Annotated in this window: 211 protein-coding genes, 14 pseudogenes and 1 riboswitch (1 of these 226 cut by a window edge); of the genes and pseudogenes, 112 read left to right on the top strand and 113 right to left on the bottom strand. The window is 69.5% G+C overall.

All coding sequences use genetic code 11. From position 1 onward, the window contains the following. Positions 1-107, top strand: the end of a protein-coding gene (locus OH735_RS36225; RefSeq protein WP_406385961.1) for a dsRBD fold-containing protein. 175 nt of this gene lie to the left of the window's left edge; only the last 107 of its 282 coding nucleotides appear in the window; its start codon lies beyond the left edge, outside the window; the stop codon is at positions 105-107. 362 nt (positions 108-469) lie between these two features. Here OH735_RS36225 and OH735_RS36220 read toward each other — a convergent pair whose 3' ends face one another. From OH735_RS36220 to OH735_RS36200, 5 genes are read right to left on the bottom strand one after another with little or no spacing between them, the layout of a single operon-like run. Next, a complete protein-coding gene (locus tag OH735_RS36220; protein WP_406385959.1) occupies positions 470-1,837 on the bottom strand; it encodes a Ni/Fe hydrogenase subunit alpha in 1,368 nt (455 codons plus the stop codon). Beyond that, positions 1,834-2,616 carry an oxidoreductase gene (locus OH735_RS36215; RefSeq protein ID WP_406385958.1) on the bottom strand — a complete coding sequence of 261 codons (783 nt, stop codon included), beginning with the start codon at positions 2,614-2,616 and terminating at the stop codon, positions 1,834-1,836. Before OH735_RS36215 ends, OH735_RS36220 begins: the two co-directional genes overlap by 4 nt. A gap of 1 nt (position 2,617) precedes the next feature. After that, on the bottom strand, positions 2,618-3,451 hold the full coding sequence (locus OH735_RS36210; protein WP_406385956.1) for an FAD/NAD(P)-binding protein: 834 nt from the start codon (positions 3,449-3,451) through the stop codon (positions 2,618-2,620). Position 3,452: 1 nt separating this feature from the next. Next, positions 3,453-3,911 carry a Crp/Fnr family transcriptional regulator gene (locus OH735_RS36205; RefSeq protein ID WP_406385954.1) on the bottom strand — a complete coding sequence of 153 codons (459 nt, stop codon included), beginning with the start codon at positions 3,909-3,911 and terminating at the stop codon, positions 3,453-3,455. After that, on the bottom strand, positions 3,908-5,068 hold the full coding sequence (locus OH735_RS36200; protein WP_406385953.1) for a 4Fe-4S dicluster domain-containing protein: 1,161 nt from the start codon (positions 5,066-5,068) through the stop codon (positions 3,908-3,910). Before OH735_RS36200 ends, OH735_RS36205 begins: the two co-directional genes overlap by 4 nt. A gap of 177 nt (positions 5,069-5,245) precedes the next feature. Here OH735_RS36200 and OH735_RS36195 point away from each other — a divergent pair, with 177 nt between their 5' ends. The 4 genes from OH735_RS36195 (at position 5,246) to OH735_RS36180 (ending at position 8,140) form a co-directional block, all read left to right on the top strand. Further along, positions 5,246-5,749 (top strand): hydrogenase maturation protease, encoded by a 504-nt coding sequence (locus OH735_RS36195; RefSeq protein ID WP_406385951.1) that lies wholly within the window; start codon positions 5,246-5,248, stop codon positions 5,747-5,749. 581 nt (positions 5,750-6,330) lie between these two features. Continuing rightward, entirely contained in the window at positions 6,331-6,504 is a 174-nt protein-coding gene (locus OH735_RS36190; RefSeq protein ID WP_406385949.1) for a hypothetical protein, read from the top strand. A gap of 89 nt (positions 6,505-6,593) precedes the next feature. Beyond that, positions 6,594-7,181 carry a cytochrome b N-terminal domain-containing protein gene (locus tag OH735_RS36185; protein ID WP_406385947.1) on the top strand — a complete coding sequence of 196 codons (588 nt, stop codon included), beginning with the start codon at positions 6,594-6,596 and terminating at the stop codon, positions 7,179-7,181. Beyond that, positions 7,178-8,140 (top strand): hypothetical protein, encoded by a 963-nt coding sequence (locus OH735_RS36180; protein ID WP_406385945.1) that lies wholly within the window; start codon positions 7,178-7,180, stop codon positions 8,138-8,140. The genes OH735_RS36185 and OH735_RS36180 overlap by 4 nt, the downstream gene beginning before the upstream one ends. Here the strand turns inward: OH735_RS36180 and OH735_RS36175 are convergent. Then, on the bottom strand, positions 8,114-8,347 hold the full coding sequence (locus OH735_RS36175) for a hypothetical protein (RefSeq protein WP_406385943.1): 234 nt from the start codon (positions 8,345-8,347) through the stop codon (positions 8,114-8,116). The genes OH735_RS36180 and OH735_RS36175 overlap by 27 nt on opposite strands. A gap of 314 nt (positions 8,348-8,661) precedes the next feature. On the opposite strand from OH735_RS36175, the gene OH735_RS36170 reads away from it, so the two are divergent. Together OH735_RS36170 and OH735_RS36165 are read left to right on the top strand one after the other, a co-directional pair. Further along, the gene (locus OH735_RS36170) at positions 8,662-8,934 is read left to right on the top strand and encodes an SHOCT domain-containing protein (RefSeq protein WP_406385941.1); all 273 of its coding nucleotides are present in this window, start codon (positions 8,662-8,664) and stop codon (positions 8,932-8,934) included. Positions 8,935-9,268: 334 nt separating this feature from the next. Then, the gene (locus tag OH735_RS36165) at positions 9,269-9,520 is read left to right on the top strand and encodes a hypothetical protein (protein WP_406385939.1); all 252 of its coding nucleotides are present in this window, start codon (positions 9,269-9,271) and stop codon (positions 9,518-9,520) included. A 212-nt stretch (positions 9,521-9,732) separates the two neighbouring features. Here OH735_RS36165 and OH735_RS36160 read toward each other — a convergent pair whose 3' ends face one another. Continuing rightward, positions 9,733-9,978: an NAD-binding protein gene (locus tag OH735_RS36160; protein WP_406385938.1), complete on the bottom strand. Its 246-nt coding sequence runs from the start codon at positions 9,976-9,978 to the stop codon at positions 9,733-9,735. Between the two features lie 933 nt (positions 9,979-10,911). On the opposite strand from OH735_RS36160, the gene OH735_RS36155 reads away from it, so the two are divergent. From OH735_RS36155 to OH735_RS36115, 9 genes are all read left to right on the top strand, one after another. Continuing rightward, entirely contained in the window at positions 10,912-12,108 is a 1,197-nt protein-coding gene (locus tag OH735_RS36155) for a Dyp-type peroxidase (RefSeq protein WP_406385936.1), read from the top strand. An 85-nt stretch (positions 12,109-12,193) separates the two neighbouring features. Next, positions 12,194-13,240: a beta-propeller fold lactonase family protein gene (locus tag OH735_RS36150; RefSeq protein ID WP_406385934.1), complete on the top strand. Its 1,047-nt coding sequence runs from the start codon at positions 12,194-12,196 to the stop codon at positions 13,238-13,240. Between the two features lie 26 nt (positions 13,241-13,266). Next, complete coding sequence (locus OH735_RS36145; RefSeq protein ID WP_406385932.1) at positions 13,267-13,905, top strand: NAD(P)-binding domain-containing protein; 639 nt, start codon at positions 13,267-13,269, stop codon at positions 13,903-13,905. Between the two features lie 25 nt (positions 13,906-13,930). After that, positions 13,931-14,152 (top strand): hypothetical protein, encoded by a 222-nt coding sequence (locus OH735_RS36140; protein ID WP_406385930.1) that lies wholly within the window; start codon positions 13,931-13,933, stop codon positions 14,150-14,152. A 171-nt stretch (positions 14,153-14,323) separates the two neighbouring features. Then, complete coding sequence (locus OH735_RS36135; RefSeq protein WP_406385928.1) at positions 14,324-15,757, top strand: hypothetical protein; 1,434 nt, start codon at positions 14,324-14,326, stop codon at positions 15,755-15,757. A gap of 48 nt (positions 15,758-15,805) precedes the next feature. Further along, positions 15,806-16,390: an LLM class flavin-dependent oxidoreductase gene (locus OH735_RS36130; protein ID WP_406386890.1), complete on the top strand. Its 585-nt coding sequence runs from the start codon at positions 15,806-15,808 to the stop codon at positions 16,388-16,390. Between the two features lie 757 nt (positions 16,391-17,147). Beyond that, positions 17,148-18,494, top strand: a complete 1,347-nt coding sequence (locus OH735_RS36125; RefSeq protein ID WP_406385927.1) for a nicotinate phosphoribosyltransferase — start codon at positions 17,148-17,150, stop codon at positions 18,492-18,494. Between the two features lie 176 nt (positions 18,495-18,670). Further along, positions 18,671-19,132: a cyclic nucleotide-binding domain-containing protein gene (locus OH735_RS36120; RefSeq protein WP_406385925.1), complete on the top strand. Its 462-nt coding sequence runs from the start codon at positions 18,671-18,673 to the stop codon at positions 19,130-19,132. 44 nt (positions 19,133-19,176) lie between these two features. Further along, entirely contained in the window at positions 19,177-19,800 is a 624-nt protein-coding gene (locus OH735_RS36115) for a CBS domain-containing protein (RefSeq protein WP_406385924.1), read from the top strand. A 65-nt stretch (positions 19,801-19,865) separates the two neighbouring features. Here the strand turns inward: OH735_RS36115 and OH735_RS36110 are convergent, their stop codons facing one another. Next, a complete protein-coding gene (locus OH735_RS36110; protein WP_406385922.1) occupies positions 19,866-21,416 on the bottom strand; it encodes an HAD-IC family P-type ATPase in 1,551 nt (516 codons plus the stop codon). Positions 21,417-21,698: 282 nt separating this feature from the next. On the opposite strand from OH735_RS36110, the gene OH735_RS36105 reads away from it, so the two are divergent. The 12 genes from OH735_RS36105 to OH735_RS36050 all read left to right on the top strand — a co-directional run bounded on the left by OH735_RS36105 (position 21,699) and on the right by OH735_RS36050 (position 33,551). Beyond that, positions 21,699-22,397, top strand: coding sequence for a CBS domain-containing protein (locus tag OH735_RS36105; RefSeq protein ID WP_406385920.1), 699 nt, complete (start codon positions 21,699-21,701; stop codon positions 22,395-22,397). 83 nt (positions 22,398-22,480) lie between these two features. Further along, on the top strand, positions 22,481-24,271 hold the full coding sequence (gene acsA / locus OH735_RS36100) for an acetate--CoA ligase (RefSeq protein ID WP_406385919.1): 1,791 nt from the start codon (positions 22,481-22,483) through the stop codon (positions 24,269-24,271). 25 nt (positions 24,272-24,296) lie between these two features. Continuing rightward, positions 24,297-25,364 (top strand): pyruvate dehydrogenase (acetyl-transferring) E1 component subunit alpha, encoded by a 1,068-nt coding sequence (pdhA, locus tag OH735_RS36095; protein ID WP_406385917.1) that lies wholly within the window; start codon positions 24,297-24,299, stop codon positions 25,362-25,364. Then, positions 25,361-26,362, top strand: a complete 1,002-nt coding sequence (locus tag OH735_RS36090) for an alpha-ketoacid dehydrogenase subunit beta (protein WP_406385915.1) — start codon at positions 25,361-25,363, stop codon at positions 26,360-26,362. The genes pdhA and OH735_RS36090 overlap by 4 nt, the downstream gene beginning before the upstream one ends. A gap of 1 nt (position 26,363) precedes the next feature. Next, positions 26,364-27,719: a dihydrolipoamide acetyltransferase family protein gene (locus OH735_RS36085; protein ID WP_406385914.1), complete on the top strand. Its 1,356-nt coding sequence runs from the start codon at positions 26,364-26,366 to the stop codon at positions 27,717-27,719. Further along, positions 27,716-27,967 carry an acyl carrier protein gene (locus OH735_RS36080; RefSeq protein WP_406385913.1) on the top strand — a complete coding sequence of 84 codons (252 nt, stop codon included), beginning with the start codon at positions 27,716-27,718 and terminating at the stop codon, positions 27,965-27,967. Before OH735_RS36085 ends, OH735_RS36080 begins: the two co-directional genes overlap by 4 nt. A gap of 109 nt (positions 27,968-28,076) precedes the next feature. Then, a complete protein-coding gene (locus OH735_RS36075) occupies positions 28,077-28,946 on the top strand; it encodes a universal stress protein (RefSeq protein WP_406385912.1) in 870 nt (289 codons plus the stop codon). Positions 28,947-28,974: 28 nt separating this feature from the next. Beyond that, on the top strand, positions 28,975-29,667 hold the full coding sequence (locus OH735_RS36070) for a CBS domain-containing protein (RefSeq protein WP_406385911.1): 693 nt from the start codon (positions 28,975-28,977) through the stop codon (positions 29,665-29,667). Positions 29,668-29,816: 149 nt separating this feature from the next. Further along, positions 29,817-30,419, top strand: a complete 603-nt coding sequence (locus OH735_RS36065) for a CBS domain-containing protein (RefSeq protein WP_406385909.1) — start codon at positions 29,817-29,819, stop codon at positions 30,417-30,419. A gap of 12 nt (positions 30,420-30,431) precedes the next feature. Continuing rightward, a complete protein-coding gene (locus OH735_RS36060; RefSeq protein WP_406385907.1) occupies positions 30,432-31,058 on the top strand; it encodes a CBS domain-containing protein in 627 nt (208 codons plus the stop codon). Positions 31,059-31,196: 138 nt separating this feature from the next. Next, entirely contained in the window at positions 31,197-32,072 is an 876-nt protein-coding gene (locus tag OH735_RS36055; RefSeq protein ID WP_406385905.1) for a universal stress protein, read from the top strand. Between the two features lie 189 nt (positions 32,073-32,261). Then, positions 32,262-33,551: a cation:proton antiporter gene (locus OH735_RS36050; RefSeq protein WP_406385904.1), complete on the top strand. Its 1,290-nt coding sequence runs from the start codon at positions 32,262-32,264 to the stop codon at positions 33,549-33,551. Between the two features lie 183 nt (positions 33,552-33,734). On the opposite strand, the gene OH735_RS36045 is transcribed toward OH735_RS36050, so the two are convergent. From OH735_RS36045 to OH735_RS36025, 5 genes are all read right to left on the bottom strand, one after another. After that, positions 33,735-34,193 carry an Hsp20/alpha crystallin family protein gene (locus tag OH735_RS36045; RefSeq protein WP_406385902.1) on the bottom strand — a complete coding sequence of 153 codons (459 nt, stop codon included), beginning with the start codon at positions 34,191-34,193 and terminating at the stop codon, positions 33,735-33,737. Positions 34,194-34,253: 60 nt separating this feature from the next. Beyond that, entirely contained in the window at positions 34,254-36,695 is a 2,442-nt protein-coding gene (ppsA, locus tag OH735_RS36040; protein WP_406385901.1) for a phosphoenolpyruvate synthase, read from the bottom strand. Between the two features lie 323 nt (positions 36,696-37,018). Then, entirely contained in the window at positions 37,019-38,530 is a 1,512-nt protein-coding gene (locus tag OH735_RS36035) for an ATP-binding protein (RefSeq protein WP_406385900.1), read from the bottom strand. A gap of 114 nt (positions 38,531-38,644) precedes the next feature. Then, positions 38,645-41,044 (bottom strand): glycoside hydrolase family 65 protein, encoded by a 2,400-nt coding sequence (locus OH735_RS36030; protein WP_406385898.1) that lies wholly within the window; start codon positions 41,042-41,044, stop codon positions 38,645-38,647. A 416-nt stretch (positions 41,045-41,460) separates the two neighbouring features. Continuing rightward, entirely contained in the window at positions 41,461-42,534 is a 1,074-nt protein-coding gene (locus OH735_RS36025) for a zinc-dependent alcohol dehydrogenase family protein (RefSeq protein ID WP_406385896.1), read from the bottom strand. Positions 42,535-42,713: 179 nt separating this feature from the next. Between OH735_RS36025 and OH735_RS36020 the strand changes: the two genes are divergently transcribed. Further along, positions 42,714-43,220 (top strand): MBL fold metallo-hydrolase RNA specificity domain-containing protein, encoded by a 507-nt coding sequence (locus OH735_RS36020; protein ID WP_406385894.1) that lies wholly within the window; start codon positions 42,714-42,716, stop codon positions 43,218-43,220. 209 nt (positions 43,221-43,429) lie between these two features. Continuing rightward, positions 43,430-44,083 (top strand): CBS domain-containing protein, encoded by a 654-nt coding sequence (locus OH735_RS36015; RefSeq protein ID WP_406386889.1) that lies wholly within the window; start codon positions 43,430-43,432, stop codon positions 44,081-44,083. A 111-nt stretch (positions 44,084-44,194) separates the two neighbouring features. On the opposite strand, the gene OH735_RS36010 is transcribed toward OH735_RS36015, so the two are convergent. The 4 genes from OH735_RS36010 to ftsH all read right to left on the bottom strand — a co-directional run bounded on the left by OH735_RS36010 (position 44,195) and on the right by ftsH (position 49,078). Continuing rightward, positions 44,195-45,067: a CBS domain-containing protein gene (locus OH735_RS36010; protein ID WP_406385892.1), complete on the bottom strand. Its 873-nt coding sequence runs from the start codon at positions 45,065-45,067 to the stop codon at positions 44,195-44,197. A 521-nt stretch (positions 45,068-45,588) separates the two neighbouring features. Then, the gene (locus tag OH735_RS36005) at positions 45,589-46,008 is read right to left on the bottom strand and encodes a CBS domain-containing protein (protein ID WP_406385891.1); all 420 of its coding nucleotides are present in this window, start codon (positions 46,006-46,008) and stop codon (positions 45,589-45,591) included. 543 nt (positions 46,009-46,551) lie between these two features. After that, positions 46,552-47,085 (bottom strand): HPP family protein, encoded by a 534-nt coding sequence (locus OH735_RS36000; RefSeq protein ID WP_406385889.1) that lies wholly within the window; start codon positions 47,083-47,085, stop codon positions 46,552-46,554. Positions 47,086-47,122: 37 nt separating this feature from the next. Then, positions 47,123-49,078 carry an ATP-dependent zinc metalloprotease FtsH gene (ftsH, locus tag OH735_RS35995; protein ID WP_406385887.1) on the bottom strand — a complete coding sequence of 652 codons (1,956 nt, stop codon included), beginning with the start codon at positions 49,076-49,078 and terminating at the stop codon, positions 47,123-47,125. Positions 49,079-49,462: 384 nt separating this feature from the next. Here ftsH and OH735_RS35990 point away from each other — a divergent pair, with 384 nt between their 5' ends. Then, positions 49,463-50,539, top strand: coding sequence for a YbhN family protein (locus OH735_RS35990; protein WP_406385885.1), 1,077 nt, complete (start codon positions 49,463-49,465; stop codon positions 50,537-50,539). Positions 50,540-51,304: 765 nt separating this feature from the next. Here OH735_RS35990 and OH735_RS35985 read toward each other — a convergent pair. From OH735_RS35985 to OH735_RS35975, 3 genes are all read right to left on the bottom strand, one after another. Then, entirely contained in the window at positions 51,305-51,655 is a 351-nt protein-coding gene (locus OH735_RS35985; protein ID WP_406385884.1) for a CBS domain-containing protein, read from the bottom strand. Beyond that, on the bottom strand, positions 51,655-51,852 hold the full coding sequence (locus tag OH735_RS35980) for a hypothetical protein (RefSeq protein WP_406385883.1): 198 nt from the start codon (positions 51,850-51,852) through the stop codon (positions 51,655-51,657). The genes OH735_RS35985 and OH735_RS35980 overlap by 1 nt, the downstream gene beginning before the upstream one ends. 73 nt (positions 51,853-51,925) lie before the next feature. Then, complete coding sequence (locus OH735_RS35975) at positions 51,926-54,625, bottom strand: GNAT family N-acetyltransferase (RefSeq protein ID WP_406385882.1); 2,700 nt, start codon at positions 54,623-54,625, stop codon at positions 51,926-51,928. 221 nt (positions 54,626-54,846) lie between these two features. On the opposite strand from OH735_RS35975, the gene OH735_RS35970 reads away from it, so the two are divergent. Next, positions 54,847-55,308 carry a universal stress protein gene (locus tag OH735_RS35970; RefSeq protein ID WP_406385881.1) on the top strand — a complete coding sequence of 154 codons (462 nt, stop codon included), beginning with the start codon at positions 54,847-54,849 and terminating at the stop codon, positions 55,306-55,308. Between the two features lie 6 nt (positions 55,309-55,314). Here the strand turns inward: OH735_RS35970 and OH735_RS35965 are convergent, their stop codons facing one another. After that, complete coding sequence (locus OH735_RS35965; RefSeq protein ID WP_406385879.1) at positions 55,315-56,052, bottom strand: ABC transporter permease subunit; 738 nt, start codon at positions 56,050-56,052, stop codon at positions 55,315-55,317. Further along, positions 56,049-56,519 carry a hypothetical protein gene (locus OH735_RS35960; RefSeq protein WP_406385877.1) on the bottom strand — a complete coding sequence of 157 codons (471 nt, stop codon included), beginning with the start codon at positions 56,517-56,519 and terminating at the stop codon, positions 56,049-56,051. The genes OH735_RS35965 and OH735_RS35960 overlap by 4 nt, the downstream gene beginning before the upstream one ends. Positions 56,520-56,780: 261 nt before the next feature. On the opposite strand from OH735_RS35960, the gene OH735_RS35955 reads away from it, so the two are divergent. The 7 genes from OH735_RS35955 to OH735_RS35925 all read left to right on the top strand — a co-directional run bounded on the left by OH735_RS35955 (position 56,781) and on the right by OH735_RS35925 (position 63,775). Further along, on the top strand, positions 56,781-57,380 hold the full coding sequence (locus OH735_RS35955; protein ID WP_406385876.1) for a DUF4232 domain-containing protein: 600 nt from the start codon (positions 56,781-56,783) through the stop codon (positions 57,378-57,380). Positions 57,381-58,122: 742 nt separating this feature from the next. Next, positions 58,123-58,863, top strand: a complete 741-nt coding sequence (locus tag OH735_RS35950) for a DUF1684 domain-containing protein (protein WP_406385875.1) — start codon at positions 58,123-58,125, stop codon at positions 58,861-58,863. Between the two features lie 47 nt (positions 58,864-58,910). Continuing rightward, positions 58,911-60,428 carry an ABC transporter substrate-binding protein gene (locus tag OH735_RS35945; protein WP_406385873.1) on the top strand — a complete coding sequence of 506 codons (1,518 nt, stop codon included), beginning with the start codon at positions 58,911-58,913 and terminating at the stop codon, positions 60,426-60,428. Continuing rightward, positions 60,428-61,393 carry an ABC transporter permease gene (locus OH735_RS35940; protein WP_406385871.1) on the top strand — a complete coding sequence of 322 codons (966 nt, stop codon included), beginning with the start codon at positions 60,428-60,430 and terminating at the stop codon, positions 61,391-61,393. Before OH735_RS35945 ends, OH735_RS35940 begins: the two co-directional genes overlap by 1 nt. Continuing rightward, positions 61,390-62,217, top strand: coding sequence for an ABC transporter permease (locus OH735_RS35935; RefSeq protein ID WP_406385869.1), 828 nt, complete (start codon positions 61,390-61,392; stop codon positions 62,215-62,217). The genes OH735_RS35940 and OH735_RS35935 overlap by 4 nt, the downstream gene beginning before the upstream one ends. After that, positions 62,214-63,014, top strand: a complete 801-nt coding sequence (locus tag OH735_RS35930; protein ID WP_406385867.1) for an ATP-binding cassette domain-containing protein — start codon at positions 62,214-62,216, stop codon at positions 63,012-63,014. The genes OH735_RS35935 and OH735_RS35930 overlap by 4 nt, the downstream gene beginning before the upstream one ends. Further along, positions 63,011-63,775, top strand: coding sequence for an ABC transporter ATP-binding protein (locus tag OH735_RS35925; protein WP_406385865.1), 765 nt, complete (start codon positions 63,011-63,013; stop codon positions 63,773-63,775). The genes OH735_RS35930 and OH735_RS35925 overlap by 4 nt, the downstream gene beginning before the upstream one ends. A gap of 24 nt (positions 63,776-63,799) precedes the next feature. Here the strand turns inward: OH735_RS35925 and OH735_RS35920 are convergent, their stop codons facing one another. Next, a complete protein-coding gene (locus OH735_RS35920) occupies positions 63,800-64,153 on the bottom strand; it encodes an MgtC/SapB family protein (RefSeq protein WP_406385863.1) in 354 nt (117 codons plus the stop codon). 511 nt (positions 64,154-64,664) lie between these two features. Between OH735_RS35920 and OH735_RS35915 the strand changes: the two genes are divergently transcribed. From OH735_RS35915 to OH735_RS35900, 4 genes are read left to right on the top strand one after another with little or no spacing between them, the layout of a single operon-like run. After that, on the top strand, positions 64,665-65,003 hold the full coding sequence (locus OH735_RS35915) for an antibiotic biosynthesis monooxygenase family protein (RefSeq protein ID WP_406385861.1): 339 nt from the start codon (positions 64,665-64,667) through the stop codon (positions 65,001-65,003). Continuing rightward, on the top strand, positions 65,000-65,887 hold the full coding sequence (locus OH735_RS35910; RefSeq protein WP_406385859.1) for an NAD(P)-dependent oxidoreductase: 888 nt from the start codon (positions 65,000-65,002) through the stop codon (positions 65,885-65,887). Before OH735_RS35915 ends, OH735_RS35910 begins: the two co-directional genes overlap by 4 nt. Further along, positions 65,884-66,840 (top strand): amidohydrolase family protein, encoded by a 957-nt coding sequence (locus tag OH735_RS35905; RefSeq protein ID WP_406385858.1) that lies wholly within the window; start codon positions 65,884-65,886, stop codon positions 66,838-66,840. Before OH735_RS35910 ends, OH735_RS35905 begins: the two co-directional genes overlap by 4 nt. After that, complete coding sequence (locus OH735_RS35900; RefSeq protein WP_406385856.1) at positions 66,837-68,081, top strand: cytochrome P450; 1,245 nt, start codon at positions 66,837-66,839, stop codon at positions 68,079-68,081. Before OH735_RS35905 ends, OH735_RS35900 begins: the two co-directional genes overlap by 4 nt. Before the next feature lie 472 nt (positions 68,082-68,553). Here the strand turns inward: OH735_RS35900 and OH735_RS35895 are convergent. Together OH735_RS35895 and OH735_RS35890 are read right to left on the bottom strand one after the other, a co-directional pair. Further along, positions 68,554-69,019, bottom strand: a pseudogene (locus OH735_RS35895) (transposase); the annotation flags it as partial. A gap of 118 nt (positions 69,020-69,137) precedes the next feature. Then, positions 69,138-69,905, bottom strand: coding sequence for an SDR family NAD(P)-dependent oxidoreductase (locus OH735_RS35890; protein WP_406385855.1), 768 nt, complete (start codon positions 69,903-69,905; stop codon positions 69,138-69,140). 418 nt (positions 69,906-70,323) lie between these two features. Between OH735_RS35890 and OH735_RS35885 the strand changes: the two genes are divergently transcribed. Further along, positions 70,324-70,950: an isochorismatase family protein gene (locus OH735_RS35885; RefSeq protein WP_406385853.1), complete on the top strand. Its 627-nt coding sequence runs from the start codon at positions 70,324-70,326 to the stop codon at positions 70,948-70,950. Positions 70,951-71,081: 131 nt separating this feature from the next. On the opposite strand, the gene OH735_RS35880 is transcribed toward OH735_RS35885, so the two are convergent. Further along, on the bottom strand, positions 71,082-71,384 hold the full coding sequence (locus tag OH735_RS35880) for a hypothetical protein (protein WP_406385851.1): 303 nt from the start codon (positions 71,382-71,384) through the stop codon (positions 71,082-71,084). A gap of 62 nt (positions 71,385-71,446) precedes the next feature. Here OH735_RS35880 and OH735_RS35875 point away from each other — a divergent pair, with 62 nt between their 5' ends. Continuing rightward, positions 71,447-72,028 carry a TetR/AcrR family transcriptional regulator gene (locus tag OH735_RS35875; protein WP_406385850.1) on the top strand — a complete coding sequence of 194 codons (582 nt, stop codon included), beginning with the start codon at positions 71,447-71,449 and terminating at the stop codon, positions 72,026-72,028. Between the two features lie 92 nt (positions 72,029-72,120). On the opposite strand, the gene OH735_RS35870 is transcribed toward OH735_RS35875, so the two are convergent. The 7 genes from OH735_RS35870 to OH735_RS35840 all read right to left on the bottom strand — a co-directional run bounded on the left by OH735_RS35870 (position 72,121) and on the right by OH735_RS35840 (position 78,212). Continuing rightward, positions 72,121-72,408 carry a GNAT family N-acetyltransferase gene (locus OH735_RS35870; RefSeq protein ID WP_406385849.1) on the bottom strand — a complete coding sequence of 96 codons (288 nt, stop codon included), beginning with the start codon at positions 72,406-72,408 and terminating at the stop codon, positions 72,121-72,123. 516 nt (positions 72,409-72,924) lie between these two features. Further along, positions 72,925-73,827, bottom strand: coding sequence for a MauE/DoxX family redox-associated membrane protein (locus tag OH735_RS35865; protein WP_406385848.1), 903 nt, complete (start codon positions 73,825-73,827; stop codon positions 72,925-72,927). 31 nt (positions 73,828-73,858) lie between these two features. Further along, positions 73,859-74,473, bottom strand: a complete 615-nt coding sequence (locus tag OH735_RS35860) for a cell wall protein (protein WP_406385847.1) — start codon at positions 74,471-74,473, stop codon at positions 73,859-73,861. A gap of 11 nt (positions 74,474-74,484) precedes the next feature. Further along, on the bottom strand, positions 74,485-74,688 hold the full coding sequence (locus tag OH735_RS35855) for an RlpA-like double-psi beta-barrel domain-containing protein (RefSeq protein WP_323184007.1): 204 nt from the start codon (positions 74,686-74,688) through the stop codon (positions 74,485-74,487). A 675-nt stretch (positions 74,689-75,363) separates the two neighbouring features. Continuing rightward, the gene (locus tag OH735_RS35850) at positions 75,364-76,791 is read right to left on the bottom strand and encodes an RtcB family protein (RefSeq protein ID WP_406385845.1); all 1,428 of its coding nucleotides are present in this window, start codon (positions 76,789-76,791) and stop codon (positions 75,364-75,366) included. A gap of 5 nt (positions 76,792-76,796) precedes the next feature. Then, complete coding sequence (locus tag OH735_RS35845; protein ID WP_406385843.1) at positions 76,797-77,780, bottom strand: CapA family protein; 984 nt, start codon at positions 77,778-77,780, stop codon at positions 76,797-76,799. A 24-nt stretch (positions 77,781-77,804) separates the two neighbouring features. Beyond that, a complete protein-coding gene (locus OH735_RS35840) occupies positions 77,805-78,212 on the bottom strand; it encodes an archease (RefSeq protein ID WP_406385842.1) in 408 nt (135 codons plus the stop codon). 538 nt (positions 78,213-78,750) lie between these two features. Between OH735_RS35840 and OH735_RS35835 the strand changes: the two genes are divergently transcribed. Beyond that, positions 78,751-79,836, top strand: coding sequence for a PP2C family protein-serine/threonine phosphatase (locus OH735_RS35835; protein WP_406385840.1), 1,086 nt, complete (start codon positions 78,751-78,753; stop codon positions 79,834-79,836). A gap of 145 nt (positions 79,837-79,981) precedes the next feature. On the opposite strand, the gene OH735_RS35830 is transcribed toward OH735_RS35835, so the two are convergent. Then, positions 79,982-80,332, bottom strand: a complete 351-nt coding sequence (locus OH735_RS35830) for a hypothetical protein (RefSeq protein ID WP_406385838.1) — start codon at positions 80,330-80,332, stop codon at positions 79,982-79,984. Positions 80,333-80,737: 405 nt separating this feature from the next. Between OH735_RS35830 and OH735_RS35825 the strand changes: the two genes are divergently transcribed. Next, positions 80,738-81,931, top strand: a complete 1,194-nt coding sequence (locus OH735_RS35825) for a PP2C family protein-serine/threonine phosphatase (RefSeq protein WP_406385836.1) — start codon at positions 80,738-80,740, stop codon at positions 81,929-81,931. A gap of 570 nt (positions 81,932-82,501) precedes the next feature. Next, positions 82,502-82,833, top strand: a pseudogene (locus OH735_RS35820) (MerR family transcriptional regulator). Between the two features lie 33 nt (positions 82,834-82,866). On the opposite strand, the gene OH735_RS35815 reads toward OH735_RS35820, so the two are convergent. Continuing rightward, entirely contained in the window at positions 82,867-83,256 is a 390-nt protein-coding gene (locus tag OH735_RS35815; protein WP_406385834.1) for a hypothetical protein, read from the bottom strand. A gap of 66 nt (positions 83,257-83,322) precedes the next feature. Here OH735_RS35815 and OH735_RS35810 point away from each other — a divergent pair, with 66 nt between their 5' ends. Then, a complete protein-coding gene (locus OH735_RS35810; RefSeq protein ID WP_406385832.1) occupies positions 83,323-83,526 on the top strand; it encodes a hypothetical protein in 204 nt (67 codons plus the stop codon). A gap of 456 nt (positions 83,527-83,982) precedes the next feature. Here OH735_RS35810 and OH735_RS35805 read toward each other — a convergent pair whose 3' ends face one another. Beyond that, a complete protein-coding gene (locus tag OH735_RS35805; RefSeq protein ID WP_406385831.1) occupies positions 83,983-84,507 on the bottom strand; it encodes a transglycosylase SLT domain-containing protein in 525 nt (174 codons plus the stop codon). Between the two features lie 422 nt (positions 84,508-84,929). Here OH735_RS35805 and OH735_RS35800 point away from each other — a divergent pair, with 422 nt between their 5' ends. Beyond that, complete coding sequence (locus tag OH735_RS35800) at positions 84,930-85,301, top strand: SpoIIE family protein phosphatase (RefSeq protein WP_406385830.1); 372 nt, start codon at positions 84,930-84,932, stop codon at positions 85,299-85,301. On the opposite strand, the gene OH735_RS35795 is transcribed toward OH735_RS35800, so the two are convergent. The 3 genes from OH735_RS35795 to OH735_RS35785 form a co-directional block, all read right to left on the bottom strand. Further along, positions 85,294-88,023, bottom strand: coding sequence for a SpoIIE family protein phosphatase (locus tag OH735_RS35795; RefSeq protein WP_406385828.1), 2,730 nt, complete (start codon positions 88,021-88,023; stop codon positions 85,294-85,296). The two genes, OH735_RS35800 and OH735_RS35795, sit on opposite strands and share 8 nt — an antisense overlap. Positions 88,024-88,116: 93 nt before the next feature. After that, the gene (locus tag OH735_RS35790) at positions 88,117-89,364 is read right to left on the bottom strand and encodes a DUF4032 domain-containing protein (protein ID WP_406385826.1); all 1,248 of its coding nucleotides are present in this window, start codon (positions 89,362-89,364) and stop codon (positions 88,117-88,119) included. 168 nt (positions 89,365-89,532) lie between these two features. Further along, a complete protein-coding gene (locus OH735_RS35785) occupies positions 89,533-90,120 on the bottom strand; it encodes a DinB family protein (RefSeq protein ID WP_406385824.1) in 588 nt (195 codons plus the stop codon). 161 nt (positions 90,121-90,281) lie between these two features. Between OH735_RS35785 and OH735_RS35780 the strand changes: the two genes are divergently transcribed. From OH735_RS35780 to OH735_RS35765, 4 genes are all read left to right on the top strand, one after another. Then, positions 90,282-91,025 (top strand): protein kinase domain-containing protein, encoded by a 744-nt coding sequence (locus OH735_RS35780; RefSeq protein WP_406385823.1) that lies wholly within the window; start codon positions 90,282-90,284, stop codon positions 91,023-91,025. A 200-nt stretch (positions 91,026-91,225) separates the two neighbouring features. After that, a complete protein-coding gene (locus tag OH735_RS35775; protein WP_406385822.1) occupies positions 91,226-91,666 on the top strand; it encodes a hypothetical protein in 441 nt (146 codons plus the stop codon). Further along, complete coding sequence (locus OH735_RS35770; protein WP_406385820.1) at positions 91,666-92,847, top strand: MFS transporter; 1,182 nt, start codon at positions 91,666-91,668, stop codon at positions 92,845-92,847. The genes OH735_RS35775 and OH735_RS35770 overlap by 1 nt, the downstream gene beginning before the upstream one ends. A 1,090-nt stretch (positions 92,848-93,937) precedes the next feature. Further along, positions 93,938-95,227, top strand: coding sequence for a cytochrome P450 (locus OH735_RS35765; protein ID WP_406385818.1), 1,290 nt, complete (start codon positions 93,938-93,940; stop codon positions 95,225-95,227). Positions 95,228-95,429: 202 nt separating this feature from the next. On the opposite strand, the gene bla is transcribed toward OH735_RS35765, so the two are convergent. The 4 genes and pseudogenes from bla to OH735_RS35745 all read right to left on the bottom strand — a co-directional run bounded on the left by bla (position 95,430) and on the right by OH735_RS35745 (position 98,875). Then, positions 95,430-96,305 (bottom strand): class A beta-lactamase, encoded by an 876-nt coding sequence (gene bla / locus OH735_RS35760; protein WP_406386888.1) that lies wholly within the window; start codon positions 96,303-96,305, stop codon positions 95,430-95,432. Positions 96,306-96,549: 244 nt separating this feature from the next. Further along, positions 96,550-96,747: pseudogene (locus OH735_RS35755) on the bottom strand (phenylalanine--tRNA ligase beta subunit-related protein); the annotation flags it as partial. Positions 96,748-96,829: 82 nt separating this feature from the next. Next, complete coding sequence (locus tag OH735_RS35750) at positions 96,830-97,702, bottom strand: EamA family transporter (protein ID WP_406385816.1); 873 nt, start codon at positions 97,700-97,702, stop codon at positions 96,830-96,832. Between the two features lie 93 nt (positions 97,703-97,795). Then, positions 97,796-98,875 carry an NAD(+)/NADH kinase gene (locus OH735_RS35745; RefSeq protein ID WP_406385814.1) on the bottom strand — a complete coding sequence of 360 codons (1,080 nt, stop codon included), beginning with the start codon at positions 98,873-98,875 and terminating at the stop codon, positions 97,796-97,798. Between the two features lie 277 nt (positions 98,876-99,152). On the opposite strand from OH735_RS35745, the gene OH735_RS35740 reads away from it, so the two are divergent. Both OH735_RS35740 and OH735_RS35735 read left to right on the top strand, forming a co-directional pair. Further along, the gene (locus tag OH735_RS35740) at positions 99,153-100,043 is read left to right on the top strand and encodes an alkaline phosphatase family protein (protein ID WP_406385813.1); all 891 of its coding nucleotides are present in this window, start codon (positions 99,153-99,155) and stop codon (positions 100,041-100,043) included. Positions 100,044-100,627: 584 nt separating this feature from the next. Further along, complete coding sequence (locus OH735_RS35735) at positions 100,628-100,921, top strand: hypothetical protein (RefSeq protein WP_406385811.1); 294 nt, start codon at positions 100,628-100,630, stop codon at positions 100,919-100,921. A gap of 128 nt (positions 100,922-101,049) precedes the next feature. On the opposite strand, the gene OH735_RS35730 is transcribed toward OH735_RS35735, so the two are convergent. Beyond that, positions 101,050-101,814 (bottom strand): transglycosylase SLT domain-containing protein, encoded by a 765-nt coding sequence (locus OH735_RS35730; protein WP_406385810.1) that lies wholly within the window; start codon positions 101,812-101,814, stop codon positions 101,050-101,052. 4 nt (positions 101,815-101,818) lie between these two features. Next, positions 101,819-102,009, bottom strand: a riboswitch (cyclic di-AMP (ydaO/yuaA leader). 700 nt (positions 102,010-102,709) lie between these two features. Between OH735_RS35730 and OH735_RS35725 the strand changes: the two genes are divergently transcribed. Next, the gene (locus OH735_RS35725) at positions 102,710-104,383 is read left to right on the top strand and encodes an ATP-binding cassette domain-containing protein (protein ID WP_406386886.1); all 1,674 of its coding nucleotides are present in this window, start codon (positions 102,710-102,712) and stop codon (positions 104,381-104,383) included. 73 nt (positions 104,384-104,456) lie between these two features. Here OH735_RS35725 and OH735_RS35720 read toward each other — a convergent pair whose 3' ends face one another. The 4 genes and pseudogenes from OH735_RS35720 to OH735_RS35705 form a co-directional block, all read right to left on the bottom strand. Next, positions 104,457-105,134 (bottom strand): DUF305 domain-containing protein, encoded by a 678-nt coding sequence (locus OH735_RS35720; protein WP_406385809.1) that lies wholly within the window; start codon positions 105,132-105,134, stop codon positions 104,457-104,459. Positions 105,135-105,236: 102 nt separating this feature from the next. Next, complete coding sequence (locus tag OH735_RS35715) at positions 105,237-105,635, bottom strand: hypothetical protein (RefSeq protein WP_406385807.1); 399 nt, start codon at positions 105,633-105,635, stop codon at positions 105,237-105,239. Between the two features lie 179 nt (positions 105,636-105,814). After that, positions 105,815-106,069 (bottom strand): HAD family hydrolase, encoded by a 255-nt coding sequence (locus OH735_RS35710; protein ID WP_406386885.1) that lies wholly within the window; start codon positions 106,067-106,069, stop codon positions 105,815-105,817. A gap of 52 nt (positions 106,070-106,121) precedes the next feature. Continuing rightward, a pseudogene (locus tag OH735_RS35705) lies at positions 106,122-106,652 on the bottom strand (heavy metal translocating P-type ATPase); the annotation flags it as partial. Between the two features lie 177 nt (positions 106,653-106,829). Here OH735_RS35705 and OH735_RS35700 point away from each other — a divergent pair. The 3 genes from OH735_RS35700 (at position 106,830) to glpK (ending at position 109,779) form a co-directional block, all read left to right on the top strand. Beyond that, positions 106,830-107,234, top strand: a complete 405-nt coding sequence (locus OH735_RS35700; protein WP_406385806.1) for an ArsR/SmtB family transcription factor — start codon at positions 106,830-106,832, stop codon at positions 107,232-107,234. A gap of 135 nt (positions 107,235-107,369) precedes the next feature. Then, on the top strand, positions 107,370-108,215 hold the full coding sequence (locus tag OH735_RS35695; protein ID WP_406386883.1) for an MIP/aquaporin family protein: 846 nt from the start codon (positions 107,370-107,372) through the stop codon (positions 108,213-108,215). Between the two features lie 46 nt (positions 108,216-108,261). After that, positions 108,262-109,779 (top strand): glycerol kinase GlpK, encoded by a 1,518-nt coding sequence (glpK, locus tag OH735_RS35690; protein ID WP_406385805.1) that lies wholly within the window; start codon positions 108,262-108,264, stop codon positions 109,777-109,779. Positions 109,780-109,875: 96 nt separating this feature from the next. Here the strand turns inward: glpK and hypE are convergent, their stop codons facing one another. The 15 genes from hypE to OH735_RS35615 form a co-directional block, all read right to left on the bottom strand. Continuing rightward, positions 109,876-110,931 (bottom strand): hydrogenase expression/formation protein HypE, encoded by a 1,056-nt coding sequence (gene hypE, locus OH735_RS35685; protein ID WP_406386882.1) that lies wholly within the window; start codon positions 110,929-110,931, stop codon positions 109,876-109,878. Between the two features lie 58 nt (positions 110,932-110,989). Next, entirely contained in the window at positions 110,990-112,117 is a 1,128-nt protein-coding gene (gene hypD / locus OH735_RS35680) for a hydrogenase formation protein HypD (RefSeq protein ID WP_406385803.1), read from the bottom strand. Then, on the bottom strand, positions 112,114-112,434 hold the full coding sequence (locus OH735_RS35675) for a HypC/HybG/HupF family hydrogenase formation chaperone (protein WP_406385802.1): 321 nt from the start codon (positions 112,432-112,434) through the stop codon (positions 112,114-112,116). Before OH735_RS35675 ends, hypD begins: the two co-directional genes overlap by 4 nt. Positions 112,435-112,487: 53 nt before the next feature. After that, a complete protein-coding gene (gene hypF / locus OH735_RS35670) occupies positions 112,488-114,929 on the bottom strand; it encodes a carbamoyltransferase HypF (protein ID WP_406385801.1) in 2,442 nt (813 codons plus the stop codon). Continuing rightward, complete coding sequence (gene hypB / locus OH735_RS35665) at positions 114,926-115,747, bottom strand: hydrogenase nickel incorporation protein HypB (RefSeq protein ID WP_406385800.1); 822 nt, start codon at positions 115,745-115,747, stop codon at positions 114,926-114,928. The genes hypF and hypB overlap by 4 nt, the downstream gene beginning before the upstream one ends. A 3-nt stretch (positions 115,748-115,750) precedes the next feature. Then, a complete protein-coding gene (hypA, locus tag OH735_RS35660) occupies positions 115,751-116,143 on the bottom strand; it encodes a hydrogenase maturation nickel metallochaperone HypA (RefSeq protein WP_406385798.1) in 393 nt (130 codons plus the stop codon). A gap of 122 nt (positions 116,144-116,265) precedes the next feature. After that, positions 116,266-116,382, bottom strand: coding sequence for a DUF6893 family small protein (locus OH735_RS35655; RefSeq protein WP_406385797.1), 117 nt, complete (start codon positions 116,380-116,382; stop codon positions 116,266-116,268). A gap of 4 nt (positions 116,383-116,386) precedes the next feature. After that, positions 116,387-116,935: a hydrogenase maturation protease gene (locus tag OH735_RS35650; RefSeq protein ID WP_406385795.1), complete on the bottom strand. Its 549-nt coding sequence runs from the start codon at positions 116,933-116,935 to the stop codon at positions 116,387-116,389. After that, the gene (locus tag OH735_RS35645; protein ID WP_406385793.1) at positions 116,932-118,380 is read right to left on the bottom strand and encodes a hypothetical protein; all 1,449 of its coding nucleotides are present in this window, start codon (positions 118,378-118,380) and stop codon (positions 116,932-116,934) included. The genes OH735_RS35650 and OH735_RS35645 overlap by 4 nt, the downstream gene beginning before the upstream one ends. Beyond that, complete coding sequence (locus tag OH735_RS35640; RefSeq protein WP_406385791.1) at positions 118,377-119,078, bottom strand: DUF6084 family protein; 702 nt, start codon at positions 119,076-119,078, stop codon at positions 118,377-118,379. The genes OH735_RS35645 and OH735_RS35640 overlap by 4 nt, the downstream gene beginning before the upstream one ends. Beyond that, positions 119,075-119,743, bottom strand: coding sequence for a DUF5947 family protein (locus OH735_RS35635; protein ID WP_406385789.1), 669 nt, complete (start codon positions 119,741-119,743; stop codon positions 119,075-119,077). Before OH735_RS35635 ends, OH735_RS35640 begins: the two co-directional genes overlap by 4 nt. After that, positions 119,740-120,330, bottom strand: coding sequence for a hypothetical protein (locus tag OH735_RS35630; RefSeq protein WP_406385787.1), 591 nt, complete (start codon positions 120,328-120,330; stop codon positions 119,740-119,742). The genes OH735_RS35635 and OH735_RS35630 overlap by 4 nt, the downstream gene beginning before the upstream one ends. Beyond that, complete coding sequence (locus tag OH735_RS35625; protein ID WP_406385786.1) at positions 120,327-122,111, bottom strand: nickel-dependent hydrogenase large subunit; 1,785 nt, start codon at positions 122,109-122,111, stop codon at positions 120,327-120,329. The genes OH735_RS35630 and OH735_RS35625 overlap by 4 nt, the downstream gene beginning before the upstream one ends. A gap of 83 nt (positions 122,112-122,194) precedes the next feature. After that, a complete protein-coding gene (locus OH735_RS35620; RefSeq protein ID WP_406385784.1) occupies positions 122,195-123,274 on the bottom strand; it encodes a hydrogenase expression protein HypE in 1,080 nt (359 codons plus the stop codon). 49 nt (positions 123,275-123,323) lie between these two features. After that, entirely contained in the window at positions 123,324-125,132 is a 1,809-nt protein-coding gene (locus OH735_RS35615; RefSeq protein ID WP_406385783.1) for a hydrogenase maturation protein, read from the bottom strand. A gap of 591 nt (positions 125,133-125,723) precedes the next feature. On the opposite strand from OH735_RS35615, the pseudogene OH735_RS35610 reads away from it, so the two are divergent. Beyond that, a pseudogene (locus OH735_RS35610) lies at positions 125,724-126,248 on the top strand (transglycosylase domain-containing protein); the annotation flags it as partial. 108 nt (positions 126,249-126,356) lie between these two features. Here OH735_RS35610 and OH735_RS35605 read toward each other — a convergent pair. The 3 genes from OH735_RS35605 to OH735_RS35595 are packed head-to-tail and all read right to left on the bottom strand — an operon-like array spanning position 126,357 to position 129,118. Then, the gene (locus OH735_RS35605; protein WP_406385782.1) at positions 126,357-127,394 is read right to left on the bottom strand and encodes an ABC transporter substrate-binding protein; all 1,038 of its coding nucleotides are present in this window, start codon (positions 127,392-127,394) and stop codon (positions 126,357-126,359) included. Between the two features lie 55 nt (positions 127,395-127,449). Continuing rightward, a complete protein-coding gene (locus OH735_RS35600) occupies positions 127,450-128,313 on the bottom strand; it encodes an ABC transporter permease (RefSeq protein ID WP_406385781.1) in 864 nt (287 codons plus the stop codon). Continuing rightward, positions 128,303-129,118, bottom strand: a complete 816-nt coding sequence (locus OH735_RS35595; RefSeq protein ID WP_327271232.1) for an ABC transporter ATP-binding protein — start codon at positions 129,116-129,118, stop codon at positions 128,303-128,305. Before OH735_RS35595 ends, OH735_RS35600 begins: the two co-directional genes overlap by 11 nt. A gap of 219 nt (positions 129,119-129,337) precedes the next feature. Here OH735_RS35595 and OH735_RS35590 point away from each other — a divergent pair, with 219 nt between their 5' ends. The 5 genes and pseudogenes from OH735_RS35590 to OH735_RS35570 all read left to right on the top strand — a co-directional run bounded on the left by OH735_RS35590 (position 129,338) and on the right by OH735_RS35570 (position 135,169). After that, entirely contained in the window at positions 129,338-130,936 is a 1,599-nt protein-coding gene (locus tag OH735_RS35590) for an ATP-binding protein (RefSeq protein WP_406385780.1), read from the top strand. Next, a complete protein-coding gene (locus OH735_RS35585; RefSeq protein WP_406385779.1) occupies positions 130,933-131,631 on the top strand; it encodes a response regulator in 699 nt (232 codons plus the stop codon). Before OH735_RS35590 ends, OH735_RS35585 begins: the two co-directional genes overlap by 4 nt. A gap of 150 nt (positions 131,632-131,781) precedes the next feature. Then, a complete protein-coding gene (locus OH735_RS35580) occupies positions 131,782-132,213 on the top strand; it encodes a DUF779 domain-containing protein (RefSeq protein ID WP_406385777.1) in 432 nt (143 codons plus the stop codon). A gap of 65 nt (positions 132,214-132,278) precedes the next feature. Continuing rightward, positions 132,279-133,944, top strand: a pseudogene (locus tag OH735_RS35575) (IS200/IS605 family accessory protein TnpB-related protein). A 214-nt stretch (positions 133,945-134,158) separates the two neighbouring features. Further along, on the top strand, positions 134,159-135,169 hold the full coding sequence (locus tag OH735_RS35570) for an alpha/beta fold hydrolase (protein ID WP_406385776.1): 1,011 nt from the start codon (positions 134,159-134,161) through the stop codon (positions 135,167-135,169). 57 nt (positions 135,170-135,226) lie between these two features. Here OH735_RS35570 and OH735_RS35565 read toward each other — a convergent pair whose 3' ends face one another. The 13 genes from OH735_RS35565 to OH735_RS35505 all read right to left on the bottom strand — a co-directional run bounded on the left by OH735_RS35565 (position 135,227) and on the right by OH735_RS35505 (position 147,610). Continuing rightward, positions 135,227-135,421 carry a hypothetical protein gene (locus tag OH735_RS35565; protein ID WP_327271242.1) on the bottom strand — a complete coding sequence of 65 codons (195 nt, stop codon included), beginning with the start codon at positions 135,419-135,421 and terminating at the stop codon, positions 135,227-135,229. A gap of 109 nt (positions 135,422-135,530) precedes the next feature. Next, positions 135,531-136,472, bottom strand: a complete 942-nt coding sequence (locus OH735_RS35560) for a phosphatidylinositol-specific phospholipase C/glycerophosphodiester phosphodiesterase family protein (protein ID WP_406385775.1) — start codon at positions 136,470-136,472, stop codon at positions 135,531-135,533. A 252-nt stretch (positions 136,473-136,724) separates the two neighbouring features. Then, positions 136,725-137,417, bottom strand: a complete 693-nt coding sequence (locus OH735_RS35555) for an ABC transporter ATP-binding protein (protein WP_406385773.1) — start codon at positions 137,415-137,417, stop codon at positions 136,725-136,727. Further along, entirely contained in the window at positions 137,410-138,327 is a 918-nt protein-coding gene (locus OH735_RS35550) for an ABC transporter ATP-binding protein (protein ID WP_406386881.1), read from the bottom strand. The genes OH735_RS35555 and OH735_RS35550 overlap by 8 nt, the downstream gene beginning before the upstream one ends. A gap of 107 nt (positions 138,328-138,434) precedes the next feature. After that, complete coding sequence (locus tag OH735_RS35545) at positions 138,435-139,292, bottom strand: ABC transporter permease (RefSeq protein ID WP_406385772.1); 858 nt, start codon at positions 139,290-139,292, stop codon at positions 138,435-138,437. Then, positions 139,285-140,250 carry an ABC transporter permease gene (locus tag OH735_RS35540; protein WP_406386879.1) on the bottom strand — a complete coding sequence of 322 codons (966 nt, stop codon included), beginning with the start codon at positions 140,248-140,250 and terminating at the stop codon, positions 139,285-139,287. The genes OH735_RS35545 and OH735_RS35540 overlap by 8 nt, the downstream gene beginning before the upstream one ends. 23 nt (positions 140,251-140,273) lie before the next feature. Next, entirely contained in the window at positions 140,274-141,878 is a 1,605-nt protein-coding gene (locus OH735_RS35535) for an ABC transporter substrate-binding protein (protein ID WP_406385771.1), read from the bottom strand. 164 nt (positions 141,879-142,042) lie between these two features. Next, entirely contained in the window at positions 142,043-143,173 is a 1,131-nt protein-coding gene (locus OH735_RS35530; protein ID WP_406385769.1) for an acyl-CoA dehydrogenase family protein, read from the bottom strand. Continuing rightward, a complete protein-coding gene (locus tag OH735_RS35525; RefSeq protein WP_406385767.1) occupies positions 143,170-144,357 on the bottom strand; it encodes an acyl-CoA dehydrogenase family protein in 1,188 nt (395 codons plus the stop codon). Before OH735_RS35525 ends, OH735_RS35530 begins: the two co-directional genes overlap by 4 nt. Then, positions 144,354-145,322: an NADPH:quinone oxidoreductase family protein gene (locus OH735_RS35520; protein ID WP_406385765.1), complete on the bottom strand. Its 969-nt coding sequence runs from the start codon at positions 145,320-145,322 to the stop codon at positions 144,354-144,356. Before OH735_RS35520 ends, OH735_RS35525 begins: the two co-directional genes overlap by 4 nt. A gap of 424 nt (positions 145,323-145,746) precedes the next feature. Beyond that, a complete protein-coding gene (locus OH735_RS35515) occupies positions 145,747-146,478 on the bottom strand; it encodes a PIG-L deacetylase family protein (RefSeq protein WP_406385764.1) in 732 nt (243 codons plus the stop codon). Positions 146,479-146,644: 166 nt separating this feature from the next. Further along, entirely contained in the window at positions 146,645-146,809 is a 165-nt protein-coding gene (locus OH735_RS35510; protein WP_406385763.1) for a hypothetical protein, read from the bottom strand. A gap of 111 nt (positions 146,810-146,920) precedes the next feature. Continuing rightward, entirely contained in the window at positions 146,921-147,610 is a 690-nt protein-coding gene (locus tag OH735_RS35505; protein ID WP_406385762.1) for a CPBP family intramembrane glutamic endopeptidase, read from the bottom strand. 512 nt (positions 147,611-148,122) lie between these two features. Between OH735_RS35505 and OH735_RS35500 the strand changes: the two genes are divergently transcribed. The 8 genes from OH735_RS35500 (at position 148,123) to OH735_RS35465 (ending at position 154,463) form a co-directional block, all read left to right on the top strand. Beyond that, a complete protein-coding gene (locus OH735_RS35500; RefSeq protein ID WP_109383905.1) occupies positions 148,123-148,464 on the top strand; it encodes a metalloregulator ArsR/SmtB family transcription factor in 342 nt (113 codons plus the stop codon). Between the two features lie 3 nt (positions 148,465-148,467). Next, positions 148,468-148,974, top strand: a complete 507-nt coding sequence (locus tag OH735_RS35495) for an SRPBCC family protein (protein WP_406385760.1) — start codon at positions 148,468-148,470, stop codon at positions 148,972-148,974. After that, the gene (locus OH735_RS35490; protein WP_406385758.1) at positions 148,974-149,594 is read left to right on the top strand and encodes a dihydrofolate reductase family protein; all 621 of its coding nucleotides are present in this window, start codon (positions 148,974-148,976) and stop codon (positions 149,592-149,594) included. Before OH735_RS35495 ends, OH735_RS35490 begins: the two co-directional genes overlap by 1 nt. Before the next feature lie 86 nt (positions 149,595-149,680). Continuing rightward, a complete protein-coding gene (locus OH735_RS35485) occupies positions 149,681-149,917 on the top strand; it encodes a hypothetical protein (RefSeq protein WP_406385756.1) in 237 nt (78 codons plus the stop codon). 97 nt (positions 149,918-150,014) lie between these two features. After that, on the top strand, positions 150,015-150,677 hold the full coding sequence (locus OH735_RS35480) for a DUF4158 domain-containing protein (protein ID WP_406386877.1): 663 nt from the start codon (positions 150,015-150,017) through the stop codon (positions 150,675-150,677). Between the two features lie 13 nt (positions 150,678-150,690). After that, positions 150,691-151,839 carry a hypothetical protein gene (locus OH735_RS35475; RefSeq protein WP_406385755.1) on the top strand — a complete coding sequence of 383 codons (1,149 nt, stop codon included), beginning with the start codon at positions 150,691-150,693 and terminating at the stop codon, positions 151,837-151,839. Beyond that, positions 151,755-152,372 (top strand): tyrosine-type recombinase/integrase, encoded by a 618-nt coding sequence (locus tag OH735_RS35470; protein ID WP_406385754.1) that lies wholly within the window; start codon positions 151,755-151,757, stop codon positions 152,370-152,372. The genes OH735_RS35475 and OH735_RS35470 overlap by 85 nt, the downstream gene beginning before the upstream one ends. A gap of 315 nt (positions 152,373-152,687) precedes the next feature. Further along, positions 152,688-154,463 carry a tyrosine-type recombinase/integrase gene (locus OH735_RS35465; protein WP_406385752.1) on the top strand — a complete coding sequence of 592 codons (1,776 nt, stop codon included), beginning with the start codon at positions 152,688-152,690 and terminating at the stop codon, positions 154,461-154,463. Positions 154,464-154,479: 16 nt separating this feature from the next. Here OH735_RS35465 and OH735_RS35460 read toward each other — a convergent pair whose 3' ends face one another. Beyond that, positions 154,480-154,953: a hypothetical protein gene (locus tag OH735_RS35460; RefSeq protein WP_406385751.1), complete on the bottom strand. Its 474-nt coding sequence runs from the start codon at positions 154,951-154,953 to the stop codon at positions 154,480-154,482. Positions 154,954-155,021: 68 nt separating this feature from the next. Here OH735_RS35460 and OH735_RS35455 point away from each other — a divergent pair. After that, a pseudogene (locus tag OH735_RS35455) lies at positions 155,022-155,731 on the top strand (Tn3 family transposase). Positions 155,732-156,060: 329 nt separating this feature from the next. On the opposite strand, the gene OH735_RS35450 reads toward OH735_RS35455, so the two are convergent. Then, entirely contained in the window at positions 156,061-156,339 is a 279-nt protein-coding gene (locus OH735_RS35450; RefSeq protein ID WP_093896672.1) for a metal-sensitive transcriptional regulator, read from the bottom strand. A 100-nt stretch (positions 156,340-156,439) separates the two neighbouring features. Between OH735_RS35450 and OH735_RS35445 the strand changes: the two genes are divergently transcribed. Further along, positions 156,440-157,012: a rhodanese-like domain-containing protein gene (locus OH735_RS35445; RefSeq protein ID WP_406385750.1), complete on the top strand. Its 573-nt coding sequence runs from the start codon at positions 156,440-156,442 to the stop codon at positions 157,010-157,012. A 68-nt stretch (positions 157,013-157,080) separates the two neighbouring features. On the opposite strand, the gene OH735_RS35440 is transcribed toward OH735_RS35445, so the two are convergent. Together OH735_RS35440 and OH735_RS35435 are read right to left on the bottom strand one after the other, a co-directional pair. Further along, complete coding sequence (locus OH735_RS35440) at positions 157,081-158,376, bottom strand: alpha/beta fold hydrolase (protein WP_406385748.1); 1,296 nt, start codon at positions 158,374-158,376, stop codon at positions 157,081-157,083. A 208-nt stretch (positions 158,377-158,584) separates the two neighbouring features. Beyond that, positions 158,585-159,007: pseudogene (locus OH735_RS35435) on the bottom strand (IS200/IS605 family accessory protein TnpB-related protein); the annotation flags it as partial. Positions 159,008-159,130: 123 nt separating this feature from the next. On the opposite strand from OH735_RS35435, the gene OH735_RS35430 reads away from it, so the two are divergent. Beyond that, positions 159,131-160,570 carry an NF041680 family putative transposase gene (locus OH735_RS35430; RefSeq protein ID WP_406385426.1) on the top strand — a complete coding sequence of 480 codons (1,440 nt, stop codon included), beginning with the start codon at positions 159,131-159,133 and terminating at the stop codon, positions 160,568-160,570. Positions 160,571-160,577: 7 nt separating this feature from the next. On the opposite strand, the pseudogene OH735_RS35425 reads toward OH735_RS35430, so the two are convergent. The 7 genes and pseudogenes from OH735_RS35425 to OH735_RS35395 form a co-directional block, all read right to left on the bottom strand. Continuing rightward, positions 160,578-161,828: pseudogene (locus OH735_RS35425) on the bottom strand (IS200/IS605 family accessory protein TnpB-related protein); the annotation flags it as partial. A 258-nt stretch (positions 161,829-162,086) separates the two neighbouring features. Beyond that, complete coding sequence (locus tag OH735_RS35420) at positions 162,087-162,533, bottom strand: nitroreductase family deazaflavin-dependent oxidoreductase (protein ID WP_406385746.1); 447 nt, start codon at positions 162,531-162,533, stop codon at positions 162,087-162,089. Between the two features lie 146 nt (positions 162,534-162,679). Further along, positions 162,680-162,841 (bottom strand): hypothetical protein, encoded by a 162-nt coding sequence (locus OH735_RS35415; protein WP_406385745.1) that lies wholly within the window; start codon positions 162,839-162,841, stop codon positions 162,680-162,682. Between the two features lie 14 nt (positions 162,842-162,855). After that, positions 162,856-163,365, bottom strand: a complete 510-nt coding sequence (locus OH735_RS35410; RefSeq protein ID WP_406385744.1) for a DUF664 domain-containing protein — start codon at positions 163,363-163,365, stop codon at positions 162,856-162,858. 209 nt (positions 163,366-163,574) lie between these two features. Next, the gene (locus OH735_RS35405; protein WP_406385743.1) at positions 163,575-164,585 is read right to left on the bottom strand and encodes an MsnO8 family LLM class oxidoreductase; all 1,011 of its coding nucleotides are present in this window, start codon (positions 164,583-164,585) and stop codon (positions 163,575-163,577) included. A gap of 198 nt (positions 164,586-164,783) precedes the next feature. Continuing rightward, entirely contained in the window at positions 164,784-164,975 is a 192-nt protein-coding gene (locus OH735_RS35400) for a DUF6381 family protein (RefSeq protein ID WP_406385741.1), read from the bottom strand. Positions 164,976-165,229: 254 nt separating this feature from the next. After that, positions 165,230-165,688, bottom strand: coding sequence for a hypothetical protein (locus tag OH735_RS35395; RefSeq protein WP_406385740.1), 459 nt, complete (start codon positions 165,686-165,688; stop codon positions 165,230-165,232). A 125-nt stretch (positions 165,689-165,813) separates the two neighbouring features. Here OH735_RS35395 and OH735_RS35390 point away from each other — a divergent pair, with 125 nt between their 5' ends. Then, a complete protein-coding gene (locus OH735_RS35390; protein ID WP_406385738.1) occupies positions 165,814-165,999 on the top strand; it encodes a DUF1737 domain-containing protein in 186 nt (61 codons plus the stop codon). A gap of 212 nt (positions 166,000-166,211) precedes the next feature. On the opposite strand, the gene OH735_RS35385 is transcribed toward OH735_RS35390, so the two are convergent. From OH735_RS35385 to OH735_RS35375, 3 genes are all read right to left on the bottom strand, one after another. Continuing rightward, positions 166,212-167,402: an N-acetylglucosamine-6-phosphate deacetylase gene (locus OH735_RS35385; RefSeq protein ID WP_406385736.1), complete on the bottom strand. Its 1,191-nt coding sequence runs from the start codon at positions 167,400-167,402 to the stop codon at positions 166,212-166,214. Further along, positions 167,399-168,208 carry a 6-phosphogluconolactonase gene (locus tag OH735_RS35380; protein ID WP_406385735.1) on the bottom strand — a complete coding sequence of 270 codons (810 nt, stop codon included), beginning with the start codon at positions 168,206-168,208 and terminating at the stop codon, positions 167,399-167,401. Before OH735_RS35380 ends, OH735_RS35385 begins: the two co-directional genes overlap by 4 nt. Positions 168,209-168,322: 114 nt before the next feature. After that, complete coding sequence (locus tag OH735_RS35375) at positions 168,323-169,297, bottom strand: LacI family DNA-binding transcriptional regulator (protein ID WP_406385733.1); 975 nt, start codon at positions 169,295-169,297, stop codon at positions 168,323-168,325. A gap of 110 nt (positions 169,298-169,407) precedes the next feature. Here OH735_RS35375 and OH735_RS35370 point away from each other — a divergent pair, with 110 nt between their 5' ends. Next, the gene (locus OH735_RS35370; protein ID WP_406385731.1) at positions 169,408-170,649 is read left to right on the top strand and encodes an AGE family epimerase/isomerase; all 1,242 of its coding nucleotides are present in this window, start codon (positions 169,408-169,410) and stop codon (positions 170,647-170,649) included. A 210-nt stretch (positions 170,650-170,859) separates the two neighbouring features. Here OH735_RS35370 and OH735_RS35365 read toward each other — a convergent pair whose 3' ends face one another. The 4 genes from OH735_RS35365 to OH735_RS35350 form a co-directional block, all read right to left on the bottom strand. Further along, on the bottom strand, positions 170,860-171,738 hold the full coding sequence (locus OH735_RS35365) for a carbohydrate ABC transporter permease (RefSeq protein ID WP_406385729.1): 879 nt from the start codon (positions 171,736-171,738) through the stop codon (positions 170,860-170,862). After that, positions 171,735-172,658 carry a carbohydrate ABC transporter permease gene (locus tag OH735_RS35360; RefSeq protein WP_406385728.1) on the bottom strand — a complete coding sequence of 308 codons (924 nt, stop codon included), beginning with the start codon at positions 172,656-172,658 and terminating at the stop codon, positions 171,735-171,737. Before OH735_RS35360 ends, OH735_RS35365 begins: the two co-directional genes overlap by 4 nt. Before the next feature lie 71 nt (positions 172,659-172,729). Further along, positions 172,730-173,992, bottom strand: a complete 1,263-nt coding sequence (locus tag OH735_RS35355) for an ABC transporter substrate-binding protein (protein WP_406385726.1) — start codon at positions 173,990-173,992, stop codon at positions 172,730-172,732. Positions 173,993-174,112: 120 nt separating this feature from the next. After that, positions 174,113-175,117 carry a hydroxyacid dehydrogenase gene (locus tag OH735_RS35350; RefSeq protein ID WP_406385725.1) on the bottom strand — a complete coding sequence of 335 codons (1,005 nt, stop codon included), beginning with the start codon at positions 175,115-175,117 and terminating at the stop codon, positions 174,113-174,115. 165 nt (positions 175,118-175,282) lie between these two features. Between OH735_RS35350 and OH735_RS35345 the strand changes: the two genes are divergently transcribed. The 8 genes from OH735_RS35345 (at position 175,283) to OH735_RS35310 (ending at position 184,422) form a co-directional block, all read left to right on the top strand. Then, on the top strand, positions 175,283-175,939 hold the full coding sequence (locus OH735_RS35345) for an SGNH/GDSL hydrolase family protein (protein ID WP_406385723.1): 657 nt from the start codon (positions 175,283-175,285) through the stop codon (positions 175,937-175,939). A 32-nt stretch (positions 175,940-175,971) separates the two neighbouring features. Then, positions 175,972-176,988 (top strand): NAD-dependent epimerase/dehydratase family protein, encoded by a 1,017-nt coding sequence (locus OH735_RS35340; RefSeq protein WP_406385721.1) that lies wholly within the window; start codon positions 175,972-175,974, stop codon positions 176,986-176,988. Then, the gene (locus tag OH735_RS35335) at positions 176,988-178,046 is read left to right on the top strand and encodes a dihydrodipicolinate synthase family protein (RefSeq protein ID WP_406385719.1); all 1,059 of its coding nucleotides are present in this window, start codon (positions 176,988-176,990) and stop codon (positions 178,044-178,046) included. The genes OH735_RS35340 and OH735_RS35335 overlap by 1 nt, the downstream gene beginning before the upstream one ends. 110 nt (positions 178,047-178,156) lie before the next feature. Continuing rightward, on the top strand, positions 178,157-179,038 hold the full coding sequence (locus OH735_RS35330; protein ID WP_406385718.1) for a Gfo/Idh/MocA family protein: 882 nt from the start codon (positions 178,157-178,159) through the stop codon (positions 179,036-179,038). Between the two features lie 2 nt (positions 179,039-179,040). Then, positions 179,041-180,042 (top strand): Gfo/Idh/MocA family protein, encoded by a 1,002-nt coding sequence (locus OH735_RS35325; RefSeq protein ID WP_406385717.1) that lies wholly within the window; start codon positions 179,041-179,043, stop codon positions 180,040-180,042. A 97-nt stretch (positions 180,043-180,139) separates the two neighbouring features. Then, the gene (locus OH735_RS35320) at positions 180,140-182,203 is read left to right on the top strand and encodes a hypothetical protein (RefSeq protein ID WP_406385715.1); all 2,064 of its coding nucleotides are present in this window, start codon (positions 180,140-180,142) and stop codon (positions 182,201-182,203) included. A gap of 62 nt (positions 182,204-182,265) precedes the next feature. Continuing rightward, the gene (locus OH735_RS35315) at positions 182,266-182,934 is read left to right on the top strand and encodes a hypothetical protein (protein WP_406385714.1); all 669 of its coding nucleotides are present in this window, start codon (positions 182,266-182,268) and stop codon (positions 182,932-182,934) included. Between the two features lie 441 nt (positions 182,935-183,375). Further along, entirely contained in the window at positions 183,376-184,422 is a 1,047-nt protein-coding gene (locus tag OH735_RS35310; RefSeq protein ID WP_406385713.1) for an AI-2E family transporter, read from the top strand. 60 nt (positions 184,423-184,482) lie between these two features. On the opposite strand, the gene OH735_RS35305 is transcribed toward OH735_RS35310, so the two are convergent. Next, entirely contained in the window at positions 184,483-184,650 is a 168-nt protein-coding gene (locus OH735_RS35305; RefSeq protein WP_406385711.1) for a hypothetical protein, read from the bottom strand. 137 nt (positions 184,651-184,787) lie between these two features. Here OH735_RS35305 and OH735_RS35300 point away from each other — a divergent pair, with 137 nt between their 5' ends. Then, the gene (locus tag OH735_RS35300) at positions 184,788-185,408 is read left to right on the top strand and encodes an L-threonylcarbamoyladenylate synthase (RefSeq protein WP_406385710.1); all 621 of its coding nucleotides are present in this window, start codon (positions 184,788-184,790) and stop codon (positions 185,406-185,408) included. Between the two features lie 42 nt (positions 185,409-185,450). On the opposite strand, the gene OH735_RS35295 is transcribed toward OH735_RS35300, so the two are convergent. The 3 genes from OH735_RS35295 to OH735_RS35285 form a co-directional block, all read right to left on the bottom strand. Further along, entirely contained in the window at positions 185,451-185,639 is a 189-nt protein-coding gene (locus OH735_RS35295) for a ferredoxin (RefSeq protein ID WP_406385709.1), read from the bottom strand. 32 nt (positions 185,640-185,671) lie between these two features. Next, the gene (locus tag OH735_RS35290; RefSeq protein WP_406385707.1) at positions 185,672-186,877 is read right to left on the bottom strand and encodes a cytochrome P450; all 1,206 of its coding nucleotides are present in this window, start codon (positions 186,875-186,877) and stop codon (positions 185,672-185,674) included. Between the two features lie 331 nt (positions 186,878-187,208). Next, complete coding sequence (locus OH735_RS35285) at positions 187,209-187,676, bottom strand: hypothetical protein (protein WP_406385705.1); 468 nt, start codon at positions 187,674-187,676, stop codon at positions 187,209-187,211. A gap of 310 nt (positions 187,677-187,986) precedes the next feature. On the opposite strand from OH735_RS35285, the gene OH735_RS35280 reads away from it, so the two are divergent. Further along, positions 187,987-189,594, top strand: coding sequence for a translation initiation factor 2 (locus tag OH735_RS35280; protein WP_406386875.1), 1,608 nt, complete (start codon positions 187,987-187,989; stop codon positions 189,592-189,594). Positions 189,595-189,624: 30 nt separating this feature from the next. Here OH735_RS35280 and OH735_RS35275 read toward each other — a convergent pair whose 3' ends face one another. The 4 genes and pseudogenes from OH735_RS35275 to OH735_RS35260 form a co-directional block, all read right to left on the bottom strand. Beyond that, complete coding sequence (locus OH735_RS35275; protein WP_406385704.1) at positions 189,625-191,607, bottom strand: tetratricopeptide repeat protein; 1,983 nt, start codon at positions 191,605-191,607, stop codon at positions 189,625-189,627. A 276-nt stretch (positions 191,608-191,883) separates the two neighbouring features. After that, a complete protein-coding gene (locus OH735_RS35270) occupies positions 191,884-192,849 on the bottom strand; it encodes an ankyrin repeat domain-containing protein (protein ID WP_406385703.1) in 966 nt (321 codons plus the stop codon). A 307-nt stretch (positions 192,850-193,156) separates the two neighbouring features. After that, positions 193,157-193,360: pseudogene (locus OH735_RS35265) on the bottom strand (MFS transporter); the annotation flags it as partial. 23 nt (positions 193,361-193,383) lie between these two features. Continuing rightward, a complete protein-coding gene (locus OH735_RS35260) occupies positions 193,384-195,048 on the bottom strand; it encodes an IclR family transcriptional regulator C-terminal domain-containing protein (protein ID WP_406385701.1) in 1,665 nt (554 codons plus the stop codon). Between the two features lie 268 nt (positions 195,049-195,316). On the opposite strand from OH735_RS35260, the gene OH735_RS35255 reads away from it, so the two are divergent. The 8 genes from OH735_RS35255 to OH735_RS35220 all read left to right on the top strand — a co-directional run bounded on the left by OH735_RS35255 (position 195,317) and on the right by OH735_RS35220 (position 203,301). Continuing rightward, positions 195,317-196,087, top strand: a complete 771-nt coding sequence (locus OH735_RS35255) for a CoA transferase subunit A (protein ID WP_406385699.1) — start codon at positions 195,317-195,319, stop codon at positions 196,085-196,087. Next, positions 196,087-196,767: a CoA transferase subunit B gene (locus OH735_RS35250; protein WP_406385698.1), complete on the top strand. Its 681-nt coding sequence runs from the start codon at positions 196,087-196,089 to the stop codon at positions 196,765-196,767. Before OH735_RS35255 ends, OH735_RS35250 begins: the two co-directional genes overlap by 1 nt. Further along, positions 196,764-197,978: a thiolase family protein gene (locus OH735_RS35245; protein WP_406385697.1), complete on the top strand. Its 1,215-nt coding sequence runs from the start codon at positions 196,764-196,766 to the stop codon at positions 197,976-197,978. The genes OH735_RS35250 and OH735_RS35245 overlap by 4 nt, the downstream gene beginning before the upstream one ends. A 7-nt stretch (positions 197,979-197,985) precedes the next feature. Then, a complete protein-coding gene (gene pcaH / locus OH735_RS35240) occupies positions 197,986-198,756 on the top strand; it encodes a protocatechuate 3,4-dioxygenase subunit beta (RefSeq protein WP_406385695.1) in 771 nt (256 codons plus the stop codon). After that, positions 198,756-199,358, top strand: coding sequence for a protocatechuate 3,4-dioxygenase subunit alpha (gene pcaG, locus OH735_RS35235; protein WP_406385693.1), 603 nt, complete (start codon positions 198,756-198,758; stop codon positions 199,356-199,358). The genes pcaH and pcaG overlap by 1 nt, the downstream gene beginning before the upstream one ends. Positions 199,359-199,554: 196 nt before the next feature. Then, a complete protein-coding gene (gene pcaB, locus OH735_RS35230) occupies positions 199,555-200,886 on the top strand; it encodes a 3-carboxy-cis,cis-muconate cycloisomerase (RefSeq protein WP_406386873.1) in 1,332 nt (443 codons plus the stop codon). A 55-nt stretch (positions 200,887-200,941) separates the two neighbouring features. Continuing rightward, the gene (gene pcaD, locus OH735_RS35225; RefSeq protein ID WP_406385691.1) at positions 200,942-202,126 is read left to right on the top strand and encodes a 3-oxoadipate enol-lactonase; all 1,185 of its coding nucleotides are present in this window, start codon (positions 200,942-200,944) and stop codon (positions 202,124-202,126) included. 2 nt (positions 202,127-202,128) lie between these two features. Continuing rightward, positions 202,129-203,301 (top strand): 4-hydroxybenzoate 3-monooxygenase, encoded by a 1,173-nt coding sequence (locus OH735_RS35220; RefSeq protein ID WP_406385689.1) that lies wholly within the window; start codon positions 202,129-202,131, stop codon positions 203,299-203,301. Positions 203,302-203,337: 36 nt separating this feature from the next. Here the strand turns inward: OH735_RS35220 and OH735_RS35215 are convergent, their stop codons facing one another. Together OH735_RS35215 and OH735_RS35210 are read right to left on the bottom strand one after the other, a co-directional pair. After that, complete coding sequence (locus OH735_RS35215; RefSeq protein WP_406385688.1) at positions 203,338-203,985, bottom strand: SGNH/GDSL hydrolase family protein; 648 nt, start codon at positions 203,983-203,985, stop codon at positions 203,338-203,340. A gap of 103 nt (positions 203,986-204,088) precedes the next feature. Next, complete coding sequence (locus OH735_RS35210; protein ID WP_406385687.1) at positions 204,089-205,441, bottom strand: alpha-L-fucosidase; 1,353 nt, start codon at positions 205,439-205,441, stop codon at positions 204,089-204,091. A 336-nt stretch (positions 205,442-205,777) separates the two neighbouring features. Here OH735_RS35210 and OH735_RS35205 point away from each other — a divergent pair, with 336 nt between their 5' ends. Beyond that, positions 205,778-207,346, top strand: a complete 1,569-nt coding sequence (locus tag OH735_RS35205; protein WP_406385685.1) for a N,N-dimethylformamidase beta subunit family domain-containing protein — start codon at positions 205,778-205,780, stop codon at positions 207,344-207,346. 179 nt (positions 207,347-207,525) lie between these two features. Further along, the gene (locus OH735_RS35200; protein WP_406385684.1) at positions 207,526-208,419 is read left to right on the top strand and encodes a sulfurtransferase; all 894 of its coding nucleotides are present in this window, start codon (positions 207,526-207,528) and stop codon (positions 208,417-208,419) included. A 75-nt stretch (positions 208,420-208,494) separates the two neighbouring features. On the opposite strand, the gene OH735_RS35195 is transcribed toward OH735_RS35200, so the two are convergent. Beyond that, positions 208,495-209,103: a GPP34 family phosphoprotein gene (locus tag OH735_RS35195; protein WP_406385683.1), complete on the bottom strand. Its 609-nt coding sequence runs from the start codon at positions 209,101-209,103 to the stop codon at positions 208,495-208,497. A 344-nt stretch (positions 209,104-209,447) separates the two neighbouring features. Here OH735_RS35195 and OH735_RS35190 point away from each other — a divergent pair, with 344 nt between their 5' ends. The 6 genes from OH735_RS35190 (at position 209,448) to OH735_RS35165 (ending at position 217,236) form a co-directional block, all read left to right on the top strand. Further along, complete coding sequence (locus OH735_RS35190) at positions 209,448-210,470, top strand: polyphosphate kinase 2 family protein (RefSeq protein WP_406385681.1); 1,023 nt, start codon at positions 209,448-209,450, stop codon at positions 210,468-210,470. Then, positions 210,467-210,619, top strand: coding sequence for a hypothetical protein (locus OH735_RS35185; protein WP_406385679.1), 153 nt, complete (start codon positions 210,467-210,469; stop codon positions 210,617-210,619). The genes OH735_RS35190 and OH735_RS35185 overlap by 4 nt, the downstream gene beginning before the upstream one ends. Before the next feature lie 2 nt (positions 210,620-210,621). Beyond that, positions 210,622-210,891: a cation transporting ATPase C-terminal domain-containing protein gene (locus OH735_RS35180; protein WP_406385677.1), complete on the top strand. Its 270-nt coding sequence runs from the start codon at positions 210,622-210,624 to the stop codon at positions 210,889-210,891. Positions 210,892-211,006: 115 nt separating this feature from the next. Beyond that, complete coding sequence (locus OH735_RS35175) at positions 211,007-213,388, top strand: phosphoketolase (RefSeq protein ID WP_406385675.1); 2,382 nt, start codon at positions 211,007-211,009, stop codon at positions 213,386-213,388. 1,286 nt (positions 213,389-214,674) lie between these two features. Further along, entirely contained in the window at positions 214,675-215,013 is a 339-nt protein-coding gene (locus tag OH735_RS35170) for an NUDIX hydrolase (RefSeq protein ID WP_406385673.1), read from the top strand. A gap of 255 nt (positions 215,014-215,268) precedes the next feature. Next, a complete protein-coding gene (locus OH735_RS35165; protein WP_406386871.1) occupies positions 215,269-217,236 on the top strand; it encodes an ABC transporter ATP-binding protein in 1,968 nt (655 codons plus the stop codon). Between the two features lie 329 nt (positions 217,237-217,565). On the opposite strand, the gene OH735_RS35160 is transcribed toward OH735_RS35165, so the two are convergent. Beyond that, entirely contained in the window at positions 217,566-218,531 is a 966-nt protein-coding gene (locus OH735_RS35160; RefSeq protein WP_406385671.1) for an NAD(P)H-dependent flavin oxidoreductase, read from the bottom strand. A 503-nt stretch (positions 218,532-219,034) separates the two neighbouring features. Between OH735_RS35160 and OH735_RS35155 the strand changes: the two are divergent. Further along, a pseudogene (locus OH735_RS35155) lies at positions 219,035-219,277 on the top strand (transposase); the annotation flags it as partial. 475 nt (positions 219,278-219,752) lie between these two features. Further along, on the top strand, positions 219,753-219,971 hold the full coding sequence (locus tag OH735_RS35150) for a hypothetical protein (protein WP_406386985.1): 219 nt from the start codon (positions 219,753-219,755) through the stop codon (positions 219,969-219,971). 63 nt (positions 219,972-220,034) lie between these two features. Here the strand turns inward: OH735_RS35150 and OH735_RS35145 are convergent. Both OH735_RS35145 and OH735_RS35140 read right to left on the bottom strand, forming a co-directional pair. Next, a pseudogene (locus OH735_RS35145) lies at positions 220,035-220,187 on the bottom strand (IS5/IS1182 family transposase); the annotation flags it as partial. Positions 220,188-220,373: 186 nt separating this feature from the next. After that, positions 220,374-221,174 carry an SAM-dependent methyltransferase gene (locus OH735_RS35140; RefSeq protein WP_406385669.1) on the bottom strand — a complete coding sequence of 267 codons (801 nt, stop codon included), beginning with the start codon at positions 221,172-221,174 and terminating at the stop codon, positions 220,374-220,376. Positions 221,175-222,087: 913 nt separating this feature from the next. Here OH735_RS35140 and OH735_RS35135 point away from each other — a divergent pair. The 3 genes and pseudogenes from OH735_RS35135 to OH735_RS35125 all read left to right on the top strand — a co-directional run. After that, the gene (locus tag OH735_RS35135) at positions 222,088-223,350 is read left to right on the top strand and encodes a DUF5933 domain-containing protein (protein WP_406386870.1); all 1,263 of its coding nucleotides are present in this window, start codon (positions 222,088-222,090) and stop codon (positions 223,348-223,350) included. A gap of 126 nt (positions 223,351-223,476) precedes the next feature. Then, a pseudogene (locus OH735_RS35130) lies at positions 223,477-223,656 on the top strand (transposase); the annotation flags it as partial. A gap of 63 nt (positions 223,657-223,719) precedes the next feature. Further along, positions 223,720-224,044: pseudogene (locus OH735_RS35125) on the top strand (transposase family protein); the annotation flags it as partial. A 21-nt stretch (positions 224,045-224,065) separates the two neighbouring features. Here the strand turns inward: OH735_RS35125 and OH735_RS35120 are convergent. Both OH735_RS35120 and OH735_RS35115 read right to left on the bottom strand, forming a co-directional pair. Beyond that, positions 224,066-224,302 carry a response regulator transcription factor gene (locus OH735_RS35120; protein ID WP_406385668.1) on the bottom strand — a complete coding sequence of 79 codons (237 nt, stop codon included), beginning with the start codon at positions 224,300-224,302 and terminating at the stop codon, positions 224,066-224,068. A 72-nt stretch (positions 224,303-224,374) separates the two neighbouring features. Then, the gene (locus OH735_RS35115; protein ID WP_406385667.1) at positions 224,375-224,683 is read right to left on the bottom strand and encodes a hypothetical protein; all 309 of its coding nucleotides are present in this window, start codon (positions 224,681-224,683) and stop codon (positions 224,375-224,377) included. 691 nt (positions 224,684-225,374) lie between these two features. On the opposite strand from OH735_RS35115, the gene OH735_RS35110 reads away from it, so the two are divergent. Together OH735_RS35110 and OH735_RS35105 are read left to right on the top strand one after the other, a co-directional pair. Then, a complete protein-coding gene (locus tag OH735_RS35110) occupies positions 225,375-225,569 on the top strand; it encodes a hypothetical protein (protein WP_406385665.1) in 195 nt (64 codons plus the stop codon). Then, complete coding sequence (locus OH735_RS35105) at positions 225,566-225,919, top strand: ArsR/SmtB family transcription factor (RefSeq protein WP_406385664.1); 354 nt, start codon at positions 225,566-225,568, stop codon at positions 225,917-225,919. Before OH735_RS35110 ends, OH735_RS35105 begins: the two co-directional genes overlap by 4 nt. Positions 225,920-225,956: the final 37 nt, after the last annotated feature.

Genomic DNA, 225,956 nt, shown 5'->3' with positions numbered 1-225,956 from the left:
TCGGCGACGAGTACGCCGCCGGCCGGGCCCTGATCGACCTCGGCAACCAGCTGCTCCGCGCCGGAAGCACCGACTCCGCGTCGGGTGACCTTGCCGCGCGCGGTTGAAGGGGCGTCGAGAGCAGCCGCCCCGGCTGGTGGGCAGGACGAGATCCGCCATAGCCGAGCGGTCCCTTCCCCTGTAAGAGCCGCTTCTGCAGGGTTCAGCCGGAGTTGTGGCACCGCCACTGCACAAAAGTCGGCCGTGGCACTTCCGCCCGACGTCCGACGCACTCGGGATGCACCTGTACGCGGCCCCGATCGCGCCGTGCCGCACTCCCCTGCGGTCTGCGCAGTTCGTGGTCGCGGCTGACCTCCACCGAGTTGCAGGGGCTGCCGCTGCAGTACGGGCGCAACGAGCTACGTCGGCGTGGCGGCCGACGCTGGACCGGTGAGCCGGAGCGCCGATCACACACCCCCTCGTTCGGCTTTCAGGTTCGCTCGACGGTGAGGTCGAGGAAGTGGGCCGAGCATGAGATGCACGGGTCGTGATTGCGGATCGCCCGTTCGCACAGGGTGGTCAGCTCCGCGTCGGTGGGGTCGCCGTCTCCCAGGCGTTCTTGCACGATTCGGCGGAGGTCCTCCTCGACCGCACCCAAGTTCTGTACGGTCGGCGGGACAAGGCCGGCGTCGGTGACGGTCCCTTCGGAGTCGAGGGTGTAGCGGTGGTACAGGAGACCGCGCGGCGCCTCAGTGGCCCCATGCCCGGTACCCGCTCGTGAGGGCACGTCGACGTAGGGGTGCGGCGGGGGTTCGTAGGCGCCGATGATCCGCAGTGCTTCGTCGACCGCATAGAGAACCTCAACCGCTCGGACGATGATGCTGCGGAAGGGGTTTCGACAGACGGTGCCCTGCCGGGGGTCGCCGAGTCCGGCGTCGTGGGCGGCCTGGAGGGCGATCGGGGACAGCCAGCGACCGCTGATGGCGTACCGGGCGAGTGAGCCGGTGAGATGGCGGCGGTCGTCCAGCAGGGAGTGGAGTGCAGTGGAGTGGGGTACCTGGCTCTCGGCGACGTGGGCGTCGAAATCGTGGACCCCGAAGGTACGGGTGGGGAGCGCGCGGTCGGATTCGGGGGGAAGGCCGGCAGTGTGCGGCGCGGTCATGACGGTCGGGGTGCCGGACTCGATGGCATAGGTGCCGGGCTCGGACAGGGCGAACAGGTCGTTGTCGCATCCGGCGTCGGGGAACTCGAAGCCGGCCACCCAACGTACGGTCTCGGCCGCGTCGTCCCGGGCCCGGCGCAACCGCTCGGCCAGCGGGCGCAGTTCGGTCGTGGTCGGGATGCGGTGGAAACCACCGAGGCGGACGTTGATCGGGTGGATCGCCCGGCCGCCCAGCAGTTCGATGATCTGGTTGCCGGCCTGCTTGAGCCGAAGGCCGCGTTCGATGTCGGCGCGCCGGGTACGTGCGAGGTCGATGACGCTGTCGCAGCCGAAGAAGTCGGGCGCGTGGAGAAGGTAGATGTGCAGCGTCTGGCTCTCGATCCATTCACCGCAGTAGAGCAGCCGGCGCAGCGCCGCCAACTGCCCGTCCACGACGACGCCGCAGGCGTCCTCGACCGCTCGGCACGCGCTCATCTGGTACGCGACCGGGCAGATGCCGCACACCCGGGAGGTGATGTCGGGCGGCTCGGTGTAGGAACGTCCGCGCAGGAATGCCTCGAAGAAGCGTGGCGGTTCGTAGATCGCCAGCCGGGCCTCGGTGACCTTGCCGCCGTCCATGCGCAGATGCAGTGCGCCCTCGCCCTCGACGCGGGCGAGCGATCCGACCTTCAACACCCTTGAGCCGCGGTGGGTCACCCTTCCAGTTCCTTCCGGGAGGCCGCGTCGAACTCGGGAGCGGCGGTATTGAAGGTGCGCAGCACCCGCACCACGTCGAGAGTGTCCATGCCATCGCGGCGCAGGAGAGGGATGAACGAGGGGAAGTTGGTCGAGTTGGACGGGCCGAAGCAGCCGTAACAGCCGCGCCCGTACGCGGGGCAGATCGCACCGCATCCGGCGTGGGTGACCGGACCCAGGCAGGGCGTACCGTGGGCCACCGTCACGCAGACCGTGCCGCGTTGCTTGCACTCGAAGCAGACGCTGTGCGCGGGTACGTCGGGTTTGCGTTCGGCCAGGTAGGCGGTGATGACCTCCACCAGTTGGCCTCGGTCGATGGGGCAGCCGCGCAGCTCGAAGTCCACCGGAACATGGGCGCTGATGGGTGTGGAGGTGGCGAGTGTCTCGATGTAGTCCGGTCTGGCGTAGACGGCAGCCTGGAAGTCGGCGACGTCCACGTAGTTGCGCAGCGCCTGGACGCCACCTGCGGTCGCGCACGCCCCGATGGTCACCAACCGCTTGGAGACGGCCCGGATGTGCTGGATCCGGTCGACGTCCTGCGGGGTGGTCACCGATCCCTCGATCAGCGACAGGTCGTACGGGCCTGGCGCGTCGGCGCTGGAAGCCTCCAGGAAGTGTGAGATCTCCACCCTCTCGGCGATGCCGAGGAGTTCGTCCTCGCAGTCCAGCAAAGTGAGCTGGCATCCGTCGCAGGAGGCGAACTTCCAGACGGCGAGTTTCGGGCGATCGCTCGTGGCCATGTCACAACTCCCTGACCATGAGGAGGGGTTGGGCCGTGGTCCAGCTGACGACGGGGCCGTCGCGGCAGAGCAGGAGGGGGCCGAGCTGGCAGTGCCCGCAGTGGCCAGTGGCACAGTGCATATTGCGTTCCAGCGAGACCCGGATCACTTCCGGATCGACGCCGCGGTGTACCAGCTCGCCGGCGGTGGCACGAATCATCGGTTCGGGGCCGCAGATGAACGCCGCCGACGCCCCGGGGCCGAAGGCGGCCCGGTCGAGCAGGGTCGTGACGACGCCGACCTCGCCCTGCCACAGCGAGTCCGCGCGGTCCACGGTGGTCAAGATCCGGGCAGCCGACTGCCAGCCGCGAACGTCCTCGCCGTAGAGCAGCTCGTGGGGCGTGCGCGCTCCGATGAGAACGTTCAGCCGTCCGTAACGCTCGGGGGTGGCGAGCGCGTCGCGTACGAGCGGGCGCAGCGGCGCCAGACCGATACCTCCCGCAACGACGAGCAGGTCGTTCCCAGCTGCGGCGGGGAGTTCCCAGCCGGTGCCGAACGGACCGCGCACTGCGACCGTGTCACCACGCCGCAGCCCGTGCAGCGCGCCGGAGACCGCTCCGACCGTACGGACGGTGTGCGTCAGCCGGTGCCCGTCGATCCCGGAGACCGACAACGGGATGTCGCCGATGCCGAAGGCGTACACCATCGCGAACTGCCCAGGGGCGAAGGGCTGCAGGGCCGAGCGGACCGGTTCCAGGACGATCGTGGCGGTGTCGGGCGTCTCGGCCTCGCGTTCCACCACCCGGTACGGAATAGGGACAGCTGCCGGCCGAGCAGTTGAAGTTACCGAAGCCATATCACGACTCACCGGCGTCGGGGGGCCCGTACAGGTCGAGCAGGCGGATTCGGGTGGCCTTCAGCCGCCGTGCGATCACCTGCGCAACGCAGTTGGTCAACGCCAGGCCGAACGACGGATCCTCCCCGCACGCGGCTCGGACCCGCTCGGCGTCGAACTCTGACGCCGACACGGCGCTGCGGGCCTGCGCGCCGAGGTGCCAGCGGTAGGGCTCGAACAACCAGGACCAGCCCAGTAGATCGCCTTCACCGAGGGTCTCCAGGACTGCCTCGCGCCGGGCCGGGACGTGCACGTCGAGCGCAACGAGCCCGGAATGGATGATCCAGAACCGGTCGGCGACGCCGTCCTCCTCGAAGATGCGGGTGCCACCGGGGAAGGAGACATCGTGGGCGAACGTGACCAGCCGCTCGCGGTGGCCGGGCGACAGGGCCCCGAGAAACCCGTTGCGAACAACGGTCATTGCGGGCCCTCCCCCGGCTCTTGCCGGGCGGCCTCCCGTTCCAGGTTCAGCGCATGGGCCTCCTCGGTGATGTCGATACCGACCGGGCACCACACGATGCATCGCCCGCAGCCGACGCACCCGGAGCTGTCGAACTGGTCGTACCAGGTGCCGAGTTTGTGGGTGGCCCACTGCCGGTAGCGACTGCGCGAGGTGTTGCGGACCGGTCCGCCTTGCAGGTGGGAGAAATCCAGGTCGAAGCAGGACTCCCAGCGCCGCCACCGCTCGGCGTGGTCACCGGTGAGGTCTGTGACGTCCTCGGTGGTGGTGCAGAAGCAGGTCGGGCAGACCATGGTGCAGTTTCCGCAGGTCAGGCAACGGGCCGCGACGTCGTCCCAGCGCTCGGCCGTGAGCGTCTCGCGCATCAGCACCTGCAGGTCCACCAGCGGCATGCTGCGGCCCATGCGATCCGCCGCGTCGGCGACACGCTCACTCGCCGCGGTCCGAGTCGCGGCGTCGGCGGGACGGCGGGGCAGCTCGGCCAAAACCGACTCTCCCTCCTCGCTCCCGCTCCGCACCAGGAAGCGGTGGCCGTCGGAATCGAGCACCTCGGTCAGCGCCAGGTCGTAGCCGGGCCCCACGGCCGGCCCAGTGCCCATGGACACGCAGAAGCAGGTGGCACCCGGCTCGGTACACTCCGCCGCCACCAAGAAGGCCCGCTCACGACGCCCACGGTAAGCCGGGTCGTTGTACGTCCCGCCGGTCAGCACCCGGTCCTGGATCGCGATGGCCCGCAGGTCGCAGGGGCGCACGCCGAGGAACGCGTACGACGGCGGTGATGTCCGGTCCTCGGTCATCACCAGCTCGCCGTCGGCACGGCGATCGGCTGTCCACTGCCGCTCCCGCGGCGGGTGCAGAAACGTCTTCCAGGACTGAGGGCCCGCGCTGTGCGCGAACACGGCGCCGTCCTCGCGGGCACGCAGCCGGTAGACGCCTGCCTCCAACTCGACTCCCCAGCCGTAGGGGAGTTCCGCACCGCCGGAGATCTCGGACAGGACGATCGCCCCGTCACGGACGGTCGGTCCCACGACCGTCCGGCCCCGCCCGGCCAGGACCGTGATCAGCGCGTCCAGGCCGTCCTTGCCGATCACCGCGGCCGTGCCGCCGTCGTCCGCCATCGCCAACCTTCCGAAGCCGCCGATGATGCCTTCCCGGCCAGTATGCGCACGGACCCGCTGCCCGACATGGGCCGACCTGCCCCTGCGTGGTCCAGGTGGCGGTGTCCGTCACCCCGTACGGACCCCGCGCGGACCCGGTACAACTGGCGATCCTGTCCGGCGGGAAGGGGCAGGCGCGTGAGCCTCACTACGCGGATCGCCGTCATCGGCGTCGGGAACGAGTTCCGCCACGACGACGGTGTGGGCTGGGCCGTCGTGGCACACCTGGCAGAACGGGCCGAGGAACGGCCACTGCCGAGCGGGACCGCCCTTCTGGTGTGCGACGGCGACCCCGCTCGACTGATCGCCCTGTGGGAAGACGCCGACCTCGCCATCGTGGTGGACGCCGCACACGCACACCCCGGGCATCCCGGTCGACTACATCGCCTGAAACTGGATGGTGGGCGGCTGTCGCAGACAGGCAGTGCGACGAGTTCCCACGGGCTCGGGCTCGGCGACGCCGTCGAACTCGCCCGCGAACTGGACCGCCTGCCCGGACAACTGGTCGTCTACGCCATCGAGGGAGCCAACAGCAGCCTGGGCACCGGCCTGTCGGCACCCGTCGCAGCCATCGTGGAGCCGCTCACCGAACGGATCGCGGAAGAAATCGCGCTGCACGTGGGTTCTGCCGACAGCCGATAGGCGCGAACTGGCACGACGACGGCCACGGCGAGGCTGACCGGGTCGAGCAGTGGTCCGGTGAGCCCGCCACGGCCTCGCTCCCCGGTGATCAAGGCCTCGGCATTGTGCCCCTCGTGCAGGAGGGCGATCGCCGCGTCCTCGGGCGTCACCTCGAACGAGACGTCGCTGTCTGGATGACGGCGACGAAACTCTCGACGGCGTTGTCGCGCCGATCGGCACCCAGTACGCGGCGCCACTGCGGACGCCGAAGCCCACCTGTGCAGGACCAATGCCGGACTGAAGGACTCCGCCATGTGCCGATGCTCAGTGAGGCGGCCTCATACAGCGTCTGGGAATTGCGACCGGGAAGAGTGGTGGGTTGTCTCGGCGCACGATTCGCCGGGCGGAGAGTCTTTGATCGTACCTTCCCTCCGGCGCCGCCCTGAGTCGGAGGTCGGCCTCACTACCCGACCGAGACCGCGAACGGGCGAAACTCTGCGTCGGATGGCGGACCCCAGCGGGCGTGGAATCGATCCTGCTGGTAGTCCTCAGTAGGTGGACGCCATACCGGGAAAGGGGTGGCCACGATGGCAGATGGACCGATGCACCCAGAACATGTCCTGAGTGCGCCCGTGGATCTGAGCGGCATTGGGTACTACGTCCACTGGGGCGTACTGCAGATCTCGGCGGCAAACCTTGTGGTCATCGCCCTGATGCTGATCGTTTTCGCGCTGGCGCTGCTGCTGCCCTTCCCCCGCGGTCGGCAGCGGCGATGAGCGGCGCCGCAGGGGGGCGGACGCGCGGCCCGGATGACAACTCGGCAGGAGGGTGGACCGGCGCTCTGCAGCGGCGCGCCCTGCGAGCGTTGCCCCCGGACAAGCTGCTGCCCACCACCCAGCCGGAGTACGTGGCCTCCTGGATCTACGTGTTCGGCGTCCTCACCCTGTCCAGTCTGGTGGTCGTCATCACCACCGGATGCGTCCTGGCGCTCTTTGGCCCCGCGTGGTGGCACGTATCAGACGTCGGCAGGTACATCAACAGCCTGCACCTGTGGAGCGTCGAACTGTTCATGTTCGTCATGGTCGTCCACCTGTGGGGAAAGTTCTTCATGGCCGCCTGGCGCGGACGGCGGGCACTGACCTGGATCACCGGGGCCGTCGTCTTCATCGCCTCGATCGGCGCCGCCTTCACCGGCTACCTGGTGCAGCAGAACTTCGACTCCCAGTGGATCGCGGGCCAGGCCAAGGACGGCCTGAACTCGGTGGGCATCGGCGCCTGGTTCAACGTGCTGGACTTCGGTCAGATGTTCATGTGGCACATCGTGCTGCTGCCCGTAGCGGTGGCCGTCCTCGCGGTGTGGCACATGCTGCTGGTGCGGCTGCGTGGCGTGGTGCCGCCCATCGGGACCACCACGCCCGAGCCCGTCCCCGACACATCACGGGAGCCCGCATGAGCGCACGAAAGGCCCGCCGCGAGCCGGTGCCCGACCCCGATGCCTTCCCTCAGCGGCCGTACGACCTGGTCAAGGAGTTCACCATCGCGCTGGTGGCGACCACGCTGCTGACGGTCGGGCTCGCGGCGGTCTTCTCCTCACCCGACGAGAAACCGATCACCCTGGCCCGCTGGGCGAGTGCCGCCCCCAACGACTTCACCACCACCGCCGTCGCCGAACTGGGCGGCACGAGCGGCACCGCGCAGTACGGCCCCCCGTACACCACCATCCCGGGTGCCGGGCAGAAGATCGGGCCGGTGAACCTCCAACGCGCCGCCGGGGTGACCACACCGATCGACACCGCACGCGACTTCGTGCTCCGCCCGCTCACCGCCGCACCGGAACCTGCTGCCGTATCCTCCGGGCTGGCCGCTTGGCGCACCGCCCCCGCCCGCCGTCAACAGCAATGGGCCGCCGCCTACACCAACGCGCTCGGCAAGGCCCCCGGAGGCGACCCGGCCCTGGTCGCGCCCGGCGACTACGGCCCCGTTCCCGTCCTGACCTCCCGCCTGCTGGAGCTCGCAAAGACGGGGGCACTGGACGGCCAACTACTGGCTGTCGGGCACTTCTACGAGACGGACTACACCAAACCGCTGCTCTTCCTGGGCGACGGCTCGTACCTCGAAGACCAGGCCCGCGCCCGACACCTGGCCGGCGACCAGTGGGGGATGATGAACGAGACCGGCAACTATCCCGGTCAGCCCTGGTTGTGGCTGTACACGTTCTGGTACCAGATCGACCCGTTCAGCAGCTCAGGCAACGCCGACGCCCTGGTCTGGGGCCTGATGGCTCTGCTCAGCCTCGCGTTCGTCCTGGTGCCGTTCATTCCAGGCGTCCGGTCGATCCCGCGATGGACTGGAATCTACCGCCTCGTCTGGCGGGACTACTACCGCTCACGCCGGACGACGCGGCAGCACTGACGGTACGGGCACCCGTATCACCTCGGACTCGCCGATCACGATGTAGTCGACGGCGGCCTGCTTGCCCAGGACTTGCGAGGGCCCTGCCGTGCAAGGCGACATCCAGGTTCGCGCGGTCCGGGCCGAGCGGACCTTGGGCAGGTCCGCAGTCACCTGGACGGGACTGATGTCGGGCGGGGCCGGGATGTTGCCCTTCCCGGTGCTCACCGCGTTCAGGGTCTGCCGGAACGCGGCGGCGCAGCTCGCCTCGTCCGGCGGTGGTGCGCCGCTGCTTCAAGCCCTCCCGGGAGGCGATCACGGAGCTCACCAGCCTGCTCGCACCCGGCGACCGCATGCGCTGCGGCGCCGCTCGGGGGATGGGCGGCGGTACCTCGGCCTCACGCTGCGATCGATCTTCAGGCCGCGGGCATGAGCCCCTGGGGCCGTTCGGCCCGGCACCGGAGGCCATGCTCCCGATTTCCCTCGAAGGCGTTCCTCACCCACGCTGGAATTGAGAGAACCAGCCAAAGGAAGTGATCGGCATGATGTGGTACGACGGCGGCTGGGGCGGCTGGTTCGTCATGACCGTGGTCATGGTGCTGTTCTTCGCATTGCTGATCGCTGGCATCGTTGCCCTTGTCCACTACCTGACCAGCGCCCACCGTGGCCACCAGCCCGGCTCGCCTCCTCCCTCCGGCGAGCATGGGTGGGGAGGCAGACGAGCAGAGGACCTGCTCGCCGAGCGATTCGCCCGCGGGGAAATCGACGAGGAGGAATACAAACGTCGCCTCGCGCTGCTGCGGGAACAGCGGTGAACACGGACCGCCAACGCCGGATGTGGCTGGTCCTGGGCGGTGCCGCCGCGGCGCTGCTGCTGGGCATTGCCACGACGGCGCTGTTGGCCACGACCGGCGCCTTCCGCAGTCCACACCCCGCCACCTGGCGGGCGCCGAGCGCCGCGCGGTGCACAGCGCCCCCGCTGCCCGGTCGGGTGGTGCAGGTGACCTTGGCCGATATGGGCCACCCCAGCGGTCCAGGCCCCGGCTGGAGCGGAATGCACATGATGCGCCTGATCGCTCACCCCACCACCGTCACGGCCGGACAGTTTCGCTGCGCGCGGTCAACGCCGGATACCTCACGCACGAGGTGATGGTGCTGCCGCTGTCCGCGGCCCAGGCCCCAGGACAGCGGCCTACCGGTCCGGACAGGCGCATCGATGAGACAGGCAGCCTCGGCGAGGCGTCACGCAGCTGCGGCGCGGGCGCGGGAGACGGCATCGCCCCGGGAACGATCGGATGGATCACGCTGACGCTGCGGCCCGGCCGCTACGAGCTGGTCTGCAACATCCCCGGCCACTACCTGGCCGGTATGTACACCGAACTCAACGTCACCGGCCGCTAGCACCAGCCGGCTCAGGTGCGCCGCTCGTTGAGGACACGCGCCAGAGGGCGGCCGGGGAGGCTACCACGGTCTCACTCGGCGTCGACGGCGTCCTCATCGGGCAATGTGTCACGCGCCCTGCAACTACATCGACGTCCCGGACATCGCCGACGTCGCCGCGGAGACCCTCCTGCGTCCCGACCTTGCCGGGGCCGGTGGTGCCGGTCGGCAGGTCATGCCCGCGGTGACAGACCGTCGTCCACGGGCACGTTCTGGGATTTCAGTGTGATGCCGGAGTTCCTGGCCTGTTCGAGGATCAAGGTGGCGAAGTCCTCCTCGACGTGTCCCGCGCCGATGGCACCCGCGACGAGCTGAGCGGTGGCGGCGGCGAGCGGCATCGGGACCCCCAGCTCGCGGGCCGCGGACAATCCCAGGTCGAGGTCCTTGCGCAGCAGCGGCATGGTGAACGGTCCCGGCAAGGGCTTTGAGCGGGAGGCGTGTACAGGGAACACAGAGGGGCCGGCGTGTGGCAGGGCAGTGATCCGAGTTCCTGGGCCTCTACGCTGGAGTGGTGTCCGAGGGCGTCGAGCGAACTGGGCCGCGTCAACCGCCTGGCGGGTGCTTACCGTGCCGGCTCAGCGGCTCGCACCGGCCCGCGACGCGCCGGCCCGGCAGGTCGTCGTCCACCCACATGGTGACGTGTCGATGGCGGATCGGCGCGGCTCGACGCCGCAACAGGCGTCAAGTCGCGCCGATGCACTCGGCATAGGAATGGGGCGCGTCAGAATGGCGAAGCCACAGGCCAGGACAGATGCACAGGTGGCGCTCATCGACGGCGACGATCCACCCGAACCAGACGGACGTCCGAGCCGTTCGGATTCCACCGATGACAGAACTCATTGAGTGATGCGTACCTGGCGAGCATGGCGACCTTGCGGATCGGCCATGAGGGCACTTCCTCGGCGTACGAGCTGAAGAAGTGACTGAGGGTGTCCACCTGCTCCGGGTGGCATTCGTACGATCCATTCACACCACAGGGTTGTTCTCGCCACCGCGCGCTCGACGGGCCGCGCCCCGGCGCAACGTCGGTGGTCGAAGAGGTTGACCAAGCGCCGTCTCTCCAAGTGGCACGAGCGCGCCCGTCCAATATATTACGTTTTGCGGAACAGTTATGCATCTGGCCGCAATCCCGACGCTGGTTGAGATGCCGCATGCGGTCGCGCGCCTGTCGGCCGGGGCCGGCTCACGGAATCCGATCGCGGCAGCGCCGTACGGCTTGCCACCCGGCTCCTTGCCTGAGGGGAACCATGACTGACGAGACATCCGCGAACCTGGAGGACGGGTGGAGCGGCGAAGGGTGCCCGGCGAGTGCGTTTGCCCGGCGGTCGTTTCTGCACGGCGCCGCCGCGGGCGTGGCCGGAGTGGCGGGCGGGGCAGCCTTTGGCAGCGGTGAGGCGCTCGCCGACACGATGGTCGAGATCAAGGAGCAACCGAAATCCAACACGATTCCCTTTCACGGCTATCACCAGGCAGGCATCGCCACTGCGCCCCAACAGGACGCGATTTTCGTCTCGTTCGACGTGACCGCTTCCGACCGCGCAGAGCTCACTGACCTGTTCCACACGCTGACCTCGCGAGCCCGCTTCCTCACGGCGGGCGGCAAGCCACCGGAGGTTCCCCCGACCGCAACGCCATCGGACAACGGCATCATGGGACCCACATTCGTGGCGGATGGTCTCACTCTGACAGTCGGAGTGGGCGCGTCTCTCTTCGACGACCGCTACGGATTGAGCACGCGCAAGCCGGTCCAGCTCGTCACGATGACGCCCTTCCGCCACGACGACCTGGACCCCGCGCTGAGCCAGGGCGACCTGCTGATCCAGATCTGCGCCGATCACCGCGACACGACGGTGCACGCACTGATCGACATCCTGACCCACACCAAGTCCGCGATGAAGCTGCGCTGGCGCATCGACGGCCAGCGTAATCCGGAGCGTCCCGTCGGTGTCCGGCGTGACTGGTTCGGCTTCAAGGACGGCATCTCCAACCCGACCGTCACCGACGACACCCAGATGAATCAGGTGGTCTGGGTCCAGCCGAAGAGCGCCGAACCGGACTGGGCCGCGGGCGGCACGTACCACGTGGTGCGTATCGTGCACTTCTTCATCGAGGCGTGGCAGAAGGTGCCCGTCGCTCAACAAGAGCAAATCTTCGGCCGCCGCAAGGCGAGTGGCGCCCCCATGTACGCCGTGGATGAGAACGTCACGGATCTCCTCGACCCCATCTACACCAACGACCCGCAGGGCCTGATCACCCCGCTGAATTCTCACATCCGCCTCGCAAATCCCCAGACTCCGCAGACCGCGGCGACCAGCACCATCCTGCGTCGCAGTTACGACTACGACCGGAGCCCCAACCCACCGGAACTCGACATGGGCCATGCATTCGTCTGCTTCCAGCAAGAGCTGAACACCTACGTCGCCATGCAGACCCGGCTGGAAGACGAAACACTGGTGCCATTCATCAGCCCCCGGGGCGGCGGTTACTTCTTCGCGCTCCCCGGAGTTCGGGACGAGAAGGACTACTACGCCCGCGGGCTCCTGACCTGACCCTTCTCTGCCCCCGGCCGGCGTCGGCGAGACGCCGCCCCGCCCGGCCCCGGAACGAACCATCGCAATGCGCACAGGAGGCGAGATGTTCTCTGCCCTGCGGACCCGAGTCGGCAACGGCCGCCGGCGACCCGGCAGAACGCTCCGGCCGGCACTCGCGGCGGGCATCGGGATCCTGTTGATCTCCTGTACGCCCGCCACCTCGGTCCGCAAGGACTCCGCCGTGCCGGCTACGCCCGTCCGTGCCGGTGCCAATAGCCGCGTGTACGTCACGAACCAGCAGGACAACACGCTCTCGGTGATCGACGCCCGTACCTACAAGGTCATCGCAACCGTACCGGCCGGCGTGACGCCCGAAGGCGTCGCGGTCGCCAAGGACGGCAAACACGTGTACATCGCCAACAGCGGCTCGGACCGGGTCTCGGTCCTCGACACCGGGAACAAAAAGATCGTCACAACCGTGCCGGTCGGGAAGAGCCCCACCGGTGTCGGCCTCAGTCCCGATGGCGGCTTCCTCTACGTCACCAACGGCAGTTCGAACACCGTCTCGCTGATCGACACCCGAACCAACCGGGTGACCGCGACCATCCCGGTCGGCAAATCTCCGGTGAACGTGGCGTTCAGCCCTGACGGTGGTTCGGCCTACGTGGCGAACTCCGGGTCCGGCAGCCTGTCGGTCATCAACACCCGCACGCGCCGGGTCGACCGGAACCTCCCCGCAGGGCGCTCCCCGGTGGGCGTCGCCATCACCCCGGACGGCAAGTCGGCCTACGTCGCCGACGAAGTGGCAGCGCACGTCCTTGCCGTCGGAACCCGTACCGGCAAGGTGACCACCGTGTCCGTCGGCGAGGGCCCCTTCGACGTGGCCGTCGGGCCCGACGGCCGCTTCGCATACTCCGCCGACCTCGGCCCGGGCAACGTATCCGTGATCGACACCAGCAGCCACCGTGTCTCGGCGACCATTGCCCTGGGCGCTCCCGGCACCGACCCGTTCAACCTGGAGGTCACCAGCGAGGCGATCTATGTCACGAACCAGGGAGCGGGCACCCTCAAGGTCATCGACCCGAATTCCCACAAGGTCGTCGCGACCGTCACCCTCGGTGCCAGCCCCTACGGCGTGGCGGTGAGCTGAGCCCGCGACGTACCGCCGGATCGTGTGTGTGTCCGCGTCGAAGACGCCGGCGCTCGGGACCTGGATGCCCGGGGACGCGGGTTGCCGGCGGAACATGGACAAGAGGAACAGAGAAGGAGTCTTCCATGTCTCACGCTTCCACCGTCGCTGTTCTGGGAGCAGGCGCACTCGGCGCCGAGATGGCGATGCGCCTCGGAGATACCGGCCACGAGGTACGGCTCTGGAACCGCACGGAGGAGAGGGCCCGTACGGTGGCGGAGCACGCTGCCGGGGTCACGGCAGTGAGAGCGGTGGGCGATGCAGTCTCCGGCGCGTCCGTCGTCATCACTGTCCTCCGTGACGGCGATGCGGTCGCGGAAGTCATGTCAGATGCCATCGGTCGGCTCGACAACGATGCCATCTGGGTGCAGGCGAGCACGGTAGGGCCACGGCACGCCGACGCGCTGGCCGGTCTGGCCCGTGATCACGGTGTTGCGTACCTCGACGCACCGGTCTGGGAAGCACCGCTCCGGCTAGGCAGGGCAAACTTGTCTGGCTGGCAGCCGGCCCCGAGAACGTCCTCACGCGGGCGCGTCCTCTACTCGACTACTCGACGAACTCGGCTCGTCCGTGCTCCACGTCGGAACAGGGGTCGAGGGCAGCGCCGTCAAGCTCGTGGTCAATGACTGGATGGCTGCCTCGACGGTCGCCATGAGCGACGTCCTTGCGCTGTGCGACGCGCTCGGTGTCGACCACGCGACGTTCGTCCGAGTGCTCGAGGCCGGCCCGCTCGCGATGCCGTACGAATTGCAGAAGGTAGGCGTCATGGACGACGCCTCCTCGCCACCGTTGCAAGCGTCCCTGGCGCCTGGGCGATCACTCCAGATCACTCGTATGTCCGTCCGGGCGCGACGGCGGGCACTGATCCGCTGATGCTGGGACCTGACAGAGCCGCGGTGTGCTTCCCGCCGAGGGACCGGACCGCCCAGCCGGGCATCGGGCCCTCCTTTTCGGCGGATTTCGTTTACTGGGACGTTGCGTGGACAGCGGCGCCGCACTCCCGGTCCAGCACTGGGCAACCCCCAGGGTGAGGAGACTGTTCCCTTGGTGACACGACACCTGCGGCCCGGCCGCATACTCCCCAGGCACAAACTGATACCGACGCGGGCGGCATTGCTGGCGGGCGGCGCGGCGCTGATGGCCACCACGATGGTGGCGGCGTTCCCTGCCGCAGCTCCCACACCGCCCGACCCGAACCTCTACCCCTTCGGCCGACCCACCGGCAGCGGAGATTTCCGGGTCCCTCCGCCACCCGAGGCGCCAACCCTGGTGCCCACCATCGGCACCAAGACCACCCAGCGGCTCTACGGTTCCGACCCATTCCAGGAAGCGGTGTCCGTCACCCAGCACATCTGGCCGGCCGCGCTCCCGGAGAACGCCCCGGGGGAGAACGACAACGTCCCCGACCGGCCCTGGGCTGTCACCCTGATCACCACCGACGATCCGCTGACGGGCATCACAGCCGTCCCTCTCATCCACTTCCCAGACGACGCGCCCATCCTCTACGTCACCAAGACGGGCATTCCCCAGGTCACTCTGAACGAGCTCAAGCGCCTGGGCGACACGGGCATCAGCCGCCACCACAACATCGACGCCTTCCTGGTGGGCGCGGCGGCCAACCCGGCTGTCCAGGCGCAGCTCAAGGCCATCGGCATGACCTTCCAGAGCATCACCGCGCCCACCGTCCCAGCGCTCGCCGACGCCGTCGACCGTGTCTACGGCAGCATCCAGAACCCGGACACCGGCGTACCGCAGATGGGTAACAGCGGCAGCCAAGGGGGCGCCGGAATGATGGACGTGATGATCGCGTCCATGGACTCCTGGGAGTACGCCCTGCCCGCCACCCACTGGTCCTCCCACATGCCCACCGCAATCCTGTGGGTCACCCGGGACGGCATCCCGCCGGAGACCGTCACCGCGCTCAAACGCCGCATGGGCCGGGCCACCATCTACCTGTGGGGCGGACCGGACCAGATATCCCCCGCCGTCGCCAAGCAGCTCAATGCCTACGGTGCCGTGCAGCGCATCACCAACGACGACCCCGTCGCCTTCAACGCGACCCCGAAGAACACACCGGAGACCACCGCCATCGCGTTCGCCAAGATGTGGGACCCCGCGGGCATGGTGGGCTGGAACATCACCGGGCCGGGCCACGGTTTCACCCTCGTCAGGCGGGACGACTGGCAAGGCGCGGTCGCCTCGGCGCCCCTGTCCCACCTCGGCTTCCACTCCCCGCTGCTGCTCACCGACAGCGCCGACAAACTCCCCGAGGCCGTCGAGGCCTACTACAAGCAGGTGGCGCCCACATACCTGACCACCCCGGCCGAAGGCCCCTACAACATGACGTACGTCATCGGCGACTGGAAGCGGATCTCCTGGCCGTTGCAGGCTCACGTCGACTTCATCTCCGAGATGAGCAACCGACGCGTCTGGAACCAGTCCACCGGAGGACGCTACAGCGACTCCGGACAACCCTGATCAACGGTCCGCGCCTGGCCGCCACAGCTCAAGCCCACGCTCGACCGCCTGTCCGATGGCCGGCTCGTGCTGGGCCTGGCACCCGGCGCCAGGGAGGACGACTACAGCGCAAGCGGGGTCGATTTCCGGCAGCGCGGCAAGCTGTTCGACGCACTGCTCGAACGGGCCACCCGGCAGTGGCAGGACCACGGCGGTATCGGACCACGTCCGGCCACGGCCGACGGCCCCCCGATGCTGTTCGGTGGGTTCACCAAGCCCGCGCTGCGGCGGATGATCACTTACGGTCGCGGCTGGATCGGTGGCGTCCAAGGCGTGGCGAACTTCCAGACCGTCCTCCCGCGGGTGCAACAAGCGTGGCAGGACGCGGGCAAGGAGGGGACGCCCCGCCTGGTGGCGACCGCGCACTTCTCGCTCGGCCCGAACGCAGAACAACGTCTGCACCACCGCCTTGCGAACTACTACACCTCTGGCACCTACACCCGCGAAAGCGTAGAAGCCGGTCTCACCACACCCGAAGGAGTGGCCCGCGAGGCCGCTGCCTACGCCGAGGCGGGCTGCGACGAACTCATCCTCTTCCCCCACGGCGGCGGACTGGAACAGGTGGACATGCTCGCCGACGCGGTCGGACTGTGACCGCTCGCCGGGACCGAAGTACAGCAACCTCCGCAATCGCGGCCAACCGTCAACGAAGGCGACCCCGGGGCCGATGAACTCCGACTGCGGCTGCGTGCACAACGCGCTGGAGACATTCTCCTCACGCGCCCGGTCTTCGTCGCTCGCGAGTGGGCTGATCGCGTCGGAGATACCTCCGAGAGCCAGATCGAATGGCAGGTGCACGCCTAGCCTCGCCGTATCGGTTGGGTGGTGAGGTGTTACTGATCGTCCGCCGTCGAGGTGGTCGAGGTGATTTCGCTGTTTGGGCATGGCGGAGGCCCGGCGCGGTGGTCGGGTTCTCCGGGGTCCTTCGGGTTGTGGGTGGTCAGGGTGGTTGTCGGTCAGCTGGCTGGTCGGGGCAGAGCGGTGAGGCGGTGGAAGGCTTCGGCCAGTTCGTTTCGCCATGGCCAGGTCGCCGATATCCGTAGGCCGAGGCGTCGGCCACCGCAGGTGAGGCGAGCGGCGACGTGCAGCAGCCGCTAGGGGTTGTCCGATGCTTGATCAAATAAGCGGAGAGTGCGTTCGGCCCCCCTTCGTGGTCCGGCTGGTCCGCATGCACGACGTGCTCTTCGGCAGCGGCAGAAGAGACTCGGCGGTGCTGGTTGCCGCCCCGGCGTCTCGCTGGCCCACGAGACGCAGGAGGCCGATAGTGGAGGGAGGGGTGCAGGGTAGTGCGGCGCGGGGGCCGGGCGGCAGTCCCGGAAGGGATGACGCGACGGGGAGGAAGGTGCCGTCGATGTCGAATGCCACGAGCACCGACCTTTACGAGGTCACGATGGCTCAGTCGTATCTGAGCGAGGGCATGACCGGTTCGGCGACGTTCAGTCTGTTCGTGCGCAATCTGCCGCCGGACCGAGGCTTCCTTGTCTGTGCCGGGCTCGATTCGGTCCTCGATTTCCTCTCCGCCTATCGTGTAGACGCAGATGACGTGGACGTCTTCGCCTCTGTGATGGGACGGCGGCCCGAGGATCTGGCACCGCTGCTCGGCCTGGAATTCAGCGGCGAAGTCCGGGCAGTACCCGAAGGGCACGTCGTGCTGGCCGGAGAACCCCTACTGGAAATCACTGCACCTCTCCCGCAGGCCCAGCTCGTCGAGACCTACGTACTCAACCAGATCAACCACCAGACCTCCGTCGCCTCCAAATGCGCCCGGTGTGTCCTGGCCGCCGACGGACACCCGGTCGTGGACTTCTCCCTGCGCCGCACTCATGGCATCGAAGCCGGATACCAGGCCGCCCGGCTGGGTGCCATGGTCGGCTTCGCCGGAACCAGCAATGTGGCGGCGGCTCACTCGGAGGGCCTGACCGCTGTCGGCACGATGGCCCACTCGTACATCGAGGCGTTCGGTGCCGAGGAGGACGCGTTCCGGGCCTTCGCCCGGTCCCATCCGGGCCAGGTGACATTTCTCGTGGACACCTACGACACCGTGACAGGCGTGGCGACGGCGGCGCGCGTGCTGCGCGACCTGGGGCTCGGCCCGGGCAGCGCCATCCGGCTGGACAGCGGTGACCTCGGAGCCCTGGCCGTCCAGGCGCGGACCATTCTCGATGCTGCCGGCCTCCAGGAGACACGGATTGTGGCGAGCGGTGGTCTCGACGAATTCGCCGTGGACCGTCTGGTCCGCTCCGAAGCGCCCATCGATACGTACGCGGTCGGCACCCGGATCGGCGTCTGTGCGGATGCCCCCTACCTGGATTCCGCGTACAAGCTGGTCGAGTACGCCGGGCGGCCGGTGATGAAACTGTCATCGGCCAAGGTGACGGCGCCCGGACGTAAGCAGGTGTTCCGAAGGCCGGGATACGCGGATCTGATAGCCCTCGTCGATGAGCAGCCGCCGCCGGATGGCGTCCCGCTGCTGGAGTCGGTCATGCGGGAGGGGCGCCGTGTTTCGGAACGTGTAGAGCTGGACACAGCGCGGCAAAGGTTCATGGCCGACCTCGCGGCACTGCCGCCCGGGGCCCGCGCCATACGGGCGCCCATCGCGCCAGAAGCGGAACTCTCAGGACGCCTCAGCTCGCTCACCGCAGATGTCCGCCGGTATATCGAGAAGAATCTGCTGGGTGGCACTCACGGAGCCGTCTGATCCGATCTCGCGATCGGGCGCAAGGAGTGAATCGGCCGACGGAGCCGTCAAGTGCTCTGAGATCACAGAGCCTGCCCACTAGGGCCGGACGGGACCGCGGCGGGGGCCGGTCGACTCATGTCCGTGAACTGGCTGTCCGGCGATGCTGATATCGGAGGCTACAGAGGAGGACACCGATGAGCGCTTCTCCGACTCGCATCACCGCAGCTCTGCCTGCCAAGTACCGTGACCGCCTGATGCAGATCGGACAGGAGGTCAATTTCGCGGAGGGAGTCCGCCTCTTCCAAGAAGGGGACCGCGCAGACCGCTTCTGGATCCTGCGCTCGGGCACCGTCACGCTGGACATCCGCGTACCGGGCAGTTCCCCGGCAGCGATCGAAAGCCTCGGCTCCGGCGAACTGGTCGGCTGGGCCTGGCTGTTCGAGCCCTACGTCTGGCACCTCGGAGCAGAGGCGATGACGCCTGTCCGTACCCATGAGTTCGACGCGGCGACCGTACGCATGATGATGGACGCAGATCCCGCCTTCGGTTCGGCCATCGGCCATTGGGTCGGGCAGATTCTCGCCCACCGGTTGCAGGCCACTCGGATCCGTCTGCTCGATCTCTACGCCCCTCATGGCAGCGGCGGGTTTGTGTGAGCACGCCGCCCGCCCGGGCCACCCAACAACTTACGGAGCACCCCATGGCCGCATCCCGGTACACCGTCAGCGACGTCATGACCCACACGGCCGTGGCCATCGGCCGCGAGGCCTCGTACAAGGAGATCGTCGAGCTGATGCACCAGTGGAAAGTCAGCGCCGTGCCGGTCCTCGAAGGCGAGGGCCGCGTCGTCGGGGTCGTCTCCGAGGCGGACCTGCTACCGAAGGAGGAGTTCCGGCAGGACGACCCGAAGTTGCCCGGCCAACTGGAGGAGGCGTCCAAAGCCGACGCGGTGCTGGCCGAGGGGCTGATGTCGAGTCCGGCCGTCACCGTCCACCCCGATGCCACGCTCGCCGAGGCCGCCCGCATCATGGCGCGCAAGCGAGTGAAACGACTGCCCGTCGTGAACGATCTCGGCATGCTGGAGGGCGTCGTGAGCCGCAGCGACCTGTTGAAGGTGTTTCTGCGCCCGGACGAGGAGATCGACGAGGAGATCCGATCCGCTGTTGTCGCCGATCTCTCTCCCCCGGACCGGGTGGAATTCTCTGTGCTGGATGGTGTCGTCACCCTGCAAGGACCCCTTCAGGACCGTGCCCTGGTGCCACTGCTGGCTCGGGCCATTCGCGCGGTCGAAGGCGTCGTGGACGTGCGCATGGAACTTGGCTGAAGTTTCCTCCAGGCAGGTGCGTCCCACAGCAGCCGGTCCGGCTCCGCCGTGCGGGCACTCGACCTCTACGCTGCGGGGGCAGTGTCGTGACTGCGCTGCTGCTGAAACCCGGCCGGGCCGTACCAATCTCCTTGATCAAGTCGGCTGTCGCCACTGTCGTAAGCCATGGTTCCGGCCGGCAGGCCGCGTGCGAGCCCGAGGACGAAGACCGCCAGGCACAGTCCCAGGGTGACGACGGCCAGGATGCGGCCCAGGGAGGCCAGACGGTGCTGCAGTGGTGTCGGCTCGCGCGTGCCGTCGAGCAGTGCGGCGATACGGCCGAGCGCGCTGGCGGCGCCGGTGGCCGTGACCGTCGCGACGCCTCGTCCGCGCATCGCGACAGTCCCTGCGCTCAGCAGCGAACCGGCGTCCTTGTGCACGGGAACCGATTCCCCGGTGAGCATGGATTCGTCGGTGAGAAGGGAGGATGCTTCGATGAGCTCGGCGTCGGCAGCAACGATGTCGCCCTCGCCGAGAAGCGATACGTCGCCGGGCACCACAACAGCTGCGGCGACCTCCCGTGCGGTGCCATCACGCAGGACGCGAGCGCTCGGGGCCGACATAGTCGACAGGGCCGCCACTGCATGGTCGGCCCGCATCTCCTGCGCGACCCCCACCGTCGTGTTGAAGACGATCACCAGACCGATGACCACCGCATCCGGGTGGTCACCGATCACAATCGTGCGCCGCACCCAGCAGCCCTGCCGCGGAATGAGTTGCACGGGGCAGTGCGCGTGGTGCAGCAGGCTGTGCGTCGCCCGCCCGAGGGTGGGCCCGATGAAACCGGGCGACCGCCGCCCGCCCATCACCAGCAGATCCGCGTGGCGCGATGCCTCCACCAGGACCCCGGCGGCGCTCAGGCTCTTCTCGGCATCCGCCTGCACGTTCAGATCCGGGAATTCCTCGCGGATCCGGTCCGCCACGGCCATCAGGTGATGGACGTGTTCACCGGCGATCGCTTCGACATCGTCGAGCATCGTCACGACGAGTCCGGCGGATTCGAGAATGTTCCACACGTGCAGCAGCCGCAGCGACGCCTTACGGATCTCGGCTTCGCGCGCCGCATACCGGGCGCATTCGGCGTCGTGCTCGTCACGGACCGCGGCGAGCACCACTCCGGTCTCGGTCCCGTTGTCGGTGCCCCTGACCACGATGACGGGCGTCGTGGCTCCGGCGGCGACCTTCAGACCGACGGATCCGAGCATGAGGTTCTTGAACCCGCCGAGACCGCGGTTGCCCACCACGACGGTGCCGCGCAGGCCGGCGGTCCGGTGCAGGCTCGGGACAGGTGCACCGCGGCTGAACTCCGTGGTGACGTGCAGACCGGAATACTGTTCCGCGACGGCAGCGGCGGTTTCCCGAAGCAGTTCGTGGCCCGCGCCGCGAACGCGCTCGACGCTCTCCGCCGAGAGGTAGAGAACCCGGCCGTCCGTGTCAGCCGCGTAGACGATGCGCAGCGGGCTGTCTCGGCGAGTGGCCTCGGCCGCTGCCCACAGCGCCGCCCGGCGGGCCGGCTCGGAGCCGTCGACACCGACGACGACGGAGCCCAGTTCCGGACTGCCGGTGGTGCCTTTCATGGTTCCTCCTCACCGAGGGCCACTGAAGGGTCAACTCTCACGCTGGCACCACGGACCCCTGCGGAGAGAGGGCCGCTCAGGACCGCCCGGGGGGCCGATGGACCCTGTCGAGAGAATCCTGCCGTGCACGGGTGCCCGGACGCCCGATCTGGGTCCGACCGGTCCCGGCCACGACCCATTCGGCCCTCCTCCTCCCAGTACAGCCCGGCGGATCGTGGTCCCTGAACAACCTGCGGGCGCTGCGTCCGTGCGGGTCCCTGCGAGACGGCAGGAGGCGCCTCCATGAAGCGCATCAAAGTGGGAGACCTGATGACCGACGAGGTCGTCTCGGTCGTCCCGGTCACCTCCTTCAAAGAGGTCGCGAAACTGCTCGCCCAGCACAACATCAGCGGACTGCCCGTGCTCGACGACGAAGACCGGGTCGTCGGCGTCGTCTCCGAGAGCGACCTGCTGAACCGACAGGCGGCGAGGCACCTCATGACGGGCGACGTCCCTGACGCCGCCACCGGGACCGCAGTCTCGTCCGGAGCGGAATTCGCCGCTGCCGAGGTCATGTCGACACCGGCGGTGACCGTCCACGCCGACGAGACCGCACCGGACGCCGCCCGGCTGATGATGCGCAGTGGCGTGGAGCGGCTCCCGGTCGTGGACGACGAGGACAGACTCGTCGGCATCGTCACGCGCCGAGACCTGCTGCGCCTCTTTCTGCGCTCCGACGCGGAGATTCGACGGCGCCTCGTCGAGGACGTACTTGTGGGCACCATGGGGCTCAGAGCCGACGTCGTCAGCGTCCATGTGATGGACGGCGTTGTCACCCTGGAAGGCCGGCTGGAGAGCCAGAACCAGATCGCGATCCTGACTTGCCTGGCCGAACAGCTCGACGGGGTGGTCGCGGTCGTGAGCCATGTGTCCGCAACCGTGGACGGCCCCGTACCCACCTCCTCCCAGTGGACCGCGCACGGACCGTCCGCAGAGCCGTGAGGACGCGCTGCTGTCATCGCCGCTCATGGCGATGCGCCGCAGCATCTCCTTCAGGATTCCAGTGCGAGGACAAGGACCCGGCCATGGACCATCGCATCATCCATAAGCAGCCCAGGCCCGGTGCCGCCTTCGAACTCCAGGATTATGAGCGGATCCGCGCCGAATTCACCTGGGACGAGGCTCGGTCGCGGCTGGCCGGATTGCCCGGTGGCGGGCTGAACATGGGATACGAAGCCGTGGACCGCCAGGTGGACGCAGGCCTTGGCGGTCGGGAGGCGTTGCGCTGCATCGCAGCGGACGACACGGTGACCCATATCAGTTATGGCGAGCTCGCCTGCCTCACAGGGCGCTTCGCCAACGCACTCACGGCCATGGGGGTGGCTCGGCAGGAGATGGTGTTCACGCTCCTGGGCCGTTGCCCGGAACTCTACGCGACAGTGCTGGGCACGCTGCGCGGCGCCCGCGTGCTGTGCCCGCTGTTCTCCGCGTTCGGCCCTGAGCCCGTACGCCAGCGGCTGGAACTGGGCGACGCCCGGGTTCTTGTCACCACGCAGGAGCTGTACCGGCGCAAGGTGAAGGAGAACAGGCACCGCCTGCCGCGCTTGAAACATGTGCTGCTCGTCGGCCCCGTCAAAAATCCGCCGCCTGGAACGGTTTCGTTCGCCGAAATGATGAAGCAGGCGTCGCCGGAGTACACCGTTCCTCCCACCGATCCGGAGGATATGGCGCTGCTCCATTTCACCAGCGGCACAACCGGGAGGCCCAAGGGCGCGGTCCACGTGCACGAGGCCGTCGTCGCCCATCATGCGACGGCGGCCTTCGCACTCGACCTCCGCCCGGGCGACGTCTACTGGTGCACGGCGGATCCCGGGTGGGTGACCGGTACCTCGTACGGCATCATCGCTCCGCTCACGCACGGAGTGACCCTCGTGGTGGACGAGGGCGACTTCGATGTACACCGCTGGTACCGCATCCTGGACAGCCAGAAGGTCACGGTCTGGTACACGGCGCCGACCGCGATCCGCATGCTGATGCGCGCCACCCCCCGGAACGGAACCAGGCGGCTCCCCGGACCGTACGACTTGTCGGCCCTCCGCTTCATCGCCAGCGTGGGCGAGCCGCTGAACCCCGAAGCCGTCCTCTGGGGGCAGGACGTCCTCGGCCTGCCGATCCACGACAACTGGTGGCAGACGGAGACGGGCGCCATCATGATCGCCAACTTTGCCTCCAGCGACATCCGCCCGGGCTCCATGGGGCGCCCCCTGCCCGGCGTCGACGCCGGCCTTCTCGAACGTGGCGAGGACGGCCGCGCCGAGGTAACCGACGGACACGTACGCGTGATCGGCGAACCGGGCATCGAGGGAGAACTGGCACTGCGTCCGGGCTGGCCGTCCATGTTCCGGGGCTATCTGCACGAAGAAGCCCGCTACGCGGCATGCTTCGCGGACGGCTGGTACCTCACGGGCGATCTCGCGAAGCGGGACCGGGACGGTTGGTTCTGGTTCGTGGGCCGCGCCGATGACGTCATCAAGTCGGCAGGGCACCTGATCGGTCCGTTCGAGGTGGAGAGTGCGCTCATGGAGCACCCCGCCGTCGCGGAAGCGGGCGTCATCGGCCGTCCGGATCCTGTCGTGGGAGCGGTCGTCAAGGCATACGTGTCGCTGCGGCCGGGCCACTCACCCGACACGCACCTGAAGCGAGAACTTCTGGCGTTCGCACGGCAGCGACTGGGGCCCGCCGTGGCTCCCAGGGAGATCGAGTTCGAGCAGAACCTCCCCAGGACTCGCAGCGGCAAAGTCGTGCGTCGGGTGCTGCGTGCCCGCGAGATGGGGCTGCCCGAAGGAGATCTGTCCACGGTCGAGAGCCCGGGATGAGGCACTTGCGAAAGAAGGCACGACGATGAGCAGCACCACCGCACGGACCGACGGACGAGCCCGTCCGGCAGCGCGCAAGGGCGCGCGCAAGAAGGCGTCCACCGCTACTGCCCACGGCGCGACCGCATCCGATCACCGTCTTTCCCTCCTCCGGGAGATGCTCGTCATCCGCCGATTCGAAGAACGATGCGTCGAGCTCTACAGCAGCGCGAAGATCCGAGGATTCGTCCACCTCTACATCGGTGAGGAGGCCGTCGCCGTTGGCGTGAACGAGGCTTTGCACCAGGAGGACGCTGTGGTGTCCACCTACCGCGAGCACGGGCATGCTCTGGCCCGTGGCGTGCCCGCCGACGCAGTGATGGCCGAGATGTACGGCAAGGTCACCGGTTGCAGCCGTGGACATGGCGGTTCGATGCACCTGTTCGACGCAGGCCGCCGTTTCTACGGTGGCAACGCGATCGTGGCCGGTGGGCTGCCTTTGGCAGCCGGGCTCGCACTTGCCGACCGGATGCGCGGCAGCGCTCGTGTCACCTGCTGCTTCTTCGGTGACGGCGCCTTCGCGGAAGGTGAGTTCCACGAGACGGCCAACCTCGCGGCACTGTGGCGGCTGCCCCTGCTGCTGGTCTGTGAGAACAATCTGTACGCGATGGGAACAAGCCTGGCCCGTGAACACGCGCAGACCAATCTCGCGATGCGCGCTTCTTCCTACGGCATGCCCGCCTGGACCGTCGACGGCATGGACGTGCTCGCCGTCGAAGCCGCCGCTCGTCAGGCCGCGGAGTCCATACGGGCGGACAACGGACCGCACTTCCTCGAAGCACAGACCTACCGGTTCCGCGCTCATTCCATGTACGACCCGGACCGATACCGTGCCAAGTCCGAAATCGAGCAGTGGAAGGGACGCGACCCGCTCCAAGGGCTGGCGGACCGGATGCGTTCCGAAGGACAGCTCGGGGACCGGACGATGGAACAGCTGGAGCAGGACGTGCTCGATGTGATCGAGCAGGCCGTTCAGTCTGCGGAGGACGCGCCGGCGGAGCCCGTCGCGGACCTGCTCCGCTACGTGACGAGTGAACCGGGGAGCACCACATGAACGCGCGCCGGGCATCCACAAAGGCTCCCCCACCGACCACCTACCGGGAAGCGCTCCGCGAGGCACTGCGCGAAGCACTGCACGACGAGCGGGTTTTCCTCATGGGAGAGGACGTCGGCAGATACGGCGGATGCTTCGGCGTCAGCCTGGGACTCCTGGAAGAGTTCGGCCCCGACCGGATCCGGGACACTCCCCTGTCGGAGTCCGCGTTCGTCGGCGCGGGCATCGGTGCCGCGCTCGGCGGGATGCGGCCGGTGGTCGAGATCATGACCGTCAACTTCAGCCTCCTCGCGCTGGATCAGATCCTCAACAACGCGGCCACCCTGCTGCACATGTCCGGCGGGCAGCTGAACGTACCCGTCGTGATCCGCATGACCACAGGAGCAGGACGGCAACTCGGCGCCCAGCACTCCCACAGCCTGGAAGGCTGGTATGCCCACATCCCCGGGATTCGCGTGCTCGCACCGGCGACCCTGGACGACGCGCGGCACATGCTGGCGGCCGCCCTCGCCGACCCGGACCCGGTATTGATCTTCGAGCACGGCAGCCTGTACAACGCCGCGGGCGTCCTGGATCCCACCATCGAGTCCGTCGACCTCGACAGTGCAGCAGTACGCAGGCCCGGCAAGGATGTCTCCGTCATCACGTACGGTGGTTCACTGCCGAAGTCCATGGCCGCCGCGGACATCCTCTCAGGGGACGGCATCAGCGCGGAGGTCCTCGACCTGCGTGCCCTGCGCCCCTTGGACGATGCCACCATCATGGAATCCGTGGGCCGCACGCACCGGGCTGTGGTTGTGGACGAGGCATGGCGCAGCGGCAGTCTCGCCGCAGAGGTTTCAGCCCGCATTACCGAACAGGCATTCTACGAGCTCGACGCTCCGGTGCAGCGCGTATGCAGCGCAGAAGTACCCATTCCCTATGCCCGGCAACTCGAAGAGGCAGCGCTGCCCCAACCCGCGTCGATCGTGGACGCGGTGCGTCTGGCGGTGAGCTGACATGACCGAATTCACCATGCCTTCCCTGGGCGCGGACATGGACGAAGGCACTCTGGTCGAATGGCTGGTCAGCCCCGGCGACACCGTGACGAAGGGGGATGTTGTCGCGGTCGTGGAAACGGCCAAATCAACCATCGAGGTCGAGTGTTTCGACTCAGGCACCGTCGGTGCTCTCCTGGTCGCCCCGGGCACCAAGGTGCCGGTCGGCACCCCCATGGCAGTCATCGGCCCCGCGGCCGAGCCCACAGCCCACACCCCTGCGCAACAACCGCCCGAGCCGTCTCCCGGCTTCCACGCGGTCTCCGTTCGTGCAGTCACCCCGGCCGGCGACGCCGTGTCGACCCCTTTGGTGAGGCACTTGGCGCAGAAGAAGGACATAGACCTGTCCACCGTGCACGGTTCGGGCAAGGGGGGCCAGATCACCCGCGCCGATGTCGAGAAGGCGGCATCCCCGCCACGGCACCGGGTGCCGGCATCGCCACTCGCCCGCCGTCTGGCTCGGTCGTTGGACGTCGATCTGGACAGGGTCCGGGGAACCGGGCGGAACGGCACAGTCAAAGCCGACGACGTGCGTGTTGCGGCGGGGGATCGTTCGCACCGTACACACAAACCCCGCCCACCAGCGCCAGGACTGTCGGCCGCGCCCCCGGTTCGCCCATCAGTGAGGTCCAGGCCCGATTCCCTCACTGCGGGGGTACCGACCGCGCGTTCGGCGATCTCTGCGCTGATGACACGCGCCAACCGCGACATTCCCCACTACTACCTGTCCACGACGGTCGATCTCGCGGCCGCCACGACGTGGATGCTCAATCGGAATGCGAACAGACCCGTGGGGGAACGGCTCGTGCCTGCGGCTTTGCTGCTGAAGTCCGTCGCACTGGCCGCACGGCAGGTGCCGGAGCTGAACGGCTACTGGAAAGATGGTGCCTTCGTCCCGGCCGGTGGTGTTCGGCTCGGCATCGCCGTGTCCCTGCGCGGTGGTGGCCTGGCGGCACCGGCAGTGGCGAACGCAGACACCATGTCCCTGCCGGAGCTTATGAAGGCCCTCAAGGACCTGGTCTCACGGGCTCGCGGCGGGCGTCTGCGTGCCTCGGAGGCCGCCGACCCCACGCTTACGGTGACGAACCTCGGCGACCAGGGCGTGGAGACTGTGTTCGGGGTGATCTACCCACCGCAGGTCGCGCTCGTCGGACTGGGGTGTGTCGTCGAGCGTCCTGTGGCCGTGGACGGGATGCTCACTGTGCACCCGACCGTGACAGCCACGCTCTCCGCCGATCACCGTGCAAGTGACGGTGCGACCGGCGCGCGCTTCCTGACGGCACTCGACCGACTGCTCCAACGACCGGAGGAACTGTGAACCGCGACGAGGCTTTCGAGTTGATCAAGCAAGTCCTGACAGACGTGGTGCCCGGCGCCGATCTCGCCGCGCTCTCACCCGACGAGAACTTCCGGGACGGTCTGGAGATGGATTCGCTGGACTTCCTCAATTTCGTCGAGGCACTGAGCGGGCGCACGACTCTCCCCCTTCCGGAGACGGACTATCCCTTGCTGAACACCTTGAACGGCTGCGCGGACTACGTCGCCTCGCGCACGCCCACGGCGTAGACGGGACTGGTCGGCCCCACAAGGGGCCGCATGGCCCCTCCTCGGTCCCTGCCTGGCAGGCCAGGCTGAGAGCAGAGCGCAGACCTGCGGCGCGCAGGAGGTTCCCGCCATGAAGCACCTTGTGACAGTCGGCGTCGACGGCTCCCCCGAGAGCCGGGCGGCCGCCGTTTGGGGCGCTCGGGAGGCGTCCTTGCGGGAGGTGCCGCTGAGGCTCGTCCACGTCATCAACTGGCCTATCAGCCCCGCCGTTCCGCGGCTTGGCCGCGAGACGGCCGACCGATGGGCCGATGAGGCGCTCGCCGAGGCCCTGGAGGATGTACGCCGTCGGTACCCGCATCTGGAGAAGACCACCCGGCGTCTCTCCGGCAGGCCGGCCGCAGCCCTGGCCGTCGAAGCGGCTGACGCCGGCCTGCTCGTCCTCGGTTCCCGCAGCCTGGGCAGTCTGGTGGGGTTCCTCGTCGGCTCGGTGGGCATGGCGACGCTCGTAGCCACCGAAACGCCGGTGGCTCTCGTACGGGTGGCGGACGAGTTGGGGGACGCCGAGCCAACCCGGTACGGCGAGCTGGCCGTGGGTGTCGACATCCATGAAGCACCTGACAGGGTTCTCGCCTTCGCCTTCGAAGAGGCCACCCGTCGCGATTGCGCCTTGCGGGTAATTCACGGCTGGAAGGTTCCTCCCGCCTACAGGGGGTTCCCCTTCATCGACTCCGACGGCGAACGGGAAGTCGATCGGAGTGTCACACAGATGCTGGACGAACTGCTGCTGCCCTGGCGCCATAAATTCCCGTCGGTGAGCGTCACTCAGAAGGCGTTCAAGGGATCCGCGAGCCGCCAACTCGTCCAGGCCGCGGCGGGTTCGGACCTCGTCGTCGTCGGCCGGCACCTGCGCCGCTCTCCTCTGGGTGCACACCTCGGGCCGGTGACTCATGCCGTCCTGCATCACGCCGCCGCCCCCGTAGCTGTCATCGCCCACGCCTGACGGCCCTGAACGAAAGGGAAATCGGACCATGATGCACCGCACTGTCTCCGAAGTCATGACCCGGGCTGTGGCCACAGCCAGCCCCGAAGCGTCGCTCAAGTCGGTCGCCTGGAGCCTCGACTACAACAATGTCTCGGCCCTGCCCGTCGTGGACACCCGCCACCACCCCATCGGCATCATTTCCGAAGCCGATCTGCTCCGCAGGCAAGCCGGACTGCCGGACACGGAGGGCCGTGACCAGTTGCGCAAGGCGGCATCCGTGGACCGCCACACCATGGACGCCCGCACGGCCGGCGATCTGATGTCCACCCCCGTGCTGACAGCCCGGCCGGAGTGGGGCATCGGCGAGACCGCTCGCTTCCTGCACGAACGGGGCGTCAAACGCCTTCCGGTCATCGATGAAACCGGAACGCTTGTGGGCATCGTCAGCCGCTCCGACTTGCTGCGCCCCATGCTCCGCCACGACGATGCCATACGCGATGAAATCGTTGACGAGGTACTGGGCCGAACTCTCCGGATGACGCCGGGGGGCGTGACAGTAGCCGTGCAGGAAGGATTTGTCACCCTGAGTGGCGGGGTCGAGGAGCACTCATCCATCCCGATTATCGAGCATCTATGCCTATCCGTCGACGGTGTCGTCAGCGTCGACCAGTCCCTCGAATACGCCGTGGACGACCTGGCTCCCGATCTCGATCCAGCGCGTGACACGGGCGACCGCTGAGCACTCACGCCATGGGAAGGGAAGAACCCACCGCTTCGCGTGGATCCCCAGGGCCGACCGTTCCCGGACAGGCCCCCGGGTGGTCCTACCGCCGGTACACAACCATCTCGACGCTCGGGCATACACGGACCCTTGTTCTTGGAGGAATCATGAAACATCTGCGCACCGTCGACGACGTGATGACGCACGCCGTCATTTCGGTCAACCGCAGAGCGCCCTTCAAGGACATCGTCGAGACCATGCGCCGTTGGCGGATCAGCGCTCTGCCCGTCCTGTCGGACGAGGGGCGGGTCGTGGGCGTGGTCTCCGAAGCGGACCTTCTGCTCAAGGCGCAAGGTTCGGATGAGTCCCGCGCCGTCTCCGCCGGTCAGCTGATGACCGTGCCCGCCGTGACGGTGGCCCCGGATGCAAGCATCGCGGGTGCCGCCCGGCTGATGGCTCGCGGCCACCTCAAGCGGCTTCCGGTCGTTGACGACGACGGCCGCCCGGTCGGCTTGGTCAGCCGAGGTGATCTGCTGAAGATCTACCTCCGCCCTGACGAGGACATCGCCGAGGAGTTGCGCGAGCTGATCATGGCTCGGCTCATCCCGGCCGGCTCGGCGACCGTGCACGTCCACGTGTCCGGCGGCATCGCCCACCTGCACGGCTCCATCCCCGACCCATCGCTCGACGACGTGCTGATCCGTATCGCGCGCACGGTGCCGGGAGTCGTGGACGTGACGGCCCGGCTCGACGCCGAAGCCCCCGCCTGAAGGAGACGGACAATGAGGCATCGCAGCGTCGCCGACCTGATGACGCCCACGGCCGTCAGCGTCCAGCGCGGCACCACGTTCAAGGAAATCGCCCGGCTCCTCGACGAGTTCGGCGTCACGGCCGTGCCCGTCGTGGACGAGAAGGGATGTGCCGTGGGCGTCGTCTCCGAAGCCGATCTGCTCCGCAGGCGCAACGCCAGGAGCGGCGCGAACACCGCCGTCGGTCTCATGAGCCACCCGGCCATCACTGCGGCACCCGAATGGAGCGTCGTCCGCGTCGCCCGCGTCATGGAGAAGCACAGGGTCAAGCGACTCCCCGTCGTCGACAACGATGGCCGACTGATCGGGGTCCTGAGCCGCAGCGACCTCCTGCAACTCTTCCTGCGCAGGGACCATGCAAGCCAGGAGGAGATCCTCGAAGAGGTCCTCACCCACACGCTCCGGATCAGTCCGTCGTCTCTGACCGTCGAAGTCGCCGATGGTCTCATGACCCTCAGCGGCACCGTGGAACGGCACAGCCTCGTCCTCATCATCCTGCGTCTCTGCCGGAGTGTCGACGGTGTCGTTGACGTGATCAATCGGCTCAACTACGAGCAGGACGACATGCCGGTCGACGCACGAACGGGCATCCAGCGGTAGAAAATGACTCCGGCACCTCGCGAAGTACCCGAGTTGATGACCCGCTGGCCCGTCACCGTTCCAGGAACGCCACCTTCAGATATTCGAAGGAGGCGAGTCCCTTGACCGCAAGTCAGTCCCTGTCCGAGGAAGGCCATCATGAATCAACGCATCGTCGTCGGCCTCGACGGATCCGCGGAAAGCGTAGCGGCGGCCCACTGGTCCGCGCGAGAGGCACTCCTTCGCAGCGCACCGCTGCACCTTGTACATGCCGAAGAATGGTTTTCGCCCCTCAGCATTCCTGCCGCCAGGTCCGATCTGCGCCGCCAGTGGGCGCAGGCCCTCCTTCGCGAGGCTTCCAAGGAGCTGCTGGAGAACCACCCCCAACTGGAAATCAGCACCGAATCGTTCGACGGGCAACCGGCCGACTCGCTGGCCAGCACCACAGCCACCGCGGGCATGCTCGTCCTCGGCTCACGAGGGCTGGGCACGCTCACGGGCTTCGTCCTCGGTTCCGTTGGTATGGCGGTCATCCATGCCACGGAGCGGCCCATTGTTCTGGTTCGGGCGACAGAGGACGCATTGCCGCACGATCAGGAATGCCACTTGGACCGCGACATGGTCGTGGGCATCGACATCAGCCGACCGTGCGACGCTCTCCTCGCCTTCGCATTCGACGAGGCATCACGGCGGGCCTGCACACTCCGTGTGCTGCACAGCTGGATGCTGCCTCCTCTGGCGGGTTCAGGATATGCGTACAATCCGAAAGTCAATGCACAGATCGCTCAAAACATGGACACCGGCCTGGACGACATGCTGAAGCCCTGGCGGGACATGTATCCGGCGGTCAGCCTCGACGAACAGGTAAAGGTCGGACATGCCTCCGAGCAAATCCTGGAGGCAGGTTCCGGAGCGGGCCTCATCGTCGTCGGACGTCGCATCCGCCAGTCCTCGTTCGGCGCACACATCGGCCCAATCACTCACGCGATACTCCATCACTCCACCGCACCGGTCGCCGTCGTCGCTCACGAATAAGGTCCCGCAGCGCCGCACCCCCGAGTCCGTCTCCTCCCAGCAGCCAATGGTGTACGGCCGTGCATCGTCGGCGTATTCCACCGGTCGGGTGAAAGCTGCAGTCATTCCCCCCGGCTGGATCCTCATCACGCCGCACCCGCCGAGAATCGGGCCTTCGCGGACGATGCGGCCTCGATTACGGAGTCCAGGGTGGATGGAACCTTCTCGCTGATCCTGCTTCTCCTCTTCCTCTGGGGTCTGTACTCGCAGCGACTAGCGCGCGTCGAACTCACCGCCCCCGTAGCGTTCGTGCTGCTGGGCCTGCTGCTGGGCGAAGGAATCGGCGTACTTCACCTGGCCCCCTCGCCCGGGACGGTGCGAACACTCGCCGAGGTCACGCTGGCCTGGGTGCTCTTCACCGACGCCGCACGGCTGTCATTCCGGGCCCTGCGCCCGGAGCTCGGTCTGTATCTGCGACTTCTGCTGCTCGGGCTGCCGATGTGCATCGGCCTCGGCACCCTGCTGGCCATGGGCCTGCTCCCCGCGGTGTCGGGCTGGGCCGCACTGTACGTCGCGGCCGCACTCGCTCCGACAGACGCCGCGCTCGGCGCCACGATGATGGTCAATCCTGTGGTGCCCGCGCGGATCCGTCGGCTCATCAATGTCGAGAGTGGTCTGAACGACGGTATCGCCACCCCGTTCGTCATGCTCGCCCTGGCCGGAGTCGCCACGGCCGCGAGTGCGTCGGACACCCATGCCTCCGGAAGTGCCTTCGTGGAACTCGCCATCGGCCTGGTCTACGGCACGGTGCTCGGGCTGACGGCCGGATGGCTGCTGCGCTCCGCCCTGCGCAGAGGCTGGGCCACCGAGGACGTCGCCGGAGCGGGCGTCCTGGCACTGGCCTTCTTGGGCTATACCTCAGCCATCGCGATCGGCGGCAACGGATTCATCGCCGCCTTTGTCGCTGGCCTGGCCTTCGGATCGACGCACGGCGCTCCACGGCGCGTGCTGTTGTTCGTCGAGCAGTCCGCTTCGCTGTTCTCCATCCTGGTGTGGTTGCTCTTCGGTGCCGTCCTGGTACCGGCCGCCGTCGATCACCTCACCTGGCAGGCAGTGCTCTACGCGGTACTGAGCCTGACGGTGGTACGCATGGTGCCGGTGGCCCTGTCCTTGGCCGGAAGCGGCCTGGACAGAAATACCGTCCTGTTCGTGGGCTGGTTCGGCCCACGCGGGTTGGCGTCCGTCATCTTCGGTCTGCTGGCGGTCGAAGAACTGGAACCGCCGGCATCGCAGACGATCGTCCCGGTGGTCGCCTGCACCGTGCTGCTCAGTGTCCTCGCACACGGCATCACCTCCGCGCCGCTCGCCCAACGCTACGGAAGTGCGACAGCCGTCTCCGGCCCGCCCCCGGTCGGCCCGGCCGTGAACGATCTACCCATCCGGGGGATGGCGGCAGGCACCGCCAAGCGTCACCGGCACGGCAGGCGAGACGAAGTATGACCCAGCCACTCGCCCAATCGCGTCACTCGGCCGACGGGCATACCGGTCAAGCAGCTGCTTCACGCGTGACCTCGGCACGCGTTGCCGGGTTCCCGACAACCGGAATGTCTGGCTCATGGCAGCAGCCCATCTGCTTGGCGACGCCGGGCCCGGCGTCATGTCGTCCTGCCCCGCGCACGTCGTTCACGACTCGCCGTCGTCACCATTGGCTTTGGCCCTCTTTACGGGGATGCTGCGTGCCGTGTCTGCCACCTCGGGTTCCATCGCCACGCGCACGGTGAGGATGCCATCCTCGTACTCTGCTTCGACTCCGTCGGGCGGAATCTGAGCCGGCAGGCGAACGGTGCGGTGGAAGGAGCCGTAGCGGAACTCCGAGTGGTCCTTCTCCTCCTTGCTTTCGGCGTGCTCGGCGCTGACGGTGAGCATGTCGCCCTCGACCGTGATGTCGATGTCCTTCGCGGGATCCATCCCGGGAAGCTCGGCGCGCAGCGTGTACTGCCCTTCCTGGCTGGTCACCTCGATCGGAATCGGGTGGATGTGGGGCATCGGCCGCCACATCGGGAAGCGGGGGAAGTCGGTTCCGAACCAGTCGACGAGGTCGGGGAAGAGGCTGCGCCTGCGCTCCATCTGTGTTCCGGACATGGTGTACTCCGTCGGTCTCCAGCGCCTTGGCGGCGCCATTCTGCAGTGTCCAGTTCATTTTCAGTCGCTGGACGACAGGCCCGCTTGGGGCTGTCGGGTCCCGGATGGGACCGTTCGGCCCTCCCCGTGCAGGTTGAGTTCGGCAGCAGCCACGTGCTGCTTCACCACGGCGAAGCTGTCCGGTGCCACTGAGATCGAGTCGATGCCGGTCTTCACCAGGAATTCCGTGAAAGCGGGGTCGTCGCTGGGGCGCTGGCCGCAGAGGCCGACCGTTCGGCCGACGGACTGGGCGCGCGGGACAAGGCTCTGGATGCTGCGCGTGACTGCGGGGTTGGTCTCGTCGAAGACATGGGCGAGGGCTTCGGAATCCCTGTCCACGCCCAGAGTGAACTGGGTCAGGTCGTTGCTCCCGACGGAGAAACCGTCAAAACGCTCGGCGAAGTCCTCGGCCAGGATGACGTTGGAGGGGATCTCCGCCATGACGTACACCTTGAGGCCGTTCTCGCCCCGGCGCAGCCCCTGCTCCGCCATGACGTCCAGAACCCGGTCGGCCTCTTCGAGGGTGCGGCAGAAGGGGATCATGACGATGACGTTTGTCAGGCCCATCTCGTCGCGAACCCGGCGCAGTGCCCGGCATTCCAGGGCAAATCCTTCGCGGTAACCGTCGCTGTAGTAGCGGCTCGCGCCGCGCCAGCCGAGCATGGGATTCGCTTCGACCGGTTCGAAGGCCCGGCCGCCCAGCAGCCGCGCATATTCGTTGGTCTTGAAGTCGCTGGTCCGTACGACGACCGGGGCGGGCCAGCGGGATGCGGCGATGCGTGCCACGCCGTACGCCAGTCGGTCGACGAAGTACTGACCGCGGTCGAGGTAACCCTCGGTGAGCTGGTCGATGACGCAGAGGTCATGCTGGTTCACTCGCTCGGGGTGCAGCAGCGCCATGGGGTGGGCCTTGACCTGGTGGGCGACGATGAACTCCAGGCGCGCGAGCCCGACGCCGTCGGCGGGCAGGCGCCACCAGCGGAAGGCGGCGGACGGGTCAGCGAGATTGAGCATCACGCGGGTCCGGGTGGCAGGGAGTTCAGCGAGATCGATCTCGCGCTCCTCGTAGGCCAGCAGTCCCGCGTAGACCTGGCCGCGGGCTCCCTCGGCACAGGAGACGGTCGCCTTCTGACCGTTGCGCAACACCTCGGTGGCCCTGCCGGTGCCGACGACGGCGGGGACGCCGAGTTCGCGGCTGACGATGGCAGCGTGCGAGGTCCGGCCGCCATGGTCGGTGACGATCGCGGAGGCCCGCTTCATGATCGGTTCCCAGTCTGGGTCGGTGATGCCGGTGACAAGCACCCCGCCGGTCGGGAAGCGGTCGAGATCCACAGGCGAGTCGAGGACAATGGCCGGGCCGGAACCGATGCCTTCGCCGACCGCTGTGCCCTCGATGAGGCTCTGCCCCGGGGTGACGGTCAGGCGGCAACGACGCAACGTCGTCGTACGGCGGCGGGACTGGACGGTTTCGGGGCGGCCCTGGACAACCGCCAGCTCTCCGGTCAGGCCGTCCTTGGCCCATTCCAGGTCCATTGGGCATCCGTAGTGCTCCTCGACGATCATCGCCCATTCGGCCAGCAGCCGGACTTCCGTGTCTGTCAGGACACGTTGCGAGCGCTCCTCGCCGGTCGTGTCGACGGTCCGGGTGAGTCCGTGCTCTCCATAGACCGCCTTCTTCCGCTTCGCTCCGATCCGTACATCGATCACGGGATCCAGCGCCGGGTCCTTCAGGCTCGGCTTGAAGACCGTGTGCTCGTCGGGGTCGACCTGGCCACTCACGACGGTCTCGCCCAGGCCCCAAGCCGCGCTGACCACGATGACCTCGGGGAAGCCGCTCTCCGGATCGAGAGTGAAGATCACGCCGGCACCCGCAAGGTCCGAGCGGATCATGATCTGGACGCCGACGGAAAGAGCGACCGAGATGTGGTCGAATCCCATCCGCTCGCGGTAGTCGATCGCGCGGTCGGTGAACAGGGAGGCATAGCAGCGGTGGCAGGACTGCAACAGCTGGGCAGGCCCGCGCACATTCAGGTAGGTCTCCTGCTGGCCGGCGAAACTCGCCTGAGGCAGGTCCTCGGCGGTGGCGCTGCTTCGCACGGCGACCTCGGGATCGTCACGGCCCTGGTCGCGCGCGAGCTGCTCGTACGCGGAGACGAGTTCGGTCCGCAGTCCGGCGGACAGCGGCTCGGCCATGATCATCGACCGGATCGCCGCCCCCACCTCGTCCAGCACTGCTCCTTCGTGCAGGCGTCCGATCTGCGCTTCGATCCGCGCACGCAGTCCGTGGCTGTCGAGCAACTCCCTGTACGCGTCCGCCGTCGTCGCGAAACCAGGAGGCACCCGCACGCCTGCAGTTGCCAGATGTGCGGTCATCTCTCCCAGAGAGGCATTCTTGCCACCGACCCGGCCGACATCGTGTCGGCCGATGTCTGCGAACGGCACGACGCGTCGAGTGGTTGCCATGATGTCCTCCGTCTTGTGTGCGGTGGCCGCGGGCTCCAGCAGGACATCGGCCGACCGGAGGGCGTACGCAGATCCAGCTCCGCGGGCTAGTGCGGCCGTATCCGGATCCGAATGCGCTGCATCGTTGTCACCTCTTCGGGGGCGGAGCCGGAAAAGCGTCCGGCTTCCACGATCCTTCCCGGGGGTGCAATCGCCGCAGCACCGAGTGGGCCAGGAGCACGGGGCCGAGTGGGCCGTACCGGGGAGGGACCGATCGGCCCATGGCCAGGGCCAGCCCAAAAGGGTGATGGCCGAAGTGCGAAGTCATCGCGAAGCGGCGTCCGCTAAGCGCCCCGGTACAGGCGTTCAAGATCAACGAGCATGACCTCGCCACGCGCATGCGCCGCATGCAACTCGGGGCTGAACCCCGAAGCACCGTAGAGAGCCAGGTGGACGCGGCTGACATCCTCACGAGAGCCGAGTCCGTCCAGGATTCGCCGCAGGCGTTGCAGATGGTGGATGTCAATGCCGGTATGCCATCGTGCGAGCCCCACCGACAGAAGGGGGCCGCTCATGTGGCCGTCCCGTCGGCGGACCACGACCTCGGCATCGAGCCCGGCCGCCGCCGACGAGTCGCTGAGGGAGCCGTACGACGCCGTGACATGTTCGGCACCGACGGCGGCCGGGTCGGCGAAGCAGGCCGCCCACTCCCTGCAAACCTGGGCAAACCGGGGTCCGGCGACGAGAGAGTTGAAATCCGTTCGCGCGTCTTCCCACACCGTCTCGGCTTCGCTCTGCTCAAGAGCGGCCCTGCGCGGGCGCGCCACGGCGTGCTCGAACGCGAGGAGCGGGTCCGCGATGCTATGACGCGTGATCCCCGGCTGCAGTCCGTCCATCTGCGATTGGAGCAGACCGTGGTCGCGGAGGAGGGCAAGGGCACGCAAGGCATCAGTGAGCTGCTGTCCTAGGAAGGTCGCTATTTCGCCCTGGGTCGTGCAGCCTTTGGCCAGGGCGGCGAGTACGGAGTGACAAGCCCCGTGACTCCAGGGCCCGGTCTCCTCGTCGAGGAGGTGGCGAGCCTCGTGGAACAGCGGCGTGCGCGGATTCAGGATGGTGCGGCAGACCCAGGCATCGAAGTCGTCACGATCGACGGGAACGTCGTCGCCCACGTAGTCGTACCGATAGGCGGGCGTCCCGCCTACGACCGTGTAGACGAGGAAGGCGAGCCTCGGGTCGTCGATGCCCCACAATTGCGCCGCCCTGCGGAAGTTCAGGGGCTGCATGTCGAGCTTCAGAGCGGCGAGGGCGTGCAACGGGGAAGACGGTGCGAACAGCCGGGTCATGACCGGTGCGGTCTCACCACCGAGCAGCAATCGCGCACGGCTTTCCAGGGGCGGTCGGTCGCGGTGCCGGAGGGCGCCGTGGATGACGGACGGCAAGGCTGGGCTCGCCGCAACGAGGTCAGGGAACGAGTCGATGATGACGGGCAGTGGCCTGGCGTCACCCAGCGCCAGCAAGGCATCGATTCCTTCCTTCCAATCACGCCAGTGGCTGGGCTGTGCGACCTGCCGGTATCGCGCATACTCCTCGCCCACCCTGCGCAAGGACTCGGCTTCGGTGGCTTCCTGTCCGCAGAAATAGAACCCTCCCGTGGCTAGTGCCACCGACTCCAGCAGGAGCGTCTTGCCCTGGCGGGGCCGCCCCATGACGACGCCCAAGCCCGTTCCCGGATGCTGATCGGTCGAGAATGACATCAAGGCTGCCCATTCGTCCTCCCTGTCGAAGAGGCGATCGGGCTTGGCTGAGGGTTCAGGGTCCACGATCGAGGTTCGTTGCTGTCCGTGTACGGCATTCACGCCATGCACCTCCGGAACCAGCTGGCGGCTACTCCATTCTCGGGCTCGCGGCCATCGGGCGCGCGCTGTGCCGACCATCGTCGTCACGACGGACCGCACGGAATCCGTAAGTGGTCACCACAGCGGCAGACGGAACCAACGTTGCTCCCCCGCGGCCACGGTCACCAGCCGCTCGCCGGGCAGACACACGGGCAGAGGGGCAATGAGTCGCGAGTGGGGCACGCGAATCCCCACCCGGCCCGGAAGGAGCTGCACGCGGATGTCCCGGTGCCCGCGGTAACAGAACGTGAACGAGCAGCGAGGCACCTCCCGGAGCGCGATGGGGTCGATGCGGAGTCCGTTGGGGCCTGCTTCCAGACCCGCGACGCCCCTTTCGATGAGATCGAGGGTGCCGGCCATGGCACCGAGGTGGATGCCTTCGCCGGTGGTGCCGCCCTGAATGTCCATCACGTCGCTGAGCAGGGCTTCCTCGCAGTACCGCCAGGCGTCCGGACCTTTCTCGCGGGCGAGGACCCAGCCGTGCACCAGGCTGCTGAGGGTCGATCCGTGACTGGTACGAGTCAGGTAGTAGTTGACGGTCGTGCGCCACACTTCGTCATCGAGCCGGTATTCGAGACGGTCGAAGAGTTCCTGCAGCTCGGCTGGGCGGAAGAGATAGCCGAGCATGAGTGCGTCGGCCTGCTTGGATGCCTGATAGCGGTTGACCGTGTCCCCCTCGGACTCCAGGATCCGGTCGAGGCGGCGGATGTCGCAGTAGCGGGAGCGGTAGGCGTCCCAGTCCAGTTCTGCCAGTTCGCCATAGCCCTCGAACTGGCTGATGACACCTCCGTGGAACGGCACGTACACCCGGCGGGAGATGTCCTCCCAGCGATTTAGAGTCTCGTCGTCCAGGCCGAGTTGCTCAACCAGCTCCCGCTGGCGGGCTGCAGGCAGCCCGTCGAACAGCTCAAGTGCGCGTGCGAGCGTCCAGGCGGCAGTCACGTTGGTGTACGCGTTGTCGTCGATCCCGGGAGCAGCGGCCTCGGGGTAGGCGTCGTGGTACTCGTCGGGGCCGACCACACCGCGGATGCGGTAGCGGTCGCGATCGGTGTCGTAGGTGGCCACGGCGTCCCAGTAGCCGGCGATGTCGAGCAACAGCTCTGCCCCTGGGCCTTGGACGAACCCGGTGTCGCCGGTGCTGTGCCCGTACCGCCACACGTTCCAGGCGATGGCCGATCCGACGTGGTGCTGCAAGTGCGAGTGGTCGGGCATCCAGCGGCCCGATCGGGGGTTGAGATGCAGCGTTTGCGTCTCCTCAGCCCCTGAACTACCGCTCTGCCAAGGGAACATCGCTCCTCGAAAGCCCGCTCGCCGGGCTGCGGTACGGGCAGCGGGCAGGCGACGGTGCCGGTACATGAGAAGGCTCCGCGCCACTTCCGGGAAGTGCAGGGTGATGTACGGCAGCACGAACAACTCGTCCCAGAAAACATGCCCTCGGTACGCCTCACCGTGCAGGCCCCTGGCAGGCACTCCGACGTCCAGCTCGGCCGTGTGCGGGGAAAGCGTCTGCAGGACGTGGAAGAGATGGAGCCGAAGGATGCGGCCCGATTCGCCAGGCACCTTCAGTTCACCCTGGCTCCACAGACGTTCCCAAGCGACGCGGTGGGAAGCGAGCTGTGTCGCGAACGCCGTGTGTGATAGACGCTCGACGGCAAGCGAGAGGGGCTCACTCAGCGGGCGGTCCTGGGATGTGTACAACGCGGCGCATTTCACGACGGCGGCAGAATGCCCGCGGGAGACCGGCAGCCTGAATCTCTGGACCGTTTCGGTCTCCGTGCAACTCGCCCCCACTGCGACGAGGGGCCGCGACGACGTTCTGACTGCGATGGCGATCCGGATGCGGGACGAGCGGGTCCGGCAGGACAGCCAGGCCACGCCGTCCGCTTCGACTCCGGCACGATGGCCGGTGAGATGGCGTCCGTTCAGCCCGCGGTATCGCTCGACACCGGCGTTGGTGACGTTACCGTCGATGATGGACTCGACCTCGATGGCCCCGCTCCAGCCGTACCCACGGAACGTGGTCCTCTGGGCGGCAAGATACGGGTCGCCCATGTGGACGAGCCTGGTGTGGGTGACACGGATTCGGCGGCCGAGGCCGTCCTGGAAGAACAAGCGACGAGTGAGAATGCCGCCCCTCAGGTCGAGAGAGACGCTGTAGCGCCGCAGACTCGGGTCATCGGGTGTGAGCCACTCCCCTGCCGGTCCGTCGTCCGGCAGGCAGCGGTAACGCAGGCGCGACCAGTCGGGCAGATTGACCATTTCCTCGTTACCGATCCGCTTTCCTGCCACGTCCGAGCAGAGCCGGTTGGAACACCCGGCTACGTAAGTCCCTGGATAGTGGACCGTGTCGGCGGGCGACTCGGGCGCGGCCCCCCGGGTGGCGAATCTGCCGTTGCCGAGTGTGCACAGGGCCTCGATCGTCCGCTCTTTCTTGGGGTCGTAGCCGCTGAAGTCCCAGGTCCATGCTGTGCTCATGACCACTCTCCGCTGCAGTCTTCGGTCGCAGAGGCGCGGTCCGGCCACCTGGCGTCCCGGCCATGGGCACACCGGTGCGGTTCAGCGTCGGGGCCGGGGCCATCGACGAGCGGGCCCGCAGGGCGGCGAAGCCGTGTTTCCGCACCGGCATGAGTACCGTCGACGACCACCGCGTCGAAGGGGTTGATGCCCGGCGTTTCCAAGAACACACGTTCCTTTCTTCCCCAGCGGTGATCGCCCTTCGTCCTCAGTGAGCCCGTGTTCCGTACGAGTGGGTCGATCATGGACCCTGCGGCGTGCTCTTCAGGCACGGGCACCATGACAAGCATCGGCACCGGATCGACAGGCCCGGCGGACACCTCGATGGCGGTGGGTCCGGGACTGGTCCTGCTCATGGTCTTCACGCACCCTTGGGCTTACGGCTGAGCCGGGGCGATGATCTCGCTGTGCTGCGGTCCTCCCAGTGCCACCTTGAGCGCACCGGTGTCCGCGGCACAGGAGAACACGTCATAGGCCTCCTCCATCTGTCCCAGTTCGAAGCGGTGGGTGATCAGCGGGGACGAAGGCAGCCGCCCGGCGGCCATCATGCGCAGCAGCATGGGCGTGGAGTACGTGTCGACCAGTCCTGTGGTGATGGTGACGTTCTTGGCCCACAGGTCTTCGAGGTGCAGCGTCGCCGGCTTGCCATGGACGCCGATGTTCGCGACGCGGCCTCCGGGCCGAACCATGCGGGTGCACATCTCGAAGGCTTCCGGCACGCCGACGGCCTCGATCACGACGTCGGCGCCCAGACCCTCGGTGAGGTCCTCGACGAGTTGTTCGGGTTCCTCGGCGGCGCTCGCTGTCGCATCCGCGCCCAGGGAGCGCGCGGCGGCCAGCCGGGATTCGGCGAGGTCGACAGCGATGACACGTCCGGGGCTGTAGAGACCCGCGCAGACGACGGCGGCCAGTCCGATAGGGCCGGCGCCGACCACGACGACGGTGTCGCCGGGCCGGACGCCGCCGTTCAGCACACCGACCTCGTAGGAGGTCGGGAAGATGTCGGCGAGCAGTACGCCGTCATAGCTGTCGACGGAGGCCGGCAAGGGATGCACGGACAGGTCAGCGAAGGGCACCCGTACGTATTCGGCCTGGGTTCCGTCGATGGTGTGACCGAGCACCCAGCCACCACCACCACGGCACTGCCCGTAGTGGCCCTCACGGCAGAAGCGGCACCGGCCGCACGCGGATATGCACGAGATCAGGACACGGTCACCGGGACGAACCCTACGGACGTCGGCCCCGGCCTCGACCACGGTGCCGACGGCTTCGTGCCCCAACACCCTGCCGGGAGTCACCTCGTGCACGTCACCCTTGATGATGTGCAGGTCGGTACCGCAGATGGTGACGACATCGACGCGGATGATGGCGTCGGCAGCGTCCTTCACCGCGGGGTCCGGAGCGTCCTGCCATGCGATCTGCCCCGGGCCCTGGAAAACGAGTGCCTTCACGACGTCGCCCCTCTCCCTGTGTCTCCTCCGGTGATGTTCCCTCTCAGGCTGACCCGGCGCGTACCCGCCCCGCATGGGCCGGTCGGTCCCCGCCGGGGTCTGTCGGGCCCATCCCGCCCCAGGGCCAGGGGTGTGATGGTGAAGAGGGCCGGCTGCCACCCACCGAAGAAGGGGCGGCGATGTCCGAGGCAGAATCACACCCGGCCGCACTCGCCCGAGGCGAACAAGCGATCAGCCCTGCCCCGTTCCTGACCGTCCAGGAGTCCATCGACATCAACAGCACGCCCGGTCCCGCCGTCATCGTTTCCTCGGCCGGCATGGCCACCGGCGGCCGGGTCCTGCACCACCTCCACCGGCTCCTGCCCAATCCACGCAATGCCGTCGTCATCGTCGGTTTCGCAGCCACCGGCACCAGGGCCCGCGACCTCGTCGACGGTGCCCACACACTCAAGATGTTCGGCGAATACATACCCGTACGCGCGGAGGTGGCCAACCTCCCGCACTTCTCGGCACACGCCGACGCCGGCCAGATCATGGACTGGCTGCGCGGCGCCCCCGCACCGCGCACGACCTATGTGGTCCACGGCGAGGAGTCGTCGTCCGACGCGCTGCGGGACCGGATCGACCGTGAGCTGGGCTGGACAGCGGTCGTACCCAGACCCGGAGAGGCCGTCCTGGTCCGCTGACCGGGGCCGGACGGATTGCGCGACAGAACATGGCAAGGCTCTACCCCACTTCGTTCCCCCCGGTGCAAAGCAGCAAGTGAGGGATGGGAGGCACATCATGAAAGCGAAGGAGCCTTGCTCGTCACGGATTCGACGCCATGGCCGCATCGGACCTGCTCACCCCCGCGTCAGCAGTCGGCCACTCGCCCGCACTCATCGAGGAACCTGCTATGACCTCCGCCCGGTACACCGTCAACGACGTCATGACGAAGACCGTCGTCACCGTCACCCCCGACACTGAATTCAAAGAGATCGCTGCCGTCATGGAGCGGTGGAAAGTCACCGCCGTGCCTGTAGTCGAAGGCGGGGGCCACGTCGTCGGCGTCGTCTCCGGAGCCGACCTGCTCCCGAAGGAGGAGTTTCACGAGCACGGGCCCGGCATGATCGACCACATGCGCCGCCTGGGCGACACCGCCAAGGCCGGCTCGGTCCGGGCCGAGGAGTTGATGACGAGCCCCGCCGTCACGATCGAGCCCGGCGCGTCCCTCCCGCAGGCCGCCCGGCTCATGGCCGGCCGGCGTATCAAGCGTCTCCCGGTCGTCGACGCCGATGGCCGCCTCAAGGGCGTCGTCAGTCGCGCCGATCTCCTCAAGATCTTCCTGCGTCCCGACGACGACCTGACCGCCGAGATACGCCGCGAGGTCGTCGACCGGCTGTTCCCCACCTCGCGCCAAAACGTGAAGGTCGGCGTCACCTGGGGTGTGGCCACGCTCACCGGTCGCGTCCGCGATGCCACCCTCATTCCCGTCGCCGCCCACCTCGCTCAATCCGTGGAAGGCGTCGTCAGCGTGGACTGCCGGCTCGAAAGCCAGGCATCCGCCTAGACCTCGAAGGCCCGGCATCCGCCTGGACAGGGAACGGATGTGCCCCTGCCGAGAGCCCGGACAACGAGTGCGTGGACCGTGTGCCTGCCGATGGAAGTCGGAACTCCGGCGTTACCCTGTGACAGGCTTCAGGTGATCGATGACTTCGGTCACGTCGTCGATGTCCTTGATCTCCGCGAGGAGCCGCGGGACATCGGCTTCCGCCATCCGCCCACTGACGTCCACCATGCCGTTGCGCACGGTGACCTCGACGGTGTTTCGCGCAGCCGGGAAGTCTTCGGCGAGGATCCTCGACTCAATCTCTTCGCGAATCCCGGCATCATCGCGTATCAACGCGTTGAGCAGTGCGTTCCTGTGCACGACACCGATCAGGCGACCCTCGTGGTCCGTCACCGGCAAGCGCTTGAGACGCGACAGGGACACGAGCCAGGTGGCTTCGGCGACGGTCGAATCAGGGAACACGGTGACGGCGGGAGTGGTCATCAGCGTCTCGGCGGTCTCGGCACGGGCCTTGTCGTGCAGCCGCCGTTCCCTCAGCCGGCCGATCGGGCCGGGTTCGTATCCGGACGCCTCGACCGCGGCCTTGGCCAGCAGGTCGGACTCCGACACCACACCCATCACCCGGTCGTCGGCGTCGACCACCGGCAGGGACCCGACGTGTTCACGGGTCAGGCTCCGGGCGATGTCCAGGAACGCCATGTCGCCGTGCACCGATGCGACCGGTGCGTCCATGACGTCACGGACCAGCAGAGGCGCGCGTTCGGCACCGGACACGGGCTCTGCGGACTCCTTCACCCGCCCCGATGGAGCCGACTCGGGAGCGGTCGGGCGCCGTGCCGCCGCCTGCTTGGCGGACACCCTGGCCACCGTGCCAAGGTAGCGCAACAGCATGTCCTTCCGCAGTGGTTCGTCGAGCCTCCATGCCTTCCCCGGCACCGCGCGGCGGGCTTCGGCCCCTGCCGCGATGTTCTCGCTGTCAGTCATGGTGGGCTCCTCACTCCGGCCGAGCCGACCTACGTTCCCAGTCTTCCGCTGCTGGGGCCGGCGCCAAGGGCCAGTCGGCCCATGCGGGCTGACGGACGGCCCCGACAGGACAGGAAACGACAGACGGCCACCAGGCGGTGAAACCGGAGGAGGGTGCGAAGGACAGGAGGACTGGCCAACCCACCGTCCCCGCATCGGAGATGCGACTCCAGCCCGGCGACGAACTCTGCATCGTCTCCCACGCAGCAACCGAGCAGGAGATCCATGCCGCTTTCAGCAACGGCCGCAGTCCGAGGACGGGGCCCACGGCTCACAGCCGAACAATCACGAGGTGGTGTGCACGGGCGAACGAGCAGCGGTGCAGGGAAGTGCGATACCTCACTGGGGCCGCTACGAGCCATCGCCCCGTACGGGGTGAGGCGCCACAGCGACTGCGGTGCGGGGACCTGACCGAACACTCACCACTGGGACGTACCCGAGGGCCGTCTCTTCGGGCAGGACCGGAGCGTCGCCACCGGTGGTCACTTCGCGGCGCAAATGGCCTCGACGAAGTGGCCCACCTGCTCCTCCGGTAGGCGACGTGCGAGGTCCGCCTCGCTGATCATGCCGACCAGGCGATGGTTCTCGATGACCGGCAGCCGCCGGATCCTGTGCTCCTCCATGGTCCGCAGAACGTCATCCGTGTCGGCCCCGGCGTCAATGCTGATCGGCTTGCCCTGCTCGAGCATGCCCGCGGTCATGGTCTTCGGGTCCTTGCCCTTGGCGAGGCACTTCACCACGATGTCGCGGTCGGTGATGATCCCGTGGAGCCTGTCGTCCGGCCCGCACACCGGGAGGGCTCCGACGTCCAACTCGCTCATCCGGCGCGCCGCGTCCTCCAGCGTCTCGTTCTCCTGGATGCAGTTTGCACCGGCGTGCATGATCTCCCGTGCAATGGTCATGGCCGTCTCCTTCGAGCCTCAGGATCTACGCGGGGAGAACCCATAGGTTCGGGCACGCCCAGAATCGGTCCTCCTTGAAGCCAGTGTGGATTCTTCGTAGCCCGTACGCATGCCGGCGAAGAGGAGCCACCATTTGAGCCCTCGCTGCGCGAAGGCCGATGGCCAGGTCGCGGCTGCCGCTGTATCGCCTCGATCGTGTGAGCCGCCGGCGGTGACGGTTGGAGCGGACGTAACCGGGGGCCGCCGGCCCCCTCGCAGCGGATCTTCCGGCTTCCAAGACCTCAGGCGCCCTGACCGAGGCCACCGTCGCGTCGCGTTCGTCGCACACCCGTTGTACGGCCCGCACGCACACGCGGTCGTCGGTGTGAGGTATCCCTCGCGTCGGCGGCTCAGGTCAGGGGCAGCCACGTGATCGTCGAGCCACCAGCCGCATTCTCCTCCAGCCATGCGGCCCGGACGGACCTGACGCCGACGTCGGGTGACACCAGGACAGCCTTACCAGGTGTCACCTCGGTAAGCGCGCCGCAGCTCAGTGGTGGGCGCTCAGGGCACCGCCGTTCCACGGTAGCCCCGCCGAGGCGGGAGCCCAGGCAACACCGTGGACGGGGCCCGCGGCCGCGTTTCTGCGGGCTCCTTCTGCACCGGACGACCGGCGAGGGCCGCGACGATGTCGACTGCGGTCAGCACCCCGGCGAGACGCCCGTCTTCCTCCAGCACCGGCAGGGCGTCGGCTTTGGTACAGCTCATGAGGTCGGCTGCGTGGCGTACGGTCTGCTCGACATGTACGCGCGCCGACCTGCGGGCGGGCAGGAGGTCGCCCACGCGCAGGCCGGACAGCGAGGCGGCCGGTGCCGCACAGGCGACCGCCACGTCGGCCCTGTCCAGCAGGCCGGCACAGCGACCGTCCGGATGCACGACCGGAAGGTGACGGGAGCCGGATCGCTCCAGCAACTCCCAGGCCACGAGCGCGGTTTCGTCGACATCGATCGTGACCACAGCGGTGCGCATCACGACGGCGACCGTCCGCGCCAAGACCTCCTGCTCACCGTGGACCGTCACCGGCTGCTGCTCCTCCATGGTCGCCTCCTTCTTGTTTGCGAGCGTCGCCGCGGCGTCACGGGGAGGGCGTCGGCGTCCCTTTCGCCGCGGTGTGGTGGCCGTCCGGCGGCTGTTGCTGTTGGAGTACGTCGAGGACCACGGATCCGTCGACGGTCTCGCGGGTGGTGAGCAGTCCGGCAAGGGTGTCCAGCGCCTCCCGGTGGTCGCGCAGCAGAGCCACCGCGCGTTTCTCGGCCTCCCGCAGCAGGCGGGCGGTCTCCTCGTCGACGATGCGTTGGGTCTGTTCGGAGTAGGGCCGGTGCAGTGTCTCTTCGGTGCTCTCGCCGCCGAGGTAGCGGGGGGCTCCGGAGCCGTATCCGATGGGGCCGAGGGCTGGGGACAGGCCGAACTCGCGGACCATGCGGGCGGCGAGCTGGGTGGCGCCGGCCAGGTCGTCGGCGGCACCGGTCGAGCCCTCGCCGAAGACGACCAGCTCGGCCGCGCGGCCGCCGAGCCGGACGGTCAGCAGGTCGGTCAGATAGCCCTCGCTGTACAGGTGCCGTTCGGCCTCCGGGAGCTGCTCAGTGGCGCCCAGCGAAGGCCCGGAGGGCAGGATGGTGACTTTGGCGACCGGGTCGGCGTGCTCGCACAGGGCCGCCATGAGCGCGTGTCCGGATTCGTGGACGGCCACGGAGTGCCGTTCCTCGGGCAGCAGGGCGTTGGTGGACTCCCTCCGCCCCAGCAGCAGCCGGTCGCGGGCGTCGCCGAGACCCTGGGCGTCGATGACGGCACCCCCTGCCCGGACGGCATTGATGGCGGCCTCGTTGACCAGGTTGGCGAGGTCGGCGCCGGAGAAGCCGGGCGTGGCCCGGGCGACGGTGTCCCAGTCGATGTCCGGTGCCAGGGTCTTGCCGCGGGCGTGGACGGCCAGGATGGCCGCCCGTTCGGCCTGGTTGGGAAGCGGCACGGTCACGTGCCGGTCGAAGCGGCCGGGGCGCAGCAGCGCCGGGTCGAGGGCCTCGGGCCGGTTGGTCGCGGCCAGGACGACGATGCCGCTGGCCTGGTCGAAGCCGTCCATCTCGGCGAGGAGCTGGTTGAGGGTCTGCTCGCGTTCGTCGTTGCCGCCCAGCCGGGCAGCCCCGCCGCGACGGCTGCCGACGGCGTCGATCTCGTCGATGAAGATGATCGAGGGGGCCCGTTTGCGCGCCTCGGCGAACAGGTCGCGCACTCGGGAGGCCCCGACACCGACGAACATCTCCACGAACGCCGAGCCGGTCACCGACAGGAACGGGACCTCCGCCTCACCGGCCACCGCGCGGGCGATGAGGGTCTTACCGGTGCCCGGCGGGCCCACCATGATCACACCACGTGGTCCCTTGGCTCCCGCGACCGCGTAGCGCTCGGGGCTGCGCAGGAAGTCGACGATCTCGCTGATCTCCTGCTTGACGCCCCCGTAGCCCGCGACGTCCTCGAAGCGGGTGGTCGGCCGCTCGGTCTCGATGATCTTGGCGCGGGCCCGCCCGATGGCGCTGAGTCCCCCGCCCAGTGTCCTTGCTGCCTGGCGGCCGGTCCACACGAACAGAGCGACGATGAACAGCAGCGGCAGGAACAGCACCAGCAGTGTCCCGAGGGGGCTGCCGCTGCTGCTCCGGGACGCGGTGATCTCCACGTTCTTGGACTGCAACTGCTGCTCCAGGCGGCTGTTGTCCAAAGCGGTGGGTATCCGCGTGGTGAATTTCTTACCGTCCTTGAGGGTTCCCTTGATGGCGCCCTTGTCGTCGATGTCGACCGTCTTGACCTGACCGACGCTCACCTTGCCGACGAACTCGCTGTACGACAGCGACGCGCCCCCCTGGGGGGAAGGAGCTCGCATCAGCACCACGAGCAGCAAGACCAACGCGGCGACGGGCAGCAGCCAACGAGACCAGGAAGGCCCCGGCGAAGACGCCGGCGGCTTGGGCGCCTCGCGCGGGGGCCCCGGTTTGGCCGAGCGTGACAGATGCCGGCCTGGCAGACGAAGTGATGTGATCACCGGACGGCTCCCTTGGCGGAAGGACGAACCTCGGGCGAGACTGCTCCCGCGATTCGAAGAGGCGTGGATCGCAGGTGGGCGTCCCACTTCCAGGATCAACGTCTTCTCCGCCATCGGCAGGAGTGAACGCACCGAGTCGCGGCCTGGTCACGCGCGGTCCCGACGGGGAAACGGGCGGGCTGGGGCCCGTGCCTGCCTGTGCGTGCCCCGGGGCGGGCAGGCAGGCCGCTGCGCGTTCCGACTGCACGTTCGTCAGGTGAGTGGTCCGTCCCGGCGCCTCCCGCGGACAGCTGCGCGGACGGCGGGGCCGCCGGCGGCCCCGGTACAGGACGGTTCGCTTACGGCTCATCTCGTCGGAGGGTGTGGCGCCGTACGGTGTCCGACATGGACGGCGCGGACGAGAACGTCGAGCACGGCGAGGGCTTCGTTGCCGCACCCTTCAGGGCGCCACGTCGGCCGTGGTGGCTCGGCTCCGTAGCCCTGATGGTGATCGCGGCGGTTGTCGCGGTGTACCGTCGCCACGACCTGGCTGCGGCCTCGCACCTGATCACCGCAGTCCGGCTGCCCCGGCTGGTCCTGGTCGCCGGGTTCGAGGCAGCGTCTCTCGGCGCTCTGATCGCACTGCAGCAGTGGCTGCTGCGGATGGGCGGGGCGCGCTTGCGCCTCAGGGTCGTCGGGACCATCGTGCTGGCGGCCAACGCCGTCGCCGGGGCACTGCCGGGCGGGGCGGCGTTCGCGGCTGCATGGATGTTCACGCAATTGCGGCGCAGGGGTGTCGGACAGGTACTCGCGGGAGCCGTGCTTGCCGTCTCGGGTGTGCTGTCGGTGGCCGCGCTCTTTGCGCTGCTGGTGACCGGTGCGCTGGCGAGCGGCTCCGCGGGGCTCGGCGCGCTGCGGCCCGTGGTGCTCGGGCTCGTGGCGGTCCTCAGCGCGATGGTGGGCGCTGTGGCTGGTCTCTCCCGTTTCGGGCCGGTACGCCGCCGGTTCTGGCGGCTCTGGCGGCGGCTCGGGGTACGTTCCCAGCAGCTGCGGACCATCGAGGACGGCCTACTCGCCCTCGTCCGACACGTCCATGCCGTTCGACCGGGGCTGCGCCCATGGTGGCAGCCCTTCACCCTCGCGCTGCTCAACTGGGGGTGCGACGCGGCCTGCCTCCTCGCCTGCGCGTGGGGGCTGGGCATCGGCATTCCCTGGCGCGGGATCCTCGTGGCATACACGCTCACCCAGATGACGGGCAGCCTGCGGCTGACGCCGGGCGGTATCGGTGTGGTGGAGGCCAGCCTGACAACGTTGCTCGTGCTGTACGGGCTGCGCATCGACCAGGCAATCGCGCTCACGCTGCTCTACCGGATCGTGAGCTACTGGGCGCTGCAACCCATCGGCTGGGCGTGCTGGCTCGGTCTGACCTTCAGCTCGCGACGCGCGGACCACCGCGCCGGACCTGACCGGCACACCGGATGAGAGCGTCGCTGGGTCTCCACGGGGCGCCGCGAGAACCTTGTCCGCCCTGGTTACCCAGGCACCCGACCGACCCTCCTGTCGCCTGGCTCCGGTGGCTCACCGGGGCACGGACCGGTGATCCCAGCGGCCGGTCCGGACGCAGTGCCGGTACCTGTGCCAGGGCGTGGTCGGCGGTGCCGGCATCGTCGAGCAGGAACACGCGGACCGGCCTCTGCGGTGAGAATCCATCTGTGTCGCTCATGATGCCCTCCACGCTGTGGTCCGGCGTGGCGTCCGACCCACCCATCGTGGCGCGCAGCCCGCGGGCGCGTCAGGGGGAACGGCCCCGCGCCCGCGCTTCCGGCGTGTACGGCACAAGCTGGCCAGCCGTTCGGCCCCTCTGTGCGGTAGCAGAAACGTGAGACGGTTGGGAGGTAATCGAAAAGGGGCGCGCGATGCCATTCGGTACGGTCTTCTGGCGTTGGCTGCGCGACCCGCTCAGGCGCGGCTCGGACGTCGCGGAATCCTAACTCGTACTGGCCACAGCGGTGTTGATCGCCGTGGCGGCTCCGTGTGCTGGCCTGGCCGCCGCGCGAGCGGGAGACTTCGGGGCTCACGAGCGAAGTCGGGGGTGGCACAGCGTGTCGGTGGTTCTGACCGAGAATCCGCCGACCGTGGTCGGGATCGATTCCCCGGGTGTGGACGGCGGCAATATCCAGGCACCGGTGCGGTGGACGACGCCCGATGGCACTGTCCGGACAGGAGAGACAGCGGTGCCGACGGGCCTCAAAGCCGGCGGCCGGACCACCGCATGGTTCGACGGGCCCGGCACTTTGCTGCAGCACCGATGCCATTCTCCACGTCGCCGCACGACCTCACCACATCGCCGTGCACGGTGACGCTCACCGTATGCGGGCTCAGCCACCGCACGACGGACATCACCTCGTCGGTCACTTCCTTGCGGATGTCAGCGTCCGGACGGACAAATATCTGCAACAGATCGCGCCGGGTGATGATCCCGACCAGGCAGGCCTCCTTGTCCGGCACCGGCAGCCGCTCGAAACACTGCTCGGTCGTGATCCGGGCCGCCCTGGCGAGGGAATCGTCGGCACAGACGGTGAGCGGCGGGACGGACATCAGCTCGCCCGCGGTAGTGACCCGTTCCGGCCCGGCACCTGCCGAGTGCGTTGCAGATCGGTCACGTAGGCCACTGCCCCGATCACCTGCTCGTCGGCATCCACCACGGGCAGCCCGTTGATGTCGTGCTCGGCCAGCCATCGTTGGGTTTCCTCACGCAGGGTCGCGCGCAGTGCCCTGACGACATCGCCGGTCATCACGCTTCCGACCCTCCGGGGCTTAGTCTCGTGCCCTCCTCCGGATCTCGTGCCCTCTTCCGGACCGCGCGGCTCACGGCAGCCTGCGCAAGTAGGGATCCCAGGCCCGGCGCGGCAGCAGACGTATCCGTGCGTCGACGACGGTGATGCCGTCGGGCCGGGCGACGACCGGGTTGCATTCCGCCTCGGCGAGTTCGGGAAGATCGTCCGCCATGAGTGACAGGCGAGCCAACAGGTCTTCAAGACCGCCGAGATCGACCGGCCCGCCACCTCTGTATCCGGACAGGAGCGGAGCACAGCGCGGTGCGGTGATCAGTTCGTGGACATCGGTGTCGGTGAGCGGGGCGAGTCGCGCCGCGTGGTCGGCGAACAGCTCGCTCGTGGTGCCCCCGAGCCCGAAGAGGACGAGCGCGCCGAAGACCTCGTCCTGGAAGACCCCGGCCAGCAGTTCGGTGCCCCGAGGGGCCATCGGCTGGACGAGGACGCCGGTCATGACCTCGCCGAGGCGGGCGCTCAGATCGCGGTGGGCCGCCCGTACCCGCTCCTCACCGTGAAGGTCGAGGAGCACGGCGCCCTGTTCGCTTTTGTGGACGAGTCCGGGCCACTGCGCTTTGAGCGCCACACCGCCGTCGGGGCCTGCGAGGCGTCCGGCGGCGTCGACCGCCTCCTGCTCTGTGGCGGCACAGGCTTGCGGCAGTTGGGGAATTGCGTAGTGCCCGAGCAGTTCCCCGGTCTGGCGCGCGTCCAGCCAGCCACCCTCCGGCGTCCTCGCGAGGCAGGCGTCGACAAGTGCGCGTGCTCCGCAGGTGTCGACACCGGTCGGCCGCGGCACGCTGCCGTGCGGCCTGGCGAGCCAATGCGCACGTTCCACCGCGTAGGACAGAGCGCGGGCAGCCGACTGCGGTTCGCCGTAGGCGGGAACCGCGCGCCCGTCCGTCGTGGGCAGCAACCGGACCCGCTCGGCCTGGTCGAGCAGGACCGCAACCACGGGACAGCCGGGACGGTGGTGCGGCACCGGGTCCGTCAGGGCGCTGCCCAGTTCGTCGCCGACCGCTGTGGCCAATGCGGTCGGCACCAGGACCACCAGGACAACGTCGACCGCATCGGAACGTGCGAGCTGCTCCACGCATTCGCTCAGTACCGGTGCGCTCACAGCGGGCGTGGTGTCCACGGGGTTGGCGGCACCCGCACCGTCCGGGAGCACGGCGAGCAACGCAGCGGCGAGGTCCACGGGGAGTTCGGGCACGGTCAGCCCGGCGTCCACGCAGGCATCCGCGGTCAGCACACCGGCCCCGCCCGCGTTGGAGAGCACCGCGATGCGGCCGTCCGCGGGCAACGGCTGGGTGTGCAGCAGGGCCGCGGTGTCCAGGAGTTCGCCAAGGGTCCGGGTGGCCGTCACACCAGCCTGGGTGAACAGCGCCCGCCGGGTGATGGTCGAGGTCGCCGCCGCCGCGGTGTGCGAGGCGGCCGCCCGGCGGCCGGCTGCGGAGCGCCCGGCGTCGACCGTCAGCAACGGCATCCGGTGGGCAACACGGCGGGCGGTGCGGGAGAACACCCGGGGGTTACCGAACGACTCCAGGTGCAGCAGGGCCAGGTCGGTCCTGCCGTCGCACTCCCACCACCGCAGCAGGTCGTTGCTGCTCACGTCGCGTTTGTCGCCGAGCGAGACGAAGCTGGAGATGCCGATGCCCAGGCGCGACAGCCCGTCGAGGAGCGCGATGCCAACGCCGCCGGATTGCACAGCGATCCCCGCGGTGCCCGGTGGCGGCCTGCGGACGGCGAACGTCGCGTCCAGGCGGACGGACTCTTCCGTATTGGCGATGCCCAGGCAGTTGGGACCGACCAGCCGCATTCCCCAGCGGCGGCAAGCCGTGGTCAGGTCCGCTGTCCGCCTCGCACCGAGGCCCGATGTCACGACCACCAAGGCCCGTACCCCGGCCCTGCCGCACTGAGCGGCGGTCTCCGGTACGGCGGCGGCCGGAACGGCGAGAACCGCGAGGTCGGGTGGATGAGGGAGAGCACCGATAGAGGTGAAGGCAGGAATGCGCAGTACGGCGTGCGCGTGCGGGTTGACCGCGTACAACAGGCCCGGGAAATGGGCGTCGCGCAGGTTGCGCAGGATGGCCCGTCCGACCGATCCCGGCCGTGTTCCGGCGCCGACCACCGCCACGGAGCGGGGGCGCAGCAGCGGTCGCAGGCTTGCGGTGTCGGCGCTGCGGTCGCGGCTGTCGACAGCCGCCAAGTACCGCTCGTCCGGGGCCAGGCCTATGACGCAGCGCACCGTGCCGCCGTCGAAGTGGCGGGTGACGCGCAGGCCGAGATCGGCGAAGACCTTGAGGACGAGGCGGTTGTCGGTGAGAGCGTCGGCGGTGAAGGCGGTGACACCGTCCGCGCGGGCGGCGTGCACGAGATGCTCCAGCAAGAGGGTGCCCACGCCACGGTGGTGGAAGTCGTCGGCGACCGCCATGGCGAACTCCGCCGAGGCGGGGTCGTCGGCGGTCTCGTAATCGGCCACGCCGACCAGCCGGTCGGCGAAGACTGCGACGAGGGTACGGTGCCCCTCTGCGGGCGCTGCGCAGAGCCGGTCGGCGGCCTGCGCACCGGAGAGCCTGCTCGCTCCGAAGAACCGACTGCGCAGGTTGGCGGCGGACATGTTGTCGTAGAGCCGCAGCACCCACGCGTGGTCCTCCGGCTGGGCGGGGCGTAGCCGCACCGTGCTCCCGTCGGCCAGCAACGCGGAGACCTCGGGGGTAACCGGGACGCCGGGTGTCATCGCAGCACCTCTCACGGATCCGGAGGACAGCAATCCCACAATGGGACGCCGAGCGGCCCGGCCACAGGGGCCTTCCGGGGCCACCCGGGGACCGACCGGCCCCCGGGTGCGGTGGGAGAGGGCTGGCGATGATGCGCACGCCCCGTCGGCTGGGGTGGCGGACCGCTGCTCGTCAAGGGAGGGTGGAAAGCGAAACCACTCGGGAGCAGGCAGGTGGGCGAATGAGTAACAACGCGACGTCCGCTCCGCGGATCGTGGTGGGCGTCGACGGCTCCGAGCCGTCGAAGGCTGCACTTCGGTGGGCGGCCGACCAGGCTGAGCTGATGGATGGTGTGGTCGACGCGATCTTCGCCTGGGAGTTCCCGACAAGCTGGTACGGCCTGGCACCACCCGCGGACACGAAGCCGGCCGACTACCAGGAGCAGGCGCGCAAGCTCCTCGACCGGGTGATCAACGAGGTCCTCGGGCCGGAACAACCGGTCGAGATCCGTCCCCGCTCTGCCCAAGGGCACCCAGCCGCCGTCTTGCTGGATGCCGCCGCCGGGGCACGGCTGCTTGTAGTGGGCAACCGAGGGCACGGCGGATTCGCCGAGGCACTACTCGGCTCGGTCAGCCAGCACTGCGTCCAGCACGCCTCGTGTCCCGTCGTCGTCGTACGCGGTCCCCGCCACCACGAGAAATGAACCCGCCTACCGGAAACCGACGTTGGCGCCGTGGCCTGTCCCCCGTGAGACGCTTCGGTTCACCGACACCGCGGGATCGTGCGTCCGGCGACCATGGGCCGGCATCCCACAGCTGCTGGGGCGTCGGCCGGAGCTGACGGCAAGGTGGACAGCCCACTGCCTCTGACCGGAGTTCGTTCCGTCGTCGCCAGTTCGAAGCAGGATGCCGGAGCGGACGATCCAGCTCATGTAGGCGCCCTCGTTGAGGCCGAGGCCGAGGACGGCCGCGAGGAACGGTGTGATCAGGGTGTTGGTACCGGCCGAGGCCAGCCCTGGCCCGAACGGGATCCCGATCGAGATCCTGGGCAGCAGCACCGAGAGGTAGAACCAGAACAGCAGCTGCACCAACAGCGGCGTTCCGTGGAAGAACCACGAGTACAGCCAGGCCACCTTGGAAAGGACCGGGTTGGGAGAGAGCCGCCCGATCGCGACCACGATCCCGATCACGAGGCCCATCACCATGGCGATGCCGGTGAGTTCGAGGGTGCGGACGACACCGGTGAGAATCGGCTTCGAGAACAGGTACTGCCACACCACCGGCCACTGCAGGCGCTCGTTCGTGACGAGCAGGTGCACGGCCATCGTGGCGAGGACGGCGAGGCTCAGCAGAGCGAGCCAGCGCCCGGGGTGGCGGGCAGGGACGACGGGGTCGTCGTCGTCCCGCCGTGCTGTCCTGGCTTCGCCGACGGACGCGGAGGCGCTCATGACTTCACCCCGTTGACGGGAAAGTTGTCCAGTGTGCCGGCGTCCTGGCCGCACGAGACCTCGACGTTGCCGCATCGTCGGCTCTCGCGCACACTCCGTTCTCGCGCTGTGAGAACGGACTCTGTCGTGCCGTGACGCCCGCGCCCACGCTGCGTTGACCGTCCCCACGCCACGACGACGTGCAGTGATGCCCGTTCGGCGCGGGCTCCACAGCACCGACGAAGAAACGCGGCGGCTGCTCGCTCATGGGCACGGGCCGTCGCGCTCAGGGCGCGCGCCGAGGTGTCCAGGCCCAGACCGCAGGCATCGGACAGCTGCTCGAGGTCGCCGGCCAGGTAGTAGCCCGTGCCGCACCCGACGTCCACCACGGTGCTCTGTTCGGGCACGGCGTCGGCCGCCAGGTGAGCCACGATCCGGCGGATCGGCCCGTACCCGCCGGTGTCCAAGATCTGGGGTCGGGGCCCCATTCCCTCATGCACCACGCCCTGACTCACGCGGTCCCCCGGCCGCACCCGGCCGTCCGTCGCCGGTTCCGGCCGCCGCTCGCGCCAGGCACGGTCCGGAACCCGCGCCGGAGTGGATGATTCAGGAGGCACGGAAGCGAGCAGGCGAGAACCATGGACTCCACTGCGCGAACCATCGCCCCACCGTCCGCACGATCCTTCCGTCCCCGCGGGCACGGACCGGCCGGCAGGAGGCGCGGGCTCCGCCGGTACGCCCTCGTCCCGGTGGCGGTCGTGTCCCTCACCATGGGCGCCGCCGGCTGCAACGACGGCGCCTCCCCGTCGGCCGAACCCGCCGGATCCAGCAGGTCGGCCCGCGACAGCACCGCCCCAGACGCGCCCGTAGCCCCGGGCGAGCCCGCTCCCGCCGGGTCCGCCACCCCGAGCGCATCTGCCGCCACATCCGCCCCGGCCGCCGGCAGCGGTCCGGGGCGCTGCACGACCGAGGCGCTGACCATGAGCCTGAGGCAGGGCGACGCAGGCGCGGGCCAGATCCACTACCGGCTCACGCTGGTGAACAAGTCCTCGCATTCCTGCACCCTGGCCGGCTTCCCCGGGGTCTCCCTGATCAGGCGCGACGGCAGCATGATCGGCGAACCCGCCGAACGGGAGGGCGCCGCGGGCCGGGTCACCGTCATCGGGGCCAAAGACTCAGCCGAAGTCACCCTGCACACCCTCAACCGCGGGATCAAAGGCTCGGAGTGCTGGGAACGGCCCGACTATCTCCGGGTCTACCCGCCCGGTTCCCGCCAGGCCCTGACCCTGCGCACCTCCCAGCCCCTCATCTGCGGCGACCTCTTCAGGACGACAGCGGTGAGCGGCTGACGGATGGCGACCGGCCCGGGGTGGCGTCATCAAGACGCCTTCTCGGCCGCCGCCGGGAAGAAAGACCCGATCGAGGTGAAGCGGGCGACGGACCACCCGGGACACTGCCCGACGGGTCGCGGGCACGACGCCACTGGCCTCCCGCTCCGGGCCAGTGCCCCGGGTCCGCTGTCACCCCGCCAGGCTGTGCGCTGCTCGCCGACGAGGTGCCGGCCACGGACGAGGTGCTGAGCCCCGGGCGCGGTAGTGCGGGGCGGGTGGGACCCCTGGCATCAGGAGCCCCACCGCCGTCCACTACCCACGCAATTTCATGACGGCTCGTCAACTCACTTACAAGTCAAAAGAGTCGATCCGGGACGGCGGCGTGGTACCCGAACAGCACACGGTCTACCTGCACTCAGACGGCATGCCGGGCCTCTTCGGTCACGCGGACGCTCGCGCAACCGGAGGAAGTACTGACACTCCCGGCACCGTGCACGGCAGGTCACTCTCAGGTGAGCGCGGGCCGCGACGGCATCGGGACCCGACTGTCCGACCCTCCGCGACGCGAACCTTCCTGCGCCCCCCGGGTCGGGCTGCGCCCCAGTCTCTTCGCGACGAAAACGGGATCGACTCCGTCCCGGTCTCACTCTGCGGTCCGATTTGACATTAGCTCGCCTTATGGAAGATAAAGAGGATCCTTTGGGTTGAAGTTCACGCAGCGTGACATTCGTGGCGTGGCTACCGACGAACCTCTACGTGAATGAGAAATGCCGTGTCCCAAGCCGCCGCAGTCCCTGACCAGCCGACCGACCCCGCCGAGGACTGGGAGGCGTGGCGCGTCGAGCGGCGGCGCTCCATCACCTCGGCCACCGGGAATCTCGCCCTCGTCGAGACCCGCTGGGTCCCGGCCGGTGAGCGCCCCGATCTCGATGCGGCACGTGCCGGACAGCCAAATTCCGTGACCGTCACCACAGTCGAGCGCACCGACTTCGTCACCGGCCGGCCCGAGTACGGTCTCCGCTTCTGGGACGCCCGGTCCCCCGCGATCCAGAACTTCGATCGCACCGATGTCTTCCCGTACGACCCGGCCTGGGTGCTGGAGGCCTCGTACGCCCAGGTGCCAGGTGCCAGGCGGGTCGGATTCGAGCACATCCGGGACAACGGCGGCACCCGGGATCTCGTCGTGCCGGGAGACATCGAGCTCACCCTGGACGGCCGGGACTACACACTGAGCGCCTTCGACGACGACGGCACCCTGCTGCTCGTCTTCGGTGACCCCACCAACGGCGACATCACCTACGGTGCCGGGCGCTTCCTCTTCGTCACTCACACCGGCGAGGGTCGCGTCCTCCTTGACTTCAACCGTGCCTTCGTGCCGCCCTGCGGATTCTCCGACCAGTACAACTGTCCGATGCCGCCGCGGCAAAACCGTTTGCACCTGTCGGTCGAGGCCGGAGAAAAGCGCCCCGTCTTCCGCGACGGGTTCCCCGCGCAGCACTGATCAACCCCGTACTCCCCCGCCTCGCAGCACGAAAGCGCGTACTCCTCATGAGCATCAAGAAGACCTCCCTGTACGGCGGAGCCACCGCCGCCGCCCTCGCCCTGACCCTCACCGCCTGCGGCGCAGGCTCCCACACGGACGGCGCCGGCACAGGAACGCACGACAAGAACGCCACGATCAACATCGGTTCGCTCTACGAGCCGCAGAACCTCGACAACACCGCGGGCGGCGGCCAGGGCGTCACCGAGGCGCTCAACGGGAACGTCTACGAAGGGCTGTTCAAGCTCACCGACGACGGCAAGGTCGCGAATCTGCTCGCCCAGGACTACAAGGTCAGCGGCGACGGGCTCACGTACACCTTCACCCTGCACGACGGTGTGAAGTTCCACAGCGGTAGGAAGCTCACCAGCCAGGACGTCAAGTACAGCCTGGAGAAGGTGATCGGGAAGGACTCGCAGTCCGCGCGCAAGAGCAATCTCGAGGTCATCAAGTCCATCGAGACGCCCGATGCGCGCACGGTGAAGGTCCAGCTGTCGAAGAAGTCGATCTCCTTCGTCTACAACCTCTCCTACGTCTGGATCATCAACTCCGAGGCGAAGGGCCTCAAGACGGCCGAGGACGGCACCGGCCCGTACCAGCTCAACAAGTGGACTCGCGGTTCCGCTCTCAGCCTCGACCGGTTCGCCGGTTACTGGGGTGACGCCGCCGCCAACAAGCAGGTCGTCTTCCACTACTACAGGGACGCGACCGCTCTGAACAACGCGCTCCTGACCAACGCAGTGGATGTCGTCACGAGCGAGCAGTCGCCCGACGCCCTCGACCAGTTCAAGAGCAACCAGAACTACAAGGTCAACGACGGCAACTCGACGACCAAGCTGCTGCTCGCCTTCAACGACAAGGCCAAGCCCTTCACGGACGTCAAGGTCCGCCAGGCCGTCTCCGCGGCCATCGACGACAAGAAGCTGCTGGAGTCCGTCTGGGGCGGCTACGGCAAGCCCATCGGCTCCATGGTGCCGCCCACCGACCCGTGGTACGAGGACCTCACCGAGGTCAACGCCTATGACACCGCGCGCGCCAAGAAGCTGCTCGCCGAGGCGGGATACGCGAAGGGCTTCTCCTTCACGCTCGACACCCCGAACTACGACCCGCACCCCACAGCGGCGACCTTCATCAAGTCGCAGCTCGCCGAGGTCGGCATCACCGTCGAGATCAACACGATCACGCCGGACGAGTGGTACACGAAGGTCTACAAGAACCACGACTTCACGGCCACGCTTCAGGAACACGTCAACGACCGCGACCTGGTCTGGTACGGCAACCCCGACTTCTACTGGGGCTACGACAACAAGCAGGTCACCGGGTGGGTCGAGGAGGCCGAGCAGGCGTCCACGACCGCTGAGCAGACCGAACTCCTGAAGAAGGTCAACCGCAAGACCGCCGAGGACGCGGCCAGCGACTGGCTGTACCTGTACCCGCAGATCGTCGTGGCCAACAGCAAGCTGTCCGGCTACCCGGTCAACGGTCTGAACTCCCAGTTCTTCGCCTACGACATCAAGAAGGGCTGATGGGCCGGTACCTCCTGCGCCGCCTCGCCTTCCTGTTGGTTTCGCTGGCGCTCGCGAGCGTGGTCCTGTTCGTGCTGCTGCGGATACTGCCGGGCGACCCCGCGAACGCGCTCACCTCGGTGGGCGCCGGCCCCGAGCAGATCGCGGCGGCACGGCACTCCATCGGCTCCGACAGGCCGCTGCCCGAGCAGTTCATCCACTGGATCGGGCAGTTGGCGAGCGGTGACCTCGGTACGTCGTTCGTCAGCTCGCTGCCGGTCGGGCCCGAGATCGGCTCCCGGCTGAACGTCACCATCCCGCTCACACTGGCCGCGTTCGCCTTGGCGGTGCTCATCGCCGTTCCGGTGGGCTTCGTAGCCGCACACCGAGGCCGGACCTGGTACGGCGTCCTGCTCAATGGAGTGTCTCAACTGGGCATCGCCGTGCCCGTGTTCTGGCTCGGCATGATCCTCATAGCCGTCTTCGCCCTGAACGCGGGCTGGCTTCCCGCGGGCGGCTTCCCGCAGGACGGCTGGGCACAGCCGGCCGAGGCGATCCGCTCACTCACCCTGCCCGTCGTCACCATCGCCCTCGTGATGAGCGCCTCGCTGATCCGCTACGTCAGGTCGGCCGCACTCGACGTACTGGGCAGCGACTATCTGCGTACCGCACGAGCCATGGGCTCGTCGTTCGGACGGGCCATGTGGCGGCACGGGCTGCGCAACGCCTCCGTACCGGTGATCTCGATCCTCGGCATCGAGCTGGCGTCAACGCTGCTGGGCGCGGTGGTCGTGGAGTCCGTGTATGCGCTCCCTGGTCTCGGCTCGCTGCTCGCGACCGGCATAGCGCAACACGACTATCCGGTGATCCAGGGCGTGCTGTTCGTCTCCACGCTCGCGGTGCTGATCATCGGCTTCGCGGCCGACTTCACACAGCGGATCATCGATCCGCGGTTGCGCGGCAGGCTCTCGGGAGGTGTCCGATGAAGCAGTCGGCGAAGCGCTCGTACACATTGGCCATCGGATGCGTCCTGGCCGGTCTGATCGCCGTCCTCGCACTGGTCTCGCTCTTCTGGCTTCCGTACGCCGCCGACGACACGTCCGGCGGACGGCTCACAGGCCCCGGTGCGGGCCATCTGCTCGGCACCGACAAGCTCGGCCGCGATCTGTTCACCCAGCTGATGACCGGCTCCCGTATCGCCTTCGAAGCGGGCCTGGGATCGGTCCTCATCGCGGCCGCCCTCGGTGGCGCGTTGGGCGTGCTTGCGGCGTTCGCGCAGGGGTGGCTCGACGATACGCTCTCCGCGTTCCTCGACATCCTGATCGCCTTCCCGACGCTGCTGCTGGCGATGCTCATCGTCGCCGCCCGCTCGGCCACGCTGGGGTCCGCCGTGCTGGCGATCGGCCTCGCTCAGAGCGCGGTCGTGGCACGGCTGGTGCGGATCCTGGTCAAGCGGGTCCTTGCTCAGGACTACATCACGGCCGCGCGCACATCGGGCACGTCATGGGCGCGGATCGTAGCCGGGCACGTACTGCCCAACATCTGGCCGACACTCGTGGTGAACCTGGCCCTCCAGTTCGGGCTCGCGGTACTGGCCGAGGCCGGCCTTTCCTACCTGGGTCTGGGAGCACCGCCGCCCAACGCCTCGTGGGGCCGCATGCTCCAGGAGGCGCAGGCCACCTTCACCACGGCCCCGGCAGGCGCGCTGGCCCCCGGCATCCTTCTCGTCCTGCTCGTCATCGGCGTGAACCTCGTCGCCGACGGACTGCGCGACACCCTCGACCCTGCGACCCGGCAAAGGCGCGCATGAACGTCCTCGACGTAACTGACCTCACGATCCGTGCGGCTGACGGGCGCACCCTGGTCGACAGTCTCTCGCTGACCATGGCACCCGGTGAACGCCTGGGCCTCATCGGTGAGTCGGGCTCCGGGAAGTCGCTGACCACGCTCGCCGTGCTCGGCCTGCTGCCCGACGGCATGACGGCCACCGGCAGCGCCGAGCTCGTCGGCACCCAGATCGTGGGCGCGAGCGAGAAACAGCTCACGGGTGTACGGGGCCGGGACGCCGCCATCGTCTTCCAGGAGCCACTCACCGCACTCGATCCGCTGATGCGCGTCGGCAGGCAGATCGCCGAACCGCTGGCCAGAAGGCGGAGGCTGAAGGGGGCCGAACTGAAGCGGGCTGTCGCAAAGGCGCTGGAGCAAGTGCGGCTGCCCGAGCCCGACCGCATCGCCCGCGCCTTCCCGCACGAAATCTCCGGCGGACAGCGACAACGCATCGCACTCGCCATGGCACTGGCCTGCGACCCGAAGCTGCTCATCGCGGACGAGCCGACCACCGCTCTCGACGTCACCGTGCAGTCCGACATGCTCGACCTGCTCGACACCCTCGTCCAGGAACGGGACATGGCCGTCCTATTCGTCAGCCACGACCTCGCGGTCGTCTCGAAGGTCGCCGATCGTGTCCTGGTCATGAAGGACGGTCGCGCCGTCGAGGAGGGTGACGTCCGCGAGGTCGTACGTACCCCGCGCGAGGAGTACACCAAGGCGCTGGTGGAAAGCGCGCGGCAGCTGGAATCGGCTCTGGATCTGAGGAGTGCGCGATGACGCCGGTACTGGAGCTGAACGGAGCCTCCTTCAGCTACCGAGGACACACCGAGCCCGTCGTCGAGGGCATCTCCCTCGCCGTCGAGACCGGGCAGAGCCTCGCTCTGGTCGGCGAATCGGGCGCCGGCAAGACGACTCTGCTGCGGCTGTTGCTCGGGCTCGCCCGGACAACCGCCGGTACCGTCCGGTTCGACGGCGAGGAGCTGAACCCGCGCGACAGCGAGCAGATGCGGCGATTCAGGCGCAGTGTGCAGTGCGTCTTCCAGGACCCGTACTCGTCTCTGGACCCGCGTCAGCGCGTCGGCAGCATCGTGTCCGAACCACTGCGTTCCCTCGGTATCGACAGCCGAGTCACCGCCGGACCCAAGGTGGCCGACGCCCTGGAGCGGGTCGGACTCCCGGCCGACACGGCGGAGCGCTATCCACACGAGTTCTCCGGCGGCCAACGCCAGCGCATCGCGATTGCCCGCGCGACCGTGTGCGACCCGCGAGTGCTGCTCGCCGACGAGCCTGTCAGTGCACTCGACGTCACCACGCGTGTCAAGGTCGTCGACCTGCTCAACGAGTTGAAGCAGGAGCAGGGCCTGACGCTCGTCATGGTCTCCCACGACTTGTCGGTGGTCGCCTCGTTGTGCGAACGCACCGCTGTTCTGGAGAGCGGTCGCATTGTCGAACAGGGCAGGACTACGCAGGTGCTGGGCGCTCCCGCGCACCCGTACACGCGTCGCCTCGTCGAAAGCGTGCCGCGGCTGCCCGCTTGACCAGTGGGTCCGCGCCCCCGCGCTTCACGCAGCCAACTGCCGATCCGCGTCACCCTCGCAAGAAGCCACCCGCAGTCCGCGTGACTTCGTTTTCTCAAGGATGCAGGGCAGCAGCCCGCTGCCGGACCGGTACGCAAGCAGCACGTCTCCGCTGTTCTCGGCAAACGTCATCGACGGCCGATCCGTGATCAGCGGATAGCCTCGGACGACGAGAAAGTGGATGACGGTTGCGCCCAGCGCGAGCAGCAACAGACCGCCTCCACAGGCCATGCCGATGGCGCAGGTGAGCCAGACGGTGGCGGCTGCGGTCAGCCCGCGCACCGAGTTCCGACGGACGAAGATCAGGCCGGGCTCGCGTGCCCCGCGGGAGGTGCTCACGCGGTGTACCCCAATGTACGGGCCCGCTTCAGACCTGGCGCACCACGGGCACGGAGCCGAAGCCGCGGAGACCGGCGTCCTTGCGGGCCTGGCCCGGTGATGTCCCGGAGTCGAACGGCTAGGAACCAGGCGGGGCCCGGACGGCGCGTCCGGGCCCCGCACCGCGTCGGCATTCCGCTGACGAGAGTGGCTCAGCGTCGCTCTATGCGCGCTGGGCGTTCTCCCGGACGTGGCGCCCCGGCCCCGGACTGTCGCTCTCCGGGACGAACCGGCGTCGCTGCAGCGTGGCCGCATCCGATTGCCAAGGGGTAGCGGGTTCCCCGTCGATGTGGTGTGAGGCATCCAGGACCACGCGCGAGCAAGCTCTTCGGTCCTCACCCGACCGGAGCCACGAATCGCGGGGGCTCCCTCGCTCTCCGTTGGGCTGTCCCCCACACGGAGTTGCGGACCCACGGGCGCCATGAGTCTGTGGAAGTCGTGCTCTGCCAGATCTCGAATTTCAGGAGGAGACATGCGCACTGCGCAGAACGGCGACCTGGCCGACAGGCTGTCCGTGGTGTACACGGTCCACGTCGTCGAGGGCGGTGAGCAGGGCTTTCTGGACGCGTACGAGCGAATAAGGAAGTCCGTCGCCAGCGTCCCCGGACACATCATCGATCGGCTCGGAGAACCCATCGACGACTCCCGGCAGTGGGTGATCGCCAGCGAGTGGGAGACGCCCGAGCACTTCTTCGCCTGGCAACAAGGAGAGGACCACCGAGAACTGCTGGCTCCGCTGCGCAACTGGGTCGACCAGACCCAGTCACTGCGTTACCGGGTCATTCGGGAGACCGTGGGGGTGCCGTCATGACGCACTCCACCACAGGGCCTGTCGCCGTCCTCGGTCTCGGCACGATGGGCACCGGCCTGGCCACTCGCCTTCTCGACCAGGGCGTTCAGGTACGCGTCTGGAACCGCACCGCGGAGCGGGCTGAGCCGCTCGCCCGGGCCGGCGCCGTCGCCGCCGCGCATCCGGCCGATGCCGTCGAGGGTACGAGCGCCGCCATCTGTACCGTGACCGACGGCGAAGCCCTTGCCGCCGTGCTGCACGGACCGGACGGGATCCTGACCGGGGGCTCGTACCCCGGCGCCCTGGTCTGCGCCAGCACGGTCTCCCCCGAAGAGGTCGTCCGCCTCACCGGCGACGCGCACTCCGTTCTGGACGTCGGCATGCTGGGCAACCGGGAGCACGCCCGCAGCGGCGACCTGCGGCTGTTCGTCGGCGGCGAGGAGCGCGTCTTCACCGCGGGGCGGCCGCTGCTCGAACTCCTGGGCAAGGAGGTCGTCCACCTCGGCGAACTCGGTTCCGGCATGCGGATGAAGCTGCTCCTCAACCTGCTGATGGGGATCGAGGTGCAGGCGCTGGCCGAGGCCGTCGAGTTGGCGGCCGCCACCGGACTCGACCGGAAGCTCGTCCTCGGCACGATCGCGGGCAGCGGCTTCGCCTCGCCCGTCATGGCGTTCAAGTCCAAGCGGCTGGCAGCCGGGCGCTTCGACAAGCCCGACTTCCGGCTGAGCCTGATGGCCAAGGACCTCCTGCTCGCCGCGGACCAGGCGGCGGCGGCCGGGCTGCGACTTCCTCTCGTCGCCGCAGCCGCGCAGACCCACGTCCGCGCCACCGACCAGGGGCACGGCGACGAGGACTGCGTCGCCGTCGCCCACGCACTCACACCGAACCCGGGAACTCACACGTGATCATCGACATCCACGGACATCTGTCCCCACCGGAGGCCGCCCGACGCTTCCCCATGCCTCCCAGCCTGACCGACGTCGACGGAATGCTCGCCGCCCGCGCTCAGGCCGGGATCGACCTCACCATCATCGGCAGTCCGGTGGGCGCCGGCGCCATGGCGCGAGTCCCGGGCGTCGACAACTACGCGCAACCGCGTGACCGGCTCCGAAGCTTCCATGCCTGGATGTCGGGGCTGATCTCCTCTTTCCCGGACCAGCTGCGCGGGTACGTGTATGCCAACCCGTTCGGCGACGACGACCACCTGGAAGGGGTCCGGGAGACGCTGGCGGACCCCGCCTTCGTCGGCCTGATCACCACCTCCAGCGTCCACGGCGAACTGCTCGGCTCTCCGCGGGCCGACTCCTTCTTCGCGCTGGCGGCCGAGGCGGGAGTGCCGGTTCTGGTGCACGCCCCGGCCGAACCGATCGGCACGGACCGGGTCGACGACCTCGGCTTCGTCGAGCAGATCGGCAGGTTCGGCGACGTCACCATGGGCATGGCCATGATCGCGTTCGCGGGATGGCTGGACAAGTATCCCGGCCTGCGACTGATCGGTGCGACGGGTGGCGGCGCGCTGGCGCTCCTGCCGGAACGCCTGCAGACGGCGGCGCGTCCCCGGCACTGGGGCGGGGACCCGCCGTCGGCACCGTCCTCCGTACCGGCGGTGGCCGACCCGGCCGGGGCGCTGCAGCGCATGTACGTCGACACCAGCACCTTCAGCCCGGCGCATCTGGGCCTCAACGCGGAGGTGCTGGGGCCGGAGCGGATGCTGTTCGGCACTGACTCGCCGCCGATGTCCGTGCCCCTGGAGGAACTCATGCGCATGATCGAGAAGCTGCCGATCGACAAGGCCTCCCAGCAGCTCATCCTCGGCGGCAACGCCGAGACCCTCTTCGACCTCAGGAGCCGTCCGTGACCACAGTGGACGATCCGGTCGCCGCAGCCGAGCGGTGCACCCCCGAGTTCCGACGGAACCCGCACCCGGTCTACGCGAACCTCAGGGACACGGCACCCGTCTGCCCCATGCGGCCGCCACACGGCATCGATACGTACCTGATCACGCGGTACCAGGACGCGAGGGCGGCCCTGACGGATCCGAGGCTGAGCAAGGACATGTACGGGGCCATGGATGCCTACCGAAGGATCTTCGGTGACTCGTCCGTGGCTCTGGACGATCACATGCTCAATTCCGACCCGCCCAAGCACACCCGGCTGCGCAAGTTCGTCGGCTCCACGTTCACCCCGCGTCGCGTGGAGTCGTTGCGGCCGCAGATCCAGGACATCGTCGAGACGCTGCTGGACGGCTGCGCAACCCGGGAACCGGTGGACTTGTTGTCCGCGTTCGCATTCCCGCTGCCGATCATCGTGATCTGTGAACTGCTCGGTGTGCCGCCGGACGAACGGTCGGTGCTGCAAGGCCTGTCCACCACCGTGGCGCACACAGGCTTCAGCAAGGAATCCAAGCAGGCCCAGCAGAAGGCCGAGGAGGACCTGCACACGTACTTCGCGGATCTCCTTGCGCGCAAGCGCAGCCGCCCGGGAGAGGACCTGCTCAGCGCGCTCATCGCAGCCCGGGACGAAAACGGCGGGCTCACCGAGCAGGAGCTGGTCTCGACGGCGTTTCTGCTGATGTTCGCGGGTCACAAGACGACCGCCTACCTCATCGGTAACGCGGTCCACCATCTCCTCACCCACCCTGTGCAGCTTCGTGCCGTGCGGGAGAACCCGGAGCTGATCGGGCAGGCGGTGGAAGAGCTGCTGCGTTACGACGGCTCGGTGGAGAGCGCGACGTTCCGTTTCGCGACCGAGGACGTACAGATCGCCGGGGCGCTGATTCCGAAGGGATCCCTGGTTCAGATCGCGCTCAGTTCGGCCAACCGCGACCCACGGAAATTCGACGCGCCGGACGAGTTCGATGTGACGCGGCCGACGAATGCGCAAAGTGCCCATCTGGGGTTCGGGCACGGCATCCACTACTGCCTGGGAGCACCTCTGGCCAGACTGGAGACACAACTCGCTCTCACCGGTCTGTTCGGCCGTTTCCCGAAGGTGGCTCCGGCCGATCCCGCGCGTGAGGCCCCCTGGATGGAGTTTCCGTTCCCGGCCTTCCGCGGCCTCGCGGAGCTGCCCGTTGTGCTGGAGCCTGCCGTGCCGTGACCGACAGCGGGAGAACGTCGTCCCCGGCGTCCGGGCCACTCCGGACGCCGGGGACGGCCAGGACGTCGCAGGCATCCTTCGGAACACGGGTGGCCCTGACGGCCGATCGGTTACGCCGCCGCAGGTGGCCTGCGCGCAGCGTAGGCTCCTGCGCGCGCTGCCAGCAGCATCACACCGCCCGTGAAGATCAGTCCGGCCTGGCGCAGCCCGAGCCACGTGGCCATGGTGCCGACTCCGACCACCGGAACCGAGATCCCGGCGTAGGCTGCGTTTCTCCAGTGCGGCCCGCAGTTTCGGGTTGCCGCCGTAGACCTCGGCCCCGGCTACCCAGGAGGCGTGGTGCCCGGCGTCCAGGAACCGTTCGACCATCGTGGTGGCCAGTTCCGGCTTGGTCGCGAAGTCCCTGAGACGGCAACCTGGGCGTTCTCGATCCGGCCCCAGGGACGCGGTGAGCGAGCCGTGCGGGCGCCGCAGGGCAGGTTCTTGGCCTGCGAGTCCGCTTCGCGGGATCCCGATTCCGGCCATGACCGCCTTGAAGGCCGGCGCGTCACCGGTCTGGCCCAGGGTCACGTGGATGGACGGAGGCGGTGCCCGGCTGTCACTGGCCAGGTGGACCTTCGTGCTCAAGTCACCGCGGAAGCGACCATGTGCGTGATCCTCGGGCTCGGACCGGCCGGGCGGCCCCATTTCCTGACTCCGGTCGAATGCTGGTGAGCCCGGCAGACGGTGCAGTCCACGTCGTCGTCGGCATCCGCCACTGCAAGGAAAGCCGCGAAGATCCGTTCCCATGTGCCGTCCACGGCCCACCTGATCAGGCGTTTGTGCGCGGCCTGAAAGGGCCCGAGCTCTTCAGGCAGGCCGCGCCAGGGCGAGCAGGTGCGGCACTTCCACGCGAGAGCTTTCAGGGTCCGGCGGTGGTCGGCCCACCGTAGTCCGCGCCCTGTCGGCCAATCTCCAACGAACCCGGGGCTGTTTCACTCGTCGCTGCCGTGCGCGCCAGTCAGATGGACCTGCGGCCCGGCCAGACCGACCACCTGCCACCGCCGGCCTCGCGGTTCAAGAGCTCGGGAACACGGGCCCGCCCGCCATGAGGCCACCGTCGGCCAGGAGGATGTGCCCGGTGACGTAGCTCGCCTTGTCCGAACCCAGGAACTGGACGGCCTCGGCGATCTCCTCCGGGGTACCCGCCCGGTGCATGGGTAGCACCGAATCGACCGCGGCACGAGCCGTGTCGTCGCCGGTGAACCGCTCGTACATAGCGGTCCGGGTATAGCCGGGCGCGACCGCGTTCACCCGGATGCCGTGAGCGGCGCCTTCGAGTGCAGCCGCCTTGGTGATGCCGACGACGGCGTGCTTGCTCCCGACGTACAAGGTCGCCCCGGGATAACCCATCAGGCCGAAGTTGGAGCTGACGTTGACGATACTGCCGCCGCCCTGTTCCCTCATGACCCGGAACTCGTGCTTCAGGCACAGCAGCGTTCCCTTGACGTTGGTATCGAAGGTGGCCTGGTAAGCCTCGTCGGTCACCTCGGTGACAGGACCGGGTGATCCCTCGGTGCCGGCGTTGTTGAAGGCGACATCGATCCGCCCGAACCGTGCCACCGCACGGTCGACGAGGTCCTTCACATCGGCGTCGAAGCGGACGTCGGCACGCACGAACTCGGCCGGGGCGCCGAGGTCGGCCAGCTCCCCGGCAAGCTGTCCACCCACGCCCTCGTGGCGGCCGGAGACCACAAGGTTCGCGCCTTGACGGGCGTAGGCGAAGGCGGTGGCGCGGCCGATACCGGTAAGCGCGCCCGTGATAAGGACTACGGGATCAGACACGTCAAGGGTCCTTCCTTCAACCACCCAGGTGAACGACCGGCAAGCGGTTCAAAACCCGCACGACACCGGGTTCCTCTTCGGGCCGGGACGTACCTGCGGCACGCCTGCAAAGAAGGTGTCCCAGCCGAAAGGCAGCCGATCGGACCCGACCGCCGCATCCATCGAACGGCAGCACTTCATGACCCGTATGGCCCGCGGACGGCAACCGGGACAGACAACCCGCAGGCGGTCACGCGGGCGGGAGGCGAACCATGACTTCGGACGGGAGCCGTCATGGGGCGCAGAGCGGCGAACGGTCCGCACGCTGGAACCCGCTCGCGGGGCAATCGTCCGAGTTATAGCTTCACGTTGTCATCAACATTGACTATCAAGTTTGATGACCAATAGCGCTGTGACTCAACCCCCAAAGGAGCGGAAGATGAGCGAGCGCAGCAAGTTCCTTGAGTCGATCACTCGGGAGAATGCCACCGTGGTGCTGGTCGACCACCAGGTGGGACTTCTGTCAGGCGTGCGGGACATCCCGGTCGGCGAGCTGAAGCACAACGTGGTGGCGCTGGCACGAGCGGCGACCGTGCTGGGCATCCCGCTGGTGGCCACCACCACCGCGGCCGACAGCATGTGGGGGCCGACCATCCCCGAGCTGGTCCAGGCGCTGCCCGGCGGGCAGCAGATCATCGACCGCAGTACGGTCAACGCCTGGCACGACGACCGGGTCCGCGAGGCCATCGAGGCCACCGGGCGGCAGAAGCTGATCTTGGCCGGTGTATCCCTGGAGGTGTGCGCGGCACTGCCCGCGATCTCCGCGACGGCCGCCGGGTACGACGCGTACGTCGCCGTGGACGCTTCAGGCACCTTCAGCCGGGCCAAGCGGGAGGCCGGACTGCTGCGCATGCAGCAGGCGGGCGTCGTCGTCGGCGACTACGCCACCTTCATGGTCGAGGCCCTGGCCGACAACGCGCGCCCCGAGGCCGGTGACCTCTACGCTGCCCTCGACATGCCGTTCGCCGTCCTGGTCGGCCAGATCTCCGCGGCCTACAAGGCATAACGGTGGTGGGGGCCACAATCGGCGGCAGTGCGTGGCGCGGGAGCGGCCGGTCAGCCGGCAGGCGGCGGTGATGCCCAGCTGGTCCTCGACACCGGTGAATGCGGTGTCCACCACCGGGTCGACGGCGTGTTTCAGTCCGCGCTCTCGGAGATCATTTCCAAGAGCAAGATCGCCTTGTTGGTAGCCGCCGAGACGGGATCAACCGCCTCCAGCGGCTCATGCACCAGCAGCTTCGGCGCATGCAGCGACGCGGCGGCCAGGCCGACCTTCTTGCGCATGCCGGTGGAGTACTCCATCACCAGGGTGCACTCGGCCGCGTCCAAACCCAGGGTCTGCAGCAGTTCCCCCGCGCGACGCTCGACCTCGGCGCGGTCCATGCCGCGCAGCAGACCGGTGAAACGCAGCAGCTCCCGCCCCGTCAGCCGTTCGGGCATGGCCAGCCCAAGGAAGGCCGGAGCTGTCAATACGGCACGTACCGTTCCGTTATGGTGGCGGCATGACCGCCAAACGCAGCAGTCGCGCCGCCGACCGGACCGAGGCCATCATGCGGACCACGCTGGAGTTGGGCCAGGAGGTCGGCTACGCCAAGCTCAGCATCGAAGCGGTCGCGGCCCGCGCCGGCGCCGGCAAGCACACGATCTACCGCCGCTGGCCGTCCAAGGGCGCCTTGTTCCTCGACTCGCTCCTGTCGTTGAACGCGCCCGGCCTGGACTACCCCGACACCGGCGATATCGTCGCCGACCTCCGCAAGCAGATCCACGCGGCTGTCGACCTCCTGAGCGGGCCGCCCCTGGGGCCCCTGTACCAGGCCCTGGTGGTTGAGGCCCAGCACGATCCCCAGGTCGCTGCCGCACTCAACGAACGCTTCATCACCCCGCAGGCCGACAAGACCGTCGCCCGGCTGAAGTCGGCCCGCGACCAGGGGCAACTGTCGCCCGACTTCGACCTGGACCTGGCGATGGCGATCCTGTCCGGTCCGCTGTACTTCCAGTTCCTGATCGCCCGGGAACCACTGACCCACGACTACGTCGATCGTGTCATCGAAGCTCTCTTCGCCGGGATGCGACCGAGGCATTGAGGGGAAGTGCCCGTCGAGAATCTCTTCCGGAGCGGGGCGGCGACCCATGCGGATCTTCATCCCCGCGGGTCCCGCCAGGGGTCATGGGAGTCTCATGAGGAGGCATACGAGTTGGCCGGCCCCCTGGCTGAGCGGGTGAACACCACGATGTTCGCCGCGGGTTTGGTCAGACGCTGCCGGCCGAGCCGTTCGTAGAGCCTGATCGCATCTTGCGCCTTCGGCGCCGTCGGCAGCCAGCAATCGGTCGCGCCCTCGCAGAGGAGGTCGAGAATGCGGCCCGCAAGGCCTTGTCCGCGGGCGTGCGGGCTGACCGCGAGCTCGTCCACCTCTACTGCCCCCACCAGGCGGTTTTCCGCTTGGCCGCCGAGCTCGACGCGCACCTGATTCGCCCCGGTCGGCGAGGTCCTGCTGCACGAGGCGGTTCTCGTGGCCAGCTCCGGGCGGACCGCCGGCCTGCGCCGGGACAACGAGCAGGCCGGTCAGAACGGCGGTCGCGAACAGCCCGGTGACTGGACGTTTCATGAAGCGGAACGCCTCCCAGGAGACCGGCACTTGGGCGCTTCGACACACACCCGGACACCAGACCTCAGACGTCAGATGTTGATTGCGCGTCGGAACATATAGTGGTGTAGACCACACGTCAAGGTCCGGCGTCCGCCTGCACGGGACCCTGCGACGACGACCCGTCTGCGTCCCGAGAACCACAGCCCCTCGTCCGCAGCGAACACCACGCGCACCCGGTGCTCCCCTCCGACGTGTGCGCTGATCATCTGTCCCCGCTGCCCGGACTCGCCGCCGAGGGCGATCCTGCGGGGCTCGGCGCGCTCGGCGATCGGGATCCGCGGGCTTGGGTCGCCCGTGCCACCGCGAGGCGGCCGGGCGACCCGTCCGTGGCGTCAGCCCGCCATCGGCAGGCTCTTCCGCAACGGCACCGCGCCCAGTTCGTCCAGGGCCACCGCCTCCCCACTGTCCGCGTCGACATAACTGACACGGACGATCGGGTCGTCACCGGTGTCGCGCCCGGCCGTGGCGTCGAGTGCGAACACCACCGCGACCGGGCGCGCGTCCTCCCCGTACCCGTACACACCCGAGTACTGGAGAATGCGCCAGCCGTCGTCCTCCCAGTGGTCCAGCAAGGCGGACCGAACCACTGGCGCGGCGGCCTGCCAGGCAAGGGAGTTCTCCAGGAGTTCGACGCTCGCCGCGACCGGCACCTGGTCCCTCCCGGCGGTGCCGAGGAGCGGGTGGCCGAAGACACGCAGCCTCGTCCGGCGCAGCGGCAGCAGCCACCACCGGTCGAGGTCGGCCGAGAGGGCGACCAGTACAGCCGTCGCCCCGGCCAGGAAGACAAGGGCACCGGCAGGCCGCTCGGAGACCGCCGACCACCAGGTGCCCTGTGCCACGGCCGCGGCGGCCCCGCCGATGACCACGACCGCCGCCCGTGCGAACGCCCGCCAGGTGATGGGGGTTTCCTCACTGGCCGAGCAGCCGCAGGAGGACTCCGGCGCCACGGTCCGGCCGTAGCCGAGGTAGGCGAGGAAGCCCGCCCCGAGGACCGCGGCGGCGGCCCCCGGCACCGGGTTCGCCGGGGTCAGCAGCAGACCTGCGGCGATCAGGAGTTCACCTGCGCCGGTCGCGCGCAGCACCTTCGTGGCCCACTCACTGCTGCGCAGCATGCGGGCCAGCACCGTCTTCGGCGCCTGTTGTGCGGTGCCTCGGCTGAACGCCTTGACCGCTCCGGTCCACCCGAGCAGGCCCGCGAGGACCAGTGGGGCGAGGCCCGTTGTCAGTGACAGCATCGCTTCCTCTCTCTGTGTCCCTGGGCCTGTATCAGTGCCCGACGGAGATGCGGACCACGTCCACGGAGTTGTCGGACGGCCGCCAGGCACCGAGCACCTGGGCGCTCTGCCCGATGCGCAGCCGGGACAGGTCGGATGTCAGTGCGCGGCCGGCGTAGGAGGCGCTGGCGTCCGGGGCGACGTGACCGACCAGTTCGTGCTGCCCGTGGGCGAGGTGCAGCCGGTTCTTCGCGATGCCGCGGATCCGGGTGTCCAGATTCACGATGTTCACCCACACCGCGTCGGCGGCCACGGTGCCGTCGGGCATCTTGACGCCGCGTGCGTAGAGCCCGTCGCCGACGTCGATCACTTCGGCCGTGGTGGCGCGGACCTTCCACACACTGGTGACGTTGGTCATCTGAACCCGGGAGTGGCCGCCGTTGGATCCGGCCACCTCCAGGACGCTGCCGGTGATGCCCGTGATCCGGCCCTCCACGAAGGTGGACTTGGCGATCGCGGGGTCGAGCGAGGGTTCCGCGGCGAAGGCGGCCTCGGCGTCGAGGCCGCCGAGCGCGGTCGCGCCGATGATGGTCGCGCCACCCAGAGCGGCGTTGGTGAGGAAGCGCCGGCGGCGCATCCCGTCGGCCCGGTCGTGTCGTACGGTCATGTCGGTGCTCCTCACTCGTAGATGTAGACCGGCAGCTTGCCCGAGCTCAGGTTGCCGATCGCCGAGAAGGCGGCCGGGGTCAGGTCGAGGACACGGTTGGTGCGACAGGCGCCGTTGCAGCAAGTCGCCTCGCCGCACCAGTCCTTGGTGCGCGGGCCGCAGTCGGTGATCGTGATGCACACCGTCGCGCCCGAGCACTGGTGCTTGACGTTCATCACCGCACCGCAGCCGCGTCTGGGTATGTTCTCGCCACAGAGGTCGGGCCGGGTGATGTTCCAGCACGCCTGTGAGGCGTTGGGCCATGCGCCGTGGCGTGCGCTGGACTGACAGTTGCCGCAGGCCCCGCCGCCGGCACTGGAGCATGGCCCCCAGGAGTTGCCGCAGCAGAACCAACTGGTTTCACCGGCCCACAGGCTGGTTGATCCGCAAGCCATCGTGTTGCCTTCCTTCGTGCGATTGACGAGTTCATGACAAGGGATATTGATCGCCGACCCGACACATCAAGCGCAGACGCCCGCGTTCCGGCCGAGGATGGTTGTCCGAGCGGAGCAACTCAATGATGCGCGTAGACAAGCCGGTTGTATAGACGGTCTGGTTCCGTTTGACCGAGCGTCTCGCTCCGCGCCGAACGACGGGGGGGCGAGGTCGTCCGCGCGGCACGCCGACGCTCAACTTCCCTGTCCTGCACGACGATCAGCGATAGCGCCTGGGCCCGGCGGCTGCCCGCATCGACCGGACGGTCCGGCGCCGAAGCAGTCGGCTGCGAGGCCCTGGGGCTCGGGCCGGTCGGGCGCACGGGAGCGCGCCGAGCAGCCGCTCGTCGCGAACACCGGCCGACCGCACGAGATCCTCCAGGAGAGCTGTACGGATCCCTACCGCTTCGTTCCGGCTCATCCCTTGACTACTCCCAGCGGCACCAGGCGGGCAACCAGCCGGGCGAGTCCGGCGCCCTCGGTGACGGCGGCGACCGCGTCGACGTCCTTGTACGCCTCCGGCGCCTCCTCGGCGAGACCACGCCATGAGGAGGGCCGCACGGCGATGCCCCGGGCCTCCAGCTCGCCGCGAAGCCGCTCCCCACGGACCATGCGCAGCGCGTGGTGGCGGCTCCAGACCCGGCCGGCGCCGTGGCATGCGGAGTGGAAGGCGTCGTTGCCGGGCAGGCCGACCATCACGTACGAGGCGGTGCCCATCGTCCCGGGGACCAGTACCGGCTGGCCCGCCCGGACCAGGTCCTCGGGCAGGCTCGGATCGCCGGGCGGCAGCGCCCGCGTCGCGCCCTTGCGGTGGACGCACAGTGGACGTGCCACACCGTCCACTTCGTGGGTCTCGAGCTTGGCGGTGTTGTGCGAGATGTCGTAGACCAGCTCCAGACCGACTCCCGCAGCGGTCGCGAAGGCGTGACGGGCGGCTTCCGACAGCAACTGGCGGTTGGCCCGGCCGTAGTTGGCTGCCGCCGCCATCGCCCCGAGGTAGGCGCGGCCCCGCGCCGAGTCGACCGGCGTACAGGCCAGTTGCCGGTCCGGAACCTGGATGCGGTGCCGGTGCAGTTCCTGGTCCATCACGCGGACGTGGTCGGTGCACACCTGGTGCCCCAGGCCGCGCGAGCCGCAGTGGATCATGACGCACACCTGGCCCACCCGCAGCCCGAAGGCCGCCGCGGTGGCCGGGTCGTAGACCTGGTCCACCGCCTGGACCTCCAGGAAGTGGTTGCCCGAGCCGAGGCTTCCCACCTGATGGAGGCCGCGCTCGACGGCGCGCGCGCTCACCTGCCCCGGGGCCGCACCGGCCAGGACGCCGTAGTCCTCGCAGCGCGTGAGGTCGCGCGGCACACCGTGCCCGTGCTCGACCGCGTACCGGGCGCCGCCGACCAGCAGTTCGTCCATCTCCCCGGCCCCCGACAGCTTCCACAGACCGCCGCGCCCCATTCCGCGCGGGATGGTGCGGTCGAGGATGTCCATCAGCCGCCGCGTCCGGTCGTGGTCGAGCGCCTCGCGGTCGATGCCGGCGGCCAGCAGCCGTACGCCGCAGGAGATGTCGAAGCCGACACCACCGGGCGAGATGACCCCGCCGTGGGAGATGTCGGTGGCGGCCACCCCGCCGATCGGGAAGCCGTAACCCCAGTGGACGTCGGGCATGGCGAAGGAGGCGCGGACGATGCCGGGCAGCGTCGCCACGTTCGCCACCTGCTCCAGCGCCTTGTCCCCGGCCGCCTGCGGCAGCAGCGCCCGCGAGGCGAACACGACCCCGGGTACGCGCATCGGCTCCCGCTGCTCGATACAGAAGCGGTACGGGCTGCTCTCCTGCAGTGCGATCTCCATGTCCCTCACCTCCAGTCGACCGTCAGCCGACCGTTCCGATCGGCGACGGCGGTACCGAACTCGGCGCAGGCGGTGGTGAGCCGGTCGCGGATCCACTCCCGCTCCTCGCCGCGCGCCAGTCGGGTGTGGCAGTAGTCCAGGGTCAGCGGCACCGCCTTCACCCGGGCGGGAACCAGGTGCGCGGTATCCGGGCCGTCCAGGGTCACCAGGAAGAGGAGCCCGAGGTCGTTGCGCAGGACCGGATCGACCGCGTAGTCGTCGACGAAGTCGCCCAGGTCGTACAGGATCCGGTCGGCGATCCCGTGGAAGACGTGGGCGGAGTGCCCGGCGACCAGCGTCGCGCCCGCTGCCAGCAGCTCCGGGGCCGCGGCCGAGACGTGACGCGGCGGCCGGGAGGTCATGTTGGGGCCCCAGTGCGGGGTGACCAGCACGACGTCGGCCGCCGCGGCGGCCCGGCCCACCGACTCCGTCAGCCAGCCGGGTACCCCCGCGTGGAGATCGGCCCAGGCCACGCCGGGACTGTTCTCCCCTGCCGCGTACTCCTCCGGGTCGTCCGTGACGCCCACCACCGCCAGCCGCACACCGCCCGCCTCCAGCACCGCGAACTCCCGGGCCTCGTGCACGTTCGCCCCGGCGCCGACCGTGTGGACACCCGCCCCGACCAGCAGGGCGCGGGTGTCGGCCATGGCGTCGAACCCGTAGTCCAGGGCATGGTTGTTGGCGAGCGTCACACAGTTCACCCCCAGTTCGGCCAGCACCTTCGCGGCGGCGGAGGGCGCGCGGAAGAAGAAGGCCTTTCGCGGGTCGGGCCAGCGGCGCCCGCGGTCGGAGACACAGCACTCCAGATTGAGCACGAACAGGTCCGCCTCCGCGAGCGCCTCCCTGACCCCCGTGGAGAGCAGGGTCCCCGGCACCGGCGAGCGGCGCAGTTCCTCGGCGACTTTGCGCCCGAGCATGGTGTCGCCTGCCAGTGCCACCGTGAGCGCCATGATCCTGTCCCTTCCCTGCCCCCCTCAGACGTCGATGGTCACCCGGCAGGTCCAGCCGCCGGGGCCGCACCGCAGCTGCAGGTCGTGCAGCGAAACGGCCTTCGGCACCGCACCGACCGCGACGGCGGTGCCCGCGTCGGCCATTCGGAAGCGGACCGACACGCCCCGGCCGTCCCCCGCCGACCGGATCGCCCCCACTTCCACATCGAGCGGGATCTCCCCGTCGACATCCATCCGGTAGACGACCTCTTCCAGGACGGACACGAGCAGATACTCATCGGATTCCGCCGTGATCGCGTATTCGTGGTCCCCGACCGCCGAGGCCCCGGACGTGTCGGCGAAACCCTCCACCACCGCGCGCACAGCCTCGCCGATGCAGCCCGCGGCCGTCGGCGACCACGCCTCCACCTGCATGTCCGCGGTGTGTGGCACAGCCCGGTGGCCACTCGCGCCAGGCTTTTTCCCCGAAGGTTCCCGACCGTCCACAGTCGGCGCCTCTCCGTAGTCTCCGTACGCACAGCCCGAGCCCGGGTTCCCCGTGCCGCAGGCTGTGCCTCCTCCAGAGTCGTCCCGTACACCGCTCCGGGGCAACCATCACGAGGCGCGGCCACGCGTCGACGCTGTCCCCTCGTGGCACGGGCCGCCAGTGCGAGAACGCTGAGGACGGGACGTCGTCGTTGCTCGCCGGCCGTACCCCGGGCCTGACATGCCATTGGCTGGAGCAATCACCGGCCCGAAGCCTTGCGGCGCAGCAGGATGGACGCCTTGACCACGCCTTGTGTCAGGAGCTCCGTGTGTACAGGCTCTGTGAGTGGACCCGCCAGGAGCGCCGTCCGCGTGCGGGCCGGACGGTGGCTCCGTGCTCTGCAGCGTCCGCGCCCGCCCGGTTCCGGCGAGAGCGGTGAGGTGGCCGGGTCGCCCCCGGGCGGCGAGCGACGGGACGGCGCGGCCCGGCAGCGGGGGCGCGCCGGTGCCTGTCGCGCCCACGTGGATGCGCTGGCTGCCCGCCTTCTACATCGCGGGCGTCCTGGTGCTCGAACCCATCACGCCCGTGCAGTGGCCCGTGAGCTTCCTGCTCGTCGCCCTCCCGGTGATCGCGGCCTTCGCCCACGGCCCCGCTGCCGTCGGTGCCATCACCGCGTTCGCGATCGTCTTCGAAGCGGTCCTGGCCGGCACCCCGTGCTGCGCGGGCCGCCCGGTGAACTACGTGTGGGAGCGCCACTACGTGACCGCCTACCTGTGCACCGCACTGGTCGGCGTTCTCGGGACGATCCTGGCTGCGCACCGCGTGCGCCGGGAACGTACCCTCGCCACCGTGCGTTTCGTGGCCGAGATCGCGCAGCGTATCCTGCTCAGCCCGGTTCCCCGCCGCATCGGCCCGATTCAGGTGGAAGCCCTCTACCTGTCCGCCGACGCGGAAGCACATATCGGCGGCGACCTGTACGAGGCCGTCCCCACCACGTACGGACTCCGCCTTGTCATCGGCGACGTCCGCGGAAAGGGCCTCCTTGCCGTGGAGACGGCCGCGACCCTTCTCAGTGCCTTCCGCGAGGCCGCCCACGACGAACCCGACCTCGCCACCGTTGCCCGCCGGGTGGAGACCAGCATGAACCGCAGGGCCACCAGCCTTGCCGGAAGCGACATGGGCGAACGCTTCGTCACCGCCGTCTTCGCGGAGATCCCTCGCCGTCACGTGGTCCGCATCGTCAACTGCGGCCACCCCCCACCCCTGCTCATCCGACCCGACGGGGTCACTGAGCTGGAGACGGCCGAACCCGCACCGCCGCTCAACCTCGGCGTAGTCCTCACGGAGTCCTACCAGGTCGACGAGTACCCCTTCCGCCCCGGCGACGAGTTGCTGCTCTACACCGACGGCGTCACCGAGGCACGTGACCCCGCCGGGGCCTTCTACCCCCTCCCCCAGCGTGTCCTGTCCTGGGGTCCCCTTCCACCCCGGGAACTCCTCGACCGCCTCCACCACGATCTCCTCGTCCACAGCGGCAACCGCCTCCACGACGACACCGCGGCTCTCGCCGTCTACCACCTGCCCGACTAGGAACCAGCACTCACCCGTGCCCGGCCGTCCCGGGAAGGGGTTTCGGCCGACCGCTCTACGGGGCCGCGTGCGGGTCAGGACCGGGTGTCCGCCTGGGTCATGGAGCTGACGGCGTCGGCGATCGTGCTCCGTCAGAGGCCCAGCTTCAGCTTGAGTACCTTCGCGCCGGAGCCGAGCGGGAAGTTGAGCGTTTCCGCGTTTGACATGTGAGCGTCGTCGGCCGGCACGTCAGCTCGTCGATCCCGGCCACGGTCCCGGTGGTCGCACCGCTCGGGTCGAGGTCGATCACCGCGTAGGCGGTCTTTCCGGCCCGGACCGGGTATGCGGGTGCGCCGCCGAGACCGCTGGGGATCAGCGGCTCGACGTCCTTGCTGCGGTCCTCGGAGTGCGAGTTGCCCAGGCTGACCAGCGGGAAGAAGCTGAGGCCGCAGGCGCTCGCGCCGAGGTTGCGCACCACGATCACCCGCGGGGTGGCCGCGCCGGCACGGTTGCTCACGTGCACCGACAGCTTCTGGCTCTCACACGGATGCGTGTAGGCGTAGCTGTCGGTGTCCGTGTTGCCGCCGCTCGCCTTCTGGGTCCGACAGACGCGAGGTCACGCGCCGGGCGTCAGGCTACGGTGAGCGCGTCTCAGCGACGGTTACGCCGGTCGGCGGAGCGCGAAGCCGGACTCGGCGGGCGCACGCTGCTCAGCCGAGCGCCTCAGCGCTGTCCCTCAGGACCCGCCCGGGTTCGTGGCAACCGACCTTGTCCTGTCGCCGGTGCCGAAGTTGACGGTGACTCCGGGCACGAGCCTGCCGCTCTCAGTGCCGCTCCCTCGTCGTGGGCCGCGCCCCCCTGCACCGTCTCCTGCCACCGGCCCGACTCGTGCACTGCCCGGAGGCGGTGCACTGTGGAAGACGTGGGTCTCAGTGAACGCATCGCGGGTCTGCGGGAGTCATGGCGGCCGGGCCATGCGCTGCTGGTGTTCCCCCTTGCACTCATCGTCGTGATCACGGTGGTGGATATTCTGGCGCCGCAGGACATCCGTCTGGGGCCGTTGCTGGTCATCGCTCCCGCGATCACCGCCTCATTCGCCGGTCCGCTGTCCACCGGGGTGATCGGACTCCTGGCCGTGGCGGCTCAGGCGTATATCGGTCTGCACTTCGGCGCACTGACCTCCCGGGGCGTGCTCGTACAGATCGCCGCCATCGCCTTGCTCTCGGCGCTGGTCGTGTTCTTCTGCCTGATACGGGAACGGCACGGCCGGGAACTCGCCCAGGTGCGGTCGGTGGCTGAAGCCGCGCAGCAGGTCCTGCTGTGGCCGCTTCCCGACCGCATCGGGCCGCTGCGAGTCGCCTCGCTGTACCTGGCCGCGGAGGACGAGGCCCTGATCGGGGGCGACCTGTACGCGGCCACCCGTACCGGCGGCGGAACCCACGTGATGATCGGTGATGTGAGAGGCAAGGGCCTGGCCGCCATCGGGGAAGCCGCCCTCCTGCTCGGCGCCTTCCGCGAGGCCGCCCACCAGCACGCCAGCCTGCCCGCACTCGCCGCCGCCCTGGAACGGAGTGTCGGCCGCTACCAGGCCGACTTCGAGCCGGAGAGCGAGGCCGGGGAGCGCTTCGTCACCGCCCTCCTGCTGGAGATACCCGACGACGACCCCGTCATCCGCATGACCAGCTGCGGGCACCCCGCCCCCATACTGCTCAGTCCAGGACATTCCGTCTCCGTCCCGAGTCTGCATCCCGCACCCCCGCTGGGCGTCGGCGGCACGGGGCAGACGGGCTACACCGTTGACGTGTTCACCTTCGAGGACGGCGACACCCTTCTCCTCTACACCGACGGCGTCATCGAAGCACGCAGCCGAGAAGGAGACTTCTATCCGTTCGCCGAACGGGCCGCCCAGTGGACCGACAGCTCTCCGGAGATCCTGCTGCGCCATCTGCGCCGCGACCTCCTGGCGCACGCCGGCGGGTATCTCGGTGACGACGCTGCGGTCATCGCGATCCACCGCGCTCCTGGCGGAGATTCGGGACTCCATCACGGAAAGGCCGCCCAGTCCGACGGCTTCCGTCACGGCTCCGGAAGGACGGGCCCGGCACGGGAGTGCTGATGAGAGTCCGACCCATCCCAGAGCATGTGCTGCCCTGCACAAATTTCCGGCACTTCCTCTCCCAAGAAATCTGTCATGGCAATAGTAGACATGCTTCATCCCTGGAGTTACTGTCTTCCACATAGCCAGGAAGTCTGTGCAGTGCGGCAGAGAACGAACTGCCGCGCGCACAAGACGGAAGCGGGCGTAGCGCGGCAGCGGAACGACGGGACCGCAAGGATCGAGGGTCCCCTCGTGGGCCGCCGGGCCCGGCGGCCCGTAGGTGCCGTCGGCAGAACCAGGACCCGCACGTGGCAGACAGATGGATCAGCCAGGAGAAAGAAGGAGGCAAGCGCCATCAGGATCGCCCGAGCGAGGACGTAGTCAGCCCGGGTACCGCAGACCCCGGAACGAAAGGTGGTCACACGGTCACGCATCCGCGATCCCCGTACTCGCTCCCCTCAGCCGGGAGACAGTGCGGAAACGACATGCCGGCGCCGTAGTAAGCCGGCAGATGGTGTTCAAATCCCTCAGGGCCCTGGTGCCGTACGGTGCCGGGGCCCCCTACACGCCCCCCGATCAGAGGCGCACATGACCGCAGACAGCTTCCTCGGCCCTCTCGACGACGACCACTACCCCGCCTACACATGGGACGGGCCGCCGAAATGCTCGGCACCACTCCTGCCTTCCTGCGGGCCGTCGGAGCCGCCCGCCTCATCACTCCGCTGCGGTCCGAGGGCGGACACCGCCGCTACTCCCGCCACCAGCTGAAGGTCGCCGCCCGCGCCCGCGAACTCGTCGACCAGGGCACCCCGGTCGAGGCGGCCTGCCGCATCGTCGTCCTGGAGGACCAGCTCGATGAAGCCCGGCGCGTCAACGAAGAACTGCGCCGGGCCGCCGCCGAGCCCCGCCCCGGAACCTGACCCGCCCACCACCGAAGTCACCGGACGCCCCGCTCAGCCGACCGCCACCGGCGAAGAGCCGCCCGTCACGGCCGGCCGAGGTGCCCCGGTGCCGTCGGCGGGGACGGTCCAGATGTCGCTCGCCCGGCCGGCCGCGCCCGGGAGCGCGCAGGCGACCGTACCGTCGTCCAGCCAGGCCGCCTGGTCGTCCACGCTGCGGGTCTCGGCGAGCGGCGTCTCGCACCGGCGCACCTCGCGCAGGTGCCGGTCGAGCACGATCGCGTATGTCTTCGGCAGCACCCCTGGCTCGGCGCGCAGACAGAGCGCGCTGTCACCGGAGGCGTAGAACCGGTCACAGCCGGGGCCGCCGGCGGTACGGACGGCGGGGGTTGCGGCGCGCGGCTGATGTGCGACACGTCCCGAGGCCGTGTCCCGGAAGTACACTGCGGGCCCGGTGAGCGTGAACGAGGCGTCGGCGTCGGCGTGTTGCCCCTCCGAGCACTGTCGGGCGTGCAGGCCGTAGCCGACGGAGCCACCCGTGAGGAGGGCACCGCGGCCACCACGACGGCGATCCGGGCCCGAGGGCCCAGCGGAGCGGCGGAGCTGGGGAACCTGACACTCATGCGGTACGCCTTTCGGAAATCCGGGCTCCCGGCGGGGTGCGCGGCAGCAGCGGGAACCAGCCGTGGGGAGGCCGAGGCGGCGCTGGAGTAGCAGGCAGACGAACGCGTCACCGACGGTGACGGCGCCGAGCAGGGCGGCGGCTCCGAGAATCCGCCGGAACCCGGGAGCACGGAGCGCGTCGAATGCCTTGCCGGTACGAGGAGTTGGGCGGGTCGGCGGTGTCGGGCGCGGGCCGGGCACGTACAGGGCGAGAAGCAGTACCCCGACTTAGACCGACCGGCAAATGGGGGGTGGAAGAAGGAGCGGGGCTGGGTGCGTGCAGCTGCAAGGCGGAGGATTGAGGCATGGCGGAGCCATGGTGATTGACGACAACGCCGCAGATGTGCGTGCCCAGCCCCGCGACGCCGCCCCCCATTTGCCGGTCGGTCTTAAGGTCGGGTGCGCCCGGCATCGCTTCGTCGAGAGCGCATACCGAAGGACCGGCACGGTCGGCGTGTTGCCGACCATGCCGGTCCTGGCTCGTGAAGCGGGCGCGGGCTCTACAACTCAGTAGGCGGAGTTGACGTTGTCGATCGACCCGTAGCGGTCGGCGGCGTAGTTGGCGGCCGCGGTGATGTTGGCGACCGGGTTGGTGAGGTCGCTCGCGGTGCCACTGACGTGGTAGGCGTTGAAGGTCGGCTGGATGACCTGGAGCAGCCCCTTGGACGGCACACCGTTCTTCGCGTTGATGTCCCAGTTGTTCTGAGCGCTGGGGTTGCCGCCCGACTCGCGCATGATGTTGCGGTGCAGCCCCTCGTAGCTGCCGGGGATGCCCTTGGCCTTCATGATGGCCAGCGACTCCTTGATCCAGCCGTCGAGGTTGTTGGCGTAACCCGCGCCGCCCTGGCCGCCGTCCGCCGAAGCCTTGACCACGGAGACGCTCGCCTTCGCCGGTGCCACCTCGGCGGCCTGCGCGGATGTCGACGTCAGCGTGAGGGCTGCTGCCGCGGCCCCCACGGTGGCGATTCCGGCGACGGTCAGCGTGCGGAGGCGGGCGATGCGGCTGGTGCGGGTCTGCGTGTACGTGGTCATACGGAAGGAACTCTCCAATGGGGACGTCTTGGTGATGCCGGCCGGTCTCGGTTGCGGCGGCTTGCGGAGCCGAACCCCGCTGCTGCGGGTCCGAGCGAACCGATCCGGCGAATCCGCCGGGCCCGACCGCTGCTCCCTGCAACGACAGCCATGGTTAGCGACGGAGAGAGCGGAGCGCAATTATGTGACGTACTACCCGACTACGGAGAAATGTCCGAAATGCCATGTTTCATGGCGCTTATTCGCCTCTGGGGCGGCCTCCGGCCTACTATCGACCTTAGGATGTGACCCAGCTCCTATGGGTGGCATCACAATTTCACCCGTGAAACCGCGGGTTCGACGACGCGGACCGGAACGTCTCGCCGAGCCCTGACGGCCCGCCTCTCCGGCTCTCCGCGTGCGGCTGCGCATAGGGTTCCCGTATGTCACATGCCAGTGATGGAGGCGCGGGAACGATCAAGGGCCTGCCGCGGTGGCGTCCTCGGCCTGGCGAGCGCATGTGGGCCCCTGCCCTGCCTCTGGGGCTGGGCGAACCGGGCCCCGGGGACGCCGAGGTCACCACTCACCCACTGCGCACCGGGGAGGTGATCGTTCTGTACACGGACGGCGTGGGCAAGGCGCGGAACGCGCGGGGCGAGTTCTATCCGTTGCCGACCCGGCTGACGGATCACTTCGGCGACGGCGGCAGGACTCCGGATCCCGAGGATCTCGCGTGCTTCATCAGGGCGGACCGGGACGCGTGGTCGGCCGGAGCGGACGACGACCGGGCGGTGCTCGCCCTCACGCTCATGTGAACGCCCCCGGTCCCAGACTCGGGGGGCCGCCCGGCAGTGCGCCGGTCGGCAGTGTGCCGGTCGGCAGTGCCTGCTCGGTCCAGATGACCTTGCCGTGGTCCATGTAGCGGGTTCCCCACCGGTCGGCGAACTGGGCGACGAGGAACAGTCCCCGGCCCCCCTCGTCCGTGGTGGCCGCCTGCCGCAGATGGGGCGAGGTGCTGCTGTGGTCGGAGACCTCGCAGATCAGGGAGCGGTCGCGGAGCAGCCGCACCCCGATGGGGCCGGTGGCGTAGCGAATGGCGTTGGTGACCAGTTCGCTGAGGATCAGCTCCGTGGTGAACGCCTCCTCCGCCAGACCCCATTCGGCCAGTTTGCGGGACACCTCGGCCCGCACCCGGGACACCGATGAGGGGTCGCTGGGCACATCCATCTGGACGACGTCCGCGGCGTCCAGTCTGCGGATACGGGCGACGATCAGCGCGATGTCGTCACGGGCCGGATCGGGCACGAGGGTGCGCAGAACCGCGTCGCAGGTCTCCTCGGGTGTCCGGTCGGCGCTCTCGGCGAGAGTCCGGCCGAGCAGGGAAAGGCCCTCGTCGATGTCCCGGTGCCGGTCCTCGACGAGTCCGTCGGTGTAGAGCACGAGCCGGCTGTTCTCGGGCAGTTGCGTTTCGAAGCTCTCGAAGGTCAGGCCCCCGAGCCCGAGCGGGGGGCCGCCGGGCACGTCGGCGAATTCCGAGGTGCCGTCCGGGTGGACGACCACGGGTTGGAGGTGGCCGGCCCGGGCCATGGTGCAGCGCCCGGACACCGGATCGTAGATCGCGTAGAGGCAGGTGGCGCCGGCGACTTCCGCGTCGGCGCTGTCGACGGCCTCGTCGCGGTCGATCTGGGCGACCAGTTCGTCGAGGTGCCACAGGAGTTCTCCCGGCGACAGGTCCAGGGTGGAGAAGTTGTGGACCGCCGTGCGCAGCCGCCCCATGGTCGCGGCGGCGTGCAGCCCGTGGCCGACGACGTCGCCCACGACGAGCGCGACGCGGGCGCCGGGCAACGGGATGATGTCGAACCAGTCCCCGCCGACGCCGCCCAGACCGGCCTGTGCGGGCAGGTACCGGTAGGCGACGTCGATGGCGCTCTGGTCGGGGACGCCGCGCGGCAGCAGGCTGCGTTGCAGGGTCACCGCCATGGCGTGCTCGCGCGTGTAGCGGCGGGCGTTGTCGATGCTCACCGCGGCCCGGGCGACCAGTTCCTCCGCGAGTGACCGGTCCTCGTCCTCGAACGGTTCGGACTCCCCGGCGCGCCAGAACAGGACGACGCCCAGGATGGCACCGCGGGCGCGCAGCGGAACCGCGATCATCGAGTGGATTCCGTACGCGAGGAGCTCCCGGGCCCTTGCGGGATCGTGCCGCTGCCACCCGGAGACGGCCGCCAGATCCGTGTCGAGAACCGCCTCCCCCCTGCGCAGGCCGGCCCCCACGGGCGTGGACGGCGGGAAGCGGAGCAGTGCGCCGACGGGCTGGAGCGCCGAATCGTCCCGAACGCCGCTGACGGCGGTACGACGCCACTCGGTGTCCGGGCCCGCGCGCGTGGGCTCCTCACCGCGCAGGACCGCCTGCAACACATCGACGCTGGTGAAGTCGGCGAAGCGGGCGGTCGCGAACTCCGCCAGTTCCTCGCACGTACGCACCACGTCGAGGGTGGTGCCGATCTCGGTGCCGGCCTGATACAGCAGGCTCAGCCGTCCGCGCGCCACGTCGGCCCGGCCGGTGACCGCCTGGAGTTCGGTGGTGTCGCGCAGGGTCGTCACGCTGCCGGGCGGGCCGCCGTCCCGGTCGGTCGACCGCTGGTTGACGGCGAGCCGGCGCTCGCCGACCGGCAGCACCTCGTCGGTCACCGGCCTTCCCGAGACCAGCAACTCCGTGGTGACCGGGTCGAGCGCGAGTTCGGTGACCACGCGCCCCTCCACATCCGCCGGCAGGCCGAGCAGCCGGCGGGCCTCGTCATTGGCGAGCAGCAGCCGGCCGTCGCCGCCGACGATGAGGACGCCCTCGCGCACTGCATGCAGGACTGCGTCGTGATGCTCGTACATCCGGGTCATCTCTGCGGGCCCGAGGCCGTGCGTCTGGCGGCGCAGCCGTCTGCTCACCAGCGCCGTCCCGGCCGTGGTGAGCATCAGGATTCCCGCGGCGGAGCCGAACAGGAGAGGGAACTGCTGCTCGACGACGCCGTTCACGCGTTCGATGGCGATTCCGGCGGAGACCAGACCCACCACGCGGCCGTCGTGGCCGATGACGGGTACCACGGCCTGCACGAGGGGTCCGATGGTCCCAGTAGTTTCCTCGACGACGATGCCGCCGTTCAGCGCGGGTTTCAGGTTGCCGACGAACTTCTTCCCGATCTGGTCGGGCAGGGGGTGGGTGTAGCGGATTCCGGCCCGGTTCAGCACGACGACGAAATCGACGCCGGTGAGCTTCCGGGCGCGCTCGGCCAGCGGCTGGAGCACCGCGGTCGGGTCGGGGCTCTTCAGTGCCGCCTCGATCCCCGGTGAGCTGGCAAAGGTCTGGGCGACGGCGACCGAACGGTTACGGGCGTCCTTTACGCTCTCGGCCCGGGACTGCAGCACGAGCGCGGCCACTGCGGCGGCCACCAGCAACACGACGATCGCCACCTGCAGGAGAAAGACCTGACCAGCGACTGTTCGCATCCTGAGAACCGAGCGTCGGCGGCCGTCCCGTCCGGTCATGCCCTCTTTCTACACCTTGGGCACACACCGGGCGACCCGCTCGACGGGCTACGATGCGGGTCCGTCCGGCACGGGGCCCCGCCCGATACGCGGTCACTCGGGTGACGGAGAACCGATTCCCGGGGGCGCTTCGGTGCCGGGACGGGAAAGAACCGTGGCGACGTAGTCCGCGACGGTCGCCTGCAGGCCGATGTCCCCCTGTGCGCGCTCGGACAGGTACCACCGGTGTTCCAACAGCTCGTGATAGAGCTCGGCCGGGTCCATGGAGCTGCGGAGGTCCTGCGGTACGGCACGCACCGTGGGCCTGAACACCTCGCGGACCCAACGGTGGGCGAGCACCTCCGCCCGGGCGCCGAGCGGGTCGCCCGGCGCGTAGTCCTCCTGTGTCGCCATCCAGCTCTCCAGGTCGTTGAGGAGCCGGCGGGCCTGGTTCTCCTCTGCGTCGAGCCCCGTGAGCCGCAGCAACTGGCGTTGGTGATGGCCCGCGTCGACGACCTTGGGGACGAAGGTGATCGTGTCGCCGTCCGAGGAGTTGACGATCTGCATCTCGGCGACGTCGAAGCCGAGATCATTGAGCCTGCGCACGCGCCGTTCGATGTAGTGGTACTTGCCGGCCGGATAGACCGAGGTACGGGTCAGCTCCTTCCACAGCTCCTCGTACCGCCGACAGATCTCCGTGCCGAATGCGATCGGGTCCACCGAGGGATGGAGCGCGCCTGCGGCCTCCAGGTCGAGCATCTCACCGCTGATGTTCACGCGGGCCAGGTCGATGTCGTATTCACGCTGTCCCCTGCTGAGCGTGGTGTGCGCCTCGCCGGTCTCCGCGTCCACGAGGTAGGCGGCGTAGGCCCCGGCGTCCCGGCGGAAGAGCGTGTTCGACAGCGAGCAGTCGCCCCAGGCGAATCCGGCCAGGTGCAGTCGGACGAGCAGTACGGCGAGTGCGTCCATGAGCCGGTGCACCGTGGTCGGGCGCATGGTCGTCTCGAACATCGAGCGGTAGGGCAGGGAACCGTTGAGGTGACGGGTGATCAGCATCGGATCCAGCGGTGCCCCGTCGCCGCCGGTGCGCCCGGTGACCACGGCGAGTGGGTCCACCGCGGGTATGCCGAGCCGGGCAAGGGTGCGCAGCAGTTCATACTCGCGTACCGCCGGGCGTTCGGCCAGTTCCTTGACCGCCACCACGTCGGTCCCGGCCCGGGCGTAGCGCACGACGTGGCGGGAGATGCCGCGGGGCAGCGTCACCAGGTGTTTCTCCGGCCACTCCTCGAGCGGCAGGTGCCAGGGCAGTTCGAGAAGGAGCGCGGGGTGTTCGGGGTTGGTGGCGCTGAACCGCAATGCCATCGGTCGCCTCGCTCGTACGGTGACGGGACCATCAGTGTGACGCAGCCGCCCGGATCCAGGGCCTGTCCGGCGGATCGGGGTCGGACCTGGCGCGGTGTCCGGTGCCCTGCAATGCGGCGCGGCGTGGCACCGGGGCTCGCGAGCCCGGCGTGATACGGGCGAGAGGCCCTAACCGCGTCCGTCCGCCTCCCGGGCCACGCGCTCCAGCCGGCTGCGGTGGTTCTCCCACCACTCCGAGTCGCCGGGCGCCATGCAGTCGCTTCCGGTCCGCAGTCCGACGACGCCGTCGATGAGCTCCCGGACGATGTCGGCATGCCCGGCATGGCGATCCGTCTCGGCGATCAGGTGGACGAGCGTCCGGTGGAGCGTCACCTCGCTGCGTTCCCCCCAAGCCACTCGGCCGACCGCGTCGAGGGGCAACGACTCGATGGTCTCGTCCGAGTGGGCCCAAACCTGGCGATACATCTTCACTATCTGCTCACGCGGCTCATCGACCGTCGCCCACATGTCCGAGTTCCGTTCGGCGTTGCCGACGATCCAGAGCGGCGGCGCGTCGACCGGCCGGCCGAAGCTCTCACCGAAGTACATCGCCTCGGCGCCGGTCATGTGCTTGACCAGTCCCAACAGGTTGGTGCCGGTGGGAGTCATGGGGCGGCGGATGTCGTATTCCGACAGCCCCTCAAGCTTCCACAGCAGGGCGTCGCGAGCATCCTGAAGGTAAAGGTGAAGGTCTGCCTTGAGGTCCGATCGGGTCATGGGGCCAGTCTGCCGTTCGTACGATCTCTGTCCATCACTTTTCTCCGCGCCCGAACGCGACACCGGGGAGCCGGCCGGTAACGACGCCGCCTCGAAGTGCCGGCGTCCTCGGTCCGAGCAGGCACCGACGGCCCATCCTTGGACAAGGTGCCGTTTCGATAATGGCGTTCTGCACCGTGCGCGACGACCTCGGCACTCCCTCGTTCATGGCCCCGGAGCAGGCGGCGGGGCGCCGGGTGACCCCGGCGACCGACATCTTCGCGCTCGGCCAGGTCGCGGCGTACGCGGCGACGGGATCCCCGGCCTTCGGCGAGGGGACCTCGCACGGTGTGCTCTGCCGGATCGTCCACGAGGAGCCGGACCTCACGGCGGTCCCGGAGCGGCTGACGGAACTGGTCACCCGCTGCCTCACCAAGGAGCCCGGGGACAGGCCGTCGATCGCCGAAATCATCGAGCTCTGCCGGTCCGCGAACGCGGAGACGGTGCTGCGCCGCCCCGAGGACTGGCTACCGGCCCCGGTCACCGCCGACATCACGGTATGCACGGCCGCGCCCGCCCCGGTCCAGACCCCACCGCCCCCGTCCTCCGCCCCGTCCGTGGCCTACTCGCCCACCACGCCGGTGGCCCCCGCCACGGCGCCCTCCGCCTACTCACCCACCGCGCCCGCGGGCTACGGACCCGCCCGCGACACCACAGCCCCCTCAGCCCCGTCCCCCCGCACCACACGCCCGCCCCGGCGCAGGCTCACCCCCACGCGTACGCCCCGACCCAGGTCCCGAACGGGTGCGGGGTACATCGGCATCGTCACGGTCCGGGGCTTCCCGTCCGAGGATTCGCCCAGTACGTACATGCCGCTGGACCTGACCGTCTGGCGCAATGCGGTGAGCTCCGGCTCGGGCAGCTGAATCCCCACCTGCTCCGCGGGCCGATACCGGTACGGGTGGTGCATACCGGGACACGGTCGTACTGTCGATTCAGGAACGACCGCTGGAGGAAGGCACCGCCACCGACGACTGCTGCTGACGCGCAGGCCTCGGCCCGCGGGGCGGGTCCGGTGCGACGGGAAGGCCGCCCGGGCTCGGGAAGAGGCAGCTGGGGAGCCGACATGCAACGAGACAGAATCAGAACAGCGGTCATGCTGTGTGCCGCCGCGGCGCTCGCGGCGGCAGCGGTACCGACATCGGCTTCCGCGCGACCGGCCGCGGCCGACCGCGCGGTGGCCGTCGACTGTTTCTCGAATTCACAAGTTCGCCCCGGTGACTTCCTGATCGCCTGCGGGGACGGCAACAACCGCCTCATCACGCTGCGTTGGACCCAATGGGGACCGACGTCCGCCGTGGGCAGCGGACTCGACGCGGTGAATGACTGTCAGCCCTATTGCGCCGCAGGCAAGTTCCACACCTACCCGGTCAAGGTGCGGCTCGACCGCCCGCAGAGCTGGCAGAAACATCCTGACCTCCAGCACTTCACCCGGCTGCAGCTCGTCTACACGGACAGCACGCCCGCCCAGACGCACCGGGTCGTGACGTACAAACTCTGGGACTGATGAATCCACACGTCCGCCTGCGGCCGGGCTACCTGGCCGCGGCGGCGGTGTTCGCCGTCGGGATGGCCGGCACCACCCTGCCCACACCGTTGTACGGGCTCTACCAGGAGCAGATCGGGTTCTCCGAGCTGATGGTGACGGTGGTCTTCGCCGTGTACGCCGTCGCGGTGATCACCGTGCTCCTGGTGGCGGGCAACTACTCCGACGAGGTCGGCCGCAGACCTGTGCTCCTGGGTGCCATGGCGCTGTCGGCCGCGAGCGCGGGATGCTTCCTCCTGGAGAGCGGCCTGCCGCTGCTCTTCGTGGGGCGGCTGCTGTCCGGCTGCGCGGCCGGGCTGTTGAGCGGGGCGGCGACCGCGGCCGTCATCGAACTGGCGGGTCCCGGACAGGAGGCGCGTGCCGGTTTCGCCGCCACCGCGGCGAACATGGGTGGTCTGGGCTGCGGCCCGCTGCTCTCCGGCCTCCTCGCGCAGTACACGCCCTGGCCGTTGACGCTGCCGTTCTTGGTCCATCTGGGGCTGGTGGGCGCGGCCGCCGGGATCACCTGGTTCCTGCCGGAGACGGTGACGGAGCCGAAGCGGTGGCCGTGTCTGAAGCCGCAGGGAGTCTCCGTACCTCCCGAGGTGAAAGGTGTGTTCACGACCGCCTCGCTGGCGGCGTTCGCGGGCTTCTCGCTGCTCGGGCTGTTCACGGCAGTGGCGCCAAGCTTTGCCGCGCGGACCCTGGGAGTGCACAATCTGGCCGTCTCCGGCGCGGTGGTGTTCTCCGTGTTCCTCGCTTCGACCGTCGGGCAGTCCTTGACGCCACGGATCGGCGGGCGCCTCGCGCTTCCCGTGGGATGCGGCATCCTCGTCATGGGCCTGCTGCTGGTGGCGTCATCGCTGATCGCCGAGTCCCTGCCGCTGCTCGTCCTCGGCGCGCTGTGCGGCGGCACCGGCCAGGGACTGGCCTTTCGCGCGGCGCTCACCCTGGTCAGCGAGGCGGCCCCGGCACGGCATCGTGGCGGCACCATTTCGGCGTTCTTCGTCGTCGCCTATGCCGGGATCTCGGTGCCGGTGGTCGGAGTCGGTGCCATGGCCACCTGGCTCGGGCTGCGCCCGGCCGGCCTGATCTTCGCGGGCTGCGTGATGCTGCTGGCGGCGGGCGCGGGAACGTACGCCGCACTGAGGCCGCCGGGGTGAACCGCGCACGGGACACGGCAGATGTCGGCGACCGCGGCAGGTGGACCGTACGGAAGTGAAGGGGTGTCCATCCCCCGGCCACCGGCCTGACACGGCGGCAGCCCCCTGTTCTCACAGGGGGCTGCCGGTGAATCCGATCTCTCTCTGAGAGGAGCCGTCCTCATGGACCATGCTACGGCGATGGAGGGCCGGTGCCACTCCAGCAGTGACCGGCCGAGCGGAGACCGGGCTTCGGGGATCGCGCGGGTCCGTGAGCCTGCGGTCCGGAGCCCCGTGGACATCCGCGGCCGGGCAGGGCGCCGAGCGGGTGACCGCGCCTTCGCCCACCCGCGGCAGGTGCTCGTTCCCGGCTTCGGGACAGTCGGCACACGACGCCGCCGCCAAGAGAGTTCGAGCGGATTCCCTACAAGAGGTAGGCCCGCGCCGCACTCTTGCTATACGTTCCGTCCAATAGCTTGCTAGACGTCGCGTCTAACAAGCGAGGGTGGCGCTCGGCAGCCGAGCTGACACGCGGTCGCGAAGACGGCCGCCCACGGGTCAAATTCGGCACGGTGCCGGAACTCGTCGCGGCGTCGAAGGGCGGCCGTCTGCGGCTACTGGGCTGAACGCCCCGAGTCGCCACCGGCGCGGCGCCGCGTACGGGTTCATCACACCCGGCGCCACGCCGCGTTCGGCCCTGTTCCGTCGTGACTGCTCAGCCGCGTCGTGCCGGTCGGACGGTCCAGCGCGTATACGGCGACCGAAATACCCTTGACCGTTTGCTGGCTCGCGGCGAGGAATCGACACGCTCGGCCACTCGCACGGGGGCCGTATCCCGGCCCCCGCACTCCGCCCGAATCGTCATCCCGGTCCGACCTCGTCGAACTGCTTCTGTATTGCAGGCCACTTGGGCCGACGAGCTCTGCGCTCCCCGTCGGCCCACCCCGGTCCCGCCCGCTCGCGCTACCGTGTGCTACCAGCGCTCCTGCGGTTTCTGCCCTGAGATACGACGTCTCTCGGCGCGGGCCGTGTCGGCGCCCGCCCATGTCCACTTCCGAGCCTGCTGCACCGACTCTCATCTCCGCACCGTGTGCGGACCGCGCGACGACCCATGGAGAACACGTTGAGGACGAAGTTCCGTTCTCGTATCACCGCCCGGCTTGGGCGCACGTACCTGTCCAGGATCCAGAAGTACGGAATCGGCTCCTCCACGATCCGGCTGCTGCCCGAGGACCTGCTGATGCTGCTGCGCAGGGACGGCCTGGACCCGGTGGACAAGCTGGCCGGGCTCCGGGCGACCGCGCCGGTGTCCAAGGTGTCGCTGCCGTTCGGCATGGATGTGTGGGTGGTCAGCGGCTACGAGGAGTCGAAGGCCGTGCTCGGATCGGCCGACGGTTTCAGTACCGACTTCGCCCATCTCGCCACGAATGCCGGAGTGGCGGCGGAACAGAGCCCCGGCGGGCTCGGGTTCAGCGACCCTCCCGTGCACACGCGACTGCGCCGCATCCTGACCCCGGAGTTCACGATGCGGCGGCTGCGGCGGCTCACGCCCCGGATCGATGCCATCGTCGGGGAACGCCTGAACGCGATGGAAGCCCGTCGGGGCCCGGTCGATCTGGTGAAGGAGTTCGCGCTGCCGATACCCTCCCTCACGATCTGTGAGTTGCTCGGTGTGCCCTACGAGGACCGCCACGACTTCCAGCAGCTGGCCATGAACCGCTTCGACCTCTTCGGTGGCACGACCGCGCCCTTCGGCGCCATGTCGGAGTCCCTGGCGTACTTCAGGGACGTGGTCCGGATGCAGCGCGAGACACCGGGCGACGGGCTGCTCGGCGTGATCGTGAAGGAACACGGCGACAGCGTCGACGACGAGGAACTCGCGGGCCTCGCCGACGGCGTGCTGACCGGCGGCTTCGAGACGACCGCGAGCACGATCGCCCTCGGCTCCCTCGTACTGCTGCGGAACTCCGACGCCTTCGAGCGAATACGGACGGACGACGCGGCCGCCGCACCGTTCGTCGAAGAGGTGCTGCGCTACCTCTCCGCGGTGCAGCTCGCCTTTCCCCGCTTCGCCCGTCACGACATAGAGATAGCGGGCGTGGTCATACCCCGCGGTGACATGGTGCTCTGCTCACTGAGCAGCGCCAATCGCGACACCTCGTACGTCAGCGACGGCGGACCCTTCGATCCGCACCGCAATCCCTCGGGTCATCTCGCCTTCGGTTACGGCATCCACCGCTGCATCGGCGCCGAACTGGCACGCATGGAACTGCGCGCCGCCTATCCCGCCCTGGCCCGGCGGTTTCCGCGGATGCGCCTCGCCGTCCCGCCCGAGGAACTGGCCTTCCGGAAGCTGTCGATCGTGTACGGCGTCGAATCGCTGCCGGTGCACCTGCACTGAGCGGGCGTCCGGACCGCACGTCTCCATGGACCGGCCGGCCGGCCCGCACGGTGCGGGTCACCAGTGCTTCGGCTCGGGGAGAGGCTACTCGCACGCCGACACCCTCGTCGACGGAACTCCCCCAGGTCACGGGGCAGATGAGCCCTGTGTTGTGGTCGCCACGGCCCAGCACGTGCGTCGGTGATGGGTGTGATAGCCGGCGTCAGGTGAGGGCCGCCGCCAGGATGGTGGCCGTCTCGGCGATCAGGCGGTCGTCCGCCTCGGCGTCCTCCTCGTGCCGAGTGGACAGCACAGCCATCACGAGCGACCCCCGGTGGGACGGCCAGGCGATGCCCACGTCGTTCGTGGTCCCGTAGCTGCCGGTGCCGGTCTTGTCGCCGATGGTCCAGTCGTCGGGGAGGCCGGCGCGCAGGCGGTTGCCGCCGGTCGTGCTTGCCCGCAGCCACCCGGTCAGCCGCTTCCGGTCCTCCGCCGCCAGGGCGTTCCCGAGTGCGAGCCGCGCGTAGGTCCGGCCAATGGCCCGGGGGGTGGTGGTGTCGGTCAGCCGCCCCGGTTCCGCCGAGTTCAGCTCCGGCTCCCAGCGGTCGAGCCGGGTCACCTCGTCACCGATGGACCGGCAGAAATGAGTGACGGACGTCGGTCCGCCGATTTCCTCCAGCAGGAGGTTCGCCGCGGTGTTGTCGCTCTGCGAGATGGTCGCGCCGCACAGGTCCTCGACTGTCATCCCGTGCGCGAGGTTCTCGGGCAGACCGGTCACGGGCGCGCCGCCCGACCTCTTGATGTCCTGCTCCGTGTAGTGAATGACCTTCGAGAGGAACGTCCCGTCATGGTCGAGGTCCCTCAGGACGGCCCCGACGGCCGGCGTTTTGAACACCGAACAGACGGGGAAGCGCTCATCCCCCCGGTGGAGGACGGTCCTGCCCGTCACCGTGTTCCACCCGAACACCCCCAGCCGCGCGGCATGCGCCCGTTCCAGGTCGCGTAACTTCCGCTCCGCCGCGCTCCCCGGTCCGGCGGCGTACGCGGCCGATGTCATGGGGACGGTGGCCAGCGCCGCACCCAGACCACCGACGAGCATCGCCCGGCGTGAAGCGCCCCTGCTCGACCTCAAAATGTCCCGCCTCCCTAACTCGTACAGCCTGCCTTCCCACGGTTGTACAGCCTGTCTTCTGGTGCGGTCGCACTTCTTGCACACGGCGCTTCCGGTTTCCCACCGGTTGCAGGCGAAGGGCGGTGTGGATCTGCGGCGGCCCTCCTGGCACGGCACCGGGGGCCGCTGTCGGTCCTGGGACGGTGACCTGGGACTGTGGCGGGCTGAGGTATTACACGGCGGTCTGTTCGGCGTGCGGGGCGAGCAGCCCCTGCAACTCCTTTGCTGCGGCCTTGAGGAGATGGCCGCGGATGTCGACGTCGCCGGTGACGGGGTCCAGGTCGAAGGCGCCGACAGGGTCTCCGTGCTGCACGCAGACGCCGTTGTAGGCGTCGACGGCCGGGTTGATGCGCGGCAGGGTCCCCTCATGCCGGTGGCGGTGACCAGGGCGATGACGGTGTCGGGGAAGGCGTCCGGCGGGGCACGTCGTTGTGCGTGCCTTGCTCCCGCGCTCACCGCACCGTGGCGAGCCGGCCGTGCGGCTGGACGGTGACGAGGGCGATGCCCGCGCAGCACACCGTGAGGAGCAGCAGCTCGGTGACCGAGGGGGCGGGCGCGGTGTCCAGCGCCCAGTCGCCGAGGCGCACCGCGAACGGAACGGCCAGCTGCACAGCGGCGGTGAAGACCGGCCCCCGGAGCAGGATGAGCCGGTGTTGTACGAGGTAGGCGGGCGCGTACACAGCCGCGCCCAGCACCACGATGCCGCCGGTCGCGGCGAGTGTCGGAGGGTGGGCGATCAGCGCGGGCAGGGCCATCGGGAGCAGCAGACAGGTGGCAGCGGCGAGCAGCACGGGCAGAACGGCGAGGGGTGGCAGCCCCGACAGCCGCTCCCGGTACAGGAATCCGTACACCGCGAAGGCCACGGTCGCGGCCGCCACCAGCAGCAGCCCCGTCCCGTCCACGTCGCCCGCGTCCGCGCCGAGCGCCGCGTATCCGGCCGCCGCCGCACAGGCCAGCGCCGCCCCCACCGCCTTGCGCGGCCCGGACCGCTCGCCGAAGAACAACGCGCCCACGGCAACCGAGGCGCATGGCATCAGCGCGACGACGAGATTGGTGAGCGAGGTGCCGATGCGCGGGATGGCGAGCAGGGTGCCGGCCGCGTAACCGGCGAAACCGAGCAGGCCCAGCAGCCATACGGTGCCCGGCCGGGCGACGGCCCGGCGCAGATCGGCCCTGCCACCCGCGCTGGAGGCGGCGACTGTGGTGAGTACGGCGCAGCACACCACGGTGCGGCCCACGGCGACGACCAGCGGATCGGTCCCGGTGACCAGGGCGCCGGAGAGCAACCAGGTCCCGGCGAGCAGCAGCACGAGGACAACCGGCACAGCATGGCCTTTCCGTAGGCGGCGTTGGGACGGGCGCACGCCTCAGAACCGTACGAGCTGCCCTCCCATCCGTGAACACCGCACCCGGAGCGGTCAGCGACCGGTGGCCGCGTCCCGGTACTCCGGGGAGAGATGCAGGTGGGCCAAGTCGTGCGGGACGGGGCCGTCGTGGCGGAAAAGAGGTGCGCTCTCCCCGTCGGCGGCCGTGGCCGGGGCGTCCGTGAGGCGCAGACGTGTGCGCAGCCGCCCGTAGAAGTCGTGCGGGCCGAGCCTGATGACGCGTAGTCGGCGCGGGGCCGCGTACACGCCGAGCCAGTCCCCGGCGTCCAGTACGCCGCGCAGCTGCCCGTCGATCGTGACCGCGCCCTGCCCCGAGTGGGGCAGGACCCGCACCGCGACCGGTTCGTCCGGCGCGACGACCACGGTGCGATCGAAGGTCATGTGCGGCGCGACAGGTGTGAAGAGGATGGCGTCCATGCGTGGTGAGACCACCGGACCGCCCGCGGCGAAGCTGTAGGCGGTCGACCCGGTGGGGGTGGCCATGATGACGGCATCGGCCGAGTACGAGGCGAGGAGCCGACCGCCGATGTACACGCCGAGACTCACCTGCCGGTCGCGCGCGAGCTTCTCGACGACGACGTCGTTGAGGGCCGTGACGTCCAGCGCCACTCCCCAGCCCTCCGCCCCGGCCTCGGCCTCCCGGTCGACCTGGGGAGGCGGCAGCATCGGGCGTCGTCCGTAGGCCATCAGGGCATCGATGTCCTTGGGGACCTTCAGCACCCGGGAGGTCCTCATCGTCAGCGTCATGCGTTCCTCGACGTCCGCGCGCCCGCGGTGGACGGCATCAAGTGCCCGGACGACGTCCTCGACCGGCACCTCGGTCAGGAAGCCGACCCGGCCCAGGTCGATCCCGAGGACGGCGCCGTGGTTCTTGGCCGCGATCCTGGCGCCTCGCAGAAAGGTCCCGTCGCCGCCGAGTGTCACGATGAGGTCGGGATTGCCCGCGACATGGGCCTCCTCCCGTCCGCCGCGCCGGCGTGCGTCGTCGCGCCACACGTCGATGTCCGTGCAAGGAATGTCCTCGCACGCGCACCAGTCGCGTACGACGCGCTCCGCGACAACGGCCTCGGGACGGCCCTGGTGGACGACGATTCCCACCCGCTCGACACTCATCTCGCTCCGACTCCCCGTGTTCCGATGTTGGTGGCGGTGACGATGCCCTGACTCCACCTTGATGGCCCGCGGGTGCGCCCGCTCGGTCGCCGGGCCGCCGGACCGTCCGCGGTCAGGCGATCGGGCGTCACGGGAGCGCGGCGTGAAGCGGAGCGGGCGCGGCAGACTGGTGGGGAAGGGTCCGTCCGCTCTTCATGCACGGGACGCGGCCGGGGTCACCGTGTGGCTTCCGGGGTCGCGGCACCGGGTGCTCGTCACTTCTGTCCGGAGGACCGTCATGGCCGAGGTCGAGGCGTCCCGGCACAAGGGGCGTTCTCGCACCGGGCAGGTCGGGGCCGTGGCTCTCGCCGCCGCCTCGATCGGCCTCTGGGCCGCCACCGGCTGCCCCGCACGGGCCGCCGGTCTTCCGGCCCCCGATCACGTGGTGGTCGTGGTGATGGAGAACCACGGGTACGTCCAGGTGATCGGCAGTTCGGACGCCCCGTACATCAACCACACGCTCAAGGCGGGCGGCGCCGACCTCACCCGGTCCTTCGCGCTCACGCACCCCAGCGAGCCGAACTACTACATGCTGTTCTCGGGCTCCGACCAGGGCCGCGCCAAGGACCGTTGTACGGGCGTCGGTTCCCTGACCGCACCCAATCTCGCCGCCGAGCTCATCACCGCCGGGAAGACCTGGGCCAGCTACAACGAGTCGCTGCCCCGCCAGGGTTCGACGGTCTGCGGCAGCGGCTACTACACGCAGCGGCACACCCCCTGGTTCGGTTTCTCCAATGTGCCGGCCGGCACCGCGAAGACCATGGCGCAGTTCCCCGCCCACTTCACCGAGCTGCCGAAGGTCTCGTTCGTCGTGCCGAACCTCTGCGACGACATGCACACATGCCCGGTCTCCACCGGTGACACCTGGATCAAGAACAAGCTGGGGCCCTATGCCGACTGGGCCAGGACCCACAACAGCCTCCTGGTCCTCACGTTCGACGAGGGAAGCAAGGGATCGGGCAACCGCATCCCCACCCTCCTCTACGGCGAGCACGTCGTCCCCGGCAGCTCCAGCAATGCCACCTACGACCACTACGACGTGCTCCGCACCCTGGAGGACCTGGCCGGTCTGACGACGCACGCGGGCAGGGCGGCCTCGGCGTCCGACATCACCGGCATCTGGAAGTGACACCCCGAGTTGTCCACGGATTCCCGCGGCACCGACGCCGCGGGCGTCACGCAGGAGAGCGTGAGCAGTGTTCCGCCCACGACGCCGATGGAGCGCTTGAGCTTCTGTGGGGTGGGGCCGGTCGCGGGGGCCAGCGCCTGGGAGCGCTGAGCGTTTCGGTCATCGTGCGATTCCGATCAACAGGTGCGGTGATTGAGCGCGGGAGCGGTATCGCCTCCAGACGAGGACATGGTGAGTGCTTTCGTCGCTCCCCGCGCGACATGCAATCCCGACGAGTTCCGCAGGTCAAGAGCTGTTCACCTACGGAATTCGTTGTTTCTACGAGACGATCCAACGGTTTGCCGTTGAAAGTGCGTCATTCTGCTGGGGATCGGCGGGTGCGGGAATCGCAGCGGAATCCGGTGGAATGTTTTGCCCGTTCCAGGATCTGGAAGGGCGGGAGGCTCCTGGAGCACCACGGAGGGCCGACGGGCGGAAGGCCGACAGGCGGAAGGCCGACAGTTGAGGCGCGCGTCGATCGGGCTGCGAGTGCCCGCGCTCCGGCTGCGGGTGCGCATCCATGGACTAGGTGCCAGCCTTGAGTCATGGCTTGGGCGTCATGGACGACTCGCGGTGTGTTCTCCGGGCATGGTGGCGTGCTGACGGACGAGGTCGGCGTCCTGTCCGGGGACCTGACGGTGCACACGACCTGGGCCGATGACACGGCCCAGGTGACTGTGCAGTACACGGGTGCGATCGACTGGTTCACCATGTCGGGCAGCCCCGTGCCGTGCTGCTCCGAGGACGACAGCCGTCGCCTTCACGCCGCGGTGGTGAAGTCCGTCCGTGAAGGAGCGGCGGCAACGGTTCCCAGGCCACCGCCCCGGGTGCCGGATTAGGTGCCCCTGGAAACGGCCGAACGGCGGTCCCTGACCGGCGGGTGCGGTACTTCACGAGGGGCCTGCTCGGCCCTCCGTGAAGTACGTCAACCCGTCGGCCCTGAACCGCCGCCAGGAGCGGTTGTGCGTCAGTAGGCGCCGAACACGTTGTCGATCGAGCCGTACTTGTCGGCCGCGTAATTGCACGATGCGGTGATGTTGGCGACCGGGTCGTAGCTGTCCATCGACGTGCCGGGCACGTGGTAGGCGCGGAACGTCGGGTCGATGATCTGCAGGAGCCCCTTGGAGGGCGTTCCCTTGGCGGCGTTCGAGTCCCAGTTGTTAATGGCCCGGGGGTTGCCGGAGGACTCGCGCATGATGTTGCGGTGGATGCCGTCGTAGCTGCCGGGAATGCCGTGCTTGGCCATGACGGCCAGCGACTCCTTGATCCAGCCGTCCAGATCATTGGTGTACTTGGCCGGGGCGGCGGCGGTCGACACCGCGACGGTTTTCACGGCGGATACGCCAGTGGAAGCGCCGGCCACGGCCTTGGCGCCGATGGTCAGCTTCATGCCCGGGTGAATCAGGGTGGGGTCGGCACCGATGGTCTCCCGGTTGTCCTCGTAAAGCTTCTGCCAGCCACCGCTTACGGAATGCCCCTTCGCGATCTTGGAAAGGGTGTCACCCGCGATCACAGAATAGACGGTGGGCGCCGCCTTCTGCACCGAGATCTCCTTGGTGGCGACGGCCGGCGCCGTGGCCTTTTCGGCGGTGGCAGCCTGGGCCGGCGCGGCCGAGGCGAAACCGGCGCAGACCAGCGGCAGCACGAGGGCGGCTCCGCCCGTGGTCGCGGCGATGAAACCGCGGGTCCGCGAAGTAGGCTTGCGACGACGGTACTTACCCGTTGCGGGCATGGCGAATTCCTCTCCGTCGCCTACGAGGTGAGCTGTCGGGTTCAGACTGGAGATGTCTGGCCGCATGCAATTGCGACTTCACCCCGAGCCGTACCGGATACCGGTTCGGCGGCTTACCTGGGTCCCCCGCTCCTGCCGTACGTGAGTGGGTCGGTCGGATTCTCGGACGGCGGCAGGATTCGGCGTTCCGTCCGGATTGACGGTGACCGTAGGCGAGAAATACCGAAGGGAACAAGCCCCTATTTTTTGATCACATTTCATTTGCAAGATCGAATCACGGAAAGGGAAGTAAGCCACCTCACACAGCAATGCCAAATTTCCCTGCACAGAAGGGAACCGGGTCACGCGTCACGACATCGCGAGGCTTGAACGTGACTCACACCACGCAGCTCAAGAAAGGGGCATTTCAGGCAGCCCCGAGAGGTCACAACTCCGTTTAAATGCCTCTTTGTTACCCAAGAGCCCATGTCTAACGAAATTACATATATAGGACATATGGTCGGCTCTTCGTGCGTTCTCGCTCCGGTGCACCGCCGTCGGACCGAGCACACGCGGCAGGGCCGGCCAGCCGTCCTCCCGGGGCCGCTCCCCCGCACGGCACCGAGGCGTTGCCTTCCGCCCGCCCGATCGCTAAGGTTTTGAGCTGTCCTGTTGTCTCCGATAGAGGTGGACGTTGCGCATCTGAGGTTCGCGATCATCGCGCCGTACGGCTCCGGTCGTACGCCCGTCACGCAGTAGCAGTGTTTCTTCCTGCCCGTGACCCCGCGCGGATGCGACCTCGGTGCATGAGCCGTCCCTCGATCTTTCGGACCGCCGTACCTGTTTCCGTTCCGGTCGCTGCGTGGTGCTCGCATACGAAGCCCCCTTCACCGCGCTCACGACTGCGAGGATCACCATGGCGACACCCACCACCCCCAGCGCCTCCCTCACCTGCTCCGCCCTGTCCTTCCAGTGGCCGGACGGCACGACCGTCTTCGACGGGCTCTCGCTCGGCATCGGCCGGGGCCGCACCGGCCTCGTCGGCAACAACGGCGCGGGCAAGTCCACGCTGCTGCGGCTGCTGGCCGGCCGGCTGCTCCCCTCCCAGGGCTCGGTGACCGTCGGCGGCAGCCTCGCCCACCTTCCGCAGAACATCACCCTCGACACGACACTGCGGGTGGACGAGGCCCTGGGCATCGCCGAGCGGCGCGACGCGCTGCGCGCCATCGAGGCCGGGGACGTGGACGAGAAACACTTCGAGACCATCGGCGACGACTGGGACGTGGAGGAACAGGCCCTCGCGACACTGGGTTCGCTCGGGCTCGGATACCTGGAACTGGACCGCACCGTGGGCCGGATGTCCGGCGGGGAGACCGTCCTGCTGCGCCTGGCCGCAACTCTGCTGGAACGGCCCGACGTCCTCCTGCTGGACGAACCGACCAACAACCTCGACGTGTTCGCGCGTCGCAGGCTCTACGACGCCGTCGACAACTGGCGCTCCGGCGTGCTGGTCGTGGTCAGCCACGACCTCGAACTGCTGGAACGCGTGGACCGCATCGCCGAACTGCGCGCCGGATCCGTGAGCTGGTACGGCGGTGGCTGGTCGGCCTACCAGGAGGCTCTGGCCACCGAACAGGAGGCCGCGGGGCGGATGTTGAGGGCCGCGGAGGCCGACGTGCGCCGACAGAAACGCGAACTGGAGGAGACCCATGTGAAGTTGGCCCGCCGCCAGCGCCAGGGCAGGAAGGCGGAGGCCGACGGCGGCCTCCCGAAGATCCTCGCCGGCCGCCGGAAGCGGTCGGCGCAGGAGTCCGGGGGCAAGCTCCGTGGCCTCCACGAGGAGCGGCTCAGCGAGGCGCGCGAACGCCGCGAGGAGGCCGCGGACGCGGTACGCAACGACGCCGAGATCCGTGTGAGCCTTCCCCACACCGCCGTTCCCACCGGCCGCACCGTGCTGACTCTGCACGAACTGCGCCCCCGGTTCGGCCGGCTGCGCCAGGGCGACCTCCACGTGCACGGGCCCGAACGCATCGCACTCGTCGGGCGCAACGGCGCCGGCAAGACCACGCTGCTGCGCACCCTCACCGGCGAGCTCGCTCCGCTGTCCGGCGAGGCCAGGACGTTCGTACCGCTGCGGTTCCTTCCCCAGCGGCTCGATGTGCTGGACGAGGAGCTGAGCGTCGCGGCGAACGTGGCCCGCATGGCTCCCGGGGTCACCGACAACCACATCCGCGCCCAGCTCGCGCGCTTCCTGTTCCAGGGGAAGCGTGCGGAACAGCCGGCGGGCACCCTCTCGGGCGGAGAGCGCTTCCGTGCCGCGCTCGCCGCGACGATGCTCGCCGCACCGGCCCCGCAGTTGCTGATGCTGGACGAGCCGACCAACAACCTCGACATCGCCGGTGTGCGTCAGCTGACCAGCGCACTCCAGTCGTACGAGGGTGCGCTGCTGATCGCCGGTCACGATCTGCCGTTCCTGGAGTCGGTCGGCATCACCCGCTGGCTGCTCCTCGGGGAGGAACTCCAGGACACCACCGCGCAGGAGGTGCATGAGCTGCTCGCAGCGCCGGAAGCGGAGCGAGCGGAGGGGTGAGCGCCGGACCGGCAGGAGCACGGCAGGGGGTGCGGGCCTTCAGCGGGACGCAGGCCCGCACCCGTGCCACGGGTCAGAGCCTGGCGATGATCTTGTTCATTTTCGTGATCTCGGCGGTCTGGGCGGTGATGACGGCTCCGGCGAGCTTCTTCGCGTCGGCGTTGCTGCCGTTCTTCTGCTCGTTCTCGGCCATGGTGACCGCCCCCTCGTGGTGACCGGTCATGAGCTGGGCGAACTTCTTGTCGAACGCCTTGCCCCGGGCACCTTCGAGGTCGCTCATGTCCTTGTCGGACATCATCCCGGGCATCCCCGAACCGGCCTCCGAGCCATGGTCCATGCCGGGCATGTCACCCATCGAGGACGAAGACTCGGGCAGCGGCTTGCCCCAGGACGTCAGCCAGCCCTTCATGGTGTTGATCTCGGGGTCCTGGGCCTGCTCGATCGCGGCGGCCAGGTCCTTGATCTCGGGGTCGGCGGCGCGGCCGTCGGCCAGCTTCGCCATTTCGACGGCCTGCTGGTGGTGCGGGATCATCTGCTGCGCGAACGTCACGTCCGCGTCGTTGAACACGGCGCCGGGGGTGGCCGGTGCGGAGGCGCCGGCCGAGCCGTGGTCCGTGCCGGGCATGGACGCGCCGTCGGAGTCGGAGCCTTCAAAGGAGCCGCAGGCCGCCAGCGTCATGGCGAGTGCGGCGGCGGTGCCGACGGCCGCGAGCGTGCGGCGGCGGGCAGCGGAAGACAGGGAAACGGACATCACACGTTCTTTCCAGGTGGTTCGCGCCACCTCGGTGGCGCGCGAAACGGACAGGATGCTCGGGCCGGTCCGGCCGCGGGGCAGGGAACCGGCGGACACCCGTCACGTCCGCGCTACACACACCTGGAGCAGTAGCTCGCTGCCGGCGAGCGGCGGCCCCCGCCGTGCCGGTCCTCGCACCGCCGGACGCAGCCGCCCGAGCACCCACACGGCCAGGATCACGAGACCCAGCGCCATCAGGAGCGGCAGCAGCCGGTCGCGGGCGTGGGTGGATACGCACGACTCGCCGTTCATCCCGGTCACGGCGGCGTCCACCCGGGGGATGCTGTGTTCTTCCGGAACGGCCGTATGAGCCGTATGAGCCGCACCGGTCGCCATGGACATGGGCGGTTGTGAGGTCACGGCCTGGCCACCGTGACAGCCCTCGGCGGCGCTCGCCGGGGCGCCGTGCATGAGGAACAGCCCGCACAGGACGGCACACAGCACGAGCAGCCGGGACATTCCCGGTGTGCGCGTCCGGCTGCGATCCACGGCTGCCTCGAATCCCCGGTCGTACGAGTCCTGCGGTACCAGCCCGACGATACCCCCACCGGGTTCCCCCGTCCTGTCGTACCCCGGGGCTCGTGCAGGGCGCGGACGAGGACGAGGGCGGCCGGACCGGGCATCCGAGGCGCGGTGGTTCAGCGGTCGTTGCGGGCGCGCGTCCAGGCGGCGTCGCGCAGCAGGCGCAGTCCGTTGAGGCCGACGATGACAGTGGAGCCCTCGTGCCCGGCGACGCCCAGGGGCAGCGGCAGCGTGCCGGTGTGGGCGGCGGCCAGTGCCGGGGCATCGTTGACGCCGTCCCCGACCACGAGGACCTTCCGTCCGGCGTTCTCCAGCTCCTTGACCGCGCGCACCTTGTCCTGCGGCAGCAGACCTGCCCGGACGTCACCGATCCCGGCCTCGGCGCCCAGTCGGGCGGCGGCGCGCGGATTGTCGCCGGTGACCCTTGGTCACCGGCAACGGCTCGCCGGTGATGGTCGCCTGGTCGACCTCACTGGCCCCGTCGAGGACCCGGCCGTCGGCGCCGACGCGCTCGCCGGGACGTACCAGGATCACGTCCCCGACCCTCAACTGCGCGGTGGGCACGGTCTCTTCGGCACCGCCGTCGCCGAGGCGGGCCGCCGTGGCGGGGGCGAGGTCGAGCAGGCCGCGCACCGAGTCGGCGGTCCGTGCGGTGGCGAACGCCTCCAGGGCGCCCGACGTGGCGAAGATGACGATCAGCAGGGCGCCGTCCAGCACCTGCCCGATCGCCGCCGCCCCGAGGGCGGCGACGACCATCAGCAGATCCACGTCCAGCCTCCGGTCCTTGAGGGCCTTCAGGCCCTCCCACCCGGGCTCCCAGCCGCCCGCGACGTACGTCAGCGCGTACAGCGGGCCCCACGCCCACCACGGGGCGCCGAGCAGGTGCAGGGGCAGCGCCGACAGGAACAGCCCCAGGGCGGCCGCGGCCCAGCGGGCCTCCGGGAGAGCCAGGATCCGGGTGCGCCGTCCGGTGACGACCGCGTCCGGACCGGGTCGGCCGCCGAAGGCGGGCGGGTGAGGGTGAAAGACATGGGCGGTGATCCTTCACACGAGAAGGCGGACTGTTTCGACCCCCGCACACAGGATCACATGAACACCCATTCATGTGTTCATCTCCATAGGATGTAGGGCATGGGCCACGGAGCTGACGCGAACACTGCTGCCACCGCGCGCGAGCGCCTCGACGCCGTGGGGGCCACCGATGTGGCGGCCACCCTCCAGGCCCTTGCCACCCCGTCGCGGCTCCGCATCCTCGCCCGCCTCCAGGAGGGGCCGTGCCCGGCGACGGAGCTCGCCGACGCGGTCGGCATGGAGCAGTCCGCCTGCTCCCATCAGCTGCGGCTGCTGCGCAACCTCGGCCTGGTCACCGGCGAGCGCCGGGGCCGCTCGGTGATCTACGCGCTGCACGACAACCACGTCGCCGAACTCCTCGACCAGGCCCTCTTCCACGTCGAGCACCTGCGCCTCGGCCTGCACGACACCCCCGCGGAGGAAGCGGTGGAAGCCGGAGACGCGGTGGGAGCCGCCGTCCGCTGAGGCCACCGGCAGGCCGGCGATCGCCGACGCCTCCGGGCCCGCGCCACCGAATGCGGGAGCGATTCTCTGCGTCTACGCTCACCTGTGGATCCATGCCGCCAAAGGTCGTGCACCGGGTCAGGAAGCGAGATGCCCATGGAGCGGCTCAAGGCGTCGGGATTCGTCGGCGAGCTCTCGGCGGAATTCCTCGGCACGATGATTCTCATCCTGTTGGGCTGTGGTGTGGTGGCTCAGGTCGTGGCGGGCGGGGCACTCACCGAACCGCCGGGTGGCCTCGGGAATCACGACAGCATCGCCTGGGCATGGGGGCTCGGAGTCACTCTGGGTATTTATGTGGCGGGCAGACTGAGCGGAGCCCACCTCAATCCTGCGGTGACTCTCTCGCTCGCCGCTTTCAAGGATTTCCCCTGGAAGAAGGTGGCTCCCTACACCGTCGCGCAGTTCGCCGGGGCGTTCATCGCTGCTTTGCTGGTGCGTTGGAATTACACCGAGGCGCTGGCGAAGGCGGATCCCGGACACACCATCAAGACGCAATTCATCTTCTCCACGCTGCCCGCCAACGGGAACCCGGCACTTCCTGTCCACGAGTGGGGCGCGCTGCGGGACCAGGTCATCGGCACCGCCATTCTCGTGCTGCTGATCTTCGCCGTCACGGATCTGCTCAATACGCCACCGGGCGCCAATCTCAGCCCGTTCATCGTGGGTCTCATCATTGTCGCCATCGGTATGGCATTCGGGACCAACGCCGGGTACGCCATCAACCCGGCTCGTGACCTCGGGCCCCGGCTCGCAAGTTTCCTCACCGGCTACGGAGGGGCGTGGCGGGACCAGTACGGCAATCTCTACTTCTGGGTGCCGATCGTGGGCCCGCTCGTGGGCGGCCCGGTCGGCGCGTTCCTCTACCAGACCTGCATCGGCCGCTTCCTGCCCGCCGCGGAAGCCGAACCCGAGGGCAGCCTCCCCTTGCCCCAGGAGAAATGACGCCCGGTACCTTCATCGAGGGCGGACCGCGGAAAGGCGGCATGCCATGGCGGATTTCATCGGCGCGGTGGACCAAGGCACCACCAGCAGCCGCTTCATGGTCTTCGACCACGACGGAAACGAAGTGGCCAAGCACCAGTTGGAACACGAGCAGATTCTGCCCCGGCCCGGCTGGGTGGAACACGACCCGGTGGAGATCTGGGAGCGCACCAACTCGGTCATGCAGAACGCTCTGCGCACCAGCGGTCTCGACGCCACCGATCTCGACGCCATCGGGATCACCAACCAGCGTGAGACCACCGTCGTCTGGGATCCCCGCACCGGCCGTCCGTACTGCAACGCCATCGTGTGGCAGGACACGCGTACCGACTCGATCGCCCGGGCCCTGGAGGACGAGGGGCACGGCGAGGTCATCCGGCGCAAGTCGGGGCTGCCTCCGGCCACCTACTTCTCCGGCGGGAAGATCAAGTGGATCCTCGATCACGTCGAGGGGGTCCGCGCGGCCGCGGAGCGGGGCCACGCGGTGTTCGGGAACACCGACTGCTGGGTGCTGTGGAATCTCACCGGCGGCCCCGACGGCGGCATCCACGCCACCGACGTGACCAATGCCAGCCGGACGATGCTGATGAACCTGGAGACGCTCGACTGGGACGACGAACTGCTGGACATCTTCGGCATTCCGAAGGCGATGCTGCCGGTCATCAACCCGTCCTCCGACCCCGAGGCGTACGGCCGCACACGCACGTCCCGGCCGCTGCGGGCCGCGATTCCGGTCACCGGGGTGCTCGGCGACCAGCAGGCGGCCACCGTGGGGCAGGTGTGCTTCGAGCCGGGCGAGGCGAAGAACACGTACGGCACCGGCAACTTCCTCGTGCTCAACACCGGTACGAAGCTGATCCGGTCGCGGCACGGTTTGCTCACCACCGTCGCCTACCGGTTCGGGACGAGTCCGGCGGTCTACGCCCTGGAGGGTTCCATCGCGGTCACGGGGTCCGCCGTGCAATGGCTCCGGGACCAGATGAAGATCATCACTGAAGCCGCCGAGAGCGAACGGCTCGCCCGGACCGTCGAGGACAACGGCGGGATGTACTTCGTGCCGGCGTTCTCGGGCCTCTTCGCCCCGTACTGGCGCTCGGACGCCCGCGGAGCCATCGTCGGCCTGGCCCGCTACAACACCAACGCCCATCTGGCGCGGGCCACTCTGGAAGCCATCTGTTACCAGAGCCGGGATGTGGTGGACGCGATGGAACAGGACTCCGGCGTCCATCTCGATGTACTCAAGGTCGACGGCGGGGTCACGGCCAACGACCTGTGCATGCAGATACAGGCGGATGTCCTCGGAGTGCCCGTCAGTCGCCCCGTCGTCGCCGAGACCACCGCGCTGGGAGCCGCGTACGCGGCGGGTCTCGCCACGGGGTTCTGGCGCGACCAGGGCGAGTTGAGGGCGCACTGGCAGGAGTCGAAGCGCTGGGAGCCGCAGTGGAGCGAGGAGCGGCGCGCCGCGGGGTACACCGATTGGAAGCGGGCGGTCGAGCGCACCCTGGACTGGGTGCGGGTGGAATGACGTCGGGGTCCGGCGACCGCGCCGTACGAGCGCGACCCTACGGCGTCCGGCGGGTCAGGTCCCGGTGCGCCGGACCCGCACGACGCAACGATGACGTCAGCAGATCCGCGGCAACTGCTCCCCGACCGGCAGGTCGACCACACGTGTCCCGCCGAGCCCCGTACGGGCCACCACCATGCCCGGGTGGGCGTCCACCGCCTCACCGATCACTGCCGCGTCCCGGCCCAGCGGGTGTGCCCGCATCGCCTCCAGGACCGCGTCGGCGTGTTCGCGCGGTACGAACGCCACCAGCTTCCCCTCGTTGGCGACGTACATCGGGTCGAGCCCGAGGATGGCGCAGGCATTGGCCACCGGCGCGGGAACGGGGACGTGTCGCTCCTGGATCAGGACGCCGGTGCCCGACGCGGCCGCGATCTCGTTGAGGGATGCGGCGAGTCCCCCGCGGGTGGGGTCGCGCAGTACGTGCAGGTCCGGGGTGACCGCGAGCATGACCTCCACGAGTCCGCCCAGGGCGGCACAGTCGCTCGCGATCTCGACTCCGAACTCCAGCCCCTCACGCACGCTCATGATCGCCACGCCGTGGACACCGATCGCCCCGCTCACGATCACGACGTCACCCGGGACGACACGCTGCGGCCGCAGATCCACGCCGGCCGGGATGAGGCCGATACCGGCGGTGTTGATGAAGATGCCGTCTCCGTGGCCGGCCTCGACCACCTTGGTGTCCCCCGTCACCACCTCAACGCCCGCGTTGCGCGCGGCGGCGCCGAAGGCCTCGGCGACCCGCGCGACGACGGAGAGCTCGACGCCCTCCTCCAGAATGAATCCGCAGGACAGATAGGCGGCACGCGCACCGCTCATGGCCAGGTCGTTGACGGTGCCGTTGACCGCGAGGTCGCCGATGCTGCCGCCGGGGAAGAACAGCGGCCGCACCACGAAGGAGTCGGTGGAGAAGGCCAGGCGGGCGCCGCCCAGCGACACCGATGCCGAATCGCCCAGTTGCGCGAGCGTCTCACCTCCGAAGGCGGGGGCGAAGATGTGTTGTACCAGTTCGGCGGAGAGCGCGCCGCCACCGCCGTGGCCCATGACGATGCGTGGGTGATCCCGCAGCGGGGCCGGGCACGTCCATGCTGTGGGATCGAGCGGGGGGATGCCGGAGGGAGGCGTTACCGAAACGGCTCGGTCGCCGCGCGTGGGGGTCTCGACGGTCTCAGCCAACGGGGCTCGCCTCCAGAGATGCGGTCTTGTTCATGTCCAGCCGCCGGTAGAGGTAGTACGCGGCGCAGGCTCCCTCGCTGGAGACCATGGTGGCTCCGAGTGGGGTGCGAGGGGTGCAGATGGTGCCGAACGCCTCGCATTCATGGGGCTTCAGCAGGCCCTGCAGGACCTCTCCACTGCGGCATTGGGCGGGTTCACGGGTGTCGATACCGGTCACCTGGAAGCGGTATTCGGCGTCGTAGTCCCGATAGCGCGGGGCGAGCCGCCAACCGCTGTCGGGGATGACGCCGATGCCGCGCCAGGCCCGGTCGGTCACCTCGAAGACGTCCTGCAGCATGGCCAGTGCGGCGGGGTTCCCCTCGGGGCGCACCGCGCGCGGGTAGGCGTTGTCCACGGTGTGTTCGCCGCGTTCCAGCTGGACCACGGTGCGGCGTACCCCTTCCAGGATGTCCAGCGGTTCGAATCCTGTGACCACGATCGGGACGCCGAACCGTTCGGCCAGCTCGGGGTATTCGCCCATGCCCATCACACTGCACACGTGTCCTGCGGCGAGGAATGCCTGAACCCGGCAGTTCGGCGACCGCATGATCGCCTCGATCGCGGGTGGCACCCGGACATGGGACACGAGCAGACTGAAGTTGCGGATGCCGAGCCTACTTGCCTGATAGACCGTCATCGCATTGGGAGGAGCGGTGGTTTCGAAGCCGATTCCGAAGAACACGACCTGTCGGTCCGGGTTCTGCTGGGCGATCTTCAGCGCGTCGAGCGGGGAGTAGACGACGCGTACGTCCCCGCCCTCGCTGCGGACCCGGAAGAGGTCCCGTCCGGTGCCGGGGACGCGGAGCATGTCGCCGAAGGAGCAGAAGATTACTTCGGGACGGGAGGCGATCTCCAGCGCCTTGTCGATGACTTCCAGCGGGGTGACGCAGACGGGGCAGCCCGGTCCGTGGATCAGTTCCACCTGGTCCGGGAGGAGTTGGTCGATGCCGTGCCGGATGATGGTGTGGGTCTGCCCGCCGCAGACCTCCATCAGCGCCCACGGTCTGGTCACGGTGGAGCGGATCTCGTCGAGCAGCCTGCGGGCCAGCTCGGGGTCCTGGAATTCGTCGATGTACTTCACTGCCGCACCTCCTGCGATGCCTCGGCGGCGCCGGGCAGCGGCAGCCCGCCGGCCTCTGCCGCCATTTCCCATGGATCGCCGAACTCCTCCTGGAGCATGCCGAGTTGGGTGAAAAGCTCGAGCGTCTGCCTGGCCGACTCCTCGTCCAGTTTCTGCAGCGCGAACCCCACGTGGACGATGGCGTACTCACCGACCTGAAGGTCCGGCAGATACTCCAGACACGCTTCCTTGACCACTCCGCCGAAATCGACGGTGGCCATGCGTGTGCCGTCCCGTTCCTCGATTTCCAGTACTCTGCCGGGCACCGCCAGGCACATGGTTTCTCCTCGCTGTGGTTGCTCCCGCCCGCCCGGTCCTGCCGGGCGGGCTGTCAGTGGGTGGCCGCGCTCTCCCGCGCCGCGCCGATGCGGCCATCGGGTGTTCGGGGGGCGCGGTTCCGGGCGGCCACCATCACCTGTCCCAGCGCCAGCCCCCCGTCGTTGGGGGGTACTTGATGGTGTCTCAGTACGGTGAAGTCGAGCTCGCGCAGCGTCCGGGCGCAGGCCGAGGAGAGCAGCGTGTTGGCGAAGACTCCGCCGGTCAGGGCCACGGTGTCCAGGCCGTGCTGCTGACGCGCCAGGACGCAGGTGCTGCGTACGAGGGCGGCCACCGCCTCGTGGAAGCGTGCCGCGACGACACCCGGCGCGGTACCTGCGCGCACGTCCTCGACCACCGCCGAAAGTACGGGCGCGGGGTCGGCGATCAGTGCGCTCGCGCTGTCCGGTACGGGAAGGCGCAGCGCGAACTCGTATCCGCCGCAGTCGTCCCCAGCCGCCCCAAGCGCGGCGGTTTCGAGTTCGACGGCGGCCTGGGCCTCGTATCCGGCCCGGTGGCAGATGCCGGTGAGGGAGGAGACCGCGTCGAACAGCCGACCCATGCTGGAGGTGGGCACGCAATGGATATTCCGCTCCAACTGCTTTGAGAGTACGCTCAGTTCCTCGGTCCGGCAGGCAGCCGTGCACGGCAGGTCGCGCGACCAGTCGATTCCCGCCGCGTGCAGATGTGCCAGGGCCATGCGGTACGGACGGTGTACGGCTGCGTCGCCACCGGGCAGGGGGACGTACGCGAGATGCCCGAACCGGTGGTATCCGTCGTAGTCCGCCAGCAGGAACTCGCCGCCCCACACGGCCCCGTCGTCGCCGTAGCCGGTGCCGTCGAATGCGACGCCGATCACGCGCCGGGTGCCGTCCAGGCCGTGTTCGGCCATCGTCGAGGCGATGTGCGCGTGATGGTGCTGTACGCGTACGACCTGCCGTTCACCGGCCAGACGGCGGGTCAGCTGTCCCGAGCGGTATCCGGGATGCCCGTCGACGGCCAGGGTGCCGGGTCGCACCCCGGTGATGGTCTCCAGCTGCTGTCCGGCGTACTCGAAGGCGTGTTGGGTGGCGAGGTCGTCCATGTCGCCGATGTGGGCGGACAGCCAGGCCCGGCGCCCTTGCGCCAGACACAGGGTGTTCTTGAGGTCACCGCCCGCGGCGAGGATCGCCGGTACAGGGAAGGGCAGTTCGACGGGCCGGGGGGCGTAACCGCGTGACCGGCGTACCGTCAGCGGTTCCCCGTCACAGACGCGTACGACGGAGTCGTCGCACGGTACATGGATCGGGCGGTCGTGGGTCAGCCAGGCGTCGGCCAGGGGGGCGAGCCGGTCCAGCGCCTCGGCGTCGTCCGTGACGATGGGCGCCCCGGCCACGTTGCCGCTGGTCATGACGAGCAGGCGCGGGCCGGCCGGGTCGCCGGGCAGGCCGAGGAGCAGGTGGTGCAAGGGGGTGTAGGCGAGCATGACGCCGAGGTCGGGACTGCCCGGGGCGACGTCGTCCGACGGTGCCGGAGCGCCCGGCCCACCGGGGGCGGCGTGGCTGCGGCGCCTCAGCAGGACGATCGGCCGGGCGACGCCGGTGAGCAGGGCCCGCTCCTCGACGCCGACATGGACGAGGTGTTCGATGTCGGTGATGTCGCGGGCCATCAAGGCGAACGGCTTGTCGCCACGGGCCTTGCGGCGGCGCAGTGCGGCCACGGCCCGGGGGCTGGCCGCATCGCAGGCGAGGTGGTAGCCGCCGAGCCCTTTGACGGCGAGGATCGCGCCGCCGGCCAGGAGCCTGCGGGCCTCGGCGACCGGGTCCGTTGCGGTCGCGCGTCGCAAAGGCCCGTCCGGATCCGGGTGTGCCACCAGCAGATCGAGGCGGGGCCCGCATCGGTGACAGGCGACCGGCTGGGCATGGAAGCGGCGGTCCGCCGGGTCCGCGTACTCGCGGGCGCAGTCGGGGCACATGGGGAAGCGGGCCATGGTGGTGTGCGCGCGGTCGTACGGCAGTTCCGTGACGATGGTGAACCGTGGCCCGCAGTTGGTGCAGGTGATGAAGGGGTGCCGGTGGCGCCGGTCCGCGGGATCGGCCAACTCGGCGAGGCAGTCGGCGCAGGTGGCCACGTCCGGAGGGACCAGCGTGCGGGAAGGCCCGCCGGCCCGGGAGGCGACGATGGTGAAGCCCGCACCGCCGGCTGCGGGAACGTCCCTGTGCTCGACGGAATCGAGGACGGCCATGGGTGGTGCGTCGGCGGCGATCCCGTCGCAGAACAGGGCCACCGCAGCCGGTGAGCCCTCGACTTCCGCGACGACGCCCTCGGGGGTGTTGGTGACGTGTCCGGCCAGGCCCATGCCGAGGGCGCGCGTGTACAGGTAGGGCCGGAATCCGACGCCCTGGACGACGCCACGGACGGTGATCCGGCGGCGCTGCACCGGCTCGCCCGTGGCCGGGCCGGACCCTTGCGTCGTCACGCGCGGGTGTGCGCCGTGGCGCCGGACGCGTCCGTCGCGGCGCCCGGCACGTCTTCGCCGGGATGCGTGTGGGGCCTGTCATGAGAGGCCTCGCCGTGTTCCGCGTGGGTATGGGGGTGCGTGGACCGGCGTTGCCGGGCCATGACGGGCCGGTGGACCGGGGCGCCGTTCGCGGCGCCCAGTGCCCGTTCGAGAAGCGCCCCGACACCGGCACCGCGCCGGGCAGAGGTGAGGATCACCTCCACACCGGGATTGACCTGCTCAACATGGGCACGGAACGCGTCCTCGTCGAACTCCACCGCCTCGGCGATGTCCGTCTTGGTGACGAGCACCAGGTGCGCCAGCCCGAAGGCGGTGGGGTACTTCAGCGGCTTGTCCTCGCCCTCGGTGACCGAGGCGAGGACGACCCTCAGTGTTTCGCCGAGGTCGTACGAGGCCGGGCAGACCAGGTTGCCGACGTTCTCGACGAACAGGAGCCGGGTGTCCTCGGGCAGCCACCCGTCGAGGTGCCCGCCCAGCATCCGGGCCTCCAGATGACAGAGTCCGTCGGTGAGCACCTGCTTGACCGGGGCGCCGGAGCGGGCCAGGCGAGTGGCGTCGTTCTCGGTGGCCAGGTCGGCGGTCAGCGCCGCCACGGGGACGCCGGTCTCCCGGGCCAGTACCAATTCACGTTCGAGCAGTGCCGTCTTGCCGCTGCCCGGGCTGGAGAGCAGATTGACGACCGCGGTGCCGCGGGCAGCGAGTTCGGTGCGCAGGCGGTGCGCCGTCGTGTCGTTCTTCGCGAGTACCGCCTGCTGGAGATCGACCACACGGCACATGGTTCAGCGCTCCTCGGAAATCGGTTCACGGATACGTCTCTGCGCAGGCCCTTCGTCCCAGTGGACGTCGGCGATCCGGAGTTCGCGGCCCGAGAGCAGTTCTGCGGTTGCCTCGCCGCACACGGGGCAGCACAGCTGCGGTGGCATTCCGACCACCCATTCGTCCGCGCAGGGCTCGCAGCGTGCTCTCGCCCGCACGGAGTCGACCACCAGTTCGGCGCCTTCCAGCACGGTCCCGGCACAGGCCAGTTCGAAGCAGAAGGACAGTGCGTCGGGGACCACCCCGGCGAGCTCGCCGACCTGGAGCCGGACCGATGTGATGGCTACGGCGCCATCGGCCCGGGCTGCTTCTTCCACCTGGCCGACGACGGCCATGGCGATGGACATCTCGTGCATGGGTCTCCGTCCTGCCCGCGTCATTACACCGGGGAGTTGCGGCCGCAGCCGGGCTGGCTCGCCGACGCCGCACGCCGCGTACGTCATTCGGTGCAGCCCGGGGCGTGACGGATGCGGCGGCGTCACATGGCGCGAATCCGCAGATAGCGCTTGATGTCGGGCATGACCTGGGCCACGAGTGCGGCAACAGCCGCGGCGACCGCGCCGCCAAGGATGATCTTCTTCATGATGGTGTTCATCTCCTCAGTTCATGACCGGGCCGGCCGCCGACTGTGCGGTGGGCGCGGTCCGTTCGTCGTCCCGCACAAGGCGCAGGACCATGTTCACGGCCTCCGGTACGGCAGCCGCGACGGGCTCGCTCAGGCCGATGCCCTCGTCGACGCGGGCCGGTTCACATCCGACGACCAGCGTGCGCACCGGGGGCGTGCAGCCCGTTCCGGCGCACAGGGTTTCCAGCAGGGTCAGGACCGCGTCGGGGGACATCCGGTGGCCGTCGAGCAGCGCTTCCTGCGGCTCGATACGGCCGGGCCGGTCGGCCTCGATCAGATACAGCGTTCCGGGCTCGCCGCCTCGTTGCGTGGCATCGATCAGGACCAGCGTGTCGTACCCGTCGAGGAGCTGGTACGCGAGATGGACTCCGCGCACTCCGATGTCCACCGCTTCGACGTGGCCGGGCAGGGGTCCTGACGCCAGTCGTCGTACGGTCTCGACACCGAAGCCGTCGTCGCCGAGGAAGATGTTCCCGACGCCCGCGATCAGAGTCGTCGCTCTCTGCTCCGAGGGCGCCGTCATGCGTCCTCCAGGGGCGCGACCTCGTCGGGCTGGAAGTAGAGGAACCGGCCCTGCTCGCGCCGGATGTCCGCACCGGGGTCGCCCTCCACGGTGACCGCGAGGTGCACTCCCCCGTCCACGTCGTGGAGTACCGCTTCGACCAGTGCGCTGCGGCCCTTGAGGAAGAGGTCCTGGGCGTCGGTACGGCGCAGTCCCGGCCGCAGCAGGACGCGGCTGCCCGCGCCCACCGGCCGGCCGTCCACCAGAATCTGGTCGTGCGCCGGGTCGGCGCCGCCGTCGCCTGCCGGGTCCCACCACGGCTGGTCCGGCCTGATCAGGTCGTACTCGTCGGCCCCTTCCGGCACTTGCGGAAATCCGTCGGACGCGACGGCCGCTGGTGCACCCGGCTCGGTGACCTCCCGCAGGGCCCGCACCGCGCCGTGCAGCCGCTCCAGGACCTCGGCGGGCATGGAATCGGCCAGGTCGATCACTGCGGCCGCCCGGTCGTCCGTTCCCCGGGCCTCACGCTTCTCGTGGTCGGTCAGGGCGGCCGTCCGCAGGGCGAGGATCTCGTCGATCTCCGTGGAGTCGTACAGCGCTCCGGGGCTCTCAGGGGCGATGGCCGGGTGGTCCTCAAGGATGATCGGGGACGAGAGCATCAGGTCCGCACGGCCGGGCTCTGCGGCCAGTACGGGCCAGGTGTGCAGGTTCCGGCAGCCCGCGACTGCGCCCTTGGCCCACTGGGGAGGGTCCGTCATCGACAGGAACGAGCCTGCGTCGAGGCCCAGGAGGAGGTGGGCGGCCACCAGTGATCTGGGCAGCGCGGCATCGCGGTCGGCGTCAGCGGCGTCGGGCGTCCAGGTGCTGGTGTTCTCCACCACGGCGGTGAGCCGCATCGCCCGGTAGGGGCCGTCGATTTCGGCGGCGGACAGCCTTACCGTGCCGTTGATTTCCTCGCAGCGGCGCACCAGGCGGCCCACGGTCCGGCCCTCCTCGTCGCGGACCGTTTCGTACTCCTCGCGTGCCGGGCGCGTGAAGTGGACGACGACGCCGTCGCCGGTGAGCTCGGCCACGGTGGTGAGCACTTCGACCCGTTCCTCCGCGCCCTCGTCCCAGGGAACCAGGACCCGGTCGGTGAGATGGAGTTCGGGGACGGTCCGGAAGGTGCCGTCCTCGCGGATCTGCTGCACGGTACGGCGCTGGGCGTGCAGGAACCGCATTTCGGCCGCCAGCGTCGCGTCCGCCTTCGGTTCCATCAGGCACTCGGTGTGCTGGAAGTCGTGCTCCTCGGCGGCCGCCGCCCAGGCCGGAGGCACGAGCACCCCGAACTGCCAGCGGAGCCGGTTCTTGGCCGCCGACGCGCGGTACGGGTACAGGACGTAGCCCTCGAAGAGGACCGCGTCGGCCACACCCCGGGCGGCGGCGAAACGGGCTTCCAGCGCGGGGGTGAGCGCGGATGTGGTCATTGCGTCGTCCTCTCGGCGAGCCCGGTGAGCCCGGCGTCGGCGAGTCTTCCGTGCGGCGGCAAGAGGGCCGTGGTCCCGGCCGCGTCGAGAAGCGCCCGGGCGGTCGCCTCCCAGGACGGCAGTGCGTGCCGGGAGCGGAATTCGAGCAGCGCGTCCATGGTGTCGCGGGGAAGACGGATCCAGCCGCACCCGGGAAAGTGCTGATCGACCATCTCCTGCCACACCGCCACCGGCATCCGGAACGGCGCCTCCAGGTCCCACGGCACCGGCTCGACCCGGAAGCCGCCGGAGCCGGTGAAGGCGGTGCCGGAGAAGAGCATCAGGAGCGGCACCTCACCATCCGTCAGCGCGTTCATGTACCGTGTCGCGGCGATCTCCAGGTCATACGTGCAGGGCACGACGATGTCCGTCTCGGTTTCCCCGGTGAACGCGGGAACCATGACCGGAACCTGGGCGAACTGCACGGGCTGGAGTGTGCTGCCCCAGCGTGAGCGCTCTCCGAAAAGGTCCATCAGGCCTTCGGCCTCAGCCGTTTCGTAGCCGCGCCGGGCCGGTTCGATGCGGATCTGGCAGCGCAGCGCGAGCGCGTGGACCCGCGCTTGTCCGGACGCGGTGATGCGCAGCCGGAAAACGAGGGTGGGGCCGGCTGCGTACGGATCGGCGCGTACGCCGGTGCAGGCGAAGGTGAAGTCCGTCATGGCCGACGCTCCCCCACCGTTGTCCCGGCGCGGCGTTCGATGTGTTCGAAGAATGCCTGCAGCTCGGCCCGGGCCTCGGCTCCGCCGTCGAAGCCCTGCCACAGCAGGCGCATGCGTCCCACCAGCTCGTAGCAGATGTCGATCGGTACCAGATAGCACCCGGTCCGGCCCTCGGAGCGGCGCAACAGCAGGGCTTCCACGTCGGGTTCGACCAGCTCGGATAGACGGCTGCCGCCGAGGACCGCCTGCCAGGCCGACGGATCGAGTTCGCTCTCGGTGGCTCCGGCGGGGCTCGGGTAGAGCGCCACCAGCCGGTCCAGTGCGGCGTTACGGAAGAAGAACGCCACGCTGACCGGGATCTGCAGGAGCTCCCACGCGTTGTCGTCGAGGCGGTGGTCGTGGTCGGCGAGGTAGCGGTCCGGGACGCTCAGGAACCGGCCGTGGGCAGCGCCGGGCCGCTCGAAGAGCAGGGCGCACGGGGTGCAGGCGCACGCCAGCGACCGTTGCTCGGCGTCCACCAGATGCCGGTGGTTGTCCTCGGCAACCAGCACTCCGCACAGTTCGCACCGCTCCTGCCGCGGCTCACGCGGTACCGCGAACCGCCGCAGGGTGTGTACGCCCGAGGCGGGCGCGGACCGCCCGGCCCACGTCCCAGGCGCGCTCATGACGGCCCGGCCGGGGCCGGACGGGCGGTCGACGCGCCTTGCGGCGGGCGGGTTCCGATCTGAAGGAGTGCCGGCTCCCGACCGGTGGAGGCGGGCTCCATCTCGACCGTGGTGACTTCCGGTGCGAAGCAGGCCAGGGAATTCTCGACGGACAGCTGTGCGGCGGGCGCACCACCGCAGCCGCAGCCGCCCGTGCCGGCGGTCCGCAGGCGCAGGGTGCCCGTGCTGTCGTCGAAGCTCACCACCTCGACGGGATCACGCACGGCTTCGAGGGCCCGCCCGATGCGCATGCCGGTGTCCTCGGGGTGCAAGTCGTGCAGGACCAGCAGGCTCGACACGAGGCCATCGCCCAGGAGTGCGTCCAGGGTTTCGCCGGTATCGCGGCCCGGTGCGGTCAGGAGCCCGTCGATGATCCGGGCGAGCCCTGCCCCGTAGAATTCCATCAGGGCGCGGACCAATTCCTCGGCCGTCGCGGAGGTCTTCCGGTCACCGGCTGCCGTCAGTTGTTCGAGCACCTCTTCGATGCGGCGCCCGGCCTGCTCCGCGTCGAGCACCTTCGCCGCCGCGGTATGTGTGGTCGCGCTCATCCGCCGAGTCCGCTCAGACCGGTGGGCACATGCATCTTCTGCACGGTTCGGCCGCCGCCGACGTACATGTGGACGCCGCACGGGAGGCAGGGGTCAAAGCTCCGCACGGTGCGCATGATGTCGATGCCCTTGAAGTTCTCCGGCGGGTTCTCCTCGAAGATCGGAGTGTTCTGCACGGCGTCCTCGTAGGGCCCGGGAGTTCCGTAGGTGTCCCTGGTGCTGGCGTTCCACGGCGTCGGAGGGTAGGGGTGGTAGTTGGCGATCTTGCCGTCTCTGATCACCATGTGGTGGGACAGCACGCCCCGCACGGCCTCGGTGAATCCGACGCCGATGCTCTCGTCGGGGACGTCGAACTTCTCCCAGGTCCGGGTACGTCCGGCGCGGACCTCCTCAAGCCCCTTTTCGGCGCAGTGCAGCGCGATCGCGGCCGCGTACGCCTGGAAGTACGTGCGGGCGCGGTTGCGCTCCAGCGCGTTGCTCCACTTCGGGATCTGCCACTCGAAGGTGGTCTCGGGCTTGGTCATGGTGCGGGGCAGGTTGATGACGACGCTGTGTCCGGTGGCCTTGACGTAGCCGACGTCGACGAGCCCGGACAGGGCGGTGGACCACAGCCGGGCGATGGGGCCGCCGCCGGTGTCCAGGGCCAGGTGGTCCTTGCCGTCGAACCAGCGCGGCGACATCACCCAGCTGTACTTGTCGTCGAAGTTCCGCTTCTGCGGCGCGGGAATCGTGTGCTGGTTCCACGGGTGGCGTGGGTCGACCGGGTTGCCGAGCGGGTCGTGGGTGACGAACTGCTCCTTGCCCTGCCAGTCGTCGTAGTACGAACTGCCCAGCAGGATCCTGATGCCGAGGTTGATCTCGGTCAGGTCGTTGGTGACCAGTTTGCCGTCCACGATCACACCCGGGGTGACGAACATCCTCCGTCCCCAGTCGCTCATGTTGGCGTAGGTGAAGTCGCAGTGCTCGGGGTCGTTGAGCGCTCCCCAGCAGCCGAGCAGCACCCGTCGGCGCCCAACCTCTTCGTACCCGGGCAGGGCCTCGTAGAAGAAGTCGAACAGGTCGTCGTGCAGGGGCACGACCCGCTTCATGAATTCCACGTAGCGCATGAGGCGGCTGAGGTAGTCCGTGAAGAGCTGGACGGAGGCGACGGTGCCCACACCGCCCGGGTAGAGCGTGGAGGGGTGCACGTGGCGCCCCTCCATCAGGCAGAACATCTCCCGCGTGTAGCGGCTCACCTGGAGTGCCTCGCGGTAGAACTCGCCCTCGATGGGGTTGAGCGAGCGCATGATGTCGGCGATCGTGCGGTATCCGTGCTCCCCGGCGTGCGGCGCCTCGGTGCGCTCGGCGAGTTCCAGGACACCGGGATTGGTCTCGCGGACCATCTTTTCGCAGTAGTCCACCCCGACCAGGTTCTCCTGGAAGATGTTGTGGTCGAACATGTACTCTGCGGACTCGCCTAGGTTGATGATCCACTCACCGAGGTGCGGCGGCTTCACCCCGTACGCCATGTTCTGCGCGTACACGGAACACGTGGCGTGGTTGTCACCGCAGATCCCGCAGATGCGGCTGGTGATGAAGTGCGCGTCCCTGGGGTCCTTGCCCCGCATGAAGACGCTGTAGCCACGGAAGACCGACGAGGTGCTGTAGCACTCCGCGACCCGCTTCTGCTTGAAGTCGATCTTCGTATGGATACCGAGACTGCCCACGATCCGGGTGATCGGATCCCAGGCCATCTCCACCAGGCCGCTGCCGTCGCCGGCCGCCTTCGTTGTCGGTGCCATCGTGTGTGCCGTAGCCCTTCTGAGAAGCGTGAGGTGGGGTCGTCACCGGGAGATGCGCAGTGCCGTCGGTGTCCTGAACGGGTTCACCACGGAGGCCGGTAACCAGTGGTCAGCCGGTCCCTCTTGTGCCGCCACTTGGGCTCCTTGTCCACGGTCTTCGCCGTGATCGACCGGAGCCTGCGGATGACCGCTCCGTAGGCACCGCTGGCGGTGGCGGAGACCTTGGCGCCCGGCGGTTCGTCCATGAACGGCATGAACTTGTCGGGGAAGCCCGGCATGGTGCAGGCGATGCAGATGCCACCCACGTTCGGGCAGCCTCCGATGCCGTTCATCCAGCCGCGTTTGGGTACGTTGCACTTGACGACGGGACCCCAGCAGCCGAGCTTGACCAGGCACTTGGGCGAGTCGTAGGTCTCGGCGAACTCACCCTGTTCGTAGTACCCGGCCCGGTCGCACCCCTCGTGCACTGTGGCGCCGAACAGCCAGGTGGGGCGGAGCTTGTCGTCCAGCGGAATCATCGGAGCGGATCCCGCCGCCTGGTAGAGCAGGTACGTCAAGGTCTCCGAGAAGTTGTCCGGCTGGATCGGGCAGCCGGGCACGCACACGATCGGGATCCCGGCCTTCGACTTCCAGTCCCAGCCGAGATAGTCGGGCAGGCCCATGGCACCGGTCGGGTTGCCGGCCATCGCGTGGATTCCGCCGTACGTGGCGCAGGTGCCGATGGCGACGACGGCCAGGGCCTTCGGCGCCAGCCGGTCGATCCATTCGCTGGTGGTGACCGGCTGGCCGGTCTCCGGGTTGTCACCGAAGCCGCACCAGTAGCCCTCCGGCTTGATCGTCTCGTTCGGGATGGAACCCTCGACGACCAGGACGAAGGGATCGATCTCGCCGCGCTCGCCCTTGAAGAACCACTCGATGAACGTGTCCGCACCGCCCACCGGGCCGCATTCGAAGTCGATCAGCGGCCAGTGGACCTCGATCTTGGGCAGACCGGGCAGCGCACCGGTCACGATCTCTTCGATGCTCGGCTGCATCGCAGCGGTCAGGGCCACCGAGTCGCCGTCACAGCTCAGCCCCGCGTTGATCCAGAGGATATGGATCGGGGACTCTTCTCCGGTGGCCGCAGCGGATGCGTCCACGGTGTTCGACGTTGCTGCATCCATGAGGATGCCTCCCTGGAAAGAGACACAGTGAAGGCCGACATATCGGCCTTCACTGTTCTTGGTAGCAAGCCTTCGGTGCGGGTACACCATCATGTGCCGCCAACGTGGTGACACCGGGCCCAAAGGCGGGTCGTTCCCCTGCGGATCCGGCGGCCGGGGCGAGGTGCGAGGGGCGGCCCGAGGGGGGATCCTTGTGGACGAACGCGCGCCGCAGTGCGTGGTAGGGCGACCGTGGGTCGAAGAAGGTCCGCCGCATCGCCGCCAGCTCCTGCTCGCGGTAGTCGGCGAGCGGTCTGTGGGCCTCGTCCCGGTCCCGTTCGGTCTTCTTCGCCGCGATCCGCGCCTGTGCCGCGGGCGACGCGGCGAGACGGGCCGCAAGCCGAGTGATCTCGTCCGCGAACGACTGGGCAGCGCAGTCGACCGTCCGGTCGGCCAGTCCGAGTCGCACCGCGGCTTCGGCGCTCACCGGCAGCGCATCGCCGGTAAGGCGATCCGCGGCGGCGCTCCCTACCCGCCGCGGCAGCGTGTACGTCCAGTACTCGGAGCCGTACAGCCCCATCAGTCGGTAGTGCGGGTTCAGCACCGCGCCCGACCTGCACCAGATCTCGTCCGCGGCCAGAGCGAGCATCACCCCGCCCGCGGCCGCGTTGCCGCCCACGGCGGAGATCACCAGCCGGTCGGTGGTGGTCAGCACGGCCTCCACGAGGTCGTCCATGGCGTTGATGTTGGCCCAGGACTCCTCGCCGGGGTCGGCGGCGGCCTCGATGACATTGAGGTGGATGCCGTTGGAGAAGAAGTCCCGGCCGCCTCCCAGCACCAGCACCGAGGTGGGCCGCCGGCAGGCCACCAGGTAGGCGTCGTGCAGGCGTCGGCACTGCGTCGTGCTCATCGCACCGCCGGGGAAGGAGAACGAGAGGAACCCGGCCTGCCCCACCTCCCGGTAGTGGATGTCGCTCCAGCCGTGCCGGCCCCCTTCCTCATACAGCGGCGCGGGATGCTCGGGCAGTGCGGGCAGACGCCCTGCGAGCGCCGTCACGGCGGGCAGTTTGAACGTGGCGGGCCCGCCCGGCGTGCGGCGGGGGCGGAGTTCGGGGATCCACACCGCGCCGTCGGCCGTGGCCCGGCAGACGGCCCCTGCCCGTACGGCCACCAGCTCGCCCGGCCTGCCGCGCAGTTCGTGCTCCGGGTGCCCCCCGTGCAGAAACCATTCACCCCCGAGCAGTTCGTCAAGCACTCCGGGGAACGAGTCGGCGGCCCGCAGCTTACGCAGGACCGTTTCCGTGGAGTCCGACTCCCAGTCGATGCGACGGTGTTCCTGGCGGAAATACGGCCGCGTACGGATACGCAGTTCCTCGTCCCCGCCGGTCTGCGGACGAGGGACGTACGTACCGGAAGCGAAACGCTCGACGGCGAGGTGCACGGCCCGCAACGCGGCGTCGGAGACTTCGTTGCGGTACAGGTCGCTCTTGCCCACCGGAGGCACCGCGAAGGTGGCCGATGCCCAGATGTCTCCGGCATCCATCTCCTCGTCGGCCTGCAGGACCGTCACGCCCCAGGTGTCCGCGCCCTCGTGGATGGCCCAGTCGAGGGAGGAGGGCCCGCGGTCGCCGGGCGGGCCGGGGTGGACGACGAGGCAGGTGTGCGCCGCCCACACGTCCCGGGGGATGGCGGTCTTCAGCAACGGAGCCAGGACGAGGTCGGGCGCGAACTCGTGGACGGCTCGCCGCAGCGACGCGTCGCGAGCGGACGCGTCCGGAGTTGCGAGTTCCACCGCTACGGCGTGACCTCGGTCCCTCAGCTCAGCATGAACACGCTGAGTGAGGCTGTTGAACGCGCTCGCCACGATCAGAATGTGCATGGCAATCTCCCAACGCCGGGCAGATCCGGCTGGTAGCGATGGTGGGGTATCGCGGTCGGGGCTCCAGCGGCAACCGGCCGCGAAGTCACCCGAAAGCGAACGTACCGACGACCGCTCAGTGGAACCCGTGGACCGAGCCCCGCGCACAGCGGATCGAAATGAACCGGACAACGGCATGACACGGGACCGAGCGCTCATTCCGAGCTCAACTACGCACCCGCCGCAGCCGGTCGGCGCCGGGCGGCACGGCCCGCCCCGGCGGCCTGTTATCTTTACGTGACTTCACGACGCAACTCTCGGTCGCGCTTTGGCCTTTGCTGTGGCGGAGTCGGCAAGGGGGAAGCGCGTGGCCGCCCTCTGGGCGTTTCGGACCGATCAGCAGCCGCACGGCCTGAACTGAACCTGGGGATGCACATGCCATACACCGGCCGGGACGCATGACCCTGCCGCCCCGCCGAACGCCGGCAGGTGTCCGCGGGGCCACGGAGGGCCGGCCGAAACGGCGTGGGGCGGCGCACGAGCAATGACCACTACACGTGTACGGGCACGGTCGTAGTCTGCGGCCGGCCCGGCCTGTCATGGCTGGACGGAATGACACAGCACAAAATATTCAGCAGAACGGCACATGCCGCTCGGGCCGTATTAGCCCCCGGCAAGAGGTGCAGAAAACAGGCGGACCGACCGCGTCTGCGCCTGCCTCGCAAGCCGGACTATCCGCGCACGGGCCGACGCGGCTGGCGAAGGTGGGTGCCCTCGTGGCGGCTCGTCGTGGGTACGTTCCTGATGTTCACCGCAACGCGGACGACCGTGGTGGCCATCGCCTATGCGCGTACGGACATCCCCGAGGACCTCAACGCTTTCGCCACCCAGCAGGATACCGTCTACTACTGGGCCGACGGCACTCCCATGGCCCGTACGGGCTGGGTGAGCCGCCAGGAAATGCCCCTGCCGAAGATCCCCGACGACGTCCGATAGGCCGTGCTGGCGGCCGAGAACGCCGACTTCTACTCGGACCACGGCATATCGACGCAGGGAATCACCCGCGCGCTGTGGCGCACCGTCGGCGATGGGGACACCCAGGGCGGATCGACCATCACCCAGCAGTACGTCAAGAATGAACGCGGACCGCGAAGCCCTGGCCTCGAACAACTCGCAGGACGTGACGAGTCGTTGAGGGCCGGGGCTTCGCGGTCCGGTGTGCGCGGGCGTCGTAGACGCCCTGGGTCAGTTCGCCTTCTTGACGAACTCCGTGGTGTACGTCTTGGCGAGGTCCACCTTCGCGTTCTTCAGGTTCGGGTTGAATGCCTTCAGCACACGCTCGACGGTGGCGGGGCCGTCCGCGGGCATGACGCCGTCCGCGGTGAACATGGGCAGGGTGTTCTTGATGGCCTGTGCGTAGAGCGCCTTTCCACCGCCCTGGGCGTAGTCGGCCGGCATCTTCGCGGCGATCTCGTCGCCGCTGTGCGTGGACATCCACTTCAGCGTCTTGACGAAGGCATTGGCCAGCTTCTGGACGGTTTCCTTGTGGCTGTTGACCCACTCGGTCTGCATGTAGAGGCTGGAGGACGGGTAGGGGCCGCCGAGCGCCTGCTGGGAGCCCTCGGGGGTCCGCATGTCGATGAGGATCTTGCCAAGCTTCTTGTCCAGGATGGTGGCGACGGTCGGGTCGGTGGTCATGCCACCCTGGATGGATCCCTGCTGAAGCGCGGAGATGAACGTCTGCCCCGCTCCGACGGCCACGGGCGTGAATTCGCTGGTCTGCACGTCGTTGCTCACGGCAAGGTACTTCGTCAGGAAGTCGGTCGAGGAGCCGAGACCCGTCACTCCGAGCTTCTTGCCCTTGAAGTCCTTCGCCGACTTGATGTCACCCGCCGCCTGGTTCGAGACGATCTCGACCTCGCCGGGAGCATGAGAGAACTGGACGACCGACTCGACCTGCTTGCCCTTCACCTGAAGGTCGAGGGTGTGGTCGTAGAAGCCCACCGTGCCCTGGACGTCGCCGGAGACCAGGGCCGTCTCGGCCTGGACGCCCGCGGGCTCGGTGAGGAGCTGGACCGCCACCCCCTCCTCCTTGAAGTAGCCGAGCCGCTCGGTGAGCATCGCGGGCAGGTAGATGACCTTGTCCAGGCCCCCGACCATGATCTTGACCTTGTCGTTCTTGTCACCGGAGGCCGAGGTGGAGTCGCCGCCGCAGGCGGTCAGGGTGGTCAGGGCGAGCGCCCCTGCGACAGCGACGGCCGAGATCCGGGTGGATGTGCGCATCTGAATTCACGTCCTTGTGAAGAAAAAGATCGGGTGTACGGGTGTGCGGCGGGCGTCAGCGGGCGGTGTCGGCGTCGGCCGGTTTCCAGCGGAAGAGCCGCTTTTCGAGGAAGGTCAGCAGGCCCTCGGCCAGCAGCGCGACGATCGCGAGGATGACCATCGCGGCGTAGACACCGGCGGCGTTGAACGTGCCCTGGGAGGCGGCGACCAGCAGCCCGAGCCCCTTGGTGGCACCGATGTACTCGCCGACGATGGCGCCGATGAGCGCGAAGCCGAAGCTCACGTGCAGGCTGGTGAAGATCCACGAAGTGGCCGAGGGGATGACCACCTGAAGGGTGACCTGCCGGTTGCTGGCGCCCAGGATGCGGGAGTTGGCGACGAGGTTGCGGTCGACCTCCCTGGCTCCCTGGAAGGCGTTGAAGAAGACGGGGAAGAACACGAGGACGACCGCGGAGGCCACCTTCGAGGCCGGCCCCAGGCCGAACCAGATGAGGAAGATCGGCGCGAGCACGATACGCGGCAGGGCGTTGAGCACCTTGATGTACGGGCCGAGGACATCGGCGGCGAACCGGACGCGGCCCAGTGCGATGCCGAGCAGCACACCGGCGATCACACCGATGACCCAGCCGAGCAGCGCCTCGTAGAGCGTGTACCAGATCTGCTCCCACAGGGAGCCCTGGGCGGTGCCGTCGACGACCCAGGTGCGGATCTGGTCCCAGATCTTCGACGGCATGGAGAAGTTGAACGGGTCGATGACCGCGGTCCGGGCCAGCCACTCCCACAGTCCGATGACCGCGAGGAGCACCGCGACCCGGCTGCCGAGCACCAGGTACTTGCGGTTCCGGGCGGCCCGCGCCCGGGCCTGGGTGCGTTCGGTCTTGGTGACGGGGGCGCTCGCGGTGATGGTTTCAGGCGACATTGAACGCACCCCTCTCGCGGGTGATACGGACCTCTTCACCGAGCGAGGACCAGATCTCCCGGTAGATCTCGATGAACCGGGGTTCCAGACGCACCTGCTCGACCTTGCGAGGACGGGGCAGGTCGATCTCGAAGACCTCCTTGATCGTGGCCGGTCCCGCGGTCATGACCACGACCTTGTCGGCCAGCGCGATGGACTCCTCCAGGTCATGGGTGACGAAGACGACGGAGGCGCCGGTACCGGCCCACAGTTCCAGCAGTTCGTCCGACATCAGGGCCCTGGTCTGCACGTCGAGCGCGGAGAAGGGTTCGTCCATGAGCAGGATCTCGGGGTCGTTGACGAAGGTGGCCGCGAGGGCGACCCGCTTGCGCTGACCGCCGGACAGCTGGTGGGGATAGCGGTCCTCGAAGGAGGAGAGGCCGACCCGGGCGAGCCATTCCCTGGCCCGCTCCTTCGCCTCGGGCTTCGGCACGCCACGGAAGCGGGGACCGGCCATCACGTTGGACAGCACGGTCCGCCAGGGGAAGACCGCGTCCTGCTGGAAGACGAAGCCGACCTTGTCACCGATGCCGCGCACCGGCTCGCCGCCGACCAGCACCTCCCCCTCGGTGGGCTCTTCCAGACCGCTGACCAGCGTCAGCGTGGTCGACTTGCCGCAGCCGGTCGGGCCGACCACGGCGACGAATTCGCCGCGCCCGATCGTGAGGTCCAGATCCCGTACGGCGGTGTGGAGCGTCCCCGACGGAGTCCGGAACGCTTTACTCGCCCCCCGCAGCTCGATGGCGGGGCTCGTATCGCTGTTCATGGAGCGGGACGCTAAGTGCGGCGCGCGCACCTGGGCACCCTTGCGCTCACAACTCCTGCTTGTGCCCATAACCCGCGGTTCTGCTCGTTTTGCTCGCGCTGCGACAACGAATGCGACACGAGGACTGGTCATCGACGTCGGCGACGTTTACGTTGCGTTCACACAAGGACGAAACGGAGCATCAAGTTCCTGCTCGGCGGAAGGCAGAGGTCGAAGCACATGCGAATTCACTGGCCCCGCCGTGTCTTCGCCCAGGTCCTGCTCACCCAGGTCGTCATCACCACCGGCGTGATCATGCTCGTCACCGGACTCTTCCTCGCGCCCCTCAGCCACCAACTCGACGACCAGGCGATGCACCAGGCGCTGTCCATCGCCCAGACCACCGCCGCCGAACCCGGTCTGGTACGCAATCTGACGAGCACCGACCCCAGCCCCTCCGGACCGGTGCAGGCCGAGGCGGAACGGATCCGGCGGGCCACCGGGGCGCTCTACATCGTGGTCATGGACACCCGCGGGGTGCGCTGGTCGCACACCGACACCGCACAGATCAGCAGGCATGTCTCGACCGATCCCAGCACGGCGCTGGCCGGCCGGGAGATCATGCAGATCGACAACGGAACCCTGGGCCGCTCGGCACGCGCGAAGGTCCCCCTGCGCGACGCGAACGGGACCATTGTGGGCGCCGTCTCGGTCGGCATCGCCTACGACAGCGTCCATGAGCGGCTCCTCGGGGCCATTCCCGGTCTGCTGCTCTACTCCGGAGCAGCGCTCGCCGTGGGTGTACTGGCCGCCCTGGCCGTCTCGCGACGCCTGCAGCGCAGTACGCACGGGCTCGCGTTCGCCGACATCTCCGCGTTGCTGGACGAGCGGGAGGCCATGCTGCACAGCATCCGCGAGGCCGTTCTCGCCCTCGATGCCCGGGGCCGGATCCGGCTGCTCAACGACGAGGCACGGCGGCTGCTGGAGCTGGGCCAGGACGCCGTCGGGCGGGCGCTCGGCCAGGTGCTGCCGCCCGGCCGTACGACGGAGGTGCTGGCGGGACGCGTCGAGGGAGCCAACCTGATCACCGTCTGCAACGGGCGCGTGCTGATCGCCAACCGCATGCCCACCGGTGACGGCGGAGCCGTCGTCACCCTGCGCGACCGCACCGAGCTGGAGCTCCTCGGCCGTGAACTGGACTCCACGCACGGCCTGCTGGACGCACTGCGCGCCCAGGACCACGAGCACGCCAACCGGCTGCACACCCTGCTCGGGCTCCTCGAACTCGGCAGGCACGAAGCCGCGGTGGAGTTCGTCGCGGAGGTGACCAGCGGTCACCGGGCGTCGGCGGAACAGGTCGCCGAGCGCGTCAACGACCCGCTGCTGTCGGCGCTGTTGGTGGGCAAGTCGGCCATCGCGGCGGAGCGGGGCGCGTCCCTGCGGGTCTCGCCGGGCACCCGGCTCCCCGACGTGGTGGTGGACCCGCGCGACCTGGTGACGGTCCTCGGCAACCTCATCGACAACGCGCTGGACGTCGCCTCGCTCATCGAGGTCGAGCTGCTCGCCGAGGGGACGACGGCGGTCCTGCGGGTCAGCGACAACGGTCCCGGGATACCTCCCGGCATGCGCGAGCACATCTTCACCGAGGGCTGGTCCACCAAGGAATCCCCCGCGCACCGCGGCCGCGGTCTGGGTCTGGCGCTGGTGCGCCGACTGGCCGAGCGCTACGGTGGCGCGGCTCGCGTCACGGCCAGGGCCGGCGGTGGCGCGGTATTCACCGTCGTTCTGCCCGAGGCACTCGGCGTCCGGCCGCCGACCGAAGTGGGAGAGTTGCGATGATCGATGTCCTGGTGGTGGACGACGATTTCCGTGTCGCCGAGATCAATGCCGAGTATGTGGCCAGGATTCCCGGCTTCCGCGTCGTCTCGCGTGCGCACACCGCCGCGCAGGCGCTGGCCTTCCTGGAGCGCGAGCGGGTCGATCTGGTCCTTCTCGACCACTATCTTCCGGACGAAACGGGGCTGACCCTGGTGCGGCGGCTGCGCCAGCTCGGTCACCCGGCCGATGTGATCATGGTGACCGCGGCCCGTGACGTGTCGACCGTCCGGACCGCGATGCGGTACGGCGCCCTGCAGTACCTGGTCAAGCCGTTCAGCTTCACCGGTCTGCGGTCGAAGCTCGAGAGTTACGCCGCCCTGCGCCGCACACTCGAAGGCGTGGGCGGCGGTCGGGGCGAGGCGGGGCAGGAGCAGGTCGACCAGATCTTCGCCGCGCTGCGCACCGCGGAGTCCGGCCCCGCGGCGGCCCTGCCCAAGGGCCACTCGGCGCCCACGGCCGATGTGATCCGCCATGTCCTGTCGGCGGCCGAGGAGCCGCTGTCCGCCCATGAGGTCGCCGCCCGTGCCGGACTGAGCCGCTCCACCGCCCAGCGATACCTCAAGTATCTGGAGGGCGCGGGCCGGATCAGCCTCAGCCTCAAATACGGCGACACCGGCCGGCCCGAACATCGTTACGCGTGGGCGAAGGCGAGCTGAGAAGCGTACGGTGCCATGGGCACGCGGCCCCACTGATGGCGCACCATCTCATGCACGAGGTCGAAGGGACTGATCCGTGAACCGACTTGGTACGAGGCCCCTGCCGCCGATCCGCCGCACACCCGAGAACTCCTGCTCCGGGCCGCTGCGATGAGCGCGTCCGAAGCGGCGGTGGTCGAGCTGACTCCCGCGGCCGCCGATCTGGTGCGCCGGCTGCGGGAGGCCCACGGCCCGTTGATGTTCCACCAGTCGGGCGGCTGCTGCAACGGCAGTGCGCCCATGTGTTACCAGGACGGAGAATTCCGTACCGGCGGCTCCGACGTGCTGCTGGCCTCGCTCGATGTCGACGGGGTGGCGGAGGCCGTCCCGTTCTGGATGTCGAAGAGCCAGTTCGAGCTGTGGGCGCACACCCGGCTGATCGTCGATGTGGTGGAGGGACGGGGCAGCGGCTTCTCCCTGGAGGCCCCGGAGGGGGTTGTGAGCTGCTGTCGGTTTACTGAGCTGAAGTGCGTTGTAGTGAGCAGGAGTGAGTCCTGTCGGCGGCTTCGCGAGGCGGGAACGGTTCTGGGGCCGAATGGGTGACCTTGGCGGCTGCTGCTCGTTGGGCTGGGTGGCAGGTGCTCGGCCTGGTGTGAGGGGGTGATGTGGTGGGTGGTTTGCGGGAGTTGGCCGCGCCCTTCGTGGCGCCCGGGCCTTGCGGGGTGGCGGTCCGGGACCGCCTCAAGCACCTCACGCCCCGGGACGAGAAGGTTCTGCGTGCGGTCGGTGAGCATCAGGGCTCGCTTGCTGCCCGTGGCCTCAGGGCCCGTTGTGCGGATGGTCTGGAGCACAGCGCGGACACCTGGGCGTCGCGCAAGCGGGACCTGACGCCGCTGTCGTCGTCGCGGATCGCCGGGGCCATCACCAAGGCCACCCACGATCAGTGGGCGCTGGCCCGCCGTTGCCAGGCCGCGCACATCCAGAAGCTGGAAGCCGGGATCAAGACGCTGCGGCACCGCCTGTCCCTCCCGATCGGGGAACCCGGGACGAAGCGGGCCGCGGGCGGCTACCGGTCGAAGAATGAGTGGTTCCGCAAGTCCCGCCGCCTCGCGGCCCTGGAGGCGCGGCACGCCTCTGCCGTCTGTGACCGGCAGGCCGGACGGGTGCGGGTGGTACGGGGCGGCAAACGTCTCCTCAACACCCGCCACCACCTCACCCAGGCCCAGCTCACCGAAGACCAGTGGCGGGAACGCTGGGAAACGGAACGCTGGTTCATCGCCGCCGACGGCGAGTCGGGCAAGCGGTTCGGGAACGAGACGATCCGCGTCACCCCGGACGGCGAGGTCAGCATCAAACTGCCTGCCCCGCTCGCGCACCTGGCCAACGCCAAGCACGGCCGGTATGTCCTCGCCTCCACCGTGGCGTTCGCGCACCGGGGCGCGGAGTGGGCCGATCGCATCGAAACGAACCGGGCCGTGGCCTATCGCGTCCACCTCGATACGGAGCGCGGCCGCTGGTACCTCACCGCATCCTGGCAACGCCCCGTCGTGAAGACGGTCCCGCTGGAGACCGCCCGCGCCCGGGGCGTGATCGGCGTCGACACCAACGCCGACCACTTCGCCACCTACCGGCTCGACCGGCACGGCAACCCCATCGGCGAGCCCCGGCGGTTCTTCTACGACCTGTCCGGCACAGCCGCTCACCGCGACGCCCAGATCCGCCACGCCCTGACCCGGCTGATCAACTGGGCCAAGCAGGCCGGTGTCGCCGCGATCGCCATCGAAGACCTCGACTTCACCGCCGAGAAGACCCGCGAGAAACATGGCCGCCGCAAGCGGTTCAGGCAGCTCATCTCCGGCATGCCCACCGGGAAGCTCAAGGCCCGGCTGGTCTCCATGGCCGCCGAACAGGGCCTGAGCATTGTCGCAGTCGACCCCGCCTACACCTCGATGTGGGGTGCCCAGCACTGGCAGAAACCACTGGCCACCCCGCACCGCAGAATGTCCCGTCACGATGCCGCCGGCATCGCGATCGGACGACGCCCTCGGACACCCGGTCCGGGATGGGGTATCCCCTGCTCGAACGGAGTTGAGAGCTTGGGGAAGGACGGCACCGCCCCCACACGACCGGAGTGATCGTGCGGGGCATCGGACCGCCCAGGCCGGACCAGGTGACCGGGGGCGTGAGGGAACCCGCCCGCCCGCAACGGACCACGCCCCTGGAGGCGCGCCGCCGAACGGGATGAGAAAGCGGGAACCCAACGCATCCAAAACCGTTCGGGATGCGCCCAGAACGCAGCAGTGGGTCCAAGACTCACTTACGCACACTGGTTAGGAACGGTGCGGTTCCTGATCCGGTCCCGGCGTCGGCCCATGAGCCGGAACCGCACACCGTTGGTTTGCCATAACGGCAAGAAATCTTGTGGGCGAGGTGACGGTGGCCGAATGCTCGTGACACAGGTGGTACCGACGGGCGGAGCGCTCCCGGCCGGGTGCCCCGCGTCGACGGCCACCGCACCGCAGCCGGTCACGTCCGCGAGGAGAGACACATGCCGCCCACCGTCCATTCCGCCACCCCGCCGCCGGACGCCGTCCAGCGGCTGGTGGAGGTGCCCGGAGGCCGTATCCACCTGGTCGAACAGGGAACCGGCCCGCTGGTCCTGCTGGTCCACGGCTTCCCCGAGTCGTGGTATTCGTGGCGCCATCAGCTTCCGGCCCTCGCCGCAGCGGGCTTTCGCGCGGTCGCCATCGATGTACGTGGCTACGGGCGTTCGTCGAAGCCCGGCGATGTGGAGGCGTACCGGATGCCGGCCCATGTCGCGGACAACGTCGGTGTCGTGCGCGCACTCGGCGAACGGACCGCGACGATCGTGGGCCACGACTGGGGTTCGACCATCGCCGCCGACAGCGCGCTGCTCATGCCCGATGTCTTCACCTCCGTGGCACTGCTCAGTGTCCCGTACGCGCCGCGGAACGGTCACCGGCCGACCGACCTCTTCAGCCGTATCGGTGGCACCGAGGAGTTCTACGTCAGCTACTTCCAGTCCCCGGGACGGGCCGAGGCGGAGATCGAACCCGATGTGCGCGGCTGGCTGGCCGGGTTCTATGCCGGGCTCTCCGCCGACACGATGCCTTCGGGCGATGAGGGCAGTCTCTTCTTCGTCCCGCCTGGGGCACGGCTTCGCGACCGGTTCTCCGCCGGCCCCCTCCCTTCCTGGCTGAGCGAGGCCGATCTCGGCTTCTACGCGGCGGAGTTCGAGCGGACGGGGCTGACGGGGGCGCTCAACAGATATCGCAATGTCGACCGGGACTGGGAAGACCTCGCCGCCTGGGACGGTGCGCCGATCACCCAGCCCTCGCTGTTCATCGGCGGAGAGCTCGACGCGTCGACCACCTGGATGGCCGACGCCATCGAGGGCTTCCCCAAGACCCTTCCCGGTCTGGTCTCCTCCCACATCCTGCCGGGATGCGGGCACTGGATCCAGCAGGAGCGCGCCGCCGACGTCAACCGCCTGCTCGCCCAATGGCTGCGCTCCCCACAGGTGCGCGCCGCCCGGTGAGTGCGATGTCCGGTGACCGCGCTCTCCAGGCCCCGGTCACCGAACGGGCCGCCGTAGTCAGGGCTTGAGGCTGCTGACGACGTCGGCCGTGGCCGTCAGGCCGTTCTGGATGGTCGGCGCCATGCTGGTACCCGCGAGGAAGAACCCGAGCATGGCGCAGACCAGCGCATGCGAGATCTTCAGCCCTCCGTTGCGGAGAAAGATCACCGCAAGGATCAGCAGAAGCAGCACCAGTGAGATCGAAATGGCCATGGCCAACCTCCTCCGCCGCGCCGAATTGCGGCATTCGGCCGCCAGTGTGGCGTAGCGGGGAGGCCATCCGGCGGACTGGCGTGTCCGCCATATGGGTGTTGACTGGCTGTCACGCCCCGGACGGCGCGCCCGTGTCCGGCCGGCCGCCGAGTGCGCCGGCCCCGGCCCCGGCGTCCCGGTCATGGGTACGGAGGAAATGTTCGAGCCCCTCCAGGTCGTCGGTGTTGAGGTGGTCGACCCCGGCGGCCAGCAGCTCGGTCCATACGGCGTCCCGCTCCGGTCCCGCGACGTCGGGAGTGGCCCAGAAGCGAACCCGTTGGCCGCTTCGGTGGGCCGTGGTGACGAGCGAGCGCAGTTTGTCCCGCTCGGCCACAGGGACGGGGCCTGCGCCCAGCCAGCGGAAATTGTCGCTCCAGCTGCTGCTGATGAGCGGAATGAACGACGCGGTGGCCGCGGTCCCGAGGTCGTCGGGCCGGCCGTCGTAGAAGGCGTACCGGGTGCGCTGTGCCTCCATCGGGACACGGGCGGCGCGGTCGCCGGAGATGACGGGCGTGATCGCGCCGGGGCGGACCCGGCCGTGGTGGTACACCGTCAGCATCTGCCGGTACCGCCGGAGCTGCCGGTCGAGTTCGAGGTAGGCGGCCGCCCCGTCGGTCTTGATGTCGATCAGCAGCTGGACGGGTTCGCGGTAGCCGGGGTGGACCGTTCCATGGTTGGTCCGGACCCTGGCCAGCAGCGGGTCGAGGTAGAGCGAGGCGAGGGTCCGGCCGGGGTCGAGGTCGGTGGCCTCGTGGGCGACCAGCAGTTCCCCGTCCACGAGGAAGATGTCCGCCTCGACGCTGGTGAAGCCGTGGTCGAGCGCGTCGTGGAGGGGGCACGTGTGCAGGTAGTCGTTGTGCGCGTGGGCCCGGCGCAGCGGGCGGGGCCGGCCTGCGGCCGAGGGCGCGGCGGCGGCCTCGGCCGCGGCGGCTGTCCGCGGGGACAGCACCGCGCCTGCGGCGACGGTGGCGAGCGCGGTGGTGACAACGCTTCGGCGGGTCGGGAACGCCATGGGTTCTCCCGGGGGCTAGTTGGGGACGGATCGGACGGTCGGACGCGACCGAGTATGCGACCGGGTTCCCGGCAAGCGGCAAGCACCGCAGAGAAGTTGACCGGTTCGTCGTCCGCTCGTCGACTGTCGTTCCCCGGCCGGGACCGTCCGCGGGTGGTGGCGGCCGCCGCTGTGTTTCCCCTCGGCCGGAGTCCGCCCGTCGCGGTCCCGCCCCGGCCGTCTTCCTTGTCGTATGCGCGCGGGGGGACGCCCTCATCGGGCCGGGTTCATGGCCTCCTTCGGTGCACTGTGCCCGGTGATCTGCTGCCAGCCGACCGTGCGGTCGCACCAGCGTTCCAGCAGCACCCGGTCGTGGCCGACGGCCAGCAGGCCGGCCCCGGACTCGCGTCGGTAGGACTCGACGACCGCGACCAGCGCGGCGGTCGTCGACGCGTCGAGCATCGCCGTCATCTCGTCGCAGATCAGCCAGCGCGGCCGCAGGACCAGTGCCCTGGCGAGGCAGGCGCGCTGCAACTGGCCGTCGCTCACCTCGTGCGGACGCCGGTTCAGCAGTTCGGCGGTGAGGCCGACGGCCGGTGCCAGTTCGGCCACCCGGTCCGGCACTTCCGAGCGCCGGCCGGTGGCGCGCAGAGGCTGGGCGATGAGCTCGCGGAGGCTGAGCCGGGGGTCGGCCGAGAGCCGGGGCTGTTGGAAGACGACGCCGACCGCGGTGCGCTGCGCCCTCGGGGCGCGGTGCCGCCAGCCCCGTACCGGTCGGCCGTCCAGTGCGACCGTGCCCGTGTCCGGGCGGTGCAGCAGCGCGGCGACCCTGGCCAGGGTCGATTTCCCGCAACCGCTCGGGCCCAGCAGTCCGACGGATTCGCCGGGTCCAACCGTCAGCGAGGCGTCGCGGACCACGGGGGCGCCGGGGTCGTACCCGGCGGTGATGCGGGTGAGTTCAAGCATGGGCGGACTCCTCCGCGGCTGTTCGCACGCCGTGGTGGCAGGCGAGACCGCCGTCGTACAGGGGTGGGACGGAGCACGCGTCGTCGGCGCGGCCGCAGCGGGCCGCGAACGCGCAGCCGTCGGGGAGCGCGCCGAGTTCCGGCGGCATTCCGGGGATGGGAGCGAAAGCGCGCTCCGGGAGGGCGTCGAGCAGGCCGCGGGCGTACGGGTGGCGCGGTCCCGGCTCCCCGAAGAACCGGTCGGCTTCGGCGAGTTCGACGATGCGGCCCGCGTACATCACGGCGACCCGGTCGGCGATCCGCTCGGCCGCCGCCAGGTCGTGGGTGATGATCAGGAGCGCCCTGCCGCCGTCGGTGTGGCGGCGCAGTTCGTCGACGGTCCGCTCGACCAGGTCGCGGTCGAGTCCGGTGGTCGGTTCGTCGGCCAGGAGCAGGGGTGCGTCGCCGATCAGGGCCAGCGCGGTGGCGGCGCGCTGGGCGAGGCCGCCGGAGAGTTCGTGCGGGTACCGGTCCAGGTGGCCGGCCGGGAACGCGGCGCGGGCGGCGGCCTGTTCGGCGGCGGCGCGCAATGCGGGCCTTCGGGTACCGGTCAGTTCGCGGAGGGTCTCCTCCAGCTGGGCGCGCACCGTACGGACCGGGGTGAGGTGGGCCGCGGGGCTCTGCGGTACGAGTCCGATGCGGCGGCCCCGTACCGTGCGGGCGAGGGTCCGTTCGTCGGCGGTGAGGAGATCGGTGCCGTCGTGGAGCAGCGCCGAGCCCGCGGTCCGCGCGTTGCCGGGGAGCAGGCCCAGCAGGGCGGAGGCGAGTACGGACTTGCCGCAGCCGCTCTCGCCGACCAGCGCGAGGCACTCTCCCGCAGCGAGGTCGAAGTGCGCGTCGCTGACCGCCGCGATGTGCCGCCCGCCGCGCATCCTGAAGCGGACGGAGAGCCCGCGGACGGACAGGGCCGGGGGCCATGGGGCCGGGGGCCGCGGTTCCTGCGTCTGCGGGGCCGCGTTCTGCGGGTCCGGGACGGTGGTCACAGCATCAGCTCCGATCGGCGGCGCGGGTTGATCCGTTCCCGCCAGGCACCGGCGAGGCCCGCCAGGGCGAGGGTCGGGATGATCAGGAACAGGCCGGGGAAGAGCGTCGGCCACCAGTCCCCGGCGAGCAGCGAACCGCGCGCCGTCTGTACGAGGTTGCCGAGGCTCGCCTGGTGGGTGGGGAGTCCGAGCCCCAGGAAGGAGAGCGCGGACTCGTGCCACATGGCGTGCGGCACCATGAGCACCGCGGCGAGGCCCGCCTGCGGAAGCACCGCAGGCAGCAGATGCCGGACGACGACCCGGCCACGTGAGGCCCCGCCGGAGATCGCCGCGTCGATGAACGGGCGCGAGCGCAGCGACAGCACTTCGGAGCGGACGATCCGGGCCGTCGAGAGCCAGTGGGTGAGGGCGACGGACACGATCACCGGGCCGACCCCGGGCCGGAACATGGCGACGATGAAGATGCCGAGCAGCAGGTGCGGCACGGACGAGAAGGTGTCCACGAGCCGCATGACGATCCGGTCGGTCCAGCCCCCGAACGCGGCGGCGAGCGCACCGACGGCGGTCCCGATGACGGTGGCCGTGAGCCCGGCGACGATGCCGACGAGCAGCGAGACACGGAGCCCGTAGACGCAGCGCAACAGCAGATCGCGGCCGACGTCGTCGGTGCCGAACGGGTGCTCCCAGGAGGGTGGTTGCAGTCTGGCCGCGAGGTCGACGGCCTGCTGGTCGAGCTGGACCAGCGGCGGTACGAGCAGGACCGCGAGCAGCACCGCGGCGACGATTGCGGCGGAGCCGGCCACCCGGATGCGGCGGTTGGTGCGGCGGGCGGATCCGAGGACGAGTTCAGCCATCGAAGCCCACTCTCGGGTCGGCGATCGCGTAGAGCAGATCGGAGAGGAGGTTGCCCAGGACGACTGCCGCGGTGGCGAGCACGGTGAGCGCCGCGAGCAGCGGGAAGTCGACGGAGGTGGCGGCCTGGACGGTGGCGGCGGCGATGCCGGGCCAGCTGAAGACCGTCTCGACGAGCAGGGCGCCGGTGATGAGTTCGGGGACGCGGGAGCCGATCAGGGTGAGCATCGGCAGCATGCCGGAGCGCAGTGCGTGGCCGAGCAGCACGGTGCGTTCGCGCAGTCCGCGGGCGCGGGCGCCGCGCACCGGATCCTCGTCGAGCGCGTCGGCGACGCCCTGGCGTACGTAGAGGAAGAACCACGGGAGCTGGGAGATCCCGAGCACGGCCGCGGGGAGCACCAGATGGGTGGCGACCTGGCCGAAGGTGACGGTGTCGCTGGCCGCGTCGGTGAGGCCGCCGGCCGGGAGCACATCGAGTTTCAGGGCGAAGAACCAGATGGCGAGCAGTCCGAGCCAGAACGCCGGGGCGGCTTCGAGCGTGTACGCGGCGGAGCTGACGCACCGGTCGAGGAGGCCACCGGGCCGGCGCGCGGCCAGTACGCCGAGGCCCGTGCCCAGGACGACGGCGACGAGGAAGGCGGTCGCGGCGAGCAGCACGGACCAGCCGAGGCGCTCGCCGATGACATCGGCGACGGGTTGGCGCATCACGCTGGAGTCGCCGAGGTCACCGCCGAGCGCGGAGGTCAGCCAGTCCCACCAGCGGGTCACGAGGGGCTGGTCGACGCCGAGGTTGGCCCGCAGCTGATCGAGGTTCTCCTGCGAGGCGGTGAGACCGGCGGTGCCCGCGTACGCCTTGACGGGGTCGAAGGGGGAGGCGGCGGCGACGGCGAAGACGCCGAACGTCACGGCGGCCAGGACGGGGACGGCGAGCAGCACACGCCGTCCCGCCATCCGGCCCATCTGCCCCCAGGGGAGGCGGTGGTTCACTTCTTCGACGTCCAGTCCTCGACGTTCCACCACGGGCCGGATGCCAGGCCGTGGTCGTGCGGTTCGACCTGGGTGGTGAGGGCGCCGAATCGGTCCTTCACGACGTAGAGGTGGTCGATGTGGGTGAGGAAGGTGTAGCCGGGGTTCTTCACCAGTTCGCGCTGGACGGTGTCGTAGGCGGCCTTGCGCGCGGCCGGGTCGCCGCTCCTGCGGCCCGCTTCGAGGGCCTGGTCGACGGCCTTGTTGTCGTACCACGCCATGTTGTTGAAGCCGTCGCCCGCGAGCGAGAACTTCAGCAGGGTGTACTGGTCGAAGTCGGGGTCGGCGGGCGATCCGCCGCCCGCGAGGACGGCGTCCTGCTTCATCCGGGGCTCGATGACCTCCCAGGTACCGGCCTCGGTGGTGATGTCGATGCCGGCCTTCTTGGCGTCGGACGCGTAGGCGAGTGCGTGGTCCTGGCGGAGCTTGTCGCCGGTGAGGTACCAGAGGGGGAACGCGGCGCGTACGCCGTCCTTGGTACGGATGCCGTCCTTGCCGGGCTTCCACCCGGCGTCGTCGAGGATCCTCTTCGCGGCGGCCAGGTCGTGGGGGCGATCGGTGCCGTTGGTGAACCACTCGCTGTCGGTGGGGACGGGGCCGTAGGCGGGCCTGCCCTCGCCGTTGAGGATGGAGTCGACCATGGCCTCGCGGTCGACGGCGACATCGAGGGCGCGCCGGATCGCGGTGTCGCCGGTGACCTTGTTGTGGGTGGGCAGGGTCACGGTGCGGTAGTCGTACGTCGTGGCGGCGTACGTCCGCATGCCGCTGCCCTGGGCGAAGCCCTTGGCCAGGTTGGGCGGCAGGATCGCGCCGTCGAGCTCACCGGAGCGCAGCCGGGTGGCGCGTACGTCGTCGTCCTTGATGATCGCCATGGTGAACTTCTTCACCTTCGGTGCGCCGCCCCAGTAGTCGGGGTTGGCCCTGAAGCTCAGCTTCTCGCCCTTGGACCACTTGGTGAGGAGGTACGGTCCGGTACCGATGGGGTGGGTGGTGAAGGCGCCGGTGTTGACGTCCTGCCTGCCCGCGACGTGTTCGGGGGCGATGGGCAGGACGGTGCGCTGGGCGAAGGGCGCGTAGGGGTACTTGAGTGTGAAGACCACGGTGTCGTCGCCGGTCGCCGCGACGCTCTCCACCGCGTCGAGCTCGGTCCGGGAGGCGTTGTTGGTCTTCTCGTCCAGGATGGTGCGGTAGGTGAAGACGACGTCCTTGGCGCCGAACGGCTTCCCGTCGCTGAACTTCACGCCCTGGCGGAGCTTGTACGTGTACGTCAGTCCGTCGTCGCTCACCTCGGGCAGGGCGGCGGCAAGAGCGGGCCGCAGCTTCATGTGCGCGTCGAGGGCGAGCAGCCCGTCGAAGATCTTGGAGTTGCCGTCCTTGCCGTAGCCCAGCAGCGGGCTGAGGCTGTCGGGCTCGTAGGCGATGCCGACCACCGCCGACGCCCCCGCGCCCGGACCGGAGTTGCCGCCGCCCGAGCCACCCGGTTGTGAGCAGGCTGCCGCGGTCAACGACAGCACGGTCGCCAGTGTTGCGGCGACCGCTCCCCGTATCGATCGGCCCGTCATACTCTGCACATCCCTTATTGAAGATCGACTGTTATTGCGCACTGATTGCAATTAAACAACAGGTAAAGGGATGCTCGATACCCCACCGCACGCCGGAACGACGGAACGGAGGCGCGCCGACACGCACCTCCGCTCCAACTTCCCCCCGCGACGCGGGTTGTTCCTTACGGCGCAGGCAGATCGACCAGCTCGGCGATGGCCTCGCGATGATGTCCGGCCGTGCCGTACGCGATCGAGTCGGCCTTGGCGCGCTTGAGGTACAGGTGCGCCGGGTGCTCCCAGGTCATGCCGATGCCGCCGTGCAGCTGGATGCACTCCTCCGCCGCGCGCACCGCCACCTTCGAGCAGTACGCCTGCGCGACGGCCACCGCCAGCGGCGTGTCGGGGCTGCCGGTCGCGAGGGCGTCCGCGGCGTTCCGCGCCGCGGCGCGGGCCGACACGACCTCCAGCCAGAGCTGCGCCATGCGGTGCTTGAGGGCTTGGAACGAGCCGACGGGCCGGTTGAACTGGTGCCGTTCGCGGGTGTGGCGGACCATCTCGGCCAGGCACCACTCGGCGAGTCCGAGCTGCTCGGAGGCGAGCAGTCCGGCGCCCGCCAGCAGGCCCCGGCGCACGGCGGAGACCGCCAACGCGCCGTTGGCCAGGCGGGTTCCGGGGGCCTTGGCGAGGGTGACGGTGGCGAGCGGGCGGGTCAGGTCGAGCGGGACGAGGGGCTCGACGGTGACGCCTTCGGCGCCGGTCTCCACCGCGTACAGGCCGTCGGTCGTGGGCGCCAGCAGCACATCGGCGGCGAGCGCGTCGGCGACGCCGGTCACGGTCCCCTCCAGCACGTCGGCCACGACACCGGCGGGCTGTACGGCGCCGGGCGACGGGGCGGAGAACGGTACGGCGAGGACCGCGACCTTGCGTCCGGCGGCGAGGTCGCGGAGCAGTTCGGTGACCGGTCCGTCCAGTGCCCCCAGCGCGAGCAGGATCTCGGTGGCGACGACCGCGCTCGTCAGATACGGCGCGGGGGCGACGGCCCGCCCCAGCTCCTCCAGCACCACCGCGGCCTCGCGGTGACCGGCGCCCTGCCCGCCCAGTGCCTCGGGCACCAGCAGTCCGGCGGCGCCGATGTCGGCGGCGAGGGCCTTCCAGAGCCGCTGGTCGTAGGGCGTGTCGGACTCGATGCGGGCGAGCACCGCCGGCGCGTCGCACCGGTCGGCGAGCAGCGAACGGACCGCTGCCCGCAGATCGTCCTCGGTCTCCGAGTACAGCAGATCGGGTGCCTGGGTCTCTTCGGTCGGTGCGGTCATCGGGCCAGGTCCTTCCAGGGGACGTCCTTGTCGTGGCGCGGCTCGGTGGGCAGGCCGAGGACGCGCTCGGCAACGATGTTGAGCAGTACCTCGCTGGTGCCGCCCTCGATGGAGTTGCCCCTGGAGCGGAGGTAGCGGTATCCGGCGTCGCGTCCGGTGAAGTCGACGAGTTCCGGGCGGCGCATGGTCCAGTCGCTGTACAACAGGCCCTCCTCGCCGAGGAGTTCGACTTCCAGTCCGCTGATCTCCTGGTTGAGCCGGGCGAAGGCGAGCTTCATGCCGGAGCCCTCGGGGCCGGGCTGTCCGGCAACGAGCTGCTGGCGCAGCCGGGTGCCGGTGAGCCTGGCGACCTCGGCCTCGATCCAGAGGCTCAGCAGGCGCTGGTGCAGGTCGTGGGTGCGCAGTTCGGGGCGGGCGCGCCAGGTGCGGGCGACTGGGCCGATCATGCCGCCCTCGCGGGGGATGCGTGCCCCGCCGATGGAGACCCGCTCGTTCATCAGCGTGGTCTGCGCGACCTTCCAGCCCTCGCCGACCGGGCCGAGGCGCCTGCTGTCCGGGATGCGTACGCCGGTCAGGAACACCTCGTTGAACTCGGCCTCGCCGGTGATCTGGCGCAGCGGCCGCACCTCGACGCCGGGGTCCGTCATGTCGCAGATGAAGTAGCTGATACCGCGGTGCTTGGGTCGGTCCGGGTCGGTGCGGGCGATGAGGATCGCCCAGCGGGCCAGATGGGCGCTGGACGTCCAGACCTTCTGTCCGTCGACCACCCAGTCCTCGCCGTCACGGACGGCGCGGGTGCCGAGCGCGGCGAGGTCGGAGCCGGCGCCCGGTTCGCTGAAGAGCTGGCACCAGACCTCCTCGCCGACCCACAGCGGTCGCAGGAAGCGCTGCTTCTGCTCGTCGGTGCCGTAGCCGAGGATGGTGGGCGCGGCCATGCCGAGGCCGATGCCGATCCGGCGCGGGTCGTTGTCGGGGGCGCCCGCGGCAGCGAGTTCGGCGTCGACGACGGACTGCAGGGAGCGTGGCGCTTCAAGGCCGCCGAGGCCGGCCGGGTAGTGCACCCAGGCGAGTCCGGCGTCGAAGCGGGCCTCGAGGAAGTCGGTGCGGTCGGTGGTGGCCGGGGGGTGTGCGGCGAGCAGCTCCTGGGTACGGCGGCGCAGTTCGGCCGCGTCGGGGGGCGTCATCGGGCGGCTCCTGACGGGAGGACGACGATCCGGCCGGTGCTGGTGCCGTCCGCGACCCGCTGGACGGCGGCCGCGGCCTGGTCCAGCCCGACACGCTCGCTGATCAGCGGCTTGATGACCCCTTCGGTCGCGAGACGGGTGAGTTCGTCGTGGCAGGCGCGGACGGCGGTCGGATCCTGGGTGTTGTACAGACCCCAGTGGAGTCCGACGATCGAGTAGTTCTTGACGAGGGCGTGGTTCAGCGCCGGGGTGGGGATGACTCCGCTCGCGAAGCCGACGACGATCACCCGGCCCTCGAAGGCGACGCACTTCACGGACTTGGCGTACGCGTCGCCGCCGACCGGGTCGTAGACCACGTCGGCTCCGCGCCCGCCGGTGGCCTCCTTCACTGCGGTGACGATGTCCTCGCTCCGGCGGTCGATGACCAGGTCGCAGCCGAGCGCGTCGGCGGTCTTCGCCTTCTCGGGGCCTCCCACGACGCCGATGACACTCGCTCCGGCGGCCTTGCCGAGCTGCACGGCCGCGCTGCCGACCCCGCCGGCCGCCGCATGGACCAGGAGCGTTTCGCCCGCCTGGAGACGTGCCCTGCGGTGCAGGCCGAACCAGCCGGTCTGGTAACCGATGTGGAGGGCGGCGGCCTCGGCGTCGTCCAGGGTTTCCGGGGCGGGCAGCAGGGACGTCTCGTCCGCGACGACGTACTCGGCGAATCCGCCGTTCGGCAGGGCGGGCGTGGCGAGCACCCTGCGGCCGTCCGGCGTCCGGCCACAGATCTCCACCCCGGGCGTGAACGGCAGCGGGGGCCGCACCTGGTACTGGCCGCGGCAGAGCAGCGCGTCGGGGAAGTTGATGTCTGCCGCGAGCACCTCGATGAGCACCTGCCCGTCGCCGGGCACCGGCCGGTCGGTCTCTGCGAGCCGCATCACCTCGTTCGGCTCGCCGTTCCGGTGCACTCGCCATGCCTGCATGAGGGGCCTCCACAACACTGTCGGCATTACCACTGCTCCGGCGCATACTAAGCGGTCGCTTGCCTCTCTGGGAACAACCTGCCCCTGCCGGTTGCGGCCGGAGGCGGGCATGACTGCGCCCGGTCCGGCCCGAAGCGTTTCGGGCCGGACCGGGCGGGTTCGAGCGTGGCCGGTCGGTGCCCCCGGCCGTGCCCCCCTGGGCGGGCGGCGCCGCGGCCAGCAGACCGCCGGCCGGCAGGGTCGCCGCCGCGCCGAGCGCGGCGAGACGGGACGGGACGGGCGTCACAGGCCTTCCATTGATCACTCAAGTCAACGGAGTCACGCAACACAACGACACTGAATTCAACAATGTGTCGCTTGCATGTCAATGGCCTGGACGACATCAACACCAGGACCTGGAGTTTTGCCCTGCCCGGGCCCGTTCTCAGCGGGCGAAGAGCTCGAACGTGATGGCGGGGCGGCCACCGAACCGCTCGGCCGCGGACTGCGCGTGTCCGGTCAGGAAGGTACGGCAGTACGCCTCGGGGTTCTCGTCCGTGAGCCCTTCGATGTACGTACGGTGCGCCAGCAGCGATTCCACGGACCGCTCCAGTCCGGGTGTCGCGTCCACGGCGTGGGTGGGGGTGGCCGACCCCGCCACCGCGACCCATCGCACCCCGTTCCACGGCGGGAGCCCCGCCCCGGTCAGCTCGGGGAAGATCCAGCGGTTGCCCGCGTCGGCCGCGGCGTCCAGGGCGGCACGGCCGACCGCCCGGTGATCCGGGGAGTTCCAGGCGACGCCGCCCCAGGTGTCGCGGTGGTTGAGCGTGATGACCAGTTCGGGACGGTGCCTGCGGATGGCCGCGGCGATGTCACGGCGCAGCGGGATTCCGTACTCGATCACGCCGTCGCGGTGATCCAGGAACTCCACGGTGGTGACGCCGACGACCGCCGCGCTCGCCCGTTGTTCCCGCTCGCGCAGTAGTGCGCACTCCTCCGGGGAGAGCGAGTCGATACCGGCCTCGCCGCGGGTGGCGAGGAGGTAGGTGACCTCGCGCCCGCCATCGGTCCAGCCCGCGATCGCCGCCGCGCAGCCGTACTCCAGGTCGTCGGGGTGCGCGACCACGGCCAGGGCGCGCCGCCAGTCCGCGGGCATGGGCGTCAGCTGCTCCGTCATGCCCGCAGGTTACGACCTCACCCGCGACAGAGAGCGGATCAGCGAGCGGCGTCATGCGGCTTCGAATCCAGGGCGGAGGAGAGAAGCGACGCGGGGGTGCCGTTAACGAGCGGCGAACCAGGTGACAAGTAACCCGCCAGTAGCTTTCGGACCGAAGGCGCCCTGCTCACTCGTCGGTGTCGTCGGACGCTTCGGCTTCGGCGAGGATGCGGTAGACGGTGGCGACTGAGGGGTGCTCGCCCTTGTTCTTGCCCGAGGGGATGACGAGCTTGCGGGCGATCTGCGGGACAGTGACGCCCTGGGTGCGCAGGGCACGGGCGTAGTCGGCCATATCGTCGTCGACGACCTTGGGGCGCCCTCCGTGACGGCCGCGCTCGCGGGCGCCGCGCCCGCCACCATCTACCGCTACATCACACCCAAAGCGGTGAAGTGACAGCCGGGCTCATCGCAGAATCAACACGGCCAGCGTCCCGATAACTGCGTTGGCGGTCACGTGCACCAAGTAGGTGATCAGGATGCCACCGCTACGCACACGCATGACACCCAAGACGAACCCCCAGACCCCCGCCATGATCATGCCGACGGGGCCGGACGGGAAGCCCGCGAAATGCGCGGCTCCGAACAACACAGCTTGCAGCACCACTGCGGCCCTGACACCCCAGACCGAGGCCAGTTCGGTCAGCAGCACCCCCCGGAAAAGCATCTCCTCCCACACCGGATTGACCAGGGCGAACGCCACGATGCCCAAGATTGCGAGCCAGAGCGGGAGGCGTTGCAGCTCACTCATGTATTCCGGTGGCTCGGGTCGCACAACGAGGGCCCATGCCGTGAGCGCCGCCGCGCTGAGCACCACAGTTGCCACACCCAGCCACGGGGCCTCGGGGGTCAACGATCCGCGCGTCAGCCACGGAACCGCCTGTCTCAAGGCGGTACGGCGGCCAGCGAACAGCAAGCATCCCAAGGGAAGTACGCACACCAGGACCGTGGTGGCCGCGGGCGGCCACCCGCCGAGAATCCCCACCGCGAAACAGCCGAAGAGCGGACCGATAAACACCGCCACGCGGATCGCCGCCGCCGATCGCAGGACACAGGCACCGATGATCAGCACGACCGCGCCCACGCCGACGATCACCGTCCGGGCAGGCACCTCCGGCCTGATCGGCAGGACTGCACATACGCCCAGAGCGACGATGCACGCTCCTACAAGTGCTGTCCCGACGGAAGGGACAGCTCTCCTGGCGGCGGGCTGCGGCGGCGCCGAGTCTTCCAGTTCGGAGGTCATCCATGGCTCCGATCAACTTGCTGGCATCAGTGGGCAGCAGATCATCCTGCTACATCACGCCGAGAATGCCGATCGCAGGTCTCGCGGGCACGATGAATTGAGACACAGGCCGCCATCTACGCCTGGCGGACACGACATTGCGAGATTCCGGCAACGGCGCGTCTCGGCACACACTGCATCAAGCCTGGTCAGAGCGCCGACCCGAAGCGAGATCAAATGAGACGGGACAGTCGCGCCGATCGCAGGGATCTGTCATCGCTCAGTTTCCGCAGCCGCTGACAAAGGGTCACGATCGTCATCTGACATGACCCGCCTGATTCCTTTCATCTTGACGCATGCCGATATCGGCATATGATTGCCCCATGGCACGAGCAGCGACGACGTCGGACGTCTTCAACGCGATCGCCGAGCCGCAGCGCCGGGAGATCCTGGTACTGCTGCGGGCGGGTGAGCGGTCGGTGACCGAGTTGGCCCAGGAGTTGGGGATGACCCAGCCGGGGGCGTCCAAACACCTGCGGGTGCTCCGGGAGGTCGGGCTGGTGCGCGACCGCAAGGCAGGCAAGCAGCGCCTGTACGGCCTTGACGCCAGCGGGCTGCGGCCCGTCCACGAGTGGACCGGCGGTTTCGAGCAGTTCTGGAACGAGAGCTTCGACCGACTGGACGCCTACGTGCAGGACCTGAAGCAGACAAGGAAAGCGGAGTAGCTGATGAGCACGACAGAACAAGGAACGCCGGCGCAGTCGGCGACAGCCGACCGCGAGATTGTCATCTCCCGGATCATCGACGCCCCACGGGAGCTGGTGTTCGAGGCGTTCACCGACGTCCGACACCTGTCGCGATGGTGGGGACCGGAAGGGTTCACCACCACCACGCGGGCGTTCGAGTTCCGCGTCGGCGGAGAGTGGGACTTCGTGATGCACGGACCGGACGGGACGGACTACCAGGAGTGGATCACCTGGACCGAGCTCGCCCCACCGGAACGGATCGCGATGCTCCACGGTGAGACCCGCGATGACCCGAACGCCTTCGAGTCGGCCCTGACGTTCGAGCCCGACGGCACGGCGACCCGGATCGAGATGCACACGGTGTTCCCCACCAAGGAGCAGCGCGACGAGGCGGTCGAGAAGTACCACGCGATCGAGGGCGGCCGGCAGACCCTGAGCAACCTGGCTACGTACGTCACCGAGATCGTTCGGAAGGGAGCGGAGGGCTGATGGCCGGGAAGGTGTTCTTCAGCGTGTCGATGTCGCTGGACGGGTTCATCGCGCCCGAGTCCTCCGAGGACTTGATGGGGCAGCAGTGGATGGAACTGCAGCAGTGGATCTTCCCGCTGCGGTTCTTCCGGGAGAACCTGAAGCTCGGCGAGGGCGGCGAGGAAGGGCGCGACAACGACATCGCGCGGGAGACGTTCGAGCGCACCGGCGCGAGCGTGATGGGTAAGCGCATGTTCGACGCTGGCGAGAAGATGTGGCCGGAGAAGGCGCCGTTCCACACGCCGGTGTTCGTCGTGACGCACGAGAAGCGTGACCCCTGGGAGCGGCCCGGCGGGACCACCTTCCACTTCGTCAACGACGGCATCGAGACCGCGCTCGACCAGGCCCGCGAGGCCGCCGGCGACCGCGACGTCCGCATCGCGGGCGGCGGCGCGACAATCTTGGAGTACGTGAACGCGGGCCTGATCGACGAGTTCTCGATCGCGCTGTCACCCGTGCTGTTTGGCTCCGGAATCCGCCTGTTCGAGGGCGTGGACGCGGGCCGCGTGGCCCTGGAGCCGGTCCGCGCGGAGCCCTCCCCAAGGGTGACGCACCTGACCTACACCGTCCGGGGGCGGTAACTGTCCCGAACTCAGCGCTCTCCCGCCGAGGTCAGCTGCCCGCGGACGGCCCGGCCCGCCCTGGCGGCGACAACGGATGACGATACGTGCTCACCTATGGAGGCGGGGAGCTGGCCATGTACGCCGACACGGTGTCCGAACCGCTGTCCGCAGTGATCCCCGGCTACAACGAACCTCCCAGCAACGAGAACGACGACGAAGCAGCGTTCGTGGCTTGCTACGAGGCGGCGATCGAGCTGGCCAACCTGGTGCAGACCGGGCTGGTGATCGACGCCACCGAGAACGACGGCTGGTCACCGGAGCAGGTCACCGCCAGGCCCTGACGGGGCCGTACGCTCCAGGCGTCCGGACGGGGAGAGTCACGGCCTTCGTCCGGGCGCCACTACCAGGTCCGCCGCCTGGCCGGACTGTTTCGCGGATATCTGCCTGCGCTGTACACCGGCGCCTCTACCGTCCAGCCCGAATGCTGATCACGGGGGTGGCGGAAGGGGCTGGTGTGGGGCGGGATCTGGGTCTGGACGGGGTGGTGGACCACTTACCCTGTCCGGCGACGAGGCGGGCTGGTTACGGAACAAGACCGGCGCCACGCGGCTGGGCTTCGCCGTCCAGCTGAAGTTTCTGACCTGGCGCGGCCGGTTTCCCAAGATGCGTCTGGAGCTGCCGCCCGATGCGGTCGAGCATGTCGCCAAGCAGGTGGGCGTGGCCGCGTCCGAGCTGGGGTTCTATGACTTCACCTCCCGCGTCGCGAAGCGGCACCGCAGCGAGCTACGGGATCTGACCGGGTGGCACGAATGCTCGAAGACCGACCTGGTCAAGCTCGTCTCGCACTTGGTGGACGTAATCTGGCACGACGAACGCCGCGAGGAACAGGTGCGGGCCGAGCTGCTGCGGCAGATGCGGGTGGACCTGATCGAGCCGCCGACCGTGGCCCCAGACTGCAACGATCATCCGGTCCGCGCTGCACCAGGCCGACGACCGGGCCGTCGCCGAGGTCGCCGCACGCCTCGCGCGGGAAGAAGATTGCCCCCGCCGGCTGGACGCGCTGGTCTTCACGGATCCAACCGGCGACAGCGAGCAGGATGACGACACCGAGTCCGTGGACGGCGACGGTGCGGACGACGACGAAGACGTGGAGTCGGTGCTCTCCGACATCAAGTCCCATCCGGGCAACGTCAGCCTCAACTCGCTGCTGGACGAGATCTCCAAACTCAAGCAGGTCCGCGCCGTCAGCATCCCGGCCAAGGCGTTCACCGGCATCGGCGTCCAGGTCATCAACGCCTGGCGGGCCAGAGCCTCGGCCGCCGCCCCGAGCCACTTGCGCCGCTTCTCCCCCGAGGCGCGGCGCGTCCTGCTCGCCGCGCTGCTGTTCCAGCGTCAGCGGGAGATCACCGACACCCTGGTGGAGCTGCTGAACTCCACCGTGCACCGCATCAACGCGCGGGCGGAGAAGAAGGTGACCGAGGCGTTCGTCGCCGAGTTCACCAAGGTCCGCGGCAAGGCCGGACTCCTCGGAAAGATCGCCGCCGCCTCGCTCGGCGCCCCCGACGGCTCGGTCCGCTCCGTGGTCTTCCCGGCGGCCGGCGGAGAGAAGACGCTGAAGGACCTGGTTGCGGAGATGAAGGCGACGAACGCCGATTTCGCCCGCTCCAAGCGGGAGGTGTTCAAGTCCTCCTACTCCAACCACTACCGCAGCGGGCTGATGAAGCTCCTCGGCGTGCTCGACTTCCGCTCCTCCAACGACCAGCACAAGCCCGTCATGGACGCGTTGAAGCTGATCGAGCGGCACAAGGACTCCTCCACCACCTACCTTCCCCTCGGCGAGACCATCCCGCTCGAAGGCGTCGTACGCAAGGACTGGATGGAGTTCGCTATCTTCACCCCCGACAAGGGACCCAAGCGAGTCATGCACACCGTGTACGAGGCGTGCGTCTTCCAGGCCCTGCGCGACCGGCTGCGCTGCAAGGAGATCTGGGTCGTCGGCGCCGACAAGTGGCGCAACCCCGACGACGACCTCCCGGACGACTTCGAAGTCAGGCGCGCGGAGTACTACGAGAAGCTCAACAAGCCGCGCGAGTCTCCGAGAGGCACCGCCCGTTCATGGGCCGGGCCAGCCGCCAGCGTCCGGTCCGCCGGGCCGTGCGCGTCAAGACCGTGCAGCGGGTGCCGCGACCGCTCTCCGACGACCAGGTCCAGGCCCTGCTGGCACAGCTCCGCGGCCTGCGCGACAAGGCGATCGTCCTGCTGATGCTCCACGGCGGCCTGCGGCCCGGCGAGGTTCTCGGCCTACACCTGGACGACCTGGCCTACGGCCGACGGCGGGTGGTGGTCCGTCACCGTGACGACCATCCCAAGGGCGCCCGGTCGAAGTCGCGCTACGAACGGGTTGTCGACCTGCACGAGGCGGAGACCCTTGCGGCGGTCAGCGCCTACGTGATGGGCGAGCGCCCTGCCGAGGCCGACAGCCGGCTGGTGTTCCTGATCGGCGGCCGCGGCACCCGGCGCCTGGAGGCGCTGAGCTACGACGGGCTGGTGCGGATGTTCTCCCGCGCCTGCACCCGGGCCGAGATTTGCGAGCCGTGGGTGACCCCGCACGCTCTACGGCACACTCACGCGACCAGCATGTGGGAGGGCGGCATGCGGGAACTGACGCTACAGAAGCGGCTTGGCCATGCCTCTCCGGAGTCGACACGCATCTACACCCGGGTCTCCGATCCTGCCGTCGTCGCCGACTATCACAAGGCGCTCGACCAGCTGGGCCGCGGCGGAGCCGACAAGTGAGGGCCGGACCGGTCTCCACCGCGGCGGCGCTCGCGGTGGCACCGCCACGGTCCTGGCGGCCCGCCCGGCACTGCCCCGAGGCCGAGTACCTCGCGTTCCTCAACGGGCAGGACATCCATCCGGGCTACCGCGGCTCCAAGCTGCGACGCTACCGGGTGTTCATGGACGCATGGCCGAGCATGACTGACTGGTTCGCCGCACCGTTGGTGGAACGGGTTGGCCGGCTGCCCGGCGAACCGCACACGGCACCCTCCTTTCCGATCTCGTTCTACGCACGCCCCCTACCTGCTGTTTCTCGCGCTGCGCGGGTACATCGTGTTCGACTACCCGTGGATGCTCGGCGCCGGGCAGCTCCGGGTGGTGGACCCGGCCGCCGAGATGGAGATCGACCTGGGCACAACCGCCCTGATCGAGGAAGCCATCGCGCTCGGCTATGCCCCGGGTTCGGCCAGGCAGGCGATGAACTGGACGGTCAGCCGGATCGCCCTGCACGCCGGCCTCTTGCGGGCGGAGCACATCACCGAGGAGCACGTTGCCGGAGCGCTCGAAGCTGTCCGGCTGTTCAGCGAACGTGAGGACCTGCACCGCTTCTACCCGTCGGTGCAGAACTACCGGGACAACGCCTCCAAGCAGTGGGTGACCCACCTGCACCAGCTGCAGGTCGTGCTGTTCCCCCGGGGCCAAGTGGCCACTCAGCCAGGCAAGTTGATGCCGTCATGGAAACCGCCGATGGAGCTGCCGCCGCGGATGCTGGCCGTCGCGCAGAAGTGGCTGGCGGCCCGCAAACTGACCGACGCCCCGTCGACGGTGGACAAGTTGGAGCTCGCGGTGCGCGTGTTCGGCAACTGGCTCGGCGAGAACCACCCTGGGATCACCACCTTCGCCGATGTCACACGGGATCACTGCCTCGGATGGATCGGCCACATCGCCGAGGCGCCGGCGGAGAGGACCGGCAAACCACTCGGCGTGATGTCCCGGATCCAGCGGATCTCCGGGCTCTCCCAGTTCTTCCGGGACACCGCGATCTGGCAGTACCCAGACGTGCCCGGCTACATCCTCATCGGCGCGGGCGACGCACCCAAGTTCCCCCAGAAAGTGCCCCGGTTCATCCCCGACCACGAACTCGACAAGCTGATGTCGGTCATCGACGCGATCGCCTGCCCGTTCCAACGCGCTGCCCTGTTGGTGGCCCGCTGGTCCGGGGCCCGCCGCACCGAGATCCAGCGCCTCCCGGTCGACTGCCTGGACCGCTACCCCGACGGCACCCCACGACTGCGGCTCTCCGGCCGCAAGACCTACAGAGAGCGGGTCGTCCCGCTGCACGAGGACGCCGCCGAGGCTCTGCAAAATGTCATTGACCTGCGCAGACACGCGCCGGAGAGACCCTTCACCGACGAGCGTACCGGTGAGGAGATCCGCTACCTGTTCATGAGTCACGGCAAGCTGCTGTCGACCTACTACCTGTTCGAGACCTCGATCCAGAACGCCTGCAAGGCCGTCGGCCTCGTCCGCCCAGGTGGCCGGGACGGCACCGGCCGTGGCACCGTCTCGGCCCACCGATTCCGTCACACCGTCGGCACCCAGCTCGCCGAACGCGGCGCGAAGCTGCACACCATCATGAAGGTGCTCGGGCACACCTCCGTGAGCATGGCACTCGTCTACGCACAGATCAGCGACCAGGAAGTACTGCGCGACTACCGGGCCGTCCTCGGGCCCGGAGCAACGATCCCCGGCCCCGCCGCCGCAGAACTCAGAACCGGCGCTCTGCCGGACACCTCAATCGACTGGCTCAAGACGAACTTCTTCAAAACGGAGCTCGAACTCGGCCGGTGCCTACGCCTCCCCGCCGAAGGCCCATGCGAGTGCGACCTTTACCTGACCTGCGCCAAGTTCGTCACCACACCTGAGTACGCCCCACGACTGCGGGCTCGACGTGAAGTCGAGCAGACCCTCGCTCACGACGCCGCCGAACGCGGCTGGGACCGCGAGGTGGAACGGCACCGCTGCACCAGCGACCGCATCGACAAGCTTCTGGCGGACCTTGGGCAACCCGCCCATCCCGACGGGAAAGCCGAAGTCTCCAGTGGGTGATCACTTCCCGGTCGGGCTACCGGACTGGTCCTCGCTCATCGACAAGCACCGTGGGCGGAGACAAGAACACATCGGCTCCTACCGGGCCGTAAGCGATGTTGAACGTGTCAAGCCAGTACGACCAGCCCCGCACTCCCGCCGCACTGCTGAAACGGTAGTTGAGCTGCCAGCGGACCCACTGACCGGGGACAAGGCGCACAGCCGGGGGCAGTCGTGGCCGAGGCGGTATGGCAAACAGGGGCTGGACCCGGGGAAGGACACGCAACCGACCGTCGTCTTCTCGGAGCTGGACATCGACCTTCCGCAGGTCTTCCTGACCGTCATAGGGAGCGAAGCCGTCTCGCTCATGTATGCGAACTACATGCGCGACTGAGGGCGACAGATGCGGGACACGAAAGCCGACCGGGACCGCGTTCCGGCGAGCCGCAGCCTCTCCTCCCCGAGACTGCTTCGTCCAAGACGTCCGTATCCACTGGACGGTGACATCCAAGACGCTTCCCCCCGCCACCTCATCGAAAGCCTCACCCTACCGGAGGAAGATCAATTTGAACTGTCCACATAAAGTCGGAAATCGGGTTCGGACTGCCCCGGCTCCTGGGCTACGACCTGCTGCCGCGCATCAAGCAGATCAACAAGGTCAAGCTGTACCGGCCCGGCCGCGAGGACGAGGACAACTACGAGCGCCTGGCGGACGCGATGACCCGCCCGATCCAGTGGGACGTCATCGAGAACAACTACGACCAGCTCATCAAGTACGCCACCGCGATCCGGGTTGGTACCGCCTCCACCGAGGCGATCCTGCGGCGTTTCACCCGCACGGCCTCGCACCCCGTCTACCAGGCGATGCTCGAAGTCGGCCGCGCCCAGAAGACCATCTTCGTCGCCCGCCATCTGCGCGACCGCGACCTTCAGCGCGAGATCCAAGAAGGGCTCAACATCGTCGAGGGCTGGAACGGCGCCAAGACATCATCTTCTTCGGCAAGAGCGGGGAGCTGAGCAGCAACCGCCGTGACCAGCAAGAACTCTCTGTTCTCGCACTCCACCTCTTGCAAACGGCGCTGGTCTTCGTTAACACCTTGATGATCCAAGACATGCTCGCCGATCCGGAGTGGGCAGACCTCCTGACCGACGAGGACAAACGCGCCCTGACCCCGCTGTTCTGGATGCACATCCAGCCCTACGGCGAGGTACGGCTAAATATGGGCCGCCGTCTTCAGCTCGCCCAGCCCGTCCCGCAGGAGCCAGACCCCGAGCCGGCCGCCACATAGCCCGACCCCAGAACCTCAAAGGACCCCGGCCACGGCCGGGGTCCTCTGACATGCGCGCATGCGGGGCGCCTTCGATCCGAAAGCTACTGGCAGGTTACTTGTCACCTCGTTCGCCGCTCGTTAACGGCACCCCACGCGAGGGGGCCCCTCCCGCGCGAGCAGGTTCGAGCGTGGGGGAGTCATTGACCGACGACAACGCCGGAGGCGCAGTCGCAGGGCGTCGGGAGCCCGCTCTCTGTCGCGGGTGAGGTCGTGAGCCGCCTCATCACGCCCACGCGCCGGACCGGATGATGATCGCCCCGCCCACGGCATCGCCCCCCGCTCCTCGGTCAGGCCAGCGAGAGAAAGAGCTTCTCCAGCCGTGCCCGCATCTGGTCCCGGTCCGCGGGCTCGCTGCCGCCGTCGGCCATGCAGTGCTGCAGGCCCGTCGCGATGATCGCGAAACCGGCCCGGTCGAGCGCCCGGGAAACAGCGGCCATCTGCGTGATCACGTCCTCGCAGTCCCGGCCCTCCTCGATCATCCTGATGATCCCGGCGAGCTGGCCCTGCGCGCGGCGAAGGCGGTTGAGGACCGACTTCAGTTCGTCGGCCGCCATGTCAAGCTCCACAACATCCTCCTCCTGATACCCCAAGGGGTATTCTAACCGAATGGGGCAGGAGAGACCGAGTACCTCCTCGGCCCCGGCGAACGAAAGGAATCAAACGCTCGTGACCAGCCCCGTCTCCCTCTCCCCCGCCCAGGCCGCGGCCCGTCTCGCGGAGTTCACCGTCATCGACGTGCGGGCCCCCGGCGAGTACGCCTCCGGGCACGTGCCCGGCGCCCTGAACATCCCGCTGGACCGCTTCCCCGAGGCGGTGCCCGCCCTGAAGTCCGCCGCTGCCCGCGGCTCGCTCCTCGTGGTGTGCGCCTCCGGCGTCCGCTCCACCCGGGCCTGCGACATTCTCGCCGCGGCCGACATCGACGCCGTGACACTGTCCGGCGGCACCTCGGCCTGGGAGGGCGAGGGCCGCGATCTCGACCGTCCGGCCGGGGCCCGGACGACCTGGCCGATGGAGCGTCAGGTCCGGCTCGCCGCAGGTTCGCTGGTGGTGGCCGGCCTGCTGGCCGGGGTGCGCTACCCGGCCGCCCGCTGGATCTCCGCGGGCATCGGCTCCGGGCTCGTCTTCTCCGCCGTGACCAACACGTGCGGGATGGCGGCGGCCCTGTCGAAGCTTCCGTACAACCGCGCCCCGCGCTCGGCCGCGAACCTGGACGAGACGCTGGACGCCCTCCAGGGCTGACGCACCGAGCGACGGCGGGAGCCGGCCACGTGGGCGCGTGACCGGCTCCCGCCGTTCGCAAGAACGGCTCAGACCTCGTCCCGGACCAGGGCGAGCAGCCGGTCCAGCACGCGCGGTCCGCCCGCGCGCAGCCCGTCGTGCTCGTACTCGTTGGTCACCCAGGTACGCAGCCCGCGGATCGCCGCAGCCGTGCGCAGCGCGTGCCCGGTGTCGACGTACATGTCGTCGTGGTAGACGGCCGCGGCGACCGGCACCTCGTTGGCGGCCAGCCGCTCGGGGTCGTAGAGCGGCGCCCAGTCGCTACGGGAGGCCAGCAGTTCGGCGGTCTCGCGCAGCGGGCGCAGCGCCGGGTCGACCTCGAAGTGCCAGGGGTGGATGCTCTCACCGGTGAAGAGCACGAGGCCGTCGCCCCGGAGCGCCGTGGCCGCGTCGAACTGGGGGAATTCGGCACGGACCCGCTCGGCGGCCCAGCCGGTGGGCCGTTCGCCCTGGCCGTAGATCGCCTCGTGCAGCAGCGCGTACAGCGGATGCCCGGCGAACGAACTCGCCGTGCGCATCGCCTCCTGGAACGTGTCCGAGAGCTCGGTGCCCAGCGGCGTACGGACGAAGGCGTTCTCCAGCAGGTAGTGCAGCTGGTGGCTGCCGTTGCCGCCGCCCAGCATGATGCCGAGGGACTGGAACCCCTCGGGCGTCAGACGGTGGTCCGCGCTCTCCGGGCGGTGCTCCGCGAGGTGAGCGGTGATCTCCCGGGCGCGCTCGACGTCCTGCGGGTAGCGGGCGTAGTGGGCGGCGACCTTGCGCTCGATCCGCGGGTAGGCGGCCCGGTAGACGTCGTCGGCGTGCGCGTCGAGCGAGGGCAGCCCGCCGGTGATCAGGACGGTCCTGAGCCCTTCGGGAGCGGCCGACAGATAGCGGACGGCGCAGAAGCCGCCGAAGGACTGGCCGAGGACCGTCCACGGTTCGCCACCGGTCAGCCGCGGGCGGATGAGCTCGCAGTCGCGCACGATGTTGTCGGCCCGGAAGTGGGCGAGGTAGTCGGCCTGCTCGCGCGGACCGCCGCGCAGCGGCAGGGTCTGCCGGTTGGCGGGGGTGGACAGGCCGGTGCCGCGCTGGTCGAGGAGCAGCACCCGGAACTCCTCCACCGCCCGTCCCAGCCATGCCTCCGCGCCGACGAAGCGGCGGGCGCCGAAGCCGGGGCCGCCCTCCAGATAGACCAGCCAGGGCAGCTCCTCACCGGCCCTGCCGCTCGCCACGGCCTCCCTGCCGAAGATCTCGATCTGCTCGCCACCCGGATCGGTGTGGTCGAGCGGGACCGTGAAATAGCGGTCGGTGAAGACGATGCCGGGGTGCCGGTAGCTGCTCACAAAGTGCTCCTGAATCAGATGTGCCACGGACAGTTCAGCACACGGCCGTGACCCGGACATTCGCGGCCCGTGTGCGGCACGTCCGGGGGCCTCCTGTCGTGCTGGCGTGATCCGGTCCGAGCAGGTCGGCGCGAGGGCACCCTCCTCGGCGCGCCGTCCGCGCCCGTACCGCGTGATCACCATCCCCACAGGTGCCCCCTCACCGTTCCTAGCCAGTGTGCATGAGTGAGTCCTGGACCCACTGATGTGTACTGGGCGCATCCCGAACGGTGTTGGATGCACTCGGTCCCCGCTTTCGCGTCCCGTTCGGCGGCACGCCTCCAGGGGCGTGGTCCGTTGCAGGTGGGCGGGTTCCGTCACGCCCCCGTGCACCTGGCCCGGCCTGGGCGGTCCGATGCCCCGCACGATCACTCCGGTCGTGTGGGGGCGGTGCCGTCCTTCCCCAAGCTCTCAACTCCGTTCGAGCAGGGGATACCCCATCCCGGACCGGGTGTCCGAGGGCGCGTCGTCCGATCGCGATGCCGGCGGCATCATGACGGGACATTCTGCGGTGCGGGGTGGCCAGTGGTTTCTGCCAGTGCTGGGCACCCCACATCGAGGTATAAGCGGGGTCGACCGCGACGATACTCAGCTTGGCGTTTAACCTCGCTGACGCAGTGGCCTGCTGAAATGCGATGTTTCCGTGACAGCAGGGGCGGCCGCCCCTCACGCTTTGAGATGTCGAGTAACAGAGCGCGAGAGAACGGCCGCTGTGATGAGTCTTCCGGTTCAGGTCTCCGACGTCGAGCCGTTGTCCGTGTTGTCCCGTTTCCGGATCGAGTTCTACGACTGCCTCTACACCCGCGCGGACGCGCTCTTCGAGCTGACCGACGCGGTGCTGTGCGCGGACGGCCCGGTGAAGTCGCTGGTCGAGCTGACGCTCGCGGCCGAGCACCGGCGCGGGCACGGCGCGATGTACGACGCGCTGAACTCCGGCTGGCTGGAGCCACGCCGTCTGCGCCGCGTCCTGGACAGCCTGCCGATCCCGCGTACATCGGAGGGGCGTATCGCGCTGGCCGTGGACGTCTCCAATTGGCTGCGCCCCGACGCCCCTACCAGCCCTGACCGGCTGTTCTGCCACGTCTACGGGCGTGGCCGCAGTGCGGATCAGCGCATCCCGGGCTGGCCCTACTCCTTTGTCGCCGCCCTGGAGCCGGGCCGCACCTCGTGGACGCGGGTCCTGGACGCCGTCCGGCTCGGACCGGCCGACGACGCGACCGCGGTCACCGCCGCCCAGCTCCGTGAAGTCGTGGAGCGGCTGGTCCGCGCCGGGCACTGGAAGCCCGGCGATCCGCACATCCTGATCGTCATGGACTCCGGCTACGACGTCACCCGCCTCGCCCATGTCCTGGCCGACCTACCCGTTGAGGTGGCCGGGCGCCTGCGCTCGGACCGCGTCATGCTCCGCGACGCCGGCGAGCGCCGCTCCGGTCCACGGGGCGGACAGCCCCGCAAGCACGGCGGGGTCTTCACCCTGAAGAAGCCCGACAGCTGGCACGAGCCGGAGACCACCACCACGACCGACACCACCCGTTACGGGAAGACCGAGGCCACCGCCTGGAACCGGATGCATCCCCGCCTCACCCACCGTGGCCCCTGGCTCGACCACGACGGTGAACTCCCCCTCGTTCACGGCACGTTGATCCGCCTGAAGGTCGAGTACCTGCCCGGCGACCGCGACCCCAAGCCCGTCTGGCTGTGGTCCTCGGCCCCCGGCGTCGACGGTGCCCACCTGGACCGGATCTGGCGGACCTTCCTCCGCAGATTCGATCTTGAACACACCTTCCGGCTCATGAAGCAAACGCTCGGCTGGACCAGGCCGAAGGTCCGCAGCCCCGAGACCGCCGACCTGTGGACCTGGCTGATCATCGCCGCCTACACCCAGATCCACCTCGCCCGCGCGCTCGCCGAGGACCTCCGAAGGCCCTGGGAGCGACCGGCCCCACCCCGCCGCCTCACTCCCGCCCGAGTCCGGCGAGGGTTCCGCAACATCCGCGCGACCACGACCCGCCCCGCCAGTGTTCCGCAACCCTCCCGACCCGGCCCCGGGCGTCCCTCCGGATCGAAGAACCGCAAGGTCGCACCCCATCACGACGTCGGCAAGACCGTGAAACGCGCCGAGAGCCTCACCGCACATCGAACCGCCGCAGGTTAAACGGAAAGCTCAGGCCGTGTTCGGCGGCCATGGAGACCAGCAGGGCCTTGAGTTTGCCGGTCGGGACGCCGGAGATGAGCTGCCGGAACCGTTTCCTGCGGCCGTGTTTCTCGCGGGTCTTCTCGGTCGTGAGGTCGAGGTCTTCGATGGCGATCGCGGTGACACCGGCCTGCTTGGCCCAGTTGATCAGGCGGGTCAGGGCGCGGCGGATCTGGGCATCGCGATGAGCGGTGGTGCCGGACAGGTCGTAGGGGAAGCGGCGTGGGTCGCCGACCGGATTGCCATGCTGGTCGAGCTGGTAGGCGGCGAAGTGGTCGGCGTTGGTGTCCACGCCGACCACGCCCCGGGCGCGGGCGGTCTCCAGCGGGGTGGTCTGGACGACGGGGCGTTGCCAGGACGCGGTGAGGTACCAGCGGCCACGATCCACGTCGAGGTGGATGCGGTAGGCGACGGCCCGGTTCGCTTCGACGCGGTCGGCCCACTCCACGCCCCGGTGCGCGAACGCCACGGCAGAGGTGAGGGTGTACCGGCCATGCTTGGCATTGGCCAGGTGCGCGAGCGGGGCAGGCAGTCTGATGCTGACCTCGCCGTCCGGGGTGACACGGATCGTTTCGTTCCCGAACCGCTTCCCCGACTCGCCGTCGGCGGCGATGAACCAGCGCTCCGCCTCCCAGCGTTCCCGCCACTGCTCCTCGGTGAGGTGGGCGTCGGCGAGGTGGTGGCGGGTGTTGAGGAGGCGTTTGCCGCCCCGCACGACCCGGACGCGTCCGGCCTGCCAGTCGGCGACAGCGGCAGCATGCCGCGCCTCCAACGCCGCGAGACGGCGGGACTTGCGAAGCCACTCGCCCTTGGAACGGTAGCCACCGGCTGCCCGCTTCGTGCCCCGCGCGCCGATCGGGAGGGACGGGCGGTGCCGCAGCGTCCCGATCCCGGCCTCCAACGTCCGGACATACGCGGCCTGACAACGGCGCGCCAGCGCCCACTGATCATGCGTGGCCTTCGTGATCGCACCCGCGATCCGCGACGACGACAGCGGCGTCAGGTCCCGCTTACGCGACGCCCAGGTCTCCGCACCGTGCTCCAGCCCATCCGCACAACGGACCCTGAGGTCACGGGAAGCGAGCGCGCCCTGATACGCGCCGACCTCGCGCAGAACCTTCTCGCCCTGGGGCGTGAGGTGCTTGAGACGGTCCCGGACCGCCACCCCGCACGGCCCGGGCACCACGAACGGCGCCGCCAACTCCCGTACACCACCCACCACAACACCCCCTCCCACGAGACCGGACACCTGCTACCCAGCCCAACGAGCACCAGCCGCCAAGGTCACCCATTCGGCCCCAGAACCCCCGTTCCCACCCCATGAAGCCGCCGACAGGACCCACTCCTGCTCACCACAACGCACTTCAGCTCAGCAAACCGACAGCAGCTCACAACCCCAACCCGGAGCACCGCTGACCGCTCCCGGCTCAAGAGGGGGCGCGGCGGGCGTGCGGGCCGCTCCTCCCCCGCGCGGTCGTCAGTGCGGCTCGGTCGCCGGTTCCAGGACGAAGACCGGAATCTGCCGGTCGGTCTTGAGCTGGTAGTCGGCGTAGTCGGGGAACGCCTCGACCGCGCGCTGCCACCACAGGGCCTTCTCCTCGCCGGTGACCTCACGGGCGTTCATGTCCTGGCGGACGAGGCCGTCCTGCAGTTCCACGCGGGGGTCGGCCACGAGGTTGTGGTACCAGACGGGGTGCTTGGGGGCGCCGCCCTGCGAGGCGACCACGGCGTACATGCCCTTGTGCTCGACGCGCATGAGGGGGGTCTTGCGGATCTTGCCGCTCCTGGCCCCGCGGGTGGTCAGGAGGATGACCGGCATGCCCCGCATCATGGTCCCCTCCGTCCCACCGGAGCTCTCGAACAGCTCGACCTGGTCGCGGACCCACTGCGTTGGGCTCGGCTCGTACTCGCCCTTGAGAGGCATGGCATCTGTCCCATCGTCGACATTCGGATACGCGGCTGCTCGGGCACGCGGGCGTCGCCCCGTCCGGCCGCTACGAGAACTCTTTCATCATTGCGCCCGCCCCGGGCAGGGCGGATCGCGCGTGTCACGGAGGTGACCGGCCTGCGTCAGCGGTCGACCAGGGCGGCGACCGGCTCGGCGCCGTACACGCCGACGCCGAGCACCACCGCGCCGGGCAGCCGGGCCGGTTCGTCCAGCGGGTCCTGGATGAGCACTACAAAACGGGCACCGGAGTGCGCCGACGCCCCCGGAACGTGCAACCGGCCCACGCCCGCGCAGAGTTCTACCGGCGTTCGAGCACGCCGCGGACGAAGGCCGCCTGCCCGGCGTGCTGCAGGTCGTCCGCGATGACGCTGATCAGACGGACCCCGAGGGTGACCGGCGGCGACCACGCCTCGTCGACGACGCGGTTCAGCGCCCGGCCGTCGAGCCCGCCGATGAAGTCGATGGTCTGTTCATGGACGTCGTCGTAGTAGCCGAGCAGCAGTTCCGGCGATTCCACCCGCACCGCCGCGACGTCCGCATCGCTGTGTCCGTACCCGGTGGCGTTCTTCTCGAACGGCAGATCGAAACGGGAGGCCCAGTCCCGGGTGAACCAGACCTGCTCGATACCGGCCGCATCCGAGATGTGGTCGTCCTGGATCCGGGTGAGGTGCCACACGAGCCAGGCGATCGTGTTCGCTCCGCTGTCGAGGCGGGCATGGAGGTCGGTGGGTGACAGTCCCTCGACCGCCGAGTGCACCGTCTCCTGGACGCGGGTGAACGCGTCCGTCAAAAGGTCAACGCTGTTCATGACCTCACCATGGCTGTTCTTCCGCCCCTCCCCCGCGATCGACACGCGCCGCGCTCGGCACTGTCCGTTTCCGGACCAGGACGAGCTTGTTCCGGACCAGGACGAGCTCGTTCCGGACCAGGACGCGCTTGCCGATCGGGCCCGAATGATCGTTTCGGAATGCTTAAGTGCCTTCGCTCCACGGGCCGTTCACGCCGGCGGTCGCGTGCTCAGCCGGTCAGTTCCGCGATCCGGGCCAGCCGACGCAAGGAGTCAGTCAGAGCCGCACGGTCGTAGGTGCTGGTGGTGACGAGCACCTCGTCCGCGCCGGTCTCTTCGAGGACCGTTTCGAGCGCGGTGACCACCTGGTCCTCCGTGCCGTAAAGGTGACCGCGCAATCCGCTCTCGTAGAACCCGCTTTCCTTCTCCGTCATGGTCAACGCCTCGACCCGCTCGGCGGGGGCGAGCGGCGGGAACACACCATGGGTCCGGGAGTACGCCAGGGACCACGCCTCCGGTATCAGGATGCGCCGGGCCTCCGCCGTGCTCCCCGCGACCGCGATCGTGCCCGCCACAACCACACAGGGGTGCGGCGCCCAGGACGAGGGGTGAAACTCCCGGCGGTAACGGTCGACGGCCCGCAGCAGCTTCTCCCGGCCGCGGAGGTCTCCCACGACCAGCGGCAGCCCGACCTTCGCCGCGATACCGGCGCCCTCGCCGGTGGCCAGTACGAACGGGGGTATGCGCAGTCCTTCGGCAGGGCGGGCATGCACCTGCGGGTGGGCGCGCTGCGTGCCGTCCAGCCAGCCGAGCAGTTCGGTGAGTTGCCCGGCGAAGTCCTCGGCAGCCGACTTGTCCCGGCCGAGCGCCCTGCGGATGCCGTCGGTGAAGCCCACCGAACGCCCGACTCCCATGTCGATCCGCCCGGGGAAGAGGGACTCCAGGACCCCGAACTGCTCGGCCACCACCAGCAGTTGATGGTTGGGGAGCATCACGCCGCCGGTACCGACCCGGATGGTGGACGTCGCCGCCGCGACGGCCGCGGCCAGCACGGTCGGCGCCGAACCGGCGACGCCCGGAACGCTGTGGTGCTCGGACACCCAGAACCGGTGGTACCCGAGCGCCTCGGCCTCCTGGGCGAGGCGCACGGTGTCACGGAGCGCCTCCGGGGCGTCGTACCCCTCGCGGGTACGGGAACGGTCGAGCACGGAAAACCGGGTGGATGCGATCACAGAACTCACACCGTTGTTCAACGCCCGGCCCGCGCCAGGATTCCCACCGGCCCGTTACGGAACCGACGCGCACGGCCCCTGAGCGGTGGCGCGGTACCGCTCAGGGGCCGTGCGACGCCCGTGTACCCATCGCGTGAGAGCGACTGGTGCGGCTTCCGGCCACCGCCCGGCGCCGGCCACTTCAGGGCCGGCTACTCCAGCGGCAGGCTACTCCATGGGGTAGATGTCCCCGCTCGCCATGCCGCTGACCTGTTCGCTCTCCGCTTCGATCCTGCGGGCCTTCTCCTTCAGGCGCTGGCGTTCCTTGGGGTCGGAGGTGCGCTCGGCTGCGTCATTGAGGTCCTTCGCCTTGGCGCGCATCTCCCTTATGCGACCGCGGTATTGCTCTGACTCGCTCATGATTACTCCTTGGATCTGTGGGCGGAGCGGACCCCGCCACGGAACCAGGTTTTCCGGGACACCGCACTCCACGCGGTTACCGACCGTGACACTTCCCGCGACGGGGGGCCATGCATCGGCCCGGCGTTCCGGGCGGCCGGCGCCGGTCGGACGCGGCTTCCCACCCCCAGAGTAGTCAGCATGCGCCCGACGCGATCCTTCACCGGGCACAACATCGGCGCATCCCGCTCGCGGTGCGGTGTCGGGCGCCGCCCTCAGCCTCGGCACCGCCGCCAGGGGCACCGGGACGCGCCCCCGCCCGCCCAGCGGACATCCGAGGCCAGGAGGCCGAGTCCGATGCCCAGCATCCAGGAGTCCTTCGCCAACGCGATGCCGTTCTGGGTGGGCCGCAGGCTGCCCGGCTCCCGCATCCCCGGCACCCGGAGGTAGAGGCCGAGCAGGCCGCCGGAGAACCCGGTCAGCGCCAGTCCGGCCAGTCGGGTCGGTACGAAGGGGGCGAGCAGGGTTCCGCCGACCGTGATCTCCGTCAGCGCGAGGAGCCGGGTGAATCGCTTGGCTTCCATCTTCTTGAGGAACGGATAGGCGATACAGGCCATGCCGTGCACGCCGTGGGCCGTCTCCTCGTCCGCCTTCAGCTTGCCCAGGCCGGAATTCAGGATGAACGCACCGGTGGCGAGGCGAGGGGTCACATCGCGGGGTTCGAGGGTCGTCATGGGAGCCTCCATCGATCCGGTATTCGGCCCCTCGTCGAGCTTACGACCTCGGGAGCGAATGGGCTCGGGATGGACATGCTGGCCCGGCGGCTCGGTCGGCGAGTGGGTCTGAGAACCTTTTCCGCATGAGTACACCACCAGACGGATTGCCTATCTACCGCGTCTTGACCGGCCCGGACGACGCGGCGTTCTGCCAACGTGTAAGCGAAGCGATCGGCCTTGGCTACGAACTGCACGAAGGGCCCGCCGTCACCTTCAACGGTGAGAACGTCATCGTCGCCCAGGCGCTGGTCTGGCCGGCACTGCCGTAGCGGCCTTGAGAGCAGCGGTGATCGTGACGGGTCGTGACGTGGGAAGCGCCGCACGGGTCGGGTGAGTTGTGACGCTTACCTGTTCTCCTCACGCCCAAGCCCGTGTCTCCCGTGTGCGCTTCGCCGTGCACACGGGAGTGTGCCGCAGGCTGGTCCTGACGCCGCTCGGCAACGAGCACTCCGGGCTTCCGCGCCTCCGTGCTCCGCGCAGATCAGATCTCCGCGCCGCCGACGAGTGTGGCGAGCAGCCGCAGCCGCCCCTCGCGGCCACCCTCCCATTGGGCCACGCACAAGTCGGCGCGCGCGCCGACTTCGATGACCCCGCGGCCGGTCAGGCCGAGCGCCCGCGCCGGGTTGGCCGACGCCATCGCCCAGACCTCGGCGAGGGTGAAGGGAGTCTCGCGCACGGCCCAGCGCACGCAGTCGAGCAGTGACCGGCCCGATCCCGCCAGCAGTTGAGTCCCGCTCAGCCGCAGCTTGCCGGACGGTTCCACGGTGACTTCGCCCCCGACCGGTGTGCGGTACTCGCCGGGCGGGCAGCCCGCCAGTGCGACGGAATCGCTGACGAGCACCGCGCGTTCGGGCCCCTTGGCCCGGACCATGGCGGTGAAGGCGTCGGCCGGCAGGTGATGGCCGTCCGCGATGAACGTGGCGGTCAGGGAGTCCTCGGCGAGCTGGGCCCAGACATGGTTCGGGTGCCGTGGCAGCACGGCGTGCGTTCCGTTGCCCAGGTGCGTCGACAGCGTTGCTCCGGCGCGGGCGGCGCCGCGCAGCTGCTGCGGCGAGGCGTCCGTGTGGCCCACCGCGACGACGACCCCGGCCTGCGTCGCGGCGCGGATGTACGCCGCGGAGCCGGGCCTTTCCGGTGCCAGGGTGACGATGCGGACCAGCCCCGGTACGGCTGCGAGCCATTGCGCCAGTTCCCTCGGGTCGGGATCGCGCAGGTGCCGGGCGTCGTGCGCGCCGCGCGGACCGTCCGCGGCGGCCAGGTACGGGCCTTCGACGTGTACGCCGACAACGGTGCCGGCAACGAGCGGGGCGCGCTCGCGCGCCTGGGCTACGGTCCGCAGCGCCGAGAGGATCCGGTCACGGGAGCCGGTCACCACGGTGGGGCAGTACGACGTCACGCCGTGCGCCCACAACGCACGGGTGAGCTCCACCACCATGTCGGCCGAGACATCCTCTGCATTGATGTCGTGCCCGGCGTAGCCATTCACCTGGAGGTCCACCAGCCCCGGCAGGAGCAGTGGGCGGCCGCGGCGGGCATCCAGGGACTCGATCGAGGAGATACGGCCGTCCTCGACGCGCAGCCGCACATCACGCCCGTCGAGAAGCCGGCCGTCGATGCGCGCGTCGCGCCCGTCCAGCAACCGGGCGCCGGACAAGCGCCCGACGCGAGTCACGACGGTTCTTCGGCACGGCCGGCCGCCACTGTGCCGGGGGCAAGACGGCCGGCCGCCGCGGCGTCGAGGTACACCGAGACCGCCGGGTGGGTCCTGATCGCGCTCGCCGGGCACCGCACGTCCACCGGCCCCTCGAGGGACGCGGCGACCGCCGCCGCCTTGTGGGCGCCGTGCACCGTCACGACCGCCGCCCCGGTACTCAGCAGCGCGGGCACGGTCAGGGTCAGGGCGTGGGTCGGCACTTCCTCGAGGGTGGGGAAGAGCCCCTCCTCCACCTGCTGCCGGCGGGACGTGTCGTCCAGCCGGACCAGGCGCACGGTCTCAGGGTCATCGAGCCGGCCCGCGCCTGGCTCATTGAACGCGATGTGGCCGTTCATCCCGATCCCCATGCAGACCAGGTCCATCTCGGCCGCCCGTACGAGCGCCGCGTACCTGGATGCTTCCCGGGCCGGCTCGCTGCCGGGCAGCATACGCTCCAACCGTCCGGGCCCGGCCGCTTCCAGGCGCCCTTCCAGCCACGCGCCGAAGGCGTGCGGGCTCCCTTCCGGCAGACCCACGTACTCGTCCATGTGGAAGGCGTGCACCCGGTTCCAGTCGACCGCGGAGTCGCTCAGCAGCGTCCTCAGCATCTCCTCCTGCGAGGGGGCGGAGGCGAACAGGACGCGGGCCCTTCCCTTCGCGGCAACGGCTGCCCGGACGATCCGCGCCGCCTCGTTACCGGCGGCCACCCCTGTCGCGGCGGCGTCGGCCGAGACATGCAGCCTGACACGTGCGCCTGACCTCTCCGAGCTTTCCGGCAGACTCATCGCCCCACCTTCCCGTGCAATCGGTTGCAGTGACATTAAGGGCAGCCGATCGAAGAGGTCAACAGGGCCGCAGCCCGTCCCGCGGATGGCCGGAACGGGACACCGGACGGGACGTCAGGCGGGGCGGCCGGTCGAGCCACGCAGGGTCAGCGACCCGTCCATCCGGACGTCCCGGACCTGCTCCCCCGCGATGCACCGGCGCAGCGCGTCGACCGCGGCCCGCCCGAGCCGGTCCACCGGAGCGGTCACCGTGGTCAACTGTGGTGTCACGGCGCGGGCGAGCAGCACGTCGTCGCAGCCGACGACACTGCACCCGCCGGGCACCTGGACTCCGGCCTCGGCCAGGCCGCTCAGCACCCCGCAGGCCATCAGGTCGTCGAACGCGAAGGCGGCCGTCGCCCCGGACCCCACCAGCGCCCGGGCAGCCTCCCGCCCCCCTTCGAAGGTCGCCGCGAAGGACCCGAGTTCCACCAGCGTGACCCGGGTGCCCTGGGCCCAGGCCCGGACCGTGGCCGCCCGCTGCCGGGCCGCCCAGGAGGCCGAAGGCCCGCACATGAGGGCGACCTTGCGGTGCCCCAGGTCTTCCAGGTGCCTGCCCGCCTCGGTGAGCGCCGCCGTGTTGTCGCAGACCACCGACGGGAAGCCGCGCATCCTGCGGTTGACGACGACCGCCGGAAGCCCTTCGGCGGCCTCCTGCAGCGCGGAGGACGAGCGGGGCGAGGCGATCACGAGCCCGTCGACCTGACCCTTGAGCTGCTTGATGAGCCCCACTTCCCTCGCGGAGCTCTCGTCCGCGTCGACGAGCATCACGGCGGCCTCCATCTCGTCCGCCGCCCGCTGGATCGCCCTCACAAGAGGCGGGAAGAACGGGTTGGCGACGTCGTGGACGAGCAGCCCGATCATCCCCGTCCGGCCGGTCGCGAGTTCCCGGGCAGCCTTGTTGGGCCGGTAACCCAGCTCCCGGGCCTTTGCATGGATGAGTTCCCGGACCTCGGGATTGACGACCTCGGGCCGGCTGAAGGCGCGCGAGACCGTCGACGCCGAGACACCGCACACCTCGGCGATGGAATAGATTGTCGCCCGCTTCATACCACCCCCACCTCCACTCTCTGTTCTTCGCCGAGATTCCGGCAGCCGGGAAGCTACGTTATTGTACTTGTCAGTACTGCATGCGGTTGCAGCAATGGGGAGGTCTGCGCATGACGTACGCGGCGCAAGAGCAACTCGAGCACGTCGTTCTGCCATTCTGGCTGGAGCACGGTCCCGACCCGCAGCGGGGCGGGTTCTACACCTGCTACGACAACCGCGGCCGCAGCCTGGTCTCCACGGACAAGTTCACCTGGTCGCAAGGGCGCATGGTCTGGCTGCTGGCCCGGGCGGCACAGATGGCCCGGGCCGGGCTCCTCGGCCTGGACGCCGGCTTCCTGGAAGACCTCGCCGTGCGCGGCGCACAGTTCCTGCTGGACCACGTGATCCGGCAAGACGGCACCTGCCACTTCCTCGTCGACGCGGACGGCGCCCCGAAGGCCGGGCCGGCCGGCGAGACGACCAGCGTCTACGCCGACTGCTTCGTGGTGATGGGGCTGGCCGAGCTCGCCGGCGCCACCGCTTCCCCGTACTGGCTGGATGCCGCCGAGCCCGTACTGCGCCGCGCCACCGCCGACATCACGGCCGGCCGGGCCGCGACGCCGCCGTACGCGGTCCCGGCGGGTCACACCGCGTTCGGCCCGCGGATGATCCTGCTCAACACACGGCTCGAACACGCCCGCGCCAGTGAGCGCCTCGGAATGTTGACGGACAAGGACGTGACCGCGCTGTCCGCCGCACGCACGGCGATGCTCTCGCACCGCAATCCGGACGGGACGTTCACCGAGATCTTCTGCCCGAAGGCCGGTGACACCTCGCTGCCGGCCCGGCACCGGGTGCCCGGCCACGCGATCGAAGGCATCTGGGTGGCACTGGAAGCGGCCGAGCTGACGGGGGATCACGACGATACGCCGGACCTGCTCGAAAGCGTGGACGTGCTCTGCCACTCCGCCTGGGACCCGCACCACGGCGGTCTGTTCCGGTACGTCGACGCCGAGGGCCCGGCTGCTCCCCGCGGGACGACCGGCGGCTCGGCGTACGAGGCACTGGTCGCCGCGACCTGGGACACCAAGCTGTGGTGGGTGCACACCGAGGCCGCGTACACGACCGCCCTGGGGGCGCGCCGGTACGGCGACAGGGCATGCGCGGAATGGGCCGAGAGGATCTGGGACTACACGATCGCTACGTTCCCCGGCAGGGGCGAGGGCGAGGAGTGGATCCAGATACGGGACCGCGCGGGCCGGCCGCTCGACCGGGTCGTGGCACTGCCGGTCAAGGATCCGTTCCACATCGCCAGAAACCTCATGCAACTGGTGGAGCTTTCCGCGAGCACCGGGAACCGGAGCCGCGGCTGACACCGCTCCCCCCTCGTCGACCCGCCACCGGCCGGCGCTGCGCCGGCGACCCCGCCCGCAGCGGGTACCAGGCGGCGGGAAGACCGTCCGCGCCGACCGTCTCGAAGCCGCCGTTCTCCGGCAGGTTCTCAGCCGAGGGGCGGGCGATGCGGGGGCGGCCGTGGCCGCCGTCGGCGCGAGAAACAGTACCGAGGCGCCGTCACCGGCACGTCACTTGAGCCCGCTCATCAACACGCCGCGCACGAAGAACCGCTGGAGGAATATGAAGACGAGGACGGTGGGGATGAAGGTGACGACCGCGGCGGCCATGGTGGTGGCGAGCGGGGTGTCCTGGGTCTGGAGGCTGTTGAGGCCCACGGTGAGCACGTAGTTGTCGGGGCTGCGCTGCGAGACGAGGGGCCACAGGAAGTCGTTCCAGTGCCACAGGAAGACGAAGGTGCCCAGGGTCGCCATGATCGGTTTGGTCTGCGGCAGGATGATCGACCAGTAGACCCGGAACTCGCCGGCTCCGTCGATGCGGGCGGCCTCGATCAGCTCGTCGGGGATGTCCTGGATGAACTGGCGCATCAGGAACATCGCCTGTGCGTTGGCGATGGTCGGGACGATCAGTCCCCACATCGAGTCCAGTCCGCCCATCTCGGAGATCAGGATGAACTGCGGGATCAGCGTCAGGTGCCCCGGCACCATGAGCATGGCGACGAAGACCCAGAAGATCAGCTCGCGCCCCATGAACCTCTTCTTGGCGAAGGCGTAGCCGGCCATCGAGGCGAAGAGCAGCACCAGGACGACCGAGACCAGCGAGTAGATGGCCGAGTTGAGCGCCCAGCCCAGTACGCGGTCGCTGCTCAGCGCGTCGTAGAGTGCCGCCGGCGAGACGTCCCGTGGGAGGAGCGAGCCCGGCATCTCGATACTCTTCCCGGGCTGCAGCGCGAGCGCGACCATCGCCCAGAACGGGAAGAACGTGATCAGCGCGCACAGGAACAGCGGGATGTGCATCCACCCGGCCCGGCGCCTGCGCCGCGCGGGCCGTCGGATGGTTCGCGTCTTGTGGGTCCCGACCTCAGCGGGCCGCTGGGCGAGTGACGTCATGACCGTCCCTTGTTCATCAGGCGGCGCTGCACGAGTGACGTGATGAGGGTGAGGACCAGCAGCACGACGCCGGCCGCGCTGGCGTAGCCGAAGTCGAAGTACCCGAAGCCCTGGTCGTAGATCATGTAGGTCAGCGAGTAGCTCGCCCTGACCGGTCCGCCACCGGTCATCACGTAGATGGTGTCGAACACCTGGAACGACCCGATGATCTCCAGGATCAGTACGAAGAACAGGGCCGGCTTGAGCAGAGGCAGCGTGATGTGGCGGTACCGGTGGCGCCATTTGGCGCCGTCCACGTGGGCTGCCTCGTAGTACTCCTTGGGTATGGCCAGCATGCCCGCCAGCAGGATGAGCATGTTGTAGCCGAAGCCCTTCCACGCGCTCACCACGGCCAGCGCGGGAATGACCATGGTCTCGCTCTGGAGCCAGTTCACCGTGGGCAGTCCCACCAGCCCGAAGAACCAGTTGAGCGGGCCGTCGTTCCGGAAGATCCAGACCCAGATGATCGAGGACATCACCGTGCTGGTCACCACCGGCAGGAAGAAGAACGCACGGTAGACGCTCATGCCGCGCAGGGTCCGGTCGCACAGGGTCGCCATCGCGAGGGACACAACGAGGCTGAGCGGGATCGCGATAACCGTGTAATAGGCGGTCACCTTCAGCGAGTTCCAGAAGAGCGGGTCCTGGAAGAGCCGCACGAAGTTGTCGACGCCGACGAACTCGACATCGCCGCTGATGCGGTACTTGGCCAGGCTCAGGCCGGTGCCCATCACCGTCGGGATGATCCGGAAGAACAGGAAGAACAGCAGGTACGGGAGGATGAAGACGTAGCCGGCGAGCGCAGCGTTGGAGCGCCACCACGGCCGGCCTTTTCGTGCGCGGTCGGGGATCGTCCCGGCCTTGGCGGTATGCGCGCTCACCGGCGCCTCCTTCGGACTCGAAGCGGGTGCGCGGCCGTCACCGGCCGCGCACCGGCCTCCTGCGAATCTGGTCAGCCTCGGGCGAGCAGGGCGTTGACTTCCTTCTCGGCCGCCGCGAGTGCGGCCTTCGGCTCGGCCTTGCCCAGCAGCACCGCCTGGATGTGCGGCTTGATCAGGTCCATCAGCTCCCGGGCCTTCGGGTGGATCACCCCGGCCCGGACGACGTCCAGGTACTTCTCGCCAACGGCGACCTCGGGGTCGTCCGCGAAGAGCCCGGCGCCGGAGTCGCGCGGCGCGTAGTAGCCGTTCTCCTTGTCGAACTTCTTCATCTGCTCGGGGCCGGTGAGGAAGTCGACCCATGCCTTGGCCGCCGGCTTGGCATCGCTGTCCGCCAGGACGGACAGGCCGCCCACGGAGCCGGCGGCGACCTGAACCTTGCTGGTCAGCGGCGGGGCGGCCTTGAGGCGCTCGGCGGGCAGCACCAGGCGCTGGGTGGGAATGCTGGAAGCCGTCAGGAAGGCCGTGTTCCCCTTCCCGAAGTCGGACTGCTCCGGGGACTCCGTGGTCGTCAGGCTCTGCGACGAGGTCCAGCCCTGGTCCACCAGTTTCTTGATGAACTCCAGCGCCTGCAGCCCCTCGGGGCTGTTGAATGCGGCCTTGGTACCGTCCTCGTTGAGCACCTCGCCCCCCGCCTGCCACAGGTACGGGTAGTACGAGTGGTTGAGCGTCAGGGTGAGGTCGGCCACGTAGTCGGTGGGGACATGGCCCGCCTTCTTGACCTCCGGGGCCATGGCCTCGACCTCGTCCCACGTCGTGGGACACTTGTCGACGCCCGACGCTGCGAGGACCTCGGTGTTGCAGACGCCGGTCAGGGTCTGCATCAGCAGGGGGACCCCGTAGAGCTCACCGTCCCAGGTCATGGATTCCAGGGCGGATTTCTTGAAGTCGGCGCGGTCGTCCTCGATCACGTCGCCGACCGGCTCGAGCGTCCCCTCGTCCGCGAACTTCGGGATGAAGTCGGGGTTGAAGTACACGACATCGGGGCCCTTGTGGCCCGCGATCGCCGTCACGAGGTTCTCCTCGCGCTTCTCCCACGGCTGGACGACGACCTCGACGTCGGCGTTGGTATACTTCTTCTTGAACTCCTTGACGATCGGGGCCCAGTAGTCGTCCTTGCCACTGACACCGATGGGGTACGTCCAGAACGTGATCGCCCCCTCGACCGCTTTGGGGTCTTTGGGCATCGCCGCGTCGTCCGTGCCTCCGCACGCGGCGCTCAGCATCGCGGTGGCCAGAACCATCGCCGCGGTCCGTGCCTTCAGTCTTCCGCTCATGGGGTCCTCTCGGGAAGCTCGGCGCTTTTCTGGCTTTCGGATGCAATCGGTTGCAGGGAAAATAGTCACCCCTCCCTTACCCGTCAAGGACTGCAACATGCATTGATTTTAGGGTAGTTGTCACGCGAGAAGGTCGTACGTGTCCAGCAGGACCTCGTGGGCGAGGGGCTCTCCGGCGAAGAACCGCGCCAGCTCGTCGACCACTGTCCGCCCCTGCGCGCTGCGGGCCTCGGACGTCCCGCCGGCCACGTGCGGTGTGACGATGACGTTCGGCAGGCCCAGGAAGGGGCTGGACGACGGGAGGGGTTCGCTGTCGAAGACGTCGAGGCCCGCCCTCAGGCGCCCTGGGACGACCTCGGAGAGCAGCGCCTCCTGGTCCACCACCCACGAGCGCGCGGTATTCACCAGCACGGCACCGTCCGGCAGCATCGCGAGCTGACGGCGCCCCACGAGATGGCGGGTCTCGGGTGTGGCCGGGGCGTGGACGGCGATCACGTCGCAGCTGCCGAAGAGTTCCTCCAGCCCGACCGTCTCGACCCCCAGGGCCGCGGCCGCCTCCGGGTCCGCGTACGGGTCGTAGGCCCGTACTGCGGACGTGCCCAGCGCCTTGACCATGCGTGCGTAGCAGCTGCCCGTGCGGCTCAGGCCCACCAGCCCGACCCGCCGTTCGGACAGCGCCTGTCCAAGTTCGGGCCGGCGGGCGTCCGCCCAGCCCTTCCCCGTCCACAGGCCGCGGTCGTGGTGGTGGAGGTTGCGCAGCAGTGCGAGGGTGAGCGTGAGTGCCATCTCGGCCACTGCGGGTGCCATCGCCGCGGCACCGCCCTGCGTCAGCCGCGGTCCCTGGGCGAGGAGTTCGCGGGGGTAGAGGCGGCGGACGGAGCCGGCTGAGTGCGCGGCCAGGCCCAGTCGGCTGCCGCGCAGCTCCTGCGGCCGGAAGGGCACCGTGCTCCAGGAGGTCACGACGGCTTCGTAGGCGTCGGCCACCCCCTTGGGCAGAGTGCTGCCGTGCGGGCCCGTGCCGAACCCGACGACCCCGACGTCGTACAGGTCCCGCTGGGAAGCCGGACTGAAGAGCAGGTCGAACTCCTCGCGGGACACTGCGACACAGATGTGCGGCCGGTTCATCGTGATGCGTCCTCTCAGCCGTGGGAACCCGGGGGGCCGCGGCGGGTCGGCCTGACATCCGCCCGCGCTTTCGGTCCCGCGGCGCTCACAGTACGGTCCCGCCTATTGACCTGCAATCGGTTGCACGGGAAACTCTGCGTTGTCGCCTCCCCGTTCGGAGACTCGATGGACCGACAGAACCCGCTCGCCCACGTGAAGGGCTCCGACCAACCGCTGACGTGGACCTTCATCGGTGACAGCGTCACCGCCGGCACCTGGCACACGTACGGTGCCCGCTCCTACCCGGAGCTGTTCGCCGAGCGGATGCGGGAGATGGCCCGTACCGCCGACGTGTTCATCAATACCGCGGTCAGCGGATGGACCGTGTACGAACTCGACCGGCACCTGGACCGGATCGCCCTGCGGTTCTCCCCCGACCTGGTGGTCGTGGGGATCGGGCTCAACGACACCCGGCTCGGCACCGCGGGTCTGGCCGGCTTCTCCGCCACGTACCGTCGTGTGGTCCGCGGCTTGCGCGAAGGGGCGGGGTCCACCGTCGTCGTCCAGACACCCAACGACACGCTCTCCACCGCCCCGCGGCACGTCGTGGACCACCTGCCTCGCTACGCCGAGGAGATCCGGGCGGTCGCCGCGGACACCAGGGCGCCACTGGTCGACCACTACGCGGCCTGGACCGACCCGGAGGCTCCCGCACCGGAGCACTGGTACGCCATGGGCTGCCACCCGGGCGCACACGGTCACCGCGCCATGGCTCGCACCCTTCTGGACGCGTTCGGCGCCTGGGACCCGGCGAGCCGCACCGGTCGGCTCGCCATCCCCTGAACCCGACTCAGGAACCACGAACAGGAGCACCCGTGCAAGATCCAGCCGACCTGGAGGAACGTCTCTCCCGCCCCGGCGAGGCACTCGTCAAGGACCTGGGCCGACTCGACGGCGACATCGTTGTCCTCGGCGCGGCCGGGAAGCTCGGCCCCAGCCTCGTACGCCTGGCCGTCAGAGGCGTGGCCGCGGCGGGTACGGGCGCCCGTGTCATCGCCGTGTCCCGGTTCAGCAGGCCGGGGTCCGCCGAGGAGCTGCGTGACGCGGGGGCCGAGGTGGTGTCCGCCGACCTCACCGACGAGGCCGCCCTGTCCGCCCTGCCGGACGCGGCCAACGTGGTGTACCTCGTCGGAGCCAAGTTCGGCACCGACGGCAACGAGCACGCCACCTGGGCCACCAACGCCTACCTGTCGGGACGGGTGGCCGATCGCTACGCCGGCGCGAGGATCTCCGCGCTCTCCACCGGGAACGTCTACCCGCTGGTACCGGCCGGCTCCGGCGGCTGCACCGAGCAGGACCCGGTGGGACCCGTGGGCGAGTACGCCATGTCGTGTCTCGGCCGGGAGCGGGTGCTCACGCACTTCGCCCACCGGAGCGACACCCCGACGGCACTGATCCGCCTCAACTACGCGGTGGAGATGCGTTACGGGGTCCTGGTCGACCTGGCCCGGCAGATCGCCGCGAAGGAGCCCGTCGACCTGACCACCGGCTTCGCCAACGTCGTGTGGCAGGGCTACGCCAACGAGGTGGCGCTGCGCGCCCTGCTCCACGCGGACGTGCCGCCCTTCATCGTGAACCTCACAGGGCCGGAGACCCTCTCCATCCGCAAGGCGGCTACGCGGCTCGCCGAACTCCTGGGCGTCGAGGTCACGTTCATTTCGACGGAGGCCGGAACGGCTCTGCTGTCGGACGCGTCCCGCTGCCACCGCCTGTTCGGCTACCCGCAGTTGAGCCTCGACGAGCTGCTCACCTGCACGGCCGAGTGGATCCGGTCCGGCGGGCCGCTCCTGGACAAGCCGACCCACTTCCAGAGCAGGGACGGAAAATTCTGATGGCGCCGGCACCCCGGCAGAGCCCGGCCCCATTGAACAGGTTCCGCGACGGAACGGCGATCCCCGCCCACCCGTTGGCGCTGGACTCCCGCCTGAGGCTGGACGAGCGCCGCCAGCGGGCACTGACGCGGTACTACCTCGATGCGGGCGCCGGCGGGATCGCCGTCGCGGTCCACACCACCCAGTTCGCGATCCACGAACCCCACCGGGGCCTGCTGCGTCCAGTGCTGGAACTGGCCGCCACGACCGCCGCCGAGCACGGGGACCCCGGCACCGTCCTCGTGGCCGGCGCGTGCGGCGACACCGGGCAGGCGGTGGAGGAGGCGGAGCTGGCCGCCGGCCTCGGCTACCACGCCGTGCTGCTGGCGACGTACGGGGCGGGCGCGCTCAGCGAGGACGAGCTGGTCGAGCGCGCGGCCGCCGTCGGGGCCGTCCTGCCGGTGATCGGGTTCTACCTGCAGCCGGCGGTGGGCGGCCGCTCCCTTTCCCGCGGGTTCTGGACCCGCCTGGCCGACCTGCCGTCCCTGCTCGGCATCAAGGTCGCGCCCTTCGACCGGTACGCGTCGCTCGACGTCGTCCTGGGGGTCGCCGCCTCCGGCCGTCGCGCGGACGTCGCGCTCTACACGGGAAACGACGACCACATCGTCGGCGACCTGCTGTCCACCCACCCGGTCGACGGCGGTGATGCCCTGGAGTTCGTCGGCGGCCTGCTGGGCCAGTGGTCGGTGTGGACGCACTCGGCGGTCCGGCTGCTCAAGGACGCGCGCCGGGCCAGGGCCGGGGACCACACGGCGATGCGCGAGCTCCTGGCCGTCGACTCCGCGCTCACGGACGCCAACGGGGCGATCTTCGACGTCGCGAGCGGCTTCCTGGGGTGCGTGCCCGGCATCCACGAAGTGCTCCGCAGGCAGGGGCTGTTGGAGGGGCTTTGGTGCCTGGAGGAGAAGGAGGTCCTCTCCCCCGGTCAGCTCGACGAGATCGACAGGATCTGGCGGGCGTACCCGCAGCTGCGGGACGACGCGTTCGTGGCCGAGCACATCGACCGCTGGCTGTCCTGAGGATTCCCCGGCGCCGCCCCCGGGGAAGACCGCCCGCCCCTGTACTGCAGAAAACCTGTCCTGCACGAGACCGACGACCATCCGTACCCGACCCTTCGGAGGGCCGCTTCATGTCCATGAGGCGCATCGGCATCATCGGCACGGAGAACTCGCACGTCGACCAGTTCGTCCGATTCCTCAACCTCGAGGAGCGGCACCCGGAGAACCGGGCCGTCGCTCTCGTCGGCGGGCGGACGGAACGCAACAAGGCACTGTGCCGGACCGGCAGCATCGATCTGGTGGTCGAGGACCCGGCCGACCTGGTCGGACACGTGGACGCGGTGATCGTCAGCAGCCGCGACGGCAGGACCCACCGCGAGCAGGCGGAGCCGCTGCTGGAGGCCGGGCTGCCGGTGTTCGTGGACAAGCCGTTCGCGGGATCGGTCGCCGACGCGCAGGCTCTCATCGCCGCCGCCGAACGCTCCCGTGCCACGGTCGTTTCCGGCTCCGCGCTGCGGTTCGTGCCCGGGATCTCGTCCCTCACCGACGAGGCGGGGCACTGCGGTGCGCTCCGCCAGGTCGCCATGACGGGCCCGGCGGACCCGGACAGCGAGTACGCGGGCTTGTTCTTCTACGGCATCCATCAGGTCGAGGCAGCACTGCAGTTGCTCGGGGACCCGGTCGTCGAACCGGGCTCTTTGACCACTACCGCAACGCGGCACGGGGACACGGTCGTCGCCCTGACCCGGATCGGGGACGTCTCCCTCACCTTCACGTTCGTCACACCCGCCGACGGGGAGCAGACGTCCTTCCACGCCACCGTGACCGGCACCGGAGGTGTCCGGGCCGCAGCGCTCACGCTCCCTGCGGACTACGCCGCACCACCGCTCGCCCGCTTCGTCGAGGCCTGCGACCGCAACGAGCCGCAGAAGGACCGTTCCTCCGTGCTCTCCCCGATCGTGGTACTGGGGTCCGTCACCGACGCCCTGGCCGCCGCCCAAGGAAAGGACTGACCATGCCCCTGTCCTCAGGTCCGCTCCGCATCGCCGTCATCGGCGCCGGTGTCATCGGCAAGGCCCATGCGCAGCGCCTGTCGAGTGGGGCGTCCGACGCCGTCCTGGTGGCCGTGGCGGACTCGGACGCCGACACCGCCCGCGCCGAGGCCGCACGGTGGGACGCCGCCGCCGACTCGGTGGACAGCGTTCTCGCCCGGGACGATGTCGACGCGGTGATAGTCGCCGTGCCGAGCGGTCTGCACGCCCAAGTGACGGTGGCCTCGCTGGACGCCGGCAAGCACGTACTGCTCGAGAAGCCCATCGAGATCACGGTCGAGGCCGCGGACAAGATCATCGATGCCGAGAAGCGTTCCGGGAAGGTTCTCAGCGTGGCGAGCCAGCGCCGGTTCGCCGCCGAGAACCAGTTCGTTGCCCGCGCGATGCGCGACGGGCTCCTGGGACGGGTCACCTCCGCCACGGTCGAGGTGGCTCTGTGGCGCTCCCAGGAGTACTACGACTCCGGTTCCTGGCGCGGCACATGGGCGCTCGACGGCGGCGGCGCGCTGATGAACCAGGGCGTCCACCTGGTGGACCTGGCCCTGTGGTTACTCGGCGAGGCGGACGAGGTGTACGCCCACACAGGGCTGCTCGCCCACGAGCGCGTCGAGGTCGAGGACACCATCACAATCACCGCCCGGATGCAAAGCGGCGCCCTGCTGACCTTCCTGGCCACGACCGCCGCCTACGACGGCCTCCCGATCCGGTACGCGGTGCTCGGGGACGGCGGTTCCGTGGTGGTCGAGGACGAGAAGCTCACGCGTTTCCACTCGCTGGGTGGTTCCTCACCGGTCTTCGACGGGCCACCGGTCGACCAGCCGCTGGCCCAGCTCGACGACTTCGTCACCGCGGTGCAGACCGGGGGCACGCCGCTGGTCACGTCCGCCCAGGCCCGTGCGGCGGTCGCCTTCATCGAAGCGGCCTACCTGTCGGCCCGCACCGGGGCTCCGGTGCGGCCGCGGTGAACGGACGGCCTGCCCCGCGGACACGGTTCCGCGGGGCCCGACGGAGGCACAGCCCGACAGAAGCACACCGACCCGCACCCGATCCAGGCAGGTACCTGTGAACGAGCACAGCAAGAAGACACCGCTGTCCCGGCGCACCCTCCTGGGAGGCATCGGCGCCTGCTCCATGGCGACCGCGTTCGGGATCCTGGGCCCCGGGGCGCGGACCGCGGCCGCCGGCACCGCCGAGGGCGAGATCGTCGACCTCGGCGTGGCCATGCGCACCATCAACGTCAGACTTGCCAGAACCGGCCGGCTGCCGGACGGCGCACCGGTGCTCTTCGCGCTCAGCGACGGCAACCCGGTCAGTTTCAACGTCCTGCGGCTCGACACCGGCGAGCGGGTCGACGGCTTCCCTTGCGGGCCGGACACCGTCGGGTCCTCCATGGTCCAGCACCCTGACGGGACGGTGTACTTCAGCGTCCGAGCCCCGTCCGCCGGGCGGCTGCTGCGGTACCTGCCGGCGTCGGGCACGGTGGAGACCGTCGCCACGGGCGTCGTCGGCGAGACCATGCTGAGGACCCTCGTCGTCGAGCCGGAATCCGGGGTCCTGTACGGATGCACCTACCCCCATGCGAAGGTGTACTCCTACGACCCGTCGACGAAGGCCGTCCGGGACTACGGCTCCGTGGTGACGGACGGCGCCTACGCGTGGGGCTTCGACCTCGTCGGCGGGAAGCTCTGGGTGGGCACCGGCATCGGGACGGCGCATCTGATCGAACTGGACCCGGCCACGGGTGCGAGGACCGAGATACCGCTGCCCGGGGAGTTCGCCTTGGGAGCGACCTACATCTCCGGGGTGCGCACCCGGGGGGACATCGCCCTGGTGACGGTCAACCCGCCGCTCGGCGGCACCAACACCCTCGTGTGGGACATCGCCGAACGCCGGTGGCTGCAACCGGACGTGCTCCACCAACCGTTGGGGGCCAGCGGGGTCGTCAGCGCCCGGGACTCCGCCGGACGTTTCTACTACGTCAGCGACGGCGAGCTGTACGCCTACGACACCGCGACCCGCGGCTCGTCCCCGACCGGGATGGCCGGCAGCAGCATCGGCGACCGGGTTTCGGGCACGCGCTCGGTGGACGTGGTCGAGACGGGAAAGGGCGGCACTCCGCGCCGTGAAGTGGTCGGGGTGGCCAACACGGGAGTGATCTGGCGCTACGACCTGGATGCCCGTACCGGCACCACGGTGCGCGGCGTGCCGCTGGGGTCGCCCGCGACCCTCCACAGCATGGGCGTCGGGCCGGACGGCAAGGTGTACACCGGCGCGTACCTCAGTTCGGGCGTGATGGCACGGGTGTCGACCTCCACGTACGAGATCGAGGAGCTCGCCGGGCCGGAACAGGCGGACCACATCGTGACGCACCAGGGCAGGATCGTGGTCACGAGCTACCCCAACGCCGTGGCCTATGTGGGAGAGACCGATCCATGGGACTGGGGTACCCGGCCCGCGCACCTGTTCAGCATCGGCCGGTTCAGCGAGTACGAGCAGGACCGGATGTTCGACGTGGTGAGCGTGCAGGGCAAGCTGGCGTTCGGCAGTGTGCCCAACTACGGCACGCTCGGCGGCGCCCTGATCCTGGCCGACCTCGAGGGGAACGTCGAGGTGCACCGCAACATCGTCCAGGACCAGAGTGTCACGGCCCTGGCGGTGCGGGGGCCGCTGGTGTTCGGGGGGACGTCCGTGCACGGCGGGCTCAGCACGACGCCGAAGGCCACCGAGGCGGTGCTGTTCATCTGGGACACCCGCGCCGGGAAGAAAGTCTTCGAGACCGTCCCGGTTCCCGGCGACGAGATCATCCACTCGCTGCTCGTCGACGGGGACCGCCTGTGGGGCATGACCAGCACCGGTTTCGTGTTCGAGTTCGACCTCAGGACACGCAAGGTTGTCCGTGCGGTCGACACCGGTCTGCCGGACACCAACAGCTGGGGACGGCTGGGCAAGCTGCACCGGCACGACGACGGACGGATCTACGGGAACGCGGGCGGCAAGCTGTTCCGTATGGACCCGGCGACGCTCGCGGTCACGGTCCTGGCGGCCCATGCCAAGGTGTCCGCGCTCGCGCCGACGGGCGAGATCTTCTTCGGTGACAGCACCAACGTGTACGTGTACAAGCCCTGACCAGGCCCCTGCTCTCCTCTCACCCTCTTCCGGATCCAGACACACAAAGGACGGAGACCGCAATGCCCTTGAGTCGCCGATCACTCCTGGGAGGCAGTGCACTGGTCGGAGCAGCGCTGTCGACCGGTGTCGACGTGTGGCGCGCCGCACCGGCGTTCGCCGGGGAGAAGACGCTGGATCCGGTCCGTTTCGGCCCCGCGTCGCTGACGTCCGAACAGAGCGTCATGGACGTAGCGGTGTCGGGCACCACCGCGTACCTCGCCGGCGACACGTACGGCGAGGTCACCCCTGGCCCGCTGCGCCCGACGGCGCAGGTGGCCGCGCTCGACATCGTCACCCGCCGACTGCTGTGGCGCGAGGAGATCAAGCCGGACTGGGCGTCCTACGAGAGCGTCCACGTGGTCGGCAACCTGCTGTACGCGATGGCCCGCCGGCCGCGTGGCGCATGGTTCGCCTACGACCTGACCACCCGTGGGATCGTGATGGAGGGTGACCTCGGCGGGTACGGCCAGTTCAACGGCGTCGACGGCCGCGTCTTCTCCTGGGTGCACTGGACCAATGACATCAGCGAGCTGCCCACCGCCGTGGGTGGGTCCACGTCCACGGTCTACGACAACGTTCCGCGCGGGTGGTACAACAACCCGATGTTCAACTTCACCCGCAGCGGCAGGTCCACGTGGGGGATGCGCGGCACTGACCTGGCACTGTTCCCGCTGCCCAGGGCCGCATAGCAGGGACGTCTGCCCGCCCCTCAAGGCGGCACCCCGTCACGCGAGGTGCCGCCACGCCGAGCGGACCGCACCGGCGTCCTGGTCGGCGGCCGGTTCTCACCCGCGCTGCCCCTTCTCGGCCAGCGCGGAAAGCGTCGTCCTGCTCCGCTGCCGGCCGGGAACGTCCCGGAGCTACGAGTGCCCGGTGACTCCGCCCGTGGGGTGACATCCTGCGCATGTCGGCCTGGGAGCCCGGAACGACGCGGCCACTCCTGGTACCAGCAGGGAATGCCCAGGCCCTCGCATCCGCAGCCCGACAACACGGACCCCGGCGTACCGTCCGAAGGACGACAGCACCGGATCCGCGCCGCGTCACGCCGGGCGCTGCGCGGCCTGACCGGTCCCGCGGCCCGGAGTCCGGGCACGCGACAGGCGTCGCCCGGCCCGCGGTACACGCCACGTGTGAACGCCACGTTCCAGACGGCCGCCGCCTACGCCTGGCGGATCCTCGTGGTGGGAGCCGTCGTGTACGCGGTCTTCTCGGCGCTGGGGCGGTTCCACGAGGTGGCGTCAGCCGTCTTCCTCGGCCTGGTCGTGACCGCGGTGCTGCGCCCGATCGCGGATCTGCTGGCTCGTCCGATGCCGCGGGCGCTCGCCGTCACCGTGGCACTGCTCGGCAGCATCGTCCTCGTCCTCGGTGTCCTGACGCTCGTCGGCGAGGTGGTCGCCGGAGAACGCGCCGGATTGGAACGGGAGTTCAGCGACGGACTCGGCAGGATCGAACACTGGCTGGAGGGGCCGCCGTTCCGGCTGAATCCGAGGACGCTCGACGACCTCCAGTCCCGGATCGGCCAGTACCTGTCGAGCCATCGCTCCGCCCTCGTCAGCACGGCCGTCAGCGGTGTGGGCCGGCTGGTCGAGGTCGTGACGGTGTTCGTTCTGGCGTTGTTCTGCTCGGTCTTCTTCATTCACTCGGGCGACCGGCAGTGGGACTGGTTCTGCGACCAGCTCCCGCAGGCGGCCCGGACCCGGGTGGCGATCGCGGGCCGGGCCGCCTGGCGTACGTTCACCGGGTACACCCACGGCATCATCCTGGTGGCGGGGACCAACGCCGTGCTCGTAGGACTGGCCCTGTTCGCACTAGGAGTTCCGCTGGCCCTGCCCCTGGCCCTGCTGGAGTTCTTCGCCGCCTTCATTCCGTTGATCGGCTCACCGATCGCCCTCGCGGTCGCGGCCGTGGTGGCGCTGGCGGCGAAGGGCCCGATCGTGGCGGCCGTCGTCCTCGTACTGATCGTGGTCATCGGCCAGATCGAGGGCCATCTGCTGCACCCGCTCGTGATGGGCTGGGCCGTCCGCCTGCACCCGGTCGTGGTCGCGCTCTCGGTGATCGGCGGCGCCATCGCGGCGGGGGTGCTCGGAGCGGTGGTGGCCGTACCGCTCGTGTCCGTCCTCTGGTCGGTCCGTCAGGCGCTGCGCCGGGAAGGCGAGTCCACGCGCGCGAAGGGGTGAGCGGGGCACCGGCGTCCTCGCCCCGCCCCACGTGCTGCGGAGCGGACGCATCGGCTCGCGTCAGCGGGGTGCCGGGTGCTCCCTCCTCACCTCCAGGCCCTTCAGCGCCTCGCCGGTCTCGACGGGTACGAGGAACTCCTCGGCCAGCACAGTGTGGACGGTTTCGTGCTGAGCGGCACCGAGCGGGGCGATCAGCGTCAAACTCGCGGCGGCCCTGCTGTCCACCATTCCGGTGGCCGCGCTGTTCTTGTGCTTCCGTCGCTACTTCGTCAGCGGCGCCAACGCGGGCGCGGTCAAGGAGTGAGCTCCGGCCGGATGGGCCTCGTCGTTCCGGGCGCGATGTCCTGATCACCTAGACTCGGCGGATGGCGAAGTATTTCGACGTGCACCCCGAAAATCCTCAAGCGCGCACCATCCGCACCGTGGCCGACAGCATCCGTTCCGGCGCGCTCGTCGCGTATCCGACGGACTCCTGTTACGCACTGGGGTGCCAACTGGGCAGCCGCGACGGCATCAGCCGGATCCGGTCGATCCGGAATCTGGACGACCGTCACCACTTCACTCTGGTGTGCCAGAGCTTCGCGCAGCTGGGTCAGTTCGTGCACATCGACAACGATGTGTTCCGCGCGATCAAGGCCGCGACGCCCGGCAGCTACACCTTCATCCTCCCGGCGACGAAGGAGGTGCCGCGTCAGCTGCTGCACCCGAAGAAGAAGACGGTAGGCGTACGGATTCCGGACCACGTCGTCGTTCAGGCCCTGCTCGCCGACCTCGGTGAGCCGCTGCTCTCCAGCACCTTGCTCCTGCCCGACGAGGACGAGCCGCTGACCCAGGGCTGGGAGATCAAGGAACGGCTCGACCACGTGGTGGACGCCGTGGTCGACTCGGGCGACTGCGGCACCCAGCCGACCACGGTCATCGACTTCTCCGGCGGCGAACCGGAGATCGTACGCCGAGGAGCGGGCGACCCCGCACGGTTCGAGTAGGCCCCGGGTACGCGAGCCGGGGTACGCGACGAGCGAGGGCGGCTACGCCACCGTGATCGCCTGCACCGGGCAGACCCGAGCGGCTTCCTTCACCATCGGGTCGTCGGTGCCCGCCTCGTGCCCGGGCAGCAGTTCGCTGAATCCGTCGTCGTCCTGGGTGAAGACCTTGGGCGCGGTCAGCGCGCACTGGCCGGCACCGATGCACACATCCCTGTCGATATTGATCCGCATCACCACTGCCATCCTTTCCGGGAGGGTTCCGGTCACCACGCCACCGGCAGTTCGAGCATGCCCTGGACCGTGTCGCCGGGCTTGAACGGGATCTCGTCGGCGGGTGCCGCCAGCCGTAGCCCCGGCAGCCGGTCGAAGAGGGTACGCAGCGCGATCTCCATCTCGGCCCGCGCGAGGTTCTGGCCGAGGCACTGGTGGATCCCGAAGCCGAAGGCGACATGGTGGCGCGACGTCCGGCCGAGGTCGAGTTCGTCCGGCGCCGGATACACGGCTTCGTCCCGGTTGATCACCGAAGTGGACAACACCACGCCGTCGCCTGCCCGTATGGTCACCCCACCCACCTCGATGTCCTCCGTCGCCAGCCGTGAGATGCCGTCGGCAATGGACAGGAAGCGCAGCAACTCCTCGACAGCGGTGGGCATCAGCTCCTCGGACGTACGCAACCGGTCCAGCTGGTCCGGGTGTTGAAGGAGGGTGAACGTACCCAGCGAGATCATGTTCGCGGTCGTCTCGTGGCCGGCGACGAGCAGGATCTCGGCCAGCCGGACCAGTTCGTCACGGCTCACGGCCCCGGTGTCGAGCTGCTGGGCGATGAGCTCGTCGAGCAGCCCGTCACCCCGGTCGGTCCGCTTGCGCTCGATCAGCGCCCGGAAGTACTCGTCGAGCGCGTCCCGCGCCTTCTCGACATCGGCGGCCCCGGGCCCGCGCAGCAACGCGCGCGACTGGGCCTCGAAGAATTCGTGGTCGACGTACGGGACACCGAGAAGCGCGCAGATCACCATGGAAGGAACGGGCAGCGCGAAGGCGCTCACCAGGTCGGTGGGCGGCCCCTGCTCGATCATGGCGTCCAGCAGCCGGTCCACGGTCTCCTGGATCCGGGGCCGCAGTGCGGCGGTCCGCTTCACGGAGAAGCTGGGGATCAGCATCCTGCGCTGCGCGTTGTGTTCGGGATCGTCGACGCCGATCAGTTCGACGCGCCGCTGGGCGGTCCCGGCCACCCGCTCGGCGAGCACCGGGAACGCGGGGTTCTCCCGGTCGGCCGACAACCGCCGGTCGACCAGCAGCGCACGCGCCTCGGCATGCCCGGTCACCAGCCAGACCCGACGGCCGTCGAAGAGCCTGGCGGAAGACACCGGAGACAGCGGCCGTCGGCCGTCCTGCTGTGGCCGGTACTCCGTCGGCGGCTGATAGGGGCAGGTGCGGTTCTGCGGGAAGGAGATGGTCTCGGTGTCTGCCATGACAGTCCTCGCAAAGGGGATGGAGGGAGTCCTAACCGATCTCCTCCACTAGATGCCTCAGTCACCTAATTGGTCGACAACGATGCTCGGCCAACTCGTCGTGGGACGCGTCCCACGACGCCGGCACAGCCCGGCCCGGGAGCGCCGGAACGTCCCGGCCCGGAAGTCCCGGCACGCTCCGTGCGCGCGGCTGACCAGGGGAATCTCGTCGATTCCGCTCCAGACCGTTCCCCGTCATCCGGAGGCGGCCTCTGGTACGACTCTGACACGCGAGTGATCCACGCGCCACCGACGTACGCCCGGCACGGGACCACGCGGTCCTGTACGGCGTCTATCGGGCCGGAGGCGCCACGTTCACCACCTGCTGCGCCGCGGAGACGAAGGCGAGCTTCGCGCGCACGAGGTCGTCCGGCGTTTCATGGCGGCGCAGGCGGTCGACGAGATCCTGTGCCGCGGCTGCGACCTCGGCCGGTCCCTCCAGGACGACCCCGCCCAGGGCGCGCTCCAGCAGGGCGTCGTCGTCCCCGCGGCCTCTGCCGGTCCGCTCGGTCAGGAGGCCGGCTTCCGCGGCTTCGAGAAAGCGCACATAGGTCTGGCGTCGGAGGTCGAGCACACGCACGGTCGCCTGCTCCTGGAGCGTCATCCGCACCGTTTCGATCAGCGCGTCGGCTTGGCGCTCGCCGGCCCGGCGTGCCGCGTCGGCCTGCCGGATACCGGCGTTGCGGGTGTACCAACCGGTGGCGATACTGCCTGCGATCGCCGAACCGGCGGCAATCAGCGCAATTCCCAACTCACTCATTCCGCCATCCTCCCGAGCCGTCGCCGCTCCGCGCACCGCACTTACCGGATATGCGTTGGGGATCACTTTCGGTGGTGGCGGATGACGCGCGGTACGATCGGGTCATGTCGCTCGACGACGCGGATGAACACCCTCCGATCTGCACAAACGCCGGATCCGACCGGCCTCGCCCCGCTACAATGGACACTTACGGGCGACGGGCGACGGGCGACGGGCGACGGGCGACGGGCGACGGGCGACGGGCGACGGGCGACGGGCGACGGGCGACGGGCGTAAGACCGTCCTTCTCGCGGCTCGGTCCGCGGTAGCCCTGTACCGCCTTCTCGACGCTCTCCCGGTCCTTGCCGGCGACGACCGCGTCACCCGACTCTTCACCTTGGTTCCGGGCTCCGACTTCGGAGTTGACGCGCTGTCCGTGATCGACGCCGTCGGCGGCCGGACACTTCCTTGGGACGAAGCCTGCCGGCGCACGTACGACCTGATTCTCACGGCGAGCCCGAAGGGCGAGTTGAGTCTGCTTCGCGGCAACCGCGTACTGCTCCCGCACGGAGCGGGCTTCAACAAGTCGATTCCGGGCGAGGGTTCCGCAGATTCGGCCTCCGGGCTGGATCCGGAGTACCTGCTGCGGGCCCGCGACGCCGCACCGCCCGCGCTCCACGCTCTCGCCCACCCCGATCAGGTTGCCCGACTGGCCGCCGTGAGCCCACGGGCCGCCGAACGGGCCAAGGTCGTCGGCGACCCCACCCTCGAACGCGTCCTCGCTTCGCTGCCCCTGCGCGACCGCTACCGGGCGGCCCTGGGCACCGGCCCTCGTAAACTGCTCGTCCTGGCCTCGACATGGGGGCCGGAATGCCTGCTGCGGCGGCGGCCCGGACTCCCCGCGGAGCTGGCGGCCCATCTCCCCTACGACGAATACCAGTTGGCGCTGATCGTGCACCCCAACGAGCGCAGCCTGCTCGGCAGGTACGAGTTGACCGAACGCCTGGCACCGGCCCTCGACGCGGGCCTGGTGCTGGCGGCCCCGTACGAGGAGTGGGCATCGGTTCTGATCGCCGCCGACGCACTGATCACCGACCACGGCTCGACGGCGTTGTACTACTGCGCCGCCCTGGACCGTCCGGTCGTGAGCGTCCACCAGGGCGGCGTCGAGCTGATCCCCGGCAGCCCGATGGACGTACTCCTGCGTCACATACCGGAGTTGGGCCCCGCCACCGCGGTTGGGAAGGCGTTGGAGGCGTACCGGCCGGGCAGCGGGCACGCCGCCGCCCGGGCGGCGTTCGCCGGCCGGGGCGAAGCGTTGGGCCGGCTGCGGACCGAGGTGTACGCCCTCCTCGGCCTCGCCCCGCCGGCCGCCTGCGCCCCGCCCCGGCTGCTGCCCTCCCCCGCGGCCGCCACGCGTACGCCCGCCGCATTCGACGTGCACGCCGAGATCGCCGCGGACGGGGTCCGGATCGACCGCCGCCCCGCCGGGATCGGCCCGCCCGGACACCACCTGGCGGTGGAACACGGCGCCGCCGGCGAACAGCTCACCCGCTCGGCCGGTCTGCTGTACTGCCGTCCGCTGCCCCGGACTTCGGCCCCGCAGGACGCGGCGTGGACCGCGGCCGGATGGACACGGCACGCCCTGTCCGCGTACCCGGGGTGCCGTTCCGCCGTGGCGATACCGGCATCGGGGCTGTGCGTGCTCAGGGTGCGCGGCGACGAACGTGCCTACGCCGTGTGCGTCGAGCCCCGGTCCGAGGACGGCCGAATCGTCAGTACCGACCCGGCCGCCGCGGTGTCCGCCGTCCATGCCTGGCTGTCCGCCCACCGTGGCATGCCGCGTGACCTGGTTCGTCCGACCTGCTACATCGGCGACCGGGCCTTCCGCGTTCTCCTCCGACCGGCCACGGACGACGAAGCGGAGCAAGTACTCTGACGACGTTCTCTCCGACGAGCTGGTCGGAGCCTAGGCCAGGCCGTTCCGTCGCCGGATCGCCTCCGCGGCCGCCCGGTGTTCCCCGGCCTCCGCGCTCAGCCCTTCCGCCTGGGCCAGTTCGGCGAACGCGTCGCGAATGCGTGCCTGGTCGAATCCGGAGCCCCGTCGGCGTGCGGCCGCCAGCGACTGCTCGTACAGCGGACGGGCCTCGGCCGTACGGCCGAGCTGTCGCAGGACAGCGCCGAGCGCAAACCCGGTGCGCGCGCTCATCCGCTCACGCCCCTGCGCCACGGCAGCGGCGTGTGCTTCGGACAGCAGCCGGGTCGCCGCCTCCGGATCACCGAGTTCCGCGCTCGCCTGCCCCAACCGATAGGTCTGGAGCATGACTCCGTAGGAATTGTCGATCGCCAGGTGCACGTCCCTGGACCGGGCGAAGTCGGCTGCCGCCGCATTCCAGTCGCCGCGTGCGGAGTTGAGCATGCCGCGGAACTCGATCGCCGAGGCGCGGAGCCTGCTGTCCCGGTCGTCGTGCCCCAGCAGGACGAGGGCCGACATCGCGCCGTCGAGCTCGCGTTCGGCTTCGGCCAGCTTTCCCGACTCCCACAGCGGACGGGCGAGCTGGCATCGCATGCGCACCAGCCACGGTACGTTGCCTGAGCGGAGCGCCGAGGAGACTCCCAGCCGGAACACCTCGGACACGTCGGACCGGTGGGGATGGTCCAGCGCGTACGTCCACACGGCCTCGCACAGGGCCACGGCCTCGGCGTCCATTCCTCGCGCGTGGGCCAGGCGTACGCACGCGAACAGCGCATGCCGTTCCACGTTCAGCCAGCGCGCGGCGCGCTCGGCGCGTCCGGCCCGCACTTCGCGGTCCTCGGCCGCCTCCGGATCCTCCAGGGCAACGTCCGGTCCACCGGGAACAGGAGCGAAGAGCTGCGTGACGGTCAGCCGCCGCCCGGCGGCGAATCTGTCGGCCAGCTGGGCCTGTCGGACGTACCAGCGCAGCAGTCGCGCCGACGCCTCCGCCGACTCCCCTTGCGCCTCGTGTTCGCGGGCCCGACGCCGGGCATGGGCGTGCAGTGGTCCCCGCAGCCGCATCCGGCCGTCCTTTGCCCGCTGCCCCACGGACCATTCCAGTAACCCGGCCCGGTCCAGCTCCTCCAGCGCGTCCTGGCAGGTCTCCGGCCCCCGTCCCAACAGCGCGGTGGCGGACTCGCCGGTGAATGTCGGGCCGGGATGGTCGGGCAACAACCGGTAGAGCGAGGCCGCCGCGGAGGAGAGGCCGCGGTACGCGGTGTCCCAGATGCCTTCCACCCCGGAGACACCCTGCTCGTCCAGCGTGGCCCGAAGCTCCGCGATCAGGCGCGGGAGCGGTCGCAGGCGGTGCGCGCGCACCCAGCGGCCCGCGACGTGCAGGGCCGCGGGCAGGCCATGGCACAGTCGCACCACCGTCCGTGCCGCCTCCGGATCAGCGGCCAGCCGGTGGTCCCGGACGATCAACTCCAGCAGTTCCGTCGCCGCCGGATCCTCCAGCGGCGGCAGCACCAGGTCGACGGCGGCGCCGTCCTCCAGGTCGTACAGCGGACCGTGGCTCGCCACGATCACCACACTGTCGCCCGAGGCCGGAAGCAACGGGACGACCTCCGAGGCGTAACGCGCGTTGTCGACGACAACGATGAGCTTCCCGTCGGCGGTCTTCTCCCAGTACTGCCGACAGCGCGCCTTGAACCGACGCGCCAGCAATTCCGGCTCCACCCCGAGCGATTCGAGGAGTTGCGCCAGCACTTCACCGGGGTCCAGCTCGCCGCCCACGCGGTAGTCGTCCAGGTCGACGGAGAACACGCCGTCCGGGAACCGGTCGCGCAGCGTCCGGGCGATCAGGAAGGCCAGCTCCGTCTTTCCCAGTCCTCCCGGGCCGCTCAGCGACAGGACCAACGGCCGCGAACGGCCCCGCCACTGCGCCACCGCGCGGAAAGCCCGCTCCCGTTCCTCGTCGCGGTTGACGAAGTGCATTGGTTCCGGCGGCAGTTCAACCCTCATAAAGGCCCCGATCCGATATCGCTACCCGACACTGCCCGGCCGGAGATTCCCACGGACGCCGCCGCACTCCAGGCCACGCATTCAAGAGGTTCTCACACACGCGGTGTTCGGTATCGGGAGGACGCGGATACGTCCGCCCACGGTTGACGTACGCAGGAGTCCGTTGACGTACGCAGGAGTCCACCGGCCGGCCGATGACCGGCTGCCCGACGCGCGCCGCACTGGGCCGCCCGTGCCCCGCCCTCCGTGTCAGGAGTTCCAGTAGTCATGCTGCGGGAGTTCGGCCCACGCGTCGGGCGGGCCGACGACGGCGCGCGCGTCGCTCGGACGCAGTCCCGCGTAGGCGCACGAGTAAGCCACCGCGTTGTGGCGATACAGGTAGGAGGCCAGAACTTCCTCGGGCGTGCTGTCCGCGGCCGGCCAGCCGCCCGGATGGATGTCCCAACCTTCGATGACCCCGTCGCGGGCGACGCTCCCCTGGTTGCCGCTCTTGGGGTTGGCGTACAGGCCGTAGCAGACGGTTCCGACCGACAGCCGGGTGACCACGCCCGGCATCGACGGCGCGTAGCCCCACGGCTGGGTGACCACGCAGCCGCCCGGGACCGTCGTCACGCCGATGAACCGCAGGCTCTCATCCATGTCGTACCCGTACGGATCCTCCAGCAGTTCGTCCAGTTCCTCGCCCTCCGCCGGCGTCGCCTCCAGGCGGCGGATCGCCTCTTCGGCGTCGATCCCGGCCACGCACGCCAGGCCCGTGCCCTCGTACGAGAAGCTGCCCAGTGCCGCGACGAGCCGTCCGCCCTCCTGCGCCGCCGCGCGTTCCGCCTCGGTCAGCCCGCGTTCCCGGTCAGGCACCGTGAACAGGTCGGGTGTCGGTCCGGCCAGGCTGAGCCGGCCCGGCGACCAGCCGCCGATCAGAGGCCGCCAGGGATCGGCTCCGGCCGCGGCGAGAGCCCGTGCGTTGTCCGGCCGGTCGGACAGAACGGCTTCCCACAGCGCGGTCGTCCCGTAATCGAGAGCGTCCACGTCCGCGACGCGGCGCGCCAGTTCCGAGACGACCGCCGGTGAGCCGAAGGCCGCCGCCCGGTGCAACGGCCGACCCCCGCTCCAGGCTTCGGGATCGGCACCCTGATCCAGGCGCCGCCGGATGCCGTCGTAGTCCCGCCAGTCCTCCCAGCCCACGCCTGCCCAGCCGTCATTGCGACCCGTCACCATTTCTCCTCCGGCACCACCCCGGGCGGGCCCCTCGCACCGCCGCCTGCACAGACCCTCGCAGACAGGTCCGACAATGAGGACGCGCTCGGCGTCGCTCGGGGGCCCGGCTCGTCACCCAGCCGTCGAAGTGGCCGCTTCCGCCGTCCGGGCGGACGTGCGGCGACGTACGGCGAACTGGCCCGCCGCCACCGCCGCCGTGGCCACGCCGAGCAGACCGACCGCGTTCGCGAGGCCACCAGCCGCGTCAGCAGAGTGGGCAGCAGCATGCCCCGCTCGCCACGGCGGTCGCGAGCCCGATCACGGCCGTCGCCGTCACGCCGAGGACGAAGAACGCGGTGGCGGAGATCGCGGCGCACATGGTCCGCAGGACGAGGCAGCGGTCCCGGACCCGCCCGGTGCGGTAGTCGCCGATCAGCGTGGTCCAGCAGGTCATGATCGCCGCTTCGGCCACGCCGCCCCGCACGCGCGAGGCGACGAGCGCGCCCAGCGAGTCCAGCCACAGCGGGACGGTGCGGCCGGGCGGACAGCCGGGACTCAGGCGACGGCGACGCGAGTGAAGCGTTCCGCCGTGTGGAGTTCGGCCTCGATCTTCCGGACGGTGTCGCGGAGTTGGGGAAGTATCTGGTCCTCGCACTCCTCGATCGTGCGGCTGCTGCTGTGCATCGCGACGTTGATGGAGGCGACCGCCGCGCCCGCGCGGTCGCGGACGGGCACGGCGATCGAGCGAAGGCCCTCTTCCAGTTCCTTGTCCACGAGGGCATAGCCCTGGGTACGCACCCGGTCCAGGACGGCTTCGAGTTCGGTGCGGTGGGTCAGGGTGCGCGGCGCCAGGGGGCGGAGTTCGGTACGGGCGAGAGCGGCATCGAGTTCGGCGGGGGTCAGGTCGGCCAGCAGGACGCGGCCCAACGACGTCGCGTAGGCGGGGAATCGGGTGCCCACGGTGATGTTGACGCTCATGATGCGGTGGGATGCGGAGCGCGCCACGTACTGCACCGCGTCGTCCACGAGGACGGCGAGCGACGCCGATTCCTTGGTGCGGCCGGCCAGGGCCGCGAGGTGGGGCTGGGCGATCCGGGACAGTGTCGTGCGCGAGAGCGGCGGGTATCCGAGGCCGAGGACGCGCGGGGTCAGCCGGTGTTCCCGGCCGTCGACCGCCACGTACCCGAGGTGTTCGAGGGTGATCAGGGCACGGCGGGCGGAGGCCCGGGGGAGGCCGGTGGCCTGCGCGACGGCGCTGAGCGTCAGGGTCTCGCCGCCGTCGCCGAAGGCGGCGAGCACGGTCAGGCCGCGGGCGAGGGACTCGATGAACTCGCGGCCCAGTTCCTGCTTGGACGCGGCTGTCCAGGAGGCGAGTACGCCGGTGGCGGGTACGGGCCGGGCGGGCGGTGCGGTGCGCAGCCGGTCCTCCATAGCCGCGGCGGCGGCGCGCAGCCGGGGCAGCAGCGTGTCGACCAGTCCCTCGGCGGTGTGACGGCTGGTGTGGCTGACGACGCTGAGCGCGCAGACGACGTCGCCGCCGGGGGCGCGGACCGGAACCGCGAGTGCGACGAGGCCCGCTTCGATCAGTTGGTCGTCCAGTGCCCGGCCATCGGTACGCGCTGCTGCCACCCTCGCCGTGAAGTCGTCCTCCGGCGGTGACGGGCGCGGCGGCAGGGACGGGAAGCGGGCGCCGTCCGGGTCGGCCGCGCGCCGCTCCCGCCAGGCCGCCCACTGCGCCGGGCCCCAGCCGGCGGCGAACAGCGCTCCGGGTGCGGTGCGCTCGGCGGGCAGCAGGTCGCCCATGCGGAAGCTCAGGGACATCGCGCGTCGCCGGGTGGCCTGGTGGATGAAGCGGATTCCGTCGCCGTCGGGGACCGCGAGGGAGACCGACTCGTCGAGTTCGTCGGCGAGGGCGTCCGCCCGTTCCCGGAAGAGGACGGGGAGGCGGATGGAGGCCAGGTAGGCGTTCCCGAGTTCCATCAGGCCCGGGGCGAGTGTGACGTCCCGGCCGTCGAGGCGGACGTAGCCCATGCGGGCGAGGGTCGTGGTGACCCGGTCGACGGTGGAGCGGGCCAGTCCGGTGGCGCGTTCCAGATCACTGGAGCTGAGGGTCCCGTCGGCGTCGGTCAGCCGGCGCAGCACGGTGATGCCGCGCATGAGCGGGGCGACGGCCTCGGCCGGTACCGGCGGTTCGCTCGGGATGGTCCGGGTCGGTGGCATCGGTTCTCCGTCGGTGTGGCCGCCCCGTGGGAAACGCGGGGCGATGTCGTGGGGCGGGCGCGACCGTACACCGGCCCGGTCCGGTCCGGCAGCCGGGGCGGGCTCCGCTCCGGCCCCGTCCCAGCAGGCCAGGCGCGTGGCCGAGCGCGTTGACGGGCTGTGCTCGAAATGTCTCAGCACCATTGACACGCCTTCGCTGCGGCGGCAAACTCCTCGGAAGCGAGTGAAGGAAACTTCACTATGCGAACACTACTGGATGGACGGTCCCATGGACAAGGTGGTCGCGTCATCAGCACTGGCCGTGGCCGACGTGCCGGACGGCGCGTCGATAGCGGTGGGCGGCTTCGGCCTCAGCGGCGTGCCGAACGTGTTGATCGATGCCCTGCACGCGCGAGGCGTCAGCGGACTCGAAGTCGTCTCCAACAACTGCGGGGCGATGGATACCGGACTCGCGGTGCTGCTCACCGCGGGCCGGATCAGCCGGGTCACCGGCTCGTACATCGGCGGGAACAAGGAGTTCGCCCGGCAGTACCTCGGGGGCGAGCTGGAGCTCGAACTCATCCCGCAGGGCACGCTGGCCGAGCGGCTGCGGGCCGGCGGGGCGGGCATCCCCGCGTTCTACACTCCCGCGGGCGTCGGCACCCAGGTCGCGGAGGGCGGACTGCCCTGGCGTTACGACGGCGAGGGCAACGTGGCCCTGGCGTCGCCGGCCAAGGAGGTGCGCGCGTTCGACGGCACCGAGTACGTACTGGAACGCGGCATCCGCACCGACTTCGCGCTGGTGCGGGCCGCGAAGGGCGACCGGCACGGCAATCTCGTCTTCAACAAGTCCGCGCGCAACTTCAACCCGCTCGCGGCCATGGCGGGCCGGATCACCGTCGCGGAGGTCGAGGAGCTGGTCGAGCCGGGCGAGATCGACCCGGATCACGTCCACGTCCCCGGCATCTTCGTGCAGCGGGTGGTCGAACTTACGCGGCAGCAGGCCACGGACAAGAAGATCGAACAGCGCACGGTGACCGAGCGGGAGGCACGGAACTGATGGCCTGGAACCGGAACGAGATGGCCGCCAGGGCCGCGGCCGAGCTGCGCGACGGCGAGTACGTCAACCTCGGCATCGGGCTGCCGACGCTGATCCCCAACCACCTGCCCGAGGGCGTCCACGTCGTCCTGGAGTCCGAGAACGGCATCCTGGGCACCGGGCCGTTCCCGTACGACGAGGACGTCGACCCCGATCTGATCAACGCGGGCAAGGAGACGGTGACCGTCCGCCCCGGCGCCGCGTTCTTCGACTCGGCGCTCTCCTTCGGCATGATCCGCGGCGGCCACATCGACACCGCCGTGCTCGGGGCCATGCAGGTCTCGGCCCGCGGCGACCTCGCCAACTGGGCGGTGCCGGGAAAGATGGTGACGGGCATCGGCGGGGCCATGGATCTGGTGCACGGCGCGCGCCGCGTCATCGTCACCATGACGCACACCGCCAAGGACGGCAGCCCGAAGATCGTCGAGGAGTGCACGCTGCCGCTGACCGGCAAGGCGTGCGTCCACCGCGTGATCACCGATCTGGCCGTGCTCGACGTGACCGGGGACGGGCTCGTTCTGGTGGAGACCGCCCCCGGAGTGAGCGTCGACGAGGTGCTGGCCGCGACCGCCGCCCCCGTACGTACCGACGTGCCGGCCGGATCCGCCCCCGTGGGTGCCACCGAGAGGACCGGCTCATGAGTTTCCGACCGCGCGACGTCTACGTCGTCGATGCCGTCCGCACACCGATCGGCCGGTACAACGGGGCGCTGGCCCAGGTGCGCCCCGACGACCTGGCCGCCCACGCCATCCGCGCGCTGCTGGCCCGCACCCCGGAGCTCGATCCGGCGCGCATCGGCGACGTGGTGCTCGGCAACGCCAACGGCGCCGGCGAGGAGAACCGCAACGTCGGCCGGATGGCCGCGCTGCTGGCGGGACTCCCGGTCACCGTCCCGGGCGTCACCGTCAACCGGCTGTGCGCCTCCGGCCTGGAGGCCGTGGTGCAGGCGGCCCGCGCCATCGCCCTCGGCGACCACTCGCTGGTCGTGGCGGGCGGTGTCGAGTCGATGACCCGCGCCCCGTACGTGCTGCCGAAGAGCGACCGCGCCTTCCCGGCCGGGCACACCGAGATGTTCTCGACCACGCTCGGCTGGCGCATGGTCAACCCGAAGATGGACCCGCAGTGGACGGTGCCGCTCGGCGAGAGCGCCGAACTGATCGCGCAGAAGCACTCCCTCAGCCGTGAGCAGCAGGACGAGTTCGCTCTCGCCTCCCACCGCAAGGCGTCCGGGGCACGGGCCGCCGGTCTGTTCGACGAGGAGATCGTGCCGCTCACGATCCCGCGCCGCAAGGGCGATCCGCTCGTCGTGGACCGCGACGAGTGCATCAGGGACGACGCCTCGCCGGAGGCCATGGCCAAGCTCCGTCCGTCGTTCCGTACGGAGAACGGTACCGTCACCGCGGGCAATTCCTCGCCGCTCAACGACGGGGCGGCCGCGCTTCTGCTGGCCGACGAGGAGGGGCTGCGGGCCACCGGCCGCGAGCCACTGGCCCGGATCTCGGCCACGGCGGTGTCCGCCAATGAGCCGCACTACTTCGGTCTCGCACCCGTCGAGGCCGTGAACCGGGCGCTGGACCGGGCGGGCAGGACCTTCGCCGACCTCACGACGCTCGAACTCAACGAGGCGTTCGCCGCCCAGGTGCTGGGCTGCGTCGCCGAGTGGCCCGACCTCGACCCCGCGATCCTCAACCCGCGCGGCGGCGCGATCGCGATCGGCCACCCGCTCGGCGCCTCGGGCGCCCGGCTGGCGGGCGCGGTCGCCCACCAGCTCAAGGCAGCCGGGTCCGGCGTCGGCGTGGCCACGCTGTGCATCGGCGTGGGCCAGGGCTCAGCCCTCGTACTGGAAAGGTAGAATCCGCATGACCACCCCGCTCACCCAGGGCGACATCAGCGCCGAGATCCGCGAAGCGCGCGAGCAGTACGCCGGGCACCTCACCGAGGGCGGTCCCGTCCGCCCGCACCCGGACCGCGCCTACGCCCCGTACCGCAGCAGCGTGCTGCGCCACCCGAAGCGGCCGCTGCTGCCCACCGGCGACCCGGAGGCCGTCGAACTCACCGGTCCGGCCTTCGGCGTCACCGACACCACCGATCTGGACCACGACCTGACACGTCAGCACCCGGGCGATCCGCTCGGCGAGCGGATCACCGTCACCGGCCGGGTCCTGGACCGCTCAGGGCGGCCGGTGCGCGGCCAGCTGGTCGAGATCTGGCAGGCCAACGCGTCGGGCCGGTACGCCCACCAGCGCGACCAGCACCCCGCGCCCCTCGACCCCAACTTCACCGGTGTGGGGCGGTGCCTGACGGATGATCAGGGCGCTTACTCCTTCGTCACCGTCAGGCCGGGCGCCTATCCGTGGCGCAATCACACCAACGCCTGGCGTCCCGCGCACATCCACTTCTCGCTGTTCGGCTCCGCGTTCGCGCAGCGCCTGATCACGCAGATGTACTTCCCCGGCGATCCGCTGTTCCCCTACGACCCGATCCTCCAGTCGGTCACCGACGACAGCGCCCGCAACCGTCTGGTCGCCACGTACGACCACGATCTGTCCGTCCCCGAGTGGTCGCTCGGCTACCGCTGGGACATCGTCCTCGACGGACCGTCCGCCACCTGGATCGAGGAGGGCCGCTGATGTCCCGTCCGACGCTTCCCGCACCCCGCGCCGATCTGGCCCCCACCCCGTCCCAGACGGTGGGCCCCTTCTACGGCTACGCGCTACCGTTCGCGAAGGGCGGCGACATCGCGCCGGCCGGCCACCCGGACACGATCACCCTGCACGGTCACGTCCTCGACGGCGCCGGGCAGCCGGTGCCCGACGCGATCGTCGAGGTGTGGCAGCCCGCCCCGGACGGCTCGCGCACCGGGGCGCCCGGATCGCTGCGCCGCGACCCGGTGACGGGTGCGGTCATCGGCCGCGACGGACTGGTGTTCACAGGCTTCGGCCGGGTGAGCACGGACGCCGACGGCCACTTCACCGTGCGGACCCTGCCGCCGGGAGGGGTGCCGTACCTGTCGCTGGCCGTCTTCGCCCGCGGGCTGCTGCACCATCTGTACACCCGGGCCTATCTGCACGACGCGGACGGCGGCGCGGCCGACGCCCTGCTCGCGCAGCTGCCGCCCGAGCGCCGGGCCACGCTGGTCACCGCGCCGGACGGGGCGGGCGTGCACCGCTTCGACATCCGTCTCCAGGGCGACGGGCAGCACGAGGAGACGGTCTTCCTTGACTTCGGCTGATTCCGCCGCCTCGGCCGGTTCCGCTGTTGCGGCCGGTTCCGCCGCCTCGGCTGATTCTGCCGCCTCGGCCGGTTCCGCTGTTGCGGCCGGTTCCGCGACCACCGCTGATTGCGCCGCGGACGTCGGTCTGCTCACCCCGGTCGGGGCGGGTTGCGCCGTGGCGGGGCTGACGGGCGACAGGGCCTACGTCCGGGCCATGCTGGACGCCGAGGTGGCCCTCACCCGCGCCCAGGCGTCGATCGGTCTCGCCCCGGAACCGGCCGCACGGGCCGTCGCGGCGGCGGCCGCGGCACACGGCCGGTTCGACCCCCGCGACCTGGCGCTGCGGGCCCGCTCCGGCGGCAATCCGGTCATTCCGCTGGTCGCCGAACTCACAGCGGCCGTAAGGGAGATGGACGCGTCGGCCGCGGCCCATGTGCACCGGGGCGCGACCAGTCAGGACATCCTCGACACCGCCACGATGCTGGTGGCGTCGAGGGCGCTGGAGGTCGTCGTCGCGGACCTCGCCCGGGTCGCCGCGGCCCTCGGCCGGCTGGCCGCCCGCCACCGGGACACCCCGATGGCGGGCCGGACGCTGACCCAGCACGCGGTTCCGACGACCTTCGGCCTCAAGGCTGCGGGCTGGCGCGCGCTGGTCCTCGACGCCTACGAGCGGCTCACCGCCGTCCGGTCCGCGCTCCCGGCCCAACTGGGCGGCGCCGCAGGCACCTTGGCCGCGTTCTCGGCGTTCACCGAGACTCCCGACGGTGCCCTCCCGACCGAGTGGTCCGGGAACGGCGACGCACAGGACCTCGGGATACGGCTGCTCGCGGCCTACACCGCCGAGACCGGGCTGGCGGAGCCCGTACTGCCGTGGCACGTGCTGCGCACGCCGGTCGCCGAACTCGGCGGGGCCCTGGCCCTCACGGCCGGCGCCCTCGGCAAGCTCGCCGCCGACGTGCTGGTGCTGTCGCGGACCGAGATCGGCGAGGTGTCCGAGGGCACCGGCGGCGGCTCCTCCGCCATGCCGCACAAGGCCAACCCGGCCCGTGCGACGCTGATCGCGGGCGCGGCGCGCCGGGTGCCGGCGCTGGCCGGCGTGCTGTACGGCTCGCTCGTCGCCGAGGACGAACGTCCGCCCGGTGCCTGGCACGCCGAGTGGCAGACGCTGCGCGACGCGCTGCGCACGGTCGGCGCAATGGCGGAGACCGCGGTGTCGCTCGCGCAGGGGCTCCGGGTCCATCCGGACCGCATGCGCGGCAACCTCGACGCCACCCACGGGCTGATCGTCTCCGAACGTCTGGTCGCCGTCCTCGCGCCGCTGGCCGGACGGGCCGAGGCCCGTGCCGCGGTGACCCGCGCGGGTGAGCGGGCCGTCCGCGAACGGACCGGGCTGCTCGAAGCGCTGCGCGGCGAGCCGGACCTCGCGGGGCTGGTCCCCGAGGACCGGCTGCGCGCCCTCACCGATCCGACCGCCTACCCGGGTTCGGCCGGCGCGCTCGTCGACCGCGCGCTGGACCGCGGCGGCCACGGGCGGCCCGCGCCGTGAGACCGGACCCGCCCTCCCGCACCCCCGACCGGCACCATCCCGTACAAGGAGCCTCATGACATCCCGCACCACCGCGGGCCTGCACCACCAGGTGGACGGCCCGCCCTCCGCACCGCCCCTCGTCCTCGGACCCTCGCTGGGCACCTCGCTCGACGTATGGGACCCGCAGGTCGCCGGGCTGGCCCGCGGCCACCGGGTGGTCCGCTGGGACCTGCCCGGACACGGCGGCACCCCGGCGGATCTGCTGCCTCCGGGCGGCAAAGTCCCCGACCTGGGGCGCGAGGTCCTCGAGGTCGCCGACGCGCTCGGCATCGACCGGTTCGCGTACGCGGGCATCTCGCTCGGCGGCGCCGTCGGGACCTGGCTCGCCGTCCACCACCCGGAACGCGTTTCCTCGCTGGCGATCCTCTGTTCCTCGGCGCGTTTCGGCGAGCCGCAGGGCTGGCAGGACCGGGCCCGCACCGTCCGGACGTCCGGCATCGGACAGGTCGCCGACGGCTCGGCGGGCCGCTGGTTCACCTCCGCGTTCGCCGGTGAGCCGGCCGCCCGTGCCCTCGTCGACACCATGCGCGCGACCGACCCCGAGGCGTACGCGGTGCTGTGCGAAGCGCTCGCCGCGTACGACCTCCGGGCCGACCTGGGCCGGATCACGGCGCCCACCCTGGTGGTCGCCGGGCGCGACGATCCGGCGACCCCGGTCGCGCACGCCCGCGAACTCGCGGACGGCATTCCCGGCGCCGGTCTCGTCGAGATCCCCGGCGCCGCCCACCTCGCGAACGTCGAGCGGCCCGACGCCGTACTGTCCGCACTGCTCGGGCACTTCGCCACGGCGGCCGAGGCCGGGTCGGACGACGGCACCCGCCACGCCGCCGGACTCTCCGTGCGCCGGACCGTGCTCGGCGACGCCCATGTGGACCGGGCGATCGCCCGTACCACCCCGTTCACCGCCGTGTTCCAGGACTTCATCACCCGCTACGCGTGGGGCGAGGTCTGGACCCGGCCCGGTCTCGACCACCGGACCCGTCGCTGTCTCACTCTCACCGCACTGATCGCGCTGGGGCATCACGACGAGCTGGAAATGCATCTGCGCGCCGCGCTCGGCAGCGGCGACCTGACGCCCGAAGACGTCCAGGAAGTACTGCTGCAGTCCGCCGTGTACTGCGGGGTGCCGGCCGCCAACTCCGCTTTCGCACTCGCAGACCGGATCATCGCCGAGACCGCCGCCCCGAAGGAGAAATAACCATGCACACCACTGTCGGAATCATCGGGGGCGGCCCGGCCGGGCTGCTGCTGTCCCGGCTCCTGCACCGGGCGGGCGTCGACTGCGTCGTCCTGGAGAGCCGCGATCGCGCGTACGTCGAACAGCGCCAGCGCGCCGGCATCCTGGAGCAGTCGACCGTCGACGCGCTGCGCGAGGCGGAAGCCGCCGAGCGGCTGGACGCCGAGGGGCTGGTCCACGACGGCGTGGAACTGCGCTGGGAGGGCCGGGCGCACCGCATCGACTTCCCGTCGCTCACCGGTGGCCGCCGGGTGTGGGTGTATGCGCAGACCGAGGTCGTCAAGGACCTCATCGCCCTGCAAACGGCCGCCGGTGCCGCGCTGCACTTCGGTGCGCAGGTCCGCCTCGTCGAGGGTGCCGACACCGACCGCCCGACGATCCACTACACCCACGAGGGCCGGGAGAAGACGCTGACGTGCGACTACGTCGTCGGCTGCGACGGCTTCCACGGGGTCACCCGGACGGCGGTCCCCGAGGGCGTGCGGCGCACGTACGAACGGGTCTATCCCTACTCCTGGTTCGGCATTCTGGCCGATGTCGCCCCGTCCTGCGACGAGTTGATCTACGCGCACTCGCCGCGCGGTTTCGCCCTGCACAGCATGCGCTCGCCCGAGGTGAGCCGGCTGTACCTCCAGGTGCCCAACGGCACGGACCCGGCGGACTGGTCCGACGAGCGGATCTGGGACGAGCTGGACGCCCGGTTCGCCCTGGAAGGCTGGAAGCTGGAGCGGGGGCCGATCACCTCCAAGAGCGTTCTGCCGATGCGGAGTTCGGTCACCGAGCCAATGCGGTACGGCCGGGTGTTCCTCGCCGGGGACGCCGCGCACATCGTGCCTCCCACCGGGGCCAAGGGGCTGAACCTGGCCGCCGCCGACGTCATCGTTCTGGCCCGGGCGCTGATCCGGCGCCACGCGACGGGCTCGACGGACCTGCTCGATGCCTACTCCGACACGTGCCTGCGCCGGGTGTGGCGCGCCGAGCACTTCTCGTACTTCATGACGACGACACTGCACACCGACCCGGAACAGAGCGAGTTCGACACCCGTCTGCAGGTCTCCCAGCTGGACCGCATCGCGGCGTCTGCGCACGCGGCGGCGGAACTCGCCATGAACTACGCGGGGTTGCCGCTGCCGTAAACGGTCCCCCCTCCGGCAATCGGGCCGGCGCCGCGATCACCTGGGCGGGTCCGGGGTGAGGCTGTCGGCCGCGGCGAGCCAGGCATCGGCGATCAGCCTGTGGCCGAGGGGGCTCGGATGGACCCCGTCCGGCGCCAGTTCGGCTGCCTCCCGTTCCTCGGCGGCACGGCGCAGGGCGAGGTCCGCCCGTACCACGTGGGCTGCGTTGCCCCGCGCGGCGCGCAGGACGGCGTCGGTACGGGGCGACAGGTCCTCGTACCAGCCTTCCTGGTCCGGGGTGACCGGGAGCAGGAACGGGGTGATGACGACCAGCCGGGCGGACAGGGTCCGTGCGGTTTCCGCGAGGAGGCGGTTCAGGCACGCCTCGAACTCGTCGACCGGGCTGATGAGTCCCCGGTCGTAGCGCCGCCAGGTGTCGTTGATGCCGATCTTGACCGTGACCACGGTGGGCCTTAGGTCGATGACGTCGGTGGTCCAGCGGGATTCGAGGTCGTACACACGATTGCCGCTGATGCCCTTGTTGACGACCGCGGGGCCGGCTCCGGTGCCCGTCCGGGCGCGCAGGGTCCGTGCGATCTCGTGGACGTATCCGCTGCCGAGCGACGCGGAGTCCGTGCGGTCGCGGCCGGCGTCGGTGATGGAGTCGCCGATGAACAGGAGTGTGTCTGTTTCGTTGAGATGCATGTCTGCCATCCTGCGGTCGGGTCGGTGGGTGACCATCGCGGGCTCTTCCGTGCGGCGTGGCGCGTGCGTGAGCGAGGTGGTGGGCCGGGGCCGGGACCTGGTTTCAGCCCTGGGGCCTTTCGTCCGGGGTGTCCAGGTACAGCTCGATGACGGGCACGGGGGTGTCGGGGCGCTGGACGGGGATCTGGAGCGTGAGCGTTCCGGCGGGCTGCCCGCCCATCTCGGTGTTGAGCGCGGGCCGGTCCGGGTCGATGTGGACCTGGGTGATCTCGGACGCGTCGTTGAGCAACTGCGCGTAACGCACCCGGCCGGCGAGTCCCGGCAGGTGCAGATGGCGCAACGGCCAGGCGAACAGGTGGACGTAGAGGCGGTCGCCGCGCTGGGTGTACCGGCACTCGGTCGGGGCGGTGTACGGGGACGGGCCGCAGCCCCGGACCGACCGCTCGTGCAGGTCCATCCACCGGCCGATTTCCCCGAGGACGGCGACGGTGCACGGGTCGAGGTCGCCGCGGCCGGTGGGGCCGACGTTGAGGAGGAGGTTGCCGCCCTTGGACACCCCGTCGACGAGCATGCGGATCAGCAGGTCGGCGCTCTTGTGGTCGAGGTTGTCGCGGTCGTAGCCCCAGCTTCCGTTGAGCGTCTGGCACGCCTCCCACAGCACGGGCCGCCCGTCCTCGGTCATGGGGCCGGAGGGCTGGTACTGCTCGGGGGTGACAAAGTCGCCGGGGAGACCGGTGCGGTCGTTGACGAGGACGTGCGGCTGGAGTTCGCGGATCGTCTCCAGGAGTTTCGGTGAATCCCAGTCGTCCGGGCCCTTGCCTCCCCACCAACTGCCGTCCGCGTAGGAGAAGTCGAAGAACAGGTAGTCGACGCGTCCGAAGGACGTCAGCAGTTCACGGACCTGGCCGTGCAGATAGCGCTGGTAGTCGCGGATGTCGCGGTCGGCGGCGGCCCTGAACTCCTCGTCGTCGCGCTGCGGATGGGTGCCGTCCACGGGAAAGGACGGGTGGTGCCAGTCGATGAGGGAGTAGTAGAGGCCGACCTTGAGGCCTTCGGCGCGGCACGCCTCGACGAACGGGCCGACGAGGTCGCGTCCGTGTGGGGTGTTGGTGACCTTGTACTCGGTGAGGGCGCTGTCCCACAGGCAGAAGCCGTCGTGGTGCTTGGCGGTGAGAACGACGTACCGCATGCCCGCCGCTCTGGCCGCTCCTGCCCACTGGGCCGGGTCGTAGCGGTCGGGGTCGAAGTGGTCGAAGTAGACCTGGTACTGCTCGTCGGTCAGTTTCTCGCGGTTCTTGACCCACTCGTGCCGCGCGGCGAGGGAGTACAGGCCCCAGTGGATGAACATGCCGAACCGGTCGGTGGTGAACCAGGTCGTGTCCGGGGCCACCGTGGGAGCCGTGGTCGTTGCGGGGACGGACGGGGACGCCGCGGGGCTGTCGGGGTTCGGGGGCATGGGGCTTCGCTCCTTGTGGTCGGCGTCCGCTCCCGCAGGCCCGGAGGTACAGCTGGTGAGGACCGGTGCCGAAGCGGGAACATCCGCACCGATCCACTGCGGTCTCCGCATGACAACTCCCGTTCTCGTCGCATCGCACCCGGCCTGGAAAGCGCTTGCAGCGGACGCTAACGGGGGTCTGAATCCGCGGTCAATCCCCACCCGTGCGTGACAGCCATCGGGACGGCCGCGCACGGCTCGGCCCGTCCCCGGTTCGGCTCCTCCCGGGTCGTCCCCGAGCCGGTGGCGGGTGACGATGGCCGGTGACAGGACTGCGGTACGGGTACGGCGGGCGACATGACGCATGGTGAAGGGCAGAACGCCGGGCTTCCCGGCCGGCTGGACCGCAGGCTCTTCCTCGCCGCGGCAGCGGGTGGGGCGCTGGCCGGCGCGACGGTGACCGGCTGCCGCTCCTCCGCGACCGGGTCCGCCCCGCCCGGCACCGGCCGCCCCACCGGCCAGGGGGAAAGCGCCCGGACGGGAGACGCCGACTGGCGGATCCGTTCGGTGGGACCGCCCGACGCCGTCGAGGGCTACACCGACAAGGTGAGCGTGCTGCCGGGTGAGACGTTCGGCCTGTACGTCTCCACCACCGCCCCGGGATTCAGGGTGTCGGCCTACCGCGTCGGCTGGTACGGCGGGGCGCAGGCGCGACTGGTCTGGCGTTCGCACCGTGTTGCCGGGGCGGTCCAGCCCCGCCCCCGGCTGATCCAGGTCACCCGTACCGTACGGGCGGACTGGCGACGCACGCTCCATGTCCGCACCGGCGGGTGGCCGGAGGGGGCGTATCTGCTGCGGCTGGACGCGGAGAACGGCCATCAGCGCTACGTTCCCCTGATCGTCCGCTCGGCGAGCGCGGCGGGCAGGATCGTGCTGATGCATGCCGTAGCGACGTGGCAGGCGTACAACGCATGGGGCGGCTACAGCCTTTACCAGGGCGAGAACGGCGCGTACGGCACGCGGTCGCTCGCCGTCGGCTTCGACCGCCCTTACGACCGCGACGGCGCCGAGAAGTTCATGGTCTACGAACGGGCGGCGGTGGTCCTGGCGGAGAGACTGGGCATCCCGCTCGCCTACACGACGGGCACGGACATCCACCGCGACCCCGGCATTCTCCACAACGCCGCAGGAGTTCTCTCCCTGGGACACGACGAGTACTGGACGCCCCAGCAACGGGCCCACGTCACGCGGGCGCGCGACGCGGGCACCAACGTGGGCTTCCTCGGCGCCAACGCCTGCTACCGCAGGATCAGGCTGGAACCGGACGCCACCGGCGCCGACCGCACCGTCGTCTGTTACAAGACGGATTACCGGAACGACCCGTACCTCGCCGGACACCCGGACATGCCGACCAACGACTTCCGCCAACCGCCGGGCGCCTCCCCCGAGTCCTCCCTGACCGGTGTCCTCTACGAGGGCTATCCCGTGGACGCCCCGTATGTCGTCGACCGGAGCGACCACTGGCTCTTCGAGGGGACGGGCGTGAAGCGGGGCGACTCCTTCGACCATCTGGTCGGGGTGGAGTACGACCGGGTCACTCCGGGCATGCCCACCCCGGCGCCGCTCGAAATCATCGCCCACTCCCCTCTCGTCTGCGCGGGCAGACCCAGTCATTCGGACTCCGCCTACTACACCGTGCCGAGCGGGGCGGGTGTCTTCGCCTCCGGGACGATGCGGTGGGTCGAGGCCCTGATGGCGGGCACCCGCGAGAACGGACGCAACCACGGCATGGACGCCCGTACGGGGGCTTTCGTCACCCGCGCCACGGAGAATCTGCTCCACGCGTTCGCGGCGGGCCCGTGCGGCCGGAGCAGGCCGAAGCCCACGGACAATGCGAGCGAGGTGTACGCGTCCGCACCACGCTGACGCCATGGATGTCGCACCTGTAGGTGAACACCGTCTGCCTCAGGCGCGGTCGGGCAGGACATCCGGGGGCGTCGAACCGCTGTTGACACCGGCCGGGGGCCGCTGCGATCTTGTGATCGTCGCACGGTTCTTGCCGGGTGGCCCTCATTTCCGGACCTTGACCTGGACCTGGAGCAGACGTGAGCGACGACGTACCGGCGTACGCAACCCGGGAAGACCTTCCCGGCCCGTTCCCGGGCCCTCTGGTCGGGGTCGGTTGGCTGGCGGCGCGGCTCGGCGCGCCGGGGCTGGTGGTCCTCGATGCCTCCGTGGGCACACACCGCGGCTCCGGGCAGCGGATTCCGGGAGCGCGGCCCTTCGACATCGACGGGGCGCTCTCCGACCACACGGGGCCGCTGCCCCACACGATGCCCGACGCCGACCTGTTCACCGACGAGCTGCGTGCCCTCGGCGTCCACGACTCCGACACCGTCGTCGTCTACGACCGCGTGGGCATCTACTCCAGTGCGCGTGCCTGGTGGATGCTGCGCGCGATGGGCTTCGACCGGGCGGCGGTGCTCGACGGTGGCCTGCCCGCCTGGACCGAGGCCGGACAGCCGCTGGAGAACAACGTGCCCGCGTCCGCCGTGGCACGTGGCGACTTCATCGCCCGGCCGCGCCCGGGGCTTTTCGTCGGCAGCGACGAGGTGGTGGCGGCCCTGGCCGACCCGGCAGCGGCCGTCTTCGACGCCCGCTCCGCGGAGCGGTTCTCCGGCGCCGTCGCCGAGCCGCGTCCGGGGCTGCGCCCCGGCCATATGCCGGGGGCGGTCAACCTGCCCTTCGGTGAGCTCCAGCGCGACGGCCGGATGCTCCCGGCGGACGAGTTGCGCGCCGCGTTCGGCTCCCTCGCGGGGGAACGGGAGCGGCTGTTCTTCAGCTGCGGATCGGGCGTCACCGCCTGCGTTCTGACACTGGGCGCCGAGCTGGCGGGGTACCGCGAACTGGCCGTGTACGACGGGTCCTGGAGCGAATGGGGACTGCCTTCGGAGCTGCCGGTCGTGACCGGGGCAAAGAGCGGCGGGCCGCTGCGCTGACACTGCCGGCCGCGTCCCTGCGGGCTCCGGCTCCGTACCCGCGGTGTGCGCCCCGCTCCCCCTCCCTCGCCGTGGTCAGCCGCCTCGCCATATGTTGTCGAAGGCCGCCTCATCGAGGGCTCGCCGTTGCCGTTGGAACTCCAGGTCCCTCAACGCGTCGTCGACGGCGGCGAGCACCGTCGCCACCGCGTCGTCGTCGACGCCCGGGGAGTCACCGGTCGGCTTGTCGCGGATTCCGACGGCCGCGGCGAGGGCGGCGAGAACGGGTTCGTCGGACGTCCAGCGGTCAGCCGCCTCGCGGCGCGCGGGTGAGTCGACCAACACCGTCGGACTGGACCGGGAAGGCGTCCAGTGCGTGAGCCGTTGCCGAGTGAGTTGCCCATCCGCCTCCAGGGCATCCAGATAGGCCGTGGCCAGACCGCGACCCCTGCGCCACAGATAGTCGTCGAGCGAATCGTACGGCGCTTCCCGGACGAGCGACGCTGCGGCCTCGTCCAAAAGGCGGTCCGGCATGGCCGGCGGGTGGCTCGGCACGATCTGATCGCCGTCCAACCGGATGGCCTGAGCACTCAGGAGGTCGATCAGTTCACCGCCCGCGAGCGCCAGCGACAGATCGCCTCGCTCCACAGGTCGACGGGTCGGCTGGTCCATGGCGGCGATCAGGAGGTCCCTCGGTGTGGTCATGAATGGCTCCACGCGTCCGTATCGGTGGCCGCCGCGTTGGCCGCACGGATCGGCTGTACGCAGCCGACGGGGGTGAAGCTCGGCCGAACGACCCGTCACACCAGCATAGGGAGCACGGACGGCAGCTGCATCCCGTGCCGATCGGACCTTCCTGCCGCGGGCCGCCCTCGCCCATTCGGTCCTGCCAGGAATGCCGCCGGGCCCTGTCGTGCGCACACTGAACGCGTCCCGGAAGCCGCGTCGGCGTGGCTGCGGGACTGCATCCGCCGGCCGCCCCTGGGTTGCCGACGCCGTCGGGCACCGTGCCCAGGCGCTCGTACGACGCGAGAAGGAGCCGGGCCACAATGGATGAGCAGCCGGCGAAGCGCATAGCCGCATTCATCGAGCCGTTACGGGTCACGCCCGGGTCCCGGGTGGATCTCGCCGAGGACTTCGACGCCCGCTACAAGGACCGTTCCCTGACGAAGAAGAAAGGCGTGGAGTTGCTCGGCACCACCACCGCGCTGCTGGCCGACTATCAGGCGCGGCTGGCCGCCCAGGACACGTACGGCGTGCTCGTCTGCCTCCAGGCGCTGGACGCGGGTGGCAAGGACGGAACGATCCGTCATGTCATGAGCGGGGTCAATCCGCAGGGCGTCAGGGTGAGCAGCTTCAAAGTGCCGTCCGCCGAGGAACTCGGCCACGACTACTTGTGGCGGTACGCGCGCCGCTTGCCCGCCCGGGGCGAGATCGGGATCTTCAACCGTTCCCATTACGAGGAGGTCCTCGTGGTGAGGGTGCACCCCGAGAACCTTGATCGCCAGCGGCTGCCTCCGTCGGCGAAGGCCGCGAGTGTCTGGGACCGCCGCTACCGGGAGATCAACGACTGGGAGCACTACTTGTCCGACAACGGGTTCAAGGTGGTGAAGATCTTCTTGAACATGTCGAAGGAGGAGCAGCGCAAACGCTTCCTGAAGCGGATCGACCTGCCGGAGAAGAACTGGAAGTTCTCGGCCTCCGATGTCCGGGAGCGCCGGTACTGGGACGACTATCAGCGAGCGTTCTCCGAGATGCTCTCGGCCACCAGCACACGTTGGGCCCCGTGGTACGTGATACCGGCGGACCGGAAGTGGTTCGCGCGCCTGTGCGCGGGGGCCGTGCTCGCGCACACGCTGATCGACATCGCTCCGCATTACCCGCGGGTCGGTGCCAGGGCGCGCAAGGAACTGCTCAACGTCAAGCGTCAGTTGGAGGACGAGGCGCCGGAAGGCAGCCCGCCGGATCCGTTCGCGGCCGCGCATGCGGCGGGCCGGGCGAAGAAGACACGGCAGCACGGCCGGGGCGGATCGGATCAGCACGGATCGTCACGCACGGCAGCGGCACGTTGATCGTCACCGCCACGGGCGCCGACACCGAACTCGGGAAGATCTCCGGGCTGCTGTCGGCCACGGTACGGGAGGAGTCGCCGCTGACGAAGCAGCTCAACTCGCTCATGCTGTGGATCGCTTCGGCGGCCGGCCTCACCATGAATGTCTGATCGTGGCTGCGTACGAGTGCCGCAGTGAGACCGACTCGGCACTGACGCCGGACACGTTCAACAGCAAGCAGATGAACTGGGCTGCCGTGGGAGAACTCGCGCTCGCGGTGCTGGTCACGCAGATGGACGCGTTCCGTCGGATGCTGGGCGCCGCCCAGCTCGATCTCCGGCAGTTCGCCTGGGCACTCCTGCCCGCCCTCGGGCTCCTGCTGCTCTGGGAACTCGGCAGAATCTCGGCCCGGCGCTCACGCCGCACGAGGTCACGCCGTTGAACCGGGCACGCGCGGACGGTATCGGCGCATACGTGGTCCGCGGAACCGGCCGCGCGGCCCCATCACGGGACGAGCAGATGACTCATCCTCTTCACCGCACAGATGGAGACATGGCATGACCACTACTTCGGACTCGGCCGGCACGCTCACCGACGAGGAGGCAGCCTCCCTCGACGCCCACTGGCGCGCCGCGAACTACCTCGCGGCCGGGCAGATCTACCTCATGGCGAACCCGTTGCTGGCAGAGCCGATGCGCGCCGAGCAGATCAAGCCTCGGCTGCTCGGCCACTGGGGCACTTCGCCCGGCCTGAACCTCGTCTACACCCATCTCAACCGGATCATCAAGAACCGGTCACAGGATGTGCTCTGTGTCTGGGGTCCCGGACACGGGGGTCCGGCGGTGCTGGCCAATTCCTGGCTGGAGGGCACCTACACACAGACGTATCCGGACGTCACCCGGGACGCCGAGGGCATGGCTCTGCTGTTCCGGCAGTTCTCCTTCCCGGGCGGCGTGCCGAGCCATGTCGCGCCGCAGACTCCCGGCTCCATTCACGAGGGCGGCGAGCTGGGCTACTCGCTCTCCCACGCCTATGGGGCCGCGCTGGACAATCCTGCTCTGCTGGTCGCCTGTGTGATCGGCGACGGTGAGGCGGAGACCGGCCCGCTGGCCACCTCCTGGCACGGCAACAAGTTCCTCGACCCCGTCCATGACGGGGCGGTGCTGCCCATCCTGCATCTGAACGGATACAAGATCGCCAACCCCACCGTGCTCGCCCGGCTGCCCGAGGACGAACTCGACCAGCTGATGCGCGGATTGGGGCACGAACCACTCCACGTCACCGGCGACGACCCCGCGGCCGTGCACCGTGCCATGGCCGCTGCCATGGACACCGCCGTGGACCGGATCCGCGCCATCCAACAGGCCGCACGCCACGACGGAGAGCGCAGCCGCCCGCACTGGCCGGTGATCGTGTTGCGCACACCGAAGGGCTGGACCGGACCCGCCGAGGTCGACGGCCTGCCGGTGGAGGGCACATGGCGCGCCCATCAGGTCCCGCTCGCCAACGTACGGGACAACCCCGAGCACCTCGCGCAGCTGGAGGACTGGCTGCGTTCCTACCGCCCCGAGGAACTCTTCGACCCCACCGGACGCCCCACCGAGCAGGTACTGGCCTGTGTACCGGAGGGCGACCGCCGGCTCGGAGCCACCTTGCACGCCAACGGTGGCCGACTGGTGCGCACCCTGCCGGTGCCGTCGTTGGAGGAGTTCGCGGTACGCGTCCACAAGCCCGGGGCCGCCCGGAGCGAGCCCACCCGGGTGCTGGGCGGAATGCTGGAGCGCATCATGTCGGACACCGCGGAGCGCCGGGACTTCCGCCTGTTCGGCCCCGACGAGACCGCGTCCAACCGGCTTCAGGCCGTCTACGGTGCCACCGGCAAGGCCTGGCAGGAGCAGATTCTGCCCACCGACGAGAACCTGGCGCGGGACGGCCGGGTGATGGAGATCCTCTCCGAGCACACCTGCCAGGGCTGGTTGGAGGGGTATCTGCTCACCGGCCGCCACGGCCTGTTCTCGTGCTACGAGGCGTTCGTCCACATCGTCGATTCCATGGTCAACCAGCACATCAAGTGGCTGCACACGTCTCGTCAGTTGTCCTGGCGCGCGCCGATCGCCTCGCTGAACTACCTGCTCACGTCGCATGTGTGGCGCCAGGACCACAACGGCTTCTCGCACCAGGACCCAGGATTCATCGACCACGTTCTCAACAAGAGTCCCGAAGTGGTCCGCGTCTATCTTCCGCCGGACGCGAACACACTGCTCTCCGTCGCCGAGCACGTGCTGAACAGCCGCGACTACGTCAACGTCGTCGTGGCCGGCAAGCAGCCGTCCTTCGACTGGCTCGACATCGACCAGGCACGTGCGCACTGCGCACGTGGCGTCGGCATCTGGGAATGGGCCGGCACGGAGACCGGTGATCGCGAACCCGACGTCGTTCTGGCCTGTGCCGGCGACGTCCCCACGCAGGAGGTGCTGGCCGCTGCCGACCTGCTCCGGCGCCACCTGCCGGACCTGGTGTTCCGCGTGGTCAACGTCGTGGACCTGACCCGGCTGATGCCCGCCACGGAGCATCCGCACGGCATGACCGACCCCGAGTTCGACGCGGTCTTCACCACGTCCCGGCCGGTGATTTTCGCCTACCACGGCTACCCGTGGCTGATCCACCGGCTCGCCTACCGCCGGGCCGTCCACCCGCACATGCACGTACGGGGTTACAAGGAGTCGGGCACCACCACCACGCCGTTCGACATGGTGGTCCGCAACGACCTGGACCGCTACCGACTCGTCATGGACGTCATCGACCGGGTTCCCTACCTCGGCGCCCGGGCCGCAGCGACACGAGAGGCCATGGCGGACTCCCGCAACCGCCACCATGGCTGGATCCGCGAACACGGCGACGACATGCCCGAGGTCACCAACTGGGCCTGGTCGTCATGACGCCTTGAACCGCCGCCCCCTGACGGTGACCTTCAGTTCGGCGGGGTCGAGGTCCGGGGGCGGCCTGGCCGTAAAGCTTTTCCCACAGGGCGAGACAGTCGCGCTGCACCTTCAGGGCGCCCTTGCGGCGGCCCTCGGGAAGCGGATCGAGTTCGCTGATCAGCAGGCCGGCCAAGTGGCTGTTCTCCAGGGTGAGTCCGGCTTTTCCACCTGCACATCGAGGGCACCTGCCCTGCATCCAGGCCGACCCCGCGTGGGAGCCCGAACACCGCTCCGTCTGCGCACTCAACGAACAGCTGCGCCAGATCCGTACCCGGGCGCCGGCCGACCAAGTGGGCGACGACGTCGGATGGTTGGCCCAGGTGGTACCCGACTGCCCGCCGCATCGCCGACGGCCGGGACGAGCCGGTCCCCGACGAACCGCGCGTCCGGCGTTGCGACCGCTGTTGAACCATGCCGATGAAGTCGCGGCACCGACGATGATGCCGCCGGTCCCGCCGGCATGGGTCCGCAAACAGCGGTTCCTCTTCAGGCCCTTGCGTCGAGGGCTGCGCGGCACGGTCAGCCTCGGTAGTAGTCGGCCGGCGCGGTGAACGCCGCCTTCGGTTCCCAGGACATGTCGGGATACGTGTCACCCTGACGCCGGAGTTCTTGTCGTACTCGACGATCTCCATGAAGCGACCGCCCAGGTCACCCGCGCCACGAAATGCAGCAATGCCGAACTCGGTGATCGCCACCGGTTTTCCCTGTGCGACGAGGGTACGCACGCCCTCGGCGAACCGGTCGGCGACCTGGCTGACACCTACGCCGGACTGAAGCCCGAACGCGGCACGTCCGCCCTCGGCACCCGGCTCGGCATGACGGACCTGGACGTCATCGGCAGCAATACAGAGCCCGTCGCGCACCGTGTCGTCGACACCATCCAGCCCCGGCCGCCGTGCGTGGGAGTGCGGCCAAAACCACACCTGCATCCTTCCACGTAATCCCCCGACAGGAGTACCCACACCCACAGGAGTGATTCGAACGCAACATCACATCACGCGAGGGGCATTCCGCCAGGATCGCATGGGCGATGCGAAATTTTGTTCTAAATTTCGCCCCCGCAGACCCGTGACGGGGACGACGAACCCCACGTTGTCCGAGCACCTGTCCGCCCCATCGAATCGCAGGAGTCGTCATGCATCGCTCGCCCTTGTTCACCGTCCTTCATCCTGTGTCCGAAACCGATCTCCGAAGTGCGGGACGCCTCGCACGCGCGAGTGAACTCCCGGGTCTGGGAGGTCCGCGTGCGCAACAGGGTCCGGTACTTCGTGAACGTCGCACCCGGGCCGGAGTTCTACACCAGGGAGACCTTCGCCTACCAGCACGCGGTGCCGGCGCTTGGGGCGGGCAACGCAGCGACGCTCGTGGACAGTTCGGTGCAGGTGCTGCTCCGCCCGGATGGGCGGGCCCCGTGCGTACGAATGGGCGCCGGTGCTGTGCACGGCGCCGGTGAACTGGCCCTGGTCGGTGGACATCTGGAGGAGGGTGAGTCACTCGACCAGGCCGCCCGGCGCAAGGCACGTGAAGAGACCGGCGTCGACATCGACGCGCGTCATCAGGAATTCTGCGGGCTGGCGCATTAAAACAGCCGGCACGGCGGAGGACGGATCGCAGCGGTGTTCGCCGCGCAGCGTTGGGCGGGAGAGCCGTACAACGCGGAGCCCGACAAGCACGATGGTCTGTTCTGGGTACCGACGGAGCAGCCCCCGAGGGACTGTCACCCCTACACCGCGGCGACCTTCCGCATGCTCGTCGAAGGCCCCTCGTACCTGGCGCCGAACTGGACGGACCCCACTCAAGGAGGCAAGTACGTGAGAAAGTTCTTACGCCGTGTCCGGATGGTCGAACCGGTGGTCTCCGCGGCCGAACAGGAGTTGTTCGGCGGGCCGTTGCGCTACGACTTGGGCTTTGCCGAGCACGAACATGCCCGACTGGATCTGACGATGCTCTCGGCGATCCGGGCCATGCCCCGGCTGGTCGGCAGTACGCTGCGCCGGGCGTGGGCGGCGGACCGGCCGGCGCTGCTGGTCGTCGGTATGAGCGAGGTCGGGCAGGGCATTGCGGCAGCCGTGGGTCTGCTGGCGGTCAACTCCGTGATGCACGCGCTGCTCGGGGCCGGGGATGCCGTCGACCGGTTGCATACTGCCCTGCCCGCGCTGGTGATCGGCGCGGTGGTCGCGGTGATGAATGCCGGCCTCGCCGGTCTGTCCACGTCGCGGGCAGGCCGTCTGGAGCCGCTGGTCGAGCGGATCGCGACGACGGAGTACCTGGCTGCGGCCACGGTGGTCGAGTTGGAGGCGATCGAGGATCCGGAGTTTCGCCGCTTGATCGATGTGGCCCAATTCGGGGCCGCCTCCGCCCGGCGCATGATCAGTGCGTGCGTGGCCGCACTCAACGGAACGATCTCCCTGATCGCCACGGCGGGCATCCTGACCGTCCTGGACCCGGTGCTGCTTCCAATGTTGCTGTTGATCGCGGCTCCTCGTGGCTGGGGGGCGATGCGGGTGGCGCAGGAACGGTATGTGTCGGTGATGACGTGGGTCGAGCACGTGCGCGCCAGCCGTCTGATCGGAAATCTGCTGACCGAGCGCAGTGCGGCCCAGGAGGTGCGGATCCACGCGGTCGGTGCGTTCCTGTTGGAGAAGTACCGCGGCATGGCCGAGAGCGCCGAGGCCGAACAGAAGCGGCTCGCGAACGGCAAGGCGCTGACCGAGTTGGTGGCAGCCGCGCTGTCCGGTCTGGCGATGGCAGGCACGTACGGGGTGATGCTCTGGCTGATCATGGCCGGTCACATGAGTCTGGCCGTGGCCGGTACCGCGGTGATCGCCGTGCGGTCGGGCTCGGCGAGCCTGGGTGCGCTGGTCATGAACGTCAACCAGCTGCACGAGGAGAGCCTCTACGTGCAGGACCACGACCGGTTCCTGGCGGAGGCCGGGCGACGACGCATTCCCGACGGCGGGCGGCACCTGCCGGAGCGGGTGGGCGAAGTCGTCCTCGACAAGGTCACCTACTGCTATCCGGACCGTGAAGCTCCCGCGCTGGACGGGGTCTCGATAGCGTTTCCCATGGGGTCGGTGACCGCTGTCGTGGGTGAAAACGGCTCGGGCAAGAGCACCCTGATGAAGGTCCTCGCCGGGCTGCTGCTGCCGCAGGACGGCACGGTGCACTGGGGTGCCGACGAGCTGTCCGGCCTGGACCGCTCGCAGGTGTTCGACCGCGTGGCGCTGCTGACCCAGGATTTCCAGCGCTGGCCGGTGACCGCCGCCCTGAACATCCGCATCGGCCGCCCCGACCGGCACGCCGGGCACGAGGAACTCCAGCCCTCCGTCGACTACGCCGGCGCAGCCCCGGTCATCGCGAAACTCCCCCACGGCCTGCGCAGTTTGCTGGCCCGCGTGTTCCGCGGAGCCTTTGAACTCTCCGGCGGCGAGTGGCAGAAGATCGGCCTGGCCCGCGCCCACTGGCGCACGGAAACCTCCCCGGCGGACAGCGTGCTGATCGTCGACGAGCCCACCTCGGCCCTCGACCCCGAAGCGGAGATCGCCGCCTTCGACGCCGTCCGCCGTCTCGCCGGCCCGCACCGCGCCGTCGTACTGGTCACCCACCGCATGTCGGGCGTCCGCCACGCCGACACCATCTACGTCCTCAACCGAGGCCGCCTCACCGAACACGGCAGCCACGACGAACTCATTGCTGCCCAGGGCCGCTACGCCGCCATGTTCGCCACACAGGCCGCCCAGTACGCGGCGGAGCCCCATGGCTCCGTACCGCGCCCCAGCACGCCGCCCGTCCCGGAACGCTCATGAGCCTGCCCGGCGAGAGGATCACCGTGCCCCCCGTGTCCACCGCCCCATCCCCCACACTGAGACTCCTGACACGCCACGAAACTTGCTCGCCGCCCCATTGGCCACGGACGGTCGGATACGCACAGCCGCCGTCGAAGCGGCTTTGTCGAGGAGCAAGCAGACCGTGTCGCGCATCACATCGCCCTCATGTCACGGACGGGGCGGCATCTTTCATCTGGTGGTCGTCAACAGCGAGCGGAGGAAGGCAAAGCAGTTCCGGCACGCAGCTCGGGCCATCGACCGCGAGGGGTCGGCGGTCCGGCCGTGATCGCCGTTCTCTGCGATCACGGTCAGCGTCTGCCGACTCGGGCCAGCGCATCCTCGGCCCGAGCGGCCAGGGTGCCGACGAGATCGGCTGCGGACGGCAGGTCGTTGATCAGGTCGATGGCCTCGCCGGCCCACTGCGGCAGTGCGGGGATCCTGCCTTGTGCTACGGCGTCCTGGTACTCCTGCTGGGCATGAGGGGCAGCCGCGAGTTCGTCCTCCCGGCCCCGCCATCCGTCGAGGAAAGCGTGGCCAAGGGTGCGCGCGGTGTACTTCGCCGGCCACTTCGAGCCGCGGGCGATGTCCAGCACCCTGTTACGCTCGGTGTCCTCCCCGCTTCCTTCAACGATTGCCTTCGCGGTCGCGGGGGCGACCAGGGCCTCGGTCGTGGCTTGGAAGCGGGTGCCGAGCAGTGCTCCGGCAGCCCCCAGCGCCAGGGCCGCCGCCACGCCACGGCCGTCTGCGATCCCGCCGGCCGCCAACACCGGTACCGGCGCCGCCAGGTCCACTACGACGGGCACGAACGGCAGCGTGGACCGCCCGTGCCGGGCTCCATGCCCGCCCCCTTCGGTGCCCTGCGCCACGATCACGTCGGCGCCCAGATCCATCGCCCGCCGGGCCTCCTCCAGGTCGGTGACCTGGAGGATCAGTGCCGTGCCCGTGCTGCGGATGCGCTCCACGAACGGACTGGGATCGCCGAAGGACAGCATCACCGCCGTCGGCCTGTGCTCCAGTGCCCGCGCGATCGCGCCGTCGTCAATCGCCCACGTCTGAAAGCCGATGCCCCAAGGTTTTCCGGCGCCCTCGTCGGCCAGGACGGGCAGTTCGCGGGCCAGCCAGTCCTGGTCCCCGTTCCCGCTGCCCAGTAGTCCGAGGCCGCCGCCGCGCGAGACCGCCGCCGCCAGGGCGCCACCGGCCGACCCGCCCATCGGGGCCAGGGCAATCGGATGCTCCACATCGAACATTTCCGTGAACGCCGTCAACAATCCCATAACCGCAATCCTCACCCACCCGTGATGCCGGTCGCAGCGAAATCAACAGACCGTCGGGGTGACAACAGCTCGATATCTGAAAAGCGGACACCTGAACAACCAGGCTCGCTAGAAGCTCTGCTGCGGATCACTCACCGTGGCTTTGCGCCCAGGTACTTCCCCAGTCGCCAACCGGGGTATCACCGTCACCTACGGCACGGTCGCCGTCTGGCGCGTGTTCCTCGCGCTGGTCCTCCTGCCCTGCCTCGTCTGGTCGAGCAGGCAGGTCCATGGCTTCCTCACCTGGTGGGGCGAGCCCACCGACCTGCCGTCGCGCTCGCGGCCGGCAACAGCGCCGCGAACGCCACGAGGAGAGTCGAAGCGGTGCTGCACGAGGCGGGTTACGAGGGCTACTTGAGATCCAAGCGGAAGGCGCGAGAGCCGGGCTGGTGATCTGTCGCCTCAGACGGTCCGCGCCTCGGAGACGGTGGAGGTCACCGCACAGGCGGCGGAGGCCGTCGTCCCTGCGACGCCTACGACCGGCTGACCGAGATCCCCGTCGTCGTCCAGCACGCCCACGGTGTGGGCCGGTTCCGCAGCAGCCGCCTTGTGGCCGTCAGGGCGCCTACGCGATGGGAGAGATCGTGAATGCGATCCTCTACCAGGGCCGGGCCGGCTGCCAGTGGGCCTACCTGCCACGGAAGAGCGCTACGTACTACTACCGCTACTACGCCGCGTGGCGCGACGACGGGACCGACCAAGTCATCGGTCCCGATATCAGGCACGCACACTTGAACCATTATTGAACGCGTTCAATGATGCGCGTAGAGTGACGGCGAAGTGCCCGCGAGGGTGAGTAGAAGGTATTGCGTGGGCAGGGACGGGTCGGGGGTTGAGATGGCGCAACCGTTGGGCAGGCGTGCGGCCAACCGGTCGGGGTCAGCACCGTCATCGGTATCGATGGCTGTGCTGTGTGTGGTCATTGCCGCGTTGGCGCCGGCGTGGACCGGACGGTTCGGCAGTCTCCCGACGGCAGTTATGCTGTTCCCCCTCACGCTAGCGGTCGGGCTGCCAGTACTGTTGGGCGCGAGCGCGCTGCTGACCGCCGCATACATCCTGCCGACTGTGGCCCTGGGCCATTGGTTCGGGCGGCTCACAGGCCATGGGAGACGGTGGCGGTGGGTGGCGGCTAGCACAGCACTGGGGCTGCTTCCCGCAGCCGGTCTGCCCACGATGGTCCGAATGCTGCAGAGCGGGTTCCACGACTGGCAACAACTCGCCAGGGACGGGCTGCTGTTCGCGGGTGCGCTTTGGGCCGCTTCGGCCCCGGCCTCCTTCGCCGTACACGTGACCGTGCTGCGTGAAGACGCAGGACGGCCGGTCCGGCCAGTTGGCCACATCCTCCTCTGGGGGACCCTCGCGTTGTCCATCGAACTCACCGCATGGTTGGCATGCCTCTGACCCGTCACCGAAACCACGCCCGGGCCGCGTTCCGACCGGGAGCAAGGAATAGTCCGCCGGCGGGCTCGAATACGCCTTGTCGGCGCTCGGGCGGTCGGGACGGGTTCGCGGGCGTCCGCCGGTCAGCCAGGGCACACGCAACCGTTCCAGAACGGGAATCACCTGTGGAACCGCCACTTCCTGGCCCGGTGTGATCAACAGCGCCAGCGGGCGCCGGCAGTCAGGTGCCCACGCAGGTGCCATGCTGTCGTGTGGACCGCGGAGTGATCAGTTGGCAGGCCGCGTACGGCTGTCCCGTCAGCGCTGTCGCATCGAGACGGAGCCCTGCCGCAAGCGAGCTTCGAACGTCATGCCGATCGCCCCAGTCGCTGCCGGTGGGGCGTAGGGCGGGGAAGTCGCCGGTCAAGCCTTGCGGGCGACGGCGCACCACATGGGCAAGGTGTCGTCCGGGGTGTCGGACGGTCCGGGACGCCAGCGGGTCAAGGTGACAACGCCCGGTTCCAGCATCTCCAGGCCATCGCAGAATCGTTGCACCTCTTCGTGGGTACGGGGGGTGGCGGAGGCGTGGCTGGCGGCGCGCTCGTTGTAGATCCGCATGGATTCGGCGACCTCGGAGGCTGTGACGTCGACGGCCGGATGGGACAGGACGAGGTGACTGCCCGGGGCAAGGCGGTCCAACAGCCGACGGGTGACGTCCCACGGGTCCTCGGCGTCCTTGATGTACTGCAGGATCGCCACCAGCATGAGGCCGACCGGCTGGTCCAGATCGAGAGTGCGGGAGGCCGCGTCGAGAATCGTGTCCACGTCCCGCGCATCGGCCTGCACATAGTCGGTCTGCCCCTCGGGGTCGCTGACCAGCAGCGCCCGCGCGTGGGAAAGGACGATCGGATCGTTGTCCACGTAGACGACACGCGATTCGGGAGCGGCTCGCTGAGCCACCTCGTGGGTGTTCTCCGCGGCGGGAATGCCCGTACCGATGTCGAGGAACTGACGTACCCCGGCCGCCGCGAGGTGACGTACGGCGCGGCCGAGGAAGGCCCGGTTGGCCCGGACCGACGGCACGATCGTCGGGTTTGCCCGGGCAGCGAGTTCGGCTGCCTCCTGATCCACCGGATAGTGATCCTTGCCGCCCAGCCAGACGTTGTAGACACGGGCAGGGTGCGCGTTCGTGGGATGCGGTGCGGACAGTGCGTAATCGTTCATCGTTCGTCACCTCGTGCGGCCGAAACGGCCAGGTCGGGCTCGGGTCCGGCCACGGTACCCCTGTGATCCGCTTCTCACCGCCGATCGGCGGAAAACTGCTCGGTGGGCGTTCTGCACCGGCACGTTCCACGGCGGACGGGGCGGTGCGGTACGGGCGACAGGCGACGGCAACACGACGGGTTCAGAGCGCCCCGCGATCGCAGAGCGGATGGTCGAGTAGGTGAGGTGGGCTGACGCATGGCCTTCGTGGATGCAGAGGAACTTGGGGAGTTCGCCGTGCTCCGCGCGAGAGAGTCGGATGCGGACGCACTGGTCCAGTGCCCGTGCGTGAGCGTCACTTCGGGATGGTGATGCCGCAACTGTCGCTGTCACGGCAACAACTGCCCGCACGAAATCCGTTTTTCCCCTCGCCCCTTCCCCCTTGGTGCTTTTCGCGTCCAGCCCCCGACAGTCCCTTCAAGCGCGGCAGCCACGCATGCTCCCGTCGGCCAGGACGTAGCAACAACAGTGCCAACGCGGCGGAAAAGCACGCCTGGCCGGGGCAATCACCATGCTTCAGCGCCACTGGGTAACCCGTTTCGCCCTCGATGCCCGCCGGGCGTCGAGGGATTCGCGGTCACTCCCGCGCTGAACCATCGAGCCGGGATCGACTGGTCTTCGCACCACCCGTAACCAGCGAACCCTTCCGCACCAATCCGATAACATGATCGAATTCATGGCGATCGCCCTCATCGCCAGCCCTTCATCGGAAAGCCACGCCATCCGGCACGAAGAGGGACCAACTCAACCAACATCTAACAAATCGGCCAGACAATTGATATCTATAGCATCGCGGGTGTTTTCGCGAATAAAATGCAGAACTACGTTCGCCGCGTGGCGTCAACCACGGGCGACGCTGTGGATCACAACGGCGGTGGCGACCTTCGGATTCCTCATCGCGCTGGAGATCGCCGCGCGTCACTACGGCCTGCCGGGGCCGATCATCACCCAGGCGCAAGAGGTGGTAATCGCCCCCAAATCGGGTTTCCTGTTGTATGCCAGTATGGCGTTGATGATGGTGGTGCTCACCTGGCGGCAACGGTTCATCGCGGCCGGTGTCGCGATCGGCATCGACATCACCTTCTGGCTGGTGCGGTGGGCGGCCGACGCCAAGGTGACCGAAGGTCACCCCTTCGGCAACGGCGCGTTGTGGGTGATTCTGGGCTATGCGGTCATCGCTGTAACGCGCCGCAAAGGCCGGGAACGTGTCCTGCTGCTCAAGGGCGTCGGGCTGGGCCTGCTGCTGGTGGCCGGCCGCAAGACCGGCGATACCTGGCTACTCATCACATCGAAGACCCGCCCGGCGGTGCTCGACCAATACGTGGCAACCGCCGATCACGCGCTGGGCAACCCGTCGTGGCTGGTAGGTCGGATCGTCACGGCCACCGGCCCGATCGGCGCCCGTTTTCTCGACTACGTCTACACTCAGCTTGCGGTGGCCGCGGTCATCGCCGCGCTGTACCAGCTGCGCCACGTGGCGGTCGAGCGCCGCTTCCCGGGCCATCATCTGGTGCGCACCTTCCTGGTCATCGGCCTCCTCGGGCCCGGCATCTACATGATCTTCCCGGTGGTCGGGCCGATCTTCGCCTACGGCGCCGACGGCGGACACTGGGCGGTGGCGAACCTGTGGCCGGACACCCCACCACCGATCGACACCCCGCACCACATGCCGTTCGACGAGATCACCCCACGCAACTGCATGCCCAGCCTGCACACAGCGTGGGCTACCGCGATCTTCATTCATTCCCGCAAGGGCCCACGGATTCTGCAATTCGCAGGCGCTTTCTGGCTGATTGCCACGCTCGGCGCAACGCTGGGATTCGGCTACCACTACGGCGCGGATATCATTGCCGGCGTGGTGTTCACGCTCACGATCGAGGCAGCGCTGCGCTCGCTCGAACGTGGTTGGGACCGGTCAGGAATCCAGCTGGTCGCCTACGGTGCAACGGTCTTCGCTGCGCTCTTGGTGTCATATCGCTATCTGCCGATGGAGATGGCCAAATATCCGTGGGTGTTTGGACCACTTCTCGTTCTGGCGATGTCCTCGGTGATCTACGGCTACGTACGGACCACCAGGCTGTGGGAGCCGAAGGCCGCACCAGCGCGGCAACCGGAACCGCAACCCGAAATGGTTTGAGTCATGTTCCTTGAGAGGCCTCAACTGGCTTGATCAGTAGGCTGTCTGACGTGATGGCGTGAGTGGGAGGTCTGGTTCCGGACGGGTTGCGGGAGTTGTTCCAGCGGGTGGTTCCGGCTGCTCCGGGTGCGTCCGCAGGGCGGGGGCCGACGGCGGTACGGTGATCGCGAAGTGCTGGCGGCGACCGTGTCGGTGGCGACGACGGGCTGTGCATGGCGGCAACTGCCGCCGGTCTTCGGCCCGTCCGTCCGTCCGGGCCGACCGGCGCCGACCGCGCACCGACGTTTCACGGAGTTGAGCCGGGCCCGCATGCGGGGCAAGCTCCATCGTTTGATCCTGAACGAGCTCGGCGCGGGATCTCCGCCGCAAATACCCACGGCAGCCGGGGAATCGAACCCCTCGTGCGTGGCATTCTCGTTCCTGGCCGGTCTGCTACGCGGCCGGCGCAAGGAGCGCGGGACCCGCTGGCGGCGGCTGACCGCGGGGCGCCAGGCCTTGCCGGCCCTGGCCCCACCTGCGCTCCGGCGACACCTGTGCCCGGCTCGCGGCCGGGTTCGACGTCGGTACCACCACCGCCTACCGGTACGTCACGGAGGCCGTCGAGCTGCTGGCCGCGTTCGCGCCGATCCTGGACGATGCCGCCCGGGACGCGGCCACCAAGGCATACGTAATCGTCGACGGCACTCTGCTGCCCGGGCCCGACCAGGGCCGTGGTTCAGAGCCAGCCGCGGCGGCTGGCCTGGACACCGAGCTGGAACCGGGTCCGGGCGCCCAGCATCTCCTGCAGGCGGACGATGCGTCGGGCGACGGTCCGCTCACTCACCCCGAGCTCACGGGCGATCGACTCGTCGGTCAGCCCGGCGCTGAGGTAGCTCAGGAGCTGCCGGCTCTCGTTCGTCGGACTGGCCCCGCTCTGGACTCCCTCCCCGGCCGGCGGGAGCGGAACGGCCATCCGCCAGTACGACTCGAAGACGCCGATCAGCCCGTCCAGCAGACCCGACGGCTGGACGACGACGCTGTGGTGTCACATACGGTCCGGCGCCGTGACACCCACCACGGCAAAGCGATCGTCGCAGACCAGGACGTTCAGCGCGACATCCGGGAAGACCCGCGCCTGCTCCCCGTGGTCGACACACGTGTGCGCCACCGCCAGTGCCTTGGGGTCCTGCAGGATGTTGGCGCCGTACACCACCCGGTAGGCGATCCCGCGGTCCAGCGCGTCCAGCACGCCGAGGCTGACCTCCGGCACACGATCGCCCCCGCCCGCCGGCCCTATCGACAGCCCACGCACCTCCGCCACGGCCTCGTCGTGGACCCGACGCTGGACCGCCATGTGCCCGTGGGAGGAGTCGACGACCTCGACATAGCTCGATCCCGAGGTGTGGTCGAGCCAGAACCGTGACAGGACCGTCGCACTCTCGTAGGCGATCCGGGCTTCGCGCGCGTCGCTCGGCGACGGCCTCCAGCATGGCGCGAGGCGGTTGGGCGGTCAGCCTGCCGTCCGTGCCCGACACCAGAGCGATGTCGCTGAGCTCGGTGACCGCGTGCTGGAGGCCTTCGAGAGGCGACCCGACCAGCGCCGACCGGCCGGCGAGCTCGGCCAAGGTCTGCGGACCCTGTTCCACGAGCGCGAGATAGGCAGCCTCCGAAGAGCCCAAGAGCCTGCAGTGGGCGCAGTTCGCGCACTTTCCCCCAACCCGGCGGCGCTGCACGGCACCGCCCACTGACTCCATTTCTACGGTGCCTGTCCGTCTGCTGAAGATCACCACCGTAGCATCGGCGTGAGAAGTGGACGGCGTTCGAGCGCCGGTCGACGCCGACCAGCGGGCCCCGCATCAGGGACACTCGGCCTCACCCGTACGGCCACTGCGGGCGATCCGGTAGGCCGGCCCACAACGGGTGTGCCGCCATCGGCCCAGAGTGCGCGATACGGGTCATCGGTGTGTGTGGTGTGCCGCGCCATCCCGCTCTAAAATTGAAGAGTTCTGCAATTTGTTAGTTGTCGATTCAGTCAAGGGGTACGGGTGGAGAGTGTGGTGGTGGGTGTGTTCGCTGACGAGGTACGGGAGAGGGTCCGTCGGGCGCGGGCCCAGCTTGCGGCCGCTTTGGATGCTGAGGATGCCTATGGGGCGGCCCTGGCCGAGGACGAGGTGGAGGACGCGCTGCGGATGGCACGCGAGCACGGCATCTGCACGGATGACGGGGTGGCCGGGGCGTGAGCGCGGTTCAGGTACCTCTGTACCAGGCGAAGGCGGAGTTCTTCCGGATGCTCGGCCACCCGGTCCGTATCCGGGTTTTGGAGTTGCTGCAGGACGGGCCGCTGCCGGTGCGGGACCTGCTGGCAGAGATCGGGATCGAACCGTCGAGCCTCTCGCAGCAGCTGGCCGTGTTGCGTCGTTCCGGGATCGTGACCGCGACCCGTGAGGGCGCCACCGTCGTCTATGAGCTGGCCGGCGGGGATGTGGCGGAGCTGATGCGGGCCGCGCGTCGGATCCTGACCGTGATGCTGGCAGGGCAGCAGGATCTGCTCGAACAGTTGCACAGCGCCGAATCGCGGACGGAATCGTGAACTTGGTTTGCGGACGGTTGCGGAACTCGCAGCCGCC

This window comes from Streptomyces sp. NBC_01618 (assembly GCF_045209435.1).
GTDB lineage: Bacteria > Actinomycetota > Actinomycetes > Streptomycetales > Streptomycetaceae > Streptomyces.
The sequence above is the reverse complement of the archived record's forward strand: the minus strand, read 5'-3'. Positions and strand labels throughout refer to the sequence as shown.

What these genes read in the sequence shown, in the direction of transcription:
- OH735_RS35945 (WP_406385873.1), top strand. Translation starts at nt 58,911, where the DNA reads ATGAGCATCAAGAAGACCTCCCTGTACGGCGGAGCCACCGCCGCCGCC.
- bla (WP_406386888.1), bottom strand. Translation starts at nt 96,305, where the DNA reads ATGCTCGTCGGTGGTCTGGGTGCGGCGCTGGCCACCGTCCCCATGACA.
- OH735_RS36085 (WP_406385914.1), top strand. Translation starts at nt 26,364, where the DNA reads ATGACCGAATTCACCATGCCTTCCCTGGGCGCGGACATGGACGAAGGC.
- OH735_RS35400 (WP_406385741.1), bottom strand. Translation starts at nt 164,975, where the DNA reads ATGAGCGAGTCAGAGCAATACCGCGGTCGCATAAGGGAGATGCGCGCC.
- hypA (WP_406385798.1), bottom strand. Translation starts at nt 116,143, where the DNA reads ATGCACGAGATGTCCATCGCCATGGCCGTCGTCGGCCAGGTGGAAGAA.
- OH735_RS35535 (WP_406385771.1), bottom strand. Translation starts at nt 141,878, where the DNA reads ATGACGGGCCGATCGATACGGGGAGCGGTCGCCGCAACACTGGCGACC.
- OH735_RS35865 (WP_406385848.1), bottom strand. Translation starts at nt 73,827, where the DNA reads ATGCTGTCACTGACAACGGGCCTCGCCCCACTGGTCCTCGCGGGCCTG.
- OH735_RS35520 (WP_406385765.1), bottom strand. Translation starts at nt 145,322, where the DNA reads ATGCAGGCATGGCGAGTGCACCGGAACGGCGAGCCGAACGAGGTGATG.
- OH735_RS35565 (WP_327271242.1), bottom strand. Translation starts at nt 135,421, where the DNA reads ATGGCCATTTCGATCTCACTGGTGCTGCTTCTGCTGATCCTTGCGGTG.
- OH735_RS35910 (WP_406385859.1), top strand. Translation starts at nt 65,000, where the DNA reads ATGACGCACTCCACCACAGGGCCTGTCGCCGTCCTCGGTCTCGGCACG.
- OH735_RS35715 (WP_406385807.1), bottom strand. Translation starts at nt 105,635, where the DNA reads ATGTCCCGGCTGCTCGTGCTGTGTGCCGTCCTGTGCGGGCTGTTCCTC.
- OH735_RS35330 (WP_406385718.1), top strand. Translation starts at nt 178,157, where the DNA reads ATGTCCATGAGGCGCATCGGCATCATCGGCACGGAGAACTCGCACGTC.
- OH735_RS36125 (WP_406385927.1), top strand. Translation starts at nt 17,148, where the DNA reads ATGTCGAATGCCACGAGCACCGACCTTTACGAGGTCACGATGGCTCAG.
- OH735_RS35635 (WP_406385789.1), bottom strand. Translation starts at nt 119,743, where the DNA reads ATGAGCGCGCCTGGGACGTGGGCCGGGCGGTCCGCGCCCGCCTCGGGC.
- OH735_RS36210 (WP_406385956.1), bottom strand. Translation starts at nt 3,451, where the DNA reads ATGGCTTCGGTAACTTCAACTGCTCGGCCGGCAGCTGTCCCTATTCCG.
- OH735_RS35255 (WP_406385699.1), top strand. Translation starts at nt 195,317, where the DNA reads ATGGACAAGGTGGTCGCGTCATCAGCACTGGCCGTGGCCGACGTGCCG.
- pcaH (WP_406385695.1), top strand. Translation starts at nt 197,986, where the DNA reads ATGACCACCCCGCTCACCCAGGGCGACATCAGCGCCGAGATCCGCGAA.
- OH735_RS35850 (WP_406385845.1), bottom strand. Translation starts at nt 76,791, where the DNA reads ATGGAGATCGCACTGCAGGAGAGCAGCCCGTACCGCTTCTGTATCGAG.
- OH735_RS36200 (WP_406385953.1), bottom strand. Translation starts at nt 5,068, where the DNA reads ATGGCGGACGACGGCGGCACGGCCGCGGTGATCGGCAAGGACGGCCTG.
- OH735_RS36090 (WP_406385915.1), top strand. Translation starts at nt 25,361, where the DNA reads ATGAACGCGCGCCGGGCATCCACAAAGGCTCCCCCACCGACCACCTAC.
- OH735_RS35205 (WP_406385685.1), top strand. Translation starts at nt 205,778, where the DNA reads ATGACGCATGGTGAAGGGCAGAACGCCGGGCTTCCCGGCCGGCTGGAC.
- OH735_RS35375 (WP_406385733.1), bottom strand. Translation starts at nt 169,297, where the DNA reads ATGAAGCGGGCGACAATCTATTCCATCGCCGAGGTGTGCGGTGTCTCG.
- OH735_RS35965 (WP_406385879.1), bottom strand. Translation starts at nt 56,052, where the DNA reads ATGAGCGCCTCCGCGTCCGTCGGCGAAGCCAGGACAGCACGGCGGGAC.
- OH735_RS35655 (WP_406385797.1), bottom strand. Translation starts at nt 116,382, where the DNA reads ATGAACACCATCATGAAGAAGATCATCCTTGGCGGCGCGGTCGCCGCG.
- OH735_RS35725 (WP_406386886.1), top strand. Translation starts at nt 102,710, where the DNA reads ATGGCGACACCCACCACCCCCAGCGCCTCCCTCACCTGCTCCGCCCTG.
- OH735_RS35250 (WP_406385698.1), top strand. Translation starts at nt 196,087, where the DNA reads ATGGCCTGGAACCGGAACGAGATGGCCGCCAGGGCCGCGGCCGAGCTG.
- OH735_RS35885 (WP_406385853.1), top strand. Translation starts at nt 70,324, where the DNA reads ATGAGCGAGCGCAGCAAGTTCCTTGAGTCGATCACTCGGGAGAATGCC.
- OH735_RS35540 (WP_406386879.1), bottom strand. Translation starts at nt 140,250, where the DNA reads ATGGGCCGGATGGCGGGACGGCGTGTGCTGCTCGCCGTCCCCGTCCTG.
- OH735_RS36165 (WP_406385939.1), top strand. Translation starts at nt 9,269, where the DNA reads ATGGTGCTGCCGCTGTCCGCGGCCCAGGCCCCAGGACAGCGGCCTACC.
- OH735_RS35640 (WP_406385791.1), bottom strand. Translation starts at nt 119,078, where the DNA reads ATGACGGACTTCACCTTCGCCTGCACCGGCGTACGCGCCGATCCGTAC.
- OH735_RS35285 (WP_406385705.1), bottom strand. Translation starts at nt 187,676, where the DNA reads ATGAGTGAGTTGGGAATTGCGCTGATTGCCGCCGGTTCGGCGATCGCA.
- OH735_RS36205 (WP_406385954.1), bottom strand. Translation starts at nt 3,911, where the DNA reads ATGACCGTTGTTCGCAACGGGTTTCTCGGGGCCCTGTCGCCCGGCCAC.
- OH735_RS35215 (WP_406385688.1), bottom strand. Translation starts at nt 203,985, where the DNA reads ATGCATCTCAACGAAACAGACACACTCCTGTTCATCGGCGACTCCATC.
- OH735_RS35190 (WP_406385681.1), top strand. Translation starts at nt 209,448, where the DNA reads ATGGATGAGCAGCCGGCGAAGCGCATAGCCGCATTCATCGAGCCGTTA.
- OH735_RS36105 (WP_406385920.1), top strand. Translation starts at nt 21,699, where the DNA reads ATGAAGCGCATCAAAGTGGGAGACCTGATGACCGACGAGGTCGTCTCG.
- OH735_RS35500 (WP_109383905.1), top strand. Translation starts at nt 148,123, where the DNA reads ATGGCACGAGCAGCGACGACGTCGGACGTCTTCAACGCGATCGCCGAG.
- OH735_RS35785 (WP_406385824.1), bottom strand. Translation starts at nt 90,120, where the DNA reads ATGACCCGATCGGACCTCAAGGCAGACCTTCACCTTTACCTTCAGGAT.
- OH735_RS36060 (WP_406385907.1), top strand. Translation starts at nt 30,432, where the DNA reads ATGAGGCATCGCAGCGTCGCCGACCTGATGACGCCCACGGCCGTCAGC.
- OH735_RS35140 (WP_406385669.1), bottom strand. Translation starts at nt 221,174, where the DNA reads ATGAACGATTACGCACTGTCCGCACCGCATCCCACGAACGCGCACCCT.
- OH735_RS35545 (WP_406385772.1), bottom strand. Translation starts at nt 139,292, where the DNA reads ATGGCTGAACTCGTCCTCGGATCCGCCCGCCGCACCAACCGCCGCATC.
- OH735_RS35975 (WP_406385882.1), bottom strand. Translation starts at nt 54,625, where the DNA reads ATGACACCCGGCGTCCCGGTTACCCCCGAGGTCTCCGCGTTGCTGGCC.
- OH735_RS35595 (WP_327271232.1), bottom strand. Translation starts at nt 129,118, where the DNA reads ATGAACAGCGATACGAGCCCCGCCATCGAGCTGCGGGGGGCGAGTAAA.
- OH735_RS35570 (WP_406385776.1), top strand. Translation starts at nt 134,159, where the DNA reads ATGCCGCCCACCGTCCATTCCGCCACCCCGCCGCCGGACGCCGTCCAG.
- OH735_RS35805 (WP_406385831.1), bottom strand. Translation starts at nt 84,507, where the DNA reads ATGACCACGTACACGCAGACCCGCACCAGCCGCATCGCCCGCCTCCGC.
- OH735_RS35795 (WP_406385828.1), bottom strand. Translation starts at nt 88,023, where the DNA reads ATGACCGGACGGGACGGCCGCCGACGCTCGGTTCTCAGGATGCGAACA.
- OH735_RS36070 (WP_406385911.1), top strand. Translation starts at nt 28,975, where the DNA reads ATGATGCACCGCACTGTCTCCGAAGTCATGACCCGGGCTGTGGCCACA.
- OH735_RS36150 (WP_406385934.1), top strand. Translation starts at nt 12,194, where the DNA reads ATGTTCTCTGCCCTGCGGACCCGAGTCGGCAACGGCCGCCGGCGACCC.
- OH735_RS36215 (WP_406385958.1), bottom strand. Translation starts at nt 2,616, where the DNA reads ATGGCCACGAGCGATCGCCCGAAACTCGCCGTCTGGAAGTTCGCCTCC.
- OH735_RS36015 (WP_406386889.1), top strand. Translation starts at nt 43,430, where the DNA reads ATGACCTCCGCCCGGTACACCGTCAACGACGTCATGACGAAGACCGTC.
- OH735_RS36005 (WP_406385891.1), bottom strand. Translation starts at nt 46,008, where the DNA reads ATGACCATTGCACGGGAGATCATGCACGCCGGTGCAAACTGCATCCAG.
- OH735_RS35515 (WP_406385764.1), bottom strand. Translation starts at nt 146,478, where the DNA reads ATGACGGAGCAGCTGACGCCCATGCCCGCGGACTGGCGGCGCGCCCTG.
- OH735_RS35270 (WP_406385703.1), bottom strand. Translation starts at nt 192,849, where the DNA reads ATGGTGACGGGTCGCAATGACGGCTGGGCAGGCGTGGGCTGGGAGGAC.
- OH735_RS35315 (WP_406385714.1), top strand. Translation starts at nt 182,266, where the DNA reads ATGCCCTTGAGTCGCCGATCACTCCTGGGAGGCAGTGCACTGGTCGGA.
- OH735_RS35800 (WP_406385830.1), top strand. Translation starts at nt 84,930, where the DNA reads ATGTCACATGCCAGTGATGGAGGCGCGGGAACGATCAAGGGCCTGCCG.
- OH735_RS35525 (WP_406385767.1), bottom strand. Translation starts at nt 144,357, where the DNA reads ATGACGCCCCCCGACGCGGCCGAACTGCGCCGCCGTACCCAGGAGCTG.
- OH735_RS36190 (WP_406385949.1), top strand. Translation starts at nt 6,331, where the DNA reads ATGCACCCAGAACATGTCCTGAGTGCGCCCGTGGATCTGAGCGGCATT.
- OH735_RS35695 (WP_406386883.1), top strand. Translation starts at nt 107,370, where the DNA reads ATGGAGCGGCTCAAGGCGTCGGGATTCGTCGGCGAGCTCTCGGCGGAA.
- OH735_RS35550 (WP_406386881.1), bottom strand. Translation starts at nt 138,327, where the DNA reads ATGCGCGGCGGGCGGCACATCGCGGCGGTCAGCGACGCGCACTTCGAC.
- OH735_RS35115 (WP_406385667.1), bottom strand. Translation starts at nt 224,683, where the DNA reads ATGGCGGTCCAGCGTCGGGTCCACGACGAGGCCGTGGCGGAGGTGCGT.
- glpK (WP_406385805.1), top strand. Translation starts at nt 108,262, where the DNA reads ATGGCGGATTTCATCGGCGCGGTGGACCAAGGCACCACCAGCAGCCGC.
- OH735_RS35930 (WP_406385867.1), top strand. Translation starts at nt 62,214, where the DNA reads ATGAACGTCCTCGACGTAACTGACCTCACGATCCGTGCGGCTGACGGG.
- OH735_RS35915 (WP_406385861.1), top strand. Translation starts at nt 64,665, where the DNA reads ATGCGCACTGCGCAGAACGGCGACCTGGCCGACAGGCTGTCCGTGGTG.
- OH735_RS35395 (WP_406385740.1), bottom strand. Translation starts at nt 165,688, where the DNA reads ATGACGACCCTCGAACCCCGCGATGTGACCCCTCGCCTCGCCACCGGT.
- ppsA (WP_406385901.1), bottom strand. Translation starts at nt 36,695, where the DNA reads ATGGCAACCACTCGACGCGTCGTGCCGTTCGCAGACATCGGCCGACAC.
- OH735_RS35335 (WP_406385719.1), top strand. Translation starts at nt 176,988, where the DNA reads ATGGCGCCGGCACCCCGGCAGAGCCCGGCCCCATTGAACAGGTTCCGC.
- OH735_RS35430 (WP_406385426.1), top strand. Translation starts at nt 159,131, where the DNA reads ATGAGTCTTCCGGTTCAGGTCTCCGACGTCGAGCCGTTGTCCGTGTTG.
- OH735_RS36045 (WP_406385902.1), bottom strand. Translation starts at nt 34,193, where the DNA reads ATGTCCGGAACACAGATGGAGCGCAGGCGCAGCCTCTTCCCCGACCTC.
- OH735_RS35740 (WP_406385813.1), top strand. Translation starts at nt 99,153, where the DNA reads ATGGCCGAGGTCGAGGCGTCCCGGCACAAGGGGCGTTCTCGCACCGGG.
- OH735_RS36010 (WP_406385892.1), bottom strand. Translation starts at nt 45,067, where the DNA reads ATGACTGACAGCGAGAACATCGCGGCAGGGGCCGAAGCCCGCCGCGCG.
- OH735_RS35365 (WP_406385729.1), bottom strand. Translation starts at nt 171,738, where the DNA reads ATGACGTCACTCGCCCAGCGGCCCGCTGAGGTCGGGACCCACAAGACG.
- OH735_RS35720 (WP_406385809.1), bottom strand. Translation starts at nt 105,134, where the DNA reads ATGTCCGTTTCCCTGTCTTCCGCTGCCCGCCGCCGCACGCTCGCGGCC.
- OH735_RS35590 (WP_406385780.1), top strand. Translation starts at nt 129,338, where the DNA reads ATGCGAATTCACTGGCCCCGCCGTGTCTTCGCCCAGGTCCTGCTCACC.
- OH735_RS35700 (WP_406385806.1), top strand. Translation starts at nt 106,830, where the DNA reads ATGGGCCACGGAGCTGACGCGAACACTGCTGCCACCGCGCGCGAGCGC.
- OH735_RS35650 (WP_406385795.1), bottom strand. Translation starts at nt 116,935, where the DNA reads ATGACGGCGCCCTCGGAGCAGAGAGCGACGACTCTGATCGCGGGCGTC.
- pcaD (WP_406385691.1), top strand. Translation starts at nt 200,942, where the DNA reads ATGACATCCCGCACCACCGCGGGCCTGCACCACCAGGTGGACGGCCCG.
- OH735_RS35350 (WP_406385725.1), bottom strand. Translation starts at nt 175,117, where the DNA reads ATGAACCGGCCGCACATCTGTGTCGCAGTGTCCCGCGAGGAGTTCGAC.
- OH735_RS35960 (WP_406385877.1), bottom strand. Translation starts at nt 56,519, where the DNA reads ATGGGGCCCCGACCCCAGATCTTGGACACCGGCGGGTACGGGCCGATC.
- OH735_RS35380 (WP_406385735.1), bottom strand. Translation starts at nt 168,208, where the DNA reads ATGAGTCTGCCGGAAAGCTCGGAGAGGTCAGGCGCACGTGTCAGGCTG.
- OH735_RS35530 (WP_406385769.1), bottom strand. Translation starts at nt 143,173, where the DNA reads ATGACCGCACCGACCGAAGAGACCCAGGCACCCGATCTGCTGTACTCG.
- OH735_RS35600 (WP_406385781.1), bottom strand. Translation starts at nt 128,313, where the DNA reads ATGTCGCCTGAAACCATCACCGCGAGCGCCCCCGTCACCAAGACCGAA.
- OH735_RS35645 (WP_406385793.1), bottom strand. Translation starts at nt 118,380, where the DNA reads ATGACCACATCCGCGCTCACCCCCGCGCTGGAAGCCCGTTTCGCCGCC.
- OH735_RS35245 (WP_406385697.1), top strand. Translation starts at nt 196,764, where the DNA reads ATGAGTTTCCGACCGCGCGACGTCTACGTCGTCGATGCCGTCCGCACA.
- OH735_RS35300 (WP_406385710.1), top strand. Translation starts at nt 184,788, where the DNA reads ATGGCGAAGTATTTCGACGTGCACCCCGAAAATCCTCAAGCGCGCACC.
- OH735_RS35940 (WP_406385871.1), top strand. Translation starts at nt 60,428, where the DNA reads ATGGGCCGGTACCTCCTGCGCCGCCTCGCCTTCCTGTTGGTTTCGCTG.
- acsA (WP_406385919.1), top strand. Translation starts at nt 22,481, where the DNA reads ATGGACCATCGCATCATCCATAAGCAGCCCAGGCCCGGTGCCGCCTTC.
- OH735_RS35775 (WP_406385822.1), top strand. Translation starts at nt 91,226, where the DNA reads ATGCAACGAGACAGAATCAGAACAGCGGTCATGCTGTGTGCCGCCGCG.
- pcaG (WP_406385693.1), top strand. Translation starts at nt 198,756, where the DNA reads ATGTCCCGTCCGACGCTTCCCGCACCCCGCGCCGATCTGGCCCCCACC.
- OH735_RS36120 (WP_406385925.1), top strand. Translation starts at nt 18,671, where the DNA reads ATGAGCGCTTCTCCGACTCGCATCACCGCAGCTCTGCCTGCCAAGTAC.
- OH735_RS35120 (WP_406385668.1), bottom strand. Translation starts at nt 224,302, where the DNA reads ATGGCCGTTCCGCTCCCGCCGGCCGGGGAGGGAGTCCAGAGCGGGGCC.
- OH735_RS35210 (WP_406385687.1), bottom strand. Translation starts at nt 205,441, where the DNA reads ATGCCCCCGAACCCCGACAGCCCCGCGGCGTCCCCGTCCGTCCCCGCA.
- OH735_RS35585 (WP_406385779.1), top strand. Translation starts at nt 130,933, where the DNA reads ATGATCGATGTCCTGGTGGTGGACGACGATTTCCGTGTCGCCGAGATC.
- OH735_RS36055 (WP_406385905.1), top strand. Translation starts at nt 31,197, where the DNA reads ATGAATCAACGCATCGTCGTCGGCCTCGACGGATCCGCGGAAAGCGTA.
- OH735_RS35620 (WP_406385784.1), bottom strand. Translation starts at nt 123,274, where the DNA reads ATGGATGCAGCAACGTCGAACACCGTGGACGCATCCGCTGCGGCCACC.
- OH735_RS35730 (WP_406385810.1), bottom strand. Translation starts at nt 101,814, where the DNA reads ATGCCCGCAACGGGTAAGTACCGTCGTCGCAAGCCTACTTCGCGGACC.
- OH735_RS36180 (WP_406385945.1), top strand. Translation starts at nt 7,178, where the DNA reads ATGAGCGCACGAAAGGCCCGCCGCGAGCCGGTGCCCGACCCCGATGCC.
- OH735_RS35615 (WP_406385783.1), bottom strand. Translation starts at nt 125,132, where the DNA reads ATGCACATTCTGATCGTGGCGAGCGCGTTCAACAGCCTCACTCAGCGT.
- OH735_RS35845 (WP_406385843.1), bottom strand. Translation starts at nt 77,780, where the DNA reads ATGGCGCTCACGGTGGCACTGGCAGGCGACACCATGCTCGGGCGCAAA.
- OH735_RS35580 (WP_406385777.1), top strand. Translation starts at nt 131,782, where the DNA reads ATGAGCGCGTCCGAAGCGGCGGTGGTCGAGCTGACTCCCGCGGCCGCC.
- OH735_RS35735 (WP_406385811.1), top strand. Translation starts at nt 100,628, where the DNA reads ATGGCTTGGGCGTCATGGACGACTCGCGGTGTGTTCTCCGGGCATGGT.
- OH735_RS35770 (WP_406385820.1), top strand. Translation starts at nt 91,666, where the DNA reads ATGAATCCACACGTCCGCCTGCGGCCGGGCTACCTGGCCGCGGCGGCG.
- OH735_RS35290 (WP_406385707.1), bottom strand. Translation starts at nt 186,877, where the DNA reads ATGGCAGACACCGAGACCATCTCCTTCCCGCAGAACCGCACCTGCCCC.
- OH735_RS35410 (WP_406385744.1), bottom strand. Translation starts at nt 163,365, where the DNA reads ATGAACAGCGTTGACCTTTTGACGGACGCGTTCACCCGCGTCCAGGAG.
- hypB (WP_406385800.1), bottom strand. Translation starts at nt 115,747, where the DNA reads ATGTGCCGTGTGGTCGATCTCCAGCAGGCGGTACTCGCGAAGAACGAC.
- OH735_RS35490 (WP_406385758.1), top strand. Translation starts at nt 148,974, where the DNA reads ATGGCCGGGAAGGTGTTCTTCAGCGTGTCGATGTCGCTGGACGGGTTC.
- OH735_RS35780 (WP_406385823.1), top strand. Translation starts at nt 90,282, where the DNA reads ATGGCGTTCTGCACCGTGCGCGACGACCTCGGCACTCCCTCGTTCATG.
- OH735_RS35935 (WP_406385869.1), top strand. Translation starts at nt 61,390, where the DNA reads ATGAAGCAGTCGGCGAAGCGCTCGTACACATTGGCCATCGGATGCGTC.
- OH735_RS35560 (WP_406385775.1), bottom strand. Translation starts at nt 136,472, where the DNA reads ATGGCGTTCCCGACCCGCCGAAGCGTTGTCACCACCGCGCTCGCCACC.
- OH735_RS36000 (WP_406385889.1), bottom strand. Translation starts at nt 47,085, where the DNA reads ATGGAGGAGCAGCAGCCGGTGACGGTCCACGGTGAGCAGGAGGTCTTG.
- OH735_RS35175 (WP_406385675.1), top strand. Translation starts at nt 211,007, where the DNA reads ATGACCACTACTTCGGACTCGGCCGGCACGCTCACCGACGAGGAGGCA.
- OH735_RS35880 (WP_406385851.1), bottom strand. Translation starts at nt 71,384, where the DNA reads ATGCCCGAACGGCTGACGGGGCGGGAGCTGCTGCGTTTCACCGGTCTG.
- OH735_RS35990 (WP_406385885.1), top strand. Translation starts at nt 49,463, where the DNA reads ATGGACGGCGCGGACGAGAACGTCGAGCACGGCGAGGGCTTCGTTGCC.
- OH735_RS35275 (WP_406385704.1), bottom strand. Translation starts at nt 191,607, where the DNA reads ATGCACTTCGTCAACCGCGACGAGGAACGGGAGCGGGCTTTCCGCGCG.
- OH735_RS35985 (WP_406385884.1), bottom strand. Translation starts at nt 51,655, where the DNA reads ATGTCCGTCCCGCCGCTCACCGTCTGTGCCGACGATTCCCTCGCCAGG.
- OH735_RS35305 (WP_406385711.1), bottom strand. Translation starts at nt 184,650, where the DNA reads ATGGTGGACAGCAGGGCCGCCGCGAGTTTGACGCTGATCGCCCCGCTC.
- OH735_RS36075 (WP_406385912.1), top strand. Translation starts at nt 28,077, where the DNA reads ATGAAGCACCTTGTGACAGTCGGCGTCGACGGCTCCCCCGAGAGCCGG.
- OH735_RS35260 (WP_406385701.1), bottom strand. Translation starts at nt 195,048, where the DNA reads ATGCCACCGACCCGGACCATCCCGAGCGAACCGCCGGTACCGGCCGAG.
- OH735_RS35195 (WP_406385683.1), bottom strand. Translation starts at nt 209,103, where the DNA reads ATGACCACACCGAGGGACCTCCTGATCGCCGCCATGGACCAGCCGACC.
- OH735_RS35355 (WP_406385726.1), bottom strand. Translation starts at nt 173,992, where the DNA reads ATGAGCGGAAGACTGAAGGCACGGACCGCGGCGATGGTTCTGGCCACC.
- OH735_RS35495 (WP_406385760.1), top strand. Translation starts at nt 148,468, where the DNA reads ATGAGCACGACAGAACAAGGAACGCCGGCGCAGTCGGCGACAGCCGAC.
- OH735_RS36140 (WP_406385930.1), top strand. Translation starts at nt 13,931, where the DNA reads ATGAGCGACGTCCTTGCGCTGTGCGACGCGCTCGGTGTCGACCACGCG.
- OH735_RS35630 (WP_406385787.1), bottom strand. Translation starts at nt 120,330, where the DNA reads ATGAGCGCGACCACACATACCGCGGCGGCGAAGGTGCTCGACGCGGAG.
- OH735_RS36065 (WP_406385909.1), top strand. Translation starts at nt 29,817, where the DNA reads ATGAAACATCTGCGCACCGTCGACGACGTGATGACGCACGCCGTCATT.
- pdhA (WP_406385917.1), top strand. Translation starts at nt 24,297, where the DNA reads ATGAGCAGCACCACCGCACGGACCGACGGACGAGCCCGTCCGGCAGCG.
- OH735_RS35875 (WP_406385850.1), top strand. Translation starts at nt 71,447, where the DNA reads ATGACCGCCAAACGCAGCAGTCGCGCCGCCGACCGGACCGAGGCCATC.
- OH735_RS35295 (WP_406385709.1), bottom strand. Translation starts at nt 185,639, where the DNA reads ATGCGGATCAATATCGACAGGGATGTGTGCATCGGTGCCGGCCAGTGC.
- OH735_RS35765 (WP_406385818.1), top strand. Translation starts at nt 93,938, where the DNA reads ATGGAGAACACGTTGAGGACGAAGTTCCGTTCTCGTATCACCGCCCGG.
- OH735_RS35510 (WP_406385763.1), bottom strand. Translation starts at nt 146,809, where the DNA reads ATGGCCGACTACGCCCGTGCCCTGCGCACCCAGGGCGTCACTGTCCCG.
- OH735_RS35790 (WP_406385826.1), bottom strand. Translation starts at nt 89,364, where the DNA reads ATGGCATTGCGGTTCAGCGCCACCAACCCCGAACACCCCGCGCTCCTT.
- OH735_RS35950 (WP_406385875.1), top strand. Translation starts at nt 58,123, where the DNA reads ATGAGAAATGCCGTGTCCCAAGCCGCCGCAGTCCCTGACCAGCCGACC.
- OH735_RS35220 (WP_406385689.1), top strand. Translation starts at nt 202,129, where the DNA reads ATGCACACCACTGTCGGAATCATCGGGGGCGGCCCGGCCGGGCTGCTG.
- OH735_RS35390 (WP_406385738.1), top strand. Translation starts at nt 165,814, where the DNA reads ATGAGTACACCACCAGACGGATTGCCTATCTACCGCGTCTTGACCGGC.
- OH735_RS35150 (WP_406386985.1), top strand. Translation starts at nt 219,753, where the DNA reads ATGCTGCAGAGCGGGTTCCACGACTGGCAACAACTCGCCAGGGACGGG.
- pcaB (WP_406386873.1), top strand. Translation starts at nt 199,555, where the DNA reads ATGCTGGACGCCGAGGTGGCCCTCACCCGCGCCCAGGCGTCGATCGGT.
- OH735_RS35345 (WP_406385723.1), top strand. Translation starts at nt 175,283, where the DNA reads ATGGACCGACAGAACCCGCTCGCCCACGTGAAGGGCTCCGACCAACCG.
- OH735_RS35675 (WP_406385802.1), bottom strand. Translation starts at nt 112,434, where the DNA reads ATGTGCCTGGCGGTGCCCGGCAGAGTACTGGAAATCGAGGAACGGGAC.
- OH735_RS35855 (WP_323184007.1), bottom strand. Translation starts at nt 74,688, where the DNA reads ATGAACGTCAAGCACCAGTGCTCGGGCGCGACGGTGTGCATCACGATC.
- OH735_RS35420 (WP_406385746.1), bottom strand. Translation starts at nt 162,533, where the DNA reads ATGCCTCTCAAGGGCGAGTACGAGCCGAGCCCAACGCAGTGGGTCCGC.
- OH735_RS35605 (WP_406385782.1), bottom strand. Translation starts at nt 127,394, where the DNA reads ATGCGCACATCCACCCGGATCTCGGCCGTCGCTGTCGCAGGGGCGCTC.
- OH735_RS35370 (WP_406385731.1), top strand. Translation starts at nt 169,408, where the DNA reads ATGACGTACGCGGCGCAAGAGCAACTCGAGCACGTCGTTCTGCCATTC.
- OH735_RS36115 (WP_406385924.1), top strand. Translation starts at nt 19,177, where the DNA reads ATGGCCGCATCCCGGTACACCGTCAGCGACGTCATGACCCACACGGCC.
- OH735_RS35165 (WP_406386871.1), top strand. Translation starts at nt 215,269, where the DNA reads ATGGTCGAACCGGTGGTCTCCGCGGCCGAACAGGAGTTGTTCGGCGGG.
- OH735_RS36020 (WP_406385894.1), top strand. Translation starts at nt 42,714, where the DNA reads ATGTCCGAGGCAGAATCACACCCGGCCGCACTCGCCCGAGGCGAACAA.
- OH735_RS35860 (WP_406385847.1), bottom strand. Translation starts at nt 74,473, where the DNA reads ATGACCGTACGACACGACCGGGCCGACGGGATGCGCCGCCGGCGCTTC.
- OH735_RS35745 (WP_406385814.1), bottom strand. Translation starts at nt 98,875, where the DNA reads ATGAGTGTCGAGCGGGTGGGAATCGTCGTCCACCAGGGCCGTCCCGAG.
- OH735_RS35555 (WP_406385773.1), bottom strand. Translation starts at nt 137,417, where the DNA reads ATGCTTGAACTCACCCGCATCACCGCCGGGTACGACCCCGGCGCCCCC.
- OH735_RS35325 (WP_406385717.1), top strand. Translation starts at nt 179,041, where the DNA reads ATGCCCCTGTCCTCAGGTCCGCTCCGCATCGCCGTCATCGGCGCCGGT.
- OH735_RS36170 (WP_406385941.1), top strand. Translation starts at nt 8,662, where the DNA reads ATGATGTGGTACGACGGCGGCTGGGGCGGCTGGTTCGTCATGACCGTG.
- OH735_RS35625 (WP_406385786.1), bottom strand. Translation starts at nt 122,111, where the DNA reads ATGGCACCGACAACGAAGGCGGCCGGCGACGGCAGCGGCCTGGTGGAG.
- OH735_RS35160 (WP_406385671.1), bottom strand. Translation starts at nt 218,531, where the DNA reads ATGGGATTGTTGACGGCGTTCACGGAAATGTTCGATGTGGAGCATCCG.
- OH735_RS35980 (WP_406385883.1), bottom strand. Translation starts at nt 51,852, where the DNA reads ATGACCGGCGATGTCGTCAGGGCACTGCGCGCGACCCTGCGTGAGGAA.
- OH735_RS36110 (WP_406385922.1), bottom strand. Translation starts at nt 21,416, where the DNA reads ATGAAAGGCACCACCGGCAGTCCGGAACTGGGCTCCGTCGTCGTCGGT.
- OH735_RS36030 (WP_406385898.1), bottom strand. Translation starts at nt 41,044, where the DNA reads ATGAGCACAGCATGGACCTGGGACTTCAGCGGCTACGACCCCAAGAAA.
- OH735_RS35970 (WP_406385881.1), top strand. Translation starts at nt 54,847, where the DNA reads ATGAGTAACAACGCGACGTCCGCTCCGCGGATCGTGGTGGGCGTCGAC.
- OH735_RS35925 (WP_406385865.1), top strand. Translation starts at nt 63,011, where the DNA reads ATGACGCCGGTACTGGAGCTGAACGGAGCCTCCTTCAGCTACCGAGGA.